Source organism: Pseudomonas sp. B21-028 (assembly GCF_024749045.1).
Classification (GTDB): Bacteria; Pseudomonadota; Gammaproteobacteria; order Pseudomonadales; family Pseudomonadaceae; genus Aquipseudomonas.
Genome location: NZ_CP087184.1, coordinates 1089446 through 1314947, shown reverse-complemented (window position 1 = coordinate 1314947; position 225502 = coordinate 1089446). Strand labels below are relative to the sequence as shown.

The window sequence follows — 225502 nt, the reverse complement described above, 5'->3', positions numbered from 1 at the left end:
CAAAGCCTAGCTTGACGCTGACACAGCGCCATCGGAACACGGCTTTGTAAGCCAGTTCCGACAGGAAACCAATAAAAATCGGCATCCTCATCCGAAAAGAGGCTGCGCGCGTGAGCGGGCAGCCTCTTCTGGGCGACAGTTGTAAAACCTGTCTTATTGCTTGCTGGCAGCAGCTACCTGGGCGGCAACTTCTTCAGCGAAGTTGTCGACCGGCTTCTCGATGCCATCGCCTACTTTGAAGTAGGTGAAGGAAACGATTTCAGCACCGGCTTTCTTCGCCAGCTCACCGACCTTGACTTCAGGGTTCTTGACGAACGCCTGCTCGACCAGGCTGGCTTCGGCCAGGAACTTGGAGATACGACCGGCCACCATCTTCTCGGCGATGTCGGCAGGCTTGCCCTTGAGCTTCTCTTCGTTCAGTTGCAGGAAAACGCCTTTTTCGCGCTCGATCGCTTCAGCCGAAACGTCCGAAGGCAGCAGGAACTCAGGGTTGGTCGCTGCAACGTGCATGGCGATGTCTTTCGCCAGCTCGGTGTCGCCGCCCTTGAGGACAACAGCCACGCCGATCTTGTTGCCGTGCAGGTAAGTACCGACCACGTCACCTTCAACGCGAACCAGACGACGGATGTTGACGTTCTCGCCGGTCTTGCCAACCAGTACCAGACGCGCTTGTTCCTGAGCTTCGATCAGCGGAGCTGCGTCGGTCAGTTTGTCAGCGAAGGCCTTGTCGACGCTGGCAGCGACGAATGCCTTGAAGTCGTCCTGCAGAGCCAGGAAGTCGGTCTGGGAGTTCACTTCCAGCAGAACGGCGGCCTTGCCGTCGTCCTTGATGGCGATGGCGCCTTCAGCGGCAACGTTGCCAGCCTTCTTGGCAGCCTTGATGGCGCCCGAAGCGCGCATGTCATCAATGGCTTTCTCGATGTCGCCGCCAGCCTTGGTCAAGGCTTTCTTGCAGTCCATCATGCCTTCGCCGGTACGCTCGCGCAGTTCTTTGACCAACGCTGCAGTAATCTCTGCCATTTCAAAATCCTCTTGGATAGGTTTTCAACCATTCCACCCGATCGAACGGGCGATCAATTCTTCCTGAAAACCAATGTTTATGGACCGCGACAGATAACAAACAGGCACCTGCGCTGGCGACAAATGGTTTTCGAGGTGGCAAAAAGGGGGCCAAGCCCCCTTTTTGCTTACTGAGTCAACGCCAGGGCGTCAATTACTCAGCGGCTGCTGCCGGAGCTTCTTCAGCGAAGACTTCGGTGCCGCCTTGAACGTTGTTGCGACCACGGATAACAGCGTCAGCCATCGAACCCATGTACAGCTGGATGGCGCGGATGGCGTCATCGTTGCCTGGGATGATGTAGTCAACGCCTTCCGGGCTGCTGTTGGTATCGACAACGCCGATGACCGGAATACCCAGCTTGTTGGCTTCGGTGATCGCGATGCGCTCGTGGTCAACGTCGATCACGAACAGTGCGTCAGGCAGACCGCCCATGTCCTTGATACCGCCCAGGGAGCGGTCCAGCTTCTCAAGATCGCGAGTGCGCATCAGCGCTTCTTTCTTGGTCAGCTTGGCGAAAGTGCCGTCTTCGGACTGGACTTCAAGATCACGCAGACGCTTGATGGAAGCGCGGATGGTCTTGAAGTTGGTCAGCATGCCGCCCAACCAGCGGTGATCGACGTACGGCGAACCGCAACGTGCTGCTTCTTCAGCAACGATCTTGCCAGCGGAACGCTTGGTGCCGACGAACAGAATCTTGTTTTTGCCCTGGGCCAGGCGCTCTACGAAGGTCAGTGCTTCGTTGAACATCGGCAGGGTTTTTTCAAGGTTGATGATGTGGATCTTGTTACGCGCGCCGAAAATGTACTTGCCCATTTTCGGGTTCCAGTAACGGGTCTGGTGACCGAAGTGCACACCGGCCTTCAGCATATCGCGCATGTTGACTTGGGACATGATAGTTCCTTGATAAGTCGGGTTTGGCCTCCACGTATCCCAATGACCAACCAGCGGCTATAGAAGCCGAAGGCACCCAGGTCATCGTGTCGACACGTGTGTGGATTTAAGCTCACGGGGTCATCCCCGGAAAGCGGCGCATTTTATACCACAGCAAGGGCGAAAACGGAACCCGGATTCTGAAAACCCCGTATTGAGGGGATTGCGGGAGCAAGGCTTGCCCGCGATGAAGCCTATGCGGCCCTTCAGAAATCGAGTCGCCTGGATCGCGAGCAAGCTTTACTCCCACCTGCTTCCTCTCGCCACTGAGTTCGGGCTGGGGAGTTCTTTGTACTGTTCGTCTGTTAGAATCGCCTCTCTCAGGGCCGTGCTGGTCATCATCCGCCGCCCATTTCGTGTCGAACAGCGCCGCCGGGCGCAAAGAGAGCCTGTATGACCGTCACCCTCAAGACACCCGAGGACATCGCAAAAATGCGCGTCGCCGGCAAACTTGCCGCCGAAGTGCTGGAAATGATCGCCGATTACGTCAAGCCGGGCGTGACCACCGAGGAGCTGGACCGCATCTGCCATGACTTCATCGTCAACGAGCAGAAAGCCATTCCGGCACCGCTCAACTACAAGGGCTTCCCGAAGTCGATCTGTACCTCGATCAACCACGTGGTCTGCCACGGCATTCCCAACGAGAAGCCGTTGAAGGATGGCGACACGCTGAACATCGACGTTACCGTGATCAAGGATGGCTATCACGGCGACACCAGCCGCATGTTCCACGTCGGCAACGTGCCGGAGTGGGCCCAGCGCCTGTCGAAAGTCACCCAGGAGTGCATGTACATGGCCATTGAACTGGTAAAGCCAGGTTGCCGCCTGGGAGACATCGGCGAAGTGATCCAGAAGCACGCGCAGAAGAACGGCTTTTCGGTGGTGCGTGAATTCTGCGGCCACGGCATTGGCAAGGTCTTCCACGAAGAACCGCAGATCCTGCACTACGGCCGTGCCGGCACCGGCATGGAGCTCCAGGCGGGCATGACTTTCACCATCGAGCCGATGATCAACCAGGGGCGCGCCGACACCAAGGTCCTGGGCGACGGCTGGACCGCCATTACCAAGGACCGCAAGCTGTCGGCCCAATGGGAGCACACCCTGCTGGTGACCGAGACCGGGTACGAAATCTTCACCCTGCGCAGCGACGACACCATCCCTCGCGTTTCCGCCTGAGCCAGATACCGCGCACAGCTATAGATAGAAAGGAAAGCCATTCGATGCCGCAGGTGGATCCCGAACTCTTCGACCGTGGCCAGTTCCAGGCTGAACTGGCCCTGAAGGCAAGTCCCATCTCGGCCTTCAAGAAGGCGATCCGCCAGGCCCACGAAGTACTCGACCAGCGCTTTCGCGATGGCCGGGATATCCGCCGGCTGATCGAGGACCGCGCCTGGTTCGTCGACAACATCCTGCAGAAGGCCTGGGAGCAGTTCGACTGGAGCCTGGATGCCGACATCGCCCTGGTGGCGGTGGGTGGCTACGGGCGTGGGGAACTGCACCCCTACTCCGACATCGACCTGCTGATCCTGCTGGACAGCGCCGATCACGAGATCTTTCGCGATTCCATCGAGCGTTTCCTGACGCTGCTGTGGGACATCGGCCTGGAAGTCGGCCAGAGCGTGCGCTCGGTGCAGGAGTGCGCCGATGAGGCCCGCGCCGACCTGACGGTGGTGACCAACCTGATGGAAAGTCGCACCATCGCCGGCCCCGAGCAGCTGCGCCAGCGCATGCTCGAAGTGACCAGCACCGCGCACATGTGGCCGAGCAAGGATTTCTTCCTGGCCAAGCGCGCCGAGCAGAAAGCCCGCCACCACAAATACAACGATACCGAATACAACCTGGAACCCAACGTCAAAGGCTCGCCCGGCGGGCTGCGGGACATCCAGACGATCCTCTGGGTCGCCCGCCGCCAGTACGGCACGCTGAACCTGCGCAACCTGGCCGGCGAAGGCTTCCTGGTGGAGAGCGAAAACGCCTTGCTGGCTTCATCACAGGAGTTCCTGTGGAAGGTCCGCTACGCCCTGCACATGCTCGCCGGGCGTTCCGAAGACCGCTTGCTGTTCGACCACCAGCGCTCCATCGCGGGCCTGCTGGGCTTCGAAGGCCAGGATGCCAAGCAGGCCATTGAAAACTTCATGCAGCAGTACTACCGAGTGGTGATGAGCATCGCCCAGCTCAGCGAACTGATCATCCAGCATTTCGAGGAAGTCATCCTCGCACCGGAAGACACCGCGCCGCCGCAGCCGATCAACTCCCGGTTCCAGCTGCATGACGGGTACATCGAAGCACGCAATGCCAACGTGTTCCGTCGCACTCCCTTCGCCATGCTCGAAATCTTCGTGCTGATGGCCCAGCAGCCGGAAATCAAGGGAGTACGCGCCGATACCATTCGCCTGCTGCGGGAAAACCGTCACCTGATCGACGACGACTTCCGCCATGACATCCGCAACACCAGCCTGTTCATCGAGCTGTTCAAGTGCAAGATCGGCGTGCACCGCAACCTGCGACGCATGAATCGCTACGGGATCCTGGGGCGCTACCTGCCGGAGTTCGGCTTTATCGTCGGGCAGATGCAGCATGACCTGTTCCACATCTATACCGTCGATGCCCACACCCTGAACCTGATCAAGCATCTGCGTAAGCTGCAGTACACCCAGGTCTCGGAGAAATTCCCGCTGGCCAGCAAGCTCATGGGCAAGCTGCCCAAGCCTGAACTGATTTATATGGCCGGTCTGTACCACGACATTGGCAAGGGTCGCCAGGGCGACCACTCGGAAGTCGGCGCGGTGGATGCCGAAGCGTTTTGCCAGCGGCACCAGTTGCCCGTCTGGGACAGCCGTCTGATCGTCTGGCTGGTGCAGAATCACCTGGTGATGTCGACCACCGCCCAGCGCAAGGACCTGTCCGATCCGCAGGTGATCCACGACTTCGCTCAGATCGTCGTTGATGAAACGCGCCTGGACTACCTCTACGTGCTGACCGTGGCCGACATCAACGCCACCAACCCGACCCTGTGGAACTCCTGGCGCGCCAGCCTGTTGCGCCAGCTGTACACCGAGACCAAGCGGGCCCTGCGCCGTGGCCTGGAAAACCCGGTGGACCGCGAAGAGCAGATCCGTCGCACCCAAAGCGCGGCCCTGGATATCCTGGTGCGCGGTGGTACCGACCCGGACGACGTCGAGCAGCTCTGGTCGCAACTGGGCGACGATTACTTCCTGCGCCACACCGCCGGCGACGTGGCCTGGCACAGCGACGCGATCCTGCAGCAGCCGGCCGATGGCGGGCCGTTGGTGTTGATCAAGGAAACCACGCAGCGCGAGTTCGAAGGCGGCACGCAGATCTTCATCTACGCGCCGGACCAACACGATTTCTTTGCCGTGACCGTGGCCGCGATGGACCAGCTCAACCTCAACATCCACGATGCGCGGATCATCACGTCCAGCAGCCAGTTCACCCTCGACACCTATATCGTGCTCGACACCGACGGCGATTCGATTGGCGACAACCCGACGCGGGTCAAGCAGATTCGCGACGGCCTCACCAGTGCCCTGCGCAACCCGGCGGACTACCCGACCATCATCCAGCGGCGGGTGCCACGCCAGCTCAAGCACTTCGCGTTCGCCCCGCAGGTGACGATCCACAACGATGCCCAGCGCCAGATCACGGTGCTGGAGCTCAGCGCCCCGGACCGTCCCGGCCTGCTGGCGCGGATCGGCCATATTTTCCTGGAGTTCGACTTATCGTTGCAGAACGCCAAGATCGCCACCCTTGGCGAGCGGGTGGAAGACGTCTTCTTCATCACCGACGCCTATAACCAGCCGCTGTCCGATCCTCTGCTGTGCAGTCGCCTGCAGGACGCGATCGTCCAGCATTTGAGCGTCAACCAGGAACCCGATGCCAACCTGACACGCATCAACATCTGAACCAATATATGTCCCCTGTGGGAGCGGGCTTGCTCGCGAAAGCGGTGTGTCAGTCAACTGACCATCAACTGACACACCGCTTTCGCGAGCAAGCCCGCTCCCACAGGGACAGCGCCCCACCTTGAACGAGGCCCCCGATGAACAACGCCCTGAACCAGTTGCAGCCCTACCCGTTCGAAAAGCTTCGCGCCCTGCTGGGCAGCGTCACGCCCAACCCGGACAAGCGGCCGATCGCCCTGTCCATCGGTGAACCCAAGCACCGCTCACCCAGCTTCGTCGCCGAGGCCCTGGCCGCCAACCTGGATCAGATGGCCGTTTATCCAACCACCCTGGGCATTCCAGCCCTGCGCGAAGCCATCGCCGGCTGGTGCGAGCGACGCTTCAGCGTGCCGAACGGCTGGCTTGACCCGGCGCGTCATGTGCTGCCAGTCAATGGCACCCGGGAAGCGCTGTTCGCCTTTACCCAGACCGTGGTCAACCGTGGCGACGATGCGCTGGTGGTCAGCCCGAACCCCTTCTATCAGATCTATGAAGGCGCCGCGTTCCTGGCCGGGGCCAAGCCGCACTACCTGCCGTGCCTGGACGAGAACGGCTTCAACCCGGATTTCGACGCCGTCTCGCCGGACATCTGGAAACGCTGCCAGATCCTGTTCCTCTGCTCCCCTGGCAACCCGACCGGTGCCCTGATTCCGGTGGACGTGCTGAAGAAACTCATCGCCCTGGCCGACGAGCACGACTTCGTGATCGCCGCGGACGAGTGCTACAGCGAACTGTACTTCGACGAACAAACCCCGCCGCCAGGCCTGCTCAGCGCCTGCGTCGAACTCGGTCGCCAGGATTTCAAGCGCTGCGTGGTGTTCCACAGCCTGTCCAAGCGTTCCAACCTGCCCGGCCTTCGCTCCGGTTTCGTGGCCGGCGATGCGGACATCCTCAAGGGTTTCCTGCTGTATCGCACCTATCACGGCTGCGCGATGCCGGTGCAGACCCAACTGGCGAGCATCGCCGCGTGGAACGACGAAGAACACGTACGAGCCAACCGGACGCTGTACCGGGAGAAGTTCGACGCCGTACTGGAGATCCTCAGCCCGGTGCTGGACGTGCAACGCCCCGATGGCAGCTTCTACCTGTGGCCAAACGTGGCGGGCGACGACGCAGCCTTCTGCCGGGACCTGTTCGAACAGGAACATGTGACCGTGGTGCCGGGCTCCTACCTGTCCCGCGAAGTCGGTGGCGTCAACCCGGGCGCCGGCCGCGTGCGCATGGCCCTGGTTGCACCGCTGGCCGAGTGCGTGGAAGCGGCGGAACGGATCCGGGCGTTCATCCAGCGTCGGGGTTGATGGCTGTTGTGGGAGCGGGCTTGCTCGCGATGACGGCGGCACAGTCGACAACATCGCAAGCTGACCCACCGCTTTCGCGAGCAGGCTCGCTCCCACAGGGTCCAGTGTCGATCACACGTTTGTTGAAAGATATTAATCCACTGTGGGAGCGAGCCTGCTCGCGATGAGGCCGGCACCTATTGCATCAGACCCGAACCTCTACCCGGTCCAAAGCCTTGTCCGCCAGCAGTGCCCCCAACTCGATCATCTGCACCACCCCCAACGCCACATGCCGCCGCGAACCGGCCAGATCGAAAGCCAGATCACTCAGCATGGCATTGGCCGAGGCCAGGGTTTCGCTGAGGTTGGCTAGCAGAGTTTCGGTGTCGACACTGTCCGCCACAATGAACAACTGCGTCGAGGATTCAGGGGCTGACTCGCTGTCGTCAGGCTTGAGGTAATGATCCAGCGCACGATCAGCAGCTTCTTGCAGCTTTTCGGGGGCGTAGTCGCCGTAGGGGAAGGTGGAGGCTGGTTTTGGAGGATTCGGCGTTTCTTTGGTCATGTCATTGCTCCTAGGAAATATGGAGCCGCCACCAAGTCTTCTCACGGACCGGAGGGTGGCAGCCGTACGCGGGGTGAGAATCCGAGTCCTAGAAGCCCGGCCATGCCGAAGCATGCCCGCGCACAGCCGCCATAACATAATGCCCAGACGAAAAGCGCCTGCACTTTATATGGTCGGCGCCTGCACGCCTACTAGGGGAAATCGGATTCTCACGTCCGGTCGCTGAATTGGCAGCGACACCCAGAGGCTAGAGCCCTCGCTTCCGACGGACAACCTTAAAAACTTGTCGGAAACTTCGGTGCGTCTGTCAGACCGCACTTCCTGTGCAACACCTTCACCAAACCTTAAATGGCATTTGGAAGGCCGCAGCCGAAACCGTCCGGTCATGGCATAATCCTTCACCTTTTATTTCCGGCACCTGCAAAGGGGGCAGTTCCTTGACCGATTCAAGCAAAACGTTGCACCTTTTCGGCATCAAAGCCTGTGACACCATGAAAAAGGCGCGCACCTGGCTCGATGAGCATGCTGTGCGCTACGACTTTCACGACTACAAGACCGCCGGCATCGACCGTGAGCACCTGACCCAATGGTGCGACGAGCATGGCTGGCAAGTGGTGTTGAACCGTGCTGGTACGACCTTTCGCAAGCTCGACGACGAACGCAAAGCCGATCTCGACCAGTCGAAAGCCATCGAACTGATGCTTGCTCAACCCTCGATGATCAAGCGCCCGGTGCTCGATCTCGGTGACCGAACCCTGATTGGCTTCAAGCCAGATATCTATGCGGCAGAAATCAAGTAAGCCTGCCCAGTCCATTTTGTTGAGGTAATGTTCATGTCCACTACTCTGTTCAGCCTGGCCTTCGGCGTCGGCACCCAAAACCGTCAAGGCGCCTGGCTGGAAGTGTTCTACGCACAGCCACTGCTCAACCCGTCGGCCGACATCGTCAAGGCCATCGCGCCGATCCTGGGCTACAGCGAAGGCAACCAGGCCATCACCTTCACCACCGCCCAGGCCTCGCAACTGGCTGAGGCCCTCAAGGGTGTCGATGCCGCACAAGCCGCGTTGCTGACCCGCCTGGCCGAAAGCCACAAGCCGCTGGTCGCCACCCTGCTGGCTGAAGATGCGCAACTGAGCTCCACCCCCGAGGCCTACCTCAAGCTGCACCTGCTGTCCCATCGCCTGGCCAAGCCCCATGGCCTGAACCTGGCCGGCATTTTCCCGCTGCTGCCGAACGTGGCCTGGACCAGCCAGGGCGCGATCGACCTGGGCGAACTGGCCGAGCACCAGCTCGAAGCCCGTCTGCGCGGCGAGCTGCTGGAAGTGTTCTCGGTGGACAAGTTCCCGAAAATGACTGACTACGTGGTTCCGGCGGGCGTGCGTATCGCCGATGCCGCACGGATCCGCCTGGGCGCCTACGTGGGCGAAGGCACCACCGTGATGCACGAAGGTTTCGTCAACTTCAACGCCGGCACCGAAGGCCCGGGCATGATCGAAGGCCGTGTGTCGGCTGGCGTGTTCGTCGGCAAGGGCTCGGACCTGGGCGGCGGTTGCTCCACCATGGGCACCCTGTCGGGTGGCGGCAACATCGTGATCAAGGTCGGCGAAGGCTGCCTGATCGGCGCCAACGCCGGTATCGGTATTCCATTGGGCGACCGCAACACCGTGGAATCGGGCCTGTACGTGACCGCCGGTACCAAAGTGGCGTTGCTGGATGAAAACAACCAGTTGGTCAAGGTGGTCAAGGCTCGCGACCTGGCTGGCCAGCCCGACCTGCTGTTCCGCCGCAACTCCGAAACCGGCGCGGTGGAATGCAAGACCCACAAGTCGGCCATCGAGCTGAACGAAGCACTGCACGCGCATAACTAAGCCGCTTCACCGTCACCTGTGGGAGCCCGCTTTTATGGGAGCCGAGCTGGCTCGCGATGAACGATGACACGGTCTTGCAGTTAAACCGTGTTGCTGCCATCGCGAGCAAGCTCGGCTCCCACAGGGCCCGCTTCCACAGGGTCCAGCTTCACTCCAGCAGGGCCCGAAAGCATGTTGATTCCATCCCCCTGGCGTGCCGATTTCCCGGCCATCGCCGCCCTGCAACGGCAAGGCCAGACCTACCTGGACAACGCCGCCACCACGCAAAAACCCCAAGCCCTGCTGGACGCCCTGGCGCATTACTACGCCAACGGCGCGGCCAACGTGCACCGTGCGCAACACCTGCCCGGTGCCCATGCCACCCAGGCGTTCGAAAACAGTCGCCTCAAGGTGTCGCAATGGCTCAATGCGGGGGAATGCGGGCAGATCGTGTTTACCCACGGCGCCACGTCGGCACTGAATCTCCTGGCCTACGGGTTGGAACACCTGCTCAATCCAGGCGATGAAATCGTCATCAGCGCCCTGGAGCACCACGCCAACCTGCTGCCCTGGCAGCAACTGGCCGAGCGCCGCTCGTTGACGCTGGTGGTGTTGCCCCTCGACACCCACGGGGTGATCGACCTGGATGCCGCCACCAACCTGATTGGCCCGCGTACGCGCTTGCTGGCGGTGAGCCAACTGTCCAACGTTCTTGGCACCTGGCAACCCTTGCCGACGCTATTGGCACTGGCCAAGGCCCAGGGCGCCTTGACCGTCATCGACGGCGCCCAGGGTGTGGTCCACGGCCGCCATGACGTGCAGGCCCTGGGCTGCGATTTCTATGTATTTTCCAGCCACAAGCTCTACGGGCCCGAAGGGCTGGGCGTGCTGTTCGGCCGCAACGAAGCGCTCCACAACCTGCGTCATTGGCAGTTCGGCGGCGAAATGGTGCAGCAGGCTGACTACCACAGCGCCACGTTCCGCCCGGCGCCCCTGGGTTTCGAAGCAGGCACTCCGCCGATCGCCAGCGTGATCGGCCTGGGGGCGACCCTGGATTACTTGTCCGGCCTCGACGCACAAGCGCTGGCGGACCATGAAGCAGCCCTGCACGACTACCTGCTCCACGGCCTGCTGGCGCGCAACGGCGTACGCCTGGTGGGCAATCCACGGCTGGCGCTGGTCAGTTTCATGGTAGACGGCGTGCACAACGCCGACTTGGCCCATCTGCTGACCGAACAAGGCGTTGCCGTGCGCGCTGGACATCACTGCGCCATGCCGCTGTTCAAACATTTGCAGTTATCGGGCGCGATCCGGGTGTCGCTGGCGTTGTACAACGACTCCGCCGATATCGAGCGTTTCTTCGAAGCCCTCGACCAGGCCCTGGAGATGCTGCGATGAACCTGCCGGCCGATGCCGCCACGGCGCTGCACATTTTCCAAGACGCCTCAGGCTGGGAACAACGCGTCCGACTGCTGATGCAATGGGGCGAACGCCTGCCGCCCTTGAGCGAGGCAGACAAATGCGACGCCAACCTGGTGAATGGCTGTGAAAGCCAGGTATGGCTGGTGGGCCAATTGCAGGACGGACACTGGCAGTTTGCTGCCGGCAGCGATGCGCGATTGATTCGCGGGTTGGTGGCGCTGTTGCTGGCGCGGGTCAATGGATTGTCGGCCGAAGAGTTGCAGCAGGTGGATTTGCCGGAATGGTTCAATCAGTTGGGGTTGTCGCGACAGCTGTCGCCGTCGCGCAGCAATGGCTTGAATGCGGTGTTGCAGCGGATGCGCCAACTGGTGCAATGATTGTGGCGAGGGGATTTATCCCCGTTGGGCTGCGAAGCGGCCCCAAACCGGGCAACCCGGTATGCCAAGTGGATTGAGCTCACAGCTGTAAGGGGCCGCTTCGCAGCCCAGCGGGGATAAATCCCCTCGCCACAAAAGCTGTTACTGCCCATGGCGCTGTTGCTGGCGCGGGTCAATGGATTGTCGGCCGAAGAGTTGCAGCAGGTGGATTTGCCGGAATGGTTCAATCAGTTGGGGTTGTCGCGACAGCTGTCGCCATCGCGCAGCAATGGCTTGAATGCGGTGTTGCAGCGGATGCGCCAACTGGTGCAATGATTGTGGCGAGGGGATTTATCCCCGTTGGGCTGCGAAGCGGCCCCCAAACCGGGCAACCCGGTATGCCAAGAGGATTGAGCTCACAGCTGTAAGGGGCCGCTTCGCAGCCCAGCGGGGATAAATCCCCTCGCCACAAAAGCTGGTACTGCCCGTGGCGCTGTTGCTGGCGCGGGTCAATGGATTGTCGGCCGAAGAGTTGCAGCAGGTGGATTTGCCGGGGTGGTTCAATCAGTTGGGGTTGTCGCGACAGCTGTCGCCATCGCGCAGCAATGGCTTGAATGCGGTGTTACAGCGGATGCGCCAACTGGTGCAATGATTGTGGCGAGGGGATTTATCCCCGTTGGGCTGCGAAGCGGCCCCCAAACCGGGCAACCCGGTATGCCAAGAGGATCAAGCTCACAGCTGTAAGGGGCCGCTTCGCAGCCCAGCGGGGATAAATCCCCTCGCCACAAAAGCTGTTACTGCCCGCTCTTTAGCCTGTCCGCCGGTCGCCGCACACCCGCCACGATCTTATCCACAGCCTTGGTCGCTGCGACCATGCCGAACGTCGCCGTCACCATCATCACCGCGCCAAACCCGCCGGCGCAGTCGAGCTTCACGCCGTCGCCGACAAAGCTCTTCTGCAAGCAGATGCTGCCGTCGGGTTTCGGGTAGCGCAGTTGCTCGGTGGAAAATACGCAGGGCACGCTGTAGTGACGGGTCACGGTGCGGGAAAACCCATAGTCGCGGCGCAGGGTGGACCGTACTTTCGAAGCCAGCGGGTCATTGAAGGTACGGTTCAGGTCGCAGACCTGGATCAGCGTCGGGTCGATCTGCCCGCCCGCGCCGCCGGTGGTGATGATCTGGATCTTGCGGCGCTTGCACCAGGCGATCAGCGCCGCCTTGGCGTTGACGCTGTCGATGCAGTCGATCACGCAGTCGATGTTTGGCGTGATGTATTCGGCCATGGTGTCGCGGGTGACGAAATCCGCCACGGCGTGCACCGTGCAATCGGGATTGATCCCGCGCAGGCGCTCAGCCATCACCTCGACCTTGGGTTTGCCGACGGTACTGTCCAGGGCGTGCAATTGACGGTTGGCGTTGCTGACGCAGACGTCGTCCAGGTCGAACAGCGAAATCTCGCCCACGCCACACCGGGCAATGGCTTCCGCCGCCCAGGAACCGACCCCGCCCACCCCGACAATCGCCACATGGGCCGCCCGCAGGCGCTCCAGGCCTTCGAGGCCATACAAACGGGCGATGCCGGCAAACCGTGGATCTTCTGTACTCATGACCATTACCCCAAAAACCGGCGCGCATTATAGGGCACCGGAAAACCATTGTGGGAGCGAGCCTGCTCGCGATGGCGGTGCTTGAGTCAATATCACCGCCACTGATCCTCCGCCATCGCGAGCAGGCTCGCTTGTATGGTAGGACTTGAAGGGAGGAGGAGGGACAAGGCTCGATTCTGACTGTTAGCCGCAGTACAGACCGTGGGAGATTTCGCCCCTCCTCCTTTCACCCAAGCGCCGATAAAGAATGCATCTGGCCTAGACCGACGATAGGAACAAGCCTGCGCCTCTGGGTGAACCCTTCAAGTGTTCAAACCTTAGCCCGGAGGATTTTCAATGGCAATGCCCATCGCCATCACCCAGCCAATCGTAGGTGTCGATGTCGCCAAGGATGAGTTGGTGATTTATCACGCCGAATCTGACCGGCTCGAAACAATCCCCAACACCAAAGCTGCGATCAAGAAATGGCTCAAGGCATTGCCCGCACCGGTGGATGTTGCCATTGAAGCGACCAATACCTATCACCAGGAGTTCGCCGATCTGGCCTATGCGCAAGGTTGTGTGATCTACATAATCGACGGTTACGAGCTCAGTCATTACCGCAAGGGCGTGAAAGTTCGCGCGAAAACAGATGCGCTGGATGCTCGCTTGCTGGCCCGCTACTTAAACAACGAAGGCCACCTGTTGCACCCTTGGGTCCCGCCATCACCCCTTTATTGCCGACTTATAAGCCTTTTCCGGCGCCGCGCAGCTCTGGTTCAGGCGCGTGTCAGCCTCAAACAGAGCTGGGCGAACGAGCCATTGCTCGAAGCGGCTTTCAAAAGCCAGATAAACGCTATGCAAAGACTGGAAACCCTGCTCGAAAAAACCATTCAGACGCAGTTGGAACAAGCCGGTTTGGCTCATCAGCTCAAGCGTTGCATGAAAGTCGAAGGCATCGGCTTGTTGAGTGGTGCTCGTTTAATCGCGTCGTTTCAGCGTGGGGACTTCAGGAATGCCGATGCTTTCATCGCTTTTCTGGGCTTGGATTTGCGCATAGCGGACTCGGGGAAAAAGAAAGGGCGCCGTTGCTTGTCTAAACGAGGTGATCCAGAGGCGCGTCGCTTGATGCACAACGCCGCGATGTCGGCGAGCCGCACCGCGGCGTGGAGGGGATTTTATGAGGCCCTAAGGGCTCGAGGACTTAGCACAACCCAAGCACTGGTAGCACTGGCCCGCAAACTTGCGCGAGTGGTATTCGCTCTGTTGAAGAACCAGAGCGAATACCTACCAAAATGCATCTAGGGGGGCTAGCCCTGCACCATAGAATCTCCCACAAGGTTTTGTGCTCCAGCCGATAGACACTGGGGCCAACGATTGCCGTTTTGCTATAAGATAACCGCCATTTTGCGGGGAGCCTGCCCGCTTCAGCATTCGCCTTGCGCTCACACTATATTCCCGGAGTTTCCATGACGGCCCACGCCGACCTCTCGCCGACCCTGCAACTCGCCTGCGACCTGATCCGCCGTCCGTCCGTGACGCCAGTGGATGCCGATTGCCAGAAACTGATGATGCAGCGCCTGGGCGATGCGGGTTTCAAGCTCGAGCCGATGCGCATCGAGGATGTGGATAACTTCTGGGCCAGCCATGGCAAGCACGACGGTCCGGTGCTGTGCTTCGCCGGGCACACCGACGTGGTGCCGACCGGCCCGGTGCAGGCCTGGCAGCTCGATCCGTTCGACGCGGTCATCGACGACCAGGGCATGCTCTGTGGCCGTGGCGCGGCCGACATGAAGGGCAGCCTCGCGGCGATGGTGGTGGCGGCCGAGCGGTTCGTCGCCGACTACCCGGAGCATAAGGGTTCGATCACGTTCCTGATCACCAGTGATGAGGAAGGCCCGGCCCACCACGGCACCAAGGCCGTGGTCGAGCGCCTCAAGGCCCGTCAGGAGCGCCTGGACTGGTGCATCGTCGGCGAACCGTCGAGCACCACCCTGGTGGGCGACGTGGTCAAGAACGGCCGTCGCGGCTCCCTCGGTGCGAATCTGACCGTGCGCGGCAAGCAAGGTCACGTGGCCTATCCGCACCTGGCGAAGAACCCGATCCACCTGGCGGCTCCGGCACTGGCGGAACTGGCAGCCGAGCATTGGGACCATGGCAACGATTTCTTCCCGCCCACCAGTTTCCAGATCTCCAACCTCAACGCCGGCACCGGCGCGACCAACGTGATCCCCGGTGACCTGGTGGCGGTGTTCAACTTCCGCTTCTCCACCGAGTCCACCGTCGAAGGCCTGCAACAGCGTGTCGCCGACATTCTCGACAAGCATCAACTGGACTGGCACATCGACTGGGCCCTGTCCGGCCTGCCGTTCCTCACCGAACCGGGCGCGCTGCTGGACGCCGTGTCGTCGAGCATCAAGGACGTGACCGGTCGCGAAACCCAGGCCTCCACCAGCGGCGGCACATCCGACGGTCGTTTCATCGCCACCATGGGCACCCAAGTGGTAGAACTGGGGCCGGTCAACGCGACCATTCACCAGGTCAACGAACGCGTGCTGGCGGCCGATCTCGATGTACTCACCGAGATCTACTACAAGACGCTGATCAAGTTGCTCGCCTGATGCTCGCGTGTCCGATCTGCAGTGAACCGCTGAACGCGGTGGATAACGGCGTGGCCTGCCCGGCCGGGCATCGGTTCGACCGCGCCCGCCAGGGCTACCTGAACCTGTTGCCGGTGCAACACAAGAACAGCCGCGACCCCGGCGACAACCAGGCGATGGTCGAAGCCCGCCGCGACTTCCTCAACGCCGGACACTACGCCCCCGTCGCCCGCCGCCTGGCCGAACTGGCGGCTGAGCGTAACCCCGGCCGCTGGCTGGACATCGGCTGTGGCGAGGGCTATTACACCGCGCAGATCGCCGACGCGCTGCCCGATGCCGATGGTTATGCCCTGGATATTTCCCGCGAGGCGGTCAAGCGCGCCTGCAAACGCAATCCACAGCTGACCTGGTTGATCGCCAGTATGGCGCGGGTGCCGCTGGCGGACGGCTGCTGCCAGTTCCTGGCGAGCGTGTTCAGTCCACTGGACTGGCAAGAGGCCAAGCGTTTGCTCAGCCCCGGTGGTGGCCTGATGAAAGTTGGCCCCACCCGCGGCCACCTGATGGAGTTGCGCGAACGCCTGTACGACGAAGTGCGCGAGTACACCGATGACAAGCATCTAGCCCTGGTGCCTCCGGGCATGGCGCTGGAGCACAGCGAAACCCTGGAATTCAAGCTGGTCCTCGAACACGGCCAGGACCGCGCCAACCTGCTGGCGATGACGCCCCACGGCTGGCGCGCCAGTGCCGAGCGCCGCGCCAGCGTGATCGAGCAGGCTGAGCCGTTCGAAGTCACGGTGTCGATGCGCTACGATTATTTCGTTCTTCAATAACCGATCAAATCCGCGAATGGATTTTTCAAGACCGCAGTGAGGATATCCATGCGCCAACCCGATATCGAGATTTACCTCAAAGACGCCGACGTCGACCACAAGGCCGTCGCCGCCTGGCTGACCCAGGCGCTGGGCCCGTGCAGCGAATGGACCCAGAAAGGCCAGACCTACAAGTGCAAGGCCGGCGACATCCCGGTGACCTGGCTGCCCAAGGCCGTGGGGAAATGGAACAGCCTGTACCTGGAAAGCGATCGGACCCCATGGGATGACGACATCGCCTGCGCCCGCGCCGCGTTCGCCGCGTTGAATGTCGAAGTGCGCTGCGCGCCCGGCTCGTGGGTGGAAGAGGAAGGTGAGGAATCGGCCGACCGCTGGATTCGCATCAGTGCCGATGGGGAAGAAGAGATTACCTGGAGGACGGCCTGATTGGGGTTCAGGCCCTCAACAGATCCAAATGTGGGAGCGAGCCTGCTCGCGATAGCGGTATGTCAGTCGATTTGTATTGCCTGATATACCGCTATCGCGAGCAGGCTCGCTCCCACAAGGGGTTTGCAGTGGTTTTTGGAAGAGTGGGTTACAACCCCACCACATCCTCAGCCTGCAAGCCCTTCTGCCCTTCCACCACCGCGTATTCGACCTGTTGGCCTTCGGTCAACGAACGGTGGCCTTCGCCGCGGATCGCGCGGTAATGCACGAACACATCCGCCCCGCCTTCGCGCTGGATGAAGCCGTATCCCTTGGCGTCATTGAACCACTTCACATTGCCGGTCTCGCGTGCAGCCATGATGCTCACTCCCATTTCTTATTGTTAAGTCGGCTTCTGTTTGCCAAGCCGTACGAACCTTCGCCACCGTCTGGCCGTCCACGGGGAGGCCTGGGCAGTAACCCGCCGAGTATATGACACCGGGAAAAACTCTCAACTGACTTTACTTCGGTGCTTTTTTGCCGATTTTCGACGAATCCGGCACACTAGCGACCGTTTATCTTATCCACTCATGCAGAAGCCGTATGACCCGCTCCCCGTTCCGCCGTCTTGTGTTTGGCACCCTGCGCCGGCTGTTGTACCTCTGGGTTCGCTCAGAGACGATCAACCAGTCGTCCTTTACCCTCAACCTCGACCGCAGTCGTCCGGTGTTCTACGTCCTGCAAGATCCTTCGCTCACTGACCTGGCGGTACTCGACACCGAGTGCACCAAAGCCGGCCTGCCCCGCCCGGTATTGCCGGTGTCGGTGGGCAACCTGCTGGAACCGGCGGCGTTCTTCTACCTGACGCCGGCGCCGGATTGGCTCGGGCGCCAGGACAAGCGCGGCGCGCCACCGACCCTGACGCGACTGGTCAACGTATTGACCCACGACGCCGCCGAAGACGCGCAGATCATTCCGGTCAGTGTGTTCTGGGGCCAGTCGCCCGACAGCGAGTCCAGCCCGTGGAAACTGCTGTTCGCCGACAGCTGGGCCGTCACCGGACGCCTGCGTCGCCTGTTGAGCATCATGATCCTGGGACGCAAGACCCGCGTGCAGTTTTCCGCGCCTATCCACTTGCAGGAACTGATCGAGCACGACAAAGGCCACGAACGCACCGTGCGCATGGCTCAGCGGATCCTGCGGGTGCATTTCCGCAACCTGAAGGCGGCGGTCATCGGCCCCGACCTTTCTCATCGACGCAACCTGGTCAAGGGCCTGGTGAACCAGCCCTTGGTCAAGCAAGCGATTGCCGACGAGGCCGAGCGGGAAAAAATCTCGGCGGAAAAAGCCAAGGCCCTGGCCCTGCGCTACGGCAACGAAATCGCCTCGGATTACACCTACACCGCCATTCGCTTCCTGGAAGTGGTGCTGAGCTGGTTCTGGAACAAGATCTACGATGGCATCAAGGTCAACAATATCGAAGGCGTGCAGGACATCGCCCCGGGCCATGAAGTCATTTATGTGCCGTGCCACCGCAGCCACATCGACTACCTGCTGCTGTCGTACCTGCTGTTTCGCAATGGCCTGACCCCGCCGCATATCGCCGCCGGCATCAACCTCAACATGCCGGTGATCGGCAGCCTGCTGCGCCGTGGCGGGGCGTTCTTCATGCGCCGCACCTTCAAGGGCAACCCGCTCTACACCGCGGTGTTCAATGAGTACCTGCACACATTGTTCACCAAGGGCTTTCCGGTGGAGTACTTCGTCGAGGGCGGTCGTTCGCGCACCGGACGCATGCTGCAACCCAAGACCGGCATGCTCGCCATCACCCTGCGCAGCTTCCTGCGTTCATCGCGCACGCCCATCGTGTTCGTACCGGTGTACATCGGCTATGAGCGGGTGCTGGAAGGCCGTACCTACCTGGGTGAATTGCGCGGGGCCAGCAAGAAGAAGGAATCGATCTTCGACATCTTCAAGGTCATTGGTGCCCTCAAGCAACGCTTCGGCCAGGTGGCGGTGAACTTCGGCGAACCGATCAAACTGGCCGAGTTCCTTGATGGCGAACAGCCGGATTGGCGCCAGCAGGAGCTGGGGCCGCAGTTCAAGCCGGCCTGGCTCAACGCGACCACCCATCGCCTGGGTGAGCGCGTGGCCCGGAACCTGAACGAAGCCGCCGCCATCAACCCGGTCAATCTCGTGGCCCTGGCGCTGCTGTCCACCAGCCGCCTGGCACTCGACGATCAGGCCATGGCCCGGGTGCTGGACCTGTACCTGGCGTTGCTGCGCAAGGTACCGTATTCGCCCCACACCACATTGCCCGAGGGGGACGGCCGGGCGTTGATCGAACATGTGAAAGGCATGGACCTGCTGTCGGAACAGAACGATGCCCTGGGCAAGATCCTGTACCTGGATGAGCAGAATGCGGTGCTGATGACCTACTACCGCAACAACGTGCTGCACATCTTCGCCCTGCCGGCGTTGCTGGCGAGCTTCTTCCAGAGCGCTTCGCGCATGAGCCGCGAGCAGATCCTGCGCTACACCCACGCCTTGTACCCGTACCTGCAATCGGAGTTGTTCATTCGCTGGTCGCTGGAACAACTGGACGAGGTGATCGACCAGTGGCTCGAAGCATTCGTCGAACAGGGCCTGCTGCGTTTCGAAAATGACTTGTACCTGCGTCCGGCCCCGAGTTCGCGGCACTTCGTGCTGCTGACCCTGCTGTCCAAGAGCATCGCCCAGGCCCTGCAACGCTTTTACATGACTGTCTCGCTGCTGCTCAACAGTGGCCAGAACAGCATCAGCGCCGAAGAGCTGGAAGACCTCTGCACCGTCATGGCCCAGCGCCTGTCGATCCTGCATGGCCTGAACGCACCGGAATTCTTCGACAAGACCCTGTTCCGCCATTTCATCCAGACGATGCTGGACCTCGACGTTCTGCGCAGGGACGAAGCAGGCAAGCTAAGCTATCACGAGCTGCTGGGCGAACTGGCCGAAGGCGCCGCCAAACGGGTGCTGCCGGCGGAGATTCGTTTGTCGATCCGCCAGGTGGCGTTGCATCGCAGTGAAGATGCGGCGGATCAGGTTGCTCCGGTGACCCAGGACTGATTCCCACCGGCGCCAGGCTGTTTCCTGGCGCCTTTAGACAAGGAATTGCGCCATGAAAAAAATGATCCTGCTGGCCGTTGCCGCACTGCTCGGCGCCTGCTCCAGCGCGCCGCTGGCGAGCAAGCACCACCTCGACGGTGAAGTGTTCTATCTGCAACGCATCGCCCTGCCACCCACCGCGACCCTGAGCGTGAGCCTGCAAGACGTGTCCCTGGCCGATGCTCCGGCGGTGGTGCTCGATCAGCAGAGCGGTCCGGTCAAAGGACAGGTCCCGCTGCCATTCCAGCTCAGTTATGATCCGTCCCAGGTCAAACCCGGCCATCGTTATGCCGTGAGTGCCCGCATCGAAGCAGACGGCCAATTGATGTTCGTCAGCACCGAACAACACACCGTGCAACTCGATGGCAAAGATCCGCAGCCGTTGAAGATCCGCGTCAACCCTGCACGTTGATCCCTTTCAATTCATTTCAAGGACGCTGTCATGCTCCGCTCTACTCTACTGCTCGCCGGCCTGCTGGCCTGTGCCAATGCCATGGCCCTGTCCCTGGGTGATCTGTCGCAAAAAGATGCCACGGGTGGCCTCAAGGATGCCTTGACCCAGGGCGCCCAAGTGGCGGTCAAACAACTGGGCACGCCTGGAGGGTTCAGCAACAACCCCGAAGTGAAGATCGAACTGCCGGGCAAACTCGGCAAAGTCGCCAGCAAGATGAAAGCCTTCGGCATGGGTGATCAGGTCGATCAACTGGAAGCCAGCATGAACCAGGCAGCCGAGACTGCTGTGGTCCAGGCTCAGCCGATTCTGGTCAATGCCGTGAAAAATATGAGCGTGGACGACGCCAAGGGCATCTTGAGCGGTGGCAATGATTCGGCGACGCAGTACCTGAACAAGAGCAGCCGCGAGCAGATCCGCGCCAAGTTCCTGCCCATCGTCAAGCAAGCCACTGACAAGGTCGGCCTGGCCCAGAAATACAATACCTTTGCCGGCCAGGCCGCGACGTTCGGTGTATTGGATGCCAAAAGCGCCAACGTCGAAAACTACGTGACCGAGCAGGCACTGGACGGCTTGTTCGAAATGATCGGCAAGCAGGAAGCCGCGATTCGCCAGAACCCGGCGGCCGCGGCCACCAGCCTGGCGAAGAAGGTGTTTGGCAGCCTCTGAATGCGGTAAACAACTGTGGGGGCAGGGCTTGCCCTAATGCCAGTCAGTTAAGAGCGGCCAGCGCACAGCCCCTGTGGCGAGGGGATTTATCCCCGCTGGGCTGCGAAGCGGCCCTAAATCCTGATATCTCGGTGCATCAGGCAGATTGGGTTGACTGGTCTGGGGCTGCTGCGCAGCCCAGCGGGGATAAATCCCCTCGCCACAAGTGTTATGTACAGCTCTTATTTCCCTTAACTGACTGGCATTAGGGCTTGCCCGCGATGACGGTGGCACAGACAGCATCGATGCAAGCTGATCCACCGCTATCGCGAGCAAGCTCGCTCCCACATGTGCCTCTCAGTCAGGTTTTCTTGACCCTGAACCAAGCCGCATACAACGCCGGGAGGAAGAGCAGCGTCAACGCCGTCGCCACGATCAGCCCGCCCATGATCGCCACCGCCATCGGGCCGAAGAACAGGCTGCGCGACAGGGGAATCATTGCCAGCACTGCCGCCAGTGCGGTGAGCACGATCGGACGGAAGCGTCGCACCGTGGCTTCGATGATCGCCTGCCACGGTGTCAGCCCTGCCTCGATGTCCTGTTCGATCTGGTCCACCAGGATCACCGAGTTGCGCATGATCATCCCCGACAAGGCGATGGTGCCCAGCATGGCGACGAAACCGAACGGCTGGCGGAACACCAGCAGGAACAGCGTGACGCCAATCAGCCCCAGGGGCGCCGTCAGAAACACCATGGCCGTGCGTGAGAAACTGCGCAGTTGCAGCATCAGCAAGGTCAGCACCACCACGATGAACAACGGTACCCCGGCGTTCACCGACTTCTGCCCTCGGGTCGAATCCTCGACCGTGCCACCGACCTCCAACAGGTAACCGTCCGGCAACTCCGCACGAATCGGGCCCAGGGTCGGGAAGATCTGTTGCACCAGGGACGCCGGTTGTTCCTTACCATAAATATCAGCCCGCACCGTCACGCTGGGCAGGCGATTGCGATGCCAGATCACACCCTCTTCAAAGCCGTATTCCAGCGTCGCGATCTGTGACAGCGCGACACTCTGGCCATTCTCGGTAGGCACCGCCAGGCTCGGCAGCAGCGTCAGTTCGGTGCGCTCCTGCACCGTGCCACGCAACAGGATCTCGATCAGTTCGTTGTCCTCCCGGTACTGGCTCACGCTGGAGCCGATAAGGGAGCTTTGCAGGAACTTCGACAGGTCGGCGGTGCTCACGCCCAAGGCCCGGGCGCGCTCCTGGTCGACGTTCAGGTACACGACTTTGCTCGGTTCTTCCCAATCCAGGTGCACGTTCGTCACGTAGGGGTTTTCGCGAACCTTCGTCGCCACTTTCCGCGCCAGGGCACGGACTTCTTCAATGTGCTCGCCGGTCACCCGGAACTGCACCGGATAACCCACGGGCGGGCCATTTTCCAGACGCGTAACCCGGGAGCGCATGGTCGGGAACTGTTCGTTCAGGGTACTGATCAACCAGCTGCGCAGGGGCTCACGGTCTTCGATGGTCTTGGCCAGCACCACGAACTGGGCAAAGCTCGGTGCCGGCAGTTGTTGATCCAGCGGCAGGTAGAAACGCGGCGAACCGGTACCCACATAAGCCACGTAATTGTCGATGCCCGGGTGATCCTTGAGCAACGCCTCAAGACGCTTGACCTGTTCGGCGGTGTTACTCAGGGAGGCGCCTTCCTCCAGCTTCAGATCGACCATCAATTCCAGCCGCCCCGACGCCGGGAAGAACTGCTGCGGGACAAAACGGAACAGCATCACCGAGCCGATGAACAACAGCACGGTCAAGGCGATGACGGTTTTGCGCCGACGCACGCACCACTCCACCAACCGCCGGACCCGCTGGTAGAACGGGGTGCCGTAAGGGTCGTGCTGACCGTGATCGATGCCGTGCTTGGCCGCATGAATTTTCGCCAGGTCCGGCAGGAGCTTTTCCCCCAGGTAGGGCACGAACACCACCGCAGCCACCCAGGACGCCAGCAATGCGAGGGTCACCACCTGGAAAATCGAGCGGGTATATTCGCCGGTGCCCGATTGCGCCGTGGCGATCGGCAGGAAGCCCGCCGCCGTGATCAACGTACCGGTGAGCATCGGGAACGCCGTGCTCGTCCAGGCGTAGCTGGCTGCCTTGATCCGGTCGAAGCCCTGCTCCATCTTGATCGCCATCATCTCCACCGCAATGATCGCGTCGTCCACCAGCAACCCGAGCGCCAGCACCAGCGCGCCCAGGGAGATCTTGTGCAGGCCGATCCCCAGGTAATACATCGCCGCGAAGGTCATCGCCAGCACCAGCGGAATCGCCAGGGCGACCACCATCCCGGTGCGCAGCCCCAGGGAAAAGAAGCTCACCAGCAAGACGATCGTCAGGGCTTCCACCAGCACCTGGACGAACTCACCGACGCCGGTCTTCACCGCCGCCGGCTGGTCCGACACCTTGCGCAACTGCATGCCGGCCGGCAGGTTGTTCTGGATCCGGGCAAACTCGGTTTCCAGCGCCTTGCCCAGGATCAGGATGTCGCCCCCCTCCTTCATCGCCACGGCCAGGCCAATGGCATCTTCGCCCATGAAGCGCATGCGGGGCGCTGGCGGTTCGTTGAAGCCGCGACGCACGTCCGCCACATCGTCGATCCGGAATGTGCGGTCGGCGACCCGGATCGGGAAATTGCGGATCTCTTCTACCGTCTGGAAATTCCCCGACACCCGCAGCTGCAAACGCTCGCTGCCAGTTTCAAAAAAGCCAGCGGTAGAGACTGCGTTCTGCTTTTCCAGAGCCTGCTGGACCGCCGACAAAGGCAGGCCGAGGGTTGCCAGCTTGACGTTCGACAGCTCGATCCAGATTTTCTCGTCCTGCAGACCGAGCAACTCGACCTTGCCCACATCCTTGACCCGTTGCAGCTGGATCTGGACACGATCGGCATAGTCCTTGAGCACTCCGTAGTCGAAACCGTCGCCGGTCAGCGCGTAGATGTTGCCGAAGGTGGTGCCGAACTCATCGTTGAAGAACGGCCCCTGGACACCCTGGGGCAAGGTGTGGCGGATGTCGTTGATCTTCTTGCGGATCTGGTACCACAGCTCGGGGATCTGCGCCGAATGCATGGAGTCTCGGGCCGCGAAAGTCACCTGGGATTCGCCCGGACGGGAAAACGAGACGATTTTCTCGTAGTCGCCGGTCTCCATCAGCTTCTTTTCGATGCGCTCGGTGACCTGGCGCGACACTTCTTCGGCCGTGGCCCCCGGCCAATTAGTGCTGATGACCATGGCCTTGAAAGTGAACGGCGGGTCTTCGCTCTGACCCAGCTTGGTGTAGGAAAGCGCGCCGACTACGGCCAGCAACAGCATCAGGAACAGTACGATCTGGCGGTTACGCAACGCCCATTCGGAAAGATTGAAGCCCATCGGGGATTACTCCTTGGCCGCCAGGTTGACCACGCGGTTGGAGCGATCCACCGGCCGTACCTGCTGGCCGTCGAGGAGCACATGCACGCCGGCTGCCACCACCCAGTCATTGGCACTGAGGCCCTCAAGCACCGGCACAGACTTTTCACCGAAGGCGCCGACCCGTACCGGGACTTTCTTCAAGGTGTTGTTGGCGTTGACCACCCAGACATACGTCGCGCCGTTCTCAGCCGTCAGGGCTGACAGCGGCACCGACAACGGCACCTTGTCGACGGTCTGGATAAACACCCGTGCGCTCTGGCCCAACTCGGCCGGAACGCTGCCCCCGGTGAATGCGACACGGGCGGCGAAGGTACGGGACTTGGGGTCGGCGGCCGGCGAGAGTTCGCGAATATGCCCACTGAAACGCTGGCCCGGCTGGCTCCACAGTTCCACCGAAACCGGTTGGCCGATCTTGAACCGACCAAAACTCTGTTCCGGCAGGCTGATCAGCACTTCACGCTCGCCGTCGGTGGCGAGGGTAAAGACGGTTTGCCCGGCCTGCACCACCTGGCCGACTTCCACCGAGCGCCGGGCGACCACGCCATCCTGGGGCGCCCGCAGTACCGAATAGCTGGCCTGATTACTGGCGACGTCGAACTCCGCCTGGATCTGTTTCAGACGCGCGGCGCCGGAGCGGTAGAGGTTCTCGGCATTGTCGTACTGGGAACGGCTGACCATCTGCCGGTCCAGCAAGGTCTTGTAGCGATCACGCTCGGCACGCACCAGGTTCAGGTTGGCCTCGGCGGCGGCCACCTGGGCCCGGGTCGCTTCCAGTTGCAGGCGCACGTCCTGGGGATCGAGTTCGGCCAGCGGTTGGTTGGCCTTGACCCGCTGCCCCTCTTCGACCAGTCGTCGGCTCACTTTACCGCCAATGCGAAACGCCAGGTCCGGCTCGAAACGGGCTCGCACTTCTCCGGGGTAGCTGTCGGTCGCCTGAGCCGAAGGCTCTGGCTTCACGACCATGGCGGGGCGCACAGCGACCGGCACCGGTTCGTCATGACCACACGCAGACAATAAAAAAGCCAGGCTGACTGGCAGGGCGAGGGGCAAGGCATAGCGGAACATGGCGGCAGACCTTTCGCTAATGGTGCTTGGAATAATTATACTGACGGGTATGGTATTAATAGCAAACTCACCAGTCCAGTATTAAAGCGAAGAATGTCGAACAATCTTTCACCTCCCAACGGCCCTGGCCGTCCGAAAGACCTGGCCAAGCGCCAGGCCATTCTCGACGCCGCCAAACGGCTGTTCATCGAATTGGGTTATGCCAATACCAGCATGGACACCGTCGCCACCGAGGCAGGCGTATCGAAGCTGACCGTCTACAGCCACTTCAACGACAAGGAAACGCTGTTTTCCTCGGCGGTGATTGCCAAGTGCGAAGAGCAGGTGCCGCCCTTGTTCTTCGAGTGGCCGGACGGCGTGCCCATTGAGCATGTGCTGTTGAACATCGCCCGTGGCTTTCACCAGTTGGTCAGCAGCGAAGAATCGGTGAACCTGCATCGGCTGATCATGGCCCTGGGCAGCCAGGACCCCAAGCTTTCGGCGATCTTCTACCAGGCCGGCCCCGAGCGGATGCTCTCGGGCATGGAGCGCTTGCTGGCCAAGGTCAACCAGAGCGGCGCCCTGTGCATCGAAAAACCCCGCCATGCGGCGGAGCACTTCTTCTGCCTGATCAAGGGCGCGGCGAATTTTCGCTTGCTGTATGGCTGCTGCGCGCCGTTGCAGGCGGAAGCGGCCGAGGAGCATGTTCAGGAGGTGGTGGGGTTGTTCATGCGGGCTTATCGGCCTTAGATTTTCGGTGCCCGGGCCGGCCCCATCGCGAGCAGGCTCGCTCCCACAGTGGATTGGCATTGCTCAAAACCCGTGGGAGCAAGGCTTGCCCGCGATGAAGTTCATGCGTTTTGGACTGAAACCGAGGCGCCTTCATCGCGAGCAAGCTTTGCTCCCACAGCTCAGGCCTTGAGCGCTTTCTTCGGGTAAATGTCGTAACGACTGGATTTGCCATCGAGCCCATGGCTCGGCTTCGGCCCTTCGATGCACGGCGCCTTGCGCGGGCGCTTGACCACCACCCGGTGCGTCGCCAGGGCCAGAGCCGCGGCCAGCAGCGCCGGGGCGTCGGGGTCGTCGCCGACCAAGGGCCGGAACAGGCGCATTTCCTTCTTCACCAGGGCGGTTTTCTCACGGTGTGGAAACATCGGGTCCAGGTAGATCACCTGGGGCGGCTCGCCTTCCCAGTTTTGCATCACCTCGATGGAATTGCCCTTGAGCAAGCGCATGCGGGCCACAATGGGCGCCACGTCGAAGTCCTCTGCGCCACGGGCCAGGCCATCCTCCAGTAAGGCACCGATCAGCGGCTGGCGCTCGATCAGGCTCATTTCACAGCCCAGGCTGGCGAGGACGAAGGCATCCTTGCCCAAGCCGGCCGTGGCATCCAGCACACGGGGACGCACGCCCTGGGCGATACCGACGGCCTTGGCGATCATCTGACCGCTACCGCCACCGTATAGCCGGCGATGGGCCGCGCCGCCCTCGACAAAATCCACCCGCACCGGCCCCGGTGCGTCCGGCCCCAGCTGTTGCAGCTGCAGCCCGTGTTCGCCGACCTGCAAGACAAACTCGCCAGCGTCCACCTGCAAGGGCAGGCCAAGGCGCTGGGCCCAGTCCTCGGCCTGAGGCTGGAAGGCCGGGGCCAGGGCCTCGACGTGGATGCGGCAGGCCGCGGGTTGCTCACTCATGGAAAACACGCTCAAAAAATTAAGGATCGGCAAAAACGGCCGATAACAACGGTGAACGGCATTTTGCCAGAGCTGAGCGTCGACCGAGAAAAATGTCAGACATTCATTCCACATCGATAGGCTTTATCTCCCGTCACGGTGATTACAGCCTGCGCAACACCCAGGCCCTGAGCGGCGTCAGTCACCTGTGGCAAGATTTTTTTGCCCGGGCCCTGGCCGATCAGCTAGGTGAAAACGCACCCGCGCCTGGCAGCTACCAGCCCGTCGCCCTCGATGAAGCCGTTGAACCAACCCTCGGCGCCGAACTGTTGGACCACATCGTCAGCCAGCGCACTTGCGACGTGACAGAAACCCAGGTCAAACCGCCTGAGCCGCTGTTCCTGCCTATCGCCGAATTCGAACTGGACCTGCTGGACAAGCCGTTTCCACCCTTCCCGCCAGAAGAAATCAGCGCCCAGCAAAAACAGCAGAACTTCGAGAGCAACTGGGTTCGCCCGATCGTCCTCGCTGCCGGCCAACCATTGCCGGAACCCGGCCCGGCGCCGCAGCCACGCCCATTGCACCTGCCGATTGCCGAGCTCGAACTCGACCTGCTGGACAAGCCCTTCCCGCCGTTCCCGGAAGAAGAACTCGTCGCCCAGCAGAAAGCCCTGGATTTCGACACCCGCTGGGCACGCCCGATCGTATTGCAGAACCTGCGCATCGCCGCCTGATCACCTACAGATCCACCAAGGCCCCACATCCAGGTGGAAATGGTTTCGGTGGGCTGCGTTGTAGTCCGGGCTCAAGACCACACTGAACATGTCACAGGCACCGTCGCGCACCTGATGCAGGAAACGCGCGTCGGCGCTGTCCTTCGGCCAGTCCCGGAGGACGCTGACCGTGCGGCCATCGGCCAGGCGAAACCCGGCGATGTCCAGCGCACTGGCCGTCGCATGCTGGCTACGCGCCCCGTTATCACGGCCGTACATGTTGCGACAGGCGAAGCTGCCGAGGTGATCGACTCGCGTCACTTTCTGCCCATAGGCGGCCTGTGCAGCCGGTTGCAGCGCATGACGCTCGAACAGGGCGAATGCCACCGCCAGGGAGCAACTGGCGAGGAAACTGCTGCTCAACGCCACCTCGCCGCCCTGCACCCGCAGCACATTGGTCAACGGGCAACTGGCGGCGGGATTGCTGTCGGCCTGGTGGGCGACCCGCAGCCCCAAGGTAGCCAGGGCCTGCTCACACAGTTGCGGGTCATTGCGCAGGGCCATGAGTTTATAGCGGGTCAGCAGGTTCGGTGGCGCACGGACGTCCAGGGGCGTCCAGGGATTCCATTCCGGCGGCACCGGCAACCAGCCCCGCCACACCCCCAGCCCCGCGACGCCAACGAGCACTACTAACAACGCCAGGCCTTTGGCAATCCTCACGGCAACGCCTCGGGCATCAACCCTTGAACAGCTGGTTGGCCTGCTTGAACGGCATCGAGCGACGGGTAAAGGTGAACGTGCCCTGCTCGCGGATTTCCCCAGCGGCGCGCATGAACTCGCCGTATGCCGCCAGGGCCAGGGCCGAGCCGACGCTGATGCGCTTGGCACCCAGCTCGCTCAACTGCGCAAGTGTCAGGTCCAGCGCCCCGGACATCAGCACGTTCACCGGTTTTGGCGCCACGGCTTGTACCACCGCGAGCACTTGTTCGGCGGTACTCAACCCAGGGGCATAGAGCACGTCTGCACCGGCGTCGGCGAACGCTTTCAGGCGACGGATCGTGTCATCCAGGTCGGGATTGCCGTGCAGGAAGTTCTCCGCCCGGGCGGTCAGCAGGAACGGGTAAGGCAGGCTGCGTACCGCTTCGGCCGCGGCCTTGACCCGTGCCACGGCATGTTCGAAGCAATAGATCGGGCTGTCTTCACGTCCCGTGGCATCTTCGATGGACCCGCCGACCGCACCGGCTTCTGCCGCGCGCAGCAAGTTGCGGGCGCAATCTTCGGGCGCGTCGGCGAAACCGTTCTCGAAATCGACTGCCACCGGCAGGTCAGTGGCGGCCACGATCGCCCGGACATTAGCCAGGGTGTCTTCCAGCCCCAGTGCGCCATCCGGGCGCCCCAGGGAAAAAGCGTGGCCGGCGCTGGTGGTGGCCAAGGCCTCGAACCCCAGGCTGGCCAGCATCTTCGCGGAACCGGCGTCCCACGGGTTGGGAATGACAAAAGCCCCTCCGCGTTCGTGCAAGGCTTTGAACGCCTGGGCCCGACGGGTTTGCGCATCCATGTAGGTCACTCCTGAGCAGAGAAGGATTCAGCCTCAGAGCAAACCCAGTTGCTCGGCGGCGGGTTCTCTATATAACTCAGGCAGGGCCGGCAAGCCAGGCAATCGCTGCATCAACCGGTGATGAAAACGCAGCGCCAGCTTCGCCGCCAGCAGGTTGTCGGCAGTGTGCAGGAAGATGTAGGGCGTGCGCCCTTCTTCGATCCAACCGGCGATTTTTTCCACCCAGGGCGTCAGGAATGGCTCGTTGGCTTCCAGCACCGGATGACCGATGAAGCGCACCTGCGGATATTGGGTGAAGGCCGCCGGCCGGGGTGGTACCCGCGGCTTCTTCGATTGTGCATGGAGCACGGCAGGATCGCCGGAGGTGCAACTGAACAGGGCCCGGGGATCGAGGCAGATACGCTCGACGCCACGATCGAGCAGCAGGCGATTGAGCCGCCGTTCGGCATCGCCTTTGGCAAAGAACTCATCGTGACGAACCTCCACCGCCAGCGGGCGCTGCAAGGCGTCGATGAACCCCGCCAGTTCCGCCAATCGATTCGGCGTAAACGCCTTGGACAGCTGCAACCAGAGCGGCGAAACCCGTTCGCCCAAAGGGCTGAGCAGCTGCAGGAAGGTGTCGACGGCCGTCTGGTGCTCGCGCAGATCGCCGTTGTGGCTGATCTCGCCGGGAAACTTGGCGGTGAAGCGAAAGTGCTCGGGCATGGTCTCGGCCCAACGCTGCACGATGGCCGCGGACGGGCTCGCGTAGAAGGTCGTGTTGCCTTCCACGGCGTTGAACACTTGGGAGTACAAATTCAGGAAATCGGAGCTTCTGGCGTCCTGGGGATAGAGATAATCGCGCCAGGCGTTTTCGCTCCAGGAGGGGCAGCCGAGGTAATAAGGCAACGCCATCAGATGTAGAGGTCGAGCCCCAGCACTTCCATATCCCAATCGACGAAGCCGGCGGTGCTCAGGTAACTGGCCAGGGCCGTGGCGACACTGCGGCTCATGGAGCGATGGTAGAGCATGTCTTGCTGGCGGGCGGGGAGATTGCTCAAGCGCTGTGCGGACGCTTTGGCGGCGCGGGCGGCCAATTGCTCTTCAGACGGAAACTCCAATTCGCCATCGACGTCATCGAAGGATTCCTGATCAGCGACCTTGCCCGTCCTGGGCCGGCGCTTGATGGGGTAAGACTGCGGTGAATATCCGTCTATACGCATAACAGAATGCTCAGTATCAATGATGGCAATTTAGCGGCACTTTCCCAGCCGCGCAAATGCGCAAGTGATAACTAGAACACATAAAGTCGAAAAGGTTTAAAAACCGGGCAAAAAAATGACGACTGGCAATATTGCATGTGACTTTGGGGCTGTTGAATGATTGTGGCGAGGGGATTCATCCCCGCTGGGCGCGTAGCGCCCCCGGCATGAATTGTGTCGACCATCCATCTGGCGAGCGCTACGCACTCGAGCGGGGGTAAATCCCCTCGCCACAACTTTGCCCGCAGTTATCGTTCAGACTTGGGCGTGGCGACCTTGTCCCGCAGGTACACCGGCTGGGCGTCGTCGGCCGGGATGGCTTCGCCGCGCTCCCAGGCGAAACGGGCCAGGGTCAACAGGTCTTCGGCGTGGGGCAGCAGGCCGGCGTCCTGGCCGCTGAGATTGACGGCGATGCGCTCGCCATAGCCCCAACCGGTACCGGCGCCAAACCACTCACCCGTCGCATCGGTCGGCAAAGCCGCTACCTCGGGCGGCAGCACGGCTTCGGCACCCACCAAACGCATCTCGCCAGCGATTGCGCGGTAGCAGCCCCAGTACACCTCGTCCATGCGTGCGTCGATGGCCGCGGCCACCTGCTGGGCGCCGTGTTCACGCAAGGCACGCTGGGCCAGCACCGCCAGGTTCGACACCGGCAACACCGGGCGCTCCAGCGCGAACGCCAGCCCCTGCACGACGCCGATGGCGATGCGTACACCGGTGAAGGCCCCCGGGCCACGACCAAAGGCAATCGCATCCACAGCCTGCAAGGTGGTACCGGCATCGCTGAGCAACTGCTGGATCATCGGCAACAGTTTCTGGGCGTGCAGGCGTGGAATCACCTCGTAATGGCTCGTGACCTTGCCGTCGTGCAGCAGGGCAACGGAGCAAGCTTCGGTCGCGGTGTCCAGGGCCAGCAAGGTGCTCATCGATGTGTCCGTCAATCAGGGGGAAAAAAGGGGCGCCAGTATAAACAACTACGGCCCGCAAGCGGGCCGTAGTTGGTGCAACCGAGCAGACTTTTCAGCTCAGCGCTTCAAGCACCTTGCCGGTGATCGCATCGACCGTGCCGACGCCCGGGATGTGGCTGTACTTGGGCTTGCCACCGGTCTTGGCGGATAGCTTCTGGTAGAAGTCCACCAGCGGCTTGGTCTGGGAATGGTAGACCGACAGGCGATGACGCACGGTTTCTTCAGTGTCGTCCTTGCGCTGCACCAGCTCTTCACCGGTGAGGTCGTCCTTGCCAGCCACTTTCGGCGGGTTGTAGACGGTGTGGTAGACGCGGCCGGAAGGCTCGTGGACGCGGCGCCCGGCAATACGCTGGACGATCTCTTCGTCGTCGACGGCGATTTCAACGACGTGATCCAGCTCCACGCCAGCTTCCACCAGGGCTTCGGCCTGGGGAATGGTGCGCGGGAAACCGTCGAAAAGGAAGCCATTGGCGCAGTCTGATTGAGCGATGCGATCCTGGACCAGGGCAATGATCAGGTCATCCGACACCAGGCCGCCGGCATCCATGATGCTCTTGGCCTTGATGCCCAGCTCGGTGCCGGCCTTGACCGCTGCACGCAACATGTCGCCGGTGGAGATTTGCGGGATACCGAATTTTTCGGTGATGAACTTTGCCTGAGTACCTTTACCGGCCCCGGGAGCTCCCAGCAGAATGACGCGCATCGATGTGCTCCTCAATTTTTTATGTAAAACGCTCGGATTCGCCTCGTCGGGCCAATCTCGGAAAACTGGAATCGTGACCGCCCAAACGGCCAAAGGCTGATCAAGATACACAGCGGACCCGACCCACACAAGCCGCCGAAAGTCGGAGGAACCGGCGTTCGACGCGACCTTTGGAGGGGGTGGCGAGAGTCGCAACCGGGCACCAAACTCCCGCCTGACCGACCCGTTGCCATTCCCGCAAGGCACCGCCCGGCGATACCGGGCGAGCCGTTTCGAGGCGCCGCTTGAGCTTAGCCGGTGTTGCGCAATCCGGCGGCAATACCCGCCACAGACACCAGCAATGCTTGCTCCACGGGGCTGCCCTGGGCGACGTCCTGTTGCCGCGAGCGGGCCAGCAGTTCGGCCTGCAATAGGTGCAAGGGGTCGAGGTAGGTGTTGCGCAGGCGAATGAATTCGAGCGTCTCTGGGCTATGTGCCAGTAGTTGCGACTGCCCGGTCAACCCCAGCACCACGGAGCAAGCCTGCGACAATAGGTCGCGTAAATGCGCACCCAAAGGTCGCAATGCCGGCTCCACCAGACGCTCGTCGTAGGAGCGCGCAATATCGGCATCGGCCTTGGCCAGCACCATTTCCAGCATGTCGATGCGGGTACGGAAGAACGGCCATTGTTCGCGCATCTGCCCCAGCAACTCGCCCTCGCCCCGCTCCAGGGCCTTGCCCAGGGCGGTTTCCCAGCCGAGCCAGGCCGGCAGCATCAGGCGGGTCTGGGTCCAGCCGAAAATCCACGGGATCGCCCGCAGGCTTTCGATGCCACCGGCCCGGCGCTTGGCCGGTCGGCTGCCCAAGGGCAGGCGCCCCAATTCCTGCTCCGGGGTGGACTGACGGAAGTACTCGACGAACTGCGGGTTTTCCCGCACCACGGCACGGTAGGCATTGACGCCATCGGCCGCCAGTTCGTCCATCAGGTGTCGCCATTCGGGCGTGGGCGGCGGCGGTGGAAGCAAGGTCGCTTCGAGCACGGCCGCGAGGTACAGGTTGAGGTTCTGTTCGGCGATGTCCGGCAGGCCGAATTTGAAACGAATCATTTCGCCCTGCTCGGTGGTGCGGAAACGCCCCGCCACCGATCCCGGCGGCTGGGACAGAATCGCCGCGTGGGCCGGACCGCCGCCGCGGCCAACCGTGCCTCCACGGCCATGGAACAGCAGCAATTCGACCTGCTGCTCGCGACAGATCTCCACCAGCCGTTCCTGGGCCCGATACTGTGCCCAGGCCGCCGCGGTAGTGCCCGCGTCCTTGGCCGAATCGGAATAGCCGATCATCACTTCCTGGGGCCCATGGAGGCGTGCGCGATAGCCCGGCAGCAGCAACAGCCGCTCGATCACCGGCCCGGCGTTGTCCAGGTCGGCCAGGGTTTCGAACAGCGGCACCACCCGCATCGGCCGCAGCACACCGGCCTCCTTTAGCAACAGTTGTACCGCCAGCACATCGGAAGCCGCACCGGCCATGGAAATCACATAGGAACCCAGGGACGCCGCCGGCGCCGCCGCGACCTCCCGGCAGGTGGCCAGGACTTCCGCCGTATCGGCCGACGGCTTGAAGTTGGGCGGCAGCAGTGGCCGGCGATTATTCAGTTCGTCCAGCAAGAAGCCGATGCGCTGTTCCTCGCTCCACTCCTCATAGCGCCCCAACCCCAGGTAATCGGTGATTTCCGTCATGGCCGCAGTGTGTCGGGTCGAATCCTGGCGCACGTCGAGCCGCACCAGGAATAACCCGAAGGTCACCGCCCGGCGCAGGCAATCGAGCAGCGGTCCGTCGGCAATCACGCCCATGCCGCAGTCGTGCAGCGATTGGTAGCACAGCTCCAGGGGATCCAGCAGTTCGCGGTTGTTCTGCAACACCTCGGCGCTGGCCGGCGTGGTGGCTTTCAAGGATGCCTGGGCCCAGCTGCGCGTGGCGCGCAGCCGTTCGCGCAGTTGCTTGAGCACGGCGCGGTAGGGTTCGGCGCTGTCGCCGGCAAGGGCGCGCAAAGCCTCGCTGGCCTTCTGCATGGACAGGTCGGCGGCCAGTTGATCGACGTCGCGCAAATACAGGTCCGCCGCCATCCACCGCGCCAGCAACAGCACTTCACGGGTCACCGCCGCGGTGACATTCGGGTTGCCGTCGCGGTCACCGCCCATCCACGAAGCAAAACGAACCGGCGCCGCCTCCAGCGGTAGGCGCAGCCCGGTGGCGGCATGCAGGGCGTGGTCGGCCTTGCGCAGGTAATTGGGAATGGCCTGCCACAGCGAGTGCTCGATCACCGCGAAACCCCACTTGGCCTCGTCCACGGGGGTCGGCCGGGTGCGGCGGATTTCCTCGGTGTACCAGGCTTCGGCGATCAACCGTTGCAGGCGCTCGTGGATCTGCGCACGCTCGGCGCTGGTCAGGTCGCGGTGATCCTGAGCCGCCAGTTGTGCGGCGATGGCATCGTATTTCTGGATCAGGGTGCGGCGGGCGACTTCGGTGGGGTGGGCCGTGAGCACCAGCTCGATCTCCAGGCGCCCCAGTTGCCGCGCCAGGGACTCGGCGGCATGGCCTTCGGCGCGCAACCGGGCGAGCAACTCAGGCAACACACGCGCCTCGAATGGCGCTGGCTGCGACTCTTCGCGGCGGTGGATGAGCTGGTACTGCTCGGCAATATTCGCCAGGTTGAGGAACTGGTTGAACGCCCGCGCCACTGGTAGCAGTTCGTCTTCGCTCAACTGGTTGAGACTGGCACTGAGTTCGGCATCCACGGAGCCGCGTCGATCGGCCTTGGCGCCCTTGCGGATCTGCTCGATCTTGTCGAGAAACCTGTCCCCGTACTGTTCGCGGATGGTATTGCCCAGCAGCTCGCCGAGCAGGTGGACATCCTCGCGCAAGCGGGCATCGATATCGGTCATCAGCAGTTCTCCAGCAAAAAAGGTCCGGACAGCTCTTGGGTGAGACGTTCACAAGAGAGTGCCGATGCCAGCCACGTATGACAAGCGACGAAGGGTCTTTAAACCTTGTCGGACAAAGCTAGTCTCATCAGTAAGCCACACGACGGCTTGTCACTCACCATGCCTGCCACGAGCAGGTAAATGAGGCCATCATGAAAATCCGTGAGCTTGCCCAGCATTGGGAAGAGAACGCCAAGGGTCACCTGACCCAGACCGGCTACACCATCCACTTGGACATGGAAGCCGCCGCACGCCTCGCAGCGATCTGCGACATGTACCCCAAGCGCCAGCCCGAGGAACTGCTCGGCGAACTGATCGGCGCTGCCCTGGAGGAGCTGGAAGCGAGCTTCCCGTACATCAAGGGTTCCCAAGTGGTCGCCACTGATGAAGAAGGCGACCCGCTGTATGAAGACGTCGGCCCGACGCCGCGTTTTCTCGCCCTGTCCCGACGTCATTTGCATCAACTCAGTTCACAGAACGACAAGTCGAAACACTGACACATCCTCCGTTTCCATCTTGCCTCCAGCGCCGTAAGCGGCGCTGGAATACCGCTGCGCGCCAGGAAAGTTCAGCTTTTCCGCGCCTGACCGATAAGTCAGCAACGCTTTTTGGCGATTGGCCATCTTTGCTGAACTTTTGAAAAACGCCTCGGGTCACACCGAATAACCATGCTGGAACGGTTGTTTAAATAAACGCGCCTGGCATCAGCATCAAAACGGACGTCAAGGCTTCGGTTCCGGCATGGATTTGTAGTTTCCCAGGAGTTTTCCAATGGAGTTGAAGCCTATGAATACCTGCACTGCCAAACCCTCATTCAATGGCCTGCGTGGTCTGAAGTTGGCTGCCCTGGCCATCGGAAGCAGCTTCATCCTCGCAGGATGCGCCGGTAATCCACCTTCGGAGCAGTACGCCGTCACGCAATCGGCCGTCAACAGCGCCGTCAGCGCCGGCGGTACCGAATTCGCCGCGGTGGAAATGAAGTCGGCCCAGGACAAGCTCAAGCAAGCCGAGCTGGCCATGCACGACAAGAAATACGACGAAGCCAGGCGTCTGGCCGAACAGGCCGAGTGGGACGCCCGCGTCGCCGAACGCAAGGCCCAGGCCGCCAAAGCCGAACAGGCACTCAAGGACTCCCAGAAAGGGGTTCAGGAACTGCGTCAGGAAGGCATGAACAAGGTTCAGTAAGCCGTTCACGCCACGACGTACTTCTCATTGATAAAAGGACGACAGACTATGACGCACAAACATTTGATGATGCCCGCCCTGCTCGCGGCCTGCGTGGCCTTGGCCGCTTGCTCCCACGACCCGAACGTGAACCTGGAACAGGCCCGCACCAACTACAACGGCCTGCAAGCCGACCCGGCAGCGACCAAGGTGGCCGCGCTGGAAACCAAGGACGCCGCCGATTTCCTGGCTAAGGCCGACAAGGCTTATCTGGACCGGGAAGACGAAGCCAAGGTCGACCAACTGGCCTACCTGACCAACCAGCGCGTCGAAGTGGCCAAGCAGACCATTGCCCTGCGTACCGCCGAGATGGAGCTGAAGAACGCCGGCGACGAACGGGCCCGTGCCTTGCTCGACGCCCGCAACGCACAGATCAAGCAACTGCAGGACAGCCTCAACGCCAAGCAGACCGAACGCGGTACCCTGGTGACCTTCGGTGACGTGTTGTTCGCCACCAACAAGTCCGACCTGCGTTCCAGTGGCTTGGTCAACGTGAATAAACTGGCCCAGTTCCTCCAGGAAAACCCTGACCGCAAAGTAATCGTCGAGGGCTACACCGACAGCACCGGTTCGGACTCCTACAACCAGTCGCTGTCCGAGCGCCGCGCCAGCTCCGTGCGCACCGCCCTGGTAAAAATGGGCGTCGATCCAGCCCGCATCGTGACCCAGGGTTATGGCAAGGAATTCCCGGTGGCCGACAACAACAGCGTTTCGGGCCGCGCCATGAACCGTCGGGTGGAAGTCACCATCTCCAACGACAACCAGCCAGTGGCACCCCGCTCGAGCATGAGCGCCAACTGATCGCTTGAGTGCAACGAAAAAGCCCCGCCTGAACAACTCAGGCGGGGCTTTTTATCTGTCGAATATTTCCCCTTGTGGGAGCGAGCCTGCTCGCGATGGCGGAGTGTCAGTCAATACATGACTGACTGAACGGACGCCATCGCGAGCAGGCTCGCTCCCATAGGGACCATCGACATTCATGGCGTCACGGCTGTAGCTTCTGCGGCGTCTCCTGCCCCATGCAGCGCACCGCGCGTTTCTTTTCATTGACCAACACGCCCGTCAGGCCTTTCTGTTCGGTGTCAAACAGCACCAGCACGCCATCGATGCACTGGGCCACCTGAGGCGCGGGCTCCAGGGAAACCTTGTAGTCTTCGCCCGGCATGGTCTTGAGCATGGTGAACTCATTGAGCAACAGCGCATCCTCGGGCTTGGCGAAATGCAGGTAGCCGTAGTACCACAGCACCGCGACGGTGCCGAGGATGCTGCAGATACCGGTGATGATCAGGGGGATGGCGTTGCGTTCTTCGCTCATTGCGGGCTCTCTGGAGATTCAGCGGGTGATTTCGGGTAATTCGGGACTTCGCCCAGGCGGCGCAGCCCGTCGAAGTGTTGCGGGTCGTCGAGGTAGCGCAGCATCACGGTGCGCCAGACCGGGTCGGCGAACGTCTGCACATGCCCGCCACGGGTCAGTTGCAGGACCCGCGGCGGCGGCGCAGCTTGATACAGACGGATGCCGTTGGAAAGAGGCACGATGGGATCGTCGAGGCTGTGATAGATCAGTTTCGGCACGTCATTCAATTGCGCGATGGAGCCGATGGCGCTGTCGCCGTCGGGCACCAGCCAGGACAAGGGCACCTGGAAGGCCCAGGTCAGCCACGACGTGCTCAGGGCAAAACGTCCGACGTCGCGATAACTGGCGGGTACGCCGTCGAGTACCAGAGCCTTGAGTTGCTGCTGGCGCTGCGGGTGATCGACCAGGTAATGCACCGCCAGCGCGCCACCCAGGCTTTGGCCGAGCAGCACCAATGGTTTGCCCTGGACTTCCGGCGCCTGGTCGAGCCATTTGAATGCCGCGTCGAGGTCCTGGTAGATCGCCGGCAGGCTCGCCTCGCCTTCGGACAAGCCATAACCGCGATAATCCACCATCAGCACCTGATAGCCCTGCTCCGGCAGCCACCAGCTACCACCCAGGTGCCAGGCGAGGTTGCCGCCGTTACCGTGCAGATGCAGCACAGTGCCCTTGACCTCGACACCCTGCTTGACCGGCAGCCACCAGCCGTGGAGCTTCAAGCCATCGGCGGTGAGCAGGGTGACGTCACGGTATTCGAGCCGCACCCGCTCCGGGGTGAAGGGCTGGCCGCGTTCGGGGTAGAACAACAGCGAACTGCAACCGCTCAGGGCCAGCAGCAGGCAAAAGATGCCGAGGGTTCGCATCCGGTGAACCTCGTTGAATTTGAAGTTGAAACACAGTCCCTGTGGGAGCGAGCCTGCTCGCGATAGCGGTGCGTCAGTTAATGCACAGGTTCCTGACACACCGCTATCGCGAGCAGGCTCGCTCCCACAATTGGACAGTGAGATGTTTACAGGATATTGGAATAATCCGCTTCGATCCGGTCCAGGCTCAGATGGTTCAGGAAGTTGGAGAAACACATCCAGGCCGACAGTGCGTTCATGTCGCGGAACTGGTCGGGCAGGTACTTGGGCGGCACCACCAGGCCTTCGTCCACCAGTTGACGCAGGGTACGCATGTCCTCCAGGGTGGTTTTGCCGCAGAACAGCAGCGGCACCTGCTCCAGTTTGCCTTTACGCACGGCCAACTGAATGTAGTTGTAAACCATGATGAAGCCCTTGAGGTAGGACAAGTCTTTGGTGAATGGCAGACCGTTCGGCACCGAGCCACGGAATACCCGGCTGGCGTTGCCGTAGCTTTCCGCCATTTCAAAACCCTGCTCGCGGAAGAACTCGAAGACCTGCAGGAAGTCGGCCCCTTCCTCCACCATATGGATGGCGCGGGTGCGGTTGGTGAGTTTGCGCAGGCGACTCGGGTAGGAGGCAAACGTGATGATTTCCATCAGGATCGCCAGGCCTTCCTGGGTCACGGTGGACGAGGGCGGGCCCTTGGACAGGAATGTGCAGATCGGCTGGTTCAGGCCGTTGAGGGTCGTGCCGACGTGCACCAGGCCTTCATGGACCTCCAGAGCCCGCACGTCACGCTCGTTGAACATCGCATCGGCGCGGATCTTGATGTAGTCGGCACCCGCCGCCGCGTCCGCGACGATCCCGTCGGACTCGAACACCCGGATGGTTTCCTCGGCTTCGCCGAAGACCCGGTTGAGACGATGCTGCAGCAAGGCGACCGCTTCCTTGGCATTGAGGACCTTGGGCTCGCCCTTCAAATCGCCACGACCATCGATGTTGTTCAGGTAGTCCGATAGCATCAAGCCCAGGTCGGACAGGGTCGGGTCGCCGGCATGAAAGGCGTCTGAGGCGGCGCCGTAAAGCTCCTGCGAAATCAGCCCGAAGTCCTCGGTGCCGCGCGCTTCGAGCATGCGCACCACCATGCGGTATTCCTTGCACATGCGACGCATGATCTGGCCGACCGGGTTGAACTGCCCGAGCTGACGGGTAATGTCGCGCTCGATGTTCTGGAACTCCAGCTTGACCTTGCTCGAATCGAAGGACAACGGCCGGTTGAGGTAATACTCGCGGTCCACGGCAGGCGGTTCCTTGCCCTTGGCCTTGAGAAATCCCTTGCGGATGTTCTCGTCCCACTTCACCGCGTCGAGAATGCGAATCGGCGTTTGCGCCAGCACTATGCGATCGGACAAGGTGCGTATCGTCTGCTGGTAATCGTCCACCCGGAAACTCCTGTGAAAAACGTCCGCTTGCTGCTGTTATCGATGTCTGAGTCTATTGGGATTTGAGCCGCTGGTAACGCACGGCTTCCGAGAACACATCGGAATTGGCCGGATCGTCGAGGTAACTGAAGACCTTGCTCATGTCGCTGTCCACCAAAACCCCATCACCCTCCTCGCTCCGGTTCGGCTGGCCGCTGAGGATTTTCTGGCCGATGGCCTGGTTGATCTGCTCCATGTCCAAGTTGTAGACCACCAGTTCCTGCTTGTCGGTCAGCTCGAAACCGGCGATCACGAAATGCCCGCCGTACCGGGCCGGCACCTTGGCCGACAGATACCAGCGACTGCCGTGACGGGCAACGGTCAGGGGAATGGCTTCCCGCTCCTGGGGCCTGGCCCTGAAATAACTGATGGCCTGGTAGCGGTGCTTGCCGACTTTCGTCAGTTCCAGGTTCAGCGGCTCGCCCCAGGCATTGGTGCTGGTCCAGTGACCGAGCAAGCCCTTGGGCGCGGCCTCGGCATCGGGCAACGGCGCCTTGAAGGACACCAGGCAGCCGCTGAGCAGCAGCAACGACACGGCCATTACAACGGCACGCCAGGCTTTCATTGGAACTCCCTATGGCACTTGTGGCGAGGGTATTTATCCCCGCTGGGTTGCGCAGCAGCCCCAAAACTGGCGACTCAATCAAAATGACGCATTGAGTTAGCTGGTTTCAGGGCTGCTACGCGCCCCAGCGGGGATAAATCCCCTCGCCACAGGGGGCTGTGTTCAGACAGACGCCAAAACCAGGTGCATGTAGCGGGTCAAAATGCCGAGCATGTCTTCACCGGCGACCGGCTCGGCGCCATTGAGCAAGCCCTGATATTCCATCCGTCCGATAATCGCCGTCAACACTTTGGCATCCTGTTGCGGCTCACGAGAGCCTAATACCTGGAAAAACTGACACGTGCCATGCAGCAGGATCTGTTGGTGCGAGCGCACCAGTTCCGCCAGGCGCGGGTTGAGCAGTGCTTCCTGGCGGAAGGCCTGCTCGGCCATCAGGTAGTCGCGGCGGCTGTCCAGTTGATGTTGCACGTAATCAGCGGTCATCCGGGCAATGTCGTCCGCCAGTTGCGAACGGGATTCAGGGCTGCCGTCCCCGTACGCGACCATTTCCCGCAACACGCCTTCGTTGTTGGCCCACAGCTTGGCCATGAACGCCGCGCTACGCTCCACGTACTGGGCGAAGGTATCGGTGAGCAGGTCATCGATGTCCTTGAAATAGTACGTGGTGGCCGACAACGGTACGCCCGCTTCGGCGGCCACGGCCCGGTGTCGCACAGCCCGCACGCCATCGCGAACGACAATGCGCATGGCCGCATCGAGAATCTCCTGGCGACGCTGCTCACTGCCCTGTCGGCTCGCCTTGCGGCCCTGGTACTGAACACTTTCAGCGACTGCAGTGGCGACGCCCGCTGCACCTTCTGGAGACATTGCACGATTCACGACAGGTCTTTCCTCGCTATTTCAAAAGTAACCAATTGATACGTTTGTACCAGACAGGCAATAAAAAACCGCCCTTCCAGGCGGTTTTTTAATTGAAACACTTACGCTTGAGGCCGCATGTGCGGGAAGAGGATCACATCCCGGATCGACGGTGAGTTGGTCAGCAACATCACCAGGCGATCGATGCCGATCCCTTCGCCGGCCGTGGGCGGCATGCCGTACTCCAGGGCGCGCACGAAGTCGGCGTCGTAGTGCATGGCTTCGTCGTCGCCGGCGTCCTTGTCGGCCACCTGGGCCATGAAGCGCTCGGCCTGGTCCTCGGCGTCATTGAGCTCGGAGTAGGCGTTGGCGATTTCGCGGCCGCCGATGAACAACTCGAAGCGGTCGGTCACGTTCGGGTTCTCGTCGTTGCGACGAGCCAGCGGCGACACTTCGAACGGGTATTGGGTAATGAAGTGCGGCTGCTCCAGCTTGTGCTCCACCAGCTCTTCGAAAATCATCACCTGCAGCTTGCCCAGGCCTTCGAAGCCGAGCACCTTGGCGCCGGCCTTCTTGGCGATGGCACGGGCCTTGTCGATGTCGTTGAGGTCATCGGCGGTCAGCTCAGGGTTGTACTTGAGGATCGAGTCGAACACCGACAGCCGCACGAACGGCTCACCGAAGTGGAACACCTTGTCGCCGTACGGCACGTCGGTGGTCCCGAGCACAAGCTGCGCCAACTCGCGGAACAGTTCCTCGGTCAGGTCCATGTTGTCTTCGTAGTCGGCGTAGGCCTGGTAGAACTCAAGCATCGTGAACTCGGGGTTGTGCCGGGTCGAAACGCCTTCGTTACGGAAGTTGCGGTTGATCTCGAAGACTTTTTCAAACCCGCCGACCACCAGCCGCTTGAGGTAGAGCTCCGGCGCGATGCGCAGGAACATTTCCATGTCCAGGGCGTTGTGGTGGGTTTCGAACGGCTTGGCCGCCGCGCCGCCGGGGATGGTCTGCAGCATTGGCGTCTCGACTTCCAGGAAGTCGCGCTTCATCAGGAAGCTGCGGATGTGGGCGATCACCTGGGAGCGCACGCGGAACGTCTGGCGCACGTCTTCGTTGACGATCAGGTCGACGTAGCGCTGGCGGTAGCGCTGCTCGGTGTCGGTCAGGCCGTGATGCTTGTCCGGCAACGGGCGCAGGGATTTGGTCAGCAGGCGCACGCTGGTCATTTCGACGTACAGGTCACCTTTGCCGGAACGGGCCAGGGTGCCCTCGGCGGCGATGATGTCGCCCAGGTCCCAGGTCTTGACGGCGGCCAGGGTTTCTTCCGGCAGGGTCTTGCGGTTGACGTAGACCTGGATGCGACCGGTCATGTCCTGGATCACCAGGAACGAACCACGGTCGAGCATGATACGACCGGCCACCTTGACTGGAATCGCCGCCTCGGCCAGCTCTTCCTTGGTCTTGTCCGCGTACTTCTTCTGCAAGGCGTCGCAGTAGGCGTCGCGGCGGAAGTCGTTGGGGAAGGCCTGGCCCTTGTTGCGCTCGGCAGCAAGCTTTTCCTTGCGCAGGGCGATCAGGGAGTTTTCTTCCTGTTGCAGGGCTTGCGGGTCGAGTTCTAGGTCGCTCATGTCTTTAAGGATTCCATCACAGGTTCGTTGCCCCTGGCCCCGGGGCCAGAGTTTGCCGGCGGGCCGCGCTTTCGCAAAAGCGTGCCCGCCCGCCGCATGGGTGTCGCGTTACAGCCCTTGTTTGAGGCTCGCTTCCAGGTATTCGTCGATGTCGCCGTCCAGCACCTTGTCGCAGTCGCTGCGTTCGATATTGGTACGCAGGTCCTTGATGCGGGAAGCGTCGAGCACGTACGAGCGGATCTGGTGACCCCAGCCGATGTCCGACTTGGTGTCCTCCAGCGCCTGGGACGCCGCGTTGCGCTTCTGCACTTCCTGCTCGTACAGGCGCGCGCGGAGCATCTTCATCGCGGTGTCTTTGTTGGCGTGCTGGGAACGCTCGTTCTGGCAACTGACCACGGTGTTGGTCGGTACGTGGGTGATCCGTACGGCCGAGTCGGTGGTGTTGACGTGCTGGCCACCGGCACCCGAAGAACGGTAGGTGTCGATGCGCAGGTCCGCCGGGTTGATCTCGATTTCGATGTTGTCATCGATTTCCGGCGATACGAACACTGCCGAGAACGAGGTGTGCCGACGGTTGCCGGAGTCGAACGGGCTCTTGCGCACCAGGCGGTGCACGCCGATTTCGGTACGCAGCCAGCCAAAGGCGTATTCGCCCTTGATGTGCACGGTAGCGCCCTTGATCCCGGCGACTTCACCGGCCGACAGTTCCATGATGGTCGCGTCGAAACCGCGTTTGTCGGCCCAGCGCAGGTACATGCGCAGCAGGATGTTGGCCCAGTCCTGGGCTTCAGTGCCGCCGGAACCGGCCTGGATGTCCAGGTAGGCGTTGTTCATGTCCATCTCGCCGCTGAACATGCGGCGGAATTCCAGCTTGGCCAGGGCCTCGTCGAGACGCGTCAGCTCGGCGACGACATCGCCGACCGCGCCTTCGTCGTTTTCTTCGACAGCCATGTCCAGCAGGTCGCGGCAATCGGCCAGGCCGCTGGATAATTCATCCAGGGTCTCGACGATCTGCGCCAGCGCAGAACGCTCGCGGCCCAGCTCCTGGGCGTACGAAGGGTTGTTCCAGACACTCGGATCTTCAAGCTCGCGGTTGACCTCGGTCAGACGCTCATGCTTTTGATCGTAGTCAAAGATACCCCCGAATAGTTTCGGAGCGCTCGGACAGGTCCTTGATGGTGTTAAGGATCGGGTTGATTTCCATGGCGGGCAGCACTCGTTGGCGAACTTTTGAAAGCCGGCGAGTATAACGTAATCAAGCGCCGACGGCAGCCCGCCTGGCGGCTTGGGAGGTAATGAGATTCAACGCAGCTCCCACAGGCAACACAGACCTGTGGCGAGGGGATTTATCCCCGTTGGGCTGCACAGCAGCCCCAAAATAGCCAACTCGATCTGCCAGGCGCACCGAGCTGTCGGATTTCAGGGCCGCTACGCGCCCCAGCGGGGATAAATCCCCTCGCCACAAAAAGCCTTTTTGTTGCCTTGGGATTTACTCGATGCCCACCCGGTTACGCCCATTGTGCTTGGCCATGTACAACCCCTTGTCCGCCGCTGAAATCAGTTGCCGGCTGTCGCCGCCCTGTTGCGGGGTGATGGTCGAGACACCGACGCTGACAGTCAGGCTCGCGCCCTCCTCGGGTACGGTGTGGGGGATTTTCAGGGCGACCACGCTCTGGCGCAGTTTTTCGGCCATCAACCGGGCGCCGCCGGGCGAGGTGCCGGGCAGCACCAAGGCAAACTCCTCGCCGCCGTAGCGGGCCGGCAGATCGGACGGGCGGCTGCAGGCTTCACGGATCGCCGTGGCGACCTTGCGCAGGGCTTCGTCACCTTCCAGGTGGCCGAAGTTGTCGTTGTAGGACTTGAAGTAGTCCACGTCGATCATCAACAGCGACAGCTGGGACTGGTCCCGCATCGCCCGTCGCCACTCCAGCTCCAGGTATTCGTCGAAGTGCCGGCGATTGGACAACCCGGTCAGGCCATCGGAGTTCATCAAGCGTTGCAGCACCAGGTTGGTGTCGAGCAGTTGCTGCTGGCTGACCCGCAGGGCACGGTAGGCCGCGTCGCGCTGCAACAGCATGGTGTAGGACCGCGAGTGATAGCGGATACGCGCCACCAGCTCGATGTTGTCCGGCAACTTGACCAGGTAATCGTTGGCTCCGGCGGCAAACGCCGCGCTCTTGACCAGCGGGTCTTCCTTGGTGGACAGGACGATGATCGGAATGTCGCGGGTGGCCGGATGGTTACGGTATTCGCGCACCAGGCTCAGGCCGTCGAGGCCTGGCATCACCAGGTCCTGCAGAATAACTGTCGGTTTGATGCGAATCGCATGGGCGATGGCCTGATGAGGGTCGGAGCAGAAGTGGAAATCGATATTCTCTTCATTCGACAGCCCGCGCCGAACCGCCTCGCCGATCATTGCCTGGTCGTCGACAAGCAAGACCATGGCGGCATTCTCATCGCTCTTGTAATCGCCGAGCTGTAATTCATTCATGGTGGCTCACCTGAGTGCGGCTTTGGCCAGGACTGCTGAGGGTTGTCATCTGGAAAAAATCTCTATCAACCGTGGCGCCATGTTGTTCAGCGCTAGAATCTGCGCAGCCGCATCAATGGCCGCCGCCGCCTTGGGCATGCCGTACACCGCGCTGCTCTGCTGGTCCTGGGCAATGGTCACATAGCCTTGCTCGCGCATGAGTTTAAGCCCCTGTGCCCCGTCACGGCCCATGCCGGTGAGCAAAATACCCACTGCGTCGCCATTCCAGAAACTCGCGACGCTTTCAAAGAACACGTCGATGGAGGGCCGATAGATCTCGTTCACCGGTTCGGCCGTGTAGGCCAGGGTGCCGTCCTTCAACAGACGCAAATGGTGGTTGGTGCCGGCGAGCAACACCGTGCCACTTTGTGGCGGTTCGCCGTGTCGTGCCAGGCGAACCTTGTGGCCCGACGCACTGCTCAGCCATTCGGCCATGCCAGCGGCAAACACCTCATCCACATGCTGGACCAGTACGATGGCCGGGGCGAAGTGCAGCGGCAGGCCCTTGAGCAAAACCTCCAGCGCGGCCGGCCCGCCGGCCGAAGAGCCGATGGCCACCAGGCCTTTACGGGACGCGGCGGGACGCGGCGCAGTCGGTGTGCCTCGTGCACGATTGGCACGCTCGCCGATCAGCCAGCCGATGTTGGTGATCTTGCGCAGCAACGGTGCCGCCGCATCTTCGGGATTACCCACACCCAAGGCCGGCGTGTCGACCACGTCCAGTGCGCCATGGCCCATGGCTTCGAATACCCGGTGGACGTTCTGCTGGCTGTCACCGGTGACGATCACGATGGCGCAGGGTGTTTCGGTCATGATCCGTCGGGTGGCCTCCACACCATCCATGACCGGCATGAACAGGTCCATCAGGATCAGGTCCGGGGTATGTTCAGCGCAACGCTGCACCGCCTCTGCCCCGTTTGCGGCAACCCAGGCCACCTGATGCGCCGGCTCGAACGCCAGTGCGCGGCGCAGGGCCTCGACTGCCAGGGGCATGTCATTGACGATGGCAATTTTCAAGCGCGAGCGCCTCCGATGAGTTCGACCACGGCATCGAGCAAGGCGTCGTCATGGAAACTCGCCTTCGCCAGATAATAGTCGGCTCCGGCGTCCAGGCCACGGCGGCGATCTTCTTCACGGTCCTTGTAGGACACCACCATCACCGGCAGCGACTGCAAGCGATTGTCGCGGCGCAACAGCGACACCAGTTCGATACCGTCCATGCGCGGCATGTCGATGTCGGTGATCAACAAGTCGAAATCCTCCGAACGCAACGCGTTCCAACCATCCATGCCATCCACCGCCACGGCCACGTCGTAGCCGCGCCCCTGCAACAGCTTGCGTTGCAACTCACGCACGGTCAGCGAATCATCCACCACCAGGATCCGCTTGCGCGGTGCCTGGGCCTGATTCTGGCGGGCGATGCGCTCCAGGCGTCCGGTATCGAGCAGCTTGTCCACCGAACGCAGCAGGTCTTCGACATCGACGATCAACACCACCGAGCCATCGTCCAGCAAGGCCCCCGCGGAAATGTCCTGGACCTTGCCCAGGCGCTCGTCCAGCGGCAGGACCACCAGGGTCCTTTCGCCGATGAAACGCTCCACCGCCACGCCGTAGATCGCTTCGCGCTCGCGGATAACCACCACCTTGAGGTGTTGGCCGCTGTCCTGCGTTGCCGGGCGATTGAGCAACTGGCTGGCCGCGACCAGCCCAACGTGCCGGCCTTCGTGCCAGAAGTGCTGTCGCCCCTCGACCTGCACGATGTCTTCCGGCGCCAGGTCGCACATGCGTTCGATATGAGCCAGGGGAAAGGCATAGGCTTCATCACCAACCGCCACCACCAGACTGCGCACCACCGAAAGCGTCAGTGGCACCTCGAGGTGGAAACGGCTGCCTTCGCCCGCCACCTGCTCCAATACCACCGCGCCGCGCAATTGCCGGACCATGTGCTGGACCGCATCCAGGCCGACCCCGCGCCCGGACACTTCGGTGACCTTGTCCCGCAGGCTGAAGCCGGGCAGGAACAGGAACGTCAGCAGCTCCTCTTCACTCAGGCTGGCGGCGGTCTGTTCGGGAGACAGCCCGCGCTCGACGACACTGCGCCGCACGCGCTCAAGGTCGACGCCCGCGCCATCGTCCGCCAGCTCCAGCACCAGCAGACCGGCCTGATGGGAGGCGCGCAAGCGGATCAGGCCTTCGGCGGGCTTGCCGGCCAGCAGCCGTTGTTCCGGGGTTTCGATGCCATGGTCCACGGCATTGCGCAGCAGATGGGTCAGCGGCGCTTCGAGTTTTTCCAGCACATCACGGTCGACCTGGGTTTTCTCGCCCTCGATTTCGAGGCGCACCTGTTTTCCCAGGCTACGGCCCAGGTCCCGCACCATCCGCGCCTGGCCCGACAGCACATCCGCGAACGGCCGCATGCGACAGGCCAGCGCCGTGTCGTACAACACCTGCGCCCGTTGGCTGGCCTGCCAGGCGAACTCGTCCAGCTCGGCGGTTTTCTGCGCCAGCAACTGCTGGGTTTCGGCCAGCAGGCGGCGGGCATCGCCAAGGGCTTCCTGGGCCTGCAGGCTCAGGGCGTGGTCCTTGAGGTGGACGTTCAACTCTTCCAGGGCGCGCAAGCCATTGCTCTGTTGGCGCTTGAGCCGTTGCATCGTTGTCAGCCAGGGCTTGAGGCGCTGGGTTTCCACCAGGGATTTGCTCGACAGATCCAACAAGCTGTTGAGCCGTTCGGCAGTGACCCGCAGCACCCGCTCGCCACCTTCGGCGACCCGCTTGCCCTTCGAGGGCGCTTGCGCCAGCGCGACCGGCTCCGGCGGTTCGACGGGGGCGGGCTCCGCGGGCATCTCGATCTTCGGCGGTGTCGCGACCGGCGCCGGTGTCGCGGCGGGATCAAGCAAACGCCCCATCAGCGCCACGTAGCCATCGACGTCGGCCGCGCCGACGCTGTTGCCCGGCGTGGCGATGCGCGTCAACAGATCGGTGCCTTGCAACAAGGCATCGATGTATTCGGCGCCCAGGACCAGGCGACGCTCCTGGGCACTGACCAGACAATCCTCCATGACGTGAGCCACGCTGACCCCGGCATCCACGCCGACGATCCGCGCCGCCCCCTTGAGGGAATGGGCCGCGCGCATGCACGACTCAAGAGAGTCGGCCTGGGTCGGATCACGCTCCAAGGCCAGCAGACCGGCGCTCAGCACTTGGGTCTGGGCCTCGGCTTCCAGGCTGAACAGCTCCAGCAACGAGGCGTCGCGCATCTGATCTGGGGTCATGACAGGCTCCGGGTCACGGCGGACAATAGTTGTTCCTCATCCAGCCAACGCAGGCTGCGACCTTTGTAATGCAATACGCCATGGGTGTATTTGCCACCGGACTGCGAGGCCGTCTCCAGGATGCGTTCGTCGATGGCATGGATACCATCCACCTCGTCCACCGGCACCACCACGGGACCGCCCTGGGCCGCGACGATCAACATGCGCGGCATGACTCGCCCGCCCGCCGCTGTTGTCGAGCCGGGCTCCAGCCCCAGCAGTTCGACCAGCGACAGGCAGGCCACCAGCGCACCGCGCACATTCACCACCCCCAGCAAGGCACGAGAGCGCTGGTGCGGCAACGAATGGATCGGCTGCAACGGCGCCACTTCCACCAGGCTGCGGGTGGTCAGGGCCAGCCACTCTTCTCCCAGGCGGAACATCAGCAACGAGCGCGTCGCTACATCCATGTCCATAGGGGCATAGGCCAGCTCCCGGTCGTCCTGCTGCAAGGCATAGCGGTCCAGCAAGCGCGTGGCGGCGGCCGAATACACCGAACAGTTGCGGCAGTGGATATGCTCGGCCAGCAACGGGCAGGATTTGTCACCCTGCACGCCGATGCGGTTCCAGCAGTCGTCGATTGCCTGGGTGTCGTCATGGATGACGTTAGGGAAAGCCGAACCGATCATCGTTTACGCTCACTGTCAGCCAAGCGTCCGCTGCGGGCGGCGCGTTCCTGCAATCGACGGGCCCCGGCCGCGTCTCCCTGGGAAGCCAGTAGCGCCGCCAGATGCACCAGGGCCTCTGCGTGTTGCGGCTCAAGATAAAGCGCCTTGCGATAAAATCCCTGGGCTTCGAGCGCACTGCCGGCCATGTCGCTGAGCAGGCCCAGCCAATAGAATACCTGGGCGTTGGGCGCGTGGCTGCGCAAGTATTGCTCGCAGGCCGCTCGGGCCTCGGCGCTGTTGCCGCCGTTGGCCTGGGCGGCGATGCTGGCGAGCAAGGTGGCGGCGTCACTGCTTTTCGGTTCGACAATCGGCGTCACGCTCGCCATGAACGGGCGGGGACGAACCGCGGGGGAAACGACACGGGGCGATGCCTGGAGAATCGGCAACGGCGTGGGCATCAGGGCTGGCAACGGTTGGGGATCCGGAGCGCCCTGGCGGCTGAAGGCGAATGACTGGGCAGCCCCGATCGAGCGCATGCCCAGCCGTCCGAGCAGACTGCCCTCGGCGGGGCCGATGAACAGCACGCCGTCCTGATGGGTCAGGCGCTTGAGCACCTCGAACACCACTCGCTGGGTCGGCTGGTCGAAATAGATCAGCAAGTTGCGACAGAACACAAAATCATAGGGCGCTTCATTCGCCAGCAGTGCCGGGTCCAGCAGGTTACCCACTTGCAGGCGCACCTGTTCGCGCACCCGCTCGCTGAGGCGATAGCCCTCCCCGTCGAGGGTGAAATGCCGCTCGCGAAAACCGAGGTCCGCCCCTCGGAACGAATTCCTGCCGTAACGTGCCCCCCTGGCTCGCTCTATCGACAGAGGGCTGACGTCCAGCCCGTCGACCTTGAATTGATGAGGCTCCAGGCCCGCATCGAGCAAGGCCATGGCGATGGAGTAAGGCTCCTCGCCGGTGGAGCACGGCAGACTGAGGATGCGCAGGGCGCGCAAGTGCCTGATTTCGGCCAGCCGCCTGACGGCCAGCCGGGCGAGAGTCGCGAAGGACTCCGGGTAGCGGAAGAACCAGGTCTCCGGGACAATCACCGCTTCGATCAGCGCTTGCTGCTCCTGGGTCGATGCCTGCAGGCTGTGCCAATACTCATCGGCGGTTCGCCCAGGTACGGCGATGATGCGCTGGCGCACGGCGCGTTCGATGATGGCGGTGCCGACGGAGGTGACATCCAGACCGATGCGCTCCTTGAGGAAATCGAAAAAACGCTGGTCGCTGTTCATGGCCCTGCCTCAACGCCATCGAGGCTCAACGGCGGCGTGGGAAACAGCAAGGCGCGGACCGATTCGTCGAGCAGGTCATTGACCCGCACCCATTGCAGCAGCCCTTGGGCATCTTCGCGCACCGGGCCCAGGTACGGCGCCTGCCGGTTGTCCAGGCCATAAGGCTGGAACTCCAGCGGATCGCAGCGCAACGTGTCGGTGGCCTGCTCCAGGATCAACCCCAGCACCTGCCCCGGCAGGTGCTCGTCGGGCCGGTAATGCACCAGCACCAACCGCGTACTGGTACGGGCTTCGGCACGTTGGCCAAAGGCCAGGCTGCACAGGTCGATCACCGGCACCACTGTCCCGCGCCAGGCGAACACTCCCGCCACCCAGGCAGGCGCCCGGGCGATCGGCTTGAGCGGCAGGCGTGGCAGCACCTCCACCACGTCGATGGCTTGCAGGGCATAGCGCTCGTTGCCGATGCAAAACATCAGGAACAGGGTTTGACGGGCCACCGGAGCGGCGCCACGCCTGGCCTCGAATTCGCCCATCAGACTTTGAAACGCGAAACGCCGCCACGCAGCCCCACGGCTACCTGGCTCAGCTCGTCGATGGCCGAACTGGCCTGACGCAAGGACTCCACGGTCTGGCTGCTGGCATCGCCCAACTGCACCAGCGCATGGTTGATCTGTTCGGCCCCGGTGGCCTGGGCCTGCATACCCTCATTGACCATCAGCACCCGCGGCGCCAGCGCCTGGACCTGATGGATGATTTGCGATAGCTGTTCACCGACCTGCTGCACCTCGGCCATGCCGCGGCGGACCTCTTCGGAGAACTTGTCCATGCCCATCACACCGGCGGACACGGCGGACTGGATTTCGCGCACCATCTGCTCGATGTCATAGGTGGCGACCGCCGTCTGGTCGGCCAGGCGGCGTACCTCGGTGGCGACCACGGCGAAGCCACGACCGTACTCGCCGGCCTTCTCGGCTTCGATGGCGGCGTTGAGGGACAACAGGTTGGTCTGGTCGGCCACCTTGACGATGGTGACCACCACCTGGTTGATGTTGCCGGCCTTCTCGTTGAGGATCGCCAGCTTGGCATTCACCAGGTCGGCGGCGCCCATTACCGAATGCATGGTTTCCTCCATGCGTGCGAGGCCTTGCTGACCGGAACCGGCTGCCACCGAGGCCTGGTCGGCGGCGGAGGAGACTTCGGTCATGGTGCGCACCAGGTCGCGGGAGGTCGCGGCAATCTCGCGAGAGGTGGCGCCGATCTCCGTGGTCGTGGCGGCGGTTTCCGTGGCCGTGGCCTGTTGCTGGCGGGAGGTGGCGGCGATCTCGGTCACCGACGTGGTGACTTGCACCGACGAGCGCTGGGCCTGGGACACCAGGGATGTCAGCTCGGCCATCATGTCGTTGAAGCCGGTTTCCACTGCGCCGAATTCATCTTTGCGCGCCAGGTTCAGGCGTCCGCTCAGGTCGCCGCTGCGCATGACCTCAAGAATTTCCACAATGCGATTCATCGGCGCCATGATTGCGCGCATCAGCAACAGCCCGCAGAGAACGGCAACGATTATCGCGACGAGAAATGACAGGCCCATGGCGACCTTGGCTGCCGCCACGGCATCATCGATGGTCCCGGTGGCCTGTTCCGCCAGTTCACGATTGCGCTCGATGATGTGGTTCAGGTGCGTGCGCCCACCGATCCAGGCAGGCGTCAGCTCTTTGTCCAGTGCCTGTCGCGCGCCTTCGTAATCCTTGCGCTGATAGAGGTCGAGCACTTTCGCCATGGCCTGGTTGAACGCCTGGTGATTGGTTTCGAATTCATCGAAGGAGGCTTGGTCGGCCGGGTTCTGGATCAGCTTTTGATAGTTCTGTATTTCTTCACGCAGATGCTGCTCGAAGCCCTGGTAGCGGGCCTTGTCCTCGGCGGTGATTTCCCGGTTGCCCGAGAGGCCGACGATCTGCTGGGTCAGGACGTAGTTATCGACCCAGCCCCCGCGAATCATGGAGCTGTAATACACCCCTGGCACCGCATCGGTACGTACCCGCTCTTCACTGTCCTGGATCTTCAACAACCGCGAATACGAGACCACCACCATCAGCAGCATGATGGCGATGATCACCGCAAAACTCGCCAGGATGCGTTGGCGCAACGTCCAGTTCTTCACAGTAAAACCTCGGAGGACTTCGAAATGCCGGGGAGTATAGCCGAGGGGCATGATGCGCCGAGTGTATTGGGCACACCTTCAGCAATCGACGCAGCCCCTGTGGGAGCGAGCCTGCTCGCGATAGCGGACATCCAGTCGACATGGGTTTTGACTGATTCATCGCTATCGCGAGCAGGCTCGCTCCCACAGGGGAAGGATTTATTTATACGCCAGCCTGCCGCACCTGATTCTCCAGCTCGACTTTCAACCCCGGCTCCAGCTTGAGCTGCCGCGCCAGTTCATCGAGGTAGGACTTTTCCATGAAGTTTTCTTCGTCCACCAGCATCACGCTGGCGATGTACATTTCCGCGGCCATTTCCGGGGTGCCGGCGGCGCGGGCGACATCGGCGGGATCCAGGGGTTTGTTGAGCTCGGCATGCAGCCAGTGCTGCAGCTCCTGGTCGTTGTCGAGCCTGGTGAATTCGCCTTCGATCAACTGACGCTCACGTTCATCCACATGACCATCGGCCTTGGCTGCCGCAACCAACGCCTTGAGGATGGCCTGACTGTGCTGCTCGACCTGCGCCGGGGGGACGCGATCCAGGGTCTGGGGTTCCGTTTGCGGCGCACGGCCCTGCTGGGCTTGCCAGTTGCCATAGGCCTTGTAGGCGATCACGCCCAGCGCGGCAAGACCGCCGTAGAGCGCGACCTTGCCGCCGGTCTTGCGGATTCTCTTGTTGCCCAGCAGCAAGCCCATGGCGCCCGCCGCCAATGCACCACCGCCAGCACCGGAAAGCAGGCCGCCAAGCCCGCCGCTCCCGGCCTTGCCCCCCAGCAGGTCGCCAAGCCCACCGGCCGGCTTGTTCTGCGCGCCGCCCGTCTTGTTCTGCAAAAGGTCCTGGCCGGACTTGAGTAGCTGATCGAGCAATCCACGGGTGTTCATTTTTCGTTGCCTCCCTGTGTTCGGGTAACCGATGAGCAAGGCCACCAGCCTAAATCGAAAGTGCCCGGAGTCGTCGGCGAGATTGCTTCGAGATGTTGCTCGCCTCTTCGAGCGCTTCCGCCAGCCTTCAGAAAAAACGATATACACTGCAAAACATCGATAAAAACAGCCCGCCGGGTACGCACTCATGATGACTCTGCGTCAGATCCGCCATTTCATCGCCGTAGCCGAGACCGGTTCGATTTCCGCCGCAGCGCAAGCGGCGTTCATTTCCCAGTCCACCCTGACCCTGGCCATCCAGCAACTGGAGCAGGAGATCGGGGTCAGCCTGTTCAACCGCCATGCCAAGGGCATGACCCTGACCCATCAGGGCCATCAGTTCCTGCGCCAGGCCCACCTGATCCTCGCCACCGTCGACAACGCCAAGCGCAGCCTGCAGCAAAGCACCGACCAGGTGGCTGGCCATCTGACCGTCGGGGTCACCAGCCTGGTCGCCGGCTACTACCTGGCGGACTTGCTGACCCGCTTCCAGCGTGCCTACCCGAATGTGGTGATCCGCGTGATGGAAGACGAACGACCCTATATCGAGCATCTGCTGGTCAGCGGTGAAATCGATGTCGGCGTGCTCATCCTGTCCAACCTCGAAGATCGCCATGCCTTGCAGACCGAAGTATTGACCCACTCTCCGCACCGCCTGTGGCTGCCGGCCCAGCACCCGCTGCTGGAACACGACAGCATCAACTTGACGGACGTCGTCTGCGAACCGCTGATCCAGCTGAACGTCGATGAGATGGAGCGCAACGCCCAGCGCCTGTGGCGCGGTGCCGGCCTGCAACCGAAGATCACGCTGCGCACCGCCTCGACCGAAGCGGTGCGCAGCCTGGTGGCGGCGGGACTGGGCGTGTCGATCCAACCGGACATGACATACCGTCCCTGGTCCTTGGAGGGCGACATCATCGAAGCGCGCCCGATCGCCGACCTCAACCAGACCCTTGACGTCGGGTTGGCCTGGCGCCGTGGCACGTCACGACCGGCATTGGTCGATCCTTTCCTGACCGTCGCCCGGGAACAACCCCAGGGTGGGCGCAAGCCATCTATTTAATCGAATGCAGACTTGAGTATTTAGAATTTGTCGGCCTGAAGACCGCGCACTAGTCTTGCTGCATCCCCCGGGCCATTTAATAAAGAGAAAACCAAACATGGCTGGCACGCAAACCCAACTGTGCACCGCGCTGCTGATCGATGGGGAGCTCGTTTCCGGCGAGGGTTTTGTCGAGCCGATCCTCAACCCGGCCACCGGCGAAGTGCTGGTCTCTATCGCCGAGGCCAGTATCGAGCAGGTCGAGGCAGCGATCCTGGCTGCTCACCGCGCCTTCGATGGATGGTCGCGCACTACCCCGCAACAACGCTCGAACCTGCTATTGGAAATCGCCGGTGCCATTGAACGGAACGCCGATCACCTGGCCCGTCTCGAGTCGCTGAACTGTGGCAAGCCCCTGCATCTGGCGCGGCAGGATGACCTCAGTGCCACGGTGGATGTGTTCCGTTTCTTCGCCGGCGCCGTGCGCTGCCAGACCGGTCAGCTCAGCGGCGAGTACCTGCCCGGCTACACCAGCATGGTGCGCCGCGACCCGATCGGCGTGGTCGCGTCCATCGCACCGTGGAATTACCCGATCATGATGGCCGCGTGGAAAATCGCCCCGGCCCTGGCCGCGGGCAACACCCTGGTGTTCAAACCCTCGGAACACACGCCGCTGTCCATTCTTGCCCTGGCGCCGCTGTTGGCCGAGATCCTGCCTCGGGGCGTCATCAACATCATCTGCGGCGGCGGCGAAGGAGTCGGCAGCCATCTGGTCAGCCATCCCAAGGTGCGCATGGTCTCGCTGACCGGGGATATCGTCACCGGCCAGAAAATCCTCCAGGCCGCGGCGAAAACCCTCAAGCGCACGCACCTGGAGCTGGGTGGCAAGGCCCCGGTGATCGTCTGCAACGATGCCGACATCCAGGCGGTGGTCGAGGGCGTGCGCACCTATGGGTACTACAACGCCGGGCAGGACTGCACCGCGGCTTGCCGGATCTACGCCCAGGGCGCCATCCACGACCGGCTGGTGGCCGAACTCGGCACGGCGGTCAGCAGCCTGCGCTTTGCCGGCAAACGCGACGCCGACAACGAAATCGGCCCGTTGATCAGCCCCCGCCAGCGCGACCGTGTCGCCAGTTTCGTCGAACGCGCCCTCGGCCAGCCGCACATCGAACGCATCACCGGCGCGGCAGTGCACTCCGGTGCCGGCTTCTATTACCAGCCAACCTTGCTGGCCGGCTGCAAACACAGTGATGAAATCGTCCAGCGCGAAGTGTTCGGCCCGGTGGTCACCGTGACCCGCTTCGATGAACTCAGCCAGGCGGTGGACTGGGCCAACGACTCCGAATATGGCCTGGCGTCCTCGGTCTGGACCCAGAACCTGGACAAGGCGATGCAGGTGGCGGCGCGCCTGCAATACGGCTGCACCTGGATCAACAGCCACTTCATGCTGGTCAGCGAAATGCCCCACGGCGGCCTGAAGCGCTCGGGCTATGGCAAAGACCTGTCCAGCGACTCGCTCCAGGACTACAGCGTGGTGCGCCACATCATGGCCCGCCACGGCCAGCATTTATAAACAGCACTACGCTGATAACAGGCCATCCATGGCGCTTCACCCGTTGAAAACACTGCCCCGAACATAATTAAAGCAAGAGGGATTCCCATGTACGCGCACAACACCGTATTGCTCAGTGCAATCACCATGGCGCTGCTGACCAGCATCAGCGTCCAGGCCGCCGAAACGCTCAAGACCGTTGGCGCGGGAGAAGGCCAGCTGGATATCGTGGCCTGGCCGGGTTACATCGAACGAGGCGAAAGCGACAAGGCCTACGATTGGGTGACCGGTTTCGAGAAGGAAACCGGCTGCAAGGTCAATGTGAAAACCGCCGCGACCTCCGATGAAATGGTCAGCCTGATGAGCAAGGGTGGCTACGACCTGGTCACTGCTTCGGGCGATGCTTCGTTGCGACTGATCGCCGGCAAGCGGGTGCAACCGATCAACACCACATTGATTCCCAACTGGAAGAACCTCGATCCGCGCCTCAAGGACGCGCCGTGGTACGTGGTCAACCAGCAGACCTACGGCACGCCGTATCAGTGGGGGCCGAACGTACTGATGTACAACACCAATGTATTCAAGCAGGCGCCCACCAGCTGGAGCGTGTTGTTCAGCGCCCAGACCCTGCCCGATGGCAAGCCGAACAAGGGGCGCGTGCAGGCCTACGATGGGCCGATCTACATGGCCGATGCGGCGCTGTACCTCAAGACGGCCAAGCCCGAGCTGGGTATCAAGGACCCGTATCAACTCAACGAAGCCCAGTACAAGGCCGTGCTGGAGCTGCTGCGGGCCCAGCAACCGTTGATCCACCGCTACTGGCATGACACCACCGTGCAGATGAGTGACTTCAAGAACGAAGGCGTGGTGGCGTCCGGTGCCTGGCCGTACCAGGTCAACGGCCTGATCAACGAAAAACAACCGATCGCCTCGACCATTCCGAAGGAAGGCGCCACCGGCTGGGCCGACACCACCATGCTCCACGCCGAGGCCAAGCACCCCAACTGCGCCTACAAATGGATGGACTGGTCACTGCAACCGAAGGTCCAGGGTGACGTGGCAGCGTGGTTCGGCTCCTTGCCGGCAGTGCCCGCGGCGTGCCAGGGCAGCGAGCTGCTGGGGGCTGAAGGGTGCAAGACCAACGGTTTCGACCAGTTCGACAAGATCGCCTTCTGGAAAACCCCGCAGGCCGAGGGCGGCAAGTTCGTGTCATACAGCCGCTGGACCCAGGATTACATCGCGATCATGGGCGGGCGGTAGGGCCAATCTGTCGCCACGCAAGTGGCGATGAACACTGCCTTTGTGGCGAGGGGATTTATCCCCGCTGGGCTGCGAAGCAGCCCCTGAATCCCACCAACTCGGTTTGTCAGGTGAATTCAGTGGACTGCTTTGGGGCTGCTTCGCAGCCCAGCGGGGCGGTGCGACGTTTCGCTAAATCCCCTCGCCACAGGACAGTGTTCCCATCATTGAAATTTCATGCCGCACCGCTTTATGGAGCACCGCACCATGACACTCGCAGTCCAGTTCACCCAGGTTTCCCGTCAATTCGGCGACGTGAAGGCCGTTGACCGGGTCTCCATCGACATCGAGGACGGCGAATTTTTTTCCATGCTGGGTCCCTCCGGGTCGGGCAAGACCACCTGCCTGCGGCTGATTGCCGGTTTCGAACAGCCGAGCGCCGGCTCCATCCGTATCCATGGCGAAGAGGCCGCGGGATTGCCACCCTATCAACGGGACGTCAATACGGTGTTCCAGGACTACGCCCTCTTTCCCCACATGAACGTGCGCGACAACGTGGCCTACGGCCTGAAAGTCAAAGGCGTCGCCAGGGCCGAGCGCATCAAGCGCGCCGACGAAGCGTTGGAAATGGTGGCCTTGGGCGGTTATGGCGAACGCAAGCCGGCGCAGCTCTCCGGCGGCCAGCGTCAGCGTGTAGCCCTGGCCCGTGCCCTGGTCAATCGCCCGCGGGTGTTGCTGCTGGATGAACCCCTGGGTGCCCTCGATCTGAAGCTGCGCGAACAGATGCAGGGCGAACTGAAGAAACTGCAACGCCAGTTGGGCATCACATTCATTTTCGTCACCCATGACCAGACCGAGGCCTTGTCGATGTCCGACCGGGTGGCGGTGTTCAACAAGGGCCGCATCGAACAAGTGGATACACCGCGCAACCTGTACATGAAGCCGGCGACCACCTTCGTCGCGGAATTTGTCGGCACCTCCAACGTGATTCGCGGCGAACTGGCACGACAGCTGAGCGGTTATCCACAGCCCTTCTCGATCCGCCCGGAACACGTGCGTTTCGCCGAGGGCCCGTTGGACGGCCATGAAATCGAAGTCCAGGGGCTGCTTCACGACATTCAATACCAGGGCAGCTCGACTCGTTACGAGTTGAAACTGGAAAACGGCCAGACCCTGAACCTCAGCCAGGCCAACACCCAGTGGGCCGACAGCAACACCCCGCACCAGACCGGCCAGCAACTCAGGGTCCGCTGGGCCCGCGAGGCGATGATCGCCCTGCACGACACCCTCGGCGGCGAGGCCTGAGATGAATACACTGGCCCTCCCCCGGACACCCGCGCCGGGCTCGCTGCGACGGTTTTCCAACCTGCTGTACCGGCGGCCCAACCTGTACCTGTCGATGCTGCTGGTGCCGCCGCTGATCTGGTTCGGCGCGATCTACCTGGGCTCGCTGCTGACCTTGCTCTGGCAAGGCTTCTACACCTTCGACGACTTCACCATGGCGGTCACCCCCGACCTGACCCTGGCGAATTTCGCGGCGCTGTTCCAACCCTCGAACTTCGACATCATCCTGCGCACGGTGAGCATGGCCATCGCGGTGTCCATCGCCAGCGCCGTCGTCGCGTTTCCCATCGCCTATTACATGGCGCGCTACACCAGCGGCAAGACCAAGGCGTTCTTCTACATCGCGGTGATGCTGCCCATGTGGGCCAGCTACATCGTCAAGGCCTATGCCTGGACATTGCTGCTGGCCAAGGGCGGCGTGGCGCAGTGGTTCATCCAGCACCTGGGCCTGGGACCGGCGTTGCAGTTCGTGCTGGAAATCCCCGGCGTCGGCGGCAGTACGCTGTCCACTTCGCACCTGGGACGCTTCCTGGTATTCGTCTATATCTGGCTGCCATTCATGATCCTGCCGATCCAGGCGTCCCTGGAGCGCCTGCCGCCCTCACTGCTGCAAGCCTCGGCGGACCTGGGCGCCAGGCCACGCCAGACGTTCATGCAAGTGGTTCTGCCGCTGTCGGTCCCGGGCATCGCCGCCGGTTCGATCTTCACGTTCTCGCTGACCCTGGGGGATTTCATCGTGCCCCAGCTGGTGGGCCCGCCGGGCTACTTCGTCGGCAGCATGGTCTATGCCCAGCAAGGCGCCATCGGCAACATGCCCATGGCCGCCGCCTTCACGCTGGTGCCCATCGTGCTGATCGCCATTTACCTGTCTATCGTCAAGCGCCTGGGGGCTTTCGATGCACTCTGATTCTTCATCCCGGGCTTCATGGGGTTTGCGCATCGCGGCTTGGGGCGGGCTGGTGTTCCTGCACTTCCCGATCCTGATCATCTTCCTCTATGCCTTCAATACCGAAGATGCCGCGTTCAGCTTCCCGCCCAAGGGCTTGACCCTGAAATGGTTCAGTGTGGCCTTCGCCCGCCCGGATGTACTGGAGGCGATCAAGTTGTCGTTGCAGATCGCGAGCATCGCCACCCTGATCGCCATGGTGCTCGGCACGTTGGCCTCGGCGGCACTGTACCGCCGCGACTTCTTCGGCAAGCAGGGGATTTCGCTGATGCTGATCCTGCCCATTGCCCTGCCGGGGATCATCACCGGCATTGCGCTGCTGGCCACGTTCAAGACCCTGGGCATCGAGCCGGGCATGTTCACTATCGTCGTCGGCCACGCCACCTTCTGTGTGGTGATCGTCTACAACAACGTCATCGCCCGGCTACGCCGCACCTCCCACAGCCTGATCGAGGCCTCGATGGACCTGGGGGCGGATGGCTGGCAGACCTTCCGCTACATCATCCTGCCCAATCTCGGCTCGGCCCTGCTGGCCGGCGGCATGCTGGCGTTCGCATTGTCGTTCGACGAAATCATTGTCACCACCTTCACCGCCGGCCATGAACGCACCCTGCCGCTCTGGCTGCTCAACCAGCTCAGCCGCCCCCGCGACGTGCCGGTGACCAACGTCGTCGCCATGCTCGTGATGCTGGTGACCATGCTGCCGATCCTGGGCGCCTATTACCTGACCCGTGGGGGCGAGAGCGTGGCGGGTAGCGGGGGGAAATAACTCAGGCATGAACAGCGATGAACCCCTGTGGGAGCGAGCCTGCTCGCGAAAGCGGTGGTCCAGTCAGTGCAAGGGTTGCCTGATGGAACGCCTTCGCGAGCAGGCTCGCTCCCACAAAAAACAACAACTTGAGAGGACATGGACATGCAAACCAAACTGCTGATCAACGGTCGCCTGGTGAACGGCGAAGGTCCCGGACAAGCCGTGTTCAATCCGGCGCTGGGCCGGGTGCTGGTGGAAATCAACGAAGCCAGCGAAGCCCAGGTCGACGCCGCCGTGCGCGCCGCCGATGACGCCTTCGACACTTGGTCGCAGGTCCCGCCCAAGGACCGCTCCCTGCTGCTGCTCAAACTGGCCGACGCCATTGAAGCCCATGGCGAAGAACTGGCGAAGCTGGAATCGGACAACTGCGGCAAACCCCTGGGCGCCGCCCTGAACGACGAAATCCCGGCCATTGCCGACGTGTTCCGTTTCTTTGCCGGCGCCAGTCGCTGCATGAACGGCTCGGCGGGGGGCGAATATCTGCCTGGGCATACGTCGATGATCCGTCGCGACCCGGTGGGCGTCATTGCCTCCATCGCGCCCTGGAACTACCCGCTGATGATGGTCGCCTGGAAAATCGCCCCGGCCCTGGCCGCTGGCAACACTGTTGTGCTCAAGCCGTCGGAACAGACGCCCCTGACGGCATTGCGCCTGGCGGAACTGGCCTCGGAGATTTTCCCGGCGGGTGTACTCAACGTGGTATTCGGTCGTGGGCAGACCGTTGGCCAGCCGCTGATCACTCACCCGAAAGTGCGCATGGTGTCGCTGACCGGCTCCATCGCCACCGGCTCGCACATCATTTCCAGCAGCGCCGACAGCGTCAAGCGCACCCACATGGAACTGGGCGGCAAGGCCCCGGTGATCATCTTCGACGACGCCGACATCGACGCCGCCGTGGAAGGTATCCGCACCTTCGGCTTCTACAATGCCGGCCAGGATTGCACCGCGGCCTGTCGCATCTATGCCCAACAAGGCATCTACGACCAGTTCGTCGAAAAACTCGGTGCCGCCGTGGGCAGCATCAAGTACGGCCTGCAAACCGCGCCGGACACCGAGATGGGCCCGCTGATCACTGCCCAGCATCGCGACCGCGTGGCCGGGCTCGTCGAACGCGCCATCGCCCAGCCACATATCCGTTTGATCACCGGCGGCAAGACCGTGGAGGGCAACGGGTTCTTCTTCGAACCGACGGTACTGGCCGATGCCCAGCAAGACGACGAGATCGTGCGCCGGGAAGTCTTCGGCCCAGTGGTCTCCGTCACCCCGTTCCTCGATGAAGCCCAGGTGCTGGAGTGGGCCAACGATTCGGACTACGGCCTGGCCTCATCGGTATGGACCCGCGACGTCGGCCGGGCCCATCGCCTCTCGGCACGCCTGCAATACGGCTGCACCTGGGTGAATACCCACTTCATGCTCGTCAGCGAAATGCCCCACGGCGGTCAGAAACATTCCGGGTACGGCAAGGACATGTCCATGTACGGGCTGGAGGACTACACGGTGGTGCGGCATGTGATGTTCAAGCATTGATCTGAAGAGCCCATCACACCACGACCGGCAACAAACCTGGTCGTGGTCAGGCGAGGGTCAGTAAGGCACTATCAATTCGACCGAGGGAAAATAGCTGCGGTAACGTTTGGCATCCCGGGTCAACAAAGTCAGGCCCTTCACGGCGGCATGGGCGCCAATGAAAAAATCGGCCAGTACATTAGTCTTTCCGCCACCTACCTTGCGATAGCGCACAAAAGCCTTGCCGGCCAAAAACAACGCCGGTCGAGGTATCTCCAGCATCAACAGACCCAGTTCAGTAACAGCCTCATCCAATGCCTCAAAAGTGGAAAAAGCCTGGGAGAGTTCGGCATAGACAATCGGGTTGATGGCAAGGTCATGGATCTGGGATTGGGCACGCAACTGCTGGATGGACCAGTCAGCCCAAACAGGGTCGTCTTCCAGAACATCAATCAACACGTTGGTGTCGACCAACACCATCAATCGTCACCTCGTAACAGCGCCATCAGCTCATCGGTGCGCCACTTGATATCCGCCTTGCCACGGGCAGCTTCGAAGCGATCGCGAACCTCTTTTTCCGCGCTTCGAGGCTTACCGGCCTGCAGCACCACTTCTCCCTGTGCGTTAACACTGAACTCGACCGCACAACCTGGAATCAGGTGCAACGCATCGCGAATAGGCTTGGGAATGGTGACCTGCCCCTTACTTGTCATTGTCGTCGACACTGTCTTCTCCTTCGATGTATTACCTCAACAAGAAAAGTAATACTTCAAGTACGAACCTGCAACCGCCGCTGATCGTAGGCAAACGCTCTTTGCCTATTGGGAAAATGCGGCATTTCAAAACCGCGAAACACTCCTCATCGCATCCACCAGGTAACGCATGGCGATCCGGTCGTTTTCCGACAGCTCGCGGTAGCGTTCCACCAGTCGCAGTTCCTCCAGGCTAAGGCGCCGCGTCCGGCGCACGTTGTGCAGGCAGGGAAGGAGCCCCAGCATTTCGGCAATGCCCTGTAGTTTCGTCATGAACGGTGTCCTTGTGTACGTCGAATTGATTCCCGGAGCCTGCCGGGCCCGCGGACAGCACCCCTTTGCCAAGCTAAAGAATAGGGGCGATTCACACAGCGAGGAGGCAGTTTTAGAGTAATTAGTCAAAAAAATGCAGAGGCCTCCGAGAAAAAAGAAATATCTGTAAGGAAATTTAACCAAGCCACGCTTTCCTTTTCTCAGACGTCGACGTATCCCCTATGATTTTGCGCCTCGGTGAACCGATCCGGTTCTCAGGCATCTGTTTTAACGTTCGTCGCGTTTGGCCAAAGGCATGTCCGAACTCCTTTATCAGTTGTATCAGTCCTGTTGCCAGGAACGGCTGGGGATTGTTTCGAGAAAGGTTGTATTTATGCATCGCAGGAACCTGCTCAAGGCCTCCATGGCTTTCGCCGCCTATACCGGGCTTTCGGCTTCGGGTCTCATGGCGGCACGGGCCTGGGCCGCCGACCAGACGGCAGACGGCGAAGCCCGCCCCTTCGACTTCAAGAACCTGAAAGACCAGGCCAAGCGGCTGGCCGGGCAACGTTACGTCGATACCAAACAAGTCTTGCCAGAAACATTGGCGATGATGTCGCCACTGCAGTTCAACGCTATCCGGTATGACGCCAATCATTCGCTGTGGAATGAACTGGATGGCCAACTGGACGTACAGTTTTTCCACGTCGGCATGGGTTTCAAACAGCCGGTGCGCATGCACAGTGTCGATCCGAAGACTCGCCTGGCCCGTGAAGTGCATTTCCGCCCGGAGTTGTTCAACTACGAGAAAACCACGGTCAACACCGCGCAACTGAAGGGTGACCTGGGGTTCTCCGGGTTCCGTGCCTTCAAGGCACCGGAGCTGGACCGGCACGACATCGTTTCGTTTCTGGGCGCCAGTTATTTCCGCGCCGTGGACGCCAGTGGCCAGTACGGGCTCTCGGCCCGTGGATTGGCAATCGATACGTATGCCAAGCACCGTGAGGAATTTCCGGACTTCACCCAGTTCTGGTTCGAAACCCCGGACAAGAACAGCACCCGCTTCGTGGTCTACGCCCTGCTCGATTCCCCCAGCGCCACCGGGGCGTATCGCTTTGATATCGACTGCCAGCCCACCCGGGTCGTGATGGAAGTCGATGCCCACATCAACGCCCGGACCGCCATCGAGCAACTGGGCATTGCGCCGATGACCAGCATGTTCAGCTGCGGTACTGTCGAGCGACGCATGTGCGACACCATTCACCCACAGATCCACGACTCCGACCGACTGGCCATGTGGCGTGGCAATGGCGAATGGGTCTGCCGCCCGCTGAACAATCCCGCCACCCTGCAATTCAACGCCTTTGCCGACAAGAACCCGAAAGGCTTCGGCCTGGTGCAGACCGACCATAGCTTCGAGAGCTACCAGGACACGGTGGATTGGTACAGCAAGCGCCCAAGCCTGTGGGTCGAGCCGACAACGGCCTGGGGCGAAGGCTCTGTGGATCTGCTGGAAATTCCTACCACCGGCGAAACCCTGGATAACATCGTCGCGTTCTGGTCGCCGAAGAAACCGGTCGCGGCCGGCGATTCGCTGAACTACGGCTACAAACTCTACTGGAGCGCCCTGCCACCGGTGAGCACCGAGCTGGCCCAGGTCCACGCGAGCCGTTCCGGTATGGGCGGGTTCATCGAGGGTTGGGCACCGGGCGAGCATTACCCGACCGTCTGGGCGCGACGCTTTGCCGTGGACTTCAGTGGCGGCGGTCTCGACCAGCAACCCCCTGGCACCGGTATCGAACCGGTGGTGACCTGCTCCCATGGCGAGGTGAAGGACTTCAACGTGCTGGTGGTGGATGCGATCAAGGGCTATCGCATTACCTTCGACTGGTACCCGACCGACGACCGCGTGGACCCGGTGGAGATGCGCCTGTTCATTCGCACCAAGGACCGGACCCTGAGCGAGACCTGGCTGTACCAGTACTTCCCGCCGGCGCCGGATAGGCGCAAGTATCCCTGATGGTTGTTGATCGTCCGGGCTGGCCCCATCGCGAGCAGGCTCGCTCCCACTCGTTGATCTCATTGCGTAGGAATTCCTTGTGAGAGCGAGCCTGCTCGCGATGAGGCCGTCCAGGCAGAGTAAATTTCAACTAAAGAAAAGCCCCGGCCTGAACGACCGGGGCTTTGTTTTCACCAGGAACAGTCAGTCCCGCAGATCCGACTCATGAATCGGCTGGTCCCGATGGGTCGCCCGCTGATACTGCGCCGGCCATACCGCCTTGCGCCCGCCCAGGTCATCATCGGCATGCAGCGCCCAGTACGGATCGCGCAACAACTCGCGGGCCAGGAAAATGATGTCGGCCTGACAGGTTCGCAGGATGTGCTCGGCCTGGGCCGGTTCGGTGATCATGCCGACGGTGCCGGTGGCGATTTCCGACTCCTTGCGTACCCGTTCAGCAAAACGCGTCTGGTAACCCGGACCGGTGGGGATCTCCGCATTCGCCGCGGTACCGCCCGATGACACATCGATCAGATCCACCCCCAACGCCCTGAATCGCCGCGCCAACTCGACGGTCTCATCAGGGTTCCAGCCGTCCTCGACCCAGTCGGTGGCCGAGACACGGACGAACACTGGCAGCTCCTGGGGCCATACAGCCCTGACCGCTTCGGTGACCTGCAGCACCAGCCGGATACGGTTTTCGAACGACCCACCGTATTGATCGCGCCGCTGATTGCTCAGCGGAGACAGAAACTGATGCAGCAGGTAACCATGGGCCGCGTGGACCTCGACCACCTTGAACCCGGCCGTCAAGGCGCGTCTGGCCGCGTCCACGAACGCCTGGACGACAGCGTTGATCTGTCCTTCGTCCAGTTGGGACGGCTGCGTGTGCTGCGGGTCGAAGGCAATCGGCGAGGGACCGACTGGCACCCAGCCGCCATCCGCGGGTTTCACGCTGCCATGCTTGCCCAACCAGGGCCGCCAGGTACTGGCCTTGCGCCCGGCATGGGCCAGTTGAATGCCCGGCACGGCCCCCAGGGCGGTGATGAAACGGGTGATGCGTTGCAGCGGCTCGATCTGTTCATCGTTCCACAGCCCCAGGTCCTGGGCGGTGATGCGACCGTCGGCAGTGACCGCGGTGGCTTCGGTGAATACCAGGCCGGCACCGCCCACAGCACGGCTACCGAGGTGCACCAGATGCCAGTCGTTGGCCAGGCCATCGACGCTCGAATACTGGCACATCGGTGATACCGCGATGCGATTGGGCAGGGTCAATTGGCGTACGGTATAGGGTTCAAGCAGCAGACTCATGGGGCACCTCTTCGAATCAGTGGGCAGGCTCCAGGTTCTGTTTGAAAAGTCGACGAGTGACAAAAGGTGCAGCACCCGCCCCCGCGGGCAAAGAAAATGGACAAGACGTCACAAGGGCTATCAACCAGTGTTTAGAGCCTAGTCGACAACCGGGGATAAGGCAGGGTTCCGCGTTTAAAACAAGCTCCTGTGGCGAGGGGGATCATCGCCTTGGGGAATCTGTGGCCTACCGCGGCTCGATATGGGCAATCATCAACTGCACCGTTTCCTGGCCACGAAACTCGTTGAGGTCGAGTTTGTAGGCCAGTTCGACCCAGCGCACGGTCGGGTTCGGCCAGATGTCGCGGTCGATGCCAAAGGCGATGCCATCGAGCTTCACCGAACCGCACTCGCTCTTGAGGACCACCTTCAGGTGCCGCTCACCCACCACCCGCTGTTCTACCAGCTGGAACACGCCGTGGAACATCGGCTCTGGAAAATGCTGGCCCCAGGGCCCGGCATGGCGCAGGGCCCGGGCCAGTTCCAGGTGGAACTCTTCCACCGCCAGGGTGCCATCCGACAACAGGCGCCCGGTCAGGTCTTCTTCACGCAATTGCCTGCGCACTTCCGCGTCGAACGCCTCGGCGAACAACGGAAAATTCGCCTCCGGCAATGACAGCCCTGCCGCCATGGCATGACCGCCGTACTTGGTGATCAGGGTCGGATGCTGCGCCGCCACGACGCTCAGGGCGTCGCGAATATGAAACCCCTGCACCGAGCGGCCAGAGCCTTTGAGCATGCCGTCTCCAGCATCGGCAAAGGCAATGGTCGGTCGGAAGTAACGCTCTTTCATGCGGGAGGCCAGGATGCCGATGACGCCCTGGTGCCACTGCGGATCGAACAGGCACAGACCGAACGGCATCGATTCCACCGGCAGTTCCTTGAGCTGGGCCAGCGCCTCGCGCTGCATGCCCTGCTCGATGGATTTGCGATCCTGGTTCATGCCATCCAGCTGCGCGGCCATTTCCCGGGCCAGCGCCTCGTCGTCGGTGAGCAGGCATTCGATGCCCAGGCTCATATCGTCCAGGCGCCCCGCCGCATTCAGGCGCGGCCCCAGGATGAAGCCGAGATCGGTGGAGGTAATGCGCGAGTGATCACGCTTGGCCACTTCCAGAATGGCTTTGATGCCAGGACGCGCGCGCCCGGCGCGAATGCGCTCCAGGCCCTGATGCACGAGGATCCGGTTGTTGGCGTCCAGGGGCACCACGTCGGCCACGCTGCCCAGGGCCACCAGGTCCAGCAATTCACCGATGTTCGGCTGCGGTTTGCTGGCGTACCAACCCAAGCCGCGCAGCCGCGCACGCAGGGCCATCAGCACGTAGAAAATCACCCCGACACCCGCCAGCGCCTTGCTCGGGAATTCACACCCCGGCTGGTTCGGATTGACGATGGCATCGGCCGCCGGCAACTCGGTGCCCGGCAAGTGGTGGTCGGTTACCAGTACCTTGAGGCCTGCCGCTTTCGCCGCCGCCACGCCTTCCACGCTGGAAATGCCGTTGTCCACGGTGATCAGCAGTTGCGGCTCGCGGGTCAGGGCGACCTCGACGATTTCCGGGGTCAGCCCGTAGCCGTATTCGAAGCGATTGGGCACCAGATAGTCGACATGGGCCGCCCCCAGCAGGCGCAGCCCCAACAGGCCCACGGTACTGGCCGTCGCGCCGTCGGCATCGAAGTCGCCGACGATCAGGATCCGCTGGCGCTGTTCCAGGGCCACCACCAGCAGGTCCACCGCCGCATCGATGCCTTTGAGCTGCTGGTAGGGAATCAGGCGCGCCAGGCTCTTGTCCAATTCGGCCTCGGACTGCACGCCACGCGCCGCGTACAGGCGGGTCAGCAGGGGCGGCAGGTCACCGAGGAACGGCAGGGTGTCGGGGAGCTGGCGGGGTTCTATGCGCATGGGGTGACGGACATTCTTCTATGGGTCATTGAAACTATCGGCAAAAGAGCTGCATGTGGGAGCGAGCCTGCTCGCTCCCACATGAATCAACCGCGCTCGCCCAGCAACCACTGCAACTGGACTTCATGCTGGCCGCGGTCGTCGGTCACGAATATCGTCCCTTCGCTGATCATGACATCCCACTTGATCACGCGGGGCATGTCCTGGGCCAGGGTTTCCAGCACGTCTTGGGGCACGGCGGCGATGTTGACGTTCTTCAGGCCTTTTACCGCCGGAATCACCTTGCCTTCCCAGACCCGCAGGCTGCCATAGGCCAGCAGGCTGGTGCGTTCGGTACGACGCGAGCACCAGGTCAGGCGATCGACGTCGGGCTGACCGACTTCGATCCAGTGCAGCACGCGGTCATCCAGGCTTTTTTCCCACAGCGCTGGTTCATCGACATCTGACAGACCGCGACCAAACGACAGCAGCTCGTTGTACCAGAGCGCGTAGGCCAGCAACCGCACGGTCATGCGCTCCTCGGTTTCCGAAGGATGGCGGGCGATGGTCTGCTTCACATTCTCGTAGACATTGCGGTCGAGGTCGGTGAGGTTCAGTTCAAACTTGTAGGTCGTGGACGGCTGGGCCATGAACGGGCTTCTTGATACGTGGAAAGGCGGCAAGTCTAACCGATGAAACGGCAAATCCACGAATTGCCGACCATCAACCTGCGGCGACTGACGCTGGCCTATGATAAAACGCTCTATTCGTTCCGTTTTGTCCTACAGGATCTTTCATGTCGCTCACAGCCAAACCCCTCGCCGGGGTCAAAGTCATCGAACTCGGCACCCTGATCGCCGGGCCTTTCGCCTCGCGGATCTGTGCAGAATTCGGTGCCGAAGTGGTCAAGGTCGAATCGCCCGACGGCGGAGATCCGCTGCGCAAGTGGCGCAAGTTGTATGAAGGCACCTCCCTGTGGTGGTTCGTCCAGGCGCGCAACAAGAAATCCCTGACCCTGAACCTGAAGCACCCCGACGGTCTGGCGATTTTGAAACAGTTGATTGGCGAAGCCGACATCCTGATCGAGAACTTTCGTCCCGGCGTACTGGAAAAACTCGGCCTGGGTTGGGAAGTGCTGCACGCATTGAACCCGAAACTGGTGATGGTGCGTCTCTCCGGTTTCGGCCAGACCGGGCCGATGAAGGATCAGCCAGGGTTTGGCGCAGTGGGCGAATCCATGGGCGGCCTGCGCTACATCACCGGGTTCGAAGACCGGCCGCCGGTGCGCACCGGAATTTCCATCGGTGACTCCATCGCCGCGCTGTGGGGCGTGATCGGCGCGCTGATGGCCCTGCGTCACCGCGAAGTCAATGGCGGCAGCGGGCAAGTGGTGGACGTGGCGTTGTACGAGGCGATATTCGCCATGATGGAGAGCATGGTGCCGGAGTTCGACGTATTCGGTTTCATCCGCGAGCGCACCGGCAATATCATGCCCGGCATCACCCCGTCATCGATTCACACCAGCGCCGATGGCAAGCATGTGCAGATCGGCGCCAATGGCGACGCGATCTTCAAACGGTTCATGCAGCTCATCGGTCGTGACGACCTGGCCAATGACCCGCAATTGGCCAGCAATGACGGCCGTGACAATCGCCGCGACGAGTTGTACGGCGTCATCGATCGCTGGGTCAATTCACTGCCGCTCGATACCGTCATCGAACAGTTGAACCGTGCCGAAGTGCCAGCCAGCCGGATCTTCAGCGCCGAAGACATGTTCAGCGACCCACAATTCCTGGCCCGTGAAATGTTCCTGCAAGCCAAACTGCCAGATGGCAAGGCGTTCAAAATGCCGGGCATCGTTCCTAAACTGTCCGACACGCCGGGCAGCGCCGAATGGGTCGGGCCAACGCTCGGGGAGCACAATGCCCAGGTGCTCGGCGAGCTTGGCTACGACGCGCAGCAAATCGCTCGCTTGCGCACGGAGGGGGCGATCTGAAAGTGTCGAACGTGGAACCGTCCGTTGAGGCGTTTCCACGTCGGGAAGGAAAACGACAGGCAAAAAGAAACCCGAGAAGTGGGGAGACGACTCGGGGTTAAACGTGACCATTCGAGGTCCGTACAACAAGCGACAAGCACCGGAGCACAATGCTCGATCTTGTTGGTAAAAGGTCTGACTCCCCAGGTGGTAGGAAGGTTCCCACAACCTGCCTTTCAATTCGCTGCGGTCATGACCTTGTCGCGAGCCAAATTACGCAGTGCCGCGATCACACAGGGCTCCAGGCGTCCCTCGGCGATCAGCACATCCCGATGCAGACCATCGACCACGTCCGTCAGTTGACGCTTGTCGGTCAACTGCGCCTGATTGAACAGCCGCTCAACCATGATGGCTCCAGAAGCATTCTTCAGCGTCACCAGGCATTCGCCAGCGGCGCCGGAGGGGGTCAGCGTGACCTGATACGGGCTCAAAGCCTCACCCAGCAATAGGCTGATACTTTCCATTCGATCACCCTTCAATAGTCCGAAAACAACTGCATGTGCACAGTAAGTGACCGTGGGCCGCAGCAGAAAGTTCGTCAGCGCACCGAACCGGCACACCTGGAATCCGTTGAACCGAGCATGCGCGTTCAATATGACAGAGAAACAACAGCCGTCGCGGGAGCCATTGTATGTCGCATCAGGCCAGGATCCGTTCAGAACGCCGCCATCTCCGCCCGACATCGCTCCAGCCCCCCAGGAGACCACGCAGCTGTCCATCGGCGCCGTAGAACGGCACCGACCAATGGTGGATATCCCGTAATCCACTGCTGAACAGCACCTGGCGGTCGCTGAAGCGGGACTGTCCGGTTCGCAACTGCTCCATCATCTCCCCATGCAGCAACTCGGCCGTGGCCACCGGAAACGCAGGGCAGTCGGTCAGGCGTGTTCCTCGCAGCTTTTCGAAGCGGGTCGCGAACTGTTCTTCGTAGCTCTTGTTGCACATGAGCAGGCGCCCTTCGAGATCACGGATGAAAATCGGATCGGGGATCGCATCCATCAAGGCCCTCTGGAGCATCACCTGGTCGTTGAGGACCGCTTCGGCCTTGTGGCGCTGATCGATCTGTATCTGCAGGCGGCGATTCCACAGCAGCGACAGAAGGCCGGACACCCCGAGCACGACGACACACCAGTAGCCCCATTGGGACACGCGCAGCCAAAGCGAGGGCGCCTTGCCGGGGACGACACCCGCCATCCACTTGGAACGCAGGGCACGCATTTCCTCGGCTGGAAACGCTTCCAGTGCCTTATTCAGGATACTCAGCAGTGGCAGTAGATCCTGACGTACAGCCAGATAGTCCGGCTCCCACTTGCCATCGAGGTTTTTTCCTACTTTCAACTGTCCCGCCGGATAGAGATGCACCCCGGTTTCGTTTTCGATGGTGGCATAGGCTTCCCCACTCTCCACCAGCGCCCTCGCCTCTGCATAGGTCTTGACCGTGCGCAATTCGACGGCGGGGTGATCACGGCGGATCTCCGTCTCCAAGGCATGCCGTGCCGGCAGCGCCAGGACCTTCCCCTCCAGCTGTTCCAGCGAACGGAGCGCCGGCTCTCCGGCGCGACCGACGAATACCCAGCCGGAACCACCAAATGCGTGGCTGAAGTTGAGGAAGTCCCGGCGTTCATCGTTCATCGCCATGGTGGTCGTCATGTCGGCCTCGCCCCGCTCCAGCATCGCCAGCAACTGGCCGGGGGAGAATGACTCGCGGTGCACGAACTCGAGGCCCGTCATGCGTGCAATACGCAGGAGAATGTCGTTGTTCAACCCGTTCCACTGGCCACGCTCATTCTTGAACAGGTACAACGGAAACTGCATCGACGCCACGACGACCCTGGGGTGCTCCTCGATCCACTGCAATTCCCGCGCGTCCAGCACCAGCCGCTCGCCGGACTGGAACGGCGGCGCCTCAAAGGCTGCCAACTGCGCCGCGCCGCCCCACTGCATCCAGCACATCAGGACCAGCCCTGTCATCCAGCCCAACGCTGGTTTGCATTTGATAAAAAACAACATCTGCACTTCCTTCGAGATGACTCGCCCGTCCCTCCCATGGGCGAAAACCCGATCAGTTTGGCATGCAGAAACAAGAAAGCCCGTCAGGAGACGGGCTTCAAAATGTGACAGGTTTCAGCGATCAGAGAGGCTTGCCACGGTTGCCATGCTGACTGACAAAGGCCTGTACGGCTTTCAAGTCATTCGGCAGCACTGTGCAGCGCTCTTCTCGCTCAAACAAATCCGAAAGATGTGCAGGTAGTTCAAGCGCTTTTCCTACACCGGCTTTCTCTACCGCTTCCGGGAACTTGACCGGGTGAGCGGTTCCCAGGATCACCATCGGGATATCCAGGCTGCGGCGGCACTCACGGGCCGCACGCACGCCGATGGCCGTGTGCGGATCCAGCAACTCGCCGCTCTGCCCGAACACCTCGGCAATGGTTTCGCAGGTCTGTGCGTCGTCCACCGCCAGGGAGTCGAACAGCTTGCGGGCTTCGGTCCAGCGCTCGGCCTCGACGCTGAAACCGCCACCCTGGCGGAAACTGTCCATCAGGCCGGCAATCGCCGCGCCGTTGCGACCGTGCAGGTCGAACAACAGGCGCTCAAAGTTCGACGACACCATGATGTCCATGGAAGGCGACAGCGTGGCGTGCAGGGTTTCCTTGACGTACTGGTTGCCGCTCATGAAGCGGTGCAGGATGTCGTTGCGGTTGGTGGCGACGATCAGTTGATTGATCGGCAGGCCCATGTTGCGCGCCAGATAGCCGGCGAAGATGTCACCGAAGTTGCCGGTGGGTACCGAGAACGACACCGAACGGGCCGGACCGCCCAACTGCAGGGCCGCGTGGAAGTAATAGACGATCTGGGCCATGATCCGCGCCCAGTTGATCGAGTTCACTGCCACCAGCCGCGTGCCCTTGAGGAAGCCCTGGTCGGCGAAACTGGCCTTGACCATTTCCTGGCAGTCATCGAAGTTGCCTTCGATGGCGATGTTGTGGATGTTATCGCCGAAGATCGTTGTCATCTGGCGACGTTGCACTTCCGAGACACGGTTGTGCGGATGCAGGATGAAGATGTCGACGTTCTCGCAGTGCTTGCAACCTTCGATGGCGGCCGAACCAGTGTCGCCGGAGGTAGCGCCGACAATGACCACGCGCTCGCCACGCTTGTGCAGTACGTAGTCCAGCAGACGACCGAGCAATTGCAGGGCGAAGTCCTTGAATGCCAGGGTCGGGCCGTGGAACAGCTCCATCACCCATTCATTGCCGTTGAGCTGACGCAGTGGGGCAATGGCGTTGTGGGAAAAGACGCTATAGGTCTCTTCCAGGATCTTCTTGAAGTCGGCGTCCGGGATGCTGCCGGTGACGAACGGACGCATGACCCGGAAGGCCAGCTCGTGATACGGCAGGCCGGCCCAGGAGGCAATTTCTTCCTGGGTGAAACGCGGCAGGTTTTCCGGCACGTAGAGGCCGCCGTCCGTGGCCAGGCCGGCCAGCAGGACATCTTCGAAATTCAGGGCCGGTGCCTGGCCGCGGGTGCTGATATAGCGCATGGGGGCAAACCTTTGGTTTGAGCTTCAAGCTGCAAGCTGCAAGCTACAAGTAGAAGCCGATCCGCTTTCAACTTGTAGCTTGTGGCTTGCCGCTTGCAGCTGAATTAATTCAGATGTTCTACGCGGATACGGACCACAGGGCCTACCACGTCCTGGAGCGCTTCCAGCGCTGCAATCGCGTCGTTGATACGCTGCTCGACCACACGGTGGGTCAGCAGGATCATCGGCACGAGGCCGTCATGCTCCTCGACTTCCTTCTGCATGATCGACTCGATGTTGATGCCGCGCTCCGACAGGATGCTCGCCACCTGGGCCAGTACACCCGGATGGTCCTTGGCCTGTATACGCAAGTAGTAGGCACTTTCGCACGCTTCGATCGGAAGAATCGGATGAGCCGACAGAGAGTCCGGCTGGAACGCCAGGTGCGGCACACGGTTTTCCGGATCGGACGTCATGGCACGCACTACGTCCACCAGGTCGGCCACAACCGACGAGGCGGTCGGTTCCATGCCGGCGCCGGCGCCGTAGAACAGGGTCGAGCCAGAGGCATCACCGTTGACCATCACGGCGTTCATCACGCCGTTGACGTTGGCGATCAGGCGGTCGGCCGGGATCAGCGTCGGATGCACGCGCAGCTCGATGCCACTGGCGGTGCTGCGGGCAACCCCCAGGTGCTTGATGCGGTAGCCCAGGGCTTCGGCATAGTTCACGTCTGCTGTGGTCAGCCGAGTGATGCCTTCGGTGTAGGCCTTGTCGAACTGCAACGGAATACCAAAGGCGATGGACGCCAGGATCGTCAGCTTGTGCGCCGCATCGATGCCTTCCACGTCGAACGTCGGATCGGCCTCGGCATAACCCAGGGCCTGGGCTTCGGTGAGCACGTCCTCGAAGGTCCGGCCCTTCTCGCGCATTTCGGTGAGGATGAAGTTACCGGTGCCGTTGATGATACCGGCGACCCAATTGATGCGGTTGGCCGACAGGCCTTCGCGGATGGCCTTGATCACCGGGATGCCACCGGCCACGGCGGCTTCGAACGCTACAATCACGCCTTTTTCACGGGCCTTGGCGAAAATTTCATTACCGTGCACGGCGATCAGTGCCTTGTTGGCGGTGACCACGTGCTTGCCGTTTTCGATGGCCTTGAGCACCAGCTCACGGGCCACGGTGTAGCCGCCCATCAACTCGATAACGATATCGACTTCAGGGTTGGCCGCCACGGCGAATACGTCGTTGGTAATCGAAATACCGGTCGTCTGGAACTGAGGCTTTGGCGTACGCATGGCAATTTGTGCCACTTCGATTCCACGCCCGGCACGGCGGGCAATCTCCTCGGCGTTACGCTGAAGTACGTTGAAGGTGCCGCCACCGACGGTACCTAACCCACAGATGCCTACTTTGACCGGATTCACTCTTGACTCCCCATGAAACGGCCGACACAAGGTCGGCCGTGAAATACAGCCGCGCAGCAACGCGGCTCTGCGTTTAACGGCCCGGCGAAGGTTTTCGCCGAGCCATGCTCTTCATCAGCACATGGCCCATGATTATTTCGCGCCGAGGGCCAGTTTGGCGACTTGCGGCGCCGGCTGGTAGCCCGGAATTACCTGACCATCCGCCAAAACAATTGCCGGCGTACCGTTCACGCCTATTGACTGGCCCAGGGCAAACTGCTTGGAAACCGGGTTCTCGCACTTGGCGGCCTTGATTTCCTTGCCATCGACCATCTTGTCCATGGCCGCTTTCTTGTCCTTGGAGCACCACACTGCCTGCAATTGCTCGTCGCCCGGCGAGCCCAGGCCCTGGCGCGGGAATGCAACGTAGCGCACTTCGATGCCGCGCTTGTTCAGCTCCGGCACTTCGGCATGCAGTTTGTGGCAGTACGGGCACGTGGTGTCGGTGAACACCGTGATATGGGACTTGGTTTCGCCCACCGCCGGGTAGACCACGGTTTCGGCAACCGGAATGCCGTTGATCAGCTTGGAAACGCCCTGGCGCTCGGTCAGCTCGGTGAGGTTGACCGGCTTGCCGTCCTTGAGCTCGAACAGATTGCCCTGGACGATGTACTGACCGTCGGCGCTGGCGTAGAGCACGCGACTGCCCTTGAGCTTGACTTCATACAGGCCGGACATCGGGCTGGCGGAGATGGCTTCGATCGGTACTTCGAGCTGAAGGTTTTCCAGGCTCTTGCGAATAGCCTTGTCCGCTGCGTCGTCGGCAATGGCAAAGGTGCTGGCCAACGCAATGGCAGCGGCGGTGAACATCTGGATCAAACGCATGGGAACTCCTGAGGCGAACAAATGGGACGGAGAACGCCAACCCGCGGATCCGGTTCCGGCCGCCCACTGTGCAAACCGGCCAAGCCTACCACATAAGGCCGGCGGGGCCGAATGCCGTTGATGCGAGGCATTGGTGGATGCTTTGCTGGAGTGATGGCGGGCTGAGAATAACAGGGGCACCCCAGCCCATGTGGGAGCGAGCCTGCTCGCGATAGCGGTGGGTCAGCTTGCATCCATGGAAGCATGTGCCGCCGCTATCGCGAGCAGGCTCGCTCCCACAGGGTTCTTCGTTCAACCGCGCGGATGATGCCTGGCATGCAGCTCCTGCAACCGCGCCCGGGCGACATGGGTGTAGATCTGGGTGGTGGACAGGTCGCTGTGGCCCAGCAGCATCTGCACTACCCGCAGATCGGCGCCGTGGTTGAGCAGGTGCGTGGCAAAGGCATGGCGCAAGGTGTGGGGCGAGAGGGATTTGCCGATCCCGGCGGCCTTGGCCTGGTGCTTGATGCGATGCCAGAACGTCTGGCGAGTCATCTGGTCGCCGTTACGGCTCGGAAACAATACGTCGCTGGGGCGTCCTCCCAGCAGTTCATGGCGACCGTCCCGCAGGTAGCGCTCGACCCAGACGATAGCCTCCTCGCCCATCGGCACCAGGCGCTCCTTGCTACCCTTGCCCATCACCCGCAAGACACCCTGGCGCAGGTTCACCTGTTCCAGCGTCAGGCTGATCAACTCGGTGACGCGCAGGCCGCAAGCATACAGAACCTCCAGCATGGCCCGGTCGCGCTGGCCGATGGCTTCGCTGAGGTCCGGCGCCGCCAGCAGCGCCTCCACATCGGCTTCGGACAAGGATTTGGGCAGCGGACGTCCCAACTGTGGCATCTCCACCCGCAAGGTCGGATCCAGCGCGATCAGTTTTTCCCGCAGCAAATAACGATAGAACCCACGCACGCCGGAGAGAAATCGTGCAGTTGAACGCGGTTTGTAGTTCTGCTCCAGGCGCCACGCCAGGTGATCGAGGATCAGCTCCCGGCCGGCATTGGCCAGCTCCAGGTTTCTCTCCTGCAACCAACCGTTGAACAGCGCCAGATCGCTGCGATAAGCGTCACGGGTATTGTCGGAAAGCCCTTTCTCCAGCCACAGGGCGTCGAGAAACTGGTCTATCAGCGGATGATCGATGGCTGGCATAAACACTCTTGGCGGATGCGCACGCACGCTGCATCCATACGATAAAGAAAGTACGCAGGGTGCTCAAAGAGCAAATCGCAGGCAACAAAAAAGCAGCCCTCAGGCTGCTTTTTTTGCATCGGAAGCTGGACTCAGGCCAGTTTTTCCTTGATGCGAGCTGCTTTACCGGACAGGTCACGCAGGTAGTACAGCTTGGCTTTACGCACGTCACCGCGACGCTTCACAGCCATGCTGTCGATTTGCGGGCTGTAGGTCTGGAAAGTACGCTCTACGCCAACACCGTTGGAGATTTTACGAACGGTGAAAGCACTGTTCACGCCACGGTTACGCTTGGCGATAACGACGCCTTCGAACGCTTGCAGACGGGAACGGTCACCTTCCTTCACTTTCACCTGAACGACAATGGTGTCGCCCGGGGCAAAGGTAGGGATTTCTTTGGTCATCTGCTCTGCTTCGAGTGCAAGGATGATTTTGTTAGTCATGCTGTGCTCCTAAGGCAAGTCTCGGACTTACCATCGATACGTTGTTAACTATCGTCCCGCTCGCGGATGTATTCCTCGAGCAGCTTCTTCTCTTCTCCAGAAAGCGAGCGGCTTTCCAGAAGATCGGCGCGTCGTTCCCAGGTCCGACCAAGGGACTGCTGTAAACGCCAACGCCGGATGTGCGCGTGATTGCCACTTAGCAACACGTCGGGAACACGCTGATCCGCATACACCTCCGGTCGGGTGTAGTGCGGGCAATCCAGCAGACCATCCGTAAAGGAATCTTCCTCAGCGGAATCTGCATGCCCTAAAGCTCCAGGCAGCAGTCGTGTAACCGCATCGATCAGGACCATCGCCGGCAGCTCACCGCCAGACAGTACATAGTCGCCAACCGACCACTCTTCATCGACATGAGCTTCAATGAAACGCTCGTCAATGCCTTCATAGCGACCGGCAATCAGGATCAACGCATCCGAATTCGCCAGTTCGCGTACCGCCGACTGAGTCAGCTGGCGGCCTTGGGGCGACAGGTAGATCACCTTCGCACCCTCCCCGGCTGCCGCCCTGGCCTGAACCAGTGCATCTTCCAGGGGCTTGATCTTCATCACCATGCCCGGACCACCGCCAAACGGGCGATCGTCCACAGTGTGATGCCGATCCGTGGTGTAGTCCCGCGGATTCCAACAGGTCAGCTGCAACAGCTCCTGTTTCACCGCGCGGCTGGTTATGCCGTACTCGCTGATGGCGGAAAACATCTCGGGAAACAACGTGATGACTTCAACGCGCAAATTGGCCACGTTCAGAAGTCCGCATCCCATTCCACCTTCATCTCGCCTGCCTCTAGGTCAACGGCCAACACGCACTGCCCGGTATAGGGCAACAGGCGTTCGCGATCATCCAGGCTGCCGACGCAAGGCTTGACCACCATGACATCGTTCGAACCGGTCTCGAGCAGGTGATCGATTTTCCCGAGCAATTGCCCGAGGTGGTCGATGACCTTCAGACCTACCAGCTGGTACCAGTAGTACTCGCCGTCGGTCAGTTCAGGGAACAGGTTGCGCGGCACGCAGATCTCATAACCGGCCAGAAGACGCGCTTCTTCACGATCATCGAGACCCTTGAGCTTTGCGACCAGGAACTTGTCGTTCCCGCGTCCGCTGACCAGCTCAACCTGTTTCACGCTGCCTTCGCGCTTGAGCGTCCAGGCTTTGTAGTCCAACAGGTTCTTGATCGGATCAGTAAAGGAATAAACCTTCACTTCGCCGCGAACGCCATGTACAGAATAGATTTTGCCGATAACGATCAGATCATCAGCATCTTTTGGCGTCGCGTTCATATTGCTCAGGCCGCAGCCTTAGCCGATTCCTTCAACAACTGAGCAACGCGCTCAGAAGGTTGTGCACCAACGCTCAGCCAGTAGGCAACGCGCTCTTGGTTCACGGACAGACGAACTTCCTGACCACGGGCGATAGGGTTGAAGAAACCAACCTGCTCTTTGTGGGAACCGTCACGCGGGTTGCGGCTGTCGGTTACGGTCAGGTGGTAAAACGGGCGCTTTTTGGAGCCGCCAAGGGCAAGACGGATTGTTAGCATGTGAACATCGTTCCTGTAGTCGGTGCTGCAAATCTAAATGCACAGCGGGCATGGGTGCCCGAAAGGCCGCATATTCTAAGGAATATCCAGACTTTTGCAAATGACTTTTTCCGGCGAGTGCCGGCCTGCCATTCAGATCTGCGACGATCAGCGCCCGCGAATGACGGGTTGGCTGGAGATCCCACGTCCCCGTGGGTTGCACCGGCATGACTGCCGGCACCTGGATTCCTACATCTTGGGCATGCCACCGCCGGGCAGCATGCCGCCCATGCCGCGCATCATCTTGGCCATCCCACCCTTGGTGGAAAACTTCTTCATCATCTTCTGCATCTGCTTGTGCTGCTTGATCAAGCGACCGATGTCCTGCACCTGGGTGCCGGAACCCATGGCGATACGGCGCTTGCGCGAACCACTGATCAGGTCAGGGTCGCGGCGCTCGGCCGGGGTCATGGAGTTGATGATGGCCTCCATCTGCTTGAACTGCTTTTCAGCCGCGCCCTGGGCGTTGCCCATCTGCGCCAGGTTCACGCCGCCGATGTTTGGCAGCTTGTCCATGAGCCCGCCGAGGCCGCCCATGTTCTTCATTTGTTGCAGCTGGTCGCGGAAGTCTTCGAGGTCGAAGCCCTTGCCCTTCTTTAATTTCTTCGCAAGCTTGTCGGCTTTTTCCTTGTCGAGGGTCTGCTCGGCCTGCTCGATCAGGCTGAGCACGTCGCCCATGCCCAGGATGCGCGAAGCGATGCGCTCAGGGTGGAACGGTTCGAGCGCTTCGCTCTTCTCGCCCATACCAATGAACTTGATCGGCTTGCCGGTGATGGCCCGTACCGACAGCGCGGCACCGCCACGGGCGTCACCGTCGACCTTGGTCAGGATCACGCCGGTCAGCGGCAGCGCGTCACCGAAGGCCTTGGCGGTGTTGGCTGCGTCCTGGCCGGTCATGGCATCGACCACGAACAGGGTTTCCACCGGGTTGACCGCGGCATGCAGCGCCTTGATCTCGCCCATCATCTCTTCATCGATGTGCAGGCGACCGGCGGTGTCGACGATGACCACGTCGATGAACTTGAGCTTCGCTTCCTTGATGGCCGCCTGGGCGATGTCCACTGGCTTCTGGCTCAGGTCGGACGGGAAGAACGTCACGCCGATGTCGTTGGCCAGGGTTTCCAGCTGCTTGATCGCCGCCGGACGGTAGACGTCCGCGGACACCACCATCACCGACTTCTTCTTGCGCTCCTTGAGCAGGCGCGCCAGCTTGCCAGCGGTGGTGGTCTTGCCCGCGCCCTGCAGGCCGGCCATCAGTACCACGGCCGGTGGCACGGCGCTCAGGTTCAGGTCTTCGTTGGCGGCGCCCATCAGGCTTTCGAGTTCGGCCTGGACGATCTTCACGAACGCCTGGCCCGGCGTCAGGCTGCGCGACACTTCGGTGCCGACGGCGCGTTCCTTGACCGAATTGACGAAGTCCTTGACCACCGGCAGGGCGACGTCGGCTTCGAGCAACGCCATGCGCACTTCGCGCAGGGTGTCTTTGATGTTGTCCTCGGTCAGCTTCGCCTTGCCGGTGACATGGCGCAGCGTCTGCGAGAGACGGTCGGTTAGGTTTTCAAACATGCGCGATCCTTTCAGGCCCGTATGAGGCCGGGATAATGGCGGCCCAGACCGTGAAAAATGTGCTCGGCGAGCCTGCGGCGTGGGCAGGTCGCGGATTATAGCGAAGAAGCGGGCCGCGTACACCTCGCGGCGGTCTTTCGTGCAGGATGGGTTCTATGCCAAACTCAGCGCCTTTCGGGCTTGCCTAACAGGATTTATGCTCCCCTTGTCACCCAGCTTGCTTGCCTCCCTCGCCGCCGCCTGCCTTTATGCCGCTGCGACCCTCTATCAAGGCACTCGCCTGGCCACCGGTGCCAAGGCGAACAAACGCCTGCTGGTCACGCTCGGCGTGCTGGCGGTGCTTGGCCACGCGGCCAGCCTTTATACCCACCTGATGACGCCGATCGGCCTGGGCCTGGACTTTTTCAACGCCGCCAGCCTGATCGCCGTCGCGGTGATCGCCCTGACGCTGCTGGCCTGCTCGCGCATCCCGGTGGAAAACCTGCTGGTACTGCTCTTTCCGCTTGGGCTGGCGACGGTGCTGCTGGCACAGTTCGCGCCGTCGGGCACGGTGCAGGTCATCGACGAAGAGCCGGGCATCCTCGCCCACATCCTGCTATCGATCCTCGCCTATGGCCTGTTCACCATCGCGGTGTTCCAGGCCTTGCTGCTGCTGGTCCAGGACCACCAGCTCAAGAACAAGCACCCGTCCGGACTGATCCGCAACTTCCCGCCGCTGCAGACCATGGAGAGCCTGCTGTTCGGCTTCCTCTGGGCCGGCTGGGCGCTGCTGTCGATGTCGTTGATCTCCGGCTGGCTGTTCGTCGAGAACCTGTTCGCCCAGCACCTGGTGCACAAGACCCTGCTGGCCTGCCTGGCATGGGTGGTGTTCAGCGTGCTGCTGTGGGGCCGCAACCGTCTCGGCTGGCGCGGCCATAAAGCCATTCGCTGGACCCTGGCCGGTTTCTGCCTGCTGATGCTGGCGTACTTCGGCAGCAAACTGGTCCGTGAATACATCCTGCATATCTGACGGACGGCGCTGATGGATAGGTTGCCCGCGGGGCCGCTGCTCGCTGTACTGGTCGTGCTGATCCTCTGGGCGGCCCTGTTTACCGCCATCGAAGCCGCCCGGCACCACCTGCTGGCCCAGCGCAAGGCTTCGCGCGCCGGCGACAAGCCGCTGGCGAGGCTGGACTTCCCCCTGACCAGCCTGATTCTGTGCAACACCCTGTGTCGCGCCCTGGCACTGGTGATCGGCACCTTGCTGGCGATCTTCACCTGGCTGGAAAACGGTCCCTGGATCGCCTGGCTCGCCATCAGCGCGGCGCTGCTGGTGTTCGCCGACTACCTGCCGCGCACGCTGGCTACCCGCTACCCCGATGCGATCCTGGCACTGGGCAACACCCTGCTTGGCATACCACTGAAGCTGCTTTATCCCCTGGCCTGGCTGTTGAATGGCCTGAGTGAGCTGTTGCTGCGACCCTTTGCCCGCAAGACCAGTGCCGTCCAGCAAAGCGACGAGGAAATGCCCGCACCGGCGCGCGTCGAACATGAACATGAGCAGAGCACCGGCCGGCCGCACCCGGTTTCCGGCATCCACGCCCTCGACAACATCACCGTCAACGACATCCTGGTCCCCCGTAGCGAAGTCGACGGCATCAACCTCGACGACCCCATCGGTGAGATCATCGAGCAGTTGCTCTTGAATCGCCGGACCCGGTTGCCGGTCTTCCACAGCGACATCAACCAGGTCGAAGCGGTGCTCAACACCCGCCAGATCCGCCATCTGCTGGCGGACGCGAGCCTGACCCAGGAGGCGCTGCTGGCCGCCTGCCACGAACCTTACTTCGTGCCCGAAAGCACACCGCTGCAACTGCAACTGCTGAATTTCCACAAGCAGCAGCGGCGCCTGGGCATGGTGGTGGACGAATATGGCGAGGTGCTGGGCATCGTCACCCTGGAAGACATCCTCGAAGAAATTGTCGGCGAGTTCGAAAGCGAGCACAGCCTCGACAACCCACACGTGCATCCGCAGCCGGACGGGCGCCTGATGATCGATGGCGCGGCATCGATTCGCGAACTGAACAAGACCCTGGGCTGGCACCTGCCTTGCGACGGCCCCAAGACCCTCAACGGGTTGGTGACCGAAGCGCTGGAAACCATTCCCGAAAGCCCGGTCTGCCTGAAAATCGGCCGTTATCGCCTGGAAATCATCGAGACCGTGGACAACCGCGTCAGTCAGGTGCTGGCATGGCATAACAGTTCGGTGCCGGCGACTGCTTGAGCTTCCCCTGTGGCGAGGGGATTTTATCCCCGCTGGGCTGCGCAGCAGCCCCAAAACAGTCGACTCAATCTGCCTGATGCACCGAGTAGCCTGGTTTCAGGGCCGCTGAGCGACCCAGCGGGGATAAATCCCCTCGCCACAGAGTTCACCACAAGCGCCACCCCTAGTCGTTCAACCATAATAATTCGCTCCAACGGAGCACATGACTGTCAGGGATAACTGCATGATAACCACCACCAGCAACGACGCCGTGCCTGCCCAGCCGACGAACTCCACCACCCGCGTGGCGACCGCGAGCTTCATCGGCACCGCCATCGAGTTCTATGACTTCTACGTCTACGCCACGGCTGCGGCCCTGGTGATCGGGCCGGTGTTCTTTCCACAGACGTCAGGCACGGCACAGATGCTGTCGTCCTTCCTGACGTTCGGCATCGCCTTCCTCGCCCGTCCACTGGGCTCGGCGCTGTTCGGTCACTTTGGCGACCGGATCGGCCGCAAGTCCACACTGGTGGCCTCGCTGCTGCTGATGGGCGCGTGCACCACCCTTATCGGCGTGCTGCCCGGGTATGCCAGCATTGGCGCCTGGGCACCGTTCCTGCTGTGCCTGTTGCGTTTCGGCCAGGGACTGGGGCTGGGCGGTGAATGGGGCGGCGCCGCGCTGCTCGCCACCGAAAACGCTCCCAAGGGCAAGCGTGCCTGGTTCGGCATGTTCCCCCAACTGGGCCCTTCCATTGGTTTTCTGGCAGCCAACGGGCTGTTCCTGACCCTGGCGATGAACCTGGACGACGAGCAGTTCCGTTCCTGGGGCTGGCGGATCCCGTTCCTGCTCAGCGCCGTGCTGGTGATCGTCGGCCTCTATGTGCGGCTCAAGCTCCATGAAACCCCGGTCTTCGCCAACGCTGTGGCCCGTCAGGAACGGGTGAAAGTGCCGCTGGTCGAGCTGTTCAGCCAGTATTGGGCGCCGACATTGCTGGGCGCGGCGGCGATGGTGGTGTGTTATGCGCTGTTCTACATCTCTACGGTGTTCTCCCTGAGCTACGGTGTCGCCACCCTCGGCTACAGCCGCGAGACCTTCCTTGCTCTGTTGTGCTTTGCCGTGCTGTTCATGGCCGCCGCCACACCGTTGTCGGCCTGGGCCAGCGACCGCTTCGGGCGCAAGCCGGTGCTGGTCACCGGTGGCGTACTGGCGATTGCCTCGGGCTTTCTCATGGAGCCCTTGCTAACCCAGGGTTCGACCACGGGCGTGGCGCTGTTCCTGTGCATCGAGCTGTTCCTGATGGGCGTGACCTTCGCCCCCATGGGCGCCTTGCTGCCGGAGCTGTTTCCAACCCACGTGCGTTACACCGGCGCGTCGGCCGCCTATAACCTGGGCGGCATCGTCGGCGCCTCGGCCGCCCCGTTCTTTGCCCAGAAACTGGTGGCGGTGGGCGGCTTGAGCTATGTCGGCGGCTATGTGTCGGCCGCCGCCGCGCTCAGCGTGATCGCCGTGCTGTGCCTGAAGGAAACCCGCCATAACGATTTGAATCGGGTCGTCTGAATCCAACATGCTTATATGGCGAGGGGAGCTTGTTCCCTCGCCATATAAGCTCCATTGCCACTGGCCGCTCCCCTTGCCGCAGTACCTGTCACAACGCTGAACAGCACTCCATGAAATAGCCGCTAACAATCGCCTACCATTGAAACCACCCCCCACCTGCCCCATCTAAGCTCCATACCCCATTGCGCAGGTGCCCCATGAGCGACCAGCACTCTACTGAAGCCACGAACGAATACGCTGACTCCGAACACATCGAACACACCGTTTCCGGCACCGGCCTGGCGCTACCCGGCCAGAACCTGCCGGACAAGGTCTACATCATCCCCATCCACAATCGCCCATTCTTCCCGGCCCAGGTGCTGCCGGTGATCGTCAATGAAGAACCCTGGGCCGAAACCCTGGAACTGGTGGCCAAGTCCGAACATCATTCCCTGGCGCTGTTCTTCATGGACACGCCCCAGGAAGACCCGCGTCATTTCGATACGTCGGCGCTGCCGCTGTACGGCACGCTGGTCAAGGTGCACCACGCCAGTCGCGAAGCGGGCAAATTGCAATTCGTCGCCCAGGGGCTGACCCGCGTGCGCATCCGCACCTGGCTCAAGCACCATCGTCCACCGTACCTGGTGGAAGTCGAATACCCGCACCAGCCCAGCGAGCCGACCGACGAGGTCAAGGCCTATGGCATGGCGCTGATCAACGCGATCAAGGAACTGCTGCCGCTGAACCCGCTGTACAGCGAAGAGCTGAAGAACTACCTCAACCGCTTCAGCCCCAACGACCCGTCGCCGCTGACGGACTTCGCCGCCGCACTCACCTCCGCCACCGGCAATGAGCTGCAGGAAGTGCTCGACTGCGTGCCCATGCTCAAGCGCATGGAGAAAGTGCTGCCGATGCTGCGCAAGGAAGTCGAAGTGGCGCGGTTGCAGAAAGAGATTTCCGCCGAGGTCAACAGCAAGATCGGCGAACATCAGCGCCAGTTCTTCCTCAAGGAACAGCTCAAGGTCATCCAGCAGGAATTGGGGCTGACCAAGGACGACCGCAGCGCTGACCTCGAACAATTCGAGCAGCGACTGGAGGGCAAGGCGCTGCCGGCCCAGGCCCAGAAGCGTATCGAAGAGGAAATGAACAAGCTCTCGATCCTGGAAACCGGTTCGCCGGAATACGCCGTCACCCGCAACTACCTCGACTGGGCGACCTCAGTGCCGTGGGGCGTATACGGCCAGGACAAACTCGACCTCAAGCACGCGCGCAAGGTGCTCGACCAGCATCACGCCGGCCTGGACGACATCAAGGACCGTATCCTCGAATTCCTCGCCGTCGGAGCCTACAAAGGCGAGATCAGCGGCTCTATCGTGCTGCTTGTGGGCCCGCCGGGCGTGGGCAAGACCAGCGTGGGCAAGTCCATTGCCGAATCCCTTGGCCGGCCGTTCTACCGTTTCAGCGTCGGCGGCATGCGCGACGAAGCCGAGATCAAGGGGCATCGGCGTACCTACATCGGTGCCCAGCCGGGCAAACTGGTGCAGGCGCTCAAAGACGTCGAAGTGATGAACCCGGTGATCATGCTCGACGAGATCGACAAGATGGGCCAGAGCTACCAGGGCGACCCGGCCTCGGCCTTGCTGGAGACCCTCGACCCGGAGCAGAACGTCGAGTTTCTCGATCACTACCTGGACATGCGCCTGGACCTGTCCAAAGTGCTCTTCGTGTGCACCGCCAACACCCTGGATTCGATCCCCGGCCCGCTGCTGGACCGGATGGAAGTGATTCGCCTGTCGGGTTACATCACCGAAGAAAAAGTCGCCATCGCCAAGCGTCACCTGTGGCCCAAGCAACTGGCCAAGGCCGGGGTGTCCAAGGGCAGCCTGAGCATCAGCGACGGTGCCTTGAAGGCGTTGATCGACGGCTACGCCCGCGAAGCCGGGGTACGACAGCTGGAGAAGCAACTGGGCAAACTGGTACGCAAGGCGGTGATGAAGCTGATCGATGAGCCAAAGGCGGTGATCAGGCTCGGGCCGAAAGACCTTGAGGCGTCCCTGGGCAAACCGGTGTTCCGCAACGAGCAGGTGCTGTCCGGCATCGGCGTGATTACCGGCCTGGCCTGGACCAGCATGGGCGGTGCGACCCTGCCGATCGAAGCAACGCGCATCCACACCCACAATCGCGGCTTCAAGCTCACCGGGCAACTGGGCGACGTGATGAAGGAATCGGCGGAAATCGCCCACAGCTACGTCAGTTCGCATCTGAAGCTGTTCGGCGGCGATCCGAAGTTCTTCGACGAAGCCTTCGTCCACCTGCACGTGCCCGAAGGCGCCACGCCCAAGGACGGTCCAAGCGCCGGGGTGACTATGGCCAGCGCCCTGCTGTCCCTGGCTCGTAACCAGCCACCGAAGAAAGGGGTCGCCATGACCGGCGAACTGACCCTCACCGGGCATGTGCTGCCCATTGGCGGGGTGCGTGAAAAGGTCATCGCGGCGCGCCGGCAGAAAATCCTCGAACTGATCCTGCCGGAAGCCAACCGGGGCAACTTCGAAGAGCTGCCGGACTACCTGAAGGAAGGCGTCACAGTGCACTTCGCCAAGCGCTTTGCGGATGTGGCGAAGGTGTTGTTCTGAGATTCATTTAACGCCTTTCATGGCCCCATCGCGAGCAGGCTCGCTCCCACAGGGTTACTTGTTGAACACGAATTCGGTGACCAACATAAAACCACTGTGGGAGCGAGCCTGCTCGCGATGGGGCCTCATCTGACACACCCCGTAGCATCTTCGGTTATGCTCACCATTCGTCGTGAATGCCGGAGCCCCCATGTCCCTCACCCGCCTGCTCGTCCCCGTCAGCCTTGCCCTGCTGAGCGCTTGCGCCACGCAACCGAAAAACAACGTGACCGTGGAAAAACTCAGCGAATGTCCGGTGCGGCTCAACAACGGGCAGAACATGATCCTCAGCTTGCCCAGCAACCCCACCACCGGTTACCGCTGGGCGATCCAGGACTCGGCGGGCGGCGTGTTGAAAGCACTGGGCCCCGAGGTCTACCGCAATCCGGAAGATGCCGGCATCGTCGGTGCCGCTGGCGTGTCGACCTGGCGCTTCCAGGCATTCGCCGCCGGTACCGGCCGGTTGCGCCTGACTTATCAACAGCCCTGGGCCCCCGAAGTGCCTCCCGTGGAAACCTTCGACTGTGCCATTGCAGTGAATTGAAGATGGGCCCGGCTGTCTTCGCGCTGATGGGGATGGCTGGCTGTACCCCGCGGCGCGTCCTGTTCAGAAAGCGTGTTTCAGCCCGATGGTCGTCATGACGCTGGCGCTTTCGATACCTGCGGAGTCGACGTAGCTGTCGCGGTAGTTATCGGAACGATTCTTGATGGTGACGTTGCCTTTTTTATTCCGGGTGCGACTCCACGTGCTCTCCACGAAAACGTTCGTGTTGACGGTCATGTCATAGCCCAACTTTCCTCCCAACGAATAATATTGTTGGTGCTTTATTTTGCCGACAAAGGTCTTATCGGCCAGGTAGTGCTCATCAATATCAGTGGCAGAAGCCCAGCGACTGTACTTGAACGCCCCTTCCATATCGAAACGCTTGTATCGATAATTGCCAACCAACCCCACATACGGGGTTTTAAAGTGCTGTTTGTAGCCCGTTATCGTTACATCCGCTGGAAACTCGCCAGTGTATGCACCTTTGTTGTAGCTAAAGGATCCCCCCTTGGCAATGAAGCTGAAGCGGCGCTCCTGGTACCCAGCCATCAGACCCAAGCGATAAGCAGGTTCGTTCAATAACCAGCCCTTGAGATTGAGATCGAATTCGTTGGCATGCCTCAGGGTTGTGTCGGGGTGGACGGCGCGGTCTGTCCATTGGCTCTGGGAGGCGTCGACCCAATCATCGTCATTCATGTAACCGTTCGTGCTGCCGATAGTCGTCCAGCCCGACGCTCCCAGTGAGAGCCAAGGTCGCACGTTCCAATCGAGGGAGCCCTTGATGACCGCAGCATTGTTGTACTTCCAGTCGAGCTGGCTGACCTTCCTCCCACCTTCCTCGGGTTCGTACACCCGTTCGTGGGTCTGACCGCTCAGAACACCTGCATTGATACCTAGAATAACTTTCTCATCTGTGTACAAGCGCCCCGCGCTGTCAGCAGCGACTGGAAATGCAACCGTCGCGATTGTTACAAATATAAAAATGTGCATTCGCCCAGCTGCTTTCTTCTCTTGTACAAACATTTATAACTTCCCTGATAAATTATTTAAGCTCAGCCGCTCCTTGCAGTTGCATGCACATCAGCAGGCGCTTTTGAAGTTGCGCTTTTTATATCAACGCAACTTTATTCAGCAAGAAACGAATCGAAAACACCGCTAAACAAAATGTGCCTGGAAGTTGCGTTGCTGTTCACCTCCATCGGACTGCCGCAGCCCACCGTGAAACCGACCAGCATGAGGGCGGGTCAGCGCATCGATCAAAGATCACGCTTTGGCGCATTAATTGGCTAAAATGCCCGCCTTTTCACCCTGCCGCTGGAACCGCCGTGAGCAACGACCCTGATCGCCTATTCGCCCAACCCTTGGCCCAAGTGCCTGACTTCGCCTTCAACGAGGACGTGGTGCGGGTGTTCCCGGACATGATCAAGCGCTCGGTGCCGGGTTACCCGACCATTGTCGAAAACCTCGGCGTGCTCGCCGCGCAATTTGCCCAGCCGGGCAGCGTGCTCTATGACCTGGGTTCTTCCCTGGGTGCGGTGACCCAAGCGCTGCGTCGCCATGTGCGCACCGACGGTTGCCGGGTGATCGCTGTGGATAACTCTGCGGCGATGGTCGAGCGCTGCCGCGAATATCTCAACGGCCAGGACTCGATGTTCCAGGAGCTGCTACCAGTGGAAGTGATCGAGGGCGACATCCTGGCCCTTGAATTCCAGCCGGCCTCGGTGGTGGCGCTGAACTTCACCCTGCAATTCATCGCACCCGATCAGCGCACGGCCTTGTTGGGCCGCATTCGCCAATCCCTGCTGCCCGGCGGTGCCCTGATCCTGTCGGAAAAGCTGCGCTTCAACGATGCACAGGAGCATGCGCTGCTCACCGACCTGCACGTCGCATTCAAGCGCGCCAATGGCTACAGCGAGCTGGAGATTGCCCAGAAACGCAGTGCCATCGAAAACGTCATGAAGCCCGACAGCCTCGAAGAACACCGCGAACGCCTGCTGGCGGCCGGGTTCTCGAAAGTCGTGCCGTGGTTCCAGTGTCTTAACTTCGCCTCGTTGATTGCCCTGCCATGATTGATCTGTCCCCCCTCGCCCGCCGCCTGGCCGGCACGCCCCTGGCCGATTGGGCCGCGACGCTGCAAGCGCAACTCGACACCAAAATGGAAAAGGGCCATGGTGACCTGGAACGCTGGCAGAGCGCCCTTGACGCCTTGCCAGTGCTGCAGCCGAGCGAAATCGACCTGTTGAACGGGCTGACCCTCGACACCGATTGCAGCGACGAAACCCGCGCACAAATGCGCACCGCGCTGATGGGCTTGTCGCCGTGGCGCAAGGGGCCGTTCGATCTGTTTGGCGTGCACGTGGACACCGAATGGCGCTCGGACTGGAAGTGGTCGCGGGTGGCGCCGCACCTGGATCTCAAGGGCAAGCGCATCCTCGACGTGGGCTGCGGCAACGGTTACTACATGTGGCGGATGCTCGGCGCCGGGGCCGACACGGTAATCGGCGTCGACCCCAACTGGCTGTTCTTCTGCCAGTTCCAGGCGGTGCAACGCTACCTGTCGCAGCCCAATGCCTGGCACCTGCCGTTCCCGTTCGAAGACCTGCCGCCGGACCTGGAAGGCTTCGACACGGTTTTTTCCATGGGCGTGTTCTACCACCGCCGCTCCCCTATCGAGCACTTGCTGGCCCTCAAGGACTGCCTGGTCAAGGGTGGTGAGCTGGTACTGGAAACCCTGGTGATCGAGGGCGACGAGCATCAGGTACTGGTGCCCGAGGACCGTTACGCACAGATGCGCAACGTGTGGTTCCTGCCTTCGGTGCCGGCCCTGGAACGCTGGCTGCGCCGTGCCGGTTTCAGCGATGTGCGCTGCGTGGACGTGAGCCTGACCACCGTGGAAGAACAACGCAGCACGGAGTGGATGAAGTATCAGTCGCTGAGCGATTTTCTCGATCCCGACGACCACAGCAAGACCATCGAAGGCTTGCCGGCGCCGATGCGAGCGGTGATTGTGGCGCGTAAATAAATAGATCAAACAACCCCGTTCCTGTGGGAGCGAGCCTGCTCGCGATAGCGGTGAATCAGTCAAAGGTATGTTAACTGACACTCCGCTATCGCGAGCAGGCTCGCTCCCACAAGGTGGTGGGCGTTCAGTCCTGGGGTTTGGCCCTGCGCGCCTTGAAGAACTCGCTCAGCATCGTGCTGCATTCTTCCGCCAACACCCCGCCCTCGAACATCACCCGATGGTTCAGGAACGCCTGACTGAAAAACTGCCCCTGGCTCTGCACGATGCCGGCCTTGGGCTCCAAGGCGCCGTAGACGACCCGGGCGATGCGGGAGTGAACGATCAGGCCGGCGCACATGCTGCACGGTTCGAGCGTCACATAGAGGGTGCTGCCGGGCAGGCGATAATTGCTCACGGCCTGGGCGGCGGCGCGGATGGCGACCATCTCCGCGTGGGCGCTGGGGTCGTGGCCGCTGATCGGGCAGTTGAAGCCGCGCCCGATGATCTCGCCGTCCTGCACCAACACCGCGCCCACTGGCACCTCGCCCAGGGCCGCCCCTTGCGCGGCCAGCGCCAGGGCTTCGCGCATGAAGTCCTGGTCGCGGCTGCGGTCGATGATCCGGGCGGGACGAATCTGGCGCATCACACCACCTCGATGGCGGCCATCAGGCCGGTTTCCATGTGGTCGATCACATGGCAGTGGAACATCCACACACCCGGGTTATCCGCCACCAGCGCTACCTGGGCTCGCTCGTTCTTGCCCAGCAGGTAGGTGTCGGTGAAATACGGAATGACCTTGTGGCGGTTGGACGCGATCACCTTGAAGCTCATCCCGTGCAAATGGACCGGATGCTGGTATTGGGTCATGTTCTTCAATTCGAAAATATAGCTCTTGCCCTTTTTCAACGTGGCAATCGGCCGGTCGGCGCAGGTCTTGTCGGTGATATCCCAGGCTTTGCCGTTGATCTGCCACAGGCTGGGTGGCTTGCCGTTGTCGACATTGACCGACACCGAACCGACCCACTCGAAATTGAAGTTGAGTTTCTCGGCATTGGCCAGGTCTGGCTCGGACACCGGATTGGCCGGCAACGCCGGTGGCCATTGGGTCGGCGCATCGTTGTTGGGCACCGACCGCAGGGTGCCCAGGCGCACCGGGCCGTTGCGCAGCGACAACTCCTCCCCGGCGGGCGGTGCCTTGATTGCCAGGCAGATGCGCATGCCTGGGCCGAGCCAGTACTCCTTGCCCAGTGGGCGCGGTTCGATGGGATTGCCGTCCAGGGCATAGATCTGTGCTTCGACCCCGGGAATGTTGATCCGATAGATCAGGGTGTTGTCGAGGTTGAGCAGGCGCACCCGGGTGATCTGCCCCGCGGGCAGGTCGATCACCGCCTCCGGCACACCGTTGATGGTCGCCAGCCGCCCGGCCGTCCCGCCGCGGGCCGCTTCGCGAGGGATGCTGAACGCTACAAACTCACCCTGCTCATCCACGTGCCAGCTCTTCAGGCTCAGGGTCTTTTCGTACTTGAAGCCTGTAGGTTCGCGCTCTTCAATGATCAGTGGCCCCACCAGCCCACGCCCGAGTTCTTCACTGCTGTTGACGTGGGGGTGGTACCAATAGCTGCCGGCGTCCGGCACGCGGAACTTGTAATCGAAGTATTCACCCGGCAGCACTGGCAGTTGCGAGACGTACGGCACTCCGTCCATCTCCAGCGGCAGGCGGATCCCGTGCCAGTGGATGGTGGTGGCAACCGGCAGGTGGTTGATGAAACGCACCCGCAACCATTCGCCCTGGCGTACCCGCAACTCGGTACCCGGCGCCGATGGCCCAAAGGCCCAGGCCTGGGTCTTGTGCCCGGCCACCAGCTCGACGTCCAGCGGCGCCGCAATCAGTTCATAGTCGTGCCCGGCTTCGGCATCCGCCCGCTTGCCCAACCAATACCGCGATGCGCCTCCCGCGCCAACGCCCACGACAACAAGACCGGCCAGGCCACCGAGTATTTGGCGACGGGTAAACGACATGAAGGCAACCACCTATTGAATCCGCAGCGAACCGGCAGGTCCGCAAAAGGCGAATACGATACACCTGCAATTGAGAAAGATTAAGTGAAGGATTGTTGCATCACCCGCCATTGCTGCGGCCGGATTACCCCACAGAGTCCTTTGAGGCACTGGTTGCCCATTGCATCACAAATGCCGCGACCCGTTGTTCAATGCGGCTTTCAACGGTTCGCAAACGCAGTAAAGGGATACCGCACTTGCCCAGGATGCTGTCTTTCAAGGCGTCGAGTCTCGCCTGCTCCGGCGTGTCATGGCTGCCCCCATCAACTTCCAGTACGCCCAGCGGTGTTTTCCCAACCTTGAAATAGAGCACGAAATCACAACTGGAGCCGTTGTCCATGAACTCCAGCTCCCGCGGGGTCAGGCTCGCGTCGGTGGTTGAGACCACTTGCTTCAACGGAACCTGTGAGTGGAACATGAGCCCCCGGCAGACCTCCCGCTCCAGCGTCTCACGCAAGATCTGCGCAATGATCCGCTCTGACTTGTAATCGGAATCTTCCCGCCGCAATCGGTTATTGAGGCGTTCGAGCGATTGATCGTACTCCGCATAAAGCAGATCGAAGGCCGAGATCACGGGCGCACGATGCACTTGTCTTTCCTCAGCGTAATATTCGATATAGCGCACCAGCGCTGCGATATGCCCGTTGTTCGCCGTGAAGACATCATCTCCCGTGACCAAGGTAAATCGATTTTTAGCACGAGACACGGCTACATTGACCATACGTGGATCATCCACGAACGTCAGGAACTTCGGAGTAGTACTCTTTTTGTCCAAGACGGTGGAAAAAACGATCTCATCGCATTCGCGCCCCTGGAACTTGTGCACGGTGTCATTGACGAAGTCAGCCGGCAAAAGCGTGCTCGAAAGAGCGGCCTGAGCCCTGAATGGTGCAATGAAGCCTCTGCCATCCTCGCCCTCCCATGCGCTTTCGCCCTCACCCTCCAGCGTCGCCAACAGCGAATCCAGTTCCCGAAGGTTAGTGGTCTTTCTCGTGTGGTTACCCTTGGCGGTGACCAGCAGCGACAGAGGGTTTTCCCCGTTGTCCCTCGTCATCGGGACCAATTGGTCGTCGTAAAACTGCTGATTGCAAAACTGAATGATCCGCGGGTGACAGCGATAGTGCTCCTTGAGCAGCGTCGTCGGAATGGAACCGTTGAACACACGGACGCACGAATCAAGCAGGCTGTATGTCTCGCAATCGTAGTGCTCCTTATCCTGGGGCGCTGCCAGGTCCAGCTTTGCCGGGATATGCGCCAGCTGTTTCCTGTCGCCAACAATGATCAGTTGTTTCGCGCAACCCAACGCCAATATTCCCGGGACAATGTCCTGCTGCGAGGCCTCGTCGATAATCACGTAGTCGAGCATCGCCCCGGCTGGAAGCGAGTTGATGATCGAATGCGTACTGCTGGAAATAATCGGATAGCGTTTCACGAACTCATCGAATCTGCGCTTGTAGGTCTTTGCCTCAAAGGGTTCGGGGTCGACACCTGTCGATGCAGGTGCTGCTTGAGGTATTTCATCGAAATGCTGGTCAGTTCATCCAGAAGCGCCTGGTAATTGCCGAGTCGCAAAGACTGCTGATGGGTTTTCAACAGCACATTTTTTTCCTGTAGCGCCTTGTCGTAAAAATGGAGCTGCAGGCCATAGAACATTGACTGACGCTTTTCCCAGTTGTCGAACGGCCGGGTGCGTAGAATCCTGAAATTGAATAGCAGTTCGATTCTGTCCTTGATCCTGACGCGACTACCTCCCAGGTGGGCCAGATAGGCCATCAGGTCCGCGGACTTTTGCGGGGTCAGCTTGAATTTATCCAGGGGCGGTATCTGTACGCCGTTATCCTGCCGCCACTGCTGCAGGTAGCGTCGCTCCACCTCCAGCTCATTGATTTCAATCTGCAGCTGCGCCACCGCATTGCGGGTACTCAGATAGCCCTTGAGCTGTTGCAGGACAACCTGGATCCGCTCCATCGAAGGCGTGACTTCGGGAAGCGCTGAGGGACGAGGACGCGGATTGGCGAAAAATGCCTCGCGATTCTCAGTGCTACCCAACTTGGCGACCAGATAATCGAGCCCGGACTTACCCAGCTTTTCGCAGACATTCGCCACGGCCGAATTGTTATTGGATACCACCGCCACCGTTTTTCCACGCAACAGGATGTTAGCGATGATGTTCAGAATGGTCTGGGTCTTGCCAGTGCCGGGAGGGCCTTCGATCAAGCTGATCTGCGACATGAAGGCCCGCTCAACGGCTTGCAGCTGGCTTTCATTGATGCCAAAAGGAAAAATGAAATCTCCCGCTTGTGCCTGCTGCCCGTTCTGTCTGAAACAGTAGGCGTGCAATGCCGTATCTGAGCATGAAGGTATTGCGTTCAGTTGGCGCAGCACATTTTCGGCGATCACCTTGTCCGCTGGCTTCGCGGCTTGATCAACCCGGCCATGGGCAACAGAAAGGAAATAGTGGAAGAGCGGTTCGTCCTTGATCCTCGTCGGCGCGACAAACTCGATAGCGCTCAGCTTGAACACGTAATTTTTCGTACTTCCGGAATATTGGACAACGGCGTACTTCTCACCATAGATCGCAGCCTTCTCGATGGGGCAGAGCACCGCACTGCCCTTCGTGCGCAGAAGTTTGTCACTCAGCATTCGGGTAGGGGCGACCTCACATTCTTCAAGCGGACTGGAGAAACGCTTGCCGGAAGGAAAATGACAGACGAGCAAGAGTGCGCCGCTCCTATCACCCTTGATTGACCAGTCGCTGATCTGCCGGGTCTTATCCTCACCGCGCACCCTGATAGAAACCATATATCCCTTGCTCAGGCTTGTGCAAAGCCTGGATACGTCCGTGTTATCAAAATTAATTACGATGGCCAACAAAGAGATTGTTCAGCAATCTTCAACGACTGCGCTCAGCCAAAACAGCAATCACCCAAGTTGTTACTCGGCCAAAACTCCCAACTCTTTAGAATCCAAGCCTGGTAAACGCCGGCCTTCTTTCGCAACGTTGATCTGCCAAGCTGCCTGAGCCACATCCAACACGCTCCTGGTAAGCGAATAACTGCCCTTGCTCTGCAGCCAGGTCAGAACGTCCGCCAAGTGCCAGATAGATGCACTGCCCTCGTGTATGGGCGTCGGGAAGCTGCTCGGGTGGGCCAACATCAACTTGCGCATGTTTTGCCGGGACACGCCGACGATCTCGGCCACATCGGTTAACCCGACCAGATCAGGAGCGACCTCGATCAGTCTGGCCGAGGGCACCGCACGACGGACATCGCCCAGGGCGCTAAGCACGGCCTTGATTGCATCAGGAGCATCACGCGTGAACTCGAGAGCCAGCCGTCCTGGCTGTCCAATCCCTACCAGGGCATCGTCGCAGCCCGCTGCCCCCAGCCGCTCCACCAGCTCATCCGAGGTACGGTCATCGTCAGCAAGCTGATATTTCAGGGTAAAGGTATATTCCATCGTCTTACTCCTCAGCATCGTCATCAGCCTCGCAACGACTGCGATGGGTGGTGCAATTGTCCACGACACGTCGTAATGCACGCGCATGATTGCCAGGGTTTCTCGGCGTGCTCCATATCGATGTGATACAGAACTCACCGCAACGACACTCTTCATCGTTGTATGGACAATAAGCCCGCCCCCAGGCGTGACTGCCGCCGAGTTCTACGCGCCACCCCAACGCTTCGGCATGCCTCAGCGTTTCTTCGACTTCCTTTTTCGGATGCGAGGGACGAATCATCAATGCTCTCCAGTATTCGCATGACCTGCCAGGTTGTCAAATGACAACTTTATCCTTCCACTGGATGATAGACATTCCCGGCGCACCGATGAGGGCCGGATCGTAGCGAAAGATGACGGTACCGGACGGTTTCTTCGTCAGGGACCAGAACAGCGCGGAGGAAAACGGTAAGGCCAACAAAAATGAAAAAGCCCTGTAGAGGTTATCCACAGGGCTTTTTCAGGTACGCCGCAACGCAAGGATCAACCCGCCAGTAAACGCGCCTTCTCGCCACGGGGTGTGAAGAATGCCAACGCCGCCGCGACAACAAATAGCGCGGGCACATCGCCGAGCAAATGACCGTAATGGCTCATGCCGTCCATCCCGACCCCAAAGGACTGCACAGCCATGATTGCGCCATGTACGACGCTCGACCAGACCGTGAACCAGATGAGGCTCAGGTGCTTCAGCGGATCCCGGGAAGCCCTCAGCAGGAACACGCCGAGGGTCGCGTAGAGGCCGACGATCATCAGCGGATAGTCGGAATGACCGCTGTGCCATGTCCAGCCGGAGGGCCATAGCAACATCAGCGGCCAGATCGCGAACACGGAGATCAGGCCCACCACGATCAAAACCAGGCGCAGGGCGGCGAGTCTTTGGGGGTCGTTCATGGCGGGCTCCTTATTGCGACGGGACGGTCGCCAAAACCGGATGTGCGTGAGTATAGAGCGCGCCTTGGCTATGTGCCCGACTCTACCGCCAGCCGTCCTGATGGTTCAGGACGGCAAACCGGTGATCAGGTGCACCACGCCGTTGTCCAGTGACAACACCCCAGCCACTCCTGCGGCCCTCAACCCTGACCGGTCGATCCGTGCGATATCTCGCAACTCCACACGCAGCCGCGTCAGTGCCACGGTTTGATGTTGCTTGAGATTATCCACACCGCCCAATGCGGCGACGATAGCCGGTGCGACGCCATCAACCGATGTCGCCGGGCTGGGTTCATCCGGCACCAGGTCCGGGGTCAGGGCTTTCCAGAATGTCCGCTGCAGTTTGTCAAACATGTTCAGTGCTCCATGACCAGTGTGACCGGATCGACCGTGGATGAATGCTTACGCAGGATACCGCGCACCTGTTCGGCGCTTTCCCGCCCCAGGGCCTGTTGCGCAAGCCTGCGGCATTCGCCCAGGTCCCATTCACGTACGCACGCCTTTATTGTTGGAATCAACGGCACGCTGACCGATAGCTCATCCACACCAAGCCCCAGCAACACCGGCACCGCCAGGGGTTCCGATGCCAGCGCGCCACACACCCCGACCCATTTGCCCCGGGCATGCGCGGCATCGACGGTACGAGCGATCAGCCGCAGCACCGAGGGATGCAGGCTGTCGGCCTGGCTGGCCAGGCGTGGATGGTCTCGGTCCATGGCCATGGTGTACTGGGTCAGGTCGTTGGTGCCGATGGAAAAGAAATCCACTTCGGGAGCAAACAGATCAGCCATCAGGGCCGCCGCCGGGACCTCGATCATGATCCCCAGCTTCGGCTGCTCTTTCAGGCCCAGGCTGCCAACCTCTTCCTCCAGTATCCGCCGCGCCAGGCGCAATTCCGACAGTTGCGTGACCATGGGCAGCATGATGTGCAGGCGCGCCATTCCGGAACAGGCGAGTATCGCCCGGAACTGCTCGCGCAACAGTTGTGGCCGGTCCAGGCACAAGCGAATGCCGCGCATGCCCAGGAACGGATTGGCCTCGCGCTCCATGGGTACGTAGGCCAACGGCTTGTCCCCTCCCACGTCCAAGGTGCGCACCACCAGGTTGCGCTCCGGGCCCAGAGCCTGGGCGACGGCGCTGTACAGCGCTGCTTGTTCGTCATGCCCCGGTGGCTGCAAGCGATCCAGGTAAAGCAGTTCGGAGCGAAGCAGCCCCACCCCTTCACCACCCAGGGTCATGGCCTGCTCCACGTCCCGTAGCGAACCGACATTGGCGCTGATCTCGACTCGGTGACCGTCGAGGGTACGGGCCGGCAGGGCCGATTGTTCGAGGTCTCGCTGGCGGCGCTGACGCTGCCCATCACGCAGGGCGCGGAATTGTTCGATCCGGGCCTGATCAGGATTCAAATGCAATTCGCCACTGTCGGCATCCAGCAACACCTGGGTGCCATTGGCGACGGCCAGCACCTGTCCATGCAGGCCACACAACGACGGCAAGCCCAGCGCCCGGGCGAGGATTGCCACATGGCTGGTAGCACCGCCATCGACCGTGACAAAACCGGCTATTCGCGAGGTATCCAGGCTGGCGGTCTGGGAGGGTGTCAGTTGCTTGGCCACCAGGATCGCACGCTCGGGCAATGTCCAGGCGTGTTCCTGCACCCCCAGGATCAACTTGAGCACCCGTTGCCCGACATCAGCCAGGTCCATTGCCCGTTCGACCAGCAAAGCACTGCCCAATTGCTGGAACAGTGCAGCAGTGGCCTCCGTAGCCGCGTTCCAGGCGAATGCCGCGCTCTTGCCCTCGAGGACGAGGGCTTGAGCGTGCTCCAGCAGGGTGGGATCCTCCAGCAATGCTTCATGGGCACGAAAAATCTGCGCCTGGACACTGCCCGCCGCTTCGCGTTGCAAGGTCCGCAACGCTTCAGCCGCCTGACCCAGCGCCTGGTCCAGGGCCGCTTGTTCAGCCTGAATCCCGAGGCCCGTCTCATCGATGTCCAACACCTGCGAGGCGACTTGAACCACTTCGCCGAACGCCAGGCCGGGCGAAGCGCAGACACCTCGCAACCGGTCCGACATCGACGGTTCGGCGACATGGGAGGACGCCGGCGCCAACGGCGCGTCAACGGTTTCGCCGCACCCCGACAGCAACAGCTGCTCCAATGCCTCGATGGCTTGCCCGGCCTCGGGACCAGAGGCACTGATCTGCACGCTGTCGCCTTTGGCCGTTTGCAGCGCCATGATCGCCACCACGGACTTGGCGTTGGCGCCGGCCTGCTGCCGATGCAGGCAGATGTCTGCGTCGAACCCCTTGGCCGCCTCGGCGAACACCGCGGCAGGGCGAGCATGCAGGCCACACTCGTTGGGCACGAGCAATGGCCTGGAAAACAGCGCCGATCCCTGTTGTGAACCCTCGGCAGGCGTTGGTTCGCCCAGGCTGACTTGCAGCAGCGGGTCGCCACTCTCGATGCAGGACGCCTGGTCCGCCAGCACGCTGAAGGGTTCGCCGCTGACCACCAGCACCAGCGTCAACAGGCTGCGCGCATGCAGGGCGATGTAGTCAGCATCAAAATCGATCAGGGGCTGCCCGGCCTCGACGCGTTGACCCGCCTCCACCCGGGGAGTAAAGCCCTTGCCCGCCAGGTTCACCGTGTCCAGGCCAATGTGCATCAGCACCTGAACGCCGTTGTCCCCAGTGATACTCAGCGCATGGCCGCTGCCCTGGAGCGTGCCGACGACACCGGCCAACGGTGCGCAGAGGGTCTGGGAAGTCGGGTCGATGCAGATCCCATCCCCCACTATACGGCTGGAGAAGACCGGATCCGGCACATTGTCCAAAGGCATCAGGACCCCGGATAACGGCGCGAGCAATTGCAAGGATTGCGTTGTGTTCATGACTTCACCTGCTGCTGTCTATTCTTGTTGGCATCGCGGCTATAAAGGGTCCGCCGACACGCACTACATGGGTCACTTCCACCAGTATTCGATCTGCACGCCTACATTGGAGCCATGTCGCGCGCTGTCAAATGCGCCGGTGTCGGACAATGCCGACCCCGCCGCCAGTTGGTTGGCTGCACGCTGGGCCGCTTCGTTCCAGCTGGCGTAGGTGTAATAAAGCCGTATCTCCGGTCGGGCCCAGAATTCCGGCCCCTTGGGCGACCAGGTGGGCGCAAAGGTAAACTTGCTCAGCTTGCGCGTGCCGTCGCTCGCCTGCACCTGGTCATGGCCCAGTTCAGCCACCAGCTTGAACTGGTCGGTGATGGCGTAAGCCGGGCGAACCCCCAGCGACACCCAGTCCTGGTCGCCGCCATCGCGGCGGATATCCTTCTGATAAACCGCCTGTACCTGCCCGCCAAAACGTGGCGTGACCTGCCAATCGAAGAATTCAACCAGACGATAGCTCTTGTTGCTGTCGTCCAGGCCCGTATCGCCGGTATATCCCAGCCCGGTGCCGGGCCCTTCGCCATATTGCACAGCCAGTTTATTCTTGCCACCCACGAAGGCCTGCTGCACATGCTGGGCGGTCAGGGCCCAACCGCGATGGGCATCACGACGGTCCGCCTGGTCGATGAAGCTCAAGCCCAACTCCAACTCACCACCGGGGTTGGTCCTGAAACCAGCCACGTTGAAATCATGTCGATTGACCGGGTCCTTCTGATACAGATTGTCCTTGCGCGAGAAGGCGTAGCTGTATTTCAGCCCACCAATGAGTACGTCCTCGATCCCGCCCCCGGTGGCGCTCTGGTTCCAGTAATAGAAATCGGAAATATGAATGTCGTTACGTTTGTAGTAGCGACGACCGGCCCATAGCGAACCTCCGTTCAGACTGGGCATGTTCGACCACTGGGCATACATCTGCGGCATCCGCGCTGCGCCGTTGTCACCCTGGAAAGTCGGCGTGCGGTCGTAACGGTTATACAGCGATGCCATGCCATCCACGCTCAACACCGAACCGTCATCGAGGGTGAAGAGGTCCTGGCGCAGCTCCAACTCGCCATATTGTTCGCATTCGTTGCCTAATCGGTACTTGCTCTGCGCCCCTGGCAACTGGAAGCAGGATTGCGATCGACCATTGGTTGCACTGCCGACGCCGCTGCGCAAGTAACCGGAAAACTCCAGCGCCTGGGTTGGAAATGGCAATGCCAGGCAGATGCAGGACACCGCAAGGCCCCGATTCATTGTTGTACTCATATACCGCTCCTTGTTTTTTATTGTTTTTTGCTGCGCTTTCCCTTTGCCTGCCAACGAATGGGCGATAAAGGGCCGCACGGTGCGTCGAGCGCAACGTGATCGCTGTCAGGCGATGCCTGGGTCAGAAAGGGCTTTGATTCAATCGCTCAGGTGCAATACGAACGACTCGTAGGGTCGCAGGCGCAACCGTCGATCTCGGTGCTCTCGGTCGTAGTTACCGATCACCCATCGTTGCTTCATCTCGGAGGTGATAATCCCGTCGGGCAACTCAACCTCGCAGTCACCGCCGTGGAAATGACTGATGACCAGCAGACGCTCCCCCTGCCCCTCGCGCAGGTAGGCCCACACGAAGGGATCGTCGGGCAACAGCAGGCGGTAGACGCCCTCCAGGATCAAGGCTTCGCTACGGCGCAGGGTTATCAGCTGACGGTAAAAATGCAGTATTGATGTCGGGTCTTGCATCTGGTGCTCGACGTTGATGAAGGCAGCGTTGGCCGGCACATCGATCCAGGGCTCGGCATGGCTGAAACCCGCGTTCGGTCCGGCCGTCCATTGCATCGGTGTACGTCCGTTGTCCCGCGACTTCTGCATGATCGCGGCCATGGCGTCGGCTTCGGGCACACCGGCGTTACGCTGGAGACGAAAGATGTTCAAGGTCTCGACGTCGCGGTACTGGTCGATGTGATCGAAGCCCGGATTGGTCATCCCCAGCTCTTCGCCCTGGTACACGAAGGGCGTGCCCTGAAGAAAGTGCAACGCGGTGGCCAGCATTTTCGCCGAGGCCACCCGGTGCTCGCCGTCATTGCCGAAGCGCGAGACCACCCGCGGCTGGTCGTGATTACACCAGAACAGCGCATTCCAACCGCCACCGGCCTGCATGCCGGTCTGCCAGTCGGACAAGATGCGTTTGAGCTGGAGGAAATCGAAGTCCGCTCGCACCCATTTCTGCAGGTTCGGATAATCCACCTTCAGATGGTGGAAATTGAAGGTCATCGACAACTCGCGCGAATCCGGGCACGAATAACGAATGCAGTGTTCGAGAGTGGTGGACGACATCTCGCCCACGTTGATCAGGTCGAAACCTTCAAAAACCTCCTGGTGCATTTGCTGCAGATAGCGATGTACGTTCGGGCCGTCGGTATAGAAACGCCGACCATCGGTGTGGTCATCGGGAAAATCCGCCGGCTTGGAGATCAGGTTGATGACGTCGAGGCGAAAGCCCCCCACGCCCTTGTCCCGCCAGAAGCGCATCATCTTGAACACTTCGGCACGCACCTGAGGGTTATCCCAGTTCAGGTCGGCCTGGGTGTGATCGAACAGGTGCAGGTAATACTGACCGGTCTGCGCCTCGTATTCCCAGGCCGAGCCCCCGAACTTGGATTCCCAGCTGTTCGGTTGATCGCGCCAGATGTAGAAATCGCGGTACGGGTTGTCGAGGCTGCTGCGGGCGGCCTGGAACCAGGGATGCTCGATGGACGTGTGATTGACCACGATATCGAGCATCAACTTGATACCGCGCCTGCCGGCCTCGGCGATCAACAGCTCACAGTCAGCCATCGTGCCGTAGCTGGGGTCGATGGCGTAGTAGTCACTGATGTCATAACCGTTATCGCGCTGTGGCGAACGCAGGAACGGCGTCAGCCACAGATAATCCACCCCGAGCCAGTGCAGATAATCGAGCTTGTCCACGACCCCCAGCAAATCACCGGTCGCCTGACCGCCGTGGCTGTAGAAACTCTTCGGATAAATCTGGTAAATCACGGAGCGTTGCCAGTCTTGCATGACGCGATTCCTTCGGTGCGGGCTCGTGGCCCATCATGGACAAGCCGGGTCTCAGGCGACGCGATAGCCGGGGCGGACGATCTTCATGCTCAACCCGCAGGTCAGCGCAAAGGGGACAGTCAGGGCGATGACCATGCCGATCACGAACATCGGTATGTAGTCGGGAACGATCGAAATGAAACCCGGCAAGCCGCCCACGCCAATGGCCGAGGCCTTGATCTTGTTCAGCGACAGGAAGATGCAGCCCAGGGCCGAGCCGACCAGGGCGCAGTAGAAGGGAAACTTGTACCGCAGGTTGACGCCGAACATCGCCGGTTCAGTGATACCGAAGTAGGCGGAAATGGCCGAGGTAGAAGCCATGCTCTTGTCCCGGGCATTGCGGGTCATGTAGAACACCGCCAGCGCCGCGCTGCCCTGGGCCAGGTTGGACATGACGATCATCGGCCAGATGAAGGTGCCGCCCTGGGTCGAGATCAATTGCAGATCCACCGCCAGGAACATGTGGTGCATGCCGGTCACCACCAGCGGCGCATACAACAGGCCGAAGATCGCCCCACCGATCACCGGCGCGAGATCGAACAACGCCACCATGCCTTCTGTAATCAGGATCCCCAGGTGCCGGGTGACCGGTCCAATGATCGCCAGCGCCAGGACACCCGTGACGACGATGGTGGTGATCGGCACGACCAGCAGTTGGATAGCGTTGGGCACCCTGGCACGCAACCATTGCTCGATCACGCTCATGACATAGGCCGCCAACAGGATCGGCAGGATCTGTCCCTGGTAACCGACTTTTTCGATCCGGAACCAACCGAAGATATCGAAGTACGGCAGGCTCTGGCCATCCAGCCCCGCCACGGCCTTGCCGTAGTTCCAGGCATTGAGCAGGTCCGGGTGGACCAGCATCAGCCCGAGCACGATGCCGAGGATCTCACTGCCGCCAAAACGCTTGGCCGCCGACCAGCCCACCAGCGCCGGAAGAAAGACGAAGGAAGTGTTGGCCATCAGGTTGATCAGGCTCCAGACACCGTCCAGGTTAGGATACGCGTCGAGCAGTGTCTGGTCGGCAATGAACATGCCCTTGGCGCCCAGCAGGTTATTGACGCCCATCAGCAGGCCGGCGATCACCAGCGCGGGCAGGATCGGCATGAACACGTCGGAAAGCACCCGCACCAGACGCTGCATGCCGTTGCCTTTCTGTGCGCCCTGGCGCTTGACGTCGGCGATGGTCGCGGCCGCCAGGCCAGTCAGCTCGCGCAAGGCGGCGTAGACCTTTTCCACTTCGCCCGGCCCGATGACCACCTGGAACAATCCGCCGGTGAAAAACGAGCCCTTGACCAGGTCGACCTGGTTCAATGTTGCGCTGTCCACCTGTGATACATCCTTGAGGGATAGCCGCAGGCGCGTCACGCAATGGGCTGCCTGCTCGATGTTGCCGACGCCGCCGAGGCTTTGCAGCAGCTCGCTGGCGATTCTGGAGTAATCGTGGCTCATGCTTTTTTCTTCCGCGTCGTTGTTGTTATTGAGAGTCGACAGCACATGGAAGGAAAAAATACTCGTCTGTACGAGTTAAATCAACAACTCGTACAGACGAGTTGTGTTTTTTTATTTAAGCACTCCACTATCAGCGCGAAACGCCCTACGCTCCTTGCTGCAAAAAACCACAGTGGATTGGACAAGCCCCCCACTTCACCCTTAAGGTTCCGCCCCCGGTGTACCGCGCGTTACAGAGCCATTTCCATGAGTAAATACAACCGGATCTACAGCGACCTGCTGGCCAGCATCACCACCGAACGCTTGGAGCGTGGCGCCCGCCTGCCCTCCGAAACCGAGCTGATGGATAGCTACCAAGCCAGTCGGGGGACCGTACGCAAGGCGATCGAACAGCTCCAGGAGCGCGGTTTCGCCCAGAAGATCCATGGCAAGGGCACCTTCGTACTGTCGACCTCCCCTATCGAATTCCAGCTCGGCGGCATCGTCAGCTTCCAGGAGACGTACCCGCGCCTGGGCGATGACGTCCGCACTGAAGTGGTCGAGTTCAGCCAACTGCCGCTGGAAGGGGCGTTGCTCGAACACATCAAGGCCCCCGCCGGCAGCCAGGTGACGCGCATCAAGCGCGTGCGGAGAATCGACGGCAAACGGGTGATCCTGGACATCAACCATTTCGTCAGCGACGTGATCCCCGGCCTGACCCGCGAGATCGCCGAGCGATCGATCTACGCCTACATCGAACAGACCCTGCAACTGCAGATCGCCTATGCGCAACGCACCATCGAAGCTGTCCGGTGCGGCAAGGACGACCAGCAACACCTCGACCTAGACGGCCAGAGCCATGTCATCGTGGTCAGCAACCAGACCTTTCTCCAGGACGGCCGGCAGTTCGAGTACACCGAATCGCGGCATACCCTCGACAAGTTCTATTTCTCGGATGTGGCGCGGCGCTGAAACGAAAAAACCGTGTGAACGCGGGTTCGCACGGTTTTTTGTGTACTGACCGAAATGAACAATTGGGAGTACGTTTCAAGGTATGTAACAGCCTGACACGCGGGACGATCTTTCATAGAATGCCTGCGTGGCTATGGAACACCTTCCTTCTTACCTCCTATGACTTAGGGGTTCCGCTCTCCACCTCACGCCTGCTGCTAGCAGGCGTTTTTATATCAACTGTGGACACAACGGACGCAGCAGTTCATTCGAAGCGACGCCCAATGGAGATGATCAAGCATGAATCAGGAGCTGTTCTTGCGTCGCCGTACCAAGGTTCACGTCCCCTTGGGCACCGGCGGTGCAACACGCGCTCAGGTCGCGTCGGCTGTCCAGGAGGTTGCGGCGTTCCGATGCGTTCTATCGGAGCCACTGATTGAGCAAATCGGCATGCTGTCATCGACAGAGCTCACGCACTGGATACGCGAAGTTGTCGGAGTACTTCGGCGACAGACCGGCGCTCATGTGCACCACAAGCCGCTTTACCCAGACTTTCCCGAGCAAGTTCTGACAGCCTGCGAGGCGGAGTTGTACCTGACCGCCGTTAGGCATTACCTCACGCTTCAACATTTACCACCGGTAGAACACGCTCGACCTGCGATGCTCCAAGGAAACTTCATTTCCCGGATTATCGAACCGGGAAGCATCTCTGAATTCGAATTACTGCTTGAGCCACTGGTTTCATCGCGCACCTCGCTCTCCAAAGAGGAAACTGCCGATGTCGTCTGGTTTATCCAAAAGTACAGAAACGATGTTTTCCGACTGCTGCCGGAGGTTATCCCGTTCCGAGAGACCCGTGCATTGGTTGGTGGCGCACTGGTCCTGCATGTAACCGGCGAACGTGTAGACGTATTCCTGGAGCGAAACGTCGAAACAGCGACAGACGTGCTAAGACTGGCAGTCGCCCTGAGTGGAGGAGATGTGTCACTGACGACAGCTTCGACACGTTTCACAGCGATGAAACGTGCGACGCGTCGGCGGCTGTTGCGTCTGCTCGATCGCGTACCCAACGCCCCGGAAGATGTGATGCGACATGCCGAACGCTGGAAACGCCTGGCCGAAGTACTGCATCCGGGCGAATACGCCGATAAGTATCCACGTGCATTCGGTGCCATCACGGCAGCACGTCGCAACGACTCGCCGGCCTCGTTTGGATCACGTGTTGAAACATTACTTGCCCAGCGCCAGATCGCCGCGCTTATGCCCCTATTGCAAAGTCGCCCTGGTGAATTCGCGAGACGGCTGGATGCAACCCTGCGCCGCGCAACCGAAACCAATGCTGTACTCGACGCGTTCGAGACTGTTGCGACACAAGTGTCCTCGACTATCCTGCTGCAGGTGCTGGCTCAAGCAAGTGCCCCGCGACCCCTGCCCTTGCGCGCCTTCACACCGAAAGGGGCATTGGCCAAGGTCTACGGCATCAAGGATCGGCGTGAACCTCTTACACCCGAGGTGTTGTCCCGAGCAGCCCGAATCTGCCAGGACGCTCTGGTGACGCGCTTTGCGTCACTACCGCCTCTCGGCCGCTGTTTCATTGACTCCGCACTTCGCGAATACAAGGTGCCGCTGGCGCAGCGCGCCGCATCGAAGTCGCTACGTACGCTGGTGCGAGGCAGTCGGTTGCCAATGCCCGACACGCGTTTCATTCGCCTGTTCCTATGGTGGAAGAACGGCCGTGAACGCACGGACATTGACTTGTCCGCAGCATTTTTCGATGCCAACTTCGTGTTCATGCAAACTGTCGCGTACTACAACTTGAAGGGTTTCGGCGGTTACCACAGCGGCGACATCGTTGACGCGCCCGACGGAGCTTCGGAGTTCATCGACCTCGACATCGATGCCCTCGTCGAGAAGGGGATCCGCTACGTCGTCACATCTATCAACTGCTACACCGGGCAGGCGTACTGCGATCTTCCCGAGTGCTTCGCTGGTTGGATGGCCCGTGTCGACATAGCGTCGGGTGAAATATTCGAACCGCAATCCGTGATCGACCGTATCGATATCGCATCCAACACCGTGATCTGCCTGCCATTCGTGATGGACTTGCAGGAGCGGCGCGTGATTTGGGCCGATCTGGGACTCACGTCATCGCCTCGGTGGAACAACGTCCAGAATAACCTGAGTGGGATATCGTTGATGCTGCGGGCGTTGGTGCATACACCACGGCCGGATTTGGAGACGTTGTTCGATTTACATGTACGAGCACGAGGCGAACGGGTGGCTTCGCCGCAACAGGCACAGACAGTATTTGCGCCTGATCAAGGAATAACGCCGTTCGATACGGATTTGATCCACTCCCAGTTTCTCTAACATCTAAAGCTGGTCAAACTCTGACATCCAAAGCACGACTCAACACCATTCGGTCACGCCTCTTTGGTCCTGCATCCAACCTAGCCGCGACGCTCGCCCTCATCCTCTCCAATAATCACCGAGATCGGATAGATCCCAATTCCATTACATGTCAGCCAGCTTCTGAAAGGTCTTCTTGTGAGTTCTGAGAACGAGCTTGGTTTCTGAATAAACGATTTGCTTACCCAAGTCGCCACCCAAATCTAGCTTCTTGGTGGCTTTAATTTTAGGCCTCTCTACTATGGATACACCATAGGTGTTCAGCTTGTGGTTCATGGCTTGAGGCCCATCAACGACTTGATCAATTTTTGCTCACAAGGTAGCGCACCAAGAAGGAAGACACACCAAGCCATCAAGAGCGTCACCCCACTCCACCGAGCGGAGGCGCCTCCGCTGTAATTCCCGTCAGTTTTCCGGATTGCGTGCCGTGACAATCCATCCCGCGCCGTCGATCATCACCGAGCGCTCGCCGGGGGTTCCGAAGGCGTTCTGAAGGCCGGAACTTCCCATATCCAAAAAACCAAAAGCCCGCAATTACGCGGGCTTCAGGGTATTTCTTGCTAGAGGTTGCCGGACAATGCCGGACATCCAATCATTCCCACTCTATTATTTTAATCTACAATAAATTGTTATAAATCAATGCCTTATTAAAAGCATAGACTCAAATACCATTGAAAATACCATTTATGCAAGCTTGAGTCAGTCTAGATTCCAAGAGCCCCCTCGGTATTGGAAGACCCCATCAAGGATGCCCTCCAGCCACTGTGGGATCGTTGCAGCCTTGAAACCGCCAAACTGGACCAGCAGTTCACCCTCTGTGTCCAGCATGGCCACTGGAAGCTCTGGCAGCATGCCAGTGCCGATGCCGCCATGGGGGAACAAGTTGCCAAAATCACGCTTCAACAGCAGGCGCGACGTCGCTTTGCCTAAGGTCCGGAAGGTCTCTTTGCGAACCAGCCAGTAGCACTCTACACCTGAGGCAGCGTACCGCTCTTGGCGGCGAGTGAAATCACGTAAATGCTGGTACGAGCGTTGTAGCTCGATGGCGATGGTGCGGCCTGATGCTGAAAAGAGTACATCCGCCTCCCACTTCTCGCCGCTCGGGGATCGGCCCGGCACCTCATCGCGGTTCTCGATACCCATTCCGGTTAAAGCGGCCATTACTGCGGCCTTGCCCGACTTATGCCATTTTGTCTCGGGCGCTGTGCTGCACTCGTCTGACAGATGTGCGAAGAAGGGCAGACCATTGATGCTTGTCTTGAGTACTGCTGGCGCATTGCAGCAGGGCATTACAAAGTCACCTAACTGCGTCGCCTGTTTCAACATCTCCCACTCGGCAGACGGGATAGAAGCCGCATCCACCGGCCTACCGTCGTGCGTCCAAGCTGACTGTGTCATGGCTGTTCCACGGGCGCGGAGCCGGGAAGCTTGCAACCGATCACAAAGGCCTCCTCCATTTGCGGCAACAAAATAGCCAGCTCGTCCTGGTCGCCATCGGAACAGACTTCGGCAAGCAACTCCGCTGCATAAGCTGGATCAGCTCGAAAGTACTCGGCCATCGCCTGTCCATGTGGTCTGTCCTTCATTTTATGCAATTCTCCTAGCCAAAAATCATGGTCTCTGCACCATCTTTACCACGATAATAGACGTCTATTCGTCCGCCATCACCTTTTCATAGGTACAGCCCCGCTTGGTTGAGGCCTGTTGGATTGTGAATCTAGGGCCTAATTCTACCTGCATTGCATTCATACGGAGGCCGAAGAAATCGTAGTGCTGAAGATCCGTCTTTAATTCTTCAATAAACGTAGATTTGTAGGCGTTTGCATCAAAACCCTGGAATGGCACTCCAGCCATATCCAAGGCCGTAAACACTTTCGATACAGCAGAATTAAATATCGGCATCAAATCCAAATATACCTGCTTCATGGGATAGTGATCTTTTAATGCTTTCGCATGAATTTTCTCAAAGGCGAAAGCATCTTCCATAGCAATGAATTTTGCGAGAGAAGTGGCTTTACCCATTTGATTCATATAGATCGATCCATAACGTGGGTCGAGGCGACTGTATATATCCTCTAACTTGATCAAGTGCATCATCGGCGGAGGATTGCCACCCAGCGTTCTATGTCTTGCCATTAGATATTCTGCTCCAAGCAGACGCTCTGGCTCCTCGTCCAGCCAAAGAGTCTGAAGAAGACTATGAAATAAAGGGTGATTACGATGATGAATGGCATTACGAATAGCAATTAGAAGACTAGTATCAGCATGGGCATGGAAATCAAAAACCCCTTGCGAGACATCGTATAAAGTGTGAAAGCCTTCGAGATTCTGCTCAAATGCTCGATCTAGGTTGTGTATGGCCTCTTCACGGTCAACTTCTACGAGCCCCCGATATCTGAGAAAGGCCTCGCCATAGAGCCGCATATTATTGGCAAAACGTCCAAGAGCGTTCGTAATAATTGACATATCGTTCATGTGCGCCCTCGGGATCGCTATATTTATAAAATAATTATTATGGACCCTCGATTGGATTGCGCAATCCAATCGAACTACCATCACGTGTCGAGCATATCCCACTCGTCACCTAGTACCCATCGTAGGGCGGAAAGCTTCCCATTGAGCATCCCCCATTCAAAGTCGCTCCAAGGCCCAGTATCTTCGTACTTCTCCCTGACCCGTTGAGCTGCTACTTTTGCTTGGCTCAGGATATCTTCGTGGATCACATCATTGCCGTAGCGCTCGGTTCCAGAGGGAACAATCTCTATGTCACCATTATCTAGGTGATAAATCATATTCATATGACGGTTGTACCAAACCTTATCGAACAACTCGTCCATCGCGGACATTATTTCCTGAAGCCCACGAGTTTCATCCTCCCAAGCAAAGCTATTCTCATAGTGAAACTCTTCCAGATCGAGTAGATCCTCAATAGCAGAGCTCGTAGAGTTGAAAAATATTGAGCCCCTTCCATCGAAGATATCTGCGAAGTCGTCGTGTGGTTGCCTATGGTCTTTGCCGGAAAAATCCGTGACATTATGGGTAACGAACCTGAACGTTTCGTACTCGCTCGCGTGTAATATTTTAAACTCTTGGAACGACTCGGCCAATACTGCGTCGGCAACACTGTTTTTCTGCTTATGAAACGGCGCTTTCTTGGCGATTGCTCTCTCTGCCGCCTTGATTTTAGCGCCATCAGAGACTTCAATTTCTTGGGCAGTTTCGAAAAGCTTTAGAACGCGATGTACCGTACCCTGAGTTGCCTCGGAAAGTATAGGAAGCCGGTGATTAACATCATCCAAGGTTTTGAGCGCCGCATCTTTGCCTTGGCCGCCAAAAGACTCAACCACAGATTTAACTACCCGAAACTCATTTGCAAGTCGCTTACGTGTCGCCTCAATCACCCTATCTTTATTTCGCTCATATTCGACACGTATCAAATCTGGCAGAAGAATCCTGATGCTACCATCCTGTACCAAGTGCTCCAGGGCAACAAGCATGGGCAATTCCGCTTTCTGAGATGAGATATCAAGCCAAACGCATGTATCAAGCATTATGAGGTGCATTAAAATTTCTCCAAATATCCGCCAGCACGCAAAACGACTAGGCCGATTTAATTGAATCGCCTTTGACGACTTTTACCTCAATAGCTATGTCATGACATTACTTGATGACACGCGACATGATAGCTAGCATTTCGCTTTGCAGTTTACGAAAGTCATTCATCATCACCTCCACGTCCATTGGACTTGCGCCTTGTCCGCGCTTCTCCGCGAGCCAAAGTTTCAGCAGTCCGGCGACCCGGCCAAGGTCGCCATTGACCTTAGCCAAGTCGGCAACCGCTAGCAGGTCAACCACGGATCGAATGGGGCTGTTACGACCAACAGCTAAAAGGTAAGCGGACAACGACATGTTGGCCTGCCGGGCCTTGTCCACGATCTCTGCGCGCTCGTCTTCTGACACCCACACCTTGATGGGCGGCAGCTTCCGTCGAGGGGTGGGCTTTTGCTCGTTCTCCATGCTGTACCTCTCCAGCTTTAATAGTCGCGGTAGCGACGGTATGCCTCGCAGAGCAAGATCCGTCGAGCCGCAGGCGAGTAAGGGGCGGTGGTGGGGGTCGTAGCTGCGGAGCAGCGTAGGCCCACAACACACATCTTGCCGTCTGTCTGAGTGCAACTCAAAGAAATTTAATGCTAATGGCCGTTTTGGTAACGCAAGTTGCCTTGAATTTCCTTGAATTTCGTTCATTTTTCCTTAGTTGCCTAGAGTTGCATTAATCTAAGCAGGAATTTCCTAAAATTGCCTTGAACTTACTTAATCGACGAAATTTAACTGAACGGATCAAACAGGGCGGAGAAAACACAGGAGTGGCGACCAACATGCCGTGGCCGCGCTTCGTTCTTAGCGATGCCAATCCTGATGTGGTCAGAAATTCCAGCGGTCGCTAAAATCTCCGTGATCCACAATAGGTTAAGGCCGAAATGGCACCAAAAAAGGAGCACGCAAATTGGCTAGAAAAACCCTTTCCGAGCGAAGAGCTGACGCGCTTTCTGAGCTAGAGATGGCTAAGGCAAGGCTTGCAAAGCTCGACAATGAGGCAGCAGAAAGAATCGGAAGAATTGCAATAAAATCAGGATTGGTTAATCTCGAGCTTACGGACGATCAGATCCGGGAAGAATTCGATAGAATCGTGGAAGGGATCAACAAGAGGAATTGATCATGAAGACAGCTCACCGCATCAGCGCTTTGGCCAATCAACTCAATGAACTGCAAGCCTGCCTAGGTCGAGCCAGCGGGCAATCTAGTAAGCCCGTTGTGGAAGCCCAGCGCATTGCGGCCGAGCTAGCTTCTTCACTCGAAGAGTGGCACCTAGAGACGCTGCACATCCCTGAGACTGAACGTAGCCTTTATCGCGCTCAGAATCCTTATTACGCGGCCCACTGACGCCGCGCACATACTTATCAAAAGCTCACTTTGGTGGGCTTTTTTTTGTCCGCAAAAAGCATCAAACCGGACAGCTAAGTATTCTTCCTCATGAAAGAAAAACCCTAGACAAGTCAGATGGTTGGCATCATTGCAAAGGATGATTGACGGACAGTTTCCGGACGCAAGTCATTGAAATCTATACGGATAAGTATCTATCCGCATATTCAAAACCACCCCGTATCGGACAATAATCAGACCTCAGATTACGACAAAATGAGGTATTCGGCATGGAAATGGAATCGCGAAAAACGTCAGCCTATGTCGCTCGGGTATTTGGCCGAGGCGCGGCGCTAGCTGTGGCAATGGCAACCACAGGCCTTGGTGTAGGCCTCTACATCACACCTGCACCGGCTTACGCCATCTACTGCTCTAACTGCTCGACGTTCTATCAACAGATGTTCGAGTACGCCGAACAGGTCAACACGGCGCTGAACACCGCCGAGCAACTGCAAACGCAGATTCAGCAGTACCAAAACATGGTCACGCAGGGCACGGGCCTGCCCGATTCGATGTTTGGCAGCATTGCGGCTGACTTGAAAAGCGTGGTGAACATCTACAACCGTTCGCAGGCCTTGGGCCGTCAAATCCAGAACATGGATTCGCAGTTCAACACGGCTTTCCCCGACTTCGATTCCTACCTGAATCAAGCAGCGAACTCGACAGAGGTCCCGGCGCAGGATCGCTATCAAAAGTGGTCGCAACAGGGCCGCGACAACGTGAAAACGGCGATGGAAGCGGCAAATCTCAATACCAGCACGTTCGAGCCTGAAGACGCCCAGCTTGCTCGCATGGTGGCCCGTTCGCAGTCAGCCGTAGGCCGCATGCAAGCTATTCAGGCGGGCAACGAAATCGCCTCGCAGAACGTGCAGCAACTGCAAAAACTGCGGGATCTGATGGCCACCCAAATCAACATGCAGGGCAACTACATGGCCCAGCAAGGCGACCGGCAGGCCGTTAGCGAAGCGGCTGAACAGCAGTTTGAAGCGAGGAAAAACACACGCGGCGGCGTGAAGGAGTACTGAGAATGACTATTTCGAAATGGCTAATCGCGTTGATGTGCGCCGGGTCCGCACTGACCGGTTACATGGTTGCCGTGGTGGTTCAAAGCAACATCGAATGTACTGCGATGGCTGAGCAACAACGGCAACAGCGTGACGCTGATGCGTCGTTTGAGGCGCGCCCGAACACTCGCGGCGGCGTGAAGGGGTACTAGCTATGGATCGTCGTCTTTTGTTGTTCCTCGCCTTGACGAGTGTGTTCATGGCCGGAAATGCTATGGCCGCGACCGACCTTTCCCATGCCGATACATCGGTTCAGGGCCTACTCGACCTAGTTTTGCAACAGTCGCACCAGTGGTCAGCGAAGCTGTATGACTATGCGATCAGACTGTTCTGGCTGCTGGCCTCGATCCAGTTTATTTGGACGTTCATGCCTCTGGTAATGAAGCAAGCCGACTTCGGCGAGATTGTCGGCGAGCTGCTGCGCTTCGTGCTGGTGATCGGTTTCTTCCTTGCAGTCATGAAGTACTCAGTGGAGTGGTCGACGGCCATCGTCGATAGTTTCCGCGATGCAGCGGCATCAGCGAGCGGCCTTGGGCGTGCATTAGAACCCGGCGATATGCTTGCAGTTGCGCTGGATTTTGGCCGCACAATGGTAGAGGGCATTTCAGTATTTTCTCCGGCCAAGGGACTTCTGATCGCTGTATGCGCAATTCTTGTGTTGGCATGTTTCGCATTCATCGCTGCATTCATGTTTGTCACGCTCGTAGAGGCCTACGTAATCATCAACGCATCCGTGCTGTTCTTGGGCTTTGGTGGCTCGCAATGGACGCGGGAATTTGCAATTGCGCCAATGCGTTTCACCGTCGCGATTGGTGCAAAGCTATTTGTATTGACTCTGATTGTCGGCCTGGTTGTACAGTCGGCTAAGCAGTGGTTAGCAGCCTATACCAATGATGAAGCGTCATTGATGACGATGGTCGGCTTGGCCTTGGTATGCTGCTATCTGACCAAGACTATTCCTGACCTGATCGGCGGCATGATTAGCGGCACGTCCATGGGCGGTGGCTCGGCCATTGGCGGGATGGCGGTGGCCGGGGCAGCCGGAGCGGCTGCGGCGGCTGCCACCATCGCCACGGCCGGGGCGGCCGCTCCGGCTGCTGCCGGTGCTCTTGGCGCTGCCGGTACTGGCGGCGCTGCTGGAGCCGGTGTAGCGGGTGCAGGTGGGATTGGCGGCGGCGGTCTGGCTTCTGCGATCAATTCCAGTTTTGCCGGTGGTGGTGCGCCCGCAGCGACGGCGACTCACGGCGGTGCGGCCGCTGGCCTCGGCGCGAGCACGGGCGGCCAAGCGGCCGCTCAAGGTGCGTCGTCGGCCGGTGCCCGCGTAGGTGGCAGTGCCGCCCCTCAATCACCGGGCACGGATCCGCAGCAGCCTAGCAGTGGTGTCCAGCAGGCGACCAAGCAGGCCGGGAGAGCGGCGCAGGAAAAAGACGACAAAGACCAGCAAGGGGCACCAAAAGGGGGAGTTGTTGGCTCTGGCAACGCCCTTTCCCAAGCGGCCAACGCTAGCGCAAAAGCGCTCGGTGTGATGACCTCGATGGCAGTGCCGGGCATGGAGAATGCGCACTCTCTGTCTCTTGGTGCAGGATCTCCGCCGCCTGTTCCCGACGGTGCCAGCTCGACCGTTCCAACCAATGGCACGGAAACAACCGTGGAAGCTGCACAAACGGAATCTAACGTCATCCGTCCATCCTCGGACGAAAGCCCCGCCACAAGTCGCCTAGCCTCACTCAATGTGCCCGGCACGGCATCAAACAACGACAACTCGGAGAAATAACCATGATGGACATACTGATGTTCGCTGGATTCGTAGTATTCGCATCGACATTTGCCATCGGCATGTGGGCGCTCGGCCGATGGCTACGTAGCAAGGGCTACGGGCCGCAACTCGATAGTCTAGATCGCCAGTACACGGCCTTGCAGCTTCGAGTGAACCCGCTCGCATTGTCGGCGTCCTATCGCATGTTTGCTGGGGCACAGGCTATGAATCATCTACCTTTGCTGGGCAGCAAGAATAACGCAGCCCTGAATCAGCAGGCGTTGATGGCCATCCAAGGCGCGCAGGAAGCACAGAAGCAAGAGAGTCCCGGCAAGCAGTGATCACTGACCAGACCCACACAACCCCGCCTAAGTGCGGGGTTTTACTTTCCAAACGCAGCCTCGTGATTGCATCAGGTTCACTCCCCGTCAGTTGGTCGTTCTGTCAGTCCCAGCACAAGCCCAAAGCCTCCGCACCTGGGGTACTGCGCGTCCCGTGGACAACGCTTTGCGTTGACACAACAGACTTGCGGCTACTCGTGATATTTCATCACGGGGGCTACTCCCGGCTGCGCCGATCAAAAGCGCGGGGGCTTCGCCATTAGTAATACGCACGAACCTGTCTCAGCTCCGTCGATTACACCACCTGTAAGGCCCTGAGCTGAATTCTGAGCGATTTTTTGGCTACAGCACCCGAGCCATCCCGCATCATCTAAAAGCGTTATGGCGGCTCCTGCGACCTTCTGATTGGTCGTTCACCCCGAGACCTTCTCTTTGGTGTGTCTTCGGATGCCGCAGACGGCGGGATGCACTTGTTGGTTTAGGTGGCGTGTGTTCGATGGAGTCGCCCTTCCTTTTGGTGCCTAACGGCCGCAGGCCGACCAACAGAGCAAGCGATGAGCTGCGCCACCAGGGCGCGGCGCTTCGCGCGCATGATGGAGATTCTTAGAGAATCTTGGATGAGATTTGCGAACTGCCCGCAAGGCCCCGCCGTTGCTGGGATTTCAGAAATGAACCGGGTACCGTTAACGTGGGGATTGGGTGCTGAAAACGTGGGGGTTGGGTGCTGAAAACGTGGGGCGGGTGCCGTTATCGTGGGCCTTGGGACGTCCGATTTCCCATTTGCCTTTGGCATATTCGTCCAGCTTCCAACCCACGGCGACCAGCTCCGCCAACGCTTTGCGTGCTGTCTGGCGGCGCTTTTTGATGGTATTAGGATTTGTAGCGCCATCGGGCCAGACATAGCTGCAAAGCGTGCCTAGCTCGACACGCCCCGATTTGCCTGGGTCAATCCAGCCGCAGAGCCGCTGATGGAACAGGCGGGCGGGATCAGTCTTTAGCTTCCTCACTTCGGCCATATCTATGCGAATGTGTTGCACGTGTGGCCCGCCCATGATTGCGCGAGCAATCAGAGGATTCAGCGCCACGTACAACCTGCCATTCAGCTCATCGCTGGCGTACTCGGACAACAAGCGAAAGCCCTGCCGTTGCCTTCCGTTTTGCGCAATGATCGAGACTTTCCAAAGCCTCTCGATACATTCGCGTACTCGTTCGGTGTCCTTTTTGTTCGCGTAGCCCACTTCGCTGGCCAACGCCCCATAGCTGCCCCTGACCACCATTGCATCCTGCTGGATAGCTTCCCACTTAGGCTCAAGGAATAGACGTAGCTGGCGGCCAGCTTCTGTCTGCGGGTCGGGCGAAAGCACGAGTCCAGAAGGGCCAGCCATTGCCACGAGTCCTTGTAAAATGCGTAGATCGTCGGCCCCCAATGGTTCCGGGCCGCTGAACTCGATACGCTTGCCGTTACCGTAGTCATATACCACGTCGAGCTTGCTGTGCTTGCGCTCTCCTTTCTTGAGGCTACGGAACAGGCCGGGGGCGAGGCAATGCACCGGGTCGTGCCGGGCATGAGTCAAATCATGCTTGCTCACGGTGACGCCCCTTTCCGCTGTCCTGATTGGCGTCCAACAGGTCTACCGGCAGCAACACGCCTCCATCGTGCTGCATGTACCAGCGCTCTTTCGGCGTGCGGGCATAGTTTTGCTTGTTAACGCCGAAACGAACAAAGAAGCCTCGGCGCTCCCCACCGATGGGCTGTCGGTCAAAGGCCCGATCGGTACGGGTTTCTGCTTCTTTGTCAGTCATCTTGGCGATGAAACCGCACCATCGGACGTTATCGACGAGTACCGAAGCGCCTCGTGAAGCCTGTTGCTGATCTGCCTGCCCGTCGCGAGCACTGCTTTTGCTCACATGGTGGAGATAAAGAACTGATGCTCCTGTGCTGGCCGCTATATGCTCCAGCGTGGAGACAAGCCGCGCCATCTCGCTGTTGCTGTTCTCATCAAGGGTATGGATACGGCTCAATGTATCGAGAACGATCAGTCGAGCACCTTTGCATTGCTCTATAAGCTCGGCCCGCTGCCTTTTCCTCATGACATCCAAGAGCGTTCCCATGATCGGCATGACCATGAGATTTTCTACGATAGCTCCGCGAGCTTCTTGGCCAAGGTGTTTGCCAATGGAGTGAATTCGCCCGATCAACGCTGGCTCGGGGTCTTCTCCTGCGTAATAGACGACGCGGCCAGATTTCGCGGGTGCAAGTCCTACTAAGTCACCACCGGCCGCTCTGCTTTCAACGGTTGCGCCACAGGCAACGGACATTGCCGCCTCCAGCGCCCAGAAGCTCTTACCAGTGGCTCCGGGAGCTACCAAGGCTCCCACTGTGCCTGCAAGGAAGCCGGGCCATATGAAATCAAGTGAGGGCGGCTCGTTCTCGAAAGCTGCCCGTAAGTCAATCGCCACAATTCAGGCCCCCATTCCGGGCCGGGGAGCCGGGCCGGTCCCCTTGCACGCATCAATCCATTCCTCCACTTCCCCCAAGTCCCAGACCACCTTACGGCTGCTAAGAGCAATACGCCGAGGGAATTTTCCCTGCTTTTCAAAGTTGTAGATCGTGCGCTCGCACAACGGGATCATTGCCAGCAACTGTTTCTTGCTGATCAGGACTTTTCTCGATTCTTTCTCCACACCGAATACCTCGTTTCGTGATCATTCGAGGTTCGATTATTGCCCCACATTTCCGGTATTTTCCAGCATTTTTAGACGATTTTCCCATACAAATCAATTACTTAAGTGTCCGTCAAACGTCCAGTTTCGGGACGGGAATAATCACCCAATCTCTTGTTTTATCGGTAGTTTTTTTAAACGAAATTCAGAGAAAAAAAGTGTCCCTAAAACGTGCGTTTCGGGACAAAAAAAAAGCCCACCGAAGTGGGCGTTTCGCCACAAACGAATGGGCGCCATGTACTCTGTAGTCCACGAAGCTCGGTATCAGCCCTCGGAGCGCGGTCTCCTAAGCGTCCACTCGTCGATCATGTCCGCCCAATCCTGCAGCATCGCCCGACGCTGATCTCGATATTCGGCCTTGTTGTAAACCGCTCGCACACCCTTCTGTTCGTGTGCGAGGCACTTCTCGATCCAATCGGTGTTATAGCCAGCCTCATGTAACAATGTGCTGGCAGTCCGTCGCAAGTCATGCGGCCCGAACTTGCCTAGCGACTGCCCCTCTTTCTGAGCGAGGCGATAGGTCAGCGTTAGCACTTGATTGAGAGTGGCACTGCTCATCGGTAAGTCAGAGTCATAGCGCGATGGAAGAACATATTCCGAGCCACCCGCAAAGGTTTTCAGAGCAATGAAAATATCAAGCGCTTGCCTGGACAGGAACACCAAATGCGGATTACGGCGCTTCATCCGCTCTTTGGGAACTGTCCAGACTGCTTCGCTGAAATTGATTTCGCTCCAAGTCGCATTGGTCAGTTCACTTTTGCGAACCATGGTTAGCAACAGCAACTTAGCCGCAACACGCACCGAAGAAGCGGTACCAATGCGTTCCATGTACTGATACATCAAGGCGATTTCATCAGGAGTCAAGGCCCGGTCGCGCGGCTCGAATTTTGCGATGCTGGTAGGCCGTACTAGATCAGCCGGGTTCTCAACCTTCTGACCACGTTCGATTGCCCATCGAAAGACCTGCATGACAATCTCTCGCGAGTGAACTGCTGTTGCCGGAGCACCTCGCTCCACGATGCTGTCAGTCAGCGCTCGCAGGTCCTCATGCGTAATTTCAGCGAGTTTCTGGTTGCCAAATTTCGGCTTTAGCTCTCGTTCGAAAACCGAGCGTCGCATATCGCGGGTGGAATCAGCCATTTGGTACCCACGCAGCCATTTTTCAGCCCAAGCGCCGAACGTCTCCGCATCCCTGACGCGGCCCTTTTCTCTGGCCTTCTCTTTGGCTGGTGACTTCCCAGCGGCGATCATCTTTTTTGCCTCGCCGAGTCGTTCCCGGGCTTCCGCTAGGGTGATGCCCCCTACACCGTAACGGCCGAAGGTGATGGTCTCCTGCCTACCGTGGATCGAGTAGTTGTAGCGGAATGAAATCGACCCCGCCGGGGTGATGGCTACATAGAGACCGTCACGGTCGTTCACTTTGTAGAGCTTGTCTTTCGGCTTGATGTTACGCAGCTTGGTATCGGTCAGCATGGTCAGGGCGGGTTTCCTCTAAAAAATACCATGCTCACTCCGCATCGCATTAATCCTATAAAAACCTTACAGATCAATACTTTAACGTGAATCAATACCATGCCCATCTGCTTAGGAGCGACATGGTATCGAGCGCCGAACATGGCATTAGGGTCAGGTCGTACCATCTACCATGCCATAAAAACGGGGTGCTTGGCGATGCGAAAACTTGCCAGATAGTGCGGAGCCGAAAACGCAAAAAGCCCGCAATTACGCGGGCTTCAGGGGTGTTTCATGCCACTTGCTGCCGGTCTATGCCGGACGCGGGATCATTCCCACTCAATCGTCGCCGGCGGCTTACTCGACACGTCATACGTCACGCGGGAGATACCGTCGATTTCGTTGATGATGCGACCGGAAACGGTTTCCAGCAGCTCGTACGGCAGGTGCGCCCAGCGAGCGGTCATGAAGTCGATGGTTTCCACCGCACGCAGGGCCACGACCCAAGCGTAGCGACGGCCATCGCCGACCACGCCAACCGATTTCACCGGCTGGAACACCACGAACGCCTGACTGACCTTGTGGTACCAGTCGGCCTTGCGCAGTTCTTCGATGAAGATGTGGTCGGCGCGACGCAGCAGGTCGGCGTATTCCTTCTTCACTTCACCGAGGATCCGCACGCCCAGGCCCGGGCCCGGGAATGGGTGGCGGTAGACCATGTCGTACGGCAGGCCCAGTTCCAGGCCGAGGCGACGGACCTCGTCCTTGAACAGTTCGCGCAGCGGCTCGACCAGCTTGAGGTTCATTTCTTCCGGCAGGCCACCGACGTTGTGGTGGGACTTGATCACGTGGGCCTTGCCGCTCTTGGCGCCGGCCGACTCGATCACGTCGGGGTAGATGGTGCCCTGGGCCAAGTACTTGATGTTGTCGAGCTTGCAGGATTCGGCATCGAACACGTCGATGAAGGTGCGGCCGATGATCTTGCGCTTCTTCTCCGGGTCGGACTCGCCGGCCAGGTTGGTCAGGAACTGCTCTTCGGCGTTGGCGCGGATCACCTTGACGCCCATGTTCTCGGCGAACATGGCCATCACTTGCTCGCCTTCGTGCAGGCGCAGCAGGCCGTTGTCGACGAAGACGCAGGTCAGTTGATCACCGATGGCCTTGTGCAACAGCGCGGCGACCACAGAGGAGTCCACGCCGCCGGACAAGCCCAGCAGCACATTGTCGGTACCGACCTGGGCGCGCACCTGGGCGATGGCGTCTTCAGCGATTTTCGACGGAGTCCACAGGGCTTCGCACTCGCAGATGTCGAGGATGAAGCGCGACAGGATACGGCCGCCCTGCTTGGTGTGGGTCACTTCCGGGTGGAACTGCACGCCGTAGTAACGACGCTCGTCGCTGAACATGCCGGCAATCGGGCAGCTCGGCGTGCTGGCGAGGATGTGGAAGTCTTCCGGCATCTTGGTGACCTTGTCACCGTGGCTCATCCACACGTCCAGGCCGAACAGGCCATCGGCGTCCACATGGTCTTCGATGCCGTCCAGCAGGCGGCTCTTGCCGACCACGTCAACGCGGGCATAACCGAACTCACGCAGGTCGGAGCCTTCCACCTTGCCGCCGAGCTGCTCGGCCATGGTCTGCATGCCGTAGCAGATGCCGAAGACCGGTACGCCCAGGTCGAACACCGCTTGCGGGCAGCGTGGGCTGTCGGCTTCGTGCACGGACTCGGGACCGCCGGCGAGGATGACGCCTTTGGGAGCGAACTCGCGAATCGCTTCGTCATCCATGTCGAACGGGTGCAATTCGCAGTACACGCCGATTTCACGCACGCGGCGGGCAATCAGCTGGGTGTACTGGGAACCGAAGTCGAGGATCAGGATGCGGTGAGCGTGAATGTCGAGGGCCATGACTCATTCTCTGATGCAGCTGCAAGCTTCAAGCCGCAAGCTGCCAGTTGATCGGGGAGAACGCGGTAGTTGCTGCAACGCAACTACCGCTTGTAGCTTGAAGCTTGTAACTCGCGGCTCGAGGCGTTAGCCGACCCGGTAGTTCGGCGCTTCCTTGGTGATCTGTACATCGTGGACATGGGACTCGGCCATGCCGGCGCCGGTGATGCGTACGAACTCCGGCTTGGTGCGCATCTCTTCGATGTCGGCGCTGCCGGTGTAGCCCATCGAGGAACGCAGGCCACCCATCAGCTGATGGATGATCGCGGTCAGGGTGCCTTTGTACGGCACGCGACCTTCGATGCCTTCCGGTACCAGCTTCTCGGCACCCGCGGAGGAGTCCTGGAAGTAGCGGTCGGAAGAACCCTGGGCCTGGGACATGGCACCCAGCGAACCCATGCCGCGGTAAGCCTTGTAGCTACGGCCCTGGAACAGCTCGATCTCGCCCGGTGCTTCTTCGGTACCGGCGAACATCGAGCCCATCATCACGGCAGAGGCACCGGCCACGATGGCCTTGGACAGGTCACCGGAGAAGCGGATGCCGCCGTCGGCGATCAACGGTACGCCAGTGCCTTCAAGGGCAGCGGCGACGTTGGCGATGGCGCTGATCTGCGGCACGCCGACACCGGCGACGATCCGGGTGGTGCAGATCGAGCCAGGGCCGATACCGACCTTGACCGCGTCGGCGCCGGCTTCGGCCAAGGCCTTGGCGGCAGCGCCGGTGGCGATGTTGCCGCCGATCACCTGCACTTCAGGGAAGTTCTGCTTGACCCAGCGAACGCGATCGATCACGCCTTTGGAATGGCCGTGGGCGGTATCAACCACCACCACGTCGACGCCGGCATTGACCAGCGCGGCGACGCGATCACCGGTGTCCTTGCCGGTACCGACCGCGGCACCGACGCGCAGACGACCCTGGTCGTCCTTGCTGGCCAACGGGTAGGCCTTGGCTTTTTCGATGTCGTTGACGGTCATCATGCCCTTGAGGGCGAATTTGTCGTCGACGATCAGCACGCGCTCGATGCGGTGCTTGTGCAGCAATTCGCGGACTTCGTCCTTGCTGGTGCCTTCCTTGACCGTGACCAGGCGCTCTTTAGGCGTCATCACTTGGCGGACGGTGGCATCCAGGCGGTTCTCGAAACGCACGTCGCGGGAGGTGACGATGCCGACCAGATCGCCATCATGCAGCACCGGAACGCCGGAGATGTTGTGCATGCGGGTCAGTTCGAACAGGTCGCGCACCGTGGCATCAGCCTCGATGGTGATCGGATCCTTGACCACGCCAGCCTCGAACCGCTTGACCTTGCGCACTTCGGCGGCCTGCTGTTCGATGGTCATGTTCTTGTGGATGATACCGATACCGCCTTCCTGGGCCATGGCAATGGCCAGACGGGCTTCGGTCACGGTGTCCATGGCAGCGGAAACCAGCGGGATATTCAGTTCGATGCCACGGGTAAGACGGGTTTTGAGACTGACTTCGTTAGGCAGCACCTCGGAATAACCAGGCACTAGGAGAATGTCGTCGAAGGTCAGAGCTTCTTGGCTGATACGCAGCATCGCGGGGGCTCCCGAGCGGGAAAATGGAAGCGCGCCATTATACTCATGCACACCGTCTGGCTCAATGTAAAACTCTGCCTATTATTGCCGGGGTGATTGACGGGGCTGATCGCCCCACTGCGGCGATACACCGCCCCCCTGTGGCGAGGGGATTTATCCCCGCTGGACTGCGCAGCAGTCCCAAGGTGGTCGACTCATATGCCTGATGTACCGCACAGCCTGGGTTTAGGGCCGCTTCGCGCCCCAGCGGGGATAAATCCCCTCGCCACAAAAGCAATCTCCGGTGAGCCTATCTACAACTCTACCTTCACCCAACTCACCGGCTGATCCAGCCAATCGGCGAATTCGTCGAGGAACGCCTGCTTGAACCCCGCCTCCAGCCAGTTGTTGAAGATGAACCCCAGGTTGGAGAAGCCGCAGGGCTGCAGGAACAGGAAGCCGTTGATGTCATCTTCATGCCCGCACTCAGGGCAGGTGAAGTTGTCGGTGCGGTCGGGCATCCAGTCCTCCAGGCTTTCGAACAGCGCCTCGCCGATTTCCCGCCGGCACTCGGCGCAGCCCGCCTCCTCGAGAAAGCCCTTGGCCGGGGTGTAGATGCAGCGTTTGGTGATGATCTCCAGGCCATTAATCGGCTCGCCGAACGGCAGCGCGTCGGGGTGCAGGACAACGGCTCGTGCACCAGGGGCGATGGCGTGGGCCATGCGATTGCCCGTGCGCCCGCAGGTGGTCAGCTGTTCTTCGACGATGTTCTTGCGCACCAGCCAGCGCACGATCGCCCGGGCCCTGGGCTCATGGACCGGCAAGGTGGAGATTTTCGGGACAATGATGCTTTGGGAATTCATGGCGGGGCCTGGGGGTTCTCTGTAGGAGCAAAGCTCGCGATGGGGACACTTCGGTCCATCAGATGATGGGGGCGATACCATCGCGAGCAAGCTTTGCTCCTACAGGTGTTATCAAAGGCCGGCAGCTTAATCCCTGGCCAAACCAGGTCAAGCGCTCAGGTAGCGCCCGATCAGCGCGAGGCCGCTGGCAAGCACCAGCCAGGTCACCAGGCGCACGAAGGTCTCGCGCGACATCTTCAGCGTCAGGCGCCGACCTATCCACAACCCCAGCGCCATGGCCGGCAACAAACACAGCGCCAGTACCAACAAGGGTAGTTCGGCATACACGCCCGCGACAGCGAACAGGCTCAAGCGCACCACGGTGCTGCAACTGATCAGCGCGCTTTGGGTGGCCCGGGCCGGCTCCTTGGGCAAGCGGCTGTTCAAATAGATCGCATATAAAAAGCCGCCGCTGCCGAACAAGGCCCCGAACATCCCGCCCACCGTACCCATCGGGATCGCCCACAGCGCCGACAACTGCGTGGGCCGGCTCTTTATCCACAGGCTGTAGACCGCGTAGGCGCTGATGAACAGGCCCATCAACAGCAACAGCAGGTCAGACTTGAGGTTGAGCAGGAAAATCACACCCAGGGTGCAACCGACCGCCATACACGGCAACAACCGCAGCAACTCCGGTCGGGCAACATCCTTGCGTGACGGCAGCAGGTTGCCGAACGCCGCGACAAAATCCAGCAGCACCAGCAGCGGCACGATTTTCGACAGGGGTATGAACAGCAGCAGGATCGGCGCGGCCACCAGCGCCGTGCCGAACCCGGCAATGCCGAATACGATGTAAGCCAGGGCGATGGCCAAGCCGATCACCAGCCAATCCGTGGGTGCGAATGCCCATTGGCCTAACCACGAGAAAAGGTTCATCCGGCATTTCCTTGCTGACGAAGCGGCGACTTTAGCCAGAGGTCGCAGGCTTATCCAGCACTGCTATCGCGAGCAGGCTCGCTCCCACATTGGATTTCCATTGGATTCATATGCTGTGTACGACGCAGAACCTTTGTGGGAGCGAGCCTGCTCGCGATGAAGGCAACCCGGTCTAATTGTTTCCACACATGGAGATTAAGCGGCAAATGCCCTTATCATGCCGCCCATGATTAAAGATCCCTTTGCCCGACTGGGCCTGGACCGAGAAGTCCTGACTGTCAGCCAGCTCAATGGCCGTGCGCGGGTGTTGCTCGAAGACGTGTTCAGCAACATCTGGGTCGAGGGCGAGATTTCCAATCTGGCCCGCCCCGCCTCCGGTCATGTGTACTTCACCCTCAAGGACAGCGGTGCCCAGGTGCGTTGCGCGCTGTTCCGGCAGAACGCCGCGCGGGTGCGCCAGGCCTTGAAGGACGGGTTGGCGGTCAAGGTACGCGGCAAGGTATCGCTGTTCGAGGGCCGTGGCGATTACCAGTTGATTCTCGACACCGTGGAGCCGGCCGGCGACGGTGCCCTGCGCCTGGCCTTCGATGCCCTGAAGGAAAAGCTCAGCGCCGAAGGCCTGTTCAGCGCCGAGCGCAAGGTGCCCCTGCCCGCTCATCCACAACGCATCGGCATCATCAGTTCGCCCACCGGCGCGGTGATCCGCGACATCATCAGCGTGTTCCGTCGCCGTGCGCCGCAGATTGCCCTGACGTTGATCCCCACCGCCGTGCAGGGCCGCGAAGCCACCGCACAGATCGTCCGCGCCCTGAAGCTGGCGGACGCCCGGGGGTTCGATGCGCTGATTCTGGCCCGTGGCGGCGGTTCCCTGGAAGACTTGTGGTGCTTCAACGAAGAAGCCGTGGCCCGGGCCGTGGATGCCTGCGTGACGCCGATCGTCAGCGCCGTCGGCCATGAAACCGACGTGTCCATCAGCGATTTCGTCGCCGACGTACGCGCTCCAACGCCGTCCGCCGCCGCCGAACTGCTGGCGCCGGACGCCGGCGACCTGGTGCGCCGGGTCGAAAGCCTCCATCGGCGGCTGGTGATGCGCATGCGTGACCGTTTGATGCGCGATCAACTGCGCCTCGAAGGCCTGACCCGACGACTGCGCCACCCCGGTGAACGTCTGCGCCAGCAAGCCCAGCGCCTCGACGACCTGGACATGCGCCTGCGCCGGGCCTTCGAACGCAGCCTCAATACCCGTCGCGAACGCCTGATCCGCCTGGAAACCCGCCTGGCCGGACAACATCCGGGCCGCCACCTGGCGCTGCTGCGCCAGCGCCTGGACAGCCTGGCCGAACGCCTGCCCCGGGCCATGCGCGAAGGCTTAAAAGCGCGACGCGTGCAATTGCACAACCAGATGCAGACGCTGCACATCGTCAGCCCCCTGGCGACCCTCGGCCGGGGCTACAGCATCTTGCTGGACGAACGCGGCCATGCGATCCGCAGTGCCGGACAGACCCAGACCGGCCAGCGCCTGACGGCCCGGCTCGGCGAAGGCGAATTGCTGGTGCGGGTCGAAGACAATCACCTGACGCCGGTCACCCTTTCTCTACTGGATTGATCCATGCCGCGATTTCTAGCGCCCCTGCTTTTGCTGTGCCTGACCTTCAACGCCCACGCCGACAGTTACATCACCCGCCTGCTGAACAAACCGGTGCCGGGGGGTGTGGCGGTGGTCGACCTGGGTACCGCGACCCAGGCGCCGAAAGCCAGCTATCAAGGCAAACCGGTGCTGGTGGTCAAGGAACAGAACAACTGGCTGGCGATTGTCGGCATCCCGCTGACCGTCCAGCCGGGCACCCAGCAGATCAGCAGCGGCGGCAGCACCCAACCGTTCGTGGTCGGCTATAAAAAGTACCCCGAGCAGCACATCACCCTGAAGAACAAGCGCCAGGTCAATCCGAACCCGGCGGACCTCAAGCGCATCGACGCCGAGCTGGCCGTACAGTTGAAGGCCTACCGCAGCTTCAGCCCGAACATCCCCAGTAACCTGCTGTTGGACAAGCCGGTCAACGGCCCGCTGTCGAGCCGGTTTGGCGTGCGTCGCTTCTTCAACGGCGAAGAGCGCAACCCCCACGCCGGCCTGGACTTCGCCGTGCCCGCCGGCACGCCGATCAAGACGCCGGCGGCCGGCAAGGTGATCCTTACCGGCAACTACTTCTTCAATGGCAACACCGTGTTCGTCGACCATGGCCAGGGCTTCATCAGCATGTTCTGCCACATGTCGAAGATCGACGTGAAGGTTGGCCAGCAACTGGCCCGGGGCACGGTGGTGGGCAAGGTCGGCGCCACCGGTCGAGCGACCGGGCCGCACATGCACTGGAACATCAGCCTGAACGATGCGCGGGTGGACCCGACGATTTTTATCGGGGCGTTCGAGCCCTGAGTTTTTTTTTGTGGTGAGCCTACTGGCCTCATCGCGAGCAAGCTCGGCTCCCACAGGTGTTGCGTAATATTTGAAAGCGTCGAATACCCTGTGGGAGCCGAGCTTGCTCGCGATGAGGCCGGCACATGCGCCGTGGCCCTAGAGATTGCCGAGCCACAAACATCAACGCAATAAAACGACAATTCCCACTAAATCCTGCAATAAAATCTCGAAAACCTTCTACAAAGCAGAACTTCTCTCAATTTTTTCCGACTGCTTGCGATCCTCCCCCCACCCGGTTAGGGTTGAAGGCATGAAAACCTCTCACACCCTCATCCAGCTTCGCCAGCATCGCAGCCTGTGCCTCGTCAGCGCACGACTGCCGGGCTGAATCGCGGCACCCCGTCCAGGCTGTAGAGCCACCCCCGTTCGAACCACCGGCAGGCCGCCTTTTTCCGGCCACGACAATAAGGATTCCGCCCATGAGCATGCTCAAAGACCCGTCTTCCAAATACCGCGCCTTCCCGACCATCAACCTGCCGGATCGTACCTGGCCGTCGAAGACCATCACCGCCGCGCCGATCTGGTGCAGTTCCGACCTGCGCGATGGCAACCAGTCGCTGATCGAGCCGATGGACGCGGTCAAGAAACTGCGCTTCTGGAAAACCCTGGTCGCTGTGGGCGTCAAGGAAATCGAAGCGTCGTTCCCCGCCGCCTCGCAAACTGATTTCGACTTCGTGCGCACCCTCATCGAAGAAGGCCACATCCCGGACGACACCACCATCCAGGTGCTGACCCAGGCCCGTGAAGACCTGATCGCCCGCACTTTCGAATCCCTGCGCGGCGCAAAGAAAGCCATCGTCCACCTGTACAACGCCACCTGCCCGTCGTTCCGCCGTATCGTGTTCAACCAGGACAAGGAAGGCGTGAAGGAAATCGCGGTGAACGCGGCCAAGCTGTTCGTCAAATACGCTGCCCAGCAGCCGGAAACCCAATGGCAGTTCGAGTACTCGCCAGAGACCTTCAGCGCCACTGAGCTGGAGTTCGCCAAGGAAGTCTGCGACGCGGTGATCGAAGTCTGGAACCCGACCCCCGAGCACAAGGTGATCCTCAACCTGCCTGCCACCGTGGAAGTCGCTACCCCGAACATCTACGCCGATCAGATCGAGTGGTTCCACCGCAACATCACCCGTCGTGACAGCGTGCTCATCAGCCTGCACACCCACAACGACCGTGGCACCGGCGTGGCCGCCACCGAGCTGGGCCTGATGGCCGGCGCCGACCGTGTCGAAGGCTGCCTGTTCGGCAACGGCGAGCGCACCGGCAACGTCGACCTGGTGACCGTGGCGCTGAACCTCTACACCCAGGGCATCAACCCTGAGCTGGACTTCTCCGACATCGACGGCGTGCGCAAAGTGGTCGAAGAGTGCAACCAGATTCCGGTGCATCCACGTCACCCCTACGTCGGCGACCTGGTTCACACCGCGTTCTCCGGCTCGCACCAGGACGCTATCCGCAAGGGCTTTGCCCAGCAGAAATCCGACACGCTGTGGGAAGTGCCGTACCTGCCGATCGACCCGGCCGACATCGGCCGCAGCTACGAGGCAGTGATCCGCGTCAACAGCCAGTCGGGCAAGGGCGGTATCGCCTACCTGCTGGAACAGGAATACGGCATCAGCCTGCCGCGCCGCATGCAGATCGAGTTCAGCCAGGTGGTTCAGCGCGAGACCGACCGCCTCGGCCTCGAAATGACCGCCCAGCAGATCCACAGCCTGCTGCAACGCGAATACCTGCAAGCCAACACCCCGTACGCGTTGGTCAGCCATCGCCTGCAGGAAGAGAACGGCAACAGTGCCGTGGAAGTGGAAGTCGCCAGCAAGGGCCAGGGCGAAACCAACCTGCACTGGCGCGGCAAGGGCAACGGCGCGCTGGAGGCGTTGGTGGCCGGCCTGCCGATTCCCGTGGAAATCATGGACTACAACGAACACGCCATCGGCGCTGGCACCAACGCCAAAGCAGCGGCGTACATCGAACTGCGGGTCAACGGTGAGCGTGCGGTGCACGGCGTGGGCATCGATGAAAACATCACCACCGCCAGCTTCAAGGCCCTGTTCAGCGCGCTGAACCGCTCGCTGAGCCAGCCTGAGGCCAAGGCGGCCTGAGTCGCGGCCGGAATGCAGAAGGCCCCGGGGCGTGAACCCTGGGGCCTTTTTGTTTGGCTGGTCTTGTGCTGACTGTCATGGCCCCATCGCAAGCAGGTTCGCGCCCACAGGTTCCATGCAGCTCTTGTGGGAGCGAGCCTGCTCGCGATAGCGATCTGTCAGGCAACGACAATCTCAGGCATGGGTATCAACCGAAACGGTCATCGCCTGTAACAGCGCCGCCCGCAAGGTCTGCAAGGCCGCCTGGGTGCCCATGATCTGGGTCTGAATGGCCATGGCCTGTTGGGCCTTCTGCTCTTCGCTGGCCTGGCTCTTTTGCACGCGGGCCAGTTCGGCCTGCTGCTGGGCCAACAGCTTTTCGGCCTGCTCGATCTGCTTCTTCAGTTGCTCGATGATATCCACACCACCGCTGGCAGGCGCGCCGGCGATGTTGGCGCCGCTGACATCGACTTTCAGTGACTTTTCCTTCCCGTCGCCCGCATCAGTCGATGCCGCCGAAGCGGCCACCGTTTCTTCGGCCGCCCCGTCGATCCGGACCTTCGGGGCCGAGAGTGGGTAAGGATTTACGGTAATTGCGCTGATCGTGGTCATAGGGACTCCTCCTTGGCTGACCCGTTATCGGCACGCAACAACACTTCTTAAGAGCTGAATCGTTTCAATCAGATGAATTCGAAACGGTCGGCATCCAGGTTCGCCGGAAAGCGCTTGCGATAGGCCGCCAGGTCCGCCGCATTCAAACTCACCATGAACACACCATCGGCCTCCCCCGCGCTGAGCAAGGTCTCGCCCTGGAAGTCCAGCACCTGACTGTCGCCGGTGTAAGCGAAGCCCTTGCCGTCGGTACCGATGCGGTTCACCGCCGCCACGTAGCAAAGGTTCTCGATAGCGCGGGCCGGCAGCAGGCGGTTCCAGTGCTGGCGCCGGGCACCCGGCCAGTTGGCGGTGTACAGCAACAGGTCGGTGTCCTCGGCGTCGCGACTCCAGGCCGGGAACCGCAGGTCATAGCAAATCAGCGGACGGACCCGCCACCCCTTGAGCTCGAACAGCACTTGCCGCTCGCCCGGTGTGTAGTGATCGTGTTCGCCGGCCATGCGGAACAGATGGCGCTTGTCGTAGTGCAGCACCTCGCCGTCCGGTCGCACCCAGAGCAAGCGGTTGCGATGGCTGCCGTCAGCGGCCTGGACAATCAGACTGCCAGTGATCACCGCATCCAGCCTTGCCGCCTGGGTCCGCATCCATACGCTGGTGGGGCCGTGTTCCGGCTCCGCCAGGGTTTGCGACTCCATGGAAAACCCGGTGGTGAACATTTCCGGCAGGATGATCAGGTCAGCCCCCCGCGCCTGCTCCAGCAGGCTTTCGAAATGTTCCAGGTTGGCTTGGCGGTCATGCCACGCCAAGGTGGTCTGGATCAGGGCGATATTGAGGTTCGGCAGCGTACTCAGATCACGCATAGTTTTTCCGCTGCTTCGCGCAGCGTCTCCTCGCGTTTGGCGAAGCACAGGCGCACCAGGCGCTGGCCTTCGGGTGGGTCCTGGTAGAACACCGACACCGGAATCGTCGCCACGCCGTGCTCACGGGTCATCCAGACCGCCATGTCGACATCGTTCAGGTCCGGGCGGATGTGCGAATAATTCACCAACTGGAAATAGGTGCCGGTCACGCGCTTGAAGCTGAACCGCGACGGGGCCAGCAGATCGCAGAACAGGTCGCGCTTGGCCTGATAGAAATCCGGCAGCTCTTCCACATGCTCGGGATGCTCGGCCATGTAGTCGGCCAGGGCATATTGCAGCGGCGTCACGCCACAGAAGCTGACGTACTGATGCACCTTGCGCAGCTCCGCCGTCAGGGCCGGTGGCGCCACGACGTAGCCGGTTTTCCAGCCGGTGACGTGGTAGGTCTTGCCGAACGAGCTGACCACGAAGGCGCGGCGGTACAGCTCCTCGTGGGCAAGGACGCTGGCATGGGGCACACCGTCGAACACCAGGTGTTCATAGACTTCATCGCTGATCAGGTAGATATCGCGATCCCGGATCAACGCCGCCAATTGATCCAGCTCGGCTCGACTGATCAGGGCGCCGCTGGGGTTGTGGGGCGTGTTGAGAATGATCATCCGCGTGCGCGGGCTCAGGGCTTCGCCGAGCTTCTGGAAATCGATGGAAAAATCATCCAGGCCCAACTGGACGTGTACGCAACGCCCACCGGCCAGTTGGACCGAGGGTTCGTAGCTGTCATAGCAGGGGTCGAACACGATCACTTCATCGCCGCTTTGAACCACCGCCGCGATGGCGCAGAAAATCGCCTGGGTCGCACCGGGGGTCACGGTGACTTCCTGATCGACGTCGACATGGGCTCCATAACTGCGGGCGATCTTCGCCGCGATCTGCTGACGCAGGGCTGGCAGCCCCGTCATGGGCGAGTACTGGTTGTGACCTTGGGCAATATGCCGGCCAACCGCGTCGCGCAGGGCCTGCGGACCATCGAAATCGGGAAACCCCTGGGACAGGTTGAGCGCACCGGTCTGCGCGGCGAGCTGGGACATCTGGGTGAAAATGGTGATGCCGACATTCGGCAACTTGCTGGTGATCATCAGGGGTTCTCTGCGTCTGCACCCGGCTCTGGCGCGGCGCGGGAGAGGTCGAGGATAGCCCAATCGCCGGGCATGAAAAAGGGTGCCGCGGCGGACACCCTATCTCATTGAATGACATGACAGCCATCCCGACACTGAACCCTGTGGCGAGGGGATTTATCCCCGCTGGGTTGCGGAGCGACTCCAAAGCAGTGAATGAATCTACCTGACACACCGAGTTGTGAGTTTTAGGGCTGCTTCAGCAGCCCAGCGGGGATAAATCCCCTCGCCACAGGTTTTGTGTGCTGCCATTGTCGCTGTGGGCAAAGCCCTGCAGTGACCGGACACTCAGCGCTTGTCGCGGCGCTTCTTGTCGGCTTTCTTGTGGTGCGACATCAAGCGGCGCTTCTTGTTGACCTGGCGGTCGGTGAGCGTGTTCTTGTTGCCTTCGTACGGGTTCTCGCCGCCCTTGAACTCGATGCGGATCGGCGTGCCGACCAGCTTCAGGACACGGCGATAGGTGTTTTCCAGGTAACGGACGTACGACTTCGGCACCTTCTCGATCTGGTTGCCGTGGATCACGATGATCGGCGGGTTGGCGCCGCCCAGGTGAGCGTAACGCAGCTTGATCCGACGGTTGTTGACCATCGGTGGCGCGTGCTCGCCAACCGCGTCTTCCAGGATCTGGGTCAGGCGGTTGGTCGGCCAGCGGGTCACCGCCGACTTGAACGAGTTCTGCACCGACGCGTAGAGGTTCCCCACACCCGTACCGTGCAAGGCCGAGATGAAGTGGATATCGGCGAAGTCGACGAAGAACAGCCGACGCTGCAATTCGACCTTCACGTAATCACGCTCGCTCGGCGTCATGCCGTCCCACTTGTTGATCGCGATGACCAGCGCACGACCGGCTTCCAGGGCGAAGCCCAACAGGTTCAGGTCGTGATCGACCACGCCTTCGCGGGCATCCATCACGAAGATCACCACGTTGGCGTCCTTGATGGCCTGCAACGTCTTGACCACGGAGAACTTCTCGACTTCTTCGTGGATCTTGCCGCGCTTGCGCACACCGGCGGTGTCGATCAGCGTGTACTTCTCTTCGTTGCGCTCGAACGGGATGTAGATACTGTCGCGGGTGGTGCCGGGCTGGTCGTACACGATGACCCGGTCTTCGCCGAGCATGCGGTTGACCAGCGTCGACTTGCCCACGTTCGGACGGCCGATGATCGCGATCTTGATCCCGTCCTTTTCGCTCGGGCCCGGAATGCGCTTGGCTTCCTCGCCTTCGGCGACGATTTCTTCTTCGCCCTCTTCAGGCTCATCGTCATCTTTCGGGAAGTCAGCCAGGGCAACTTCCAGCAACTGGCTGATGCCGCGACCGTGGGCACCGGCAATCGGAATCGCCTGGCCCATGCCCAACGGCGCGAACTCGGCGCGGGCCATGTCCGGGTCGATGTTGTCGACCTTGTTGGCGACCACATGGGAGCGCTTGTTACGCTTGCGCAAATGCTCGGCGATCATCTGGTCGGCGGCGGTAAAACCGGCCTTGGCGTCTACCAGGAACAGCACCACATCCGCTTCTTCGATGGCGAGCAGCGATTGCTCGGCCATTTTTTCGTCCATGCCGTGTTCGTCGCCGGAGATGCCGCCGGTGTCGATCAGAATGTAGGTACGCCCTTGCCACTTGGCCTCACCGTATTGGCGATCACGGGTCAGACCGGACAAGTCGCCGACGATGGCGTCACGAGTCCTGGTCAGGCGATTGAACAAGGTGGACTTGCCGACGTTCGGTCGACCCACCAGGGCGATTACGGGAACCATGCGGCTCTCCACTTCGTTATTTCAGAAAATACAAAAGCCGCTGCGAGGCAGCGGCTGGTGCTCGGAGGCAGTCCTGTGAGAGCGGGCTTGCTCGCGAATGCGGTGTGTCAGTTAACAAATTCTCTTCTGATACACCGTATTCGCGAGCAAGCCCGCTCCCACAATGGACGGGCCGCTTGAGATCTAGCCCCAAGCATAGTCTTACTTGATGGTCAGGGCTTCCAGTTTGCCGCTGTTGCCATATACATAGATCATGTTGTCTGCCACCAGCGGACGGGCACGCAGGCCGTCGCTGTCGATGCGTTCGCGGCCGACGAAACGACCGTCCACCTGGCTCAGCAGGTGCAGGTAACCTTCCAGGTCACCGACTGCAACGTAGCTGGAGAACACTTCCGGGGCCGACAGTTGACGACGGGCCAGGGAATCGTTGCTCCACAGTGCGGTGGTGGAACGCTCGTCGACGCCTTCAACCGTGCCCGAGGACAGGCTGACATAGACGCTGCCGAAACCCTGGGCGACACCGGCGTAGCTGGACGCATCGCGCTGCCACAATGGACGACCGCTTTCCAGGTCCAGCGCCGCAACGCGCCCCTGGTAGCTGGCAACGTAGATCGTGCCGCCGGACAGCAGCAGGCCGCCGTCGATGTCGACCACGCGCTCCAGTTCCGAACGACCTTGTGGAACGGCAACACGTTGTTCCCACACCGGCACGCCGTTGGAGATGTCCAGGGCAACCACTTTACCGGTCGACAGCCCGGCCACCGCGAGGCGGTTGGTGACGATCGGTGCGCTGGTGCCACGCAGGGTCAGGACCGCCGGAGTGCTGTCGTACAACCAGCGCTGGTTGCCGGTTGCAGCATCCAGGCCGATCAGACGGTCATCCTGGGTCTGGACCACGACCACATCACCGTTGGAGGCAGGCGGCGCGAGCACTTCGCTGGACACGCGGGCGCGCCACTTCTCTTCACCGTTACTGGCATCCAGGGCGACGACCTCACCCTTGAGCGTGCCGATCATGACCAGCCCGTAGCCCACGCCGACGGCGCCGGACACCGGCAGCTCAAGATCTTTTTCCCATTTGACGTCGCCGTTCAGACGATCCATCGCCATCACCACGCCCGTGACGTCACCGGCATAGATGGTGTCGCCGTCGATGGCCGGCACCAGCATGTTGTAGGTTTCGCCCTGGCCGTCGCCGATGGAGCGGCTCCATTGCTTCTGCAACACGACTTCTTCTTTGAAGTCGGTCAGTTCAGCCGGCGGCAGTTCTTTCTTGCTGTTGCTGCTGCAACCCGCGGCCAGAATGGCCAGAGCCAGCAATGCTGCATGTTTCCAACGGATCACGTCACGCATCCCCTTTGGCCAGGTCGTCCAGCTTGATTTGCAGGCCACCGACTGCCGCTTCGTCCGACAGCGCAGCCTTGGCTTTTTGGTAGGCCGCATAGGCCTCATCAGCACGACCCAGCTGTACCAGCAAGTCGCCCTTGAGTTCTTCGCGGGTCGCCAGGAACGCCTTGTCGGCATCGCCGTCGAGCAGCTTCAGTGCATCTTCGGTCTTGTTCTGCGCCGCCAGCACCTGCGCCAGACGCTGACGCGCCACTTCGCCCAAGGTCGGGTTGGCGGGCTTGTCGACGATACCTTTGAGCTCGATGACCGCGTCGTCCAGCTTGCCGCTGTCCACGGCAACCTTGGCTACGAACAGGCGGCCGTACTGCGCGTAGGCGGTGCCGCCGTATTCGCTGTTGAGCTTGCCGGCCAGGTCCGCCACGCGGGCAGCGTCAGGCTTGCCGTCCGGGGTCAGGGTGGTTTCCAGCAATTGCTGATAGAGCATCGAGGCGCCTTGCGACTGGTTGCTCTGGTATTTCTGGAACGCCTGCCAGCCGAATACGATGACCAGCGCCAACAGGCCGCCAGTGACCAGCGGCTTGCCGTTACGACTCCACCAGTCCTTCAAATCCGCCAGCTGTTCATCTTCGGTACTCGACACCCCAATACTCCTTAATCGCTAAATCGGCTGTTTGACAGCTTCAACCCTGCACGACGCAGGTGGCCAGGTGTGCAGCAAGCGCATCCCAGGCAATGCTTTGTTGTTCGCCCTGGCCACGCAGGGGTTTGAAACCTACCACTTGTTGGGCCAGTTCGTCGTCACCCAGTATCAGTGCATACAGCGCACCGCTCTTGTCGGCCTTCTTGAACTGGCTCTTGAAGCTGCCACCACCGGCGTTGATCTGCAGGCGCAAGCCAGGCAACTGGTCGCGAACCCGTTCGCTCAGGGCCAGGGCCGCCAGTTCGGCCGCCTCACCGAAAGCACACAGGTAGACGTCAACCTGGCGGGAAAGCTCTTCCGGCACCTTGTCCAGGGCCTCGAGCATCAGCACCAGGCGTTCGATGCCCATGGCAAAGCCCACGCCTGGCGTCGGTTTGCCGCCCATCTGCTCCACCAGGCCGTCGTAGCGGCCGCCGGCACACACGGTGCCCTGGGCGCCAAGCTTGTCGGTGACCCACTCGAAGACGGTCCTGCTGTAGTAATCCAGGCCGCGGACCAACTTGGGGTTGATCACGTAAGGAATGCCCACGGCGTCCAGGCGCGCCTTCAACCCTTCGAAGTGCGCACGGGATTCGTCGTCGAGGTAGTCGGCCATTTTCGGCGCGTCAGCCAGGATCGCCTGGGTATCGGCATTCTTGGTGTCAAGCACGCGCAGCGGATTGGTCTTCAGACGGCGCTGGCTGTCTTCGTCGAGCTTGTCCAGGTGCGCGGAAAGAAACTCCACCAACGCTTCACGATAGCGGCCACGAGACTCGCTGGTGCCCAGGCTGTTGAGCTCAAGCTTGACCGCGTCACGAAGGCCCAGCTCGCCCCACAGGCGCCAGGTCATGACGATCAGCTCGGCATCGATGTCCGGACCGTCGAGGTTGAACACTTCCAGGCCGATCTGGTGGAACTGGCGATAGCGACCTTTCTGCGGCCGCTCGTGACGGAACATCGGGCCGACGTACCAGAGTTTCTGCACCTGGCCGCCGCCGGTGATGCCGTGTTCGAGCACCGCACGTACACAGGCCGCCGTGCCTTCGGGGCGCAGGGTCAGGGAATCGCCATTGCGGTCCTCGAAGGTGTACATCTCTTTTTCGACGATGTCGGTCACTTCGCCGATGGAGCGCTTGAACAGCTCGGTGAACTCGACGATTGGCATGCGGATCTGCCGATAACCGTAGTTATCCAGCAAACGTGCGACGGTGCCCTCGAAATAGCGCCACAGGGGCGTCTGTTCGGGCAGGATGTCGTTCATGCCACGGATGGCTTGCAGAGACTTGCTCACAATAAATCCTTAAAAATTCGTTTGCTCAGCCGCGTGCGATGACCGCTGCGTCGGCTTCGACCTTTTCGGCCGCTTTCTCGCGGATCAGCCGTTCCAGCTCATCCACGAGATTGTCATTCGTCAACTTCTGCGACGGCTTGCCGTCGATGTAAATCAGGTTCGGCGTACCGCCGGTGAGGCCGATATGGGCCTCCTTGGCTTCGCCCGGCCCGTTGACCACACAGCCGATCACCGCGACATCCAGCGGCACCAGCAGGTCTTCGAGTCGCCCTTCCAGCTCGTTCATGGTCTTGACCACATCGAAGTTCTGCCGCGAGCAGCTCGGGCAGGCGATGAAGTTGATGCCACGGGAACGCAAGTGCAGGGACTTGAGAATGTCGTAGCCGACTTTCACTTCCTCGACCGGATCAGCCGCCAACGAAATGCGGATGGTATCGCCAATTCCTTCGGCGAGCAGCATACCGAGGCCGACGGCGGATTTCACCGTGCCCGAACGCAACCCACCGGCTTCGGTGATGCCCAGGTGCAGCGGCTGGACGATTTCCTTGGCCAGCAGACGGTAGGCTTCGACGGCCATGAACACGTCGGAGGCCTTCACGCTGACCTTGAAGTCCTGGAAGTTCAGGCGCTCGAGGTGCTCGACATGACGCAGCGCCGACTCCACGAGAGCCGCCGGCGTAGGTTCGCCGTATTTCTTTTGCAGGTCTTTTTCCAGGGAGCCGGCGTTCACACCGATGCGGATCGGAATGCCACGGTCGCGGGCGGCATCCACCACGGCGCGCACGCGGTCTTCGCGGCCAATGTTGCCTGGGTTGATACGCAGGCAATCGACCCCCAGCTCGGCCACGCGCAGGGCAATGCGGTAGTCGAAGTGAATGTCGGCCACGAGCGGCACTTTGACCAACTGCTTGATCTTGCCGAACGCCTCGGCGGCGTCCATGTCCGGCACGGACACCCGCACGATGTCGACACCGGCGGCTTCCAGGCGATTGATCTGGGCAACGGTGGCGGCAACGTCGTTGGTGTCGCTGTTGGTCATGCTCTGCACAGCGATAGGCGCATCGCCGCCCACGGGCACGTTACCGACCCAGATCTTGCGGGATTCGCGACGTTTGATTGGAGATTCGCCGTGCATGACTTATTGACCCAACTTCAGGCGAGCAGTCTCGCCACTGGTAAACGGAGCGACGTCGACGGGCTGGCCGTTGTAGCTGACTTGCGCGCCACGGGCATAGCCCAGGCGTACGGCAAACGGCGGTTTACCGTTGATGGACGTGGTATCGCCCTTGCGTTTGAGGCCGCTGAACAGCACCTTGCCGTTGCCGTCGGTAACCTGGGTCCAGCAATCGGCGATGAATTGAATCTGCACCTGGCCTTCACCTGCGGCCGGCGCCGCAGGGGCAGCTGGCGCCGCAGCCGGAACTGACGGAGCAGGAGCAGGAGCAGGAGCAGGAGCCGCCACGGTCGGCGCAGGTGTGCTCGGGGCAACCGGTGCGCTGGTGGCTGGCGCAGGCGTGTTGGGCACGGCGGGGGCAACAGCCGGGGCGGCAGGCGTACCCGGCTCGGCACCGGCTTCGGCGTCAGCACCCTCCTGGCCCTGCGGTAACGCCAGGCTGGTTTCCCCTTGTGTCTGGCCTTCAAGCACAGCCTGGTCTTCCGGCTCGTCCAGCGGATGGATCCGCGTGGTGCCGTCGGCACCCTCCACTTCTACGTGCTCCGGCGCCATGGAGACCGACTCCTTGCTGCGCAGCGAAGCTTGATCCTGCCACCAGACGAAACCGCCCCCAATCACCGCGATCAGCAGCAACAGGCTGACGATTCGCAAAATGGTGTGGGAAACACGCACCGGTTCCTCGATGCGACCCAGACTGTGCACATTGCTGCCCTGAGCGTCGGAACCGGTGTATTGATCGAATTGCTGGACCAGAACGGTCTGGTCCATGTCGAGTAATTTGGCGTAGGCGCGGATGTAGCCCCGGGCGAAGGTGTGCCCGGGCAATTTGTCGAACGCGCCCGCTTCCAGGTTGCTCAGGGAAACCACGGTGAGATTGAGCTTGAGGGCCACTTGGGCCAGCGACCAGCCATTGCTTTCGCGGGCTTGACGCAGGGTCTCACCAGGGTTAACGCGAGTCGCTGCTACCACTTCAGGATGCGCCGCTTTCATCATTGCTCCGACAGGTATTGCTGATATTCCGGCGTACCGGGATAGAGTCTTTTTAGTTGCAGGCCATAGCTTGCGGCCTTGTCACGATCTTCGAATACATGTGCCAGCCGAACACCGAGCAATAGACTACGTGCATTTTGCTCGCTCAGCAGGCTAAAACGTTCGTAATAGTCCCGTGCGGGCACATATTGCCTGTCTTCGTAGGACAACTCAGCCATTTCCAGCAAGGCTCGCGGTTGCTGGCGGTTGAGCCGCAACGCCTTTTCCAGTTGCTGGCGGGTCAGATCACGCTGGCCGAGTTTTGCGGCGGTCATGCCAAGGTTCTCGAAAACCCGCGAACGCTCAGGGTAAAGGGTATCGGCGGCGGCCTGTTCGAAGCGTTCGTAGGCCTCCTTGTAACGCTGTTGCTCGTAGAGGAAGCTGCCGTAGTTGTTCAGGATCCGTGCATCCTGCGGCCGGCTGGACAGCGCCTTGCGAAAATGCTCGTCGGCCAGCTCCGGCTCCAGCTCGGCCTGGAACACCAGGGCCAGAGCCGCGTTGGCATCGGCGTCGGAGCTGTCCAGTTCCAGGGCCTTCTTGAGCGGCACCTTGGCCCGCTCGGTCATGCCCTGCTGCAAGTAGCCGATGCCCAGTTGCACATAGGCCACACGCGCTTCATCACGCCCCTTGCTGGTTTTCATCGGGTTGTAGTCGCCCGACAGAACACAACCGGCGCACAGACCGGTGAACAGCAACAGCAGCGCGAAGCGCAGGGACATAGAGTTCCTCTCTTAGTGACCGTTCGCAGCGTTCTGCACATCGTCGGTGGCGTTCAACTCGCGCACGGCAATGTAGCGTTCGCTGCGACGGGTGCGATCCAGCACCTGCCCGACCAATTGACCGCACGCCGCATCGATGTCTTCGCCGCGGGTGGTGCGCACGGTGACGTTGAAGCCCGCGTGATGAAGCTGATCCTGGAAGCGACGGATCGCGTTGTTGCTCGGACGCTCGTAACCGGAATGCGGGAACGGGTTGAACGGGATCAGGTTGATCTTGCACGGGATGTTCTTGAGCAGCTCGATCATCTCGACCGCATGTTCGACCTTGTCGTTCACATCCTTGAGCAGGGTGTATTCGATGGTCAGCACGCGCTTTTCGCCCAGAGCCGACATGTAGCGCTGGCACGAGTCCAGCAGCATCTTAAGCGGATACTTCTTGTTGATCGGCACCAATTGGTTACGCAATGCGTCATTAGGTGCGTGCAGCGACAATGCCAGGGAGACGTCGATGTGCTTGGCCAGCTCATCGATCATCGGCACCACGCCGGACGTGGATAGGGTCACGCGGCGCTTGGAGATGCCGTAACCCAGGTCATCCATCATCAGGTGCATGGCGGACACGACGTTGTCGAAGTTCAGCAGCGGCTCGCCCATGCCCATCATCACCACATTGGTGATGGCACGGTCGACGGTCGCCGGGACGCTGCCAAAGGATTTGTTGGCAATCCACACCTGGCCGATCACTTCGGCGGCGGTGAGGTTGCTATTGAAGCCTTGCTTGCCGGTGGAGCAGAAACTGCAATCCAGGGCACAGCCTGCCTGGGACGAAACGCACAAGGTGCCGCGCTTGCCCTGGGGAATGTAGACGGTCTCGACGCAGCTGCCGGACGCCACGCGCACCACCCACTTGCGGGTGCCGTCGCTGGAAATGTCCTGGCTGACCACTTCGGGGCCGCGAATCTCGGCAACGGCCTTGAGTTTTTCACGCAAGGCCTTGCCGACATTCGTCATGGCGTCGAAATCGTCGACGCCAAAGTGGTGAATCCATTTCATTACCTGACCGGCACGGAAACGCTTCTCCCCGATTGAGTCGAAGAATTTCTCCATTTCCGGCTGGGTCAAGCCCAACAGGTTAATCTTGCCGATCGATGCAGTCATGGTCTCACCCTCACTCACAAGCTTTACTTAGCGAGCGGTTACTTCAGTAGCGGCGAAAAAGTAAGCGATTTCGCGAGCAGCAGCGGCTTCGGAGTCCGAACCGTGGACGGCGTTGGCGTCGATGGACTCGGCGAAGTCGGCGCGGATGGTACCGGCAGCAGCTTCTTTAGGGTTGGTAGCGCCCATCAGCTCACGGTTGCGAGCGATGGCGTTTTCGCCTTCCAGCACCTGAACGACAACCGGACCAGAAGTCATGAACGCAACCAGCTCACCGAAGAAACCGCGCTCGCTGTGCTCAGCGTAGAAGCCTTCGGCTTCGGCCTTGGACAGTTGCTTCATTTTCGAAGCAACGACGCGCAGGCCGGCGTCTTCGAAGCGGGTCACGATCTTGCCGATTACGTTTTTAGCAACGGCGTCAGGCTTGATGATGGAGAAAGTACGTTGAACAGCCATGGGTGTAACTCCAGAAACGGTAATGTGCGAAAAATTAAACCCGCGAATTATACGCGGGTTATCGGGTATTGCCTAACTGCGTACAGCGCAGACTCAATCTGCTTCTTCGATCCAGGCGGCTTGAATGGCTTCAAGCACTTTCTCGCCACCTCGAGCCGGATCGTCGCTGAATTCCGGCAATGCCAGCACCCACTGGTGCAGATCGACGAAGTTCACGTATCGAGGGTCTACATCAGGCTTGGCCTCGGTCAGCTGGATTGCGATTTCCAGCACATCACCCCATTTAAGACTCATGTTGGCTTCCAGGATCAGTGCGGCGCTTCAGCCGCATGGTTAAGCGAATATTTCGGGATCTCGACGGTCAGGTCTTCCGTACCGACAATGGCCTGACAACCCAGGCGCGATTGCGCTTCCAGGCCCCAGGCCCGGTCGAGGAAATCTTCTTCCAGCTCGTCCGCCTCTTCCAGCGAATCGAAGCCCTCACGAATGATGCAATGGCAGGTGGTGCAGGCGCAGACGCCGCCACAGGCACTTTCCATCTCGATATGGTGCTCATGAGCCAGCTCAAGGATAGACGTCCCAGGCTCAGCCTCCACTACCATGCCCTCGGGACAGAACTTCTCGTGGGGTAGAAAAATCACCTGCGGCATCTATTACTCCTCGATCTCATTCAGGTTACGCCCCGCCAGGGCGGCTTTGACCGTCGAATCCAGGCGGCGGGCGGCAAAGGCATCGGTGACGTGCGACAGACGCTTGGTCTGCTGCTCGATGGCATAGCCATCGGTGCCCTTGATCAATTCGGACAATTCCTGCATCTGCAACTCGATGACCATGCGCTCTTCGGCGTCCAGTAGACGCTCGCCATCGGCTTCGAGGGCGCCCTGCACGGCTTCGATCAGGCGCTGGGCGTCGACTTGCTGTTCGCGTAGAACGCGGGCCACCTTGTCGTCGCCGGCGTATTGGAACGAGTCCTTGAGCATCCGGGCGATTTCGCCGTCGGTCAGGCCGTAGGACGGCTTGACCTGGATGCTGGCCTCGACGCCCGAACCCAGCTCGCGGGCAGAGACATTGAGCAAGCCGTCGGCGTCGACCTGAAAGGTCACGCGGATCTTCGCCGCACCGGCAACCATGGCCGGGATGCCACGCAATTCGAAGCGCGCCAGGGACCGGCAGTCGCTGATGAGTTCACGCTCGCCTTGCAGCACGTGGATCATCATGGCCGACTGGCCGTCTTTATAGGTGGTGAAATCCTGGGCGCGGGCCACGGGGATGGTGGTGTTGCGCGGAATCACCTTCTCCATCAGGCCGCCCATGGTTTCCAGGCCCAGGGACAGCGGGATCACGTCGAGCAACAGCAGTTCGCCGCCGTCGCGCTTGTTGCCGGCCAGGGTATCGGCCTGGATCGCGGCACCGATGGCAACCACCTGGTCCGGGTCGATTTCGGTCAACGGTTGACGGCCAAAGGCCTCGGCAACGGCTTCGCGAACCCGAGGCACACGAGTCGAACCGCCGACCATGACCACGGCCTTGACGTCTTCGAGCTCGACGCCGGAATCGCGCACGGCGCGGCGGCAGGCCTTGAGGCTGCGGGCAACCATGGGGTCGATCAGCGTATTGAAGGCTTCGCGGCTCAAGGAGGCTTTCCAGTCGCCGTAGGCGACCTCGACACTCTCGGCGTCGGTCAGGGCTTCCTTGGCGGCGCAGGCGGTTTGCAGCAGGTGACGTTGCGCACCCGGATCGAGGTCGGCTGACAAGCCCGCCTGCTCGATGATCCAGCCGGCGATGGCGTGGTCGAAGTCATCTCCGCCCAGGGCGCTGTCGCCGCCGGTGGCCAGGACTTCGAAAACACCGCCGGTCAGGCGCAGAATTGATATATCAAAGGTACCGCCGCCCAGGTCGTAGATGGCAACCAGGCCTTCGGCGTGCTGGTCCAGGCCATACGCCACCGCAGCCGCGGTCGGCTCATTGAGCAGACGCAGCACGTTCAGGCCGGCCAGTCTGGCCGCGTCCTTGGTGGCTTGGCGCTGGGCGTCGTCGAAATAGGCCGGGACGGTGATGACCGCACCCACCAGTTCACCGCCCAACGCCGCTTCGGCGCGTTGACGCAGGACCTTGAGGATATCGGCCGACACTTCCACCGGGCTTTTCGGGCCCTGCACGGTTTCGATGAACGGCATGTGGGACTCGCCGCCAACGAAGCGATACGGCAGTTGATCGCCCAATTGCTTGACGTCGGACAGGCCACGCCCCATCAGGCGCTTGACCGACACGATGGTGTTCAGTGGATCGGTCGCGGCGGCCAGCTTGGCCGACTCGCCCACTTCGACGCGGTCGGCGTGGTAGCGCACGGCAGACGGCAGGATCACCCGACCCTGTTCATCAGCCAGAGGCTCGGAAAGACCGCTGCGCAACGCAGCGACCAGGGAATTGGTGGTACCCAAGTCGATCCCCACAGCCAGGCGGCGCTGGTGCGGTTGAGGACTTTGGCCGGGTTCGGCGATCTGCAGTAGGGCCATCGTAATCAGGACTTATCTGTAATCAGGCGTGCGACCGGAGCGGCACTGGGTTAATCGTCGAGGCGCTCTTCTAGCTGGCGCACTTCGTAGGTGAGCTTGTCGAGGAACTGCATGCGCCGCATCAGGCGTTCGGCCTGTTCGCGTTGCGCGGCATCGTTCCAGCAGGCTGCGAAGCTTTCGTTCAGGGTTTGCTGGGCGTCCTTCAAGCGACGCTTGAACGCGGCGACACCCGCCAGGTCGGCACTGTCCTGCAAGTCTTCGAGCTCTTCGCGCCACTGCATCTGCTGAAGAAGAAACTCGGGATCGTGCACTGTGACTTCCAGGGGCAGCTCATGACCGCTGATGGCAAGCAAGTAGCGCGCGCGCTTGGCCGGGCTCTTGAGCGTCTGGTAGGCCTCGTTGAGGTTCGCGGACTGCTCGAGCGCCCGCCGCTGCTCGGCCTCGGAGGCGTCCGCGAAGCGGTCCGGATGGACGCCCCGGGCCAGCTCGAGGTAACGCGCCGACAGCTCATCGAGATCCAGGCTGAAACCCGGCTGCATCTGAAACAAAGCAAAATGACAAGGAGTACCCACGAGCCGCCTCAGATGTTGAAGCTTTCGCCGCAGCCACATTCACCGCGCACGTTGGGGTTGTTGAACTTGAAGCCTTCGTTCAACCCTTCCTTGACGAAATCCAGCTCAGTGCCGTCCAGGTACGTCAGGCTCTTCGGGTCGATGATCACTTTCTGACCATGACTTTCGAACACCTGATCGTCTTCGCCGACTTCATCGACGAACTCCAGTACATAGGCAAGGCCGGAACAACCCGTGGTGCGAACACCCAGGCGGATGCCCTCGCCCTTGCCGCGCCCCGCGAGGGAGCGCTGTATGTGCCTGGCGGCTGCTTCTGTCATCTGGATAGCCATGAAAACTCCTTACCTGTCGCGGTTCAGATCAAGCCTTTCTTCTGCTTGTAGTCGCGAACGGCAGCCTTGATGGCGTCTTCAGCGAGTACCGAGCAGTGGATTTTCACTGGCGGCAGGGCCAGTTCTTCGGCCAGCTGGGTGTTCTTGATGGTTTCGGCTTCATCGAGGGTCTTGCCCTTCATCCACTCGGTGGCCAGGGAGCTGGACGCAATGGCCGAGCCGCAGCCGTAGGTCTTGAACTTGGCATCTTCGATGATGCCTTGCTCGTTGACCTTGATCTGCAGGCGCATTACGTCGCCGCATGCCGGGGCGCCGACCATGCCGGTGCCGACATCAGGATCCTGCGCGTCCATCTTGCCGACGTTGCGCGGGTTCTCGTAGTGGTCGATGACCTTTTCGCTATATGCCATTTGCTTCAATCCTCATCAGTGGAGCCGCTCTGGTGGCGACTTCTCAGTGCGCCGCCCATTCGATTTTCGAGATGTCGACGCCGTCTTTGTACATGTCCCACAGCGGCGATAGAGCGCGCAGCTTGGTGACGGCCTCGCAGACTTTCTGCGCGGCGTAATCGATTTCTTCTTCGGTGGTGAAGCGGCCGAAGGTGAAGCGGATCGAGCTGTGGGCCAGTTCGTCGTTGCGGCCCAGGGCGCGCAGTACATACGAAGGCTCGAGGGACGCCGAGGTGCACGCCGAACCGGAGGACACGGCCAGATCCTTGAGCGCCATGATCAGCGACTCGCCTTCAACGTAGTTGAAGCTCAGGTTCAGGTTGTGCGGTACGCGGGCGGTCATGCTGCCGTTGACGTAGAGCTCTTCCAGGTGCTCGACCTGTTTGAAGAAGCGGTCGCTTAGGGCCTTGATGCGTACGTTCTCGGCGGCCATGTCTTCCTTGGCCACGCGGAAGGCTTCACCCATGCCGACGATCTGGTGGGTCGCCAGGGTGCCGGAACGCATGCCACGCTCGTGACCGCCGCCGTGCATGGTCGCTTCGAGGCGAACACGCGGCTTGCGGCTCACGTACAGCGCGCCGATGCCTTTAGGGCCGTAGGTCTTGTGGGCGGAGAACGACATCAGGTCGACTTTGAGCTTCGACAGGTCGATGTCGACCTTGCCGGTGGACTGCGCCGCGTCGACATGGAACAGGACGCCGCGGGAACGGGTCAGTTCGCCGATGGCCTCGATGTCGTTGACGGTGCCGATTTCGTTGTTCACGTGCATGATCGAAACCAGGATGGTGTCGTCGCGCAGCGCGGCTTCGACCATGGCCGGGGTGATCAGGCCGTCTTCGCCAGGCTCGATGTAGGTGACCTCGAAACCTTCACGCTCCAGTTGGCGCGTGGTATCCAGGACCGCCTTGTGCTCGATCTTGGAGGTGATCAGGTGCTTGCCCTTGGTGTGATAGAAGTGCGCGACACCCTTGATTGCCAGGTTGTCGGACTCGGTGGCACCGGAGGTCCAGACGATTTCACGCGGGTCGGCGTTGACCAGGTCAGCGACCTGGCGACGGGCGTTCTCGACCGATTCCTCGGCCTTCCAGCCGAACACGTGGGAGCGGGAGGCCGGGTTACCGAAGTTTCCGTCGACCAGCAGGCATTCACTCATTTTCTGCGCGACACGTGGGTCAACCGGGGTGGTCGCAGAGTAATCAAGGTAAATCGGCAATTTCATGGACTCTCTCCTAAATCAGGCTGGCTGGCGTTCCGCGTGCTCTGCGGCAGTCATTCGACAGCGGACGCTTCAATCTTGTCCAGGTGCGGCGCCTTGCCATTGCAACGGCGCTGGTCCTGACGCTGGGCTACTTCTTGCACCTCACGGCGGGTAACAAGGTCAGCCAAGCTGATACCGCTCAGAAACTCGTGGATCTGCAGGCTCAAGTCGCACCACAGATGATGGGTCAGGCAAGTATCACCGCCATGGCAGTCGCCCAACCCCTGACATTTGGTCGCATCGACCGATTCGTTCACCGCATCGATCACCTGGGCGACCTGGATGCCTTGCATGTCGCGCGACAGCTGATAGCCGCCACCGGGACCACGCACACTGGACACCAGGTTGCTGCGACGCAGCTTGGCGAACAGTTGTTCAAGGTAAGACAGGGAAATGCCCTGACGCTCGGAGATATCGGCCAGGGACACCGGCCCGTGCTGCGCATGCAATGCCAAATCCAGCATCGCGGTCACGGCGTATCGGCCTTTTGTAGTCAGTCGCATGGACAATTACCACGGAGTTCGGAATGGGGCGAGTATGCAATTCCCGAGTAATTAAGTCAACTATAAGACCTAGTGGAACACTCGGGTTTACCCGCGAAAGAGCGCGCGCATGATAGCAAAGGGTGATTGCCGGGGACCAGCGATACCGCGTTATCGTTTATCGCGGGCAAGCCTTGCTCTCACAGACCCAGTGGAGACCTCTGTGGGAGCAAGGCTTGCCCGCGATGCAGACGCCTCGGTCAGCCGACCTGGCTCTGATCCTTATCCTTCACGCACGCGAAATCTTCCTCGCGCAGCTCAGGCAGGTCCTTGGCACAATAATTACTGCCCAGGTCCTTCAGGGCGCCGCACATCCCTTCCAGGCGTCCGTCGACGGCCTGCAGGTGATCGAGCAACTGGTTGATGGCGCGGGCGACCGGGTCGGGCATGTCTTCGCCGACACCGTAGGCATCGAAGCCGATCTTCTCGGCCATGGCCTTGCGCCGGGCGTCCTGCTCGTCATCGGACTTGATGATGATCCGCCCCGGGATGCCCACCACGGTCGCGCCGGGCGGCACGGCCTTGGTGACCACGGCATTGGAGCCGACCTTCGCCCCTGCCCCGACGGTGAACGGGCCGAGCACCTTGGCGCCCGCGCCGACCACCACGCCATCGCCCAGGGTCGGGTGGCGCTTGCCTTTGTTCCAGCTGGTACCGCCGAGTGTCACGCCCTGGTACAGGGTCACGTCATCGCCGATCTCGGCGGTTTCGCCAATGACGATGCCCATGCCGTGGTCGATGAAGAACCGGCGCCCGACCTTGGCCCCCGGATGGATCTCGATCCCGGTCAGCCAGCGGCCAAAGTTGGAAACCAGCCGCGCCAGCCACTTCCAGCCCAGGTTCCACAAAGCGCCGGACAGGCGATGGAGCCAGATCGCGTGCATCCCCGGATAGCAGGTCAGCACTTCAAAGGCGTTGCGCGCCGCTGGGTCACGATGGAAAACGCTTTGGATATCTTCACGCAAACGATCGAACATTTTAATCCTTCCGCTTAATCAGCTCGCCACGGGCCGCTTTCTGGGTTTCCGTGAGGATGCCGCGCAATATATTCATCTCCGCCCGGCTGACCGAGCTTCGTCCGTACAACCGACGCAGGCGCGCCATCAAGTGCCGAGGCTTGTCCGGGTCGAGGAACTCGATGTCCACCAGGGTTTGCTCCAGGTGTTCATAGAATCGCTCCAGTTCGTCCATGGTCGCCAGTGTCTCACTGCGCGGCGACGTCGCCTCAAATTTTTCCACCTTGCTGGGCTTGCCTTCGGCTGCCAGCCAGGCCATGCGCACTTCATAGCTCAACACCTGCACCGCCGCCCCGAGGTTCAGGGAACTGAACCCGGGGTCGGAAGGGATATGCACGTGAAAGTGACATCGCTGTAGCTCGTCGTTGGTCAGGCCGGAGTCTTCACGGCCGAACACCAGTGCGATCTCGATACCCTGCGCGGCTTCCTCGACCACTTTCGTTCCGCATTCGCGGGGGTCGAGCAACGGCCATGGAATGCGACGGTCGCGGGCACTGGTACCGAGTACCAGATTGCAGCCCACCAGGGCGTCTTCCAGGGTGGCGACGACTTGCGCGCCGGCCAGGATATCACCGGCGCCGGAGGCCCGGGCGTCGGCTTCGTGATGGGGGAACAGGCGAGGCTCGACCAGCACCAGCCGCGACAGGCCCATGTTCTTCATGGCCCGCGCAGCTCCGCCGATATTGCCCGGATGGCTGGTATTGACCAGGACGACACGAATGTTCTGCAACAAGGGAGGCGCTCTCGAACACGACAAAGGGAGCAAATCTTACCTAAGCACCTACCGTTAAGCTATGAAAGCGAACACCAACCTTCTCCTCGGAAAAGTTTCTGATAGAATGCGCGGCTTTCTTTAACAACCTTAGGTGACACATCCATGCAGCCCATGCTGAATATCGCGCTGCGCGCCGCCCGCAGCGCCAGTGAACTGATCTTCCGCTCCATCGAGCGCCTGGATACCATCAAGGTCGATGAAAAAGACGCCAAGGACTACGTGTCCGAGGTTGATCGTGCCGCCGAACAGAAAATCGTCGATGCCCTGCGCAAGGCTTACCCGAACCACTCGATCATGGGTGAAGAGACCGGTATGCACGCCGGTACCGGCATCGAGGGTGAAGAATACCTGTGGATCATCGATCCGCTGGACGGCACCACCAACTTCCTGCGCGGCATTCCTCACTTCGCCGTCAGCATCGCCTGCAAATACCGTGGCCGCCTGGAACACGCCGTCGTGCTGGATCCGGTTCGCCAGGAAGAATTCACCGCCAGCCGTGGCCGTGGTGCCCAACTGAACGGTCGTCGTCTGCGCGTCAGTGGCCGCACCAGCCTGGACGGCGCCCTGCTGGGTACCGGCTTCCCGTTCCGCGATGACCAGATGGACAACCTGGACAACTACCTGGGCATGTTCCGCGCCCTGGTCGGCCAGACCGCCGGCATCCGCCGCGCCGGCGCCGCGAGCCTGGACCTGGCTTATGTGGCGGCCGGTCGTTTCGATGCTTTCTGGGAGTCGGGCCTGTCCGAGTGGGACATGGCAGCGGGCGCCCTGCTGATCCAGGAAGCAGGTGGTTTGGTGAGCGACTTTACCGGCGGCCACGACTTCCTTGAAAAAGGTCACATCGTTGCCGGCAATACCAAGTGCTTCAAGGCTGTTTTGACTGCCATCCAGCCACACCTGCCACATTCGCTGAAGCGCTAAGCGCACCGGCTATAGAAAAGCACCCTGCGGGGTGCTTTTTTTATGCCTGTCGCCGCACCAGTGTGGGAGCGAGCCCTGCTCGCAATGACGGTGACAGAGGCGACATCCAGGCAAGCTGACGCGACGCTTTCGCGAGCAAGCCCGCTCCCACAGGGGCACTGTATCGGTCGAGGTATCTTTTTCCGCCGAAGACTCAGTGTGGGAGCGGGCTTGCTCGCGAAGACGGTGGCACAGTCGACATCCAGACTAGCTGATCCGGCGCTATCGCGAGCAGGCTCGCTCCCACAGGGGAATTGTATTGGTCGAGGTATCTTTTTCCGCCGAAGACTCAGTGTGGGAGCGGGCTTGCTCGCGAAGACGGTGGCACAGTCGACATTCGGGCAAGCTGACACGACGCTATCGCGAGCAGGCTCGCTCCCACAAGGAATTGGGGTAAGCCAGGAATGCAGACATAAAAAAAGCACCCCGAAGGATGCTTTTTCAAAACATTGAGATCACTGCGCCGGTTGGTTCTGGCCCAGGATCAGTTGGCCTTCCTTGCTCACCGGGATCTGGTTGCCCGGGTCGCGGTCCATGCGGACCTTGCCTTCCTTGCCGTCGAGCATGTAGCGCACGTCATAGCCAACCACTTTGTCGCTGATGTCATTGACGGTGTTGCAGCGAGTTTGGGTGGTGGTGTACGTGTCACGTTCCTGCATGCCTTCCTGAATCTTGTTACCGGCATAACCACCACCGGCCGCACCCGCCACGGTGGCGATTTTCTTGCCGGTGCCGCCACCGATCTGGTTACCCAACAGGCCACCCGCCACGGCGCCCAACACGGTACCGGCGATCTGATGTTGATCCTGGACCGGCTTCTGCCGCGTCACGGTGACGTCCTTGCAGACCTCACGCGGGGTTTTGATCTGAGTCTTGACCGGCTCCACTGCCAGTACTTGCGCATACTCAGGACCACTTTTCACCAAGCTGTAGGTGGCGACCGCACCACCGGCAGTTACACCGACAGCACCCAATACCGCACCAACCAGCATCGATTTGTTCACTTGAACCTCCTGGGTATCACCAGCGGAATAATCCGCGCTTCTCCCAGCCTTGGAGCATAAAAAAAGGCGCGAGTTCAACTCGCGCCTTTTCAGCGGTGACGGACGGAGCGACGAGCCTTACGGGCGGTCGTCCACTTCCGTTTCGGCAGCCGCCGGAGGAATCAGGTCCTCGGAGCTCAGGTTCAGCCAGATCAGCACCACGTTGGCGATGTAGATCGACGAGTAGGTACCCGCCAGTACACCGACAAACAGCGCAATGGAGAAACCGAACAGGTTGTCACCACCAAAGAACAGCAGCGCGGCAATCGCCAGCAAAGTGGAGATCGACGTCGCCATGGTCCGCAGCAGGGTCTGAGTGGTCGAGATGTTGATGTTCTCGATCAACGAGGCCTTGCGCAGCACGCGGAAGTTCTCACGCACCCGGTCGAACACCACAATGGTGTCGTTGAGCGAGTAACCGATGATCGCCAGCACCGCCGCCAGCACAGTCAGGTCGAAGGTGATCTGGAAGAACGACAGGATGCCCACGGTCACGGCCACGTCGTGGATCAGCGAGACAATGGCGCCCACCGCGAACTTCCACTGAAAGCGGAAGGCCAGGTAGAGCAGGATGCCGCCCAGCGCCATCAGCATGCCGAGGCCGCCCTGGTCGCGCAGCTCTTCACCCACTTGCGGACCCACGAACTCGACGCGCTTGACCTTTGCCGGGTTGTCGCCACCAGCCTTCTGCAAGGCATCGGCGACCTGGTGGCCCAGTTGCGGGTCTTCACCCGGCATGCGCACCAGCAGGTCGGTGGTTGCGCCGAAGCTCTGCACGATGGCCTCGTGGTAACCGGACGTTACCAACTGCTCACGCACCTTGGTCACGTCGGCCGGACGCTCATAGGTCAGCTCGATGAGCGTACCGCCGGTGAAGTCCAGGCCGTAGTTCAGGCCCTTGGTGGCCCAGCTGAACAACGCCAGCGCAGTGAGGAACAATGTGACGCCGAACGCGAAGTTGCGAACGCCCATGAAGTTGATTGTACGTAACATGGCAGCCCCTTAAATCCACAACTTCTTGAAGTCACGACCGCCAAAGATCAGGTTGACCATTGCGCGGGTCACCATGATGGCTGTGAACATCGAGGTAAAGATCCCGAGGGACATGGTCACTGCGAAGCCCTTGACCGGGCCGGTGCCCATGGCGAAGAGAATCCCGCCGACCAGCAACGTGGTCAGGTTGGCGTCGAGAATCGCGGTGAATGCCCGGCCGAAGCCTTCGTTGATTGCCCGCTGGATCGACATGCCCGCGGCGATCTCTTCACGTATCCGCGAGAAGATCAGCACGTTGGCGTCCACCGCCATACCCATGGTCAATACGATACCGGCGATACCCGGCAGGGTCAGCGTGGCGCCCAGCAGCGACATCAGGGCCAGCAGCATCACCATGTTCACCGCCAGCGCGACAGTGGCGATGAGGCCGAAGAAGCGGTAGATGGCGATGATGAACAACGACACGAACAGCATGCCCCACAGCGACGCATCGATACCCTTGGTGATGTTGTCCGCACCCAGGCTCGGGCCGATGGTGCGCTCTTCAGCGAAGTACATCGGAGCGGCCAGGCCACCGGCGCGCAGCAGCAGGGCCAGCTCGGAGGACTCACCCTGGCCGTTCAGACCGGTGATGCGGAACTGACTGCCCAGTGGCGACTGGATGGTCGCCAGGCTGATGATCTTCTTCTCTTCCTTGAACGCCTGCACCGCGACGTCTTTCTCGACGCCGTCGACCACTTGTTTGGTGTAAGTGGTGACCGGCTTCTGCTCGATGAAGATTACCGCCATGCTGCGACCGACGTTGCTGCGCGTGGCGCGGCTCATCAGTTCGCCGCCGTGGCCGTCGAGGTGGATGTTCACCTGTGGACGACCGTGTTCGTCGAAGCTCGCCTTGGCGTCAGTGACCTGGTCGCCGGTGATGATCAGGCCGCGCTCGATCTGCGCCGCCGGGCGGTTGCCCTCACGGAACTCGAAGCTCTCGGAAGTGGCCTTGGACGCACCCGGCTCAGCCGCGAGGCGGAATTCCAGGTTGGCGGTCTTGCCGAGGATACGCTTGGCTTCGGCGGTGTCCTGCACACCCGGCAGCTCGACCACGATGCGATTGGCGCCCTGGCGCTGCACGATCGGTTCGGCCACACCCAGTTCGTTGACCCGGTTACGCACAGTGGTCAAGTTCTGCTTGATGGAGTATTCGCGGATTTCCGCCAGCTTGGCCGGGGTCATCGCCAGACGCAGCACCGGTTGACCATTGAGGTCGGCCGGCACAATGTCGAAATCGTTGAAGGTCTTGCGGACCAGCGCACGGGCCTGCTCGCGGGTATCTTCATCGCTGAAGCCCAGCTGAATGGCACCGTTGAAGGCCGGCAGGCTGCGATAGCGGACGCGCTCTTTACGCAACAGGCTCTTGACGTCGCCTTCGTAGACTTTCATCCGCGCGTCGAGGGCTTTGTCCATGTCCACTTCCAGCAGGAAGTGCACACCACCGGACAAGTCCAGGCCCAGCTTCATCGGATGAGCGCCGAATTTGCGCAGCCATTGCGGCGTGGTCTGGGCCAGGTTCAGGGCTACGACGTAATCGTCGCCCAACGCCTTGCGCACCACGTCCTTGGCCGGCAGCTGGTCTCCAGCCTTGACCAGGCGCAACAGGCCGCCCTTGCCGTTTTCGGCAACAGATGCAGCCTTGACTTCGATACCGGAGGTCTTGAGGGCCGCGCTCGCACGGTCCAGATCCGCCTGGGTGACCTGCAAGGCAGTGCTTGCGCCGCTGACCTGAATGGCCGGGTCATCCGGGTAGAGGTTGGGAGCGGAATAAATCAGACCGACCGCCAGCACCGCCAGGATCAGTACATATTTCCACAGAGGGTATTTGTTCAGCATCACGCCGCCCGCTTATGACGCGGGGCGCCTTGCGCGCCCCGTCGATTGAAGAGATGTTTGAAACCTTAGATCGCTTTCAGCGTGCCTTTTGGCAGCGTGGCCGCGATAGCGCCCTTCTGGAACTTCATTTCAACGGTGTCGGACACTTCCAGCACCACGAAATCGTCGGCCACTTTGGTGATCTTGCCGGCGATGCCGCCAGTGGTCACCACTTCGTCGCCCTTCTGCAGGCTGCCGAGCAGGTTCTTCTGCTCTTTGGCGCGCTTGGCCTGTGGACGCCAGATCATCAGGTAGAAGATGACCAGGAAGCCGACCAGGAAAATCCACTCGAAACCGCCACCCATAGGCGCGGCTGCGGGAGCAGCGGCATCAGCCATGGCGTTAGAGATAAAAAAGCTCATTTAGCACTCCAGTTGCAAGTATTGAATCTTAGGATCGGAAAATTCAGTCCAAGGGCGGCACAGGCAACCCGCGCTTGGCATAGAAGGCCTCGACGAAGGCGGCCAATGTACCCTGTTGAATAGCCTCGCGCAAACCAGCCATAAGCACCTGGTAATGGCGCAAATTGTGGATTGTATTCAGCATGCTACCGAGCATTTCGCCGCACTTGTCCAAATGGTGCAGATAAGCGCGGGAGAAGTTCTTGCACGTGTAGCAGTCGCAGGTCGGATCCAGCGGCGAATCATCATGGCGATGAAACGCGTTACGGATCTTCAGCACACCCGTGTCGATGAACAGATGCCCATTGCGGGCATTACGGGTTGGCATCACGCAATCGAACATGTCCACCCCGCGGCGCACACCCTCAACCAGATCTTCCGGTTTGCCAACGCCCATAAGGTAACGAGGTTTGTCAGCGGGCATCTGGCCCGGCAGATAATCCAGCACTTTGATCATTTCGTGCTTGGGTTCGCCCACCGACAGGCCGCCGATGGCCAGGCCGTCGAAACCGATCTTGTCCAGGCCTTCGAGGGAGCGCATGCGCAGGTCCTGGTGCATGCCGCCCTGAACGATACCGAACAGCGCCGCCGTGTTGTCGCCATGGGCGTTCTTGGAGCGCTGGGCCCAGCGCAACGACAGCTCCATGGACACCCGCGCCACGTCTTCATCGGCCGGGTACGGGGTGCATTCGTCGAAGATCATCACGATGTCCGAACCCAGGTCGCGCTGGACCTGCATCGACTCTTCCGGGCCCATGAACACCTTGGAACCATCCACCGGCGAGGCGAAGGTCACACCCTCCTCCTTGATCTTGCGCATGGCGCCCAGGCTGAACACCTGGAAACCGCCGGAGTCGGTCAGGATCGGGCCTTTCCACTGCATGAAATCGTGCAGGTCGCCGTGGGCCTTGATCACTTCCATGCCCGGGCGCAGCCACAGGTGGAAGGTGTTGCCCAGGATGATCTCCGCGCCGATGGCCTCAATGTCCCGTGGCAGCATGCCCTTGACCGTGCCGTAAGTGCCCACCGGCATGAACGCCGGGGTTTCCACCGTACCGCGGGGGAAGGTCAGGCGACCGCGACGCGCCTTGCCATCGGTGGCGAGCAACTCGAAGGACATGCGACAGGTGCGACTCATACTGTTTCCTCGGGCCCGCGTGGCGCGGGGTTACGGGTGATGAACATCGCATCACCGTAGCTGAAAAAGCGGTAACCATGCTCGACGGCGGCCTTGTAGGCGGCCATGGCTTCGGGATAACCGGCGAACGCCGAAACCAGCATCAACAGCGTGGATTCAGGCAAATGAAAGTTGGTGACCAGGGCATCGACCACATGGAACGGCCGGCCCGGGTAGATAAAGATATCGGTGTCGCCACTGAACGGCTTGAGCACGCCATCGCGAGCAGCGCTTTCCAGGGAACGCACGCTGGTAGTCCCCACCGCCACCACCCGACCACCGCGAGCGCGACAGGCCGCCACGGCATCGACCACGTCCTGGCTCACTTCCAGCCATTCGCTGTGCATATGGTGGTCTTCGATGCGCTCCACCCGCACCGGCTGGAACGTGCCGGCGCCGACGTGCAGCGTCACGAACGTGGTCTCGACGCCCTTGGCGGCAATCGCCTCCAGCAATGGCTGATCGAAATGCAGCCCCGCCGTCGGCGCCGCCACCGCCCCCAGGCGCTCGGCGTACACGGTCTGGTAACGCTCGCGGTCCGAACCTTCGTCCGGGCGGTCTATATAAGGAGGCAACGGCATGTGCCCGACACGGTCGAGCAGCGGTAATACTTCTTCGGCAAATTTGAGCTCGAACAACGCATCATGCCGCGCCACCATCACCGCCTCGCCGCCACCGTCGATAAGGATCGACGAACCCGGCTTGGGCGACTTGCTGGAGCGCACATGGGCCAGCACCCGGTGGCTGTCCAGCACCCGCTCCACCAGAATCTCCAGCTTGCCGCCGGAGGCCTTCTGGCCAAACAACCGCGCCGGAATCACCCGGGTATTGTTGAACACCATCAAGTCGCCTGGGCGCAAATGCTCAAGCAAATCAGTGAATTGACGATGAGCCATGGCACCGCTGACCCCGTCCAGGGTCAACAGTCGACTGGCACGACGCTCGGCCAAGGGATGGCGAGCGATCAGCGAATCCGGGAGTTCGAAGGTAAAGTCAGCAACACGCATGATGGGGTTCGTCTAGCAGGGCCGGAAAGTCTAGCGGAAATATCGAAAATTGACCATGAAACGTGATTGACCAACGGTAGGCACCTCTCTATACTTCGCCGCCATTGAGCCCTGATGGCGGAATTGGTAGACGCGGCGGATTCAAAATCCGTTTTCGAAAGGAGTGGGAGTTCGAGTCTCCCTCGGGGCACCATCTTAAAGAAAGACCTTGAAATTCAAGGTCTTTTTTTTCGTCTGCAGGAAAGTGGCCTTGCCGTGATCCAACTCATCACCCAATCCATTGTGGCGAGGGGATTCATCCCCGCTGGGCCGCGAAGCGGCCCCAAATACCAACCTGTGGTGAAGAATAATCTGTGGCAAGTGAGTTCGCCCCCGCTTGAGCGCAACGCGCTCACAAAAAGGTCATTGCAATGCCCAAAGATGAACCACCTCACGGCTCCTGGTACCTGACCCCTTAACCCCCAACCCTCACCCCGGTTACAAAGGATTTCAACCCATGGAATTGCTGCTGGAAACCGTCGCCCTTTACTGCCTCAAGCTGGTTCACGAAGCCGAGGACCATAGTCCGATTCTGCGGGATGATCCGTTGATGGCGGATTATGAGCGGGAGGTATTTGGGTTGATGGTGCGCAAGGGGGATGTCGAAGGGATTCGGGACAAGGTGGAACATTGCCTGGGTTGGCCCTGCAAGCGCTTGGCGGTGGTGATACGGTGCTGGGGCGGGAGCTGAATCGGCTGGCGGCGGATTTCAGTGCTGCGCCGACGATGGAACAGTTTGATGCTCCGCTCATGGCGCTTACGGGTTATCTGAAAGACATTCAGTGAACGAGATGCCGAAGCTGAACGACACCGATCGTTCCCACGCTCCGCGTGGTAACGCATCCCGCGACGCTCCGCGTTGCAGATTTAACAACGCTATTTAGGTTCGGACGATGACCCGCCCACAGCTCGTGCAGATAGACCTAAACAGAGTGATGAATGCCAAGGAACTGCATACCACTTTGAGCGATGCGCTCGGATTTCCCGGCTGGTACGGCTGTAACTGGGATGCCTTCTGGGACGCAATTACAGGACTGGTAGAAATGCCCGTGCACCTGAGAATTTCCGGGTGGGATGCGTTGTGCAGGCGCTTGCCGAAAGATGCTGAGCTTATGCAACGGTGCCTTGAAGACTTGAGCCTTGAGCATCCATCGCTCGCGCCAAATGTGGAGTTCGACTGAACGCAGGGAACGCTTCGACGGCTAGCGGTGCGACACTCAAGGTTATCGACCCACTATCCGAGGCGCCGTAACATCCCATCGCATTATCCAAACCATGGAAACGGTTGAAGAGCCGCCAAGGACACACGTGAACCTACAAATCGAAATCGAGCGGATCTTTGGCTGCAACACATTCGCCAGACCACTGTTCTATTCCTATCCCGGCGGCCTGCGCTTTGAACTCTCCGAGCCCGGCGGAGTGATTGATCAGTTTCTAACCGCGCTCCGCAAAGCGACAAGAATCTGTAATGACATTTTCCGCGGTGAAGACGAGCTCGTCGTCTGCCTGCGCGCTTACTCTAACGGAAGTCATTTCATCCACAGGCCAGAGCTTCGCGCCTTGCGATCAGTCGGGATACCCGTTCCCTCTACGCGTTCAATCTGGCGTGAGGATATAGCCGCAGACGAGTGGTATAGCGAAGATCAGCCAGAGTATTGGATTAACGTAGCTTTCAAACTCCCTATCTCCCGCCTTGAAACGTTGCTTTGGGGAGCCTTGGCCAAAGACCTTGCTCCGATCCAGCCGCAACTCAACTGCACTTTGTATCTCTTCAACCTGCCGCAACGCGTAATGGTCTTCCCCTACGACGACAGAGGCATGGATGTCGTTGGGCCTAACGGGACGCTGCTCAGGCAGCTGTACTGTCAGCATCAAAAGTATTTACTGGATTACGACCGAGCAGAGATGGATAGCACGTTTGCAGCGGTCACGCCTTCCCCGCCCTTTGGCTATCCAGGCAAAAAGCTCTAAGTTATTGCGCATCGAATTCGCAGGTTGCTCGATCTGGAATGCCCCCCCCGATTACAGCAATGAGAATGAAGTTTTACCTCAGCTATGGCACGGCCCGCCTCGGGTTGACTCGCCAACGAGCTGTCTGCCTTTTTCACGCTCTTTTCCACGTAACCAAGGAAGATCTAAAGAATTGAAGGACTCAAATTGATGTCGTTTTCGATAGAGGGGTTCCTCTACCCTTACGTAAAATTTCTCCACGGCGCTGCCTACAATCTGCACCAGATCCTGGAAGGCCTCGGCGTCGTATCTTCGACTTTCACCGGGCGTAACGACGCAGGGCAAATCACCGGAACTTACTGGTCGCCCGATGAAGCAGTACTAATGTTCACGCTCGGCTACCTGGTGATGCGATCACTGCTGCTGATTCCCTTGCTGGCAGCAGCGGCCTATACAGTGGGCAAGAAGCGAGGCGTGCTCATATTCTTCGTACTCTTGCTCCTACCGGGTGCGTTGAACTGCCTGGGCCTTTTCCCAAACATCAATTACTTGCCCATCCGTTACAGCATCAATGGCGTCGGGAAACTGGGCAGCGAAGTCGGGCTGATTCCCCTGTTGATGCTTTGCGCCCTCGCCGGATGGGGCGTCATGGTTCTTATTTATGACAACCTCAACCTCACCGACCGCTTCCGCCAAATATATGATCACTTCTGGTTTCCGCTGGCATTGGTTGCAGCAGTGTTTTTCGTGGCGGACAACGGCGCCAATGAAGACGCCGCATTGCTGAAGGAAGCAACAGCGAGCATTCAGGACGCCAGCGCGTTCCTGCTGAGCCAGATCAAGCGATACGATGATTACTGCAGAGCTAATGGCCTGGATAGCCTGAAGTCATGCCGATGGAGCAGCTTTTCACAATGGACCTTTACCTACATCAAGGAAGGTGAAGCCAGCTACTTCATAGATTTCGCACCGAACGAGTCCAAGGGGTTCTACGCCGCGACTAGAAGAACCATCAGCGACGAGGATGTGATCGCCATCCGCAAAGAGATCAACGACTACAACCAAAGGTTGTGCCCCGTGAAGCACTTTTCCAACGGTATGTCGCGCTCATCGCCACTCTCCAGCACCTGTGAGTACGTCCCCCGTGGCTACTGCTCGGTCAATCCTGATGGTCCGCCAGGACTCGTAGACATAAACATCAGCAGCCACACTGTAGCCTTGGCCAGCGAATGCATCATTCCCTGGCTCGCCGGCGCCAAGCCTTCCTTGAAGCAGTTGTCGGCGCTAGTCAGCCAACATGACAAAGCCAAGAATCATCGTTGGCTGTATTTCCTGGCTGTTGCCGTAGCGGTCGGCGCAAAAGTGGCATTGGCGACTACCAAGCTGTGTTTGATTGATACGCGGCCTGCGGCTGATAGGCGTCGCGTTCTTAGGGGGGCACGGCATCGCCTGGGTCAATGTCTCCGTGTACTGAAGCGTCTACTGGTCGGTTTCGGCCAATTTGCATGGTTTGCTGCAACCTGGGTATCCAAGCTGCTCAAACGGGGATAGCACGGCGGGATCAACCTTCTACCGGTGACCGTTTCGCCTAGCCATTGAGGGAAGGACGGCTCGTGAAGATTGCCCTAAATACTCAAATGCCCAGGTACGAAGTTACCTCTCGCTCAAGCACGTCCACTAGCTCAGGGTCCATGTAGCGATAGTCATCGGGAATATCCAGAACATGAAGCCGTTTGTGCTCAAGCAGCCGAGCATACTCTGCCCGTAGCCGATGCTCGTGCTTGCGCTCCATCACAAAGATGACATCGGCCCAACGGATATCCGCTGGGCCGATAGGTTTGCGTGCGTTCGGGCTGGTGCCAGCCGAACGAGCGCTGAAGCCAGGACGTCGACGCCAGATCGCCTCCCCGGTAGGGCTGCGCCATTGGTTACGACTGCAAACGAACAGGAGATTAGTCACTCTTGATCCAGCAGTTGGCGGGTGGTGCGGATGGGATAGCTTATACCGAGCTGACGCGCCCGGTGCAGTTTGTCGGCACGGGTGTAGATCAGCTTCCAGTTCTTTTCTGGCTTGGAGTCCTGCGGGTTAATCGCTTCGCGCCCCTTATGCTTGCGGGATTGCGCGCGTCTCCAGCTATGGGGTCTTTCCATGGTTTTTTCCTCGTGAGTACCGGGTTCAGCAGCCGCGGTAATACGAGGTGGTGGGATGGTAAGCGTGCATTGGGGTTGTGGCTAGTTGGCGGGGCTGGATAGCTGTGGTTAGACGTCCGTAACTGCTATCGTTTCGGGATAGAAATAAGGGGGAAGGTGTCGACCCATTGCTAGCAAAAGAAAATAAATCCGTCCCCTTTTTGGTCCGCCCTTTATGGCAGCAAGCGGCGTACCTGTTGGACAGGCTGGACGCAGAACCAACGATCCAGGCTTTTTGGCTTCGGCAGTTAAGGATGTGGTGCGATCGTCAGTATCAAATGGTCGATCCGGTCACGCCGAAAGTCGAACGAATGGCGATTGCAGAACGACTGGTGAAACTGGCTGCGCTGGGCCTTATCGGTGGTGATAGCGTTAGCCGGGTTGTTTAGGTGTCAGTATTCGGATTGCCATAGGCCCTTGATGCACTAGCGTTCGCGACGACCATGGAGCGATGAACCGTTTCCTGCTTTGCCCTCCGAACTGGCTAGATAGTGCTATCTTCTTTTGATAGCATCCGCCGTATGAAAAACAGGCACCGGAAAACCCTTGACGCGATCTACCGCACGCCAACCAGCGCGGCGATAGTGTTTGCTGACATCGAGGCATTGGTCATTCATCTGGGCGGCCAAGTGTTGGAACGCGAAGGCTCACGGGTCAAGCTCATGCTACGAGGGGCCCAATGGCGCTGCCATCGGCCGCACCCAGGCAAAGAAGCCAAGAAATATCAGGTAGAAGAGGCTCGCGAATTTCTCCAGCGAGCAGGAGTTGAGCTATGAATAGCATGACCTATAAGGGCTATACCGCCCGAGTTGAGTTTGACGAACGTGACGACATTTTCGTCGGTCGAGTTCTGGGCGTGCGTGACATCATCAGCTTTCACGCTGACTCAGTGACGCAACTGCGCGCCGAGTTTGCCAGTGCTGTTGAGGATTATCTGGCGGACTGTGCCGAGCAAGGCGTCAGCCCTGAGAAGCCTGCCTCTGGGAAGGTGATGCTGCGCATTCGTCCTGAAGTGCATGCCGCCGCTACCATTGCCGCTCAAACCGCCGGAAAAAGCTTGAACCAATGGGCTGATGAGGTATTTGAGCGCGCAGCGCACGTCTGACGGCCGGTCGCCAGGTCAAAACATCCTTTGGCACGGCCATAAAAAAGGGTCTACCAAGCTAGACCCTTTTGTTGCTCAGGCAAGCGACTTGCCCTTACCTCACTTCCACAATATCCAGCGCCCGATTCGCCAACAGCTCACTCAACTCGATCACCTGCTGAATCCCCAACGCCACATGCCGCCGTGACCCATCCAGGTCAAACGCCAGATCACTGATCATGGCATTGGCCGAAGCCAGGTTCTCGCTGAGGCTGGCAAGCAGGCATTCAGAATCAACATCGGAAGCGATGCGGAAAATGGTGTTGGGATTGTCAGACGTTTCTTTCTCGGGCTTGGGGTTCAGATAGAAATCCAAGGCTCGCGTAGCAGCGTCGTCGATTTTCTTGTTGCGCGCTGACTGGGCGCGGGAGACGTGTTCGTCGGTAACCGGGGGGTTCGGTGTAATTTTGACCATGACCTTAGCTCTCTTGGTTGAGGCTACGACCCGCTCGCGACTAAACGAATTGGGAGGCAGCTGTACGCAGGTTAGTCGACCGACGAGCTAAGAAATCGGCGCGCCCGAGGGCGCCCTGCGCACAGCCACCATCGAGTGCAGGGATGGGGATACCTGACTGACGGACGCTTGAGCGACTTAGCTACGGCGGGCGACTAAACCCGATCACTGATGAGCAGTGACAGGTCCAAACTACCGACACCACCCTAGGCGCACAAGCCGGCGGATTCTGGCGTAGTTGTAGGCAAAGGCGCAAGGCGATGTGAGCTCTAGGGCGAGACCTGACGGTGGGTGGTCACCATGAAGGGCCTGCCGTCCGGGGCTCTTTGCTCCAGGACAATCCTGTCCTTCTCCACCTCTTTGATGCGCGCTTGTCCCGACGCCCCTGCCGGGTAGATATCACTGAGGTTGGGCATGCTGGGGCCGATAAATTGCGCCACCGTCAAAGGCGAGATCTCTTTGCCGTCCACCGTATACGACTTGGGCAACGTCTTCATTTGCTCCAATGTGAACGAAAGGTACTCACTATCGGCGCTCCAGCTACCCGCGCCATTGACGCTGTATTCGAGCCGATAGGGTTTCGAAGGCTCTGTGCCAACCAACGCGACCACGCCGCTCACGTTGTAATGGTTGTTGGCGACGTATTCGATCATGCCTTTGAATTCGAACTGACCGCTGTCGCCATTCGGATAGCTGAACTCCTCGGTCCAACGTCCAATGAAATGGCTTTTGTAGTAGTCAGCCCTCATGTCGGCTAACCAGGATGAGATGGTAGGGAACCCCGCCATCAAGCCAACAATTGCTACAAGAGCGGCCCAGCTTTTTACAGAGTACTGCTTAAGTGTCGAGACAGTGGTCATTAATAGCTCCTAATCCATGAGGAGGCGTACAGCACTCCGGTTCGTCTGTGCAGTTACTGCTTCAGGTCTTCTATCAGCTTGCCGACGGCCAAATCAGATACGCGGGAAAACGCTGCACGCAGTGCTTCGGGATCGGTGGCGTACTGCTCAGGGGTGTAGGCGAGGGTGTTGCTTTCGTTGAAGGGCGAGATGGTATTGAAGTTGCGCCAAACCGATGTGCCGCTGCGTTTCATGGAGCCGTTAACGCCGATGACTGGGTAAAGCACGGAGCTGTAGTTTTTCAGACTCAGTCCCCACTGCGAAACCATGATTTCAACGTCGGCATCCGCTTTCTCGCCTTCCGCCACGAGGGTGAACATACCCTCTTGCTTAATGCGCTTCTCGAAGCTTTCACGCACCAGTTTTCCCAGATCGATACCGTGGGCCTGCATGTTGTTCAAAATCGCTTGAGAGATATCTGCCGTCGCGCCATCGGCCGCCTTGGTGCCCATGACCGAACCGGCACCCGTCAATGCGCTCGTGCCAGTGCTCGATGCGCCAGCCGCCATGCCAGTCGCTGCGCCTGCCCCGGCACCCAGTCCTGCCCCCCAAGCCTGGGTCATGCTCGTGTACTTGAAGTTTTCCACCGCAAAGTACACAGGAAGGATCTTGATGGTTTTGATCTGGTGGCGGTCTTCAACACTCAAAGATTTGGTGACACACCCGGAAAGCAGGCTGACCGAGAGCAACGCGAGAAAGAATTTTTTCATTGATAGAAATACCGATGACATGAATGACGTGTCGCCTGAACGAAGAGACCTTTGAGTTCCAAAACGTCTCTCTGACCGCTCCGGTTTCTCTCAGGATAAAAAGGTAGCCATGACCGACAACCGTTCTAGTAGAAGCGGTCTTCCTGCTTCATGCCATAAATGCGCCCGAACGTCCTGAAGGAGATCCACAGGAACAACAGCGTCAGCAATACCCCACCCGCCATAACGATAAAGCTGGCGCGATTGGTGTACAGCTCGCTGGAGATGCTGCTGACCTGGGGAAACCAGCGGGAATAAAGCAGTGGAACGTCTCCACCTACCGTGTACTGATCATGTTCGTTGTAGCGCTGGTCAAAGTATTCGTCTTCATGAACTTGTTGATCCCCGTCGACATATCGGTAATGAATGATGACGCCGTTGGGATTCATCGGGATGCCTTCCAGCTGCGTCACCGTGCCTTTCACCTCGACAGGGGTCCACCGAATGGCGCCATAAATGGTCCCTGAGTGTTTTGCCAGTGAGGCTAGAAACAAGAGCAAGATGCAAGCAATGGTCAGCAGGACGATGCGGTTATAGAGATGATCTTTTTCAGCTTCACGTGGGTAAAACATGCTCCGGTCCCTCGGGGATAAATTCTTGCGCATCCTATCGGCGTTCGATCCAATAACTTGAATTTCCATCCAGGTCAGGTTCTCTCTGAGGCTCACCAGTAGCCATTCAGAATAAACCCCAGAGGCAATACGAAACCTCGTAGCTGAGGTATAAGGACAGCCATGCACCAAGGCCTACAAGGGACTGAAACGTGAGCACATTGCAATTCTGGCTGGACCGGTTGAGGAACAAGCAGAAACCCACGTCCATTTGGGCTGATCATCGTCGGAACGAGGCACTGGAGGCGCTCGCGGGCGCAGGGACGCACAGTAGCTGGATTGAACTCAGTCATCACTACAACGGTTTCGTTCGGGAGATCGCGGTTAGAGAGCTGTACGCTCAGCCGTCCCCTGAAGCATTGGTCGCAATGATAGATCGGTCGAACGACTGGGTGCCTCAAATTCGTGATTTAGCTGCGGTCGGCCTGGAGCATTATCTTTCGCCTGCCCATGCCCAGGCCTTGTTGTTCGCGGTGGAACCGCTTATCGCGTTAGCTGCACGTCAACGGGCCGACCATGGAAAAACCCTCAAGGCCGCTCGTGCTGTTTTGCAGTCGCCGGTTATCCGAGATGAGGTCCAGGCGAATTTTCTGACGCGGCACGGTAAGGCTGCCCGCTATTTGTTCGAGCTTTTGCTGGAAAGCGACTCCAATCCTGAAGCGCTGCTACGCAGCGCGCTCTTCCACCGTGAGGTGACCGTACGGTTGCTGGCCGTACCCGCCTGCCTGAAATTGCCCACCACCCAAGCTCGGTGCTTGCTACTCGAAGCCTTGTCTCAACCTGGTGCAAAATTTCGCGTTTGGGTGCTGCGCGCCCTTCTTCCTTTGCTGGGCGATCCTCGTCCAATTTTGTGTGAGGCGTTGCTCGATGCATCAGCCTCAATCCGTAGCCTGGCGCGCTGGGCGGCACCAAACAGTGAGATCGATCCACATGCGGTCCTCGTTGACCAGATGAAGCAAAGTATGCCCAGCAAGAAGCGAGATTGGCTGGGTGTGCTGGGCCTTTCGGCAGAGCTCAATGTTGAGCTGGATCCTCAGTGGCAGAAAGAAGCGCTGCGTTCTGGTTACCCCACCGTGAGGCGCGCTGCCATTGGCGCGGTGTCCGATGCTCAACTGCCTGAACTGCTCAAAGCGCTTGATGATCCCTCGAACAGAGTTTTTAACGCAGCCATCGCCCGCCTCAGCGACCAGCCTTGGGCTTTGGTCAAGCCTGGGTTAGACACCAAGATGGATCGGGATTGGCATGACCTTTCCGTCATACGCCGAAGCGCGCTGCTCCAGTTACGGCCTCTATGGCAGCAAGCTGCGTACCTGTTGGATCGGTTGGACGCCGAACCGACGATCCAGGCTTTTTGGCTTCGGCAGTTAGCCATGTGGGGTGACGGTCAATATCAAATGGTTGATCCGGTGACACCCAAAATCGAGCGGACGGTGATTGTAGAGCGACTACGAGAGCTGGCGGCTCGTGGGCTTATCGGCAATGAAAGCATTGCTCGTGTTGTCTAGGTGCGGTAATGCGCTTTACGTCATAATCAATCATGCCAAATTTGAGTAAAGGTTGCTCCCAAACAACCTAATCATCTGTCATACCTGACAGTATTCAGTTGGGTATGCCTGCCCTATGTTTATTTTTGTCTTGAGCAGCAATGGGTCCAAAATATCTATCGATTCGTGAATCCCTCGCTGCTTGGATCTAAATTGCAATTTAGATGGAGAAAACAATCATGATGACTGAAGATGATTTTAAGGATTATAAATCTGGCGACAAATTATTTATCAGACTTAATCCCGACAAAAAGACAAGTGCACAATTAGTTTATTTTAAATCGGTAGAAGACGGGCACTTGAACTATGAAGACATGAATTTTCGGAAATATTCGGTTGAGCTTTCGGCACTTACCCCACCATAGACATCATCAGGAAAACCTCGAAAACGAGATGTACAGGTTTCTCTGTAAAAAGGTCTTGTCAAACAAGACCTTTTTACAGCTGCAAAAGCTCAGTGACTACCTTACCTCAACAATATCCAACGCCCGATTCGCCAACAACTCGCTCAACTCAATTACCTGCTGAATCCCCAACGCCACATGCCGCCGTGACCCATCCAGATCAAACGCCAAATCACTGATCATGGCGTTGGCTGATGCCAGATTCTCACTAAGGCTGGCAAGCAGGCATTCAGAATCAACATCAGAAGCGATGCGGAAAATGGTGTTGGGGTTATCGGACGTTTCTTTCTCGGGCTTGGGGTTCAGATAGAAATCCAACGCTCGGGTGGCAGCGTCGTCGATTTTCTTGTTGCGCGCGGACTGGGCGCGGGAGACATGTTCGTCTGTATCTGGAGGGTTTGGAGTAACTTTTACCATCGTCTTGCTTCCTATAGTAGGAGCCATCACCCGCTCGCTGCTAAACGATGGGAGGTAGCTGTACGCAGGTTAGCAGACCGGGGAAACAAGAAACCGGCGCGTCCGGGGACGCCCTGCGCACAGCCACCATCAAGTGCAGGATCGGAAATCCTGACTGGATGACGCCTTGCACAACCTGTTTCACCGCGAGCTGCTAAACCCGATCACTGACCATCAGTGACAGGTCCAAAACTACCGACGCAACCCCAGGCGCACAAGCCGGCGGATTCTGGCGTAGTTGTAGGCAAAGGCGCAAGGCGCTGTGAGCTCTAGGGCGAGACCTGACGGTGGGTGGTCACCATGAAGAGCCTGCCGTCCAGGGCTCTTTGCTCCAAGACAATCCTGTCCTTCTCCACCTCATTGATGCGCGCCTGCCCCGATGCCCCTGCCGGGTAGATATCTCTGAGGTTGGGCATGCTGGGGCCGATAAATTGCGCCACCGTCAAAGGCGAAGTCTCTTGGCCGTCCACCTTATACGTCTTGGGCAACGACTTCATTTGCTCCAACGTGAACGAAAGGTACTCGCTATCGGCACCCCACCTACCTTTGTATAAATTTTCATCACATTTCTTTAAACTCTTCAATCAGCAGTTCGACAAACTTGTCCTTCGCGCGATGAACTTTAACATTCTTGTTCCACATAAAATAATTTTGTATAGGCGTCAAATCATCAAACATATACCCACTTATACTTCCAATGCTTTTGAACTGTTCATATATCCCCCTCGGAACTAAGGAAGCTCCGGCACCGGAGCTAACGCAGCCAAGAATGGTGCCATAACTGGCTATATCAATTATGGAGCTCGACACCTCATGCATCCTCAGCCAGTTTTCCAGCGATCCCCTATACGGGCATCCTTCTGGCCACATGAATATATCCATGCCACTTAAATCCTGCGGTTCACTTATCCGCGCCGCCGTCGCAGAAGCGATCAACACCAGCTCTTCCTTGTAAATCTCAGTAGCGGCAATATCCGGATGCTCAGGTCTGACAGCGATGATTGCCCCATCCAGTTTATGGCTCACCACATCAATTAATAAGTGCGACCAATCGCCAGTACCAAATTGCATTTGCACCAGAGGATAGAGATGATGGTACCTTGACAACAACTTGGGCAATCTACCTGTAGCTGACGATTCAATAGCGCCAATTCTCAAACTTCCCGAGGGCGCAGCCATAGGATCGAGAGCTCTTTGTGACTCCTGACACAAGGACAATATTCTATTCGTGTAGCCAAGAAACAATTTACCGGCAGGACTGATGACGAGCCCTCTTCCTTGCCTTATGAACAAGGAAACGCCAAGCTCCCTTTCTAAAATTTTAATCCTATTCGTAATATTTGACGGAACACAGTGCAACAGTGCAGCAGCACGAACAATACTACCTTGATCGGCCACGGTCTTGAACATAGTTAGCTGAGAGAGCTCCATCCCACTACTCACTTAAAGTGAATTATTTGCTGAGTATAAGTCACTTGTTGCACACCCTCAAGTCGCTTAACATTTAGAAGCTGATTTTCAAGGAAGGTAAATCAGAACAATCCAAGAGCATTAAATAATTCGATCATTTTCAAGGAAAGATACCTATGAACTCAGCATCACAGCAACGTCGCTTCGATATATTTGAAAGCAAGTCCATGCAAGAGTTTGGGGAGTTTTTTGTTGAGTCACTACCCAAGCACATACGAAACTTGAAAATTCCCGGACGAACCATATTTGAAAATCACCGCAGGGAACCCTCGCCAGCTCACATAGTGCAAATATCCGAACTTCAAGATGCCATGCTTGAGGTGCTTCGCCATCCAATTACACAAGAAGCCCATTTCCATACTGAAAGCGCATTCAGAGCCTTCCTTAGAAAGCAAACGGTGGACCCTACTGTTCTGATGTTTTTCAATGGATGGAATGAAACTCACAAAACCACTAGTTTAGTTTCAGCTAAAATCATCATGCGGTTATCAGCAGACGCGATATCTTTACCGGCTGAAAAGCGAGCTGGCTATAACAACGTTATGGCACACATGCATGAAGTTGTGAAAGACGATTTCGGGCTTGGACACCAAGGCCACGATGGCATGTACGAATATATGACATCAGCTTTTGGAGCAACAGCTTGGGTTGAAGATCAGTATAAATTAAACGAATGTAACGAATTTTCACAGTTTCTATATGACACTGGAGTTGCGGAATATAAATCCCCCCTTAACTCAGCGGCGCATAAGGGTTCGATATTGGATGCCATGATGGTTTCGATTTCTTCAGAGCTGTGGAATGGTCGGGAGTATAATTTCATCGCTCAACACATAGAGAATAAGTTACTCGAGGTTAATCCGGACATGAGAGCGGATACTTTGCGCTTTCGCAACGCCAAAAGTTATGTAATGGGTCATGCCGGTGAAGTGGAAAACAAGCATGGCTTGCATGCTTTGGCCGCGGCACAAGCCTATGGCCGAACGGTAGATATAAATTTTAAGCCAAACCGATTAAAAGGAATTATGCTTAGTTACAACGAACGAGTAGGAAAAGCTTTTGCGGCAATGCACCACGCCCTGAGCTCATATGCGTAGACTTACTATGCCGCAGAAAAATTCCAATTACCCCCTGCAACAAGTCGCAGGCTAACCGACCTCCAAGTGAAACCAGTTTCAACTTAAGGGAATGCCATGATTTGGAAATTCAAGTTTCTACAGGATCTCCTATATGGATTTTGATCAAGCTATGGTCGCGCTGGGCTTTTTTGCCTTTTGCGGCGGTTTGATAGATGCAGCGGTAGGGGGTGGCGGGCTTGTACAAGTCCCAGCACTTTTACATGCCCTCCCCCAGCAAAGCCTGGCCACAGTTTTCGGGACTAATAAATTTGCCGTTCTGGCGGGAAATGCCTCTTCCATATTCAGTTATCTGAAACGAATTACCATCGTGTGGAGGCTGATGCTTCCCACCATGTGTTCAGCGTTTGTCTTTGCTTTCCTTGGGGCCGCCGTAGTATCCATTGCGCCCAAAAAGCTGATGGAATTTGTTGTCTTTTTCATCCTGATAGTCATGGCTATTTATACCTTCAAGGAAAAAAGACTTGGGCTGGTAGGCTCCAACGAACACTGCGGAACGAAGGAGATTGCGTTAGGTATTCTTCTTGGCGGCTTGATCGGTTTCTATGATGGTGTCTTTGGCCCTGGTAGCGGTAGTCTGCTGCTTTTCATCTTTGTTAAGTTTTTTGGTTTCGACTTTTTAAACGCATCAGCATCGGCAAAGTTGGTTAATCTTGGCACGTTTAGCGCAGCACTTATGTTTTTTGTTCCATCTGGGAATGTCTTATGGGCGGTAGGGGGCGTGGTTGCTCTGTGCAATATCGCCGGTTCGCTCACCGGTGTCTTTTTGGCACTGCGTTATGGAAGCGGCTTTATAAGAGTTTTCTTCCTAGTGTTGCTTGTTTTTTTAATAGGCCGGATGGGACTGACTATTTTTTCGTAGGTAATCCTGCTCCTGCAAACGCCTGCATAAGGTTCGCGGCGTGTGGTTCGATGCCTGGGCCACGCTGATCAGGCTCGGTAGCTCGTTTAACCCTCACTCGTTGCCTACCAGTGATTTGGTTGTCCCAAGCCCGACCCATTTTGGCGAAGCGACGCACTAGGCGCCCTCGCCCTTCTCCGACGCTTCATCGCTATGCACCACCACCAACAACTGCGCCTGAACATCCCCCACCGAACGCAACCGATGGGGCTTCTGCGCGTTGAAATGCAAGGCATCGCCGCGATTCAGCAGCACGCGCTCGTTCATGAAATCCACTTCCACCTGCCCCTCATGCACGAACAGGAACTCCTCTCCGGTGTGTTCCTTGAACGCGTGATGGGCCGTGAATTCGGTCGCCGGATAGAGGATGAAGGGTAGCAGGTTGCGCTCGGAAACCTGATGGGCCAGGACCGCGTATTCGGAGCCGCCGCTGCTCGACGCCAACGAGCGCCGGTCTTCGCTGCGCACCAGGCTGTAGCTGTCGAGCGAGACGTTCTCCTCTGAGAACAATTCTTCGACATTCACGTTCAGCGCCTTGGCGAGCTTCAGCGCGGTGGCGATGGAGGGCGTGCTCAAGCCCCGCTCCACCTTGGATAGGTAGCTCTTGGTCATCCCGGTTTTCTCGGCCAGGACGTCCAGTGTCATGCCGAGTTTTTTCCTGAGCAATTTCAAGCGAATGGACATAGGTAACCAACATTTCCTGGGAAACGGACAATCAAAGGTTGCAAATGACACTTTGTGTCATATAGTATTTTTTGTGTCATTAACACCTTCCCTTCGCAGCTTCCATGACGCGGATCAAGAACGGTCAAAGAACGAATCAGGAGAACGGATATGAGCAAGACACTGGCGACGCCCAAGGACCAGTTGGTCCAGCACGCTGTTAACCAGATGCAAAAAACACTGCCGGATAATACGTGGACTGTACGACAAAAGCTGGCCCTGACCTGCCGCATCCTGTTCGAGAACGGTCACGACTCAGGCCTGGCCGGGCAGATTACGGCGCGCGGGCCGCAACCGGGTACCTACTACACCCAGCAATTGGGCCTGGGCTTCGACGAAATCACCGCCGGCAATCTGCTGCTGATCAATGAAGACCTGGAGGTGCTGGAGGGCCACGGCATGCCCAACCCGGCCAACCGCTTTCACACCTGGGTCTACCGCGCCCGGCCGGATGTGAACTGCATCATCCACACCCACCCGACCCACATCGCTGCGCTGTCGATGCTGGAGGTGCCTTTGCAGATTTCCCACATGGACCTCTGCCCGCTCTACGAGGACTGCGCGTTCCTGGAGGGCTGGCCGGGTGTGCCGGTGGGCAACGAGGAAGGCGAATTGATCGCCGGCGCCCTGGGCGACAAGCGCGCCATCCTGCTTTCCCACCACGGCCAGTTGTCCACCGGCGCCACGGTGGAGGAAGCCTGCAACATCGCCCAACTGATCGAACGCGCCGCGAAGTTGCAACTGCTGGCCATGGCCGCCGGCGAGGTGAAACCGATCCTGCCGCACCTGGGCCGCGAAGCCCATGACTGGATCGCCCGCCCGAAGCGTCACGCCGCCGCCTTCAACTACTACGCCCGGCAGAACCTGCGCCAACACGCCGATTGCCTGAACTGAACCCATTAGGAGACACGCCATGTCTACCAAATTCCACGGCATCATTGGTTACACCATCACGCCCTTCTCCGCCGACGGCCAAGGCTTGGACCTGGACGCATTGGGCCAGTCCATCGACCGCCTGATCGACAGCGGCGTCCACGCCATTGCGCCTTTGGGCAGCACCGGCGAGGGCGCCTACCTGAGCGATGCGGAGTGGGATCAGGTCAGCGCGTTCAGCATTGCCCGCATCGCCGGCCGGGTGCCGACCGTGGTCAGCGTGTCGGACCTGACCACCGCCAAGGCGGTACGTCGCGCACGCTTTGCCCAAGCGAAGGGCGCCGATGCGGTGATGGTATTGCCGGCCTCTTACTGGAAACTGAGCGAGGCGGAAATCCTGGCCCATTACCAGACCATCGGCGCCAGCATCGACCTGCCCATCATGCTCTACAACAACCCGGCCACCAGCGGCATCGACATGTCCGTGGAGCTGATCCTGCGGATTTTCAACGCGGTGGCGAACGTCACCATGGTCAAGGAGAGTACCGGCGACATCCAGCGCATGCACAAGCTGCAGCTATTGGGCGAGGGCCAGGTGCCGTTCTACAACGGTTGCAACCCACTGGCCCTGGAAGCCTTCGTGGCCGGTGCCAAAGGCTGGTGCACCGCAGCGCCAAACCTGATCCCGCAGCTCAACCTCGACCTGTATGACGCCGTGCTGGCCAACGACCTGGACCGGGCCCGAGCGCTGTTCTATCGTCAATTGCCGCTGCTGGATTTCATCCTCAAGGGCGGCTTGCCCGCTACCATCAAGGCGGGGCTATGCAGCCTTGGTCTGGAAGTCGGTGATCCGCGCTTGCCGGTATTCCCGCTCGACGAGGCGCGCATTAGCCAATTGCAGACGATGTTGAATCAACTACGCTGAATCGCGCTGGGCCCTTGCGACCGACAGGTGGGCCATCCTGTTCGGTCGCTGTTGTCCTAATGGGTGAGCGCCGCCATGGTCACCGAGGTAATGAGATGAACACCTATCAACCCTTGAACTGCGACCTGCATGACTACCTGGAGATTGCCTGCCTCTACGGCTACACGCTGGACATCGAACTGACTGACGGCCAACGCCTGACAGCCCGCGCGATCACCACGCGTACCGCTCGCACGCGGGAGGAGTTTCTTGAGGTTGAAACCGCGGAGGGTCGTCGGGAGATACGTTTGGATCGCTTATTGGCGATTACGCCGCGGGATGAGCACGCCAGGTTTGGACGGGTTGCACTAGGTGACCAGCCTTTGGACGCTTAGCTAGGCATCACCTCACCGGCCTGTTCCAACGCCAACCGGTGCAAGGTAACAGCGGCGAGTTCAAGCTCATCACCCCAGCTCACATCGAAACCCCATTCGCCCAATTGGGCGGTGGCGAACAGCAAGGTCTTTCCAAGGGTTTGAGCACCGGAAATTGGCGAATGTATTTGCGTAGGTCTACGTTATAGCGCTTACCGCTGACGAACTCTAACTGCAAGGCATGTTTGCCAGGGAAAGGTGTCAGATTTTTGATTGTGACTTTGCTGAGCAAAGGTCAACTTCTTCGGTTTCGCCATTCCACACTCGACTCGAACAATAAGGGCCTGCACCAGACAGATCATTATTTTCCCATACACAAGAAATCTGACAGCCTCCGGGTCTACACCATCCGCATCTACTGCATTTAGGAAAACGGAACAATCATTCCAGGAAACCTCCTACAACTCTGTCCATAGATCCCGCGTTAGCGTCTGTCCTGCCTCTATTGGACGAGACTCTCTAGGTTGTGACACGCAAAAAAGACATCCCCCAAGTCAAGAACCCGCCCGGCGGCGACGGGCACTACATCACCTATCGGGACATGACGCCCAGCGAATTGGCCGAGCGTGAAGCCGGACAATTGAAGTACGAAGCCATGCTTGCGCGGCAGGCCGCCTATGAAAAGGAACGCTGGGCTACGGTCGATAAAGCGCCGCTGCCGATAAACGGGAGCGTATTCGCCAAGAGCTGCAAGTTATCCGACGGCGTCATTGATTACAGCAACCCCAACGGCTATGTGCCGGCTGACTTGGTCAGGCAGTACGGCGACCTGGTTTGGCTCGGAGGTAGACGGGCTGACGCATCGGGGACTGTGCCCCTCAAGCAGATTGGCGCCGGCACGATAACCGCGTCATTGGGCAGGCTTGCTCTCGGCGGCACCGCACTTGAAGCAACCGGGGCAACGGTCGGTGGCACCGTCGTCACGGGTCTGTTAACCGGCATGGTTGCCTTGCTCTGGCCTTCCAGCCTCGGCGATAGCTCGCTTTACTCCGAAGAACAGCTACGCGACCTGAAACAGGCCCGCTGCCGCATGCGTCTGCAAATTGAGCAGCAGGCCGATGGCAGCCTCAAGGGCTATGGCTTCTATACCGGCCAGAACCGCGATTGGGAAATGGTCGACGTCGTTCACCTGGTTCCTCGCGCCGACCACTACATCGCCGACTTGGGCGACGGCATCGAACTGATCTGGACGCCAGCCGTCGATCCGTCCGACACCCTGGGCATCCCCGCCCTGGAAGCGGCGCCACAGGCGCCTCCCATCTGGATCTACCCGCCGACGCCGATGGCCGACAGCATCATCGTCGATCCGATCTATCCGCCGGAGTACAGAGATTTCATTCTGGTGTTTCCGGCAGATTCGGGGGTTCGGCCGGTTTATGCGGTTCTGAGTGTTCGTAGAAAGGGCCTGGCCGAGGCCGGCCACGACTATCATCCGGCCCCGAAAACACAAGAAATAGTTGGTTTTCCTGACTTGAAGAGAGGAATCAAAAAGACACCCGTACAGGGAGGTGGAGGCCTACGACATCGCTGGCTTGATGCTAAGGGCAGAACAATCTATGAATGGGATTCCTCACACGGCGAATTGGAAGCCTATCGCTCAAGCGATGGAAGCCACCTAGGGGCATTCGATCATGTTACTGGCGAGCAGACAAAGGCCGCCCAAAAAAACCGTAATATCAAAAAGTATTTGTGAGGATTAAATGGGACTCAAACTACGACTGGAGTGGTTCGACAAGCAAACTGAATGCTACGAAGGAGAAGAGCACTCGAAAGATTTGGGCGAAGATAGCGCTGTCATTGAGGCCCTAGGAATTCCAATCGAAAACAATATAAATAATGGCGGCTTCAATGTTTCTCAAGAATGGATAAAAATTCTCCAACCTTATTTCCAGCATTCAATTGATTGGTCCACCTATGTCTACCAGATTTCCTTCGATTATCGAGATAGTTGGTAGCGGCAGAGAGAGTAACCAGTAAAACCACCCTGCTTTGGCTAAGCGATTTGGGGCCGCTACGCAGCCCCAGCGGGGCGGTGCGACGATTCGCTAAATTCCCTCGCCACAGATTGAGAAGACTTATTGGGCAACGGGTCGTACAAGCTGCCAGATGCTGTCTCCTGATGCTGCAATGCTGACCCTATTACTCCACATACCTCACATCAAACGACCCTCTGACAACTTGGCCTTCCGTATCAGCGAATGAATAGACACCTTTGAAAAAGCTGAAGAATCTGCCGAACTCTATAGTGATTGTCCCGGTGCTAACCGAATGATGCTTCCCCTCTTGGTCGATGAAGATCCACCGTATAGAGGGACCATCAAAATCACCGGGATATTGAAACGTTTTCATGTCGCTACCCGCTTGTGCGGCCGGGAAGCCGATAAAAATCGCGGCGTCGTCTTTTTTGCCTCGCTTCCACGCTTTCAGCCCCCCTTGCAGAAATCCGCCGCTGGCGTTGTTGCCATCACTGTTGAACAACGTCGCATTGACCTCTGTAAAAGTTACCGAAGACGGGGTGTTGACGATAATCGTGCCTACCATGCGGGCATCTGGTTTTTTCTTGTCAGTTGTCATGTTTGAACCCTCAGTGCTGTGACTCAAGGCGCCAATAAGACAGCGCCAAGAGATATAAGCATCAGAAGCGCCCATCGACTACTGTCAGAAATAACAGCTGGTAAGATCGTTTTAATGAGCTGGTTATGAGTGATCTGCAAAAAACGCAATAACCGTGGGAGCAAAGCTTGCTCGCGATTGCGGTAAGTCAATCAGCAATAACGACCTGCCGCTAGCGCGAGCAAGCTTGAACTGGTCAAGTAATCCCGGACACCGGTTACGGTGTTTATGCCGCTTTTTGCTCCATGGCTATTGGCGACAGATAGTTGTTGTAGCTGTGGAGCCTCGTGCGGTTGTAGTACATGAAGAAGCGCACCATATCGGTTCTGGCTTCCTCGATCAGGCTGTAGCCGCCACGAGGCACCCACTCGGACTTCAGCGTGCCGAAAAATCGCTCTGTTGGAGCGTTGTCCCAACACTGCCCGCGATGGCTCATGCTTTGCAGAATGCCATGGCGCATCAGTTCTTCTTGAAACTTGCGACTGGTGTACTGGGCGGATTCAACCGGTCGTCGCAACACCTTGATCGAGGTGTTTATGGGACGACCCGCGGGATGGATGCAAAAATTGACGGGCCGGGGAGCGATGCGCTCTCCAGGTGCACCCTCACTTCGTAATGAGATCGAGCGGCTATTTTGGGTGCAGATTGCAACAGGCATCACTAGCGAAAAGGCGGCACATGCCGTTGGCGTATCAACAGCGGTAGGTACACGCTGGTTCCGTCATCGAGGCGGGATGCCATTATTCATGTCGAATCACATATCAGGACGATACTTATCGTTTGCAGAGCGAGAAGAGATTGGGCTGCTTCGAGCGCAAAGTGTTGGCGTTCGTGAGATCGCCCGTCGTCTTGGACGAAGCCCATCGACAATTTCACGGGAGCTGACACGAAATGCTGCTACCCGTTGCGGTCGGCTTGAATATCGAGCGTCAGTAGCGCAATGGAAGGCAGAACTGGTGGCCAAGAGGCCGAAACCAGCGAAACTGGTCACTAACCCGCGACTGCACCAGTACGTACGCGACCGCCTTGAGGGCAAGATTCAAGACGCCGATGGTCGTGAGATTTCTGGGCCTCGGCAAGCGCCCTTCAAAGGCCGAAATAAACCGCATCGCAGTGACCGTAAATGGGTCAATGGCTGGTCGCCTGAGCAGATTGCCAACCGGCTCCAGATCGATTTTCCGGATGATGAATCCATGCGTATCTCTCATGAAGCCATATATCAGGCGCTCTACATTCAGGGTCGAGGAGCTCTCAAGCGCGAACTGGTGACCTGCCTGCGCTCAGGACGAGCATTGCGCGTGCCGAGAGCCAGAGCGCAGACCAAAGTGTGGGCACACGTCAGCGAGGACGTCATGATCTCCAGTCGCCCTGCTGAGGTAGAAGATCGGGCTGTACCCGGGCATTGGGAGGGCGACCTGATCATCGGTCTGAACCGTTCTGCGATTGGAACTCTGGTCGAGCGCTCAACTCGATTTACCATGCTCGTCCATCTGCCTCGCGAGAAAGGTTATGGGCTAATTCCCCGCACGAAGAACGGCTCGGCGCTGGCTGGCTATGGGGCTGTTAGTATGGCCAACGCATTGAAGAAGTCGGTGACTGATCTTCCCATCGAGTTGTGGCGATCTTTGACCTGGGATCGTGGGAAGGAGCTGTCGGATCACACTCGATTTACCATCGAGTCCGGAGTAAAGGTTTTCTTTGCTGATCCACATAGTCCATGGCAGCGCGGCACAAACGAAAATACGAACGGCCTTCTACGGCAATACTTCCCGAAAGGCACTGACCTCTCTCGTTGGAGTGCCCAAGAAATACAGGCGGTAGCTCACGTACTTAACTCTAGACCTCGAAAAACACTCGGCTGGAAAACACCTGCCGAAGCACTGAATGAGTATCTAAAGTCTGTACAACAATCCAGTGTTGCGACGACCGGTTGAATCCGCCCTGACAGCCCTGGTCTGAGTGAAACATCAGTCCCGGCGGGTACGTTCGTACCGCTGTCGCCATGCGTAACGCTTTGCTGACCAAGTTGGCATCGTTAACCAGAGAAAAAGCCCAGCCAATGACCCGGCGAGCATACAAATCAATCACGATGGCCAGATGAACCCAGCGTTTACCCACCATCAGGCTGGTCACGTCGCCACACCAAACCTGATCGATTGCAGTCGGTTTGAAGTTGCGCTTAAGTCGATTGGGCGCGACAAATGCTTCTACACCTTTGGATCTGAAGGGGTGGGGCTGGCGTTGTTTACTGACAATGTTAGCCTCCCTCATCAGCGCTCTGACAAGGCTCCTTCCAGCAGTTATTTTCTGAGACTTCAGGCCCTTGCTGATCATCCTGGAACCCATTGCCTCCCGGCTTTCACTGTGCAGTTCAACCACTTTCAGCTTGAGCTCTTCGCGTCTGATCCGCGGTTGGGCTCTGCGCTGAAGCCACTCATAAAAGCTGCTGCGTTTCACATCGAAAACACGACACACGATAGCCGTCGGGAACGACTCTCTTAGTTCCGCAATCATCGAAAACGATCGGGATCCGACATCAAGAGAGCGGTAGCCTTTTTTAAGATTTCAGCTTCCATCTCCATACGCTTGATCTTGGCTTTTAACTCCTGGATCTGGCGCTGATCTTCGGTAATTGCCTTGGTGCCTTTAACTGGCTGGCCCTCGCGTTCCTTACGAACCTGATCAACCCAGCGTCGTAGAGCGGTGGGCCCGATATCAAGGGAAGCACAGACATCTGGAACCGGGCAGTTATCATCAAGCACCATGCTGGCGGCATGCAGCTTGAACTCGCGGGTGTAGACCTTTCTTTCGTTCATGGAACCTCCAAGTTGGCGAAATCATATCGCCCTTAAGAGGTGTCCGGAATTATTAGGCCAGTTCAGCTTGGCTCCCACAGGTTTTGCACCGTTTGGTCCTGCTGTTTCTTTTAGCCGCCCGGCAAAAATCTTCGTTTCATCCCCTCCCGCAAAGCTCCCATCCGCTCCAGCAAAGTCATCGCGCCCTCTCCCCCTCGATAATGCCCGCTTCGCTTGCAGTCCCCTTATCCGCCAACACCGTGTAAACCCCATGAACCTACGTACCTCCATCCGTAGTTATTGCCTCAAGTCCAGGCTCGCCATAAGCGCGCTGACCCGTCTGCATCGAACGCTTTCGTTCATGGCCGGTTATCTGGCGCAGCTGGGCTTCGATTCCGAGCGGTGGCCGGTGCCTCGTGATGAGGTTGCCGTGGACAGACAGGCCAATGCTCTTTGCCCGGAGCTGGCCGCTACCGTGTTCAGTCATGCGCGGGAAGGGGTGATGTTGGTCGATCCCTTCGGGCGGGTCATCGGTGTGAACGAGGCGTTCACGCGCCTGACCGGCTACGGGCAAGACGAGGTCAAGGGCCGGGACTTGAATTCCCATCGCATGGTGCGGCGACTCGCGGCGTTCTATGCGCCGATGAAGAACGCGCTGGATTTCCACGGGCACTGGTCCGGGGAAATCCAGAGCAGCCACAAGGACGGCCGGGAGATGACGTCGCGCATCAGCATCAGTGCCGTGCATGACCGGCACGGTAATGTTCGACATTACGTGGTGCTGCTCAGCGACATGACGCAGATGAAACAGCGCCTGCAGTTGCTGGAGCGCGACGCCCGTTATGACGCGCTCACGCAATTGCCCAATCGGTTGCTGCTGGCCGAGCGGATGCGCCAGGCGTTGGGCAAGGCGCGTCTCCTTCAGCAGAAGGTGGCGATTGCATTTATCGATCTCGACGGTTTCAAGGCCCTGAACGACAGCTATGGGCATGACTGGGGCGATCGGGTGTTGCAGATTGTCGCCGCACGAATCAACGCGACGCTGCGTGAGAGCGACACCCTGGCACGGCTCGGCGGTGATGAGTTTGTGGCCGGGTTGGTGGGGCTACAGGAGGTGGAAGACAGCGAGCCGTTGCTCAAGCGCATGCTGCAAGCGGCCAGCGCGCCCATCCTGATCGGCGCTCAGACGGTGGAGATTTCCGCCAGTATCGGCGTGGCGTTTTTCCCCGAGCACGGTCAGGAGATCGACGCGCTGATCAGCAAGGCGGACCAGGCGATGTACCTGTCGAAAAAGGCCGGTGGCAACCGTCTGGCGTTTTGTCCGACCCGCTTCATTTCCCTCAATAGCGAAACCTGACGGTGGTGCCGACGGTTCTTTCGCTGCCGAGCTGCACGCCGTAGTCACCGGCGCCCAGCAGTGAATAGACAGCGGTGACGTAGTGACGGTCGAAGACGTTGCGTACCCAACCTTCCACTTCCCACCCACGGTCCTGACTGCGCAATCCCAGGCGCAGGTTGGTGAGGCCGTAGCTGGGCTGATAGCTGCCTTCGCCGCCTTCAAGTGTGCCGTAGTAGCCGGTCCGGAAGCTGTAGTCGACGCCGCTGTAGGCTTCCAGGCCGTACGGCAGCGGATGAGTATGGTCCAGGCCGCTGCTGAGGTTCCATTCCGGCGCGTTATAGAGCCGGTCGCCGCTGAGGTCGCAGGTCCACTGGCCGGAGGCAGGCGGGCATGGCGCGTTGGGGAAGCTGCGATAGCGTGCGTCGCTCCAGGCCAGGCCCAGGCGTCCGGTGAGCCGGGGGGCCAACTGCCAGGCCGAGTCCAGTTCGATGCCGCGCAGGCGCACCTTGCCAACGTTGATCAGGTTGTCCCGTAGCGGCGGCGCAAACACGGATGTCGCCGGGCTGTAGGTGAGTGCCTGGTAGTCGTCGACGTCAGTCTGATAGACGGCGAGGTCGAGCAGCGCACGCTCATCCCAGAAGCGCGTCTTCAGGCCCAGCTCCAGCGACGTGGCGCGCTCCGGCTCGAAGGTGGGTGCGGCGAACGGACCGACCACGTCGAAGTTGATGCCGCCCGCCTTGTAGCCGCGGGACCAACTGACGTAGCCCATCACGGCATCGCTGAAGCGGTAACTGGCGCTGAGCAGGCCGGAGACGTTGTCTTCCTCGATCGAGTCCTGGCGGTAATAACCACGTCCGAGGGCGATGTCCCGCAGTAACTGGCCGCCCGCCTGGAATGTCGGTGGCAGGCCGGCCAGCGAGGCGAGATTACTGGTGTCGCGGGAGACCCAGCCGTCCTTGCGATCCTGGCTGTAGCGCAGGCCGCCGGTGAGTTCGAGGGGGTCGACGGGCCGCCAGGAAACCTGGCCGAATACAGCTCGGCTGTCGCCCTTTTGCTGGCCGTCGTAATGTTGCCGGGCGCCTTCCAGCAGTTGGGCCGGCACCTGCCGCGGATCGGTGAAGGTGATGCCATAGAGCTTCTGCAATTGCGCCAGTTGGTCGCCGACGAACCAGGGCGCGGCGTCCTTGCCAAATTCGACGTCGATGTCACGGTCGAGCTGCTGGTGCAGGTAGTAGAGCCCAGCAACGTAGTCGATGGACGAGCCGGCCGTGCCGGACAGGCGCCATTCCTGGCTGAATTGCCGGTGCCCCAGTTCGGTCTCGGACTGAGCCACCGACAACGCGGTGCTGTCGCCGTCGCGGGTGGCGCGGTAGTCCCAATCACGGTAGGCGGTGATGCTGGTCAGGCGCATCGCCTCGTCCAGGTCCCAGTTCAGTTCCAGTGAGACACCGTCCTGCAGGGTTCGCGGGTGCCCCGGCGCGTTGATGCGCACTTCGCGTTGGTCAGGGTCGGACGCAGGCAGCGGATAGCCGACGAACTGGGCCCGCTGGCGCGTCTGCTGGCTGTAGTGGTTGACCAACAGCACGTTGCCGGCCTCGTTCTGCCGGGCATGGTCCGCGATCAGGCGCGCACTGAAGACCGCGTTCGGCGTCCACAACAATTGCCCGCGCAGCCCCTGGCTGTCGGCGTCACCGAGGCGGGCGCCATCTTGCAGGTTCTCCACTTGCCCATCGACCGAGCGCTCGAAGACGTTCAGCCGCCCGGCCAGTACATCGTCGCGCAGCGCCCCGGAAACCGTCCCGCGATACTCCCGTAGACCGCGCTCCCCGTAGCTGGCCTCCAGGTTGGCCTCGGGTTGGAACGTCGGTTGGCGAGTGATGATGTTCAGCGCACCCGCAGTGGTGTTCTTGCCGAACAAGGTGCCCTGGGGGCCACGCAGCACTTCGATGCGCTCGATGTCCATCAACTCGGTGAAAGCCATGCCCTGGCGCGCCTGGTAGACGCCATCGACGTAGGTGCCGACGCTGCCTTCCAGGCCGTCGTTGTAGGTCGTCGCACCGAACCCGCGCAGGCCGAAGCCGGCATAGCGGGCGTCATGCCCGGACACCACCAGCCCGGGCACGCGCTGCTGGATGTCTTGCAGCGTGTGCAGGCCGGCTTGGTCCAGTTGTTCGCCGTAGAGGACGTTGATCGGGATCGGCACGTGCTGCGGGTCTTCCTCGCGGCGGCGAGCGGTGACCACGGTTTCCTCAAGGACCAGGGGGCCGGGCGACGCCGCAGGCGTAGTCGGCGATGGCGCTTGTTCGGCATAGGCCCAGGTACCGGGCAATACCGTCAGGCTGCCGAGCAAAAGCAGCCGATAGCGCCGACCGAGCATGCTATTGCTCCCGTGCCATCGGGCGACGCACCCTGTCCGAGTCAGTCAGTGCCCTGACCCACGCCAACAATTCACGGCTGTCGGCAGGCTTGAGCAGGACCGCATCGAAGGCCAGGTCCTCGGGATAACCCTCAGGCCTGCGGGGCGGTACCGCCGAATAGAGCAACACCGGGCAATCGTGCCCGTGCTCGCGCACTTGTCGCAGCAATGCCCAGCCATCCATGCCGGGCATCATCTGATCGCTGATCAAGAGGTCGACCGGCTGCTGGGTCAGGCAAGCCAAGGCGTCTTCGCCGTTCGTCGCGAGGCTCACGTCAAACCCGTAGCCGGCCAGCAGGTCATACAGCCATTCGCCGTTCTGCTCGACATCGTCCACCAGCAAGACATGCTGGCCCTGGCCATCGAACGGCTCGGCATGGCTATCGACGATGCCGTTTTCAAGCTCGTGTTCCTGGGCGCAGTTCAATTGCAGGCGAAAACTGAAGCGGCTGCCGCCTTGGTCGCCGGCCTGGAGTTCGAGTCGACTGCCCATGCGCTCCAGCAGCTGCGTGACGATGGACAAGCCCAGCCCGCTGCCTTCGTAGCGTTGCGCATTGCGGCCGCGACGGAACGGTTGCAGCAGTTGTTCGAATTCCTGTGGATCGATGCCGATGCCGCTGTCGATCACACTGAAGCACAGCGCTACGCTGTCAGCGGTCGCCCCTGGAGCAGCGCTCACGTCGAAACGGATCCGGCCGCTGCGGGTGAATTTCGCCGCGTTGGCCAACAGATTCATCAGGACCTGCCGCAGCCGTTTGAAATCGGCCTCTACCAGCGCCGGCAAGTCCTGCGCCAGGACGGCTTCAAAGGTGTTGCCCTGTCGTGCGGCGAGGAAGCCCGCCTCCTCTTCGATCTCTTTCAGGAACCCGTACAAATAGCCGGGCGCGAGGGTCAGTTGCATCTGCTCCAATTCCCCTTGGGAGAACTCGAGCATTTCGTCGATCAGCTCCAGTTGCTGGCGGGCGTTGCGCTCGATCGTGGCCGGGTACTCCCGGTTCGGCCCCGCGTGTAACAGGCGCGAATAATCGATGATGCGTACCAACGGCGAGCGCAGGTCGTGGCTGATGCGGGCCATCAATGCACTGCGTGCCGCCAGGGATTCGCGCAACTGTGCCGTGCGCCGCGCCACGGTGCTTTCCAGGCGTTCGTGCTCGGCCTGGCGTTGTTGTTCGAGGGAGAACAGGGCGTGTTTTTCCCGATACCGGCTGCGGCTGACTTCCATGATCAACGTGCACACCAGCAACGCCACGCCGGGCAGGGTCGACGACAGGCTGTGTTTGCTTTGCGGCGACTGCCAGGGCAACTGTTCCTGAGGGAAGAAATAACGCATCAACACCTGCGAAACCAGCAGCCCCGGCACCAGCCACGCCATCCAGTTGTAAGTGAGCCGCCTGCGCCACGCCATGAACAGCGTGGCCAGGAGCGCGCCGTAGAAACTCAAGAGCGACGCCTGGACCATCTGCGCGCCCTGGACCGGATCGACCTTCAACCACCAGACCCGGCCAAGGGCACAGCCCAATAGCGGCACCCAATAGCTCCAGCCAATGATCTGGGGCAGCCGGGCCACCTGTAGCAACACGCGCATGTAGGCGAGGAACAGGACGAACGAGGTCACGCTGGCACACGCCAGCAGCTCGCGGGTCCAACCGAGCGCCGCGGGCCAGTAGATCAGGTAGCCGTTCACGATGCAGGTCAGCAGGATATAGCTCAGTACCGCGCCCGCATTCACGCTCAGCAATCGGGATCGCAGGATCCCGCCGACAATCAGGCCGAACGGGACCACCAGCAGGACAATGCCCAGGGTCAGACCGTCGCTCAGGTAAGTCTGCTGCTGGCTGCGCAGCAGCGCCGTTTCTGACCACAGCTGCGGCTCCAGCAACATCTGGAAGTTGCCGGTCACCCGGATGAACAAAGTGGTGCTCTGCCCGGCCGCCAGCTTGACCGGGAATGCCGGTTGGCGCGCCACCGGTTGGGGCCATTCGGCCAAGGGATGGGCGCTGCCGGCCTGGGTCTCGCGCCAGTGTCCGTCGACAGATTGATAGACGCGGATGTCTTCCAGGCGCGGCGCGCCGACCACCAGCAGGCGCGAACAGGCCCTGGCGCTTGCATGGGTGAGCTGCAATTTCAACCAGAATGCCGAGCGACTGTAGCCTTGCGCCGGCCAATTCGAGGTCGCGGTGCTGAATCGCGCGTCGGGCAGTTGCGCGACTTCCTCCAGGCTCAACCTCGCCTGAGGGTCCTCGAGAATCTGCATCGCAGGCATCACGTCCAGCTGTTCAGCCTGGCAGACGTCCACCGGCGCCGCGCGCAACAGGCCGGCGGACACCAGCGTCATCGCCAGCAGCAGAAATTGCAGGAACCGCATCAGGCGCGCCCGGCCGACTCGGCATCGACGACGCCCAGGGTTTGTTGGCGAAACTGGCTGGGCGTCATGCCGATGCGTTGGCGGAAGGCCGTGGTGAAGTTGCAGGCATTGCGAAAGCCGATCAATTCGGCGACGTCTTGCACGCTCATGGCGCTTTCACTCAGCAAGGCCTGGCCGCGGCGCAGCCTTGCATCGCGAATGTAGGCGAACACGGTCAGGCCCAGATGCTCGCGAAATATCCGGGTAAGGCGTTTTTCATGGGTGCCGACTTTTTGCGCCAGTTGCACCAGGGACGGCATGTCATCGAGGTGCTGTTCAATCCAGCGCATCGCGGCGCGCAGCACAATCTCGTCGCCCTCCGGCTCCGGGTCCGCCGGACTGGCTTGATGGGGCGGCGGCGCGCGCCAGGTCAATTGCAGGTGGATCTTGATTCGCGCGAGTACTTCTTCGGGGGCGCAGGATTTGGGGATGTAATCGACCGCGCCCACGGTCAGTCCTTCCAGACGCTCGAAGGTGCTGTTGGCCGAAGACAAGAAGAGAATGGGCGTCTGCCGGGTCGAGGGTGCCTCGCGCAGCAGCCGGCACAGGCTGAAACCGTCCATGTGCGGCATGTGTACATCCAGCACGATCAAGTCTGGACGCAATGCCAGGGCTCGTTGATAGCCCTGGTGAGCATCGCTGGCCAGGGAAATGCGCCAGGGTTGCGCCTTCAGCAGAATGAGCGTGGCACGGAGGTCCTCTGGAACATCGTCGATCAACAGAATATGCGGCAGCGAATCGGCAGACACCGTCGCGCCCCCAGCCACAGCCGCCCTCCTTTCGTCTCGTCCGTCGTCCATTCGCTGCGTTCTCTTGTCGTGCTTTGCCAACCCCACTGCCGAAAGACAAAGGTATCGCAAAGACAATCGAGGGGTCGGTAAAAATCGTCATACCAATAGCGGCAGGTGCGGGGAAGACTTGAAGAGGACAGATCGTCCGTGGCCTTTTCCCCGTTGGATACCGGTGCTGAAGCGGTCTCGCAGCGAGGCTAAGAGGGTAATCCAGTCGGTTAAGAATCGAACGGCGCAAAACCTGTGGGAGCAAAGCTTGCTCGCGATTGCGGTAAGTCAGTCAGCAGCAATGTTGATTGCTCTGTCGTTATCGCGAGCAAGCTTTGCTCCCACAGGTTTGTGGCTTAACTGACTGGCATTAGGCCAAGGGGGTGGCTTTTTTGGGGAGTTGGGGTTGGGGCTGCTGTGCAGCCCAGCGGGGATGAATCCCCTCGCCACAGAGCGGCCCAGTCGCTATGCAGTGTTTACAGCATTGTGCTTTGCAAACCCACCATGCTCCCGATACCACGCCACCGTATCCGCAACGGTCACTTCCAGATCCCGGAAGCGCAGCCCCAGCGCTTGCTCGCTCTTGTGAGGGTCGAAACAGGTGCGATGCTCCTCGCGTATCACCAGTCGCAACGTCGCCAGGCTCAACAGGATCGGCTTGCCGGTCAGCCGTGCATAAATCTCCTGCACCGTCGCGAGGGCGTACAGCAAGGGCAGCGGCAGTTGCCGCGAAGGGGTTTTCACGCCCGCGATACGGCCCAGCACAGGCACCAACTGCCCCATGGTCATGTGCCGGCCCGCCGCGAGGTAGCGCTCGCCTCGCTGTCCCAGCTTGGCTGCGGCAATCAGTGCCCAGGCTACGTCGCGGGCATCGACCACGGCAAAGCTGCCGGGGATCAGCCCGGGCAATTTGCCGTTCACGACGTCCTTGACCAGTTGTCCCGAGGACGTCGGGCCCATGTCACCGGGGCCCCACATCCAGCCGGGCAGGACCATGCAGGCGTGCATGTCGGGATGGGCGTCCAGGAAGGACAACACGACACGGTCGGCGAGGATCTTGCTGCGGTAGTAATCGTCCGCATCGGCATCGGCCCGCAGACAGGTTTCATCGATGGACGCGCCGGGTTCGCCGTCGAGCACGGCGATGGAGGAGGTGTGGATAAATCGGCGAATGCCCGTGCGATAAGCCTGATGAAGCAGCTCTCGGGTGCCGGTGACATTGATCGCTTCAAGCGCCGCCCAGTGGCTGCCGCCCTTGTAGTTATCGCGAAAGAACGCCGCCGTGTGGAACACCGTATCGCAGCCTTGCAACGAGGTGGCGAAAGCGTCGACATCGGCCATGTCCCCGACGACCATTTCCACCTCGGGCAGGTCGTGGAATTGTTGTTCGCCTTTGCTTCTGGAGCGGACCAGGGCTTTGACGGCGTAGCCACGCGCAACCAGTTCCCGTACCAGGTTGTTGCCCAGCAAGCCGGTTGCGCCGGTCACGAATACATTGCGCATGGTTCAACCCTCTCCCTGTCCGGCGGACGGCAGCAGCACCGTACTGTCGAAGAACACTTCTTCATGGGTAGCCAGTCCATCCTTGAAGATGAAATGCGCCGCAAAGTGAACAGTGATGTGCCGGCCATGGGGCGGTATTACCCGCTCCGGTAGCACCAGGGGAGCGGTGAAGGTGCCGGACATTACGGCGACCAGCGCCAGTCGATCCTCAGTGATCACGAAGGGGCTGAAGGTCACTTCGGCATCGGGCAGCGCTTCGAACAGCGCGACTTCCCGTTTGCGCATGGCCTCGCGACCAATCTGAATGCCCGAGCCATCGAGGTAGATGAAGTCTTCGCTCACCAATGCAAGCATCGCCTCCACATCACGGCAATTGAAGGCTCTTGAGGCGTGTTCCGCGTAGTCGTTGGGGCCGGTGGTCATGCAGTCCACTCCATGGGTTTCGAAGGGCCGTAGATATACCGTTGTCGCCACTTTTGAAAAACAGCGACTGCTGCATAATGGCTTTGCACATATGCAGATCAGGGAAGACAGGACGCATGGCATTGCAAGCGAATTGGGACGATCTCCGACTGCTGCTGGCCGTCTCGCGGCGGGGCAGTTTTCTTCAGGCGGGGCAATTGTTGGGAATCGCGGCGTCTACGGTGTCCCGTCGCCTGACACAATTGGAAAGCGCCTTGGGCGAGCCCCTTGTCGAACGGGGCGTCGAAGGCTGTTGGCTGACCTCGCGAGGCCAGTCGCTGGTAGAAGTCGCCCTGGCCGCGGAAACCGGTTTGCGCCGGCAAACCGTTGCGACCCCATCCGGGCGCCAGGCCGAGCTCAGTGGCAGCGTGCTGGTCAGTGCCGGGGAAGGGTTCTCCTCCTCCGTGCTGGAGGCCGCAAGCCGCTTCACCGCCCTGCACCCCAATTGTTCAGTGGAATTGCTGGTCACCGCCGAGTTCCATAAGGTGGTCCGGGGCATGGCAGACATTGCGGTGCGCACCGCCCATCTGGGTGAGCCGTCGCTGATCTATAAACACCTAGGCCGGGTCGCTTATGGCGTCTTCGCCGATGCGGACTATTTGAAGCGCACGCCAGCGCTCACCACGACCACGGCGGCCCATATCGCCTTGCTTCCCCCGCTGGACATGTTGCCGCAACTGCGTGCGGCAAAGGCCGGCGGCCTGGAGCGCGCGCCGATCAGCGTGAACTCGTTCACCGCCCAACTTGAGGCAGTGCGGCGAGGCATGGGGGTGGCGGCACTGCCTCGGGTATTGGCGCAGGATCTGATCGAGGTGTTTCCGGAGCTTCATATTCCGGACCTGGAGGTCTATCTGGTGAGCCGGCCCCAGGCGTTGAAGCAGGCGCACATCAAATGTTTTTTCGGGATGTTGGAGCAGGTATTGCTGGAAGGTGTGCCCGGGGATTGAGGACCTGGAAAGCCGTCCTGCGCCTGAACTCAACTCACGTGAATATCCACTCAGGAAAAATCAGCTGCACTCACGAAATCACCAAATCCGTCGTCATCGTCGACGACCGCAAATTCCAGGAGATAGCTCGCACTGATATGCCCGTTGGGCACGACGTAGCTCGCCAGCAACCCATGCAGGTCGTTGCACAGGTCGGTTCTCGACTGGTAGGCGCCGATACCGTAATTGGGATCGAAAAGCCTCCCCGTCTGGCCCGCGTCGAAGGACACCCCAATCGCATGAGCGCCGGCGCCTTCCGGGCCGCCGGAAAAGTAGAACGAGACGACGTAGTGGCGGGCGCCGGCCCTCTGGAGGATGTCGAGGACGATGTGACTGGCAACGCCATCGACGTAGGCAGTCTCGCTGACAGTATTGCTTCCGATGATGTCCTCGGCGGTGGTAGCCAACGCCATGCGCACCTCATACATATGCATCGCACCGCTCAGTGCTTCCTGTGTCTCGGCAATCGCGGCCTTCCTTGACTGCAATGCTTGGAAACAGTCAAACGGCGCACCGATCTTGACCCAGAGCGTACTGAAACCGAAGCACACGCCCAGGCCGTCGCCACCAAACCAGGGGATCGCCCCGCCGAACAGCGCACCCTGCCCTTGCCATCTTGTGCTCTGGTGCGCTCGAGGGAACGTGAACATGGGCTTCTCCGGGGAAGACGATAGGGGGTTCTGTCAAAAGTAGACGCGGGCCCGCCTCGGCGCCACGTAAATGCAGTCGAAAGCTGCGAGGCTGAAATCCTTTGTTTCCCGATACTCTCAATCCGCGGCGAGGAGCTTGCTCCCTCGCCACGGAAACATTGGTGAAGTCCTTGTCGGCCTCAGAGCCAGATGAACCCCGCATTTACCCCATCACACCTCCAACACCCCACGAAACCCTCTGGCCGCGTAATACGACTGCACGCCGTTGTGGTACACGAACACCCTGCCATAACGCCGGTCACCGAATATTGCCCCCTCCAGCGAGTGAACTTCGGCGGGTGTGGCCAGCCAACTGGACGTTTTCAAATCAAACGCCTCCAACGCCTGCAACTCGCGGTACTGCTCTTCCGTCAACAGGGCGATGCCCATCTCTTCGGCCAGCTCAAGCGCACTGCCCGAAGGCTTGTTTTCCTTGCGTGCATCGAGGGCAGCGCGGTCGTAGCAGAGGCTTCTGCGGCCGGCCGGAGTTTCCCTGGCGCAATCGCAGAAGGTCACGCGCCCGGTCTGCTCGTCGTGGCCGATCACGTCCGGCTCGCCTCCGGTGGTTTCCATGGCCTGGAGGGTTTTCAGCGCCGCGGGATGGCTTTCGAGCCGGGTCTGGACGTCAGGCCATTGAAGATCCGGGTGACGATGAGGGTTTTGCTCGAAACGGGACTTCAGGGTATGCAGGAGGTTCTCTTGTTCCTGTTTTTTCATGGTGTGGGCGTCCTAGAACAAAGTGCCGGTGAACACTTGGGCATTATGGAATTTCGAGTGTCCAGCCACTGCATTCGTATATTGCTCGACCAGGTCATAGGTCCCCAGGTCGACCATCTCGATGTTATTGGGCGCGGTAACGGATTTGGTCATGGGCTGGATGACCAGGCCTTTCACCACGGGGGGACCCGGATTGATCAAGGCGTCGAGGATCTTCCTGACCATGGTGATTTTGGCGAACACATCCGTGGTCGAGGTGCTGGCGAGGTTGCCGTTGGTGCCCAGCAGACCGACGAGGCAGTAGAAGACCCAGCAGGGCGACATTTGCCAGCCATACCTGGCTTCGTTGAGCGACGCATCCACGCTGCCCTTGCACTCGACGATGATGTATTCCTCCACCACGCCACTGACCAGGTTGCGCTTGACCCATATCTGGTCGATTCCATTGGTGCGGCCTGAAGAGGCTTTGCCGATCTTCATCTGGTACTCGTTGCCGAGGACGGTAATCAGCAATTTGGCGGCGGCATATTCCCCACGGGTTTCGCTGGCGAAATGTATGGCGTTGGAGTTCTCCAGGTTCTGGAAGTGGTTCTGGATTCTGTTTCCTGACTTTCTGTCATTGACCGAGAACTTGTGGGAAATCCAACCATGGGTTTGCAGCCAGTTGTACACCTTCGTTTGCGCGGCAAGGTCCGAGCCGAGCAGGCTCCAGTATTTCAGTGCAGTTGGATCGGGCACGGGTTGACACAAGACGGCTCGGAGCTCGATGACCTGTTGGGCGGCAAAGGTGGTGACAGGGTTGGTTGTCCCGAATACCTGCTCGACGTCGGGGTGGTAGTAGCTGCCTTTGGTGAATTGCTTGTCCCGTGCGACGGCCTCCTTGATCTTTACGGCGTCCAGGGTGTCCAGCAAGACCAGTTGATCGGCTCGGTCAGGATTGCCGTAGTCCGACGTGAGGCCATGCCTGTTGGTGATCTGATTGAGTACATGCCTCCACTCCTGTCCGGTGGTATCCACTTGGGTGATGCCCAGGCTGCCGATGGGCGTGAAGGGATAGCTGCCAGTCGTCAGGGTCAGTGGCTTGGCGTCGAATGCGGTGTCGGGGGTGAAGAACAGGTTGGTTTTTTTGCCATCGCGCTTTTCCTTGGGAGCCAGCTCCATGATTTTTACATTCAATGGATCAGTCAGGCTGGTGTAGTCATTAAGCTGATTCACTGGAATCCCTCCCGATGTATCCAGCGCGGATAATTCACTCTAGACAGGGGAAGTCGGGACGTCCAGCGAGGGGGGCTTGCCGTCGGCGGGAGCATTCCCTGTGCGTAGCATGAGGCACGCACCTACACAGGTGCGCTTCCAGTTCGGCTGGAAAAGTCTGATCGCTGAAGCCATGGGTGAGCTGCCATTAACCGCTGAACAGGTTCAAAAGATAGAGCGTGCAATCCAGCAACCACTGCCCAGGGATCTCGATCTGTTTATCGGCGTGCGAGAGTAAAGAATAGAAGTACGACACCAGACCTGTGTGCGAGCCTGCTCACGATGGTGTTGGGTCAGCTTGCATCAATGTCGGACGGACCGCCGCCATCGCGAGCAAGCTCGGCTCCCACAGGTTCCGTGTTTGCTCGGGCGCTCCGTCGGCATCTCATCTGTTATCGCCTTTTCTCCCCGTGATAACACAGCCCCCAAGGCCTATCCTGACCTCATTCCCTTCGACCGGCAGAGAGGCAGTCATGATCCAATGCAAACGCGCCTACGAAGCGCCCGCCCCCGACGATGGCCAGCGCGTGCTGGTCGACCGCCTGTGGCCGCGCAACTGCCGCAAGGACGAGCTGAACATCCACGCATGGCTCAAGGACGTTGCTCCTTCCTCTGATTTGCGCAAGGCGCTCAAGGGCGGGGAGATGTCCTTTGACCAGTTCAGAACGGCCTATCGCCAGGAACTGGGCGCGCAACCGCAGCATTGGTGGAAGCTGGTGGACGTTGCCCGCAACGGCAATCTCACCCTGGTTTACGCTGCCCGCTCGATCACTGAAAACAATGCCGTGGTGCTGGCCGAATGGCTGGAGGATGAGGTGGATAAACAGGCGGAAATGAGTTCGCCTGCTTGTTATCTGCATGAGTTTCCGGGCCACTGAACCTGGGTGATTGCGAACGTTTTTCCGCCCGACAGATCCCCGGAGCCCCTCACTGGAAGCCTTGCGACATCTCTATCTTCAGCTATAGCTAAGTTTTTACCGCGCATTGAGTGAAGCAGGGATGTCAGCCACCGAAGGATGACGGTGGTGCAATCGAATAGTGCCGACGCAAACCGCCAGCGCCCAGCATCTCAAAGGCGAGCCAGTACCGGTGAACCACTTGAATAAAGCCATTTCGGGGCTCTGCCATGACGGATAACAAGCACACGCTCGGGATGCTCACCCTGCTGGTCAGCAGCCCGCCGGATAAACGTACGGTCTTTGGTCGCGCCCTGCTTCAACTGATCAGCGACGTGGAGCAACGGGCAATCAGCATGCTGGTGTCGGAATCCCTGAGCGATGCCACGTCGATCCTGAATTCGGACCCGGCCATTCAATGTGTCCTGCTCAGTTGGGAAATGGATGACAGCGAGGGCCACGAGGAATGTATCAAGCTGCTGACCAACCTGCGTGAACGCAACACCCGGGTACCGGTCTTCCTGATCAGCGATCGCAGTACCGCCTCTAGTATTCCCTTGGTGGTCATGCAGTACGCCGACGACTTCATCTGGCTGCCGGAGGACACCAGCCGTTTCCTCAGCGGTCGTATCCTGGCGGCCATCGAGCGGTATCGCAAAGCCGCCTTGCCCCCCATGTTCGGTGCGCTGGTCAGGTTTGCCAGTTCCTATGAATACTCCTGGCACACCCCTGGCCATGCGGGTGGCACTGCGTTCCTCAAAAGCACCGCAGGCCGGGCGTTCTATGAGTTCTTTGGGGAAAACCTGCTGCGGTCCGACCTGTCCATCTCGGTCGGGGAGCTGGGCTCTCTGCTGGATCACAGCGGCCCCATCGGCCAGGGTGAACGCTATGCGGCCAAGGTGTTTGGCGCTCATCGCACGTACTACGTCACCAACGGTTCCTCGATGTCCAACCGCGTAATCCTCATGGCCAGCGTCACGCGCAACCAGATCGCCCTCTGCGACCGCAATTGCCACAAGTCGGCCGAGCATGCGATGACCCTGTCGGGCGCGCTGCCCACCTACCTGGTGCCGACCCGCAACCGCTACGGCATCATCGGTCCGATCCTGCCGCAAACCTTGAACGCCGAAGGGGTTAAAGCGGCCATCGCGAACAACCCCCTGGTCAAGAAAGGCATCGATCCGACACCGGTACACGCGATCATCACCAACTCCACTTACGACGGCTTGACCTACAACGTCACCCGCGTAGAAGAATTGCTTGGGCAAAGCGTCGATCGCCTGCATTTCGATGAAGCCTGGTACGGCTACGCGCGTTTCAACCCGCTCTACCGCGACCGCTTCGCCATGCACGGCAACCCCGACGATCACGACGATTCGAAGCCGACCGTGTTCGCCACCCAGTCGACACACAAGCTGCTTGCTGCCTTGTCCCAGGCCTCGATGATTCACGTGCGCAATGGTCGCAACCCGATCGAACACGGGCGGTTCAACGAATCGTTCATGATGCACGCCTCGACGTCGCCCAACTACGCAATCATGGCCTCCTGCGACGTCAGCTCGGCCATGATGGAAGCACCGAGCGGACAGATCCTGACCAGCGAATCCATCGAGGAGGCCGTCGCGTTTCGCCAGGTCCTGTCGCGCATGCACAACGAGATGCTGAGCAAGCAGGAATGGTTCTTCACCTGCTGGCAGCCGCCGTCGGTGCGCGTTGGCGCCAGCCAGATGCCATTCCATGCGGTCGACCCGGTATTGCTCAAAACGGACCCGAGCTGCTGGGTGCTGCACCCGAACGAGGTATGGCATGGCTTCGGCGACATCGAAGAAGGCTACTGCATGCTCGACCCCATCAAGGTCTCGGTGTTGAGCCCCGGCATGGGTGACGACGGAAACCTGCTCGACTTCGGCGTCCCGGCCTGCGTCCTGACGGCCTACCTTGAGCACCAGGGCATCGTGGTCGAGAAGACCACCGATTTCACCATCCTGTTTCTGTTCTCCATCGGCATCACCAAAGGGAAATGGGGCACCCTGGTCAACGCCCTGCTCGACTTCAAGCGCGACTATGACGAAAACACCGAGCTGGAGCTGTGCCTGCCGGACCTGCTGGCGGCCAACCAGCAGCGCTACGCCGGCATGGGCCTGAAGGACCTGGCCGATGAAATCTTCGCTGCGATGAAAAAGAACAAGACCACCTCGACCATGGCCCAGGCGTTCGGCACGTTGCCCACAGCCGTGTTCAGCCCGGTGCAGGCCTACGAAAAACTGGTGCGCAATGATGTCGAGCTGGTGACCCTCAAGGACGCCGCGGGACGCATCGCCGCCACTGGCATCGTGCCGTACCCACCGGGTATCCCTTTGTTGATGCCTGGGGAAAACGCCGGCCCCGCGGATGGGCCTTTGCTCGCTTATCTGAAAGCACTGGAGAGCTTCGATGGATCCTTTCCGGGCTTCACCCATGACACCCATGGGATCGACGTGGAGAACGGCGTTTATCGGTTACTGATGTTGAAGTCCGGTGGGACGGACTTCGATTGAGGAACGGCACCGATTCCTGGCGCCCCTCCCACCGGCGAGTCCTGAGGTCAAGCCAGGAGATGCCGGGAAATCACCTTCGAGATCTCGACGATCCCTGTCTTGCCGGTGAACTCGAACTTGACCTTGCCCAGGGACGAAAAGTAGATCTCCAGCTCGGAATCCAGATCGAAAGTGCCGGACGTTTCGACCGAGTAGGCCACGATGTTCTTGTAGGGCAGCGAGGTGAAGTCCTTCTTGCTGCCGGTGATGCCCTGCACGTTCACCGCGATGATGCGCTTGTTGGTGAAGACCACGCCGTCACGCATGGATTTGTAGGCGTCGATGACCTGTTCGCCGTCCAGCAGCAGGGCCGTGACCCGCTCGGCATATTCGTCGTTCTGCTTGAGTTTGAAGAAGCCCTTGTTGTTGAAGTCGATCATCCGTAAATCCTTCGAGTTGGAAAGCGTTCCAGGCCAATAGAGGCTGGCGGATGAAATTGTGATGCAGTTGGAGCGAACCTCACAAGGACCACAAGAGGACCTTTTTACCGTCCGACCGAAGCACGGACCTTCACCACCGGCCCTCGACCTGGACCCGTCGCCGCCATTGAAAGCAAGTAGCCATTACGGCTCATTTATGGTTTCCTGCCCTCGTTACGGTTGTTGGCTGAAGTCTTTAACCCAGTGTCGGTCACGAGGGGCTCGACTCGGCCGCGGGGACCCTGACGCCTCCCCTTGAGGCATTACCCATACGGACGATTCTTCCCTTTTCGACCGTCACAATCCCCGGGCAGACTGTTTTCTGCCTAGACTTGCAACTGTCCCTACGTGCGTCAGGTTTGAATGAGCCCGCACGATAAATACAAAAAAAAGAGGTAGTCCCACAATGTTCAAACCTATCTGGAAAGCACTCGTCTGTACCCTCGCCCTCAGCGCACTGAGCACGGCCATGGCGGCTGACCCGGTCATCATCAAGTTCTCTCACGTGGTGGCCGAACAAACGCCAAAGGGCCAGGGCGCGTTGCTGTTCAAGAAGTTGGTGGAAGAACGTCTGCCGGGCAAAGTGAAGGTAGAGGTCTACCCCAACTCCTCACTGTTCGGCGACGGTAAGGAGATGGAAGCCCTGCTGTTGGGTGATGTGCAGATGATTGCGCCTTCCCTGGCCAAGTTCGAGCAATACACCAAGAGCGTGCAGTTGTTCGACCTGCCGTTCCTGTTCGATGACATTTCTGCCGTGGACCGATTCCAGCTGAGCCCTGATGGGCAGAAGCTGCTCAAGTCCATGGAAAGCAAGAACATCACCGGGCTGGCTTATTGGCACAACGGCATGAAGCAGCTGTCGGCCAACAAGCCGCTGCGTGAACCCAAGGATGCCCGTGGCCTGAAGTTCCGGGTACAGGCGTCGGCCGTACTGGAAGAACAGTTCAAGGCGGTGAACGCCAACCCGCGCAAGATGAGTTTCGCCGAGGTGTACCAAGGCCTGCAGACCGGCGTGGTCAATGGTGCGGAAAACCCGTACTCGAACATCTACAGCCAGAAAATGCATGAAGTCCAGAAGTACATCACCGAATCCAACCACGGTGTACTCGACTACATGCTGATCACCAACACTACGTTCTGGAACGGTCTGCAACCCGATGTCCGTGCCGAACTGGACAAGATCATCAAGGAAGTCACTACCCAGGTAAACAAGGAAGCCGAACAACTGAACCAGGACGCCAAGCAAAAAATCGTCGACGCCAAAACCACCGAGATCATCACGCTCACACCTGAACAGCGTGGCGAATGGCGCGACAAGATGAAACCGGTGTGGAAGAAGTTCGAAGGCGACATCGGTGCTGATCTGATCAAAGCGGCCGAAGCCTCCAATAAAGCTCAGTAATGGGTTGGCCGGTGCTGCCGCCCTGGCAGTGCCGGCTTGTCATCCCCCCGCAGGAGATGTCCTCCATGAACGCTTTTCGGCGCATCTGGGAACACTTCGAGGAAGGTTTCATTGCCTTCCTTCTGGCCGCCATGACGTTGGTCACTTTCGTTTATGTCGTGCTCAATAACCTCTACACCGTTTTTTACAGCATTGGCGACAACTGGGCTGCCGCCAGCGAGTCGGCCTTTGCCATTGGCGACGGCATCATGAACATGGCCCAGGCCATGACCTGGAGCAGCTCGCTGACCAAGGCGCTGTTCGGCTGGTTGATCTTTTTCGGCTTGTCGTATGGCGTGCGCACCGCCGGGCATATCGGCGTCGACGCGCTGGTGAAACTGGCCAGCAAACCGGTGCAACGCTTTATCGGCGTGATCGCCTGCCTGTTCTGCCTGACCTACGCCGGGCTGCTGGCGGTGGCGAGCTATGAATGGATCAATACCTTGATGATCGCGCAGATCGGCGCCGAGGACCTGGGCCAGTTCGGCATCATGCAATGGCACATCGGGTTGATCGTACCGGTGGGTTTCACCTTGGTATTCATCCGCTTCGCGGAAATCCTCGTGCGCATCCTGAGGAATCGCCAGACAGGCCTGGGCCTGGCCGATGAAGCGGCGGAAGCCATTAAGTTGACCGAACACGAGGAAGACAAGCCATGACCATCGCCTTCCTGTTCGTGGCACTGTTCGTGCTGATGTTCATCGGCGTGCCTATTGCCATTTCACTGGGGTTGGCCGGTTCGCTGACCATTATTTTCTTCAGCCCGGACTCGGTACGCTCCCTGGCGATCAAGCTGTTCGAAACCTCTGAACACTACACACTGCTGGCCATTCCATTCTTCCTGTTGGCCGGTGCGTTCATGACCACCGGTGGCGTGGCACGACGGCTGATCGACTTCGCCAACGCCTGCGTCGGCCACATCCGCGGCGGCCTGGCGATTGCCGCGGTGCTGGCGTGCATGTTGTTTGCGGCGCTGTCCGGCTCAAGCCCGGCGACCGTGGCCGCGGTCGGTTCCATTGCCATTGCCGGCATGGTGCGCTCGGGTTATCCACAATCGTTCGGCGCCGGCATCGTGTGCAACGCCGGGACCCTGGGCATCCTGATCCCGCCCTCGATCGTAATGGTGGTGTATGCCGCCGCGACCGAGACCTCCGTGGGCAAGCTGTTCATGGCCGGTGTGGTGCCTGGTTTGCTGCTGGGCCTGGCGCTGATGGTAGCGATCTACATCGTCGCAGTGAAAAAGAACCTGCCGGCCCTGCCCCGGGCGACGTTTCGCGAGTGGCTGTCCACCGCGCGCAAGGCCCTGTGGGGCCTGCTGTTGATGATCATCATCCTCGGCGGGATCTATTCGGGGATGTTCACTCCGACCGAAGCGGCCGCGGTGGCAGCGGTGTATTCGGCGTTCATCGCCTTGTTCGTCTACAAGGACCTCACGTTCCGTGAAACGCCGAAGGTGCTGCTGGAGTCGGCCAAGCTGAGCATCATGCTGATGTTCATCATCGCCAACGCCATGCTCTTCGCCCACGTGCTGACCACCGAGCAACTTCCCCAGCAAATCACTGCATGGGTGATCGATGCCGGGCTCACGCCTGTGACGTTCCTGTTGGTAGTGAACATCGTGCTACTGGTTGCCGGCGCGTTCATGGAGCCATCGGCAATCATCCTGATCCTGGCACCGATCCTGTTCCCCATCGCCACGCAATTGGGCATCGATCCGATCCACCTGGGCATCATCATGGTAGTGAACCTGGAGATCGGGTTGATTACACCGCCGGTGGGTCTGAACCTGTTCGTGACCTCGGCGGTGACCGGCATGTCCCTGCCTGCCACCATCCGTGCGGCCATGCCGTGGTTGATGATCCTGCTGGCGTTCCTGGTGCTGATTACCTATGTGCCGTGGATCTCGCTGGCGTTGCCGAACTGGTTGGGGATGAGTTGATCCCCTGCCTGCCAGAATCGTGGCGGCGGCGGTTTTCTCCCACAGTTTGAAAAGGAGATCGGAGCGGCTCTGCTCAAGGCGGCACAGGCTGCCAACCAGGCTAAGTGACAGAGCTGCCGACCGACTGTGGGAGCAAGGCTTGCCCACGATAAGGACGCCTCGGTTCCAGGGTCATCGTGTTGACCTGATCGCAGGGCGGCTGGAGTTCTGAAGTGGAACGGATAACACAAGACCGGGCAGGACCGGCCAAGCCTGGCTGGACGACATGATGGCATTTCAGTAGCATCCAGCGACTTTTTCCTCGCTCAAGGATGACCCATGTTCGCCCTGCTCCGTTATCCACAATCGTTGTACGTATTGTCCGCGCTCGTATTGCTCGGTGGCTGCAGCGTCAATGGCTCTTATCCCGATGCCATCGAACCGGACGCTGCCAAGCTGCGGTTCGTTGCCGATACCAGCAACGCCACGCTGGATTATTTCGATGCGGCCCATTGCGACGGGCAAACCACGGGTATTCTCAACAATTTGCTGCTGAGCGATACCGCGCGACGCGTGGGGATGAGCGTTCCGGCGCCCAAGGATGCCAAGGGGTATCTGGAGGTCAAGCTCAAGCCCGGTGAACAGATTCACCTGCGGACCAACATGAATACCGGTTATGCGGTGTGCGGCAAGGGTTTCAACTTAACGCCCGAGGCCAATGCGGAATACGAGGTGACGTTCAAGTCCGAGAAGAACTTCTGCATGACTCACTTGCAGCGCCTGCAACGAGTCGACGGCAAGGACGTGCGCACACCGATCCCGATCCTGAAAAAAGACTTCCCCGCCTGCGCCGGTCGCAACGCGCTATTTCCCAGAACCTACCCGGACACGCCCCACCGCCTGGAGCTGATGAACCGGGTCATCGATAAAAGCCTGGTTGTCACCGTGAAAACCGACCCGGCCAAAGAAAAGGTCGAGAGTTATACGCCAGAGAAACTGGACACGTTGATCAGCGAACGCAAGGCCAAGCTCGGCTTCGATCTGCCGGCTGACTATTGGACGCTGTACCGGGAAAACCTGAAAACCTTTGGCGATGAAATGGCGCAGAACAAGGCGCGCTCGTTGGAACGCTTCAAGGACGAATATCAGGTACGCCTGCGGCAGTTGAAGGACGAGCAGTTGGAACAGTGGGCATTGCCCAAGACCGCCAATGCCAAACCGGAGAAAGCCGAGATCGATCTGGACGTCGCGATGATGGTGGAGTACTTCCGGATCGGAAATGGAGTGACGGTCGAAGCAGTAGATCGTCACTTGGAAAGGATGGCGCGGATGGATGAGCGTTACGGGGTCTGCGCACGGTTTGCGGAGTGCTGGAAACGCAACTAGAAGGCAAACCTCACCCGATAGCTCCAAGAAGTATGCTGGATGTGCCGCCGTTATCGCGAACAAGCTCCCACACAGTTCATGTGGGGACAGCGGTAATAGGCGGACAGCCCGGTCTCTCTGGTGCAACTCCAGTCACGCATTGAGCAACTTGCGCAGCGCCAGCACGACATTGTCGGGCGTGGTCAATTCGACAGACCCGGGCGCGCCCGAGCCTGCCGACGGTAAAAACCGCGCCGTCAACGCTCGCACTAGCTCAAGCGCTTCACCTCAAGACGCCCACAAGGCGGACCACTGAGTTGCTCGCCCGTTTCCAGGCTGAACACGGAAAAGTGCAAGGGGCAGGTGATGCTCTTGCGCTGCTGATTGATTACTCCATGCTCCAGCCATCCGGCGCGGTGTGGACAGGTATGCGGCACTTCAAAGTGCTGGTCGTCGATGACGACAGCGAACGTGCCTGGGCGATAGAATTCAGATGGCTCGTTCAATCATTCGCTCCTTATCGAAAGACTGCTGGCGCCTCGCCTTATCGACGGCCCCATCGAACGCGGCGTTGGTAATATCGCGCCCCATGCAGATCCCCTCCCACGCCTTGACCGGGTCAAGGTCCCCAGCCACGTCCATCGCTTTGAGCAGACGCTGGCCTTCAATTGCATGAAAGACGTCGATATGGACATGCTCGGAATAGTAGGTGTGGGCCTGGATCTGCAAACGCGAGCAGATCGACGTGTAGCATTCAAAGAAGAATGGCACGACGGTTTCGAAGTAAGTGATGACCCCTGCGAAATACGACGGATCATCCGCCCTCATCGTCAACCAGCAGAACATGTTGGGAAACGAAAATCCGGCCGGCGCGTTAACGTCGATATAGAAGTCCAGATCAGTGGGCATCCGCAATTCTTTAAGCAGATCGATATACAACGTGGTGTGGGATCGCTTGAGGTTACCGGACCCGAACTCGTCGATCATCATGCGCAGCATTGGCATTTGCGCGGCCAGGCTGAGCCGGGGCATCAGGTGGTAAAACACCTGCGCCTCGGTCAAACCATCCAGGGCGAACTCCTGTACCAGGATCTTGAATTCGTCGAGGTTCATGTGATCGCTCACGTACGCAGCGCTGGGAGGGACCTCGCTGCGGTCCATCTCCACCAGTTCAGCCAATTGCTTGCGTAACGCGGCGAGATCGGTCGGCGGATTGACGGTCCGCGTCTTTTGGATGGTCGACTCGATCCAATCACGCTCGAAGGCCAGAATATGGCTTTCCAGTGGCTTGAGCTGCTTGATGCAAGCGCGATTCGCCAGGAACAGTGCTTTCTGCAGGTCGCTCATGCCATGGCCTCCTGCTCTGCGAAGACACGGTCGGTGCTGATGACGCCGCGTGCTTTGAGTTCCTTTTTGACCTGGGCGTACCAATCGTCCGCAGCCAGTTCAAAATGGTCATTGAGCGCCTCCACCAGTCCACCGACCAGTGTTTGTCGAGCACCGATTGCCAACCGGCAAAGCGCCGGTTCCAGATTGGCCAACGACACGACGTTACCGTCGGACTCCAGCTCCCTGGCCAGCAGCATTTCCCAACCGATGAAGTAATCCAGCCCCTCGCTGCGCAGGCGCTCGATTTCACTCTGCACACGCGGCTGGGACGGTGAGTCCTTGATGCCGATTACTCTCGGTAACTGGGCGATGGCAAACAAAGTGTCGAAGCTTTTCTCATTACCGGACAGCGCAGATTCGTTGTAGATGAAGATATCCAGCGACGTGGCGTCATGGACCGCCCGGTAGTGATCGATCATGTCTTGCTGGCTTGTGCCTAAAGCGAAAGGCGACGTGAACATTACCGCCTGGGCTCCAAGGTCCTGCGCCAGCCGTGCATATTCGATGACTTCGACCGTCGTGGCGCGTTCAATGCCGGCGATGACGGTTTTGTCCTGTGCATGCGCCAACGTCAGTTCCAACATTCGCAGCCAGTCCCGCTTTCCAAGCCGCCAGCCTTCACCGGAAGTCAGGCATGGAATGTATCCATCGACAAACGGCCGCGAGCTATGCAGCAACCGGCGCACGCTGGCCTCGCAGATGCGCGACTGATCATCCAGAGGCGTGATCAACGGTACATAGATGTGCTTACCCGACATGCTGGAAGTCCTCCTTTGCAATGCTCATTTCCATGGACTGCTCGTACAGGCGCTGAAGTTTTTCAGGGAATACGGACGGCGAAGTCGTCGAAGGAAACGTTTTAAGGAACGGCTTGAGCAAGCCCAGCTCGCACAGAGAATCGTCATGAGTGTAAAAAGGTTGCTGGTGCTCAACGACATGAGCAACCAACAATCTTTTTTCCACACTCAGGTGTGCCCAGTCAGGCTCCAGACAGGCGCGTTTCAGGACCTTGTTGCAGTAGCCCTGGCGCTGGATATCCATGTCCGTATGAAGGACGTCCATGAATGGGTAATAGACGTCCTGCAAGTGCCGGCTCTTTTTCCAGATGATGGCATCGCAAATACCAATCTGACCGAAACTCATCATGACCTGGCGCGAATAGAACGCACCGAAAAAGCCCAGCGATTTGGCGCGTACCTCGGGGTCGCTGTGGTGCATGCCCATGAAAACGGTGGCGTCGATAACTGCAATGGGTGCCTCAGCCATGATAGCTCTCCAATGCCAAGGCGATGGTCTCAACCGCCTGTTCGAACTCCGCAGGTTTGCGTGCCAACGCCAGTCGGATGTATTTCTGCCCCACCTGCGGCTGGCTCCAATAAAAGTACTTGCCTGGCAGGACATAGACCTCGTGCCCTACCAGGTAAGCCTGCAGGTCATCGGCAGAGACGTCTTCACGGAGGATTTCAAACCAGGCGACACTGGTCTCGACCATGGGCGTCAGATAGTTCAGGAAGTTGCCCTGCAGATGGCGTCGGGCGGCCGCGCGGTTGACATCAAGTACCGAACGCACGGACTCGAAATCGTCATCGCTGCTATCGCGGATATATTGAGTCACGACATTCAGGACGAAGGGTGAGACGTTCAACAATACGCTTGTCACGAGACTGTAGATGTCAGCGTTAAGCGCCTGGCTGGACATGATCGTGGCGCATTTCGTGTCCTGTAGCGGCCAGGTTTTCCCCGTGTCCTCCATGATGATGTACTGGGTACCGATGTCATCCAGGATGGCATAGGCGTCAACGCGACTACCTCCGGCGGCTTTGATAAACGCGGCGAAGCAAAAATCCAGGATGAGCAGCTTGCCGTGGTCCTTGCAATAACGCGCTACTTCCACAAAGGTGTCGGCGCCTTGGGCGAACATGCTGGTGCCGGTCGGGTTGTTGGGGTCCACCAGGAAAATCGCATCGACATGCGCCGCCGCCGACTGAAGCTTCGCATAGACATCCGTTGAGGATTGCAGAAGGGCCTCGTCCAGCGGCGTCAATGGCACCTCCATGTGTTTGAGCAAATCATGCAGATTGTCGAAGCAAGGTTCGATCAACCCTACGCTCATGTTGCGTTTGCGCAGGTAGGTCGCGGTGATGTGCATCGCAATGGAGGCCGCGTAAACCAGGTAAATCTCATCGTGACGCTTGAGCGCATGCTCCTGTCCATGGAAAGTGAAGAACGCCCGGATGAATTCCTGCTCGCTCTGATACTGGCTTTGGCCTTGAGCGCGATACCAGAGTTCGGGAAGGCGGTTGACGATCTCTCGCTGGGTGACACTTTGGTCCTGATGGGTATGAGCGTCAGCGAGATTGAAGCGTGTCTTCAAGGCAGAAATTTCATGTTGGGTGATATCTTCTTTATCATCCAGGCGGGTCATGACACTCATGTTGTTATTCCTATAGGTGCTAGAGATATTTATCTCACTTGGCCAACTGGGGCGCCGTAGATAAATCCTGATCTATAGTTAACATTGTTTTATTGTCTAACAACTGTACCTGGGTGTAGCCTTTTTCTTTTGGCGCTGTATCTAGGTACAGTTGCTTTCCTTGATCCATATCGCCATGCTCGGCGCGCGCCAATAATCTGTACTCAAATACCCAGGGACATTACAGGACATATGGACAAGGTCAGTTTTCACGTCATAAATCATTCAAACGCCTCGGAAGAATTATTGGCTGACCTGTATGGCTTAAGGAAGGAAATTTTTTCCGATCGACTTGACTGGCGTGTCACGACCCACCATGGAAGAGAGGTCGATGAATATGACAACGCCAGTGCAACTTATCTGGTAGGTCTCTATGCGGGGCGCCCGCTGAGTAGTTTGCGCTTGATCAATACGCTGAACTCTTATATGGTCGAAGGTCCGTTCCGAAATTTCTTCAAATGCAAACTTCCTAAAGACCGGTCGATTGCCGAATCCAGTCGTTTCTTTGTCGATAAGACCCGTTCCCGAGCCATGGGATTGAACCGAGCACCGCTGACCGAAATGCTGCTTCTGGCCATGCACGAGCACGCCGCCGGGCAGGATCTGGATTCGATCATAACGGTCGTCAGCCAAGCCATGTCGCGCATCGTTCTCAGGGCTGGCTGGCGCTACGAAGTCCTGGATATCGGCGAAGCTTCACCCGGCGAGAAGGTCTTGCTGCTCAATATGCCGGTGCGCCCTGAGAACGCTTGGAGTCTTGAGCAAACGATAGCGTCGAAACGGCGTCGCGGCGCGCCTGGGACCGCAACGGTTGATCTACCTAGCCCGCATACCCGCGGGCAGCTTCAGACCAGCCCCAGGCTGACGGCCTTGTAGACGGCTTGCTTGGCGTTGCAGACGCGCAGCTTGTCTACAATGTTCGCCATATGGAATTTCACGGTGCGTACGGAGATGGCGTGAATGACGGCGATTTCGCTGTAGGCCTTGCCCATGACAACCCATTTCAATACCCCAAGCTCCCTGTCCGACAGTCCGGCCTCAGTCAACTCCGGAAACAACTCGCTCAAGGAAAAACAATCAGTCAATCGATCCTGGAACTGAATGAGCGTCATCTGGATCTCTGCCGCCCTGCGCATCATGGTCTGCTCGAAATCCTTGCGGCGCTCGGTATTGCTGATGCTCAATGCAGCGAACAAGCCATTGGCATCATGCAAGTTGAACGTGAATCCGTCCGATATCTGGAATTTTTCCGAGGAAGCAAAAACCGCCTGTCCTTGATCTGATGTCTTGGACTCAAGCGCTTCATGCCAGAAGAAAGGGGCTATGCATTTCAGGCCGTGCTTGATGACCGGATCGATAAGATGATAATTCTCGGCCTTATACACATCGAGCCAACGTTTGGGATAGTTGGAAAAAATCCTCGGTCTTACCTCTCGCCCTTTATACATGACGAAGTAAGCATAATGGCAACCGTCCAGCGGCCGCAGGCATTTTTCAAACGTACTTTTGAGTCTTTCATCCAATTCAGACCCTGTATTTATGGCTCGCCTGCCTTTCATAGTCTGACCGTTCATAAAAATTCCCTTTTTTATGGATTTACTTTTGTATAGTTGTCCTGTTATCGCGTTATGGAAAGCATTCAATCCAAGTATCAATTCGTAGTAAAGCCAAATAACCACTACATACCCGATGACCCAGAATGAAGCGAGACTCGATGACATTAAACTCCGGCGGAGCCACCCTTTTCTTGCAGATCAGGCGGCTCGTTCCCGAGCAGGAAGGCATCAACCGAAAGGCGTATCTCGAGACTCGGCAAGCCCGGCCTGTACGGCTGGACGCGACTCGATCGCGTCCAGCCAGCGCAGCACATGAGTGAAGGTGGTGATATCCAGATCCAGCTCCTCGCAGGTGCGCAACCAGGGGAACGCGGCGATATCCGCAATGGAGTACTCGTTGCACGCCAGGTAACGGTGCTCGGCCAGTTGCTTGTCCACCACACCATACAGGCGCAAGGCTTCTTTGCGATAACGAGCGATCGCTTCCTCATTCTGGGTGATGCTGCCATGCAAGAACCACCAGAGCTGGCCCAGCATCGGGCCGATGGCCCCCACCTGGAAGAACAACCACTGTTGAACAGCAAGCTGTTCAGCAGATGTATCAGGTTGCAGGCATGCGTACTTCTGCGACAGGTAACCCAGAATGGCTCCGGATTCGAACACCGAGACCCCGGCCTGATGATCCACGATGGCGGGGATTTTCCCGTTCGGGTTTATGGCGAGGAATTGCGGTGAATGCTGTCGCCCTTCAGACAGGTTGAGCCTCACCACGTCGTAATTGATGCCTGCCTCTTTCAAGAAAATACTGATTTTCTGCCCGTTGGGCGTATCAGCCGTATAAAACGTGATGGGGGAAGCCGTGGTCATGAGGAACTCCATTTCGGGTGTATTTCATTGCATTTGCAATCATATTGAGCCGTGCCGTATGGTGCAAGCACGACGGAACGCACGGAGCTTATGGAATGATCGGCTTTGCCAACTTCAATAAAACACCAGAGACTCGCTTGGCCGCCCAGGCCTGCATCAATAAAATCCGAACGCTTTCAGATCTGCACGCGAATGGTTTCTCCTCGCCGCTCTACACCATGATCGACATCGCCAATCGCCTCGAGAGGGACCCGGGAACCGCCAGGCATGTCTGGGTGATCCGCGCCAACAAACAACCGGACGTCGAGAACTGTCACACCCGCATCAGTGCCTGGCCCTTGCGTTTGAGTCCCGTCGCCCGCGCCAGCGAAAAACCGCTGCTGTACCTGACCAGCTCGGCGACCTCGGCCGAACTTTGCGCGCTGTCGAACGAGTCCGCCAACCGGGGCATTTTGTGCAACGACATCGAAACCTTGCCCTCGCGATGGCCCAAGGGGGCTCATCCTTGGGTGCCGCTCTGGCTGGTGGCCAACCCACAATGCCTGCCCTTCGACCCGGCCAGCGGTGCCGAAGCGCAGGCCATTGCCCTGGCCGCCCTGCAGAGCCTGTACGTGGAAGGCAACGACGGTTTCTATTACATGGCGCTTCACGATGAACCCAACGACTTCCTCGGCCCCGTCGACAACATCAGCGCGAGCCAGGCGCTCAAGGGAATGTACAAGCTCACCGAGATCGAGACGGATGTCGGAGCACCCCAGGTTCGCTTGCTGGGCGCGGGGTTGGCATTGCAGTCGGTGGTGAGCGCAGCACGCATGCTGGGTGAGCACTGGGGTGTCGCGAGTGAATTGTGGAGTTGCCCCAGCTATACCCGCCTGGCCCGTGACGCGGATAAAGCACAACGCTGGAATCGCCTGCACCCCGAGAAGCCGAGGCGGTCTGCGCATTTGCTCGATTGCCTGGGCTCAGGGAGCAGCCCGGTCGTCGCGGTGACGGGCTACGCGCAGCACGTCGCCGATCAGATCGGCGCGCACGTCACGTCGCGGTTCGTTGCGCTTGGCGCCGACTCGACCGGGACCTCTTCGCCAACCGTGGATAAGCACTGGATCGTGGTGCTGGCGCTGCAAGCGCTGGCTCAGGAAGGTGTCATCGAACAGGCATGCGTCAAACAGGCAATGAGTCGTTACCTGCTGCAATGAAACCTGGTGGCTTATGTGGCTAATTCGCGCTCATTTCGTTCGACCGCTGCTGCGCGCGGCATTGGCCGCACGCTCCAGCGCTTGGCTGAAGACCCGCTGCTGGTCGTCGTCGAATTGTGACAGGAACAATTCGTCCACCGCTCCTTCGTAGATTTTCCACATCTTCTTGCGCAACGTTTTTCCGCTCTCGGTGATGGCGGCATACGCCCCTCGACCGTCATCGCTGGCGCGGCTGCGGGTGACCAGGCCTTCCGCCTCCAGACGGTCCACCAGGCGGGTTAGGTTGTAGCGTTCAATGGCCATGACATCGGCCAGCTCGTTCATGCGGCGTGCGCCGTCCGGACCGCTTTCCAGGCCCCATAAGGCGTCGTACCAGGCGTAGGCAGGCAACCCGGCAGCCGCCAGTCGACGCTCGATTTCGCGGATCAGGCAACGATGGGCCCTGACGAATCTGAACCAGGTATCCGGCTCGCTGGAAGACATGCAACACCCTTTCTAGGAAATCGATTTAGTTGCAATTGTAGCGCGCGGCAGGCTAAGTTCTCACACGTAGTTGCAACTGCAACTACAAAATTCTCGAAGGTTGGCGTCGACCCACGCCCCTTAGTCAGGCACCAAACGACTCGGTGCTGCAGCACTTGTCCAGGAGACGACAACGATGGCACAACAATCCATGTTTCTCGACGAGGATCCACAAGAGACTCGCGAATGGCTCGAATCCATTGAATCGGTGGCGAGTGTCGAAGGGCGCCCTCGCGCCCACTACCTGATCGATCAGATGCTTGATTTCGACGCCAACCGCCACGGTGATTTCTACGGTCGCGTGACGACGCCCTACGTCAATACAATCCCGGTCGATCGCCAGCAACCTTACCCCGGCGACCTGACCGTGGAACGCCGGATCAACGCCTACATCCGCTGGAACGCGCTGGCCATGGTGCTGCGCGCCGGCAAACATTCGAACGTGGGCGGGCATATCGCGTCCTACGCGTCGGCGGCGGTTTTGTACGATGTCGGCTTCGAACATTTTTTCCGTGGCCGAACCGAGCAGTTCGCCGGTGACATGGTGTACATCCAAGGCCACTCCTCGCCCGGCATCTATGCACGCGCCTACCTGGAAGGACGCCTGAGCGAGGATCAGTTGGATAACTTCCGTCGCGAGACTGATCGCGATGGGGTCTCGTCCTATCCGCATCCACGGCTGATGCCGGACTTCTGGCAATTCCCGACGGTGTCCATGGGGCTCGGTCCCATCACGGCCGCATACCAGGCGCGATTCATGCGCTATCTGGAGGATCGCGGCCTGAAGGAACACCAGGGGCGCAAGGTCTGGGCCTTCCTCGGTGACGGTGAAATGGACCAGCCGGAATCGCTGGCGGCGATTTCACTGGCGGGCCGGGAGAAGCTCGACAACATCATCTTTGTCGTCAACTGCAATCTGCAACGCCTGGACGGCCCGGTGCGCGGCAACAGCAAGGTGATTCAGGAATTCGAAAGCCTGTACCGGGCGGCCGGCTGGAATGTGATCAAGGTGATCTGGGGCAGCGGCTGGGATGCCTTGCTGGAAAAGGACAAGAGCGGCTTGCTGCGCCAGCGGATGATGGAGTGCGTGGACGGCGACTACCAGAACTACAAGTCCCAGAACGGCGCCTATGTGCGCGAGCACTTCTTTGGAAAGTACCCGGAGTTGCTGGAACTGGTCAGCGACTTGAGCGATGACGATATCTGGAAGCTGTCTCGCGGCGGCCACGATCCGGAGAAAGTCCACAACGCCTATGCCGCTGCCATGCGCCATACCGGCGGGCCGACCGTCATCCTGGCCAAGACCGTGAAGGGTTTCGGCATGGGCGAAGCCGGTGAAGGCCAGAATATCAATCACCAACTCAAGAAAATGGGCGACGACGCGGTCAAGGCGTTCAGGGATCGGTTCGGACTGGACCTCACCGATGACCAACTGGGCGACATGCCTTACCTCAAGCCAGCGGCGGACAGCGTCGAGGCCCTTTACCTGCAAGCCAGGCGCAACCAATTGGGCGGCTACATCCCGGCACGCTTCAATGCTGTGGCGCCATTGCAGGTTCCCCCTCTGTCTACCCTGGACACACAGCTCAAAGGCACTGGCGAACGGGCAATCTCCACCACCATGGCATTCGTGCGCATCCTCGGCACGTTGCTCAAGGATCCGAACATCGGCAAGCTGATCGTGCCCATTGTCCCGGACGAATCACGCACCTTTGGCATGGAAAGCCTGTTCCGCCAGATCGGTATTCATTCCCACGTGGGCCAGCTGTATACACCTCAAGACGCCGGCCAGTTGAGCTATTACAAAGAAGCCCGGGATGGCCAGATCATGCAGGAGGGACTGAACGAGTCCGGCGGGATTTCTTCATGGATTGCCGCCAGTACGTCCTACAGCACCCACGGCGTGATGACGGTGCCCTTCTACATCTTCTATTCGATGTTTGGCTTCCAGCGCGTCGGCGACCTCGCCTGGGCGGCAGGTGACGCACGCGCCCGCGGCTTCCTGCTCGGCGCCACCTCCGGCAGGACCACGCTAATGGGTGAAGGCCTGCAACATGACGATGGTCACAGTCATGTGCTGTCGTCGACCATCCCGTGCTGCGTGTCCTATGATCCCACCTACGCCTATGAACTGGCCGTGATCATCCAGGACGGTATGCGGCGGATGTATGCCGAAAACGAAGACATCTTCTATTACATCACCGTGCTGAACGAAAACTACGCCCATCCAGCGATGCCGGAAGGCGTCGAGCAAGGCATCCTCAAGGGCATGTACCGGCTCTCGGCGCCTGAAAAAGCGGTCGAGGACAAGCATGTCCAACTGATGGGCTGTGGCTCGATTCTCCAGGAAGTGGTCGCGGCCGCTCAGTTGCTGGAACAGGACTTCGGCGTTAGCAGCGAAGTCTGGAGCGTGACCAGCCTGACCGAACTGCGTCGCGACGGGCAGGAAGCTGAACGCTGGAACCTGCTGCATCCCGAGCATGCGCCGCGTATCGGTTACGTGGAAAGTTGCCTGCAAGACAAACAGGGCCCGGTAGTGGTCGCGACTGACTACATGAAGATATTCGCCGACCAGATACGCCCATTCGTCCCCAATCGACGCTTCGTGGCCCTGGGCACCGACGGTTTCGGCCAATCGGATACCCGCGAATCGCTGCGCAGATTTTTCGAAGTTGATCGGCACTTCATCGCTCTCGCGGCGTTGAAGGCCCTGGCCGACGACGGAAAAATATCCCGGGAAAAAGTAGCCGAGGCGATCAGGCTTTACGGCATTGATCCGCAAAAGCAGAACCCTGCAAAGGTGTGAGTCTCAGCCTTGCAGCGGCGCCCCTCAGGGCGCCGCTGCAAGAGCAATGATAAGGAGGACAAACAACGCTCCCTTGATGACGTTCATATGCCCCTCCAGACCCTATGTACTTGGAGTCATGGAAATCCGAAAACGTACCTTCGATCGAAAAACCCATCTGTATACGCACGTAGCTCATCCAATCCGTCAGGCGCCGGCCATTCCATAAGTCAACGTGGTCCCCACTGCGACCGGCCGTGGTTTCATTTGCCCGTCGCCAGAAGCCCTTGAAGAAGATAACGCCCTGCTGCCCTTTCAGGGCATCTTCAAAGTCTTCACTTTTGGTGGTCTTCATGGCCTGCAAACCGGGGTCAAGGCGTCTCGATTCTGACGGCATAGCCTAGCAGATACCGGACGCCCCTCTCGTGGCCAGGCATCCTGCAGCCGGCGTTTTTTCCCCTAGACTTGTCCTTGTCCGCTGTACGCCGGGGTTGAATGAGCCGGTACGATAAAGACAAATAAAAAGGGAAGTCCGCAATGCTCAAGCCGATATGGAAAACGCTCTTCTGCATCCTCGCCCTCAGCGCATGGGCCACCGCGATGGCGGCTGACCCGATCGTGATCAAATTCTCCCACGTCGTGGCCGAACATACTCCGAAGGGCGAGGGCGCGCTGATGTTCAAGAAGCTGGTGGAGGAGCGGCTGGCGGGCAAGGTGAAGGTCGAGGTGTATCCCAACTCCACCCTGTACAACGATGACAAGGAGATGGAGGCCCTGCTGCTGGGGGATGTGCAGATGATTGCGCGGTCGTTGGCCAAGTTCGAGCAGTACACCAAGACCGTGCAGTTGTTCGACCTGCCGTTCCTGTTTGACGACATGGGGGCGGTGGAACGCTTTCAACAGAGCGCCGAAGGCCAGAAGCTGCTCAAGTCCATGGAAAGCAAGAACATCGTCGGCCTGGCCTATTGGCACAATGGCATGAAGCAGTTGTCGGCCAACAAACCCCTGCGCATGCCCGAGGATGCCCGTGGCCTGGTGTTCCGGATACAGACTTCCGCGGTATTGGAGGAACAGTTCAAGGCAATCGGCGCCAAGGCGCAGCCGATGATTTTCTCCGTGGCGTACCAGGCGTTGCGCGCAGGCGTCGTCAATGGCGCGGAAAATCCCTATTCGAACTTCTACAATCAGAAGCTGCATGAAGTGCAGAAGTACGTCACCGAAACCAATCACGGCGCACTCGACTACATGTGGATCACCACTTCCGACTTCTGGAATGGCCTGCCGCCAGATATCCGCGCCGAACTGGACAAGATCGTGGTGGAGGTGACCACCTATACCAACGGTGAGGCAGAGCGGTTGAACCAGCAGGACAAACAACACGTCCTGGACGCCAAGACCACCGAGATCATTACCCTCACGCCGGAACAGCGCAAAGCCTGGCGGGACAAGATGAAGCCGGTGTGGGCGAAGTTCGAGAAGGAGATCGGAACGGATCTGCTCAAGGCAGCGCAAGCGGCCAATCAGGTTCAGTGACCGTACTACTGATCGACTGGCCACCGCTCTTGTGGCGAGGGGATTTATCCCCGCTGGGCTGCAAAGCAGCCCTCATTCATGAATGTGCGACACGTTCGTAGTTTGGTTGGGGCTGCTAGCCCAACGGGGATAAATCCCCTCGCCACAAGAGGTGTATCTCCCTATCCCTCAGTGCCAAAGCGCATTGCGTTATGATCCCCTCCTCGTTCTGAACCAGAGCCTTACCCACGCATGCCGTCCACCGCTGATATCTCCACTGCCCTGCCCCCCGTCCTGGTCGGCCCGCTGCTACGGCGGCTGGAGCCCACGCGGCTGGTGATGTGGCTGGTGGGGACGCGGCCGCTGGCATTGACGTTGCGGGTGGAGGGTGTGGTCGATCTGGCGCTGGATACCGACCGCTGCACAGTGGTGCCAGTGGGCCAGCAAGCGTTTGTGCACCTGATCGATGTCCGGCTCGACCAGCCATTGCCCCAGGACGTCGCGCTTGAATACGACCTCCTGGTGGACGGCGCGCCCATCGCCGAGTGGGCGCCGCACCTGCTGTATGGCGAGGCGAAACGGCCGAACTTCGTGCTGCACTCGCGTATCGGGCAACTGGTCCACGGCTCGTGTCGCAAGCCTCATCATCCGGCCAACGACGGTTTGCTCTGTGTCGACCGGTTGCTCGCCCAGACGCCTGAGCAACGGCCGGCGTTGTTGATGATGAGTGGCGATCAAGTCTACGCCGATGACGTGGCCGGGCCGATGCTGCGGGCGATTCATGCGCTGATCGAGCGGCTGGGGCTGTTCGAGGAGTGCCTGGACGGTGCGGTGGTGGAAGACAGCGCCCGGCTCTATCGACACCCGGCCAGCTACTACCATCGCGCCGATCTGTTGCCGGCCCTGGAAAGCAACGAAACCCTGCGCGAGCGATTTTTCGGTGGCGCGCGCAAGCCGATTTTCACCAGCAGCAGTGCCGACAATCATCTGGTGACCTTCGCCGAGGTCATGGCGATGTATCTGCTGGTCTGGTCGCCGGTGCCTTGGACGCTGATCGACCCGCAGCCACCCGAGCTGACCGCCGAGCGACGCCAGCGCTACGCGTTGGAACAGCAACGCATCGATGGCTTCAGGACCGGACTGGGTGGCGTGGCGCGGGTGTTCGCGCACCTGTCGAGCCTGATGATCTTCGACGATCACGACATTACCGATGACTGGAATCTGTCCGCGCAGTGGGAAGAAACGGCCTACGGCCATCCGTTCTCCAAACGCATCATCGGCAACGCGCTGATCGCCTACATGCTCTGCCAGGGCTGGGGCAACAACCCGGATGCGTTCGAGGATGTGGTCCGCCAGACCGTGGCCCTGAGCGACACTGCACGGGACCGCTACCTCGACAGCGGGCCCCAGGACACCCTGATCGATACCTTGCTGGGCTTCCAGCAGTGGCACTACGTGTTGCCCAGCACCCCGGCCCTGGTGGTGCTCGATACCCGTACCCGTCGCTGGCGCAGCGAACGCAACCTCAGGCATCCCTCAGGTCTGCTGGACTGGGAAGCCCTGAGCGAACTGCAACAGGAACTGCTGGACCACCCTTCGGCGATCATCGTTTCGCCGGCCCCGATCTTCGGGGTAAAGCTGATCGAAACCGTGCAGCGGGTGTTCAGTTGGTGTGGTTATCCACTGCTGGTGGACGCGGAAAACTGGATGGCCCACCGCGGCGCGGCCCAGGTGATCCTGAACATTTTCCGACACTCGCGGACACCGGGTAACTACGTGGTGCTGTCAGGGGATGTGCATTATTCCTTCGTCTACGAAGTGTTGATCCCCCATCGCAAAGGTGGCCCGCGGATCTGGCAGATCACCAGCAGTGGCATCAAGAATGAATTTCCGCCGGCGCTGCTGGAATGGTTCGACCGCCTGAACCGCTGGCTCTACGCCCCACGCTCGCCCCTGAACTGGTTCACCCAGCGCCGACGCATGCGCATCGTTCCCCACACCCCGGAACACGCCGAGGCGGGTGAGCGCTTGTGGAACTCGGCCGGGATCGGGCAAGTGTTTTTCAATGAGCAAGGCCAGCCGACGCAGATCTACCAGCACAACGCCAACGGCAAGTCGCCAACGCGGATGCTGGGGCCGCGTTGAGGGCGGGCTTCACCGACTCTGGTAGACCGCTATCGCGAGCAGGCTCGCTCCCACAGTGGATCTGCGGTGTGTCCGATCTTGTGGGAGCGGGCTTGCCCGCGATAGCGGTGTATCAGTTGATGGATGCCTGACTGACACGACGCCTTCGCGAGCAAGCCCGCTCCCACAAAGGATCTGCTGTGTCCCGAATAGTGCATTCACCGCAGATCTCCTGTGGGAGCGAGCCTGCTCGCGATGACGGCAGCAGATCCAGCCCCACCGGTTCGGATAAACGCTATCGCAGCCTCACCCCAGCACTTCACCCGCCACCTGATCGACGGCTTCCTTGGTGATGTCAACAATCAGGTCGGCATCTTCACGGCTGAGGATCAGCGGTGGAGCGAAGCCCAGGATGTCGCCGTGGGGCATGGCGCGGGCGATCATGCCGCGTTCCAGGCAGGCGGCCGAGACCTTGGGGCCGACTTTCAGGGTGGGGTCGAAAGCCGTGCGCTGCTCGCGGTCGGCCATGAACTCCACCGCCGCCAGCATGCCGTCCCCGCGCACTTCGCCCACCAGCGGATGACCTTCAAGGGTTTCACGCAACCGCCGGTTCAGGTAGCCACCGACCTCCTCGGCATTGGCGGTGAGGTTTTCCCGCTCGAGGATGTCGAGGTTGGCCAGTGCCGCCGCCGCGCAGATCGGGTGCCCGGAATAGGTCCAGCCATGGCCCATGGCGCCTTCGGACTGCGACGCTTTTTCGATCACGCCCCAGACCTTCTCGCCGATGATCACCGCCGACAGCGGTGCATAGGCACTGGTCAGGCCCTTGGCGGTGGTGATCAGGTCCGGCTTGAGGCCGTAGCGCTGGCTACCCATCTTCGAGCCGAGGCGACCGAATGCGCAGACCACTTCATCGGCAATCAGCAACACGTCATATTTATTCAGCACCGCCTGGATCGCCGCCCAGTAACCGGCCGGCGGAACGATGATGCCACCGGTGCCCATCAACGGTTCGCCGATGAACGCCGCGACGGTGTCGGGCCCTTCGGCCAGGATCATCTTTTCCAGCTCATCGGCGCAATAACGCACGAAAGTCGCTTCGTCCATGCCCGCCGGTGCCTTGCGATACCAGTGCGGACAGACCGTGTGCTTGACCCCTTCCACCGGCAGGTCGAAGTGCTGATGGAAAGTGGGCAACCCGGTCAGGCTGCCGGTCATGATGCCCGAGCCATGGTAGCCCCGGTCACGGGAGATGATTTTCTTCTTCTGCGGCCGCCCCAGCACGTTGTTGTAATAGCGCACCAACTTGACCTGGGTTTCGTTGGCGTCGGAGCCGGACAAGCCGTAGTAGACCTTTTTCATCCCCTCCGGCGCCCAGTCCATGATGCGGCTCGACAGTTCGATGATTGCCTCGCTCGAATGGCCGACATAGGTGTGGTAGTAGGCCAGCTCCTTGGCCTGCTTGTAGATGGCATCGGCCACTTCGGTGCGGCCGTAGCCGATGTTCACGCAGTAGAGGCCGGCAAAGGCATCGATGAAATCGCGCCCCTCATGGTCACGGATGCGCACGCCCGATGCGCTCTTGATGATCCGTCCCTTGAGCGCACCGCTGGCGTGGTCATGGGCGTGGGTCGACGGGTGCATGAAATGCGCGCGGTCTTGCTCGAACAGCGTGTTGAGTTCTTGGCTCATGCGGATTCTCCTGGGAACTGGCCTTGATGGTGCAGGCAAAAGTATTTGGTTTCGACGAAGGGTTCGAAGCCCTCGCTGCCCCCCTCACGGCCGAGGCCCGAGGCTTTCATGCCACCGAAGGGGATCGGGTGGCCGGTGAATTTGACGCCGTTGACTGCCACCATGGCGTGATCGAGACGGCGGATCAGCGGATAGATGAGGTCCAGGCGGTTGGAGCAAATATAGGCTGCCAGGCCGTACTCGGTGTCGTTGGCCATCTCGATGGCTTCATCCAGGGTGTCGAACGGCATCACCCCGGCGATGGGGGCGAAGTTTTCTTCACGATAGATGCGCATCCGCGGGGTGACATCGGCCAGCACCGTCGGCTGGTAAAACAACCCGCCCAGGGCATGCGCCTCGCCCCCCACCAGGCGTTGCGCGCCAAGGGCCAGCGCGTCGGCAACCCGGTCGGCGGTGACATCGAACGCGGCCTGGTGCATCAACGGACCGACGTCGACGTCCTGCTCCTGTTGATCGACCATGGCCGGCCCGACCCGCAAGGCACGGACCGCCGCCGCGAAACGGCCGAGGAACGCCTGGTACACCGGACGCTGGACCATGATCCGGTTGGCCGCGCAACAATCCTGGCCCGAGGTCTGGAACTTCGCTTCCACCGCCACTTTGACCGCCAGCGCCAGGTCGGCATCGGCGCAAACAATGAACGGTGCGTTGCCACCCAGCTCCAACGCGACTTTCTTCACATCGTGAGCGGCCGCTTGCAATACCAGTTTGCCGACCCGGGTGGAGCCGGTGAAACTCACGGAGCGCACGCGACGGTCCTTGACCAGGGTTTCCATGGTCATTTGCGGCTCGCCCAGCACCACGTTGAACACCCCGGCGGGAAAGCCCGCTTCCTCGGCCAGTTGCGCCAGGGCCAGGGCCGAATATGGCGTTTCGTGGGCCGGCTTGATGACCACGGTGCAACCGGCGGCCAGCGCGGCGGCGGCCTTGCGGGTGATCATCGCCGAGGGGAAGTTCCATGGCGTGAGCAAGGCGCAGACGCCGACCGGCTCCTTGATCGTGCCCAGGTGCGCATTGGGAATGTGGCTGGGAATGTTCTGCCCGTACAAGCGCCGGGCCTCTTCGGCAAACCACGGGATGAAACTCGCGGCGTAGGCGATTTCGCCACGGGATTCGGCCAGTGGCTTGCCCTGCTCCAGGCTGAGAATGCTCGCCAGGTCTTCGCGGTGTTCGAGGATCAGCGCCGCCCAGCGTTGCAGGACAGCGCCACGGGCGTCCAGGCTCAGCTCGCGCCACGCCGGGAACGCACGATGCGCCGCGTCCACCGCCGCGACGATCTGCGGCGGGTCGAGCATGGGCACATGGCCGATCACCGTGCGGGTGGCGGGGTTATGCACGGCAATACTGTCACCGCTGTCGCTGTGGACCCAATGACCATCGATGTAGCAAAGCGCTTTGAACAGCAGCGGATGTTGGTAAGGCATGACGTTCACTCCAGAGCGTGTGCGTGAACCCATGCTAGGGCAGCGGCACTTGAGTAATCGGGTGATTGCCGGGGTGAAACGGTGGCTTTTTTCTGAAACAGCAGCGCGGAAAAGTGGTTTCTGCGGTGCTCAGGACGACTGCGCCAACTCCGCCGGGACGGCCCCGGCGGTCTTGATGGTTTTGGTGACCACGTAGGTGAAATAGCGCTCGATGCCAAGGTCTTCGAGCAGCAGTTGATCGACGAAACGCTGGTAATGATCGACGTCCGGCGCCTGGATCATCGCCAGGTAATCCACCCCGCCACCGGTGGCGTAGCAGAACGCGACTTCCGGTGCCGTGGCCATGCGCTGTTCGAAACGACGCATGTCCTGTGCGGTGTGCCGGGCGAGGGTGATCTCCACCAGCACCTGTTGGCGCTTGAACACCACCCCCCAGTCGATCTGAGCCTGGTAGCCGGTGATCAAGCCGGCCATTTCCAGCTTGCGCACCCGCTCCCAGGTCGGCGTCACCGACAGGTTGACGGCCTCGGCCAGGCTCGACTTGGTAATCCGCCCATCCTCGGCGAGGATCTGCAGGATCTTGAGGTCGTAGCGATCGAGTTTGTGCACGAGGAGAGTCTCCAGAAACCGAGAGAATGTGTGGGAGCAAAGCTTGCTCGCGATTGCGCCAAGTCCGTCATCAACCATATCGACTGGCCTGCCACTATCGCGAGCAAGCTTTGCTCCCACAGGTGTTGCGCCGTTTGATCCTTAACTGTCTGGTACTAGGGCAAGCCTTGCTCTCACAACCTTCCCGCCACAGGGTGTGCCGCTTGGCCAGGCAATCACGCCAACACATCCGCAATCACCGCCAATGTATCGCCGCACTGCACCAGCCCCGGAAAGTGCCGCGCCGCCAGCAATCCGCTGCGGGCGGCGCGGTATTCCACCGGGGCGACGCCGCTGCGGGTGGCGTCGTGGATGCGCGCCACCACCTCGCCGCGGGTCACGTGTTCACCCAGGTCGCGGCACATTTCCAGCAAGCCATCATGCTCACTGGCGATGAAGCAACTGGCGTCCGGCATGTCGAGCATCAGCGACGGCTGTAACTGGATCTCGCCCCGCAGGATGCCCGCATGGATCAACAGGTTGCGTACCCCGCGCTCGGCAATCGCCACGCTGCGGGCGGTCGATGAACCGCCGCCACCCAGTTCGGTGGTGACGAACACCTTGCCCTGGGATTCGGCCGCCGTGTCGTACATCGCCCCGGCGTCCAGCTCCAGCATGCGCATGCAGTACGGCGCGTTGAAGGCGAGCATCCCGGCTTCGCAGCGGGCCTGTTGCTGCTTGTCCGGCAGCACATGGCAGGCAGCGAACGGCAGGAAATCCAGGGTCCGGCCACCGGAATGGATGTCCAGGACAATGTCCGCCAACGGCAACAACGTGCGATTGAAATAGTCAGCGATTTTCTCGGTGACGGTGCCGTCCGGCCGGCCAGGGAAACTGCGGTTGAGGTTGCCCTTGTCGATGGGCGACGTCCGCCGCCCGGCGTGGAACGCCGGGGTGTTCATGAACGGCACGATGATCACGCGTCCGCTCACCTCCTCGGCCGTCAGGCGCTGCGCCAGTTTGCTCAGCGCCACCGGACCTTCGTACTCGTCGCCATGGTTGCCACCGCTGAGCAGGGCCGTCGGGCCGCTGCCGCGCTGGATCACGGTGATGGGGATCATCACCGCGCCCCAGGCCGAGTCGTCCCGTGAATACGGCAGCTTGAGAAAACCGTGCTGCACGCCCTCGCGGCTGAAGTCGACCGTGGCGTGGATGGGATTGGCGGGCAAATCACTCATGGTTCAATCCTTCACGAACAGTTGGCGGGGCACGTTGCACAGCGTCTCGACGCCCGTCTCGGTGATGAGGATGCTCTCGGTGATTTCCAGGCCCCAGTCATCCATCCACAGCCCCGGCATGAAGTGGAAGGTCATGCCCGGTTGCAACACACTGGTGTCGCCGGGACGCAGGCTCATGGTGCGTTCGCCCCAATCCGGCGGGTAGCTGATGCCGATGGGGTAGCCGCAACGACTGTCCTTGTGGATGCCGAATTTCTCCAGCACCTTGAAGAACGCCACGGCGATGTCCCCCGTGGTGTTGCCCGGCTTGGCCGCGTCCAGGCCGGCGGCAATGCCTTCGACCACGGCCTTTTCGCCGTCGAGAAAATGCCGGGGCGGCTTGCCCAGGTAAATGGTGCGCGACAGCGGGCAGTGATAGCGCTTGTAGCAACCGGCGATCTCGAAGAAGGTGCCGGCGCCCTTTTCGAACGGCGAATCGTCCCAGGTCAGGTGCGGCGCGCTGGCGTCGGCACCGGTGGGCAACAACGGCACGATGGCCGGGTAATCGCCGCCATGGCCGTCGGCGCCAAGAATGCCGCTCTGGTAGATGTCGGCCACCAGTTCATTCTTGCGCATGCCCGGCTCGATCCGCTCGAGGATGCGCCCGTGCATGTTTTCGACGATGCGCGCGGCGATGCGCATGTAGGCGATTTCCTGGGGCGACTTGACTGCCCGTTGCCAGTTCACCAGGCCCACGGCGTCCACCAGCTTTGCCTGGGGCAAATGGCGTTGCAGCGACAGGTAGGCGGCGGCGCTGAAGTAGTAGTTGTCCATTTCCACGCCGATGGTCAATGCGCCCCAGCCCCGGGCGATGATCACTTCCCGGGACAGGTAGTCCATGGGATGGCGCTCGCGGGACTGCACGTAGATGTCCGGGTAACCGACGATGTTGTCGGCCTGCATGAACACCGTGCGCCGGGCGCCGTTGGCGTCCTGTCCGCGACCGAACCACACCGGCTCGCCGTCCAGCGCCAGCAGCACGCACTGGTGCACGTAGAACGACCAACCGTCGTAGCCGGTGAGCCAGGCCATGTTCGATGGATCGGTGACCAGCAACAGCTCCAGGCCCTGGGCCTGCATGGCCACGCGGACCTTCGCCAGGCGCTGGGCGTATTCCTCCCGTTGGAACGGAAGCTTGACGACTATCTCTGACATCCACTTGTCCTCTGTTCAATGACGCACGAATGGAAAATGGTTAACGACCGAATGGGTAACCCTTGCCCGCGGCCCTGGCTCGCTCGAACGCCAGGTTGGCGATGGCGGTGTCCTGGGCGCCGGTGCCCGTGAGGTCGCACAAGGTCACCTGCGCTTCATCGGTACGCCCGGGCCGCTGCCCGGCCAACACCTGGCCCAGTTCCACCAGGGCGGACTCGTCGTGGACGGCGCCGGCGGCCAGGGCGTGGTGCAGCTCACCAAGCACCCGGGTCTGGCTCAGGCGGTCGGCGACGTAGCGGTCGACGGCGGCCAGGACCTGGGGGGCAATCTCGTTCTTGTGTTCGGCGTCCGACCCCATCGCGGTGATGTGCAGGCCGGGATGAAGGTGCCGGGCTTCGATCAGCGGCTCGCGGCTGGGGGTGCAGGTGATGGCGATGTCCACGCCTTCCATTGCGCTGTCGATGTCCGGGCACATCGTCACCGACAGGCCGGTATTGCGGGCCAGTTCGACGCTGAAAGCCTTGGCTTTTTGCTCATCGCGGGCCCAGACCCGCACCTCATCGACAGGTCGCACCAGCCGTAGCGCCTGAAGCTGCAACACCGCCTGCTCCCCCGCGCCGATCAACGCCACGCTGCGACTCTGCTGACGCGACAGGCAGCGCGCCGCCACGGCGCCAGCCGCCGCCGTGCGCACGGCGGTGAGGTAGCCATTGTCCAGCAGCAGCGCCTCCAGAAGGCCGGTGCGCGCCGACAGCAGCATCATCATGCCGTTGAGGCTGGGCAGGCCCAGCTTGGGGTTGTCGAAGAAACCGGGACTGACCTTGATGGCGAACCGTTCCAGGCCCGGCAGGTAGGCGGTCTTCACGTCCACTTCGCCGTTATGCTCGGGAATGTCCAGGCGCAGGATCGGCGGCATCGCCACCGCCGCCGTCGCCAGCAATACGAAGGCCTGTTCGATGGCGTCGATGCTGGGCAGGTCGAGGGCCACGCAACTGCGCAGGTCGGCTTCGCTCAATAAGGTGACTTGACTCATGACAGGCTCCGTTGTGCGTTGTTATTGATCGGCGCCGGCGAGCACGCGGGCATGTTGTTCGGTGTCGACGTTGCGGCCGCTGACCACCAGCACGATGGGCCCGCGTGGCTCGATAAGGCCGTCGAGCAACGCCGCGATGCCCACCGCCGCCGCGCCTTCCAACACCAGTCGTTCCTGGTGATAGGCATGGCGCAGGGCGCTGGCGATGGACGCTTCCGAGAGCAGGTGCACGCTGTCGCTGAGTTGGCGGGTCATGGCGAAGCTGTAGCGGTTGTCCAGGCCAATGCCGCCACCGAGGGAGTCGGCCAGCGTCGGCAGTTCTTCGACGTCCACCGGATGGCCGGCCGCGAGGCTGGCGTGCATCGCGGCGCCACGGGCCATGCTGATGCCGTGGACCTGGATGGCCGGGTTGGCGCTCTTGAGCGCCAGGGCGACACCGGCGAACAGCCCGCCGCCGGACAACGGCACCAGCACCTGGGCCACGTCCGGTTGCTGTTCGAGGATTTCCAGGCCGAGGGTGCCCTGGCCGGCGATGATCGCCGGGTGATCGAAGGGCGGCAGGAAGGTCGCGCCCTGCTCTGTGGCGATGCGCTCGGCTTCGCGCTGGGCGTCGTCCTGAGACTGGCCGACGATGCACACCTCGGCGCCCAGGTCACGGATTGCCTGGACCTTGTTGGCCGGCACCAGGTTGGAGAGGCAGACAATCGCCTTGACCCCTTGTTGCGACGCGGCATGGGCCAGCGCCCGGCCATGATTGCCGGTCGACGCGGTCACCACACCCTGGGCCTTTTGCGCCGGGCTGAGCTGCGCCACGGCATTGCTCGCACCGCGCAGCTTGAAGCTGCCAGTGATCTGCAGGGATTCAAGCTTGAGGTACACCGCCACGCCCATCAACCGCGACAGGCTGGGGGAATGTTCCATTGGCGTACGCCGCACCAGTGCCCCGATGCGCTGGCGAGCGAGGTAGATATCCTGAAGCTGCAAGACTGCCATGACCGCGTCCCGGGTTGATGTGTTGGGCGCAGTCTAAGAGGGCTGGATTGTGGTGATGAATGTACTAGGGCAATTTAATTCTCCACACACCACAAATCCCTGTGGGAGCGAGCCTGCTCGCGATAGCGGTGTGTCAGCTTGCACAAGTGTTGAATGTAACGCCGCCATCGCGAGCAGGCTCGCTCCCACAAGGGGCGGTGTTGAGGTCTTCAGAAATCATGGATCTGCGGGTACTGGTTGAAGATCTCCCGCATGCCGATCAGCGCATGACGCATTTCCTCGTCGCTGCATTCGGCACCGACACACACCCGCACCGCCCGGGGCCTTGGGGTGCCGCGGACGGTGAACGGATCGGGGGAGGTCACGGCGATGTGCTTGTGCCGTAGCGCTCGCACCAGGCTGTCCACTTCCCAATGGGGCGGGATGCCGATCCAGGTGTTCAATGCGTGAGGATGCTGCCCTAGCACGTGCTCGCCCATGTACTCGGTCACCATTGCCTGGCGCCCAGTCAATAACCGGCGTTGCAAGTGCACCAGGGCATCCGCACGACCGTCGCGAATCCAGCGGGCCGCGATTTCAGACACCATCGGCGTGCCCATCCAGCTGTTGACCCGCAAGATGCTCTCGGTGCGCAATGCCAGGCGCTTGGGCACCACCAGGTAGCCGGTGCGCAGCCCGGTGAGCACTGATTTGGTCATGCTGGTGCAATAGAACGACAGCTCCGGCAGGTAATGGCTGACAGGCGGCGCCCGGCGTTCGTCCAGCAGCGGGCCATACACGTCATCCTCGATGATGTGCACCCCGAAACGCCGGGCGATCCCGGCGATTTCCCGGCGACGGGCATCCGGCATCAGGCTGGTGGTGGGGTTGTTGAGGTTCGGTGTGCACACCAGGGCGGTGATGCGCTCGTTGCTGCACATGTCCTCGAAGTGTTCCGGGTCAATGCCATACCGGTCCATTTCGAGGCCCTTGAGGGTGAAGCCCAGTACCTGGGAGTTGCCAATCACGCCGTGATCCGTCAGCCCTTCGCAGAGCACCACGTCATCGGGTCCGGCCAGCGACGCCAGGGCCAGAAAGATCCCATGGGCGGCGCCGTTGGTGATCAGGATGTCATTGCGGTCGACCTTCAGCTTCTGTCGGCCGATCCACTGGGCAGCCGCTTCGCGGTGGGATTCGT

The 225502-nt window shown here is 60.0% G+C and carries 218 protein-coding genes, 1 tRNA gene and 4 pseudogenes (1 of these 223 only partly in view); 81 read left to right on the top strand and 142 right to left on the bottom strand.

Annotated elements, in window-relative coordinates:
- Positions 1–153: 153 nt before the first annotated feature.
- Together tsf and rpsB are read right to left on the bottom strand one after the other, a co-directional pair.
- On the bottom strand, positions 154–1020 hold the full coding sequence (tsf, locus tag LOY35_RS05860; RefSeq protein ID WP_258631353.1) for a translation elongation factor Ts: 867 nt from the start codon (positions 1018–1020) through the stop codon (positions 154–156).
- Positions 1021–1213: 193 nt separating this feature from the next.
- Positions 1214–1951: a 30S ribosomal protein S2 gene (gene rpsB, locus LOY35_RS05855; protein WP_033034560.1), complete on the bottom strand. Its 738-nt coding sequence runs from the start codon at positions 1949–1951 to the stop codon at positions 1214–1216.
- Between the two features lie 432 nt (positions 1952–2383).
- Here rpsB and map point away from each other — a divergent pair, with 432 nt between their 5' ends.
- The 3 genes from map to dapC all read left to right on the top strand — a co-directional run bounded on the left by map (position 2384) and on the right by dapC (position 7250).
- Positions 2384–3166: a type I methionyl aminopeptidase gene (map, locus tag LOY35_RS05850; protein WP_258631351.1), complete on the top strand. Its 783-nt coding sequence runs from the start codon at positions 2384–2386 to the stop codon at positions 3164–3166.
- 44 nt (positions 3167–3210) lie between these two features.
- Positions 3211–5913, top strand: coding sequence for a [protein-PII] uridylyltransferase (locus LOY35_RS05845; RefSeq protein ID WP_258631349.1), 2703 nt, complete (start codon positions 3211–3213; stop codon positions 5911–5913).
- Positions 5914–6050: 137 nt separating this feature from the next.
- On the top strand, positions 6051–7250 hold the full coding sequence (gene dapC, locus LOY35_RS05840; protein WP_258631347.1) for a succinyldiaminopimelate transaminase: 1200 nt from the start codon (positions 6051–6053) through the stop codon (positions 7248–7250).
- Positions 7251–7434: 184 nt separating this feature from the next.
- On the opposite strand, the gene LOY35_RS05835 is transcribed toward dapC, so the two are convergent.
- Positions 7435–7794 carry a DUF6124 family protein gene (locus LOY35_RS05835; protein ID WP_258631345.1) on the bottom strand — a complete coding sequence of 120 codons (360 nt, stop codon included), beginning with the start codon at positions 7792–7794 and terminating at the stop codon, positions 7435–7437.
- Between the two features lie 437 nt (positions 7795–8231).
- On the opposite strand from LOY35_RS05835, the gene LOY35_RS05830 reads away from it, so the two are divergent.
- The 6 genes and pseudogenes from LOY35_RS05830 to LOY35_RS05805 all read left to right on the top strand — a co-directional run.
- On the top strand, positions 8232–8594 hold the full coding sequence (locus tag LOY35_RS05830; protein ID WP_258631343.1) for an ArsC family reductase: 363 nt from the start codon (positions 8232–8234) through the stop codon (positions 8592–8594).
- 33 nt (positions 8595–8627) lie between these two features.
- The gene (gene dapD, locus LOY35_RS05825) at positions 8628–9662 is read left to right on the top strand and encodes a 2,3,4,5-tetrahydropyridine-2,6-dicarboxylate N-succinyltransferase (protein WP_258631341.1); all 1035 of its coding nucleotides are present in this window, start codon (positions 8628–8630) and stop codon (positions 9660–9662) included.
- Positions 9663–9833: 171 nt separating this feature from the next.
- Positions 9834–11039, top strand: a complete 1206-nt coding sequence (locus LOY35_RS05820) for an aminotransferase class V-fold PLP-dependent enzyme (protein WP_258631340.1) — start codon at positions 9834–9836, stop codon at positions 11037–11039.
- A complete protein-coding gene (locus tag LOY35_RS05815; protein WP_258631337.1) occupies positions 11036–11440 on the top strand; it encodes a SufE family protein in 405 nt (134 codons plus the stop codon). The genes LOY35_RS05820 and LOY35_RS05815 overlap by 4 nt, the downstream gene beginning before the upstream one ends.
- A gap of 150 nt (positions 11441–11590) precedes the next feature.
- Positions 11591–11755 (top strand): annotated as a pseudogene (locus LOY35_RS05810) (SufE family protein); the annotation flags it as partial.
- 151 nt (positions 11756–11906) lie between these two features.
- Positions 11907–12071 (top strand): annotated as a pseudogene (locus LOY35_RS05805) (SufE family protein); the annotation flags it as partial.
- Between the two features lie 142 nt (positions 12072–12213).
- Here the strand turns inward: LOY35_RS05805 and tcdA are convergent.
- Positions 12214–13026 carry a tRNA cyclic N6-threonylcarbamoyladenosine(37) synthase TcdA gene (gene tcdA, locus LOY35_RS05800; protein ID WP_024779001.1) on the bottom strand — a complete coding sequence of 271 codons (813 nt, stop codon included), beginning with the start codon at positions 13024–13026 and terminating at the stop codon, positions 12214–12216.
- A gap of 336 nt (positions 13027–13362) precedes the next feature.
- Between tcdA and LOY35_RS05795 the strand changes: the two genes are divergently transcribed.
- From LOY35_RS05795 to LOY35_RS05780, 4 genes are all read left to right on the top strand, one after another.
- Positions 13363–14310 (top strand): IS110 family transposase, encoded by a 948-nt coding sequence (locus LOY35_RS05795; RefSeq protein ID WP_258631335.1) that lies wholly within the window; start codon positions 13363–13365, stop codon positions 14308–14310.
- A 164-nt stretch (positions 14311–14474) separates the two neighbouring features.
- Positions 14475–15626: a succinyl-diaminopimelate desuccinylase gene (gene dapE, locus LOY35_RS05790; RefSeq protein ID WP_258631334.1), complete on the top strand. Its 1152-nt coding sequence runs from the start codon at positions 14475–14477 to the stop codon at positions 15624–15626.
- On the top strand, positions 15626–16435 hold the full coding sequence (locus LOY35_RS05785) for a putative RNA methyltransferase (protein WP_258631333.1): 810 nt from the start codon (positions 15626–15628) through the stop codon (positions 16433–16435). Before dapE ends, LOY35_RS05785 begins: the two co-directional genes overlap by 1 nt.
- A 48-nt stretch (positions 16436–16483) precedes the next feature.
- Entirely contained in the window at positions 16484–16861 is a 378-nt protein-coding gene (locus LOY35_RS05780; RefSeq protein WP_258631331.1) for a hypothetical protein, read from the top strand.
- 148 nt (positions 16862–17009) lie between these two features.
- Here LOY35_RS05780 and LOY35_RS05775 read toward each other — a convergent pair whose 3' ends face one another.
- On the bottom strand, positions 17010–17219 hold the full coding sequence (locus LOY35_RS05775) for a cold-shock protein (protein ID WP_003184959.1): 210 nt from the start codon (positions 17217–17219) through the stop codon (positions 17010–17012).
- A 224-nt stretch (positions 17220–17443) separates the two neighbouring features.
- On the opposite strand from LOY35_RS05775, the gene plsB reads away from it, so the two are divergent.
- The 3 genes from plsB to LOY35_RS05760 are packed head-to-tail and all read left to right on the top strand — an operon-like array spanning position 17444 to position 21104.
- The gene (gene plsB, locus LOY35_RS05770) at positions 17444–19945 is read left to right on the top strand and encodes a glycerol-3-phosphate 1-O-acyltransferase PlsB (protein WP_258631330.1); all 2502 of its coding nucleotides are present in this window, start codon (positions 17444–17446) and stop codon (positions 19943–19945) included.
- 52 nt (positions 19946–19997) lie between these two features.
- The gene (locus LOY35_RS05765; RefSeq protein WP_258631329.1) at positions 19998–20396 is read left to right on the top strand and encodes a YbaY family lipoprotein; all 399 of its coding nucleotides are present in this window, start codon (positions 19998–20000) and stop codon (positions 20394–20396) included.
- Between the two features lie 30 nt (positions 20397–20426).
- Entirely contained in the window at positions 20427–21104 is a 678-nt protein-coding gene (locus LOY35_RS05760) for a DUF4197 domain-containing protein (protein ID WP_258631328.1), read from the top strand.
- Positions 21105–21444: 340 nt separating this feature from the next.
- On the opposite strand, the gene LOY35_RS05755 is transcribed toward LOY35_RS05760, so the two are convergent.
- Complete coding sequence (locus LOY35_RS05755; RefSeq protein ID WP_258631327.1) at positions 21445–24510, bottom strand: efflux RND transporter permease subunit; 3066 nt, start codon at positions 24508–24510, stop codon at positions 21445–21447.
- A gap of 6 nt (positions 24511–24516) precedes the next feature.
- Positions 24517–25617 (bottom strand): efflux RND transporter periplasmic adaptor subunit, encoded by a 1101-nt coding sequence (locus LOY35_RS05750; RefSeq protein ID WP_258631325.1) that lies wholly within the window; start codon positions 25615–25617, stop codon positions 24517–24519.
- Positions 25618–25710: 93 nt separating this feature from the next.
- Between LOY35_RS05750 and LOY35_RS05745 the strand changes: the two genes are divergently transcribed.
- Complete coding sequence (locus tag LOY35_RS05745) at positions 25711–26346, top strand: TetR/AcrR family transcriptional regulator (RefSeq protein WP_258631323.1); 636 nt, start codon at positions 25711–25713, stop codon at positions 26344–26346.
- 161 nt (positions 26347–26507) lie between these two features.
- Here LOY35_RS05745 and LOY35_RS05740 read toward each other — a convergent pair whose 3' ends face one another.
- Positions 26508–27290 carry a class I SAM-dependent methyltransferase gene (locus tag LOY35_RS05740; protein WP_258631321.1) on the bottom strand — a complete coding sequence of 261 codons (783 nt, stop codon included), beginning with the start codon at positions 27288–27290 and terminating at the stop codon, positions 26508–26510.
- 92 nt (positions 27291–27382) lie between these two features.
- On the opposite strand from LOY35_RS05740, the gene LOY35_RS05735 reads away from it, so the two are divergent.
- Positions 27383–28003: an energy transducer TonB gene (locus LOY35_RS05735; protein ID WP_258631320.1), complete on the top strand. Its 621-nt coding sequence runs from the start codon at positions 27383–27385 to the stop codon at positions 28001–28003.
- Here LOY35_RS05735 and LOY35_RS05730 read toward each other — a convergent pair whose 3' ends face one another.
- The 7 genes from LOY35_RS05730 to ppc form a co-directional block, all read right to left on the bottom strand.
- Positions 28004–28702, bottom strand: coding sequence for an extensin family protein (locus tag LOY35_RS05730; RefSeq protein WP_258631319.1), 699 nt, complete (start codon positions 28700–28702; stop codon positions 28004–28006).
- Between the two features lie 16 nt (positions 28703–28718).
- On the bottom strand, positions 28719–29540 hold the full coding sequence (locus tag LOY35_RS05725) for an oxaloacetate decarboxylase (protein ID WP_258631317.1): 822 nt from the start codon (positions 29538–29540) through the stop codon (positions 28719–28721).
- Positions 29541–29573: 33 nt separating this feature from the next.
- Entirely contained in the window at positions 29574–30434 is an 861-nt protein-coding gene (locus LOY35_RS05720) for a DUF72 domain-containing protein (RefSeq protein ID WP_258631315.1), read from the bottom strand.
- Complete coding sequence (locus LOY35_RS05715) at positions 30434–30742, bottom strand: hypothetical protein (RefSeq protein ID WP_024778986.1); 309 nt, start codon at positions 30740–30742, stop codon at positions 30434–30436. Before LOY35_RS05715 ends, LOY35_RS05720 begins: the two co-directional genes overlap by 1 nt.
- 287 nt (positions 30743–31029) lie before the next feature.
- Positions 31030–31707 carry a tRNA (adenosine(37)-N6)-threonylcarbamoyltransferase complex dimerization subunit type 1 TsaB gene (tsaB, locus tag LOY35_RS05710; protein ID WP_258631314.1) on the bottom strand — a complete coding sequence of 226 codons (678 nt, stop codon included), beginning with the start codon at positions 31705–31707 and terminating at the stop codon, positions 31030–31032.
- 94 nt (positions 31708–31801) lie between these two features.
- Entirely contained in the window at positions 31802–32452 is a 651-nt protein-coding gene (adk, locus tag LOY35_RS05705) for an adenylate kinase (protein ID WP_258631313.1), read from the bottom strand.
- Between the two features lie 290 nt (positions 32453–32742).
- Complete coding sequence (gene ppc / locus LOY35_RS05700; RefSeq protein WP_258631312.1) at positions 32743–35373, bottom strand: phosphoenolpyruvate carboxylase; 2631 nt, start codon at positions 35371–35373, stop codon at positions 32743–32745.
- A gap of 191 nt (positions 35374–35564) precedes the next feature.
- On the opposite strand from ppc, the gene LOY35_RS05695 reads away from it, so the two are divergent.
- The 3 genes from LOY35_RS05695 to LOY35_RS05685 all read left to right on the top strand — a co-directional run bounded on the left by LOY35_RS05695 (position 35565) and on the right by LOY35_RS05685 (position 37437).
- Complete coding sequence (locus tag LOY35_RS05695; protein ID WP_047702093.1) at positions 35565–35909, top strand: hypothetical protein; 345 nt, start codon at positions 35565–35567, stop codon at positions 35907–35909.
- Positions 35910–36183: 274 nt separating this feature from the next.
- Entirely contained in the window at positions 36184–36597 is a 414-nt protein-coding gene (locus LOY35_RS05690) for a DUF4398 domain-containing protein (protein WP_041024801.1), read from the top strand.
- A 48-nt stretch (positions 36598–36645) separates the two neighbouring features.
- Positions 36646–37437 carry an OmpA family protein gene (locus LOY35_RS05685; protein ID WP_258631311.1) on the top strand — a complete coding sequence of 264 codons (792 nt, stop codon included), beginning with the start codon at positions 36646–36648 and terminating at the stop codon, positions 37435–37437.
- A gap of 184 nt (positions 37438–37621) precedes the next feature.
- Here LOY35_RS05685 and LOY35_RS05680 read toward each other — a convergent pair whose 3' ends face one another.
- The 15 genes from LOY35_RS05680 to LOY35_RS05610 form a co-directional block, all read right to left on the bottom strand.
- A complete protein-coding gene (locus LOY35_RS05680; RefSeq protein ID WP_175385115.1) occupies positions 37622–37951 on the bottom strand; it encodes a hypothetical protein in 330 nt (109 codons plus the stop codon).
- Positions 37948–38853 carry an alpha/beta hydrolase gene (locus tag LOY35_RS05675; protein WP_258631308.1) on the bottom strand — a complete coding sequence of 302 codons (906 nt, stop codon included), beginning with the start codon at positions 38851–38853 and terminating at the stop codon, positions 37948–37950. Before LOY35_RS05675 ends, LOY35_RS05680 begins: the two co-directional genes overlap by 4 nt.
- Before the next feature lie 146 nt (positions 38854–38999).
- The gene (locus LOY35_RS05670) at positions 39000–40277 is read right to left on the bottom strand and encodes a flavohemoglobin expression-modulating QEGLA motif protein (protein WP_258631307.1); all 1278 of its coding nucleotides are present in this window, start codon (positions 40275–40277) and stop codon (positions 39000–39002) included.
- A gap of 52 nt (positions 40278–40329) precedes the next feature.
- Positions 40330–40881, bottom strand: coding sequence for a hypothetical protein (locus tag LOY35_RS05665; protein ID WP_258631306.1), 552 nt, complete (start codon positions 40879–40881; stop codon positions 40330–40332).
- A gap of 162 nt (positions 40882–41043) precedes the next feature.
- The gene (locus tag LOY35_RS05660; protein WP_408981247.1) at positions 41044–41748 is read right to left on the bottom strand and encodes a TetR/AcrR family transcriptional regulator; all 705 of its coding nucleotides are present in this window, start codon (positions 41746–41748) and stop codon (positions 41044–41046) included.
- A 113-nt stretch (positions 41749–41861) separates the two neighbouring features.
- Entirely contained in the window at positions 41862–43364 is a 1503-nt protein-coding gene (gene lysS / locus LOY35_RS05655) for a lysine--tRNA ligase (RefSeq protein ID WP_041024807.1), read from the bottom strand.
- A 108-nt stretch (positions 43365–43472) separates the two neighbouring features.
- Positions 43473–44568 (bottom strand): peptide chain release factor 2 gene (gene prfB, locus LOY35_RS05650; protein WP_156996976.1). Its coding sequence is split into 2 segments (ribosomal slippage): positions 43473–44495 and positions 44497–44568, totalling 1095 coding nucleotides; the frame shifts between segments, so codons are not numbered across the junction.
- 285 nt (positions 44569–44853) lie between these two features.
- A complete protein-coding gene (locus LOY35_RS05645) occupies positions 44854–45855 on the bottom strand; it encodes a PleD family two-component system response regulator (protein ID WP_258631303.1) in 1002 nt (333 codons plus the stop codon).
- Between the two features lie 45 nt (positions 45856–45900).
- A complete protein-coding gene (locus tag LOY35_RS05640; RefSeq protein ID WP_258631302.1) occupies positions 45901–46911 on the bottom strand; it encodes a chemotaxis response regulator protein-glutamate methylesterase in 1011 nt (336 codons plus the stop codon).
- Positions 46908–49166, bottom strand: coding sequence for a hybrid sensor histidine kinase/response regulator (locus tag LOY35_RS05635; protein ID WP_258631300.1), 2259 nt, complete (start codon positions 49164–49166; stop codon positions 46908–46910). The genes LOY35_RS05640 and LOY35_RS05635 overlap by 4 nt, the downstream gene beginning before the upstream one ends.
- Positions 49163–49834 carry a chemotaxis protein CheW gene (locus LOY35_RS05630; RefSeq protein WP_258631299.1) on the bottom strand — a complete coding sequence of 224 codons (672 nt, stop codon included), beginning with the start codon at positions 49832–49834 and terminating at the stop codon, positions 49163–49165. Before LOY35_RS05630 ends, LOY35_RS05635 begins: the two co-directional genes overlap by 4 nt.
- A complete protein-coding gene (locus tag LOY35_RS05625) occupies positions 49831–51096 on the bottom strand; it encodes a CheR family methyltransferase (RefSeq protein WP_258631298.1) in 1266 nt (421 codons plus the stop codon). Before LOY35_RS05625 ends, LOY35_RS05630 begins: the two co-directional genes overlap by 4 nt.
- On the bottom strand, positions 51093–51629 hold the full coding sequence (locus LOY35_RS05620) for a chemotaxis protein CheW (RefSeq protein ID WP_258631297.1): 537 nt from the start codon (positions 51627–51629) through the stop codon (positions 51093–51095). The genes LOY35_RS05625 and LOY35_RS05620 overlap by 4 nt, the downstream gene beginning before the upstream one ends.
- Complete coding sequence (locus tag LOY35_RS05615; protein ID WP_258631296.1) at positions 51629–53251, bottom strand: methyl-accepting chemotaxis protein; 1623 nt, start codon at positions 53249–53251, stop codon at positions 51629–51631. Before LOY35_RS05615 ends, LOY35_RS05620 begins: the two co-directional genes overlap by 1 nt.
- Before the next feature lie 202 nt (positions 53252–53453).
- The gene (locus LOY35_RS05610) at positions 53454–54173 is read right to left on the bottom strand and encodes a tellurite resistance TerB family protein (protein ID WP_258631294.1); all 720 of its coding nucleotides are present in this window, start codon (positions 54171–54173) and stop codon (positions 53454–53456) included.
- Positions 54174–54360: 187 nt separating this feature from the next.
- Between LOY35_RS05610 and LOY35_RS05605 the strand changes: the two genes are divergently transcribed.
- From LOY35_RS05605 to LOY35_RS05575, 7 genes are all read left to right on the top strand, one after another.
- Positions 54361–55275: a LysR family transcriptional regulator gene (locus tag LOY35_RS05605; protein WP_258631292.1), complete on the top strand. Its 915-nt coding sequence runs from the start codon at positions 54361–54363 to the stop codon at positions 55273–55275.
- Between the two features lie 97 nt (positions 55276–55372).
- On the top strand, positions 55373–56830 hold the full coding sequence (locus LOY35_RS05600) for a gamma-aminobutyraldehyde dehydrogenase (protein ID WP_258631291.1): 1458 nt from the start codon (positions 55373–55375) through the stop codon (positions 56828–56830).
- A gap of 87 nt (positions 56831–56917) precedes the next feature.
- Positions 56918–58069 carry a putative ABC transporter substrate-binding protein YdcS gene (gene ydcS, locus LOY35_RS05595; protein ID WP_258631289.1) on the top strand — a complete coding sequence of 384 codons (1152 nt, stop codon included), beginning with the start codon at positions 56918–56920 and terminating at the stop codon, positions 58067–58069.
- A 246-nt stretch (positions 58070–58315) separates the two neighbouring features.
- Positions 58316–59353: an ABC transporter ATP-binding protein gene (locus LOY35_RS05590; protein WP_258631288.1), complete on the top strand. Its 1038-nt coding sequence runs from the start codon at positions 58316–58318 to the stop codon at positions 59351–59353.
- A gap of 1 nt (position 59354) precedes the next feature.
- Positions 59355–60299: an ABC transporter permease gene (locus LOY35_RS05585; protein ID WP_258631287.1), complete on the top strand. Its 945-nt coding sequence runs from the start codon at positions 59355–59357 to the stop codon at positions 60297–60299.
- Positions 60289–61107 (top strand): ABC transporter permease, encoded by an 819-nt coding sequence (locus tag LOY35_RS05580; protein WP_258631286.1) that lies wholly within the window; start codon positions 60289–60291, stop codon positions 61105–61107. The genes LOY35_RS05585 and LOY35_RS05580 overlap by 11 nt, the downstream gene beginning before the upstream one ends.
- A 144-nt stretch (positions 61108–61251) precedes the next feature.
- Positions 61252–62676 (top strand): gamma-aminobutyraldehyde dehydrogenase, encoded by a 1425-nt coding sequence (locus LOY35_RS05575; RefSeq protein ID WP_258631285.1) that lies wholly within the window; start codon positions 61252–61254, stop codon positions 62674–62676.
- A 57-nt stretch (positions 62677–62733) separates the two neighbouring features.
- On the opposite strand, the gene LOY35_RS05570 is transcribed toward LOY35_RS05575, so the two are convergent.
- The 3 genes from LOY35_RS05570 to LOY35_RS05560 all read right to left on the bottom strand — a co-directional run bounded on the left by LOY35_RS05570 (position 62734) and on the right by LOY35_RS05560 (position 63680).
- Positions 62734–63135, bottom strand: a complete 402-nt coding sequence (locus LOY35_RS05570) for a type II toxin-antitoxin system VapC family toxin (protein ID WP_258631283.1) — start codon at positions 63133–63135, stop codon at positions 62734–62736.
- The gene (locus tag LOY35_RS05565) at positions 63135–63380 is read right to left on the bottom strand and encodes an AbrB/MazE/SpoVT family DNA-binding domain-containing protein (protein ID WP_258631282.1); all 246 of its coding nucleotides are present in this window, start codon (positions 63378–63380) and stop codon (positions 63135–63137) included. Before LOY35_RS05565 ends, LOY35_RS05570 begins: the two co-directional genes overlap by 1 nt.
- A gap of 114 nt (positions 63381–63494) precedes the next feature.
- Positions 63495–63680: a hypothetical protein gene (locus LOY35_RS05560; protein WP_258631280.1), complete on the bottom strand. Its 186-nt coding sequence runs from the start codon at positions 63678–63680 to the stop codon at positions 63495–63497.
- Positions 63681–64053: 373 nt separating this feature from the next.
- On the opposite strand from LOY35_RS05560, the gene LOY35_RS05555 reads away from it, so the two are divergent.
- Entirely contained in the window at positions 64054–65679 is a 1626-nt protein-coding gene (locus LOY35_RS05555; protein ID WP_258631279.1) for a glucan biosynthesis protein D, read from the top strand.
- Between the two features lie 183 nt (positions 65680–65862).
- Here the strand turns inward: LOY35_RS05555 and LOY35_RS05550 are convergent, their stop codons facing one another.
- The 3 genes from LOY35_RS05550 to LOY35_RS05540 form a co-directional block, all read right to left on the bottom strand.
- On the bottom strand, positions 65863–66969 hold the full coding sequence (locus LOY35_RS05550) for an NADH:flavin oxidoreductase/NADH oxidase (RefSeq protein ID WP_258631277.1): 1107 nt from the start codon (positions 66967–66969) through the stop codon (positions 65863–65865).
- A gap of 226 nt (positions 66970–67195) precedes the next feature.
- Positions 67196–68905 (bottom strand): single-stranded-DNA-specific exonuclease RecJ, encoded by a 1710-nt coding sequence (gene recJ, locus LOY35_RS05545; RefSeq protein ID WP_258631276.1) that lies wholly within the window; start codon positions 68903–68905, stop codon positions 67196–67198.
- 86 nt (positions 68906–68991) lie between these two features.
- The gene (locus LOY35_RS05540) at positions 68992–69534 is read right to left on the bottom strand and encodes a YaeQ family protein (RefSeq protein ID WP_144923247.1); all 543 of its coding nucleotides are present in this window, start codon (positions 69532–69534) and stop codon (positions 68992–68994) included.
- Positions 69535–69680: 146 nt separating this feature from the next.
- On the opposite strand from LOY35_RS05540, the gene LOY35_RS05535 reads away from it, so the two are divergent.
- Positions 69681–70880, top strand: a complete 1200-nt coding sequence (locus LOY35_RS05535) for a CaiB/BaiF CoA-transferase family protein (RefSeq protein WP_258631274.1) — start codon at positions 69681–69683, stop codon at positions 70878–70880.
- A 215-nt stretch (positions 70881–71095) separates the two neighbouring features.
- Here the strand turns inward: LOY35_RS05535 and LOY35_RS05530 are convergent, their stop codons facing one another.
- The 11 genes from LOY35_RS05530 to ffh form a co-directional block, all read right to left on the bottom strand.
- On the bottom strand, positions 71096–71383 hold the full coding sequence (locus tag LOY35_RS05530; RefSeq protein WP_258631273.1) for a DUF3509 domain-containing protein: 288 nt from the start codon (positions 71381–71383) through the stop codon (positions 71096–71098).
- 175 nt (positions 71384–71558) lie between these two features.
- Positions 71559–72929 (bottom strand): transporter substrate-binding domain-containing protein, encoded by a 1371-nt coding sequence (locus LOY35_RS05525; RefSeq protein WP_258631271.1) that lies wholly within the window; start codon positions 72927–72929, stop codon positions 71559–71561.
- Positions 72930–73050: 121 nt separating this feature from the next.
- Positions 73051–74460, bottom strand: a complete 1410-nt coding sequence (gene thrC, locus LOY35_RS05520) for a threonine synthase (protein WP_258631269.1) — start codon at positions 74458–74460, stop codon at positions 73051–73053.
- 104 nt (positions 74461–74564) lie between these two features.
- Positions 74565–75869, bottom strand: a complete 1305-nt coding sequence (locus tag LOY35_RS05515; RefSeq protein ID WP_258631267.1) for a homoserine dehydrogenase — start codon at positions 75867–75869, stop codon at positions 74565–74567.
- Between the two features lie 132 nt (positions 75870–76001).
- Entirely contained in the window at positions 76002–76733 is a 732-nt protein-coding gene (locus LOY35_RS05510; RefSeq protein WP_047702125.1) for a DsbC family protein, read from the bottom strand.
- Positions 76734–77024: 291 nt separating this feature from the next.
- Positions 77025–77921, bottom strand: a complete 897-nt coding sequence (gene xerD, locus LOY35_RS05505) for a site-specific tyrosine recombinase XerD (RefSeq protein WP_258631265.1) — start codon at positions 77919–77921, stop codon at positions 77025–77027.
- Positions 77922–78052: 131 nt separating this feature from the next.
- On the bottom strand, positions 78053–78403 hold the full coding sequence (rplS, locus tag LOY35_RS05500; protein WP_003175895.1) for a 50S ribosomal protein L19: 351 nt from the start codon (positions 78401–78403) through the stop codon (positions 78053–78055).
- A gap of 44 nt (positions 78404–78447) precedes the next feature.
- Positions 78448–79221 carry a tRNA (guanosine(37)-N1)-methyltransferase TrmD gene (trmD, locus tag LOY35_RS05495; RefSeq protein WP_258631263.1) on the bottom strand — a complete coding sequence of 258 codons (774 nt, stop codon included), beginning with the start codon at positions 79219–79221 and terminating at the stop codon, positions 78448–78450.
- Positions 79203–79739: a ribosome maturation factor RimM gene (gene rimM / locus LOY35_RS05490; protein ID WP_258631260.1), complete on the bottom strand. Its 537-nt coding sequence runs from the start codon at positions 79737–79739 to the stop codon at positions 79203–79205. The genes trmD and rimM overlap by 19 nt, the downstream gene beginning before the upstream one ends.
- 5 nt (positions 79740–79744) lie before the next feature.
- Positions 79745–79996: a 30S ribosomal protein S16 gene (rpsP, locus tag LOY35_RS05485; RefSeq protein ID WP_007927680.1), complete on the bottom strand. Its 252-nt coding sequence runs from the start codon at positions 79994–79996 to the stop codon at positions 79745–79747.
- Between the two features lie 228 nt (positions 79997–80224).
- Complete coding sequence (gene ffh / locus LOY35_RS05480; RefSeq protein WP_024778942.1) at positions 80225–81601, bottom strand: signal recognition particle protein; 1377 nt, start codon at positions 81599–81601, stop codon at positions 80225–80227.
- 196 nt (positions 81602–81797) lie between these two features.
- On the opposite strand from ffh, the gene LOY35_RS05475 reads away from it, so the two are divergent.
- The 5 genes from LOY35_RS05475 to LOY35_RS05455 all read left to right on the top strand — a co-directional run bounded on the left by LOY35_RS05475 (position 81798) and on the right by LOY35_RS05455 (position 88596).
- A complete protein-coding gene (locus tag LOY35_RS05475; protein ID WP_047702128.1) occupies positions 81798–82610 on the top strand; it encodes an inner membrane protein YpjD in 813 nt (270 codons plus the stop codon).
- 12 nt (positions 82611–82622) lie between these two features.
- The gene (locus tag LOY35_RS05470) at positions 82623–83864 is read left to right on the top strand and encodes a CNNM domain-containing protein (protein WP_258631258.1); all 1242 of its coding nucleotides are present in this window, start codon (positions 82623–82625) and stop codon (positions 83862–83864) included.
- A 223-nt stretch (positions 83865–84087) separates the two neighbouring features.
- Positions 84088–85401 carry an MFS transporter gene (locus LOY35_RS05465; RefSeq protein WP_258631257.1) on the top strand — a complete coding sequence of 438 codons (1314 nt, stop codon included), beginning with the start codon at positions 84088–84090 and terminating at the stop codon, positions 85399–85401.
- 197 nt (positions 85402–85598) lie between these two features.
- Positions 85599–88013 (top strand): endopeptidase La, encoded by a 2415-nt coding sequence (lon, locus tag LOY35_RS05460; RefSeq protein ID WP_258631256.1) that lies wholly within the window; start codon positions 85599–85601, stop codon positions 88011–88013.
- A 190-nt stretch (positions 88014–88203) separates the two neighbouring features.
- A complete protein-coding gene (locus LOY35_RS05455; protein ID WP_041020627.1) occupies positions 88204–88596 on the top strand; it encodes a protease inhibitor I42 family protein in 393 nt (130 codons plus the stop codon).
- A 63-nt stretch (positions 88597–88659) separates the two neighbouring features.
- Here LOY35_RS05455 and LOY35_RS05450 read toward each other — a convergent pair whose 3' ends face one another.
- Entirely contained in the window at positions 88660–89619 is a 960-nt protein-coding gene (locus LOY35_RS05450; protein WP_258631255.1) for an omptin family outer membrane protease, read from the bottom strand.
- A 302-nt stretch (positions 89620–89921) separates the two neighbouring features.
- Between LOY35_RS05450 and cmoA the strand changes: the two genes are divergently transcribed.
- Together cmoA and cmoB are read left to right on the top strand one after the other, a co-directional pair.
- Positions 89922–90665 carry a carboxy-S-adenosyl-L-methionine synthase CmoA gene (gene cmoA / locus LOY35_RS05445; protein ID WP_258631254.1) on the top strand — a complete coding sequence of 248 codons (744 nt, stop codon included), beginning with the start codon at positions 89922–89924 and terminating at the stop codon, positions 90663–90665.
- Complete coding sequence (gene cmoB / locus LOY35_RS05440) at positions 90662–91618, top strand: tRNA 5-methoxyuridine(34)/uridine 5-oxyacetic acid(34) synthase CmoB (RefSeq protein WP_258631252.1); 957 nt, start codon at positions 90662–90664, stop codon at positions 91616–91618. The genes cmoA and cmoB overlap by 4 nt, the downstream gene beginning before the upstream one ends.
- 124 nt (positions 91619–91742) lie before the next feature.
- Here cmoB and tadA read toward each other — a convergent pair whose 3' ends face one another.
- From tadA to treP, 12 genes and pseudogenes are all read right to left on the bottom strand, one after another.
- Complete coding sequence (gene tadA / locus LOY35_RS05435) at positions 91743–92240, bottom strand: tRNA adenosine(34) deaminase TadA (protein ID WP_144923204.1); 498 nt, start codon at positions 92238–92240, stop codon at positions 91743–91745.
- Positions 92240–93616, bottom strand: a complete 1377-nt coding sequence (locus tag LOY35_RS05430) for a multicopper oxidase family protein (protein WP_258631250.1) — start codon at positions 93614–93616, stop codon at positions 92240–92242. The genes tadA and LOY35_RS05430 overlap by 1 nt, the downstream gene beginning before the upstream one ends.
- 124 nt (positions 93617–93740) lie before the next feature.
- Positions 93741–96457, bottom strand: a pseudogene (locus LOY35_RS05425) (AAA domain-containing protein).
- A gap of 132 nt (positions 96458–96589) precedes the next feature.
- Positions 96590–97114: an AlpA family transcriptional regulator gene (locus LOY35_RS05420; protein ID WP_258631248.1), complete on the bottom strand. Its 525-nt coding sequence runs from the start codon at positions 97112–97114 to the stop codon at positions 96590–96592.
- Between the two features lie 4 nt (positions 97115–97118).
- On the bottom strand, positions 97119–97394 hold the full coding sequence (locus LOY35_RS05415; RefSeq protein WP_258631246.1) for a hypothetical protein: 276 nt from the start codon (positions 97392–97394) through the stop codon (positions 97119–97121).
- A gap of 36 nt (positions 97395–97430) precedes the next feature.
- On the bottom strand, positions 97431–97604 hold the full coding sequence (locus LOY35_RS05410; protein ID WP_258631245.1) for a hypothetical protein: 174 nt from the start codon (positions 97602–97604) through the stop codon (positions 97431–97433).
- A 32-nt stretch (positions 97605–97636) separates the two neighbouring features.
- A complete protein-coding gene (locus LOY35_RS05405; protein WP_258631244.1) occupies positions 97637–98044 on the bottom strand; it encodes a DUF6632 domain-containing protein in 408 nt (135 codons plus the stop codon).
- Positions 98045–98149: 105 nt separating this feature from the next.
- Positions 98150–98437, bottom strand: coding sequence for a PTS transporter subunit EIIB (locus LOY35_RS05400; RefSeq protein ID WP_258631243.1), 288 nt, complete (start codon positions 98435–98437; stop codon positions 98150–98152).
- A 2-nt stretch (positions 98438–98439) separates the two neighbouring features.
- Positions 98440–100974 (bottom strand): phosphoenolpyruvate--protein phosphotransferase, encoded by a 2535-nt coding sequence (gene ptsP, locus LOY35_RS05395; RefSeq protein ID WP_258631242.1) that lies wholly within the window; start codon positions 100972–100974, stop codon positions 98440–98442.
- Positions 100975–101046: 72 nt separating this feature from the next.
- Positions 101047–102270: a carbohydrate porin gene (locus LOY35_RS05390; protein ID WP_258631240.1), complete on the bottom strand. Its 1224-nt coding sequence runs from the start codon at positions 102268–102270 to the stop codon at positions 101047–101049.
- Between the two features lie 138 nt (positions 102271–102408).
- On the bottom strand, positions 102409–104052 hold the full coding sequence (gene treC / locus LOY35_RS05385; protein ID WP_258631238.1) for an alpha,alpha-phosphotrehalase: 1644 nt from the start codon (positions 104050–104052) through the stop codon (positions 102409–102411).
- 51 nt (positions 104053–104103) lie between these two features.
- Positions 104104–105546: a PTS system trehalose-specific EIIBC component gene (gene treP / locus LOY35_RS05380; protein ID WP_258631236.1), complete on the bottom strand. Its 1443-nt coding sequence runs from the start codon at positions 105544–105546 to the stop codon at positions 104104–104106.
- Between the two features lie 246 nt (positions 105547–105792).
- On the opposite strand from treP, the gene treR reads away from it, so the two are divergent.
- Both treR and LOY35_RS05370 read left to right on the top strand, forming a co-directional pair.
- Positions 105793–106497: a trehalose operon repressor gene (gene treR / locus LOY35_RS05375; RefSeq protein ID WP_258631235.1), complete on the top strand. Its 705-nt coding sequence runs from the start codon at positions 105793–105795 to the stop codon at positions 106495–106497.
- Between the two features lie 279 nt (positions 106498–106776).
- Positions 106777–108846, top strand: a complete 2070-nt coding sequence (locus LOY35_RS05370; RefSeq protein WP_258631233.1) for a TerD family protein — start codon at positions 106777–106779, stop codon at positions 108844–108846.
- Between the two features lie 738 nt (positions 108847–109584).
- Here LOY35_RS05370 and LOY35_RS05360 read toward each other — a convergent pair.
- The 5 genes from LOY35_RS05360 to LOY35_RS05340 form a co-directional block, all read right to left on the bottom strand.
- Positions 109585–110211 (bottom strand): competence protein CoiA, encoded by a 627-nt coding sequence (locus LOY35_RS05360; protein WP_258631230.1) that lies wholly within the window; start codon positions 110209–110211, stop codon positions 109585–109587.
- Positions 110212–110279: 68 nt separating this feature from the next.
- Positions 110280–110471, bottom strand: a complete 192-nt coding sequence (locus LOY35_RS05355) for a hypothetical protein (protein ID WP_258631229.1) — start codon at positions 110469–110471, stop codon at positions 110280–110282.
- A 64-nt stretch (positions 110472–110535) separates the two neighbouring features.
- Entirely contained in the window at positions 110536–111360 is an 825-nt protein-coding gene (locus tag LOY35_RS05350; protein WP_258631228.1) for a hypothetical protein, read from the bottom strand.
- 80 nt (positions 111361–111440) lie between these two features.
- Positions 111441–112448 (bottom strand): PIN domain-containing protein, encoded by a 1008-nt coding sequence (locus LOY35_RS05345; protein WP_220382907.1) that lies wholly within the window; start codon positions 112446–112448, stop codon positions 111441–111443.
- Between the two features lie 97 nt (positions 112449–112545).
- Positions 112546–112902 carry a plasmid mobilization protein gene (locus LOY35_RS05340; protein ID WP_097085918.1) on the bottom strand — a complete coding sequence of 119 codons (357 nt, stop codon included), beginning with the start codon at positions 112900–112902 and terminating at the stop codon, positions 112546–112548.
- Positions 112903–113389: 487 nt separating this feature from the next.
- On the opposite strand from LOY35_RS05340, the gene LOY35_RS05335 reads away from it, so the two are divergent.
- From LOY35_RS05335 to LOY35_RS05310, 6 genes are all read left to right on the top strand, one after another.
- A complete protein-coding gene (locus LOY35_RS05335) occupies positions 113390–113599 on the top strand; it encodes a TraC family protein (protein WP_258631226.1) in 210 nt (69 codons plus the stop codon).
- Positions 113600–113601: 2 nt separating this feature from the next.
- Entirely contained in the window at positions 113602–113826 is a 225-nt protein-coding gene (locus LOY35_RS05330) for a hypothetical protein (RefSeq protein WP_045338569.1), read from the top strand.
- Positions 113827–114095: 269 nt separating this feature from the next.
- Positions 114096–114890: a P-type conjugative transfer protein TrbJ gene (gene trbJ / locus LOY35_RS05325; protein ID WP_258631224.1), complete on the top strand. Its 795-nt coding sequence runs from the start codon at positions 114096–114098 to the stop codon at positions 114888–114890.
- A 2-nt stretch (positions 114891–114892) separates the two neighbouring features.
- Positions 114893–115081 carry a hypothetical protein gene (locus LOY35_RS05320; RefSeq protein ID WP_182240339.1) on the top strand — a complete coding sequence of 63 codons (189 nt, stop codon included), beginning with the start codon at positions 114893–114895 and terminating at the stop codon, positions 115079–115081.
- Positions 115082–115083: 2 nt separating this feature from the next.
- On the top strand, positions 115084–116703 hold the full coding sequence (trbL, locus tag LOY35_RS05315) for a P-type conjugative transfer protein TrbL (protein WP_258631223.1): 1620 nt from the start codon (positions 115084–115086) through the stop codon (positions 116701–116703).
- A gap of 2 nt (positions 116704–116705) precedes the next feature.
- On the top strand, positions 116706–117026 hold the full coding sequence (locus tag LOY35_RS05310) for a hypothetical protein (protein WP_258631222.1): 321 nt from the start codon (positions 116706–116708) through the stop codon (positions 117024–117026).
- Positions 117027–117709: 683 nt separating this feature from the next.
- On the opposite strand, the gene repC is transcribed toward LOY35_RS05310, so the two are convergent.
- The 8 genes from repC to LOY35_RS05270 form a co-directional block, all read right to left on the bottom strand.
- Positions 117710–118615, bottom strand: a complete 906-nt coding sequence (repC, locus tag LOY35_RS05305) for a replication protein C, IncQ-type (RefSeq protein WP_258631220.1) — start codon at positions 118613–118615, stop codon at positions 117710–117712.
- The gene (locus tag LOY35_RS05300; protein WP_258631218.1) at positions 118602–119486 is read right to left on the bottom strand and encodes a helicase RepA family protein; all 885 of its coding nucleotides are present in this window, start codon (positions 119484–119486) and stop codon (positions 118602–118604) included. The genes repC and LOY35_RS05300 overlap by 14 nt, the downstream gene beginning before the upstream one ends.
- 3 nt (positions 119487–119489) lie before the next feature.
- A complete protein-coding gene (locus tag LOY35_RS05295) occupies positions 119490–119711 on the bottom strand; it encodes an AlpA family transcriptional regulator (RefSeq protein ID WP_182240349.1) in 222 nt (73 codons plus the stop codon).
- A 303-nt stretch (positions 119712–120014) separates the two neighbouring features.
- Positions 120015–121223, bottom strand: coding sequence for a site-specific integrase (locus LOY35_RS05290; RefSeq protein ID WP_103714983.1), 1209 nt, complete (start codon positions 121221–121223; stop codon positions 120015–120017).
- Positions 121224–121531: 308 nt separating this feature from the next.
- On the bottom strand, positions 121532–123109 hold the full coding sequence (gene guaA, locus LOY35_RS05285) for a glutamine-hydrolyzing GMP synthase (RefSeq protein ID WP_053192656.1): 1578 nt from the start codon (positions 123107–123109) through the stop codon (positions 121532–121534).
- Between the two features lie 126 nt (positions 123110–123235).
- Complete coding sequence (gene guaB, locus LOY35_RS05280; RefSeq protein ID WP_258631215.1) at positions 123236–124705, bottom strand: IMP dehydrogenase; 1470 nt, start codon at positions 124703–124705, stop codon at positions 123236–123238.
- Between the two features lie 293 nt (positions 124706–124998).
- Positions 124999–125547, bottom strand: a complete 549-nt coding sequence (locus tag LOY35_RS05275) for a sugar ABC transporter ATPase (protein ID WP_258631213.1) — start codon at positions 125545–125547, stop codon at positions 124999–125001.
- 147 nt (positions 125548–125694) lie between these two features.
- Positions 125695–126462, bottom strand: a complete 768-nt coding sequence (locus LOY35_RS05270; RefSeq protein ID WP_258631211.1) for a sulfite exporter TauE/SafE family protein — start codon at positions 126460–126462, stop codon at positions 125695–125697.
- Between the two features lie 226 nt (positions 126463–126688).
- Here LOY35_RS05270 and xseA point away from each other — a divergent pair, with 226 nt between their 5' ends.
- The 3 genes from xseA to leuA all read left to right on the top strand — a co-directional run bounded on the left by xseA (position 126689) and on the right by leuA (position 131034).
- A complete protein-coding gene (xseA, locus tag LOY35_RS05265; protein WP_025212018.1) occupies positions 126689–128068 on the top strand; it encodes an exodeoxyribonuclease VII large subunit in 1380 nt (459 codons plus the stop codon).
- 3 nt (positions 128069–128071) lie between these two features.
- A complete protein-coding gene (locus tag LOY35_RS05260; protein WP_258631209.1) occupies positions 128072–128893 on the top strand; it encodes a peptidoglycan DD-metalloendopeptidase family protein in 822 nt (273 codons plus the stop codon).
- Positions 128894–129354: 461 nt separating this feature from the next.
- Positions 129355–131034: a 2-isopropylmalate synthase gene (gene leuA, locus LOY35_RS05255; RefSeq protein WP_258631207.1), complete on the top strand. Its 1680-nt coding sequence runs from the start codon at positions 129355–129357 to the stop codon at positions 131032–131034.
- A 174-nt stretch (positions 131035–131208) separates the two neighbouring features.
- Here leuA and LOY35_RS05250 read toward each other — a convergent pair whose 3' ends face one another.
- The 22 genes from LOY35_RS05250 to trmJ all read right to left on the bottom strand — a co-directional run bounded on the left by LOY35_RS05250 (position 131209) and on the right by trmJ (position 150686).
- The gene (locus LOY35_RS05250) at positions 131209–131625 is read right to left on the bottom strand and encodes a hypothetical protein (protein WP_258631203.1); all 417 of its coding nucleotides are present in this window, start codon (positions 131623–131625) and stop codon (positions 131209–131211) included.
- A gap of 68 nt (positions 131626–131693) precedes the next feature.
- Complete coding sequence (locus tag LOY35_RS05245; protein ID WP_258631200.1) at positions 131694–132485, bottom strand: amidohydrolase; 792 nt, start codon at positions 132483–132485, stop codon at positions 131694–131696.
- Positions 132473–133621, bottom strand: coding sequence for a pyridoxal phosphate-dependent aminotransferase (locus tag LOY35_RS05240; protein ID WP_258631198.1), 1149 nt, complete (start codon positions 133619–133621; stop codon positions 132473–132475). Before LOY35_RS05240 ends, LOY35_RS05245 begins: the two co-directional genes overlap by 13 nt.
- Before the next feature lie 327 nt (positions 133622–133948).
- The gene (der, locus tag LOY35_RS05235; RefSeq protein ID WP_024777056.1) at positions 133949–135418 is read right to left on the bottom strand and encodes a ribosome biogenesis GTPase Der; all 1470 of its coding nucleotides are present in this window, start codon (positions 135416–135418) and stop codon (positions 133949–133951) included.
- Between the two features lie 201 nt (positions 135419–135619).
- Positions 135620–136771, bottom strand: coding sequence for an outer membrane protein assembly factor BamB (gene bamB, locus LOY35_RS05230; protein ID WP_258631196.1), 1152 nt, complete (start codon positions 136769–136771; stop codon positions 135620–135622).
- The gene (locus tag LOY35_RS05225; protein WP_258631194.1) at positions 136764–137405 is read right to left on the bottom strand and encodes a tetratricopeptide repeat protein; all 642 of its coding nucleotides are present in this window, start codon (positions 137403–137405) and stop codon (positions 136764–136766) included. The genes bamB and LOY35_RS05225 overlap by 8 nt, the downstream gene beginning before the upstream one ends.
- Positions 137406–137445: 40 nt before the next feature.
- Positions 137446–138735: a histidine--tRNA ligase gene (gene hisS, locus LOY35_RS05220; protein ID WP_258631193.1), complete on the bottom strand. Its 1290-nt coding sequence runs from the start codon at positions 138733–138735 to the stop codon at positions 137446–137448.
- Between the two features lie 25 nt (positions 138736–138760).
- Positions 138761–139870: a flavodoxin-dependent (E)-4-hydroxy-3-methylbut-2-enyl-diphosphate synthase gene (ispG, locus tag LOY35_RS05215; RefSeq protein WP_020795607.1), complete on the bottom strand. Its 1110-nt coding sequence runs from the start codon at positions 139868–139870 to the stop codon at positions 138761–138763.
- Positions 139871–139873: 3 nt separating this feature from the next.
- Complete coding sequence (locus LOY35_RS05210; protein ID WP_258631190.1) at positions 139874–140899, bottom strand: RodZ family helix-turn-helix domain-containing protein; 1026 nt, start codon at positions 140897–140899, stop codon at positions 139874–139876.
- On the bottom strand, positions 140899–141657 hold the full coding sequence (pilW, locus tag LOY35_RS05205; RefSeq protein WP_258631188.1) for a type IV pilus biogenesis/stability protein PilW: 759 nt from the start codon (positions 141655–141657) through the stop codon (positions 140899–140901). Before pilW ends, LOY35_RS05210 begins: the two co-directional genes overlap by 1 nt.
- A gap of 12 nt (positions 141658–141669) precedes the next feature.
- The gene (rlmN, locus tag LOY35_RS05200) at positions 141670–142815 is read right to left on the bottom strand and encodes a 23S rRNA (adenine(2503)-C(2))-methyltransferase RlmN (RefSeq protein ID WP_258631186.1); all 1146 of its coding nucleotides are present in this window, start codon (positions 142813–142815) and stop codon (positions 141670–141672) included.
- Between the two features lie 27 nt (positions 142816–142842).
- On the bottom strand, positions 142843–143268 hold the full coding sequence (gene ndk / locus LOY35_RS05195; RefSeq protein ID WP_003185145.1) for a nucleoside-diphosphate kinase: 426 nt from the start codon (positions 143266–143268) through the stop codon (positions 142843–142845).
- Between the two features lie 93 nt (positions 143269–143361).
- A complete protein-coding gene (gene iscX, locus LOY35_RS05190) occupies positions 143362–143562 on the bottom strand; it encodes a Fe-S cluster assembly protein IscX (protein ID WP_258631184.1) in 201 nt (66 codons plus the stop codon).
- Between the two features lie 14 nt (positions 143563–143576).
- Positions 143577–143918, bottom strand: coding sequence for an ISC system 2Fe-2S type ferredoxin (gene fdx, locus LOY35_RS05185; protein ID WP_214380818.1), 342 nt, complete (start codon positions 143916–143918; stop codon positions 143577–143579).
- A gap of 3 nt (positions 143919–143921) precedes the next feature.
- Positions 143922–145784, bottom strand: coding sequence for a Fe-S protein assembly chaperone HscA (gene hscA, locus LOY35_RS05180; RefSeq protein WP_258631182.1), 1863 nt, complete (start codon positions 145782–145784; stop codon positions 143922–143924).
- Between the two features lie 50 nt (positions 145785–145834).
- On the bottom strand, positions 145835–146356 hold the full coding sequence (gene hscB / locus LOY35_RS05175) for a co-chaperone HscB (protein ID WP_047702171.1): 522 nt from the start codon (positions 146354–146356) through the stop codon (positions 145835–145837).
- Positions 146357–146364: 8 nt separating this feature from the next.
- Entirely contained in the window at positions 146365–146688 is a 324-nt protein-coding gene (iscA, locus tag LOY35_RS05170; protein WP_024777046.1) for an iron-sulfur cluster assembly protein IscA, read from the bottom strand.
- 23 nt (positions 146689–146711) lie between these two features.
- On the bottom strand, positions 146712–147098 hold the full coding sequence (gene iscU / locus LOY35_RS05165; RefSeq protein ID WP_003185157.1) for a Fe-S cluster assembly scaffold IscU: 387 nt from the start codon (positions 147096–147098) through the stop codon (positions 146712–146714).
- 43 nt (positions 147099–147141) lie between these two features.
- Positions 147142–148356, bottom strand: a complete 1215-nt coding sequence (locus tag LOY35_RS05160; RefSeq protein ID WP_024777045.1) for an IscS subfamily cysteine desulfurase — start codon at positions 148354–148356, stop codon at positions 147142–147144.
- Between the two features lie 50 nt (positions 148357–148406).
- On the bottom strand, positions 148407–148898 hold the full coding sequence (iscR, locus tag LOY35_RS05155; RefSeq protein WP_024777044.1) for a Fe-S cluster assembly transcriptional regulator IscR: 492 nt from the start codon (positions 148896–148898) through the stop codon (positions 148407–148409).
- Between the two features lie 239 nt (positions 148899–149137).
- The gene (cysE, locus tag LOY35_RS05150) at positions 149138–149914 is read right to left on the bottom strand and encodes a serine O-acetyltransferase (RefSeq protein ID WP_258631180.1); all 777 of its coding nucleotides are present in this window, start codon (positions 149912–149914) and stop codon (positions 149138–149140) included.
- Between the two features lies 1 nt (position 149915).
- The gene (gene trmJ, locus LOY35_RS05145) at positions 149916–150686 is read right to left on the bottom strand and encodes a tRNA (cytosine(32)/uridine(32)-2'-O)-methyltransferase TrmJ (RefSeq protein ID WP_258631177.1); all 771 of its coding nucleotides are present in this window, start codon (positions 150684–150686) and stop codon (positions 149916–149918) included.
- A gap of 144 nt (positions 150687–150830) precedes the next feature.
- On the opposite strand from trmJ, the gene suhB reads away from it, so the two are divergent.
- Positions 150831–151649, top strand: a complete 819-nt coding sequence (gene suhB, locus LOY35_RS05140; RefSeq protein ID WP_041023393.1) for an inositol-phosphate phosphatase — start codon at positions 150831–150833, stop codon at positions 151647–151649.
- 494 nt (positions 151650–152143) lie between these two features.
- Here the strand turns inward: suhB and LOY35_RS05135 are convergent, their stop codons facing one another.
- From LOY35_RS05135 to queA, 6 genes are all read right to left on the bottom strand, one after another.
- On the bottom strand, positions 152144–152692 hold the full coding sequence (locus LOY35_RS05135; RefSeq protein ID WP_258631175.1) for a glycine zipper 2TM domain-containing protein: 549 nt from the start codon (positions 152690–152692) through the stop codon (positions 152144–152146).
- A 117-nt stretch (positions 152693–152809) separates the two neighbouring features.
- Positions 152810–153724, bottom strand: a complete 915-nt coding sequence (secF, locus tag LOY35_RS05130) for a protein translocase subunit SecF (RefSeq protein WP_258631173.1) — start codon at positions 153722–153724, stop codon at positions 152810–152812.
- Between the two features lie 9 nt (positions 153725–153733).
- Positions 153734–155602 carry a protein translocase subunit SecD gene (gene secD / locus LOY35_RS05125; protein ID WP_258631172.1) on the bottom strand — a complete coding sequence of 623 codons (1869 nt, stop codon included), beginning with the start codon at positions 155600–155602 and terminating at the stop codon, positions 153734–153736.
- Positions 155603–155667: 65 nt separating this feature from the next.
- Entirely contained in the window at positions 155668–156003 is a 336-nt protein-coding gene (yajC, locus tag LOY35_RS05120) for a preprotein translocase subunit YajC (protein WP_024777037.1), read from the bottom strand.
- Between the two features lie 43 nt (positions 156004–156046).
- The gene (tgt, locus tag LOY35_RS05115) at positions 156047–157162 is read right to left on the bottom strand and encodes a tRNA guanosine(34) transglycosylase Tgt (protein ID WP_162843649.1); all 1116 of its coding nucleotides are present in this window, start codon (positions 157160–157162) and stop codon (positions 156047–156049) included.
- Between the two features lie 14 nt (positions 157163–157176).
- Complete coding sequence (queA, locus tag LOY35_RS05110) at positions 157177–158226, bottom strand: tRNA preQ1(34) S-adenosylmethionine ribosyltransferase-isomerase QueA (protein ID WP_024777035.1); 1050 nt, start codon at positions 158224–158226, stop codon at positions 157177–157179.
- A 108-nt stretch (positions 158227–158334) separates the two neighbouring features.
- Here queA and LOY35_RS05105 point away from each other — a divergent pair.
- From LOY35_RS05105 to LOY35_RS05085, 5 genes and pseudogenes are all read left to right on the top strand, one after another.
- Positions 158335–158419: transfer RNA gene (locus LOY35_RS05105), tRNA-Leu, on the top strand.
- Positions 158420–158722: 303 nt separating this feature from the next.
- A pseudogene (locus tag LOY35_RS05100) lies at positions 158723–159051 on the top strand (hypothetical protein).
- 107 nt (positions 159052–159158) lie between these two features.
- Entirely contained in the window at positions 159159–159446 is a 288-nt protein-coding gene (locus LOY35_RS05095; protein ID WP_258631170.1) for a barstar family protein, read from the top strand.
- A gap of 127 nt (positions 159447–159573) precedes the next feature.
- Entirely contained in the window at positions 159574–160236 is a 663-nt protein-coding gene (locus LOY35_RS05090; protein WP_258631169.1) for a DUF3885 domain-containing protein, read from the top strand.
- Between the two features lie 189 nt (positions 160237–160425).
- On the top strand, positions 160426–161766 hold the full coding sequence (locus LOY35_RS05085; RefSeq protein WP_258631167.1) for a hypothetical protein: 1341 nt from the start codon (positions 160426–160428) through the stop codon (positions 161764–161766).
- A gap of 82 nt (positions 161767–161848) precedes the next feature.
- Here the strand turns inward: LOY35_RS05085 and LOY35_RS05080 are convergent, their stop codons facing one another.
- Positions 161849–162175 carry a low molecular weight protein tyrosine phosphatase family protein gene (locus LOY35_RS05080; protein WP_258631165.1) on the bottom strand — a complete coding sequence of 109 codons (327 nt, stop codon included), beginning with the start codon at positions 162173–162175 and terminating at the stop codon, positions 161849–161851.
- Positions 162172–162366 (bottom strand): hypothetical protein, encoded by a 195-nt coding sequence (locus LOY35_RS05075; RefSeq protein WP_258631163.1) that lies wholly within the window; start codon positions 162364–162366, stop codon positions 162172–162174. Before LOY35_RS05075 ends, LOY35_RS05080 begins: the two co-directional genes overlap by 4 nt.
- Positions 162367–162533: 167 nt before the next feature.
- Between LOY35_RS05075 and LOY35_RS05070 the strand changes: the two genes are divergently transcribed.
- The 3 genes from LOY35_RS05070 to LOY35_RS05060 all read left to right on the top strand — a co-directional run bounded on the left by LOY35_RS05070 (position 162534) and on the right by LOY35_RS05060 (position 163510).
- Positions 162534–162794 (top strand): hypothetical protein, encoded by a 261-nt coding sequence (locus LOY35_RS05070; RefSeq protein WP_258631161.1) that lies wholly within the window; start codon positions 162534–162536, stop codon positions 162792–162794.
- 132 nt (positions 162795–162926) lie between these two features.
- Positions 162927–163181, top strand: coding sequence for a type II toxin-antitoxin system HicA family toxin (locus LOY35_RS05065; protein WP_258631159.1), 255 nt, complete (start codon positions 162927–162929; stop codon positions 163179–163181).
- A complete protein-coding gene (locus tag LOY35_RS05060) occupies positions 163178–163510 on the top strand; it encodes a type II toxin-antitoxin system HicB family antitoxin (RefSeq protein ID WP_258631158.1) in 333 nt (110 codons plus the stop codon). Before LOY35_RS05065 ends, LOY35_RS05060 begins: the two co-directional genes overlap by 4 nt.
- 94 nt (positions 163511–163604) lie before the next feature.
- On the opposite strand, the gene LOY35_RS05055 is transcribed toward LOY35_RS05060, so the two are convergent.
- The 4 genes from LOY35_RS05055 to LOY35_RS05040 all read right to left on the bottom strand — a co-directional run bounded on the left by LOY35_RS05055 (position 163605) and on the right by LOY35_RS05040 (position 166223).
- Entirely contained in the window at positions 163605–163964 is a 360-nt protein-coding gene (locus LOY35_RS05055) for a DUF6124 family protein (RefSeq protein WP_041023403.1), read from the bottom strand.
- Between the two features lie 308 nt (positions 163965–164272).
- Positions 164273–164863: a hypothetical protein gene (locus tag LOY35_RS05050; protein ID WP_258631157.1), complete on the bottom strand. Its 591-nt coding sequence runs from the start codon at positions 164861–164863 to the stop codon at positions 164273–164275.
- A 53-nt stretch (positions 164864–164916) separates the two neighbouring features.
- Entirely contained in the window at positions 164917–165612 is a 696-nt protein-coding gene (locus LOY35_RS05045; RefSeq protein ID WP_258631156.1) for a hypothetical protein, read from the bottom strand.
- A 125-nt stretch (positions 165613–165737) separates the two neighbouring features.
- A complete protein-coding gene (locus tag LOY35_RS05040) occupies positions 165738–166223 on the bottom strand; it encodes a DUF3592 domain-containing protein (protein WP_258631155.1) in 486 nt (161 codons plus the stop codon).
- A gap of 191 nt (positions 166224–166414) precedes the next feature.
- Here LOY35_RS05040 and LOY35_RS05035 point away from each other — a divergent pair, with 191 nt between their 5' ends.
- Together LOY35_RS05035 and LOY35_RS05030 are read left to right on the top strand one after the other, a co-directional pair.
- On the top strand, positions 166415–167767 hold the full coding sequence (locus LOY35_RS05035; protein ID WP_258631154.1) for an ATP phosphoribosyltransferase regulatory subunit: 1353 nt from the start codon (positions 166415–166417) through the stop codon (positions 167765–167767).
- A 218-nt stretch (positions 167768–167985) separates the two neighbouring features.
- A complete protein-coding gene (locus LOY35_RS05030) occupies positions 167986–168171 on the top strand; it encodes a hypothetical protein (RefSeq protein ID WP_258631152.1) in 186 nt (61 codons plus the stop codon).
- Positions 168172–168267: 96 nt separating this feature from the next.
- Here the strand turns inward: LOY35_RS05030 and LOY35_RS05025 are convergent, their stop codons facing one another.
- From LOY35_RS05025 to LOY35_RS05015, 3 genes are all read right to left on the bottom strand, one after another.
- Positions 168268–168627, bottom strand: coding sequence for a DUF6124 family protein (locus LOY35_RS05025; protein WP_258631151.1), 360 nt, complete (start codon positions 168625–168627; stop codon positions 168268–168270).
- Positions 168628–168935: 308 nt separating this feature from the next.
- Positions 168936–169163, bottom strand: coding sequence for a hypothetical protein (locus LOY35_RS05020; protein ID WP_258631150.1), 228 nt, complete (start codon positions 169161–169163; stop codon positions 168936–168938).
- A gap of 64 nt (positions 169164–169227) precedes the next feature.
- Positions 169228–170097: a LysR family transcriptional regulator gene (locus LOY35_RS05015; RefSeq protein WP_258631149.1), complete on the bottom strand. Its 870-nt coding sequence runs from the start codon at positions 170095–170097 to the stop codon at positions 169228–169230.
- A 155-nt stretch (positions 170098–170252) separates the two neighbouring features.
- Between LOY35_RS05015 and LOY35_RS05010 the strand changes: the two genes are divergently transcribed.
- Both LOY35_RS05010 and LOY35_RS05005 read left to right on the top strand, forming a co-directional pair.
- On the top strand, positions 170253–171233 hold the full coding sequence (locus tag LOY35_RS05010; protein WP_258631148.1) for a hypothetical protein: 981 nt from the start codon (positions 170253–170255) through the stop codon (positions 171231–171233).
- A 133-nt stretch (positions 171234–171366) separates the two neighbouring features.
- Positions 171367–172134 (top strand): TSUP family transporter, encoded by a 768-nt coding sequence (locus LOY35_RS05005; protein ID WP_258631147.1) that lies wholly within the window; start codon positions 171367–171369, stop codon positions 172132–172134.
- Between the two features lie 156 nt (positions 172135–172290).
- Here LOY35_RS05005 and LOY35_RS05000 read toward each other — a convergent pair whose 3' ends face one another.
- Entirely contained in the window at positions 172291–172857 is a 567-nt protein-coding gene (locus LOY35_RS05000) for a helix-turn-helix domain-containing protein (protein WP_258631146.1), read from the bottom strand.
- 150 nt (positions 172858–173007) lie between these two features.
- On the opposite strand from LOY35_RS05000, the gene LOY35_RS04995 reads away from it, so the two are divergent.
- The 3 genes from LOY35_RS04995 to LOY35_RS04985 all read left to right on the top strand — a co-directional run bounded on the left by LOY35_RS04995 (position 173008) and on the right by LOY35_RS04985 (position 175068).
- Complete coding sequence (locus LOY35_RS04995; RefSeq protein ID WP_258631145.1) at positions 173008–173790, top strand: aldolase; 783 nt, start codon at positions 173008–173010, stop codon at positions 173788–173790.
- 19 nt (positions 173791–173809) lie between these two features.
- Entirely contained in the window at positions 173810–174694 is an 885-nt protein-coding gene (locus tag LOY35_RS04990; RefSeq protein WP_258631144.1) for a dihydrodipicolinate synthase family protein, read from the top strand.
- 95 nt (positions 174695–174789) lie between these two features.
- Positions 174790–175068, top strand: coding sequence for a Rho-binding antiterminator (locus LOY35_RS04985; RefSeq protein ID WP_258631141.1), 279 nt, complete (start codon positions 174790–174792; stop codon positions 175066–175068).
- Here the strand turns inward: LOY35_RS04985 and LOY35_RS04980 are convergent.
- A complete protein-coding gene (locus LOY35_RS04980; RefSeq protein ID WP_258631139.1) occupies positions 175065–175193 on the bottom strand; it encodes a hypothetical protein in 129 nt (42 codons plus the stop codon). The two genes, LOY35_RS04985 and LOY35_RS04980, sit on opposite strands and share 4 nt — an antisense overlap.
- A 380-nt stretch (positions 175194–175573) precedes the next feature.
- Between LOY35_RS04980 and LOY35_RS04975 the strand changes: the two genes are divergently transcribed.
- Complete coding sequence (locus tag LOY35_RS04975) at positions 175574–176800, top strand: colicin E3/pyocin S6 family cytotoxin (RefSeq protein WP_258631137.1); 1227 nt, start codon at positions 175574–175576, stop codon at positions 176798–176800.
- A gap of 7 nt (positions 176801–176807) precedes the next feature.
- The gene (locus LOY35_RS04970; protein WP_258631136.1) at positions 176808–177062 is read left to right on the top strand and encodes a cloacin immunity family protein; all 255 of its coding nucleotides are present in this window, start codon (positions 176808–176810) and stop codon (positions 177060–177062) included.
- A gap of 184 nt (positions 177063–177246) precedes the next feature.
- On the opposite strand, the gene LOY35_RS04965 is transcribed toward LOY35_RS04970, so the two are convergent.
- Positions 177247–177681, bottom strand: coding sequence for a hypothetical protein (locus tag LOY35_RS04965; protein ID WP_258631135.1), 435 nt, complete (start codon positions 177679–177681; stop codon positions 177247–177249).
- A gap of 265 nt (positions 177682–177946) precedes the next feature.
- A complete protein-coding gene (locus tag LOY35_RS04960; RefSeq protein WP_258631132.1) occupies positions 177947–178180 on the bottom strand; it encodes an integrase core domain-containing protein in 234 nt (77 codons plus the stop codon).
- A gap of 97 nt (positions 178181–178277) precedes the next feature.
- On the opposite strand from LOY35_RS04960, the gene LOY35_RS04955 reads away from it, so the two are divergent.
- The gene (locus LOY35_RS04955; protein ID WP_258631129.1) at positions 178278–179654 is read left to right on the top strand and encodes an IS30 family transposase; all 1377 of its coding nucleotides are present in this window, start codon (positions 178278–178280) and stop codon (positions 179652–179654) included.
- On the opposite strand, the gene LOY35_RS04950 is transcribed toward LOY35_RS04955, so the two are convergent.
- Both LOY35_RS04950 and LOY35_RS04945 read right to left on the bottom strand, forming a co-directional pair.
- Positions 179557–180234 (bottom strand): IS3 family transposase, encoded by a 678-nt coding sequence (locus LOY35_RS04950; RefSeq protein WP_258631126.1) that lies wholly within the window; start codon positions 180232–180234, stop codon positions 179557–179559. The genes LOY35_RS04955 and LOY35_RS04950 overlap by 98 nt on opposite strands.
- A complete protein-coding gene (locus LOY35_RS04945) occupies positions 180231–180536 on the bottom strand; it encodes an IS3 family transposase (protein ID WP_008047186.1) in 306 nt (101 codons plus the stop codon). Before LOY35_RS04945 ends, LOY35_RS04950 begins: the two co-directional genes overlap by 4 nt.
- Before the next feature lie 250 nt (positions 180537–180786).
- Here LOY35_RS04945 and LOY35_RS04940 point away from each other — a divergent pair, with 250 nt between their 5' ends.
- Positions 180787–181872, top strand: coding sequence for a sensor domain-containing diguanylate cyclase (locus LOY35_RS04940; RefSeq protein ID WP_258631123.1), 1086 nt, complete (start codon positions 180787–180789; stop codon positions 181870–181872).
- On the opposite strand, the gene LOY35_RS04935 is transcribed toward LOY35_RS04940, so the two are convergent.
- The 5 genes from LOY35_RS04935 to LOY35_RS04915 all read right to left on the bottom strand — a co-directional run bounded on the left by LOY35_RS04935 (position 181856) and on the right by LOY35_RS04915 (position 189379).
- Positions 181856–184231 carry a TonB-dependent receptor gene (locus LOY35_RS04935; protein ID WP_258631121.1) on the bottom strand — a complete coding sequence of 792 codons (2376 nt, stop codon included), beginning with the start codon at positions 184229–184231 and terminating at the stop codon, positions 181856–181858. The two genes, LOY35_RS04940 and LOY35_RS04935, sit on opposite strands and share 17 nt — an antisense overlap.
- Before the next feature lies 1 nt (position 184232).
- Positions 184233–186635, bottom strand: a complete 2403-nt coding sequence (locus tag LOY35_RS04930; protein ID WP_258631120.1) for a 7TM-DISM domain-containing protein — start codon at positions 186633–186635, stop codon at positions 184233–184235.
- Complete coding sequence (locus tag LOY35_RS04925) at positions 186635–187474, bottom strand: helix-turn-helix domain-containing protein (RefSeq protein ID WP_258631118.1); 840 nt, start codon at positions 187472–187474, stop codon at positions 186635–186637. The genes LOY35_RS04930 and LOY35_RS04925 overlap by 1 nt, the downstream gene beginning before the upstream one ends.
- 444 nt (positions 187475–187918) lie before the next feature.
- On the bottom strand, positions 187919–188956 hold the full coding sequence (locus LOY35_RS04920) for an SDR family oxidoreductase (RefSeq protein ID WP_258631116.1): 1038 nt from the start codon (positions 188954–188956) through the stop codon (positions 187919–187921).
- A gap of 3 nt (positions 188957–188959) precedes the next feature.
- A complete protein-coding gene (locus tag LOY35_RS04915; RefSeq protein WP_258631114.1) occupies positions 188960–189379 on the bottom strand; it encodes an ester cyclase in 420 nt (139 codons plus the stop codon).
- 116 nt (positions 189380–189495) lie between these two features.
- Between LOY35_RS04915 and LOY35_RS04910 the strand changes: the two genes are divergently transcribed.
- Entirely contained in the window at positions 189496–190365 is an 870-nt protein-coding gene (locus LOY35_RS04910; RefSeq protein WP_258631113.1) for a LysR family transcriptional regulator, read from the top strand.
- A gap of 50 nt (positions 190366–190415) precedes the next feature.
- Here LOY35_RS04910 and LOY35_RS04905 read toward each other — a convergent pair whose 3' ends face one another.
- The 3 genes from LOY35_RS04905 to LOY35_RS04895 all read right to left on the bottom strand — a co-directional run bounded on the left by LOY35_RS04905 (position 190416) and on the right by LOY35_RS04895 (position 193025).
- Positions 190416–191054, bottom strand: a complete 639-nt coding sequence (locus tag LOY35_RS04905) for a YopT-type cysteine protease domain-containing protein (RefSeq protein WP_258631110.1) — start codon at positions 191052–191054, stop codon at positions 190416–190418.
- 210 nt (positions 191055–191264) lie between these two features.
- The gene (locus LOY35_RS04900; protein ID WP_258631107.1) at positions 191265–191810 is read right to left on the bottom strand and encodes a DUF4256 domain-containing protein; all 546 of its coding nucleotides are present in this window, start codon (positions 191808–191810) and stop codon (positions 191265–191267) included.
- Between the two features lie 12 nt (positions 191811–191822).
- Complete coding sequence (locus tag LOY35_RS04895; protein ID WP_258631106.1) at positions 191823–193025, bottom strand: hypothetical protein; 1203 nt, start codon at positions 193023–193025, stop codon at positions 191823–191825.
- 109 nt (positions 193026–193134) lie between these two features.
- On the opposite strand from LOY35_RS04895, the gene LOY35_RS04890 reads away from it, so the two are divergent.
- The 3 genes from LOY35_RS04890 to LOY35_RS04880 all read left to right on the top strand — a co-directional run bounded on the left by LOY35_RS04890 (position 193135) and on the right by LOY35_RS04880 (position 196497).
- A complete protein-coding gene (locus LOY35_RS04890; protein ID WP_258631105.1) occupies positions 193135–193302 on the top strand; it encodes a pyocin S6 family toxin immunity protein in 168 nt (55 codons plus the stop codon).
- Between the two features lie 235 nt (positions 193303–193537).
- Positions 193538–193942, top strand: coding sequence for a DUF488 domain-containing protein (locus LOY35_RS04885; RefSeq protein ID WP_258631103.1), 405 nt, complete (start codon positions 193538–193540; stop codon positions 193940–193942).
- Between the two features lie 248 nt (positions 193943–194190).
- Positions 194191–196497: an Orn/Lys/Arg decarboxylase N-terminal domain-containing protein gene (locus LOY35_RS04880; RefSeq protein WP_258631102.1), complete on the top strand. Its 2307-nt coding sequence runs from the start codon at positions 194191–194193 to the stop codon at positions 196495–196497.
- Between the two features lie 47 nt (positions 196498–196544).
- On the opposite strand, the gene LOY35_RS04875 is transcribed toward LOY35_RS04880, so the two are convergent.
- Entirely contained in the window at positions 196545–196916 is a 372-nt protein-coding gene (locus LOY35_RS04875; RefSeq protein ID WP_039592153.1) for a PH domain-containing protein, read from the bottom strand.
- A gap of 445 nt (positions 196917–197361) precedes the next feature.
- On the opposite strand from LOY35_RS04875, the gene dctP reads away from it, so the two are divergent.
- The 4 genes from dctP to LOY35_RS04855 all read left to right on the top strand — a co-directional run bounded on the left by dctP (position 197362) and on the right by LOY35_RS04855 (position 201700).
- Positions 197362–198357 carry a C4-dicarboxylate TRAP substrate-binding protein DctP gene (gene dctP / locus LOY35_RS04870; RefSeq protein WP_047699677.1) on the top strand — a complete coding sequence of 332 codons (996 nt, stop codon included), beginning with the start codon at positions 197362–197364 and terminating at the stop codon, positions 198355–198357.
- A gap of 65 nt (positions 198358–198422) precedes the next feature.
- On the top strand, positions 198423–199055 hold the full coding sequence (locus LOY35_RS04865; protein WP_258631101.1) for a TRAP transporter small permease: 633 nt from the start codon (positions 198423–198425) through the stop codon (positions 199053–199055).
- Positions 199052–200335 carry a C4-dicarboxylate TRAP transporter large permease protein DctM gene (gene dctM, locus LOY35_RS04860; protein ID WP_258631100.1) on the top strand — a complete coding sequence of 428 codons (1284 nt, stop codon included), beginning with the start codon at positions 199052–199054 and terminating at the stop codon, positions 200333–200335. The genes LOY35_RS04865 and dctM overlap by 4 nt, the downstream gene beginning before the upstream one ends.
- Before the next feature lie 318 nt (positions 200336–200653).
- A complete protein-coding gene (locus LOY35_RS04855; RefSeq protein ID WP_258631099.1) occupies positions 200654–201700 on the top strand; it encodes a hypothetical protein in 1047 nt (348 codons plus the stop codon).
- A gap of 248 nt (positions 201701–201948) precedes the next feature.
- Here LOY35_RS04855 and LOY35_RS04850 read toward each other — a convergent pair whose 3' ends face one another.
- Genes LOY35_RS04850 through LOY35_RS04830 form a run of 5 tightly spaced genes read right to left on the bottom strand, consistent with a single transcriptional unit; the run spans position 201949 to position 205502 of the window.
- A complete protein-coding gene (locus tag LOY35_RS04850; protein ID WP_258631097.1) occupies positions 201949–202185 on the bottom strand; it encodes a Rieske 2Fe-2S domain-containing protein in 237 nt (78 codons plus the stop codon).
- Positions 202169–203026 carry an iron-containing redox enzyme family protein gene (locus tag LOY35_RS04845; protein WP_258631096.1) on the bottom strand — a complete coding sequence of 286 codons (858 nt, stop codon included), beginning with the start codon at positions 203024–203026 and terminating at the stop codon, positions 202169–202171. Before LOY35_RS04845 ends, LOY35_RS04850 begins: the two co-directional genes overlap by 17 nt.
- Positions 203023–203826, bottom strand: a complete 804-nt coding sequence (locus LOY35_RS04840) for a dihydrodipicolinate synthase family protein (RefSeq protein ID WP_258631094.1) — start codon at positions 203824–203826, stop codon at positions 203023–203025. Before LOY35_RS04840 ends, LOY35_RS04845 begins: the two co-directional genes overlap by 4 nt.
- Positions 203816–204334: a DUF6190 family protein gene (locus LOY35_RS04835; RefSeq protein WP_258631093.1), complete on the bottom strand. Its 519-nt coding sequence runs from the start codon at positions 204332–204334 to the stop codon at positions 203816–203818. Before LOY35_RS04835 ends, LOY35_RS04840 begins: the two co-directional genes overlap by 11 nt.
- The gene (locus LOY35_RS04830; RefSeq protein ID WP_258631092.1) at positions 204327–205502 is read right to left on the bottom strand and encodes a pyridoxal phosphate-dependent aminotransferase; all 1176 of its coding nucleotides are present in this window, start codon (positions 205500–205502) and stop codon (positions 204327–204329) included. Before LOY35_RS04830 ends, LOY35_RS04835 begins: the two co-directional genes overlap by 8 nt.
- Before the next feature lie 231 nt (positions 205503–205733).
- Here LOY35_RS04830 and LOY35_RS04825 point away from each other — a divergent pair, with 231 nt between their 5' ends.
- Positions 205734–206417, top strand: a complete 684-nt coding sequence (locus LOY35_RS04825; RefSeq protein WP_258631091.1) for an acyl-homoserine-lactone synthase — start codon at positions 205734–205736, stop codon at positions 206415–206417.
- Here the strand turns inward: LOY35_RS04825 and LOY35_RS04820 are convergent.
- Both LOY35_RS04820 and LOY35_RS04815 read right to left on the bottom strand, forming a co-directional pair.
- Positions 206387–207115 (bottom strand): LuxR family transcriptional regulator, encoded by a 729-nt coding sequence (locus tag LOY35_RS04820; RefSeq protein ID WP_258631090.1) that lies wholly within the window; start codon positions 207113–207115, stop codon positions 206387–206389. The genes LOY35_RS04825 and LOY35_RS04820 overlap by 31 nt on opposite strands.
- A gap of 210 nt (positions 207116–207325) precedes the next feature.
- Positions 207326–207964 (bottom strand): glutathione S-transferase family protein, encoded by a 639-nt coding sequence (locus LOY35_RS04815; protein ID WP_258631088.1) that lies wholly within the window; start codon positions 207962–207964, stop codon positions 207326–207328.
- A 95-nt stretch (positions 207965–208059) separates the two neighbouring features.
- Here LOY35_RS04815 and LOY35_RS04810 point away from each other — a divergent pair, with 95 nt between their 5' ends.
- Positions 208060–209160: a transketolase-like TK C-terminal-containing protein gene (locus LOY35_RS04810; protein WP_258631086.1), complete on the top strand. Its 1101-nt coding sequence runs from the start codon at positions 208060–208062 to the stop codon at positions 209158–209160.
- Positions 209161–209190: 30 nt separating this feature from the next.
- Here LOY35_RS04810 and LOY35_RS04805 read toward each other — a convergent pair whose 3' ends face one another.
- Positions 209191–209643, bottom strand: coding sequence for a MarR family winged helix-turn-helix transcriptional regulator (locus LOY35_RS04805; protein WP_258631084.1), 453 nt, complete (start codon positions 209641–209643; stop codon positions 209191–209193).
- Between the two features lie 175 nt (positions 209644–209818).
- On the opposite strand from LOY35_RS04805, the gene aceE reads away from it, so the two are divergent.
- A complete protein-coding gene (gene aceE / locus LOY35_RS04800) occupies positions 209819–212488 on the top strand; it encodes a pyruvate dehydrogenase (acetyl-transferring), homodimeric type (protein ID WP_258631082.1) in 2670 nt (889 codons plus the stop codon).
- Here aceE and LOY35_RS04795 read toward each other — a convergent pair.
- A complete protein-coding gene (locus tag LOY35_RS04795) occupies positions 212439–212822 on the bottom strand; it encodes a type VI secretion system amidase effector protein Tae4 (RefSeq protein WP_258631080.1) in 384 nt (127 codons plus the stop codon). The two genes, aceE and LOY35_RS04795, sit on opposite strands and share 50 nt — an antisense overlap.
- A 182-nt stretch (positions 212823–213004) precedes the next feature.
- On the opposite strand from LOY35_RS04795, the gene LOY35_RS04790 reads away from it, so the two are divergent.
- Together LOY35_RS04790 and LOY35_RS04785 are read left to right on the top strand one after the other, a co-directional pair.
- The gene (locus tag LOY35_RS04790) at positions 213005–214000 is read left to right on the top strand and encodes a TRAP transporter substrate-binding protein (RefSeq protein WP_258631078.1); all 996 of its coding nucleotides are present in this window, start codon (positions 213005–213007) and stop codon (positions 213998–214000) included.
- 231 nt (positions 214001–214231) lie between these two features.
- Entirely contained in the window at positions 214232–216124 is a 1893-nt protein-coding gene (locus LOY35_RS04785) for an alkaline phosphatase D family protein (protein ID WP_258631076.1), read from the top strand.
- 285 nt (positions 216125–216409) lie between these two features.
- Here the strand turns inward: LOY35_RS04785 and LOY35_RS04780 are convergent, their stop codons facing one another.
- From LOY35_RS04780 to LOY35_RS04745, 8 genes are all read right to left on the bottom strand, one after another.
- Positions 216410–217795 (bottom strand): aspartate aminotransferase family protein, encoded by a 1386-nt coding sequence (locus LOY35_RS04780; protein ID WP_258631074.1) that lies wholly within the window; start codon positions 217793–217795, stop codon positions 216410–216412.
- On the bottom strand, positions 217792–219279 hold the full coding sequence (locus LOY35_RS04775) for an NAD-dependent succinate-semialdehyde dehydrogenase (RefSeq protein WP_258631072.1): 1488 nt from the start codon (positions 219277–219279) through the stop codon (positions 217792–217794). The genes LOY35_RS04780 and LOY35_RS04775 overlap by 4 nt, the downstream gene beginning before the upstream one ends.
- Positions 219280–219408: 129 nt before the next feature.
- Positions 219409–219888, bottom strand: coding sequence for an Lrp/AsnC family transcriptional regulator (locus LOY35_RS04770; RefSeq protein WP_258631070.1), 480 nt, complete (start codon positions 219886–219888; stop codon positions 219409–219411).
- Positions 219889–220103: 215 nt separating this feature from the next.
- Positions 220104–221105: a N(2)-acetyl-L-2,4-diaminobutanoate deacetylase DoeB gene (gene doeB, locus LOY35_RS04765; protein WP_258631067.1), complete on the bottom strand. Its 1002-nt coding sequence runs from the start codon at positions 221103–221105 to the stop codon at positions 220104–220106.
- A gap of 3 nt (positions 221106–221108) precedes the next feature.
- The gene (gene doeA, locus LOY35_RS04760) at positions 221109–222299 is read right to left on the bottom strand and encodes an ectoine hydrolase DoeA (RefSeq protein ID WP_258631065.1); all 1191 of its coding nucleotides are present in this window, start codon (positions 222297–222299) and stop codon (positions 221109–221111) included.
- 40 nt (positions 222300–222339) lie between these two features.
- On the bottom strand, positions 222340–223332 hold the full coding sequence (locus tag LOY35_RS04755; protein ID WP_258631063.1) for a cyclodeaminase: 993 nt from the start codon (positions 223330–223332) through the stop codon (positions 222340–222342).
- Positions 223333–223353: 21 nt separating this feature from the next.
- On the bottom strand, positions 223354–224325 hold the full coding sequence (eutB, locus tag LOY35_RS04750; protein WP_258631062.1) for a hydroxyectoine utilization dehydratase EutB: 972 nt from the start codon (positions 224323–224325) through the stop codon (positions 223354–223356).
- Positions 224326–224534: 209 nt separating this feature from the next.
- Positions 224535–225502, bottom strand: the 3' portion of a protein-coding gene (locus LOY35_RS04745; RefSeq protein WP_258631059.1) for a PLP-dependent aminotransferase family protein. 427 nt of this gene lie beyond the right edge of the window; 968 of the gene's 1395 nt are visible here — the last part of the coding sequence; its start codon lies off the right edge, out of view; it ends in the stop codon at positions 224535–224537.

Excerpts from the sequence above, each read along its gene's own strand:
- LOY35_RS05665 (WP_258631306.1), bottom strand. The coding sequence starts at position 40,881 with ATGAAAGCCTGGCGTGCCGTTGTAATGGCCGTGTCGTTGCTGCTGCTC.
- iscX (WP_258631184.1), bottom strand. The coding sequence starts at position 143,562 with ATGAGTCTTAAATGGGGTGATGTGCTGGAAATCGCAATCCAGCTGACC.
- der (WP_024777056.1), bottom strand. The coding sequence starts at position 135,418 with ATGGTTCCCGTAATCGCCCTGGTGGGTCGACCGAACGTCGGCAAGTCC.
- cmoB (WP_258631252.1), top strand. The coding sequence starts at position 90,662 with ATGATTGATCTGTCCCCCCTCGCCCGCCGCCTGGCCGGCACGCCCCTG.
- LOY35_RS04885 (WP_258631103.1), top strand. The coding sequence starts at position 193,538 with ATGATCCAATGCAAACGCGCCTACGAAGCGCCCGCCCCCGACGATGGC.
- doeB (WP_258631067.1), bottom strand. The coding sequence starts at position 221,105 with ATGAGTGATTTGCCCGCCAATCCCATCCACGCCACGGTCGACTTCAGC.
- LOY35_RS04910 (WP_258631113.1), top strand. The coding sequence starts at position 189,496 with ATGGCATTGCAAGCGAATTGGGACGATCTCCGACTGCTGCTGGCCGTC.
- LOY35_RS05350 (WP_258631228.1), bottom strand. The coding sequence starts at position 111,360 with ATGAACGATATGTCAATTATTACGAACGCTCTTGGACGTTTTGCCAAT.
- tadA (WP_144923204.1), bottom strand. The coding sequence starts at position 92,240 with ATGCGCCAGATTCGTCCCGCCCGGATCATCGACCGCAGCCGCGACCAG.
- LOY35_RS05020 (WP_258631150.1), bottom strand. The coding sequence starts at position 169,163 with ATGAAGTCGTTGCCCAAGACGTATAAGGTGGACGGCCAAGAGACTTCG.
- pilW (WP_258631188.1), bottom strand. The coding sequence starts at position 141,657 with ATGTCCCTGCGCTTCGCGCTGCTGTTGCTGTTCACCGGTCTGTGCGCC.
- LOY35_RS05005 (WP_258631147.1), top strand. The coding sequence starts at position 171,367 with ATGGATTTTGATCAAGCTATGGTCGCGCTGGGCTTTTTTGCCTTTTGC.
- LOY35_RS05750 (WP_258631325.1), bottom strand. The coding sequence starts at position 25,617 with ATGTTCCGCTATGCCTTGCCCCTCGCCCTGCCAGTCAGCCTGGCTTTT.
- lysS (WP_041024807.1), bottom strand. The coding sequence starts at position 43,364 with ATGAGCGACCTAGAACTCGACCCGCAAGCCCTGCAACAGGAAGAAAAC.
- LOY35_RS05360 (WP_258631230.1), bottom strand. The coding sequence starts at position 110,211 with ATGTTGAAACAGGCGACGCAGTTAGGTGACTTTGTAATGCCCTGCTGC.
- dctP (WP_047699677.1), top strand. The coding sequence starts at position 197,362 with ATGTTCAAACCTATCTGGAAAGCACTCGTCTGTACCCTCGCCCTCAGC.
- LOY35_RS05740 (WP_258631321.1), bottom strand. The coding sequence starts at position 27,290 with ATGAGTGAGCAACCCGCGGCCTGCCGCATCCACGTCGAGGCCCTGGCC.
- LOY35_RS05795 (WP_258631335.1), top strand. The coding sequence starts at position 13,363 with ATGGCAATGCCCATCGCCATCACCCAGCCAATCGTAGGTGTCGATGTC.
- ndk (WP_003185145.1), bottom strand. The coding sequence starts at position 143,268 with ATGGCTGTTCAACGTACTTTCTCCATCATCAAGCCTGACGCCGTTGCT.
- LOY35_RS05685 (WP_258631311.1), top strand. The coding sequence starts at position 36,646 with ATGACGCACAAACATTTGATGATGCCCGCCCTGCTCGCGGCCTGCGTG.
- LOY35_RS04810 (WP_258631086.1), top strand. The coding sequence starts at position 208,060 with ATGATCGGCTTTGCCAACTTCAATAAAACACCAGAGACTCGCTTGGCC.
- treP (WP_258631236.1), bottom strand. The coding sequence starts at position 105,546 with ATGAGCCACGATTACTCCAGAATCGCCAGCGAGCTGCTGCAAAGCCTC.
- LOY35_RS05610 (WP_258631294.1), bottom strand. The coding sequence starts at position 54,173 with ATGAACACCCGTGGATTGCTCGATCAGCTACTCAAGTCCGGCCAGGAC.
- LOY35_RS05345 (WP_220382907.1), bottom strand. The coding sequence starts at position 112,448 with ATGCACCTCATAATGCTTGATACATGCGTTTGGCTTGATATCTCATCT.
- LOY35_RS05550 (WP_258631277.1), bottom strand. The coding sequence starts at position 66,969 with ATGAGTCTGCTGCTTGAACCCTATACCGTACGCCAATTGACCCTGCCC.
- tgt (WP_162843649.1), bottom strand. The coding sequence starts at position 157,162 with ATGTCCTTCGAGTTGCTCGCCACCGATGGCAAGGCGCGTCGCGGTCGC.
- LOY35_RS05210 (WP_258631190.1), bottom strand. The coding sequence starts at position 140,899 with ATGAAAGCGGCGCATCCTGAAGTGGTAGCAGCGACTCGCGTTAACCCT.
- doeA (WP_258631065.1), bottom strand. The coding sequence starts at position 222,299 with ATGTCAGAGATAGTCGTCAAGCTTCCGTTCCAACGGGAGGAATACGCC.
- LOY35_RS04890 (WP_258631105.1), top strand. The coding sequence starts at position 193,135 with ATGAGGCACGCACCTACACAGGTGCGCTTCCAGTTCGGCTGGAAAAGT.
- LOY35_RS05680 (WP_175385115.1), bottom strand. The coding sequence starts at position 37,951 with ATGAGCGAAGAACGCAACGCCATCCCCCTGATCATCACCGGTATCTGC.
- LOY35_RS05660 (WP_408981247.1), bottom strand. The coding sequence starts at position 41,748 with ATGTCTCCAGAAGGTGCAGCGGGCGTCGCCACTGCAGTCGCTGAAAGT.
- LOY35_RS05785 (WP_258631333.1), top strand. The coding sequence starts at position 15,626 with ATGCTCGCGTGTCCGATCTGCAGTGAACCGCTGAACGCGGTGGATAAC.
- LOY35_RS05245 (WP_258631200.1), bottom strand. The coding sequence starts at position 132,485 with ATGCGTGATCTGAGTACGCTGCCGAACCTCAATATCGCCCTGATCCAG.
- LOY35_RS05455 (WP_041020627.1), top strand. The coding sequence starts at position 88,204 with ATGTCCCTCACCCGCCTGCTCGTCCCCGTCAGCCTTGCCCTGCTGAGC.
- LOY35_RS05775 (WP_003184959.1), bottom strand. The coding sequence starts at position 17,219 with ATGGCTGCACGCGAGACCGGCAATGTGAAGTGGTTCAATGACGCCAAG.
- LOY35_RS04965 (WP_258631135.1), bottom strand. The coding sequence starts at position 177,681 with ATGACAACTGACAAGAAAAAACCAGATGCCCGCATGGTAGGCACGATT.
- LOY35_RS04820 (WP_258631090.1), bottom strand. The coding sequence starts at position 207,115 with ATGAACGGTCAGACTATGAAAGGCAGGCGAGCCATAAATACAGGGTCT.
- treR (WP_258631235.1), top strand. The coding sequence starts at position 105,793 with ATGAGTAAATACAACCGGATCTACAGCGACCTGCTGGCCAGCATCACC.
- LOY35_RS05535 (WP_258631274.1), top strand. The coding sequence starts at position 69,681 with ATGTCGCTCACAGCCAAACCCCTCGCCGGGGTCAAAGTCATCGAACTC.
- LOY35_RS05645 (WP_258631303.1), bottom strand. The coding sequence starts at position 45,855 with ATGAATGAATTACAGCTCGGCGATTACAAGAGCGATGAGAATGCCGCC.
- LOY35_RS05555 (WP_258631279.1), top strand. The coding sequence starts at position 64,054 with ATGCATCGCAGGAACCTGCTCAAGGCCTCCATGGCTTTCGCCGCCTAT.
- LOY35_RS05160 (WP_024777045.1), bottom strand. The coding sequence starts at position 148,356 with ATGAAATTGCCGATTTACCTTGATTACTCTGCGACCACCCCGGTTGAC.
- LOY35_RS04865 (WP_258631101.1), top strand. The coding sequence starts at position 198,423 with ATGAACGCTTTTCGGCGCATCTGGGAACACTTCGAGGAAGGTTTCATT.
- LOY35_RS05390 (WP_258631240.1), bottom strand. The coding sequence starts at position 102,270 with ATGAGTACAACAATGAATCGGGGCCTTGCGGTGTCCTGCATCTGCCTG.
- LOY35_RS05060 (WP_258631158.1), top strand. The coding sequence starts at position 163,178 with ATGAATAGCATGACCTATAAGGGCTATACCGCCCGAGTTGAGTTTGAC.
- LOY35_RS05075 (WP_258631163.1), bottom strand. The coding sequence starts at position 162,366 with ATGGAAAGACCCCATAGCTGGAGACGCGCGCAATCCCGCAAGCATAAG.
- LOY35_RS04970 (WP_258631136.1), top strand. The coding sequence starts at position 176,808 with ATGGGACTCAAACTACGACTGGAGTGGTTCGACAAGCAAACTGAATGC.
- lon (WP_258631256.1), top strand. The coding sequence starts at position 85,599 with ATGAGCGACCAGCACTCTACTGAAGCCACGAACGAATACGCTGACTCC.
- LOY35_RS05510 (WP_047702125.1), bottom strand. The coding sequence starts at position 76,733 with ATGCGTTTGATCCAGATGTTCACCGCCGCTGCCATTGCGTTGGCCAGC.
- LOY35_RS05260 (WP_258631209.1), top strand. The coding sequence starts at position 128,072 with ATGCCGCGATTTCTAGCGCCCCTGCTTTTGCTGTGCCTGACCTTCAAC.
- LOY35_RS04845 (WP_258631096.1), bottom strand. The coding sequence starts at position 203,026 with ATGAGCGACCTGCAGAAAGCACTGTTCCTGGCGAATCGCGCTTGCATC.
- LOY35_RS05250 (WP_258631203.1), bottom strand. The coding sequence starts at position 131,625 with ATGACCACGATCAGCGCAATTACCGTAAATCCTTACCCACTCTCGGCC.
- LOY35_RS04960 (WP_258631132.1), bottom strand. The coding sequence starts at position 178,180 with ATGCGCCATGGCATTCTGCAAAGCATGAGCCATCGCGGGCAGTGTTGG.
- LOY35_RS05085 (WP_258631167.1), top strand. The coding sequence starts at position 160,426 with ATGTCGTTTTCGATAGAGGGGTTCCTCTACCCTTACGTAAAATTTCTC.
- trbJ (WP_258631224.1), top strand. The coding sequence starts at position 114,096 with ATGGAAATGGAATCGCGAAAAACGTCAGCCTATGTCGCTCGGGTATTT.
- LOY35_RS05465 (WP_258631257.1), top strand. The coding sequence starts at position 84,088 with ATGATAACCACCACCAGCAACGACGCCGTGCCTGCCCAGCCGACGAAC.
- fdx (WP_214380818.1), bottom strand. The coding sequence starts at position 143,918 with ATGCCGCAGGTGATTTTTCTACCCCACGAGAAGTTCTGTCCCGAGGGC.
- LOY35_RS05405 (WP_258631244.1), bottom strand. The coding sequence starts at position 98,044 with ATGAACGACCCCCAAAGACTCGCCGCCCTGCGCCTGGTTTTGATCGTG.
- LOY35_RS05820 (WP_258631340.1), top strand. The coding sequence starts at position 9,834 with ATGTTGATTCCATCCCCCTGGCGTGCCGATTTCCCGGCCATCGCCGCC.
- LOY35_RS04755 (WP_258631063.1), bottom strand. The coding sequence starts at position 223,332 with ATGAGTCAAGTCACCTTATTGAGCGAAGCCGACCTGCGCAGTTGCGTG.
- map (WP_258631351.1), top strand. The coding sequence starts at position 2,384 with ATGACCGTCACCCTCAAGACACCCGAGGACATCGCAAAAATGCGCGTC.
- LOY35_RS04790 (WP_258631078.1), top strand. The coding sequence starts at position 213,005 with ATGCTCAAGCCGATATGGAAAACGCTCTTCTGCATCCTCGCCCTCAGC.
- LOY35_RS04990 (WP_258631144.1), top strand. The coding sequence starts at position 173,810 with ATGTCTACCAAATTCCACGGCATCATTGGTTACACCATCACGCCCTTC.
- rimM (WP_258631260.1), bottom strand. The coding sequence starts at position 79,739 with ATGAACGCGACGCCAAAAGATGCTGATGATCTGATCGTTATCGGCAAA.
- LOY35_RS05815 (WP_258631337.1), top strand. The coding sequence starts at position 11,036 with ATGAACCTGCCGGCCGATGCCGCCACGGCGCTGCACATTTTCCAAGAC.
- LOY35_RS04840 (WP_258631094.1), bottom strand. The coding sequence starts at position 203,826 with ATGTCGGGTAAGCACATCTATGTACCGTTGATCACGCCTCTGGATGAT.
- LOY35_RS05275 (WP_258631213.1), bottom strand. The coding sequence starts at position 125,547 with ATGAATTCCCAAAGCATCATTGTCCCGAAAATCTCCACCTTGCCGGTC.
- LOY35_RS05055 (WP_041023403.1), bottom strand. The coding sequence starts at position 163,964 with ATGGTCAAAATTACACCGAACCCCCCGGTTACCGACGAACACGTCTCC.
- LOY35_RS04920 (WP_258631116.1), bottom strand. The coding sequence starts at position 188,956 with ATGCGCAATGTATTCGTGACCGGCGCAACCGGCTTGCTGGGCAACAAC.
- LOY35_RS05725 (WP_258631317.1), bottom strand. The coding sequence starts at position 29,540 with ATGGATGCGCAAACCCGTCGGGCCCAGGCGTTCAAAGCCTTGCACGAA.
- dctM (WP_258631100.1), top strand. The coding sequence starts at position 199,052 with ATGACCATCGCCTTCCTGTTCGTGGCACTGTTCGTGCTGATGTTCATC.
- LOY35_RS04780 (WP_258631074.1), bottom strand. The coding sequence starts at position 217,795 with ATGAGCCAAGAACTCAACACGCTGTTCGAGCAAGACCGCGCGCATTTC.
- LOY35_RS05010 (WP_258631148.1), top strand. The coding sequence starts at position 170,253 with ATGAACTCAGCATCACAGCAACGTCGCTTCGATATATTTGAAAGCAAG.
- LOY35_RS04785 (WP_258631076.1), top strand. The coding sequence starts at position 214,232 with ATGCCGTCCACCGCTGATATCTCCACTGCCCTGCCCCCCGTCCTGGTC.
- LOY35_RS05330 (WP_045338569.1), top strand. The coding sequence starts at position 113,602 with ATGAAGACAGCTCACCGCATCAGCGCTTTGGCCAATCAACTCAATGAA.
- xerD (WP_258631265.1), bottom strand. The coding sequence starts at position 77,921 with ATGCCAGCCATCGATCATCCGCTGATAGACCAGTTTCTCGACGCCCTG.
- LOY35_RS05095 (WP_258631170.1), top strand. The coding sequence starts at position 159,159 with ATGACCCGCCCACAGCTCGTGCAGATAGACCTAAACAGAGTGATGAAT.
- LOY35_RS05765 (WP_258631329.1), top strand. The coding sequence starts at position 19,998 with ATGAAAAAAATGATCCTGCTGGCCGTTGCCGCACTGCTCGGCGCCTGC.
- LOY35_RS05630 (WP_258631299.1), bottom strand. The coding sequence starts at position 49,834 with ATGATCGGTTCGGCTTTCCCTAACGTCATCCATGACGACACCCAGGCA.
- LOY35_RS04905 (WP_258631110.1), bottom strand. The coding sequence starts at position 191,054 with ATGTTCACGTTCCCTCGAGCGCACCAGAGCACAAGATGGCAAGGGCAG.
- aceE (WP_258631082.1), top strand. The coding sequence starts at position 209,819 with ATGGCACAACAATCCATGTTTCTCGACGAGGATCCACAAGAGACTCGC.
- LOY35_RS05415 (WP_258631246.1), bottom strand. The coding sequence starts at position 97,394 with ATGATTCGTCCCTCGCATCCGAAAAAGGAAGTCGAAGAAACGCTGAGG.
- LOY35_RS05030 (WP_258631152.1), top strand. The coding sequence starts at position 167,986 with ATGATGACTGAAGATGATTTTAAGGATTATAAATCTGGCGACAAATTA.
- LOY35_RS05000 (WP_258631146.1), bottom strand. The coding sequence starts at position 172,857 with ATGTCCATTCGCTTGAAATTGCTCAGGAAAAAACTCGGCATGACACTG.
- LOY35_RS05400 (WP_258631243.1), bottom strand. The coding sequence starts at position 98,437 with ATGTTTGACAAACTGCAGCGGACATTCTGGAAAGCCCTGACCCCGGAC.
- LOY35_RS05355 (WP_258631229.1), bottom strand. The coding sequence starts at position 110,471 with ATGAAGGACAGACCACATGGACAGGCGATGGCCGAGTACTTTCGAGCT.
- LOY35_RS05585 (WP_258631287.1), top strand. The coding sequence starts at position 59,355 with ATGAATACACTGGCCCTCCCCCGGACACCCGCGCCGGGCTCGCTGCGA.
- dapE (WP_258631334.1), top strand. The coding sequence starts at position 14,475 with ATGACGGCCCACGCCGACCTCTCGCCGACCCTGCAACTCGCCTGCGAC.
- LOY35_RS05530 (WP_258631273.1), bottom strand. The coding sequence starts at position 71,383 with ATGGAAAGTATCAGCCTATTGCTGGGTGAGGCTTTGAGCCCGTATCAG.
- LOY35_RS05845 (WP_258631349.1), top strand. The coding sequence starts at position 3,211 with ATGCCGCAGGTGGATCCCGAACTCTTCGACCGTGGCCAGTTCCAGGCT.
- LOY35_RS05525 (WP_258631271.1), bottom strand. The coding sequence starts at position 72,929 with ATGTTGTTTTTTATCAAATGCAAACCAGCGTTGGGCTGGATGACAGGG.
- ydcS (WP_258631289.1), top strand. The coding sequence starts at position 56,918 with ATGTACGCGCACAACACCGTATTGCTCAGTGCAATCACCATGGCGCTG.
- trbL (WP_258631223.1), top strand. The coding sequence starts at position 115,084 with ATGGATCGTCGTCTTTTGTTGTTCCTCGCCTTGACGAGTGTGTTCATG.
- queA (WP_024777035.1), bottom strand. The coding sequence starts at position 158,226 with ATGCGTGTTGCTGACTTTACCTTCGAACTCCCGGATTCGCTGATCGCT.
- guaB (WP_258631215.1), bottom strand. The coding sequence starts at position 124,705 with ATGCTGCGTATCAGCCAAGAAGCTCTGACCTTCGACGACATTCTCCTA.
- LOY35_RS04855 (WP_258631099.1), top strand. The coding sequence starts at position 200,654 with ATGTTCGCCCTGCTCCGTTATCCACAATCGTTGTACGTATTGTCCGCG.
- LOY35_RS04830 (WP_258631092.1), bottom strand. The coding sequence starts at position 205,502 with ATGAGTGTCATGACCCGCCTGGATGATAAAGAAGATATCACCCAACAT.
- trmD (WP_258631263.1), bottom strand. The coding sequence starts at position 79,221 with ATGGGATGCGGACTTCTGAACGTGGCCAATTTGCGCGTTGAAGTCATC.
- guaA (WP_053192656.1), bottom strand. The coding sequence starts at position 123,109 with ATGGCCCTCGACATTCACGCTCACCGCATCCTGATCCTCGACTTCGGT.
- thrC (WP_258631269.1), bottom strand. The coding sequence starts at position 74,460 with ATGCGCTATATCAGCACCCGCGGCCAGGCACCGGCCCTGAATTTCGAA.
- cysE (WP_258631180.1), bottom strand. The coding sequence starts at position 149,914 with ATGTTCGATCGTTTGCGTGAAGATATCCAAAGCGTTTTCCATCGTGAC.
- rpsB (WP_033034560.1), bottom strand. The coding sequence starts at position 1,951 with ATGTCCCAAGTCAACATGCGCGATATGCTGAAGGCCGGTGTGCACTTC.
- LOY35_RS04875 (WP_039592153.1), bottom strand. The coding sequence starts at position 196,916 with ATGATCGACTTCAACAACAAGGGCTTCTTCAAACTCAAGCAGAACGAC.
- LOY35_RS05540 (WP_144923247.1), bottom strand. The coding sequence starts at position 69,534 with ATGGCCCAGCCGTCCACGACCTACAAGTTTGAACTGAACCTCACCGAC.
- LOY35_RS05040 (WP_258631155.1), bottom strand. The coding sequence starts at position 166,223 with ATGTTTTACCCACGTGAAGCTGAAAAAGATCATCTCTATAACCGCATC.
- LOY35_RS04825 (WP_258631091.1), top strand. The coding sequence starts at position 205,734 with ATGGACAAGGTCAGTTTTCACGTCATAAATCATTCAAACGCCTCGGAA.
- ispG (WP_020795607.1), bottom strand. The coding sequence starts at position 139,870 with ATGCACGGCGAATCTCCAATCAAACGTCGCGAATCCCGCAAGATCTGG.
- tsf (WP_258631353.1), bottom strand. The coding sequence starts at position 1,020 with ATGGCAGAGATTACTGCAGCGTTGGTCAAAGAACTGCGCGAGCGTACC.
- LOY35_RS05320 (WP_182240339.1), top strand. The coding sequence starts at position 114,893 with ATGACTATTTCGAAATGGCTAATCGCGTTGATGTGCGCCGGGTCCGCA.
- suhB (WP_041023393.1), top strand. The coding sequence starts at position 150,831 with ATGCAGCCCATGCTGAATATCGCGCTGCGCGCCGCCCGCAGCGCCAGT.
- LOY35_RS04880 (WP_258631102.1), top strand. The coding sequence starts at position 194,191 with ATGACGGATAACAAGCACACGCTCGGGATGCTCACCCTGCTGGTCAGC.
- LOY35_RS04915 (WP_258631114.1), bottom strand. The coding sequence starts at position 189,379 with ATGACCACCGGCCCCAACGACTACGCGGAACACGCCTCAAGAGCCTTC.
- iscU (WP_003185157.1), bottom strand. The coding sequence starts at position 147,098 with ATGGCATATAGCGAAAAGGTCATCGACCACTACGAGAACCCGCGCAAC.
- secF (WP_258631173.1), bottom strand. The coding sequence starts at position 153,724 with ATGTTACGTACAATCAACTTCATGGGCGTTCGCAACTTCGCGTTCGGC.
- LOY35_RS04925 (WP_258631118.1), bottom strand. The coding sequence starts at position 187,474 with ATGGACGACGGACGAGACGAAAGGAGGGCGGCTGTGGCTGGGGGCGCG.
- LOY35_RS05690 (WP_041024801.1), top strand. The coding sequence starts at position 36,184 with ATGGAGTTGAAGCCTATGAATACCTGCACTGCCAAACCCTCATTCAAT.
- LOY35_RS05620 (WP_258631297.1), bottom strand. The coding sequence starts at position 51,629 with ATGGGCGAATTCGAGGCCAGGCGTGGCGCCGCTCCGGTGGCCCGTCAA.
- LOY35_RS05675 (WP_258631308.1), bottom strand. The coding sequence starts at position 38,853 with ATGCGAACCCTCGGCATCTTTTGCCTGCTGCTGGCCCTGAGCGGTTGC.
- LOY35_RS05045 (WP_258631156.1), bottom strand. The coding sequence starts at position 165,612 with ATGAAAAAATTCTTTCTCGCGTTGCTCTCGGTCAGCCTGCTTTCCGGG.
- LOY35_RS05635 (WP_258631300.1), bottom strand. The coding sequence starts at position 49,166 with ATGACCCCAGATCAGATGCGCGACGCCTCGTTGCTGGAGCTGTTCAGC.
- LOY35_RS05720 (WP_258631315.1), bottom strand. The coding sequence starts at position 30,434 with ATGGCGTTGCCTTATTACCTCGGCTGCCCCTCCTGGAGCGAAAACGCC.
- LOY35_RS04835 (WP_258631093.1), bottom strand. The coding sequence starts at position 204,334 with ATGGCTGAGGCACCCATTGCAGTTATCGACGCCACCGTTTTCATGGGC.
- ffh (WP_024778942.1), bottom strand. The coding sequence starts at position 81,601 with ATGTTTGAAAACCTAACCGACCGTCTCTCGCAGACGCTGCGCCATGTC.
- tcdA (WP_024779001.1), bottom strand. The coding sequence starts at position 13,026 with ATGAGTACAGAAGATCCACGGTTTGCCGGCATCGCCCGTTTGTATGGC.
- LOY35_RS05310 (WP_258631222.1), top strand. The coding sequence starts at position 116,706 with ATGATGGACATACTGATGTTCGCTGGATTCGTAGTATTCGCATCGACA.
- tsaB (WP_258631314.1), bottom strand. The coding sequence starts at position 31,707 with ATGAGCACCTTGCTGGCCCTGGACACCGCGACCGAAGCTTGCTCCGTT.
- LOY35_RS04815 (WP_258631088.1), bottom strand. The coding sequence starts at position 207,964 with ATGACCACGGCTTCCCCCATCACGTTTTATACGGCTGATACGCCCAAC.
- LOY35_RS04945 (WP_008047186.1), bottom strand. The coding sequence starts at position 180,536 with ATGAACGAAAGAAAGGTCTACACCCGCGAGTTCAAGCTGCATGCCGCC.
- LOY35_RS05570 (WP_258631283.1), bottom strand. The coding sequence starts at position 63,135 with ATGGTGTTGGTCGACACCAACGTGTTGATTGATGTTCTGGAAGACGAC.
- LOY35_RS05780 (WP_258631331.1), top strand. The coding sequence starts at position 16,484 with ATGCGCCAACCCGATATCGAGATTTACCTCAAAGACGCCGACGTCGAC.
- LOY35_RS05370 (WP_258631233.1), top strand. The coding sequence starts at position 106,777 with ATGAATCAGGAGCTGTTCTTGCGTCGCCGTACCAAGGTTCACGTCCCC.
- eutB (WP_258631062.1), bottom strand. The coding sequence starts at position 224,325 with ATGGCAGTCTTGCAGCTTCAGGATATCTACCTCGCTCGCCAGCGCATC.
- LOY35_RS05340 (WP_097085918.1), bottom strand. The coding sequence starts at position 112,902 with ATGGAGAACGAGCAAAAGCCCACCCCTCGACGGAAGCTGCCGCCCATC.
- adk (WP_258631313.1), bottom strand. The coding sequence starts at position 32,452 with ATGCGCGTCATTCTGCTGGGAGCTCCCGGGGCCGGTAAAGGTACTCAG.
- LOY35_RS04935 (WP_258631121.1), bottom strand. The coding sequence starts at position 184,231 with ATGCTCGGTCGGCGCTATCGGCTGCTTTTGCTCGGCAGCCTGACGGTA.
- LOY35_RS05475 (WP_047702128.1), top strand. The coding sequence starts at position 81,798 with ATGCTCCCCTTGTCACCCAGCTTGCTTGCCTCCCTCGCCGCCGCCTGC.
- LOY35_RS05560 (WP_258631280.1), bottom strand. The coding sequence starts at position 63,680 with ATGACGAAACTACAGGGCATTGCCGAAATGCTGGGGCTCCTTCCCTGC.
- plsB (WP_258631330.1), top strand. The coding sequence starts at position 17,444 with ATGACCCGCTCCCCGTTCCGCCGTCTTGTGTTTGGCACCCTGCGCCGG.
- secD (WP_258631172.1), bottom strand. The coding sequence starts at position 155,602 with ATGCTGAACAAATACCCTCTGTGGAAATATGTACTGATCCTGGCGGTG.
- rplS (WP_003175895.1), bottom strand. The coding sequence starts at position 78,403 with ATGACTAACAAAATCATCCTTGCACTCGAAGCAGAGCAGATGACCAAA.
- LOY35_RS04995 (WP_258631145.1), top strand. The coding sequence starts at position 173,008 with ATGAGCAAGACACTGGCGACGCCCAAGGACCAGTTGGTCCAGCACGCT.
- LOY35_RS05600 (WP_258631291.1), top strand. The coding sequence starts at position 55,373 with ATGGCTGGCACGCAAACCCAACTGTGCACCGCGCTGCTGATCGATGGG.
- LOY35_RS04900 (WP_258631107.1), bottom strand. The coding sequence starts at position 191,810 with ATGAAAAAACAGGAACAAGAGAACCTCCTGCATACCCTGAAGTCCCGT.
- LOY35_RS05735 (WP_258631320.1), top strand. The coding sequence starts at position 27,383 with ATGTCAGACATTCATTCCACATCGATAGGCTTTATCTCCCGTCACGGT.
- LOY35_RS05430 (WP_258631250.1), bottom strand. The coding sequence starts at position 93,616 with ATGTCGTTTACCCGTCGCCAAATACTCGGTGGCCTGGCCGGTCTTGTT.
- dapD (WP_258631341.1), top strand. The coding sequence starts at position 8,628 with ATGTCCACTACTCTGTTCAGCCTGGCCTTCGGCGTCGGCACCCAAAAC.
- LOY35_RS05580 (WP_258631286.1), top strand. The coding sequence starts at position 60,289 with ATGCACTCTGATTCTTCATCCCGGGCTTCATGGGGTTTGCGCATCGCG.
- iscR (WP_024777044.1), bottom strand. The coding sequence starts at position 148,898 with ATGCGACTGACTACAAAAGGCCGATACGCCGTGACCGCGATGCTGGAT.
- bamB (WP_258631196.1), bottom strand. The coding sequence starts at position 136,771 with ATGCGTGACGTGATCCGTTGGAAACATGCAGCATTGCTGGCTCTGGCC.
- LOY35_RS05050 (WP_258631157.1), bottom strand. The coding sequence starts at position 164,863 with ATGACCACTGTCTCGACACTTAAGCAGTACTCTGTAAAAAGCTGGGCC.
- LOY35_RS05025 (WP_258631151.1), bottom strand. The coding sequence starts at position 168,627 with ATGGTAAAAGTTACTCCAAACCCTCCAGATACAGACGAACATGTCTCC.
- leuA (WP_258631207.1), top strand. The coding sequence starts at position 129,355 with ATGAGCATGCTCAAAGACCCGTCTTCCAAATACCGCGCCTTCCCGACC.
- treC (WP_258631238.1), bottom strand. The coding sequence starts at position 104,052 with ATGCAAGACTGGCAACGCTCCGTGATTTACCAGATTTATCCGAAGAGT.
- ppc (WP_258631312.1), bottom strand. The coding sequence starts at position 35,373 with ATGACCGATATCGATGCCCGCTTGCGCGAGGATGTCCACCTGCTCGGC.
- dapC (WP_258631347.1), top strand. The coding sequence starts at position 6,051 with ATGAACAACGCCCTGAACCAGTTGCAGCCCTACCCGTTCGAAAAGCTT.
- LOY35_RS04795 (WP_258631080.1), bottom strand. The coding sequence starts at position 212,822 with ATGAAGACCACCAAAAGTGAAGACTTTGAAGATGCCCTGAAAGGGCAG.
- LOY35_RS04950 (WP_258631126.1), bottom strand. The coding sequence starts at position 180,234 with ATGATTGCGGAACTAAGAGAGTCGTTCCCGACGGCTATCGTGTGTCGT.
- LOY35_RS05575 (WP_258631285.1), top strand. The coding sequence starts at position 61,252 with ATGCAAACCAAACTGCTGATCAACGGTCGCCTGGTGAACGGCGAAGGT.
- LOY35_RS05760 (WP_258631328.1), top strand. The coding sequence starts at position 20,427 with ATGCTCCGCTCTACTCTACTGCTCGCCGGCCTGCTGGCCTGTGCCAAT.
- rlmN (WP_258631186.1), bottom strand. The coding sequence starts at position 142,815 with ATGACTGCATCGATCGGCAAGATTAACCTGTTGGGCTTGACCCAGCCG.
- ptsP (WP_258631242.1), bottom strand. The coding sequence starts at position 100,974 with ATGAACACAACGCAATCCTTGCAATTGCTCGCGCCGTTATCCGGGGTC.
- LOY35_RS05450 (WP_258631255.1), bottom strand. The coding sequence starts at position 89,619 with ATGTTTGTACAAGAGAAGAAAGCAGCTGGGCGAATGCACATTTTTATA.
- LOY35_RS05695 (WP_047702093.1), top strand. The coding sequence starts at position 35,565 with ATGAAAATCCGTGAGCTTGCCCAGCATTGGGAAGAGAACGCCAAGGGT.
- LOY35_RS05755 (WP_258631327.1), bottom strand. The coding sequence starts at position 24,510 with ATGGGCTTCAATCTTTCCGAATGGGCGTTGCGTAACCGCCAGATCGTA.
- LOY35_RS04930 (WP_258631120.1), bottom strand. The coding sequence starts at position 186,635 with ATGCGGTTCCTGCAATTTCTGCTGCTGGCGATGACGCTGGTGTCCGCC.
- LOY35_RS04955 (WP_258631129.1), top strand. The coding sequence starts at position 178,278 with ATGCAAAAATTGACGGGCCGGGGAGCGATGCGCTCTCCAGGTGCACCC.
- xseA (WP_025212018.1), top strand. The coding sequence starts at position 126,689 with ATGATTAAAGATCCCTTTGCCCGACTGGGCCTGGACCGAGAAGTCCTG.
- LOY35_RS04985 (WP_258631141.1), top strand. The coding sequence starts at position 174,790 with ATGAACACCTATCAACCCTTGAACTGCGACCTGCATGACTACCTGGAG.
- rpsP (WP_007927680.1), bottom strand. The coding sequence starts at position 79,996 with ATGCTAACAATCCGTCTTGCCCTTGGCGGCTCCAAAAAGCGCCCGTTT.
- LOY35_RS04775 (WP_258631072.1), bottom strand. The coding sequence starts at position 219,279 with ATGCCTTACCAACATCCGCTGCTGTTCAAAGCGCTTTGCTACATCGAT.
- LOY35_RS05745 (WP_258631323.1), top strand. The coding sequence starts at position 25,711 with ATGTCGAACAATCTTTCACCTCCCAACGGCCCTGGCCGTCCGAAAGAC.
- LOY35_RS05065 (WP_258631159.1), top strand. The coding sequence starts at position 162,927 with ATGAAAAACAGGCACCGGAAAACCCTTGACGCGATCTACCGCACGCCA.
- yajC (WP_024777037.1), bottom strand. The coding sequence starts at position 156,003 with ATGAGCTTTTTTATCTCTAACGCCATGGCTGATGCCGCTGCTCCCGCA.
- LOY35_RS05420 (WP_258631248.1), bottom strand. The coding sequence starts at position 97,114 with ATGGAATATACCTTTACCCTGAAATATCAGCTTGCTGACGATGACCGT.
- hscA (WP_258631182.1), bottom strand. The coding sequence starts at position 145,784 with ATGGCCCTACTGCAGATCGCCGAACCCGGCCAAAGTCCTCAACCGCAC.
- LOY35_RS05590 (WP_258631288.1), top strand. The coding sequence starts at position 58,316 with ATGACACTCGCAGTCCAGTTCACCCAGGTTTCCCGTCAATTCGGCGAC.
- LOY35_RS05605 (WP_258631292.1), top strand. The coding sequence starts at position 54,361 with ATGATGACTCTGCGTCAGATCCGCCATTTCATCGCCGTAGCCGAGACC.
- LOY35_RS05270 (WP_258631211.1), bottom strand. The coding sequence starts at position 126,462 with ATGAACCTTTTCTCGTGGTTAGGCCAATGGGCATTCGCACCCACGGAT.
- LOY35_RS04940 (WP_258631123.1), top strand. The coding sequence starts at position 180,787 with ATGAACCTACGTACCTCCATCCGTAGTTATTGCCTCAAGTCCAGGCTC.
- LOY35_RS05625 (WP_258631298.1), bottom strand. The coding sequence starts at position 51,096 with ATGAACAGCGACCAGCGTTTTTTCGATTTCCTCAAGGAGCGCATCGGT.
- iscA (WP_024777046.1), bottom strand. The coding sequence starts at position 146,688 with ATGGCTATCCAGATGACAGAAGCAGCCGCCAGGCACATACAGCGCTCC.
- LOY35_RS05715 (WP_024778986.1), bottom strand. The coding sequence starts at position 30,742 with ATGCGTATAGACGGATATTCACCGCAGTCTTACCCCATCAAGCGCCGG.
- LOY35_RS05240 (WP_258631198.1), bottom strand. The coding sequence starts at position 133,621 with ATGATCACCAGCAAGTTGCCGAATGTCGGCATCACCATTTTCACCCAG.
- recJ (WP_258631276.1), bottom strand. The coding sequence starts at position 68,905 with ATGCGCATAGAACCCCGCCAGCTCCCCGACACCCTGCCGTTCCTCGGT.
- LOY35_RS05015 (WP_258631149.1), bottom strand. The coding sequence starts at position 170,097 with ATGGAGCTCTCTCAGCTAACTATGTTCAAGACCGTGGCCGATCAAGGT.
- LOY35_RS04805 (WP_258631084.1), bottom strand. The coding sequence starts at position 209,643 with ATGTCTTCCAGCGAGCCGGATACCTGGTTCAGATTCGTCAGGGCCCAT.
- LOY35_RS05470 (WP_258631258.1), top strand. The coding sequence starts at position 82,623 with ATGGATAGGTTGCCCGCGGGGCCGCTGCTCGCTGTACTGGTCGTGCTG.
- LOY35_RS05835 (WP_258631345.1), bottom strand. The coding sequence starts at position 7,794 with ATGACCAAAGAAACGCCGAATCCTCCAAAACCAGCCTCCACCTTCCCC.
- LOY35_RS05290 (WP_103714983.1), bottom strand. The coding sequence starts at position 121,223 with ATGCTGACCGATACCAAGCTGCGTAACATCAAGCCGAAAGACAAGCTC.